This window comes from Streptomyces sp. BK022, from assembly GCF_004217355.1.
GTDB lineage: Bacteria > Actinomycetota > Actinomycetes > Streptomycetales > Streptomycetaceae > Streptomyces > Streptomyces griseoluteus.
On sequence record NZ_SHKU01000003.1, the window covers coordinates 115,343 to 343,826 of the forward strand.

Annotated in this window: 202 protein-coding genes, 6 tRNA genes and 1 pseudogene (2 of these 209 cut by a window edge); 104 read left to right on the plus strand and 105 right to left on the minus strand. The window is 72.6% G+C overall.

All coding sequences use genetic code 11. From position 1 onward, the window contains the following. The 6 genes from EV284_RS12015 to EV284_RS12040 all read left to right on the plus strand — a co-directional run. Positions 1-17: the end of an amino acid permease gene (locus EV284_RS12015; protein ID WP_130333183.1), read on the plus strand. 1,402 nt of this gene lie to the left of the window's left edge; only the last 17 of its 1,419 coding nucleotides appear in the window; its start codon lies off the left edge, out of view; it ends in the stop codon at positions 15-17. A 143-nt stretch (positions 18-160) separates the two neighbouring features. After that, positions 161-583: a M67 family metallopeptidase gene (locus EV284_RS12020; RefSeq protein WP_086694341.1), complete on the plus strand. Its 423-nt coding sequence runs from the start codon at positions 161-163 to the stop codon at positions 581-583. Positions 584-745: 162 nt separating this feature from the next. Further along, complete coding sequence (locus EV284_RS12025) at positions 746-1,024, plus strand: MoaD/ThiS family protein (protein WP_030810866.1); 279 nt, start codon at positions 746-748, stop codon at positions 1,022-1,024. 17 nt (positions 1,025-1,041) lie between these two features. Then, a complete protein-coding gene (locus tag EV284_RS12030) occupies positions 1,042-1,992 on the plus strand; it encodes a cysteine synthase (RefSeq protein ID WP_130333185.1) in 951 nt (316 codons plus the stop codon). 305 nt (positions 1,993-2,297) lie between these two features. Next, positions 2,298-4,106 carry a S53 family peptidase gene (locus EV284_RS12035; RefSeq protein ID WP_130333187.1) on the plus strand — a complete coding sequence of 603 codons (1,809 nt, stop codon included), beginning with the start codon at positions 2,298-2,300 and terminating at the stop codon, positions 4,104-4,106. A 102-nt stretch (positions 4,107-4,208) separates the two neighbouring features. Further along, on the plus strand, positions 4,209-4,691 hold the full coding sequence (locus EV284_RS12040) for a hypothetical protein (RefSeq protein ID WP_347402190.1): 483 nt from the start codon (positions 4,209-4,211) through the stop codon (positions 4,689-4,691). Positions 4,692-4,736: 45 nt separating this feature from the next. Here EV284_RS12040 and EV284_RS12045 read toward each other — a convergent pair whose 3' ends face one another. Then, the gene (locus EV284_RS12045) at positions 4,737-5,216 is read right to left on the minus strand and encodes a type II toxin-antitoxin system PemK/MazF family toxin (protein ID WP_130333191.1); all 480 of its coding nucleotides are present in this window, start codon (positions 5,214-5,216) and stop codon (positions 4,737-4,739) included. 216 nt (positions 5,217-5,432) lie between these two features. Here EV284_RS12045 and EV284_RS12050 point away from each other — a divergent pair, with 216 nt between their 5' ends. Continuing rightward, positions 5,433-6,185 (plus strand): MBL fold metallo-hydrolase, encoded by a 753-nt coding sequence (locus EV284_RS12050; protein ID WP_130333193.1) that lies wholly within the window; start codon positions 5,433-5,435, stop codon positions 6,183-6,185. A gap of 66 nt (positions 6,186-6,251) precedes the next feature. Here the strand turns inward: EV284_RS12050 and EV284_RS12055 are convergent, their stop codons facing one another. Next, the gene (locus tag EV284_RS12055) at positions 6,252-7,517 is read right to left on the minus strand and encodes a PTS transporter subunit EIIC (RefSeq protein WP_130333195.1); all 1,266 of its coding nucleotides are present in this window, start codon (positions 7,515-7,517) and stop codon (positions 6,252-6,254) included. Between the two features lie 260 nt (positions 7,518-7,777). Between EV284_RS12055 and EV284_RS12060 the strand changes: the two genes are divergently transcribed. From EV284_RS12060 to EV284_RS12070, 3 genes are all read left to right on the plus strand, one after another. Beyond that, positions 7,778-8,011 carry a PTS glucose/sucrose transporter subunit IIB gene (locus EV284_RS12060; RefSeq protein WP_030810845.1) on the plus strand — a complete coding sequence of 78 codons (234 nt, stop codon included), beginning with the start codon at positions 7,778-7,780 and terminating at the stop codon, positions 8,009-8,011. Positions 8,012-8,100: 89 nt separating this feature from the next. Beyond that, a complete protein-coding gene (gene rph, locus EV284_RS12065; RefSeq protein ID WP_130333197.1) occupies positions 8,101-8,838 on the plus strand; it encodes a ribonuclease PH in 738 nt (245 codons plus the stop codon). A 137-nt stretch (positions 8,839-8,975) separates the two neighbouring features. Then, a complete protein-coding gene (locus EV284_RS12070; RefSeq protein WP_130333199.1) occupies positions 8,976-9,377 on the plus strand; it encodes a hypothetical protein in 402 nt (133 codons plus the stop codon). A gap of 3 nt (positions 9,378-9,380) precedes the next feature. On the opposite strand, the gene EV284_RS12075 is transcribed toward EV284_RS12070, so the two are convergent. From EV284_RS12075 to EV284_RS12090, 4 genes are read right to left on the minus strand one after another with little or no spacing between them, the layout of a single operon-like run. Then, a complete protein-coding gene (locus tag EV284_RS12075) occupies positions 9,381-10,121 on the minus strand; it encodes a DUF1707 domain-containing protein (protein WP_130333201.1) in 741 nt (246 codons plus the stop codon). Positions 10,122-10,130: 9 nt separating this feature from the next. Continuing rightward, positions 10,131-11,102, minus strand: a complete 972-nt coding sequence (locus EV284_RS12080) for an ATP-binding cassette domain-containing protein (RefSeq protein WP_130333203.1) — start codon at positions 11,100-11,102, stop codon at positions 10,131-10,133. Positions 11,103-11,106: 4 nt separating this feature from the next. Beyond that, positions 11,107-11,871 (minus strand): ABC transporter permease, encoded by a 765-nt coding sequence (locus EV284_RS12085; protein WP_130334651.1) that lies wholly within the window; start codon positions 11,869-11,871, stop codon positions 11,107-11,109. A 49-nt stretch (positions 11,872-11,920) separates the two neighbouring features. Then, positions 11,921-12,721 carry an ABC-2 family transporter protein gene (locus EV284_RS12090; RefSeq protein WP_130333205.1) on the minus strand — a complete coding sequence of 267 codons (801 nt, stop codon included), beginning with the start codon at positions 12,719-12,721 and terminating at the stop codon, positions 11,921-11,923. Positions 12,722-13,645: 924 nt separating this feature from the next. Here EV284_RS12090 and EV284_RS12095 point away from each other — a divergent pair. Beyond that, positions 13,646-16,015, plus strand: a complete 2,370-nt coding sequence (locus EV284_RS12095; protein WP_347402195.1) for a transglycosylase domain-containing protein — start codon at positions 13,646-13,648, stop codon at positions 16,013-16,015. An 87-nt stretch (positions 16,016-16,102) separates the two neighbouring features. Here the strand turns inward: EV284_RS12095 and EV284_RS12100 are convergent, their stop codons facing one another. Together EV284_RS12100 and EV284_RS12105 are read right to left on the minus strand one after the other, a co-directional pair. Next, positions 16,103-16,462 (minus strand): co-chaperone GroES, encoded by a 360-nt coding sequence (locus EV284_RS12100; protein WP_030810821.1) that lies wholly within the window; start codon positions 16,460-16,462, stop codon positions 16,103-16,105. 89 nt (positions 16,463-16,551) lie between these two features. Further along, on the minus strand, positions 16,552-16,890 hold the full coding sequence (locus tag EV284_RS12105) for a DUF3618 domain-containing protein (protein WP_130333209.1): 339 nt from the start codon (positions 16,888-16,890) through the stop codon (positions 16,552-16,554). A 93-nt stretch (positions 16,891-16,983) separates the two neighbouring features. Between EV284_RS12105 and bcp the strand changes: the two genes are divergently transcribed. Together bcp and EV284_RS12115 are read left to right on the plus strand one after the other, a co-directional pair. Continuing rightward, positions 16,984-17,451, plus strand: a complete 468-nt coding sequence (gene bcp / locus EV284_RS12110; protein ID WP_130333211.1) for a thioredoxin-dependent thiol peroxidase — start codon at positions 16,984-16,986, stop codon at positions 17,449-17,451. A 39-nt stretch (positions 17,452-17,490) separates the two neighbouring features. Beyond that, a tRNA-Leu gene (locus EV284_RS12115) sits at positions 17,491-17,577 on the plus strand. 4 nt (positions 17,578-17,581) lie between these two features. Here the strand turns inward: EV284_RS12115 and rdgB are convergent. Further along, positions 17,582-18,184: an RdgB/HAM1 family non-canonical purine NTP pyrophosphatase gene (gene rdgB, locus EV284_RS12120; RefSeq protein WP_130333213.1), complete on the minus strand. Its 603-nt coding sequence runs from the start codon at positions 18,182-18,184 to the stop codon at positions 17,582-17,584. 43 nt (positions 18,185-18,227) lie between these two features. Then, positions 18,228-19,559, minus strand: coding sequence for an SGNH/GDSL hydrolase family protein (locus EV284_RS12125; RefSeq protein WP_130333215.1), 1,332 nt, complete (start codon positions 19,557-19,559; stop codon positions 18,228-18,230). A gap of 289 nt (positions 19,560-19,848) precedes the next feature. On the opposite strand from EV284_RS12125, the gene EV284_RS12130 reads away from it, so the two are divergent. Next, positions 19,849-21,111 carry a DUF445 domain-containing protein gene (locus EV284_RS12130; RefSeq protein WP_130334653.1) on the plus strand — a complete coding sequence of 421 codons (1,263 nt, stop codon included), beginning with the start codon at positions 19,849-19,851 and terminating at the stop codon, positions 21,109-21,111. A gap of 114 nt (positions 21,112-21,225) precedes the next feature. Continuing rightward, entirely contained in the window at positions 21,226-22,725 is a 1,500-nt protein-coding gene (locus tag EV284_RS12135) for an MFS transporter (RefSeq protein WP_130333217.1), read from the plus strand. A gap of 302 nt (positions 22,726-23,027) precedes the next feature. Here EV284_RS12135 and EV284_RS12140 read toward each other — a convergent pair whose 3' ends face one another. Further along, positions 23,028-23,330, minus strand: a complete 303-nt coding sequence (locus EV284_RS12140) for a hypothetical protein (protein WP_130333219.1) — start codon at positions 23,328-23,330, stop codon at positions 23,028-23,030. Positions 23,331-23,515: 185 nt separating this feature from the next. Between EV284_RS12140 and EV284_RS12145 the strand changes: the two genes are divergently transcribed. Further along, positions 23,516-23,947 (plus strand): DUF2267 domain-containing protein, encoded by a 432-nt coding sequence (locus EV284_RS12145; protein ID WP_130333221.1) that lies wholly within the window; start codon positions 23,516-23,518, stop codon positions 23,945-23,947. A gap of 30 nt (positions 23,948-23,977) precedes the next feature. On the opposite strand, the gene EV284_RS12150 is transcribed toward EV284_RS12145, so the two are convergent. Continuing rightward, positions 23,978-27,127: a DEAD/DEAH box helicase gene (locus EV284_RS12150; protein WP_165425517.1), complete on the minus strand. Its 3,150-nt coding sequence runs from the start codon at positions 27,125-27,127 to the stop codon at positions 23,978-23,980. Positions 27,128-27,208: 81 nt separating this feature from the next. Further along, positions 27,209-28,222, minus strand: a complete 1,014-nt coding sequence (locus EV284_RS12155; protein ID WP_130333223.1) for an SEC-C domain-containing protein — start codon at positions 28,220-28,222, stop codon at positions 27,209-27,211. A gap of 174 nt (positions 28,223-28,396) precedes the next feature. On the opposite strand from EV284_RS12155, the gene EV284_RS12160 reads away from it, so the two are divergent. Both EV284_RS12160 and yidC read left to right on the plus strand, forming a co-directional pair. After that, the gene (locus tag EV284_RS12160; protein ID WP_207229011.1) at positions 28,397-28,723 is read left to right on the plus strand and encodes a DUF6412 domain-containing protein; all 327 of its coding nucleotides are present in this window, start codon (positions 28,397-28,399) and stop codon (positions 28,721-28,723) included. Positions 28,724-28,830: 107 nt separating this feature from the next. Further along, positions 28,831-29,523, plus strand: a complete 693-nt coding sequence (gene yidC, locus EV284_RS12165) for a membrane protein insertase YidC (protein ID WP_130333224.1) — start codon at positions 28,831-28,833, stop codon at positions 29,521-29,523. Positions 29,524-29,552: 29 nt separating this feature from the next. On the opposite strand, the gene EV284_RS12170 is transcribed toward yidC, so the two are convergent. The 3 genes from EV284_RS12170 to EV284_RS12180 all read right to left on the minus strand — a co-directional run bounded on the left by EV284_RS12170 (position 29,553) and on the right by EV284_RS12180 (position 32,065). Continuing rightward, positions 29,553-30,434: an LLM class F420-dependent oxidoreductase gene (locus EV284_RS12170; protein ID WP_130333225.1), complete on the minus strand. Its 882-nt coding sequence runs from the start codon at positions 30,432-30,434 to the stop codon at positions 29,553-29,555. An 81-nt stretch (positions 30,435-30,515) separates the two neighbouring features. After that, the gene (locus tag EV284_RS12175; RefSeq protein WP_130333226.1) at positions 30,516-30,992 is read right to left on the minus strand and encodes a heme-degrading domain-containing protein; all 477 of its coding nucleotides are present in this window, start codon (positions 30,990-30,992) and stop codon (positions 30,516-30,518) included. Next, a complete protein-coding gene (locus EV284_RS12180) occupies positions 30,992-32,065 on the minus strand; it encodes a Gfo/Idh/MocA family oxidoreductase (protein WP_130333227.1) in 1,074 nt (357 codons plus the stop codon). The genes EV284_RS12175 and EV284_RS12180 overlap by 1 nt, the downstream gene beginning before the upstream one ends. 56 nt (positions 32,066-32,121) lie before the next feature. Here EV284_RS12180 and EV284_RS12185 point away from each other — a divergent pair, with 56 nt between their 5' ends. The 6 genes from EV284_RS12185 (at position 32,122) to EV284_RS12210 (ending at position 37,998) form a co-directional block, all read left to right on the plus strand. Further along, positions 32,122-33,246: an ROK family transcriptional regulator gene (locus EV284_RS12185; protein ID WP_130333229.1), complete on the plus strand. Its 1,125-nt coding sequence runs from the start codon at positions 32,122-32,124 to the stop codon at positions 33,244-33,246. 161 nt (positions 33,247-33,407) lie between these two features. Further along, positions 33,408-34,604, plus strand: a complete 1,197-nt coding sequence (locus EV284_RS32965; RefSeq protein WP_207229012.1) for a hypothetical protein — start codon at positions 33,408-33,410, stop codon at positions 34,602-34,604. A gap of 123 nt (positions 34,605-34,727) precedes the next feature. Next, a complete protein-coding gene (locus EV284_RS12195) occupies positions 34,728-35,507 on the plus strand; it encodes an HAD-IIA family hydrolase (RefSeq protein WP_130333231.1) in 780 nt (259 codons plus the stop codon). 117 nt (positions 35,508-35,624) lie between these two features. Beyond that, positions 35,625-36,239: a hypothetical protein gene (locus EV284_RS12200; protein WP_207229013.1), complete on the plus strand. Its 615-nt coding sequence runs from the start codon at positions 35,625-35,627 to the stop codon at positions 36,237-36,239. A 12-nt stretch (positions 36,240-36,251) separates the two neighbouring features. Continuing rightward, entirely contained in the window at positions 36,252-36,905 is a 654-nt protein-coding gene (locus tag EV284_RS12205) for a class F sortase (RefSeq protein ID WP_130333233.1), read from the plus strand. Between the two features lie 106 nt (positions 36,906-37,011). After that, positions 37,012-37,998 (plus strand): glycoside hydrolase family 6 protein, encoded by a 987-nt coding sequence (locus tag EV284_RS12210; RefSeq protein WP_207229014.1) that lies wholly within the window; start codon positions 37,012-37,014, stop codon positions 37,996-37,998. On the opposite strand, the gene EV284_RS12215 is transcribed toward EV284_RS12210, so the two are convergent. The 3 genes from EV284_RS12215 to EV284_RS12225 form a co-directional block, all read right to left on the minus strand. Next, positions 37,995-39,929 carry a kelch motif-containing protein gene (locus EV284_RS12215; RefSeq protein WP_130333237.1) on the minus strand — a complete coding sequence of 645 codons (1,935 nt, stop codon included), beginning with the start codon at positions 39,927-39,929 and terminating at the stop codon, positions 37,995-37,997. The genes EV284_RS12210 and EV284_RS12215 overlap by 4 nt on opposite strands. Beyond that, the gene (locus EV284_RS12220; protein WP_130333239.1) at positions 39,926-41,803 is read right to left on the minus strand and encodes a cellulose synthase catalytic subunit; all 1,878 of its coding nucleotides are present in this window, start codon (positions 41,801-41,803) and stop codon (positions 39,926-39,928) included. The genes EV284_RS12215 and EV284_RS12220 overlap by 4 nt, the downstream gene beginning before the upstream one ends. 366 nt (positions 41,804-42,169) lie before the next feature. After that, positions 42,170-42,243 (minus strand) — tRNA-Lys (locus tag EV284_RS12225). Positions 42,244-42,428: 185 nt separating this feature from the next. Between EV284_RS12225 and EV284_RS12230 the strand changes: the two genes are divergently transcribed. The 4 genes from EV284_RS12230 to EV284_RS12245 all read left to right on the plus strand — a co-directional run bounded on the left by EV284_RS12230 (position 42,429) and on the right by EV284_RS12245 (position 46,199). Next, positions 42,429-43,721: a peptidoglycan-binding protein gene (locus tag EV284_RS12230; protein WP_130333241.1), complete on the plus strand. Its 1,293-nt coding sequence runs from the start codon at positions 42,429-42,431 to the stop codon at positions 43,719-43,721. 85 nt (positions 43,722-43,806) lie between these two features. Beyond that, positions 43,807-44,925: an SPFH domain-containing protein gene (locus tag EV284_RS12235; protein ID WP_130333243.1), complete on the plus strand. Its 1,119-nt coding sequence runs from the start codon at positions 43,807-43,809 to the stop codon at positions 44,923-44,925. A 133-nt stretch (positions 44,926-45,058) separates the two neighbouring features. Continuing rightward, a complete protein-coding gene (locus tag EV284_RS12240) occupies positions 45,059-45,673 on the plus strand; it encodes a lytic polysaccharide monooxygenase auxiliary activity family 9 protein (RefSeq protein ID WP_130333245.1) in 615 nt (204 codons plus the stop codon). 88 nt (positions 45,674-45,761) lie between these two features. After that, the gene (locus tag EV284_RS12245; RefSeq protein ID WP_130333247.1) at positions 45,762-46,199 is read left to right on the plus strand and encodes a DUF3592 domain-containing protein; all 438 of its coding nucleotides are present in this window, start codon (positions 45,762-45,764) and stop codon (positions 46,197-46,199) included. 49 nt (positions 46,200-46,248) lie between these two features. Here the strand turns inward: EV284_RS12245 and EV284_RS12250 are convergent. From EV284_RS12250 to EV284_RS12260, 3 genes are all read right to left on the minus strand, one after another. After that, positions 46,249-46,322, minus strand: a tRNA-Lys gene (locus EV284_RS12250). 75 nt (positions 46,323-46,397) lie between these two features. Further along, complete coding sequence (locus EV284_RS12255; protein WP_130333249.1) at positions 46,398-47,156, minus strand: IclR family transcriptional regulator C-terminal domain-containing protein; 759 nt, start codon at positions 47,154-47,156, stop codon at positions 46,398-46,400. Between the two features lie 190 nt (positions 47,157-47,346). Then, positions 47,347-48,294, minus strand: coding sequence for a D-2-hydroxyacid dehydrogenase (locus EV284_RS12260; protein ID WP_130333251.1), 948 nt, complete (start codon positions 48,292-48,294; stop codon positions 47,347-47,349). Positions 48,295-48,523: 229 nt separating this feature from the next. On the opposite strand from EV284_RS12260, the gene EV284_RS12265 reads away from it, so the two are divergent. Together EV284_RS12265 and EV284_RS12270 are read left to right on the plus strand one after the other, a co-directional pair. Next, a complete protein-coding gene (locus tag EV284_RS12265; RefSeq protein ID WP_130333253.1) occupies positions 48,524-49,255 on the plus strand; it encodes a decarboxylase in 732 nt (243 codons plus the stop codon). 108 nt (positions 49,256-49,363) lie between these two features. Beyond that, complete coding sequence (locus EV284_RS12270; protein WP_130333255.1) at positions 49,364-50,452, plus strand: LLM class flavin-dependent oxidoreductase; 1,089 nt, start codon at positions 49,364-49,366, stop codon at positions 50,450-50,452. Positions 50,453-50,481: 29 nt separating this feature from the next. Here EV284_RS12270 and EV284_RS12275 read toward each other — a convergent pair whose 3' ends face one another. Next, positions 50,482-52,413, minus strand: a complete 1,932-nt coding sequence (locus EV284_RS12275; RefSeq protein ID WP_242625660.1) for a bifunctional diguanylate cyclase/phosphodiesterase — start codon at positions 52,411-52,413, stop codon at positions 50,482-50,484. A 379-nt stretch (positions 52,414-52,792) separates the two neighbouring features. Here EV284_RS12275 and EV284_RS12280 point away from each other — a divergent pair, with 379 nt between their 5' ends. Continuing rightward, positions 52,793-54,007 carry a M6 family metalloprotease domain-containing protein gene (locus EV284_RS12280; protein ID WP_165425539.1) on the plus strand — a complete coding sequence of 405 codons (1,215 nt, stop codon included), beginning with the start codon at positions 52,793-52,795 and terminating at the stop codon, positions 54,005-54,007. 49 nt (positions 54,008-54,056) lie between these two features. Here the strand turns inward: EV284_RS12280 and EV284_RS12285 are convergent. The 7 genes from EV284_RS12285 to EV284_RS12315 form a co-directional block, all read right to left on the minus strand. Continuing rightward, positions 54,057-54,130: transfer RNA gene (locus tag EV284_RS12285), tRNA-Lys, on the minus strand. Then, entirely contained in the window at positions 54,121-54,792 is a 672-nt protein-coding gene (locus EV284_RS12290; protein ID WP_130333259.1) for a bifunctional DNA primase/polymerase, read from the minus strand. Before EV284_RS12290 ends, EV284_RS12285 begins: the two co-directional genes overlap by 10 nt. A gap of 22 nt (positions 54,793-54,814) precedes the next feature. Continuing rightward, positions 54,815-55,186, minus strand: coding sequence for a hypothetical protein (locus EV284_RS12295; protein WP_130333261.1), 372 nt, complete (start codon positions 55,184-55,186; stop codon positions 54,815-54,817). Between the two features lie 125 nt (positions 55,187-55,311). Next, entirely contained in the window at positions 55,312-56,649 is a 1,338-nt protein-coding gene (locus tag EV284_RS12300; protein WP_130333263.1) for an AAA domain-containing protein, read from the minus strand. Next, positions 56,646-58,244 carry a hypothetical protein gene (locus tag EV284_RS12305; RefSeq protein WP_130333265.1) on the minus strand — a complete coding sequence of 533 codons (1,599 nt, stop codon included), beginning with the start codon at positions 58,242-58,244 and terminating at the stop codon, positions 56,646-56,648. Before EV284_RS12305 ends, EV284_RS12300 begins: the two co-directional genes overlap by 4 nt. After that, on the minus strand, positions 58,235-59,344 hold the full coding sequence (locus EV284_RS12310) for a hypothetical protein (protein ID WP_130334661.1): 1,110 nt from the start codon (positions 59,342-59,344) through the stop codon (positions 58,235-58,237). The genes EV284_RS12305 and EV284_RS12310 overlap by 10 nt, the downstream gene beginning before the upstream one ends. Next, positions 59,325-60,278 (minus strand): phosphatase PAP2 family protein, encoded by a 954-nt coding sequence (locus EV284_RS12315; protein ID WP_130333267.1) that lies wholly within the window; start codon positions 60,276-60,278, stop codon positions 59,325-59,327. The genes EV284_RS12310 and EV284_RS12315 overlap by 20 nt, the downstream gene beginning before the upstream one ends. Before the next feature lie 216 nt (positions 60,279-60,494). On the opposite strand from EV284_RS12315, the gene EV284_RS12320 reads away from it, so the two are divergent. Then, positions 60,495-61,091, plus strand: coding sequence for a histidine phosphatase family protein (locus tag EV284_RS12320; RefSeq protein ID WP_130333269.1), 597 nt, complete (start codon positions 60,495-60,497; stop codon positions 61,089-61,091). Between the two features lie 31 nt (positions 61,092-61,122). Here EV284_RS12320 and EV284_RS12325 read toward each other — a convergent pair whose 3' ends face one another. Next, entirely contained in the window at positions 61,123-62,514 is a 1,392-nt protein-coding gene (locus tag EV284_RS12325) for a hypothetical protein (protein ID WP_130333271.1), read from the minus strand. Positions 62,515-62,779: 265 nt separating this feature from the next. On the opposite strand from EV284_RS12325, the gene EV284_RS12330 reads away from it, so the two are divergent. After that, the gene (locus EV284_RS12330) at positions 62,780-63,187 is read left to right on the plus strand and encodes a hypothetical protein (RefSeq protein ID WP_130333273.1); all 408 of its coding nucleotides are present in this window, start codon (positions 62,780-62,782) and stop codon (positions 63,185-63,187) included. A 60-nt stretch (positions 63,188-63,247) separates the two neighbouring features. Then, positions 63,248-64,114 (plus strand): fused MFS/spermidine synthase, encoded by an 867-nt coding sequence (locus tag EV284_RS12335; protein ID WP_130333275.1) that lies wholly within the window; start codon positions 63,248-63,250, stop codon positions 64,112-64,114. Positions 64,115-64,120: 6 nt separating this feature from the next. On the opposite strand, the gene EV284_RS12340 is transcribed toward EV284_RS12335, so the two are convergent. Then, positions 64,121-64,642 (minus strand): hypothetical protein, encoded by a 522-nt coding sequence (locus EV284_RS12340; protein WP_165425518.1) that lies wholly within the window; start codon positions 64,640-64,642, stop codon positions 64,121-64,123. Positions 64,643-64,780: 138 nt separating this feature from the next. Between EV284_RS12340 and EV284_RS12345 the strand changes: the two genes are divergently transcribed. The 3 genes from EV284_RS12345 (at position 64,781) to EV284_RS12355 (ending at position 68,446) form a co-directional block, all read left to right on the plus strand. Further along, entirely contained in the window at positions 64,781-65,485 is a 705-nt protein-coding gene (locus tag EV284_RS12345; protein ID WP_130333279.1) for a response regulator transcription factor, read from the plus strand. After that, a complete protein-coding gene (locus EV284_RS12350) occupies positions 65,482-66,858 on the plus strand; it encodes a HAMP domain-containing sensor histidine kinase (protein ID WP_130333281.1) in 1,377 nt (458 codons plus the stop codon). The genes EV284_RS12345 and EV284_RS12350 overlap by 4 nt, the downstream gene beginning before the upstream one ends. Before the next feature lie 148 nt (positions 66,859-67,006). Further along, entirely contained in the window at positions 67,007-68,446 is a 1,440-nt protein-coding gene (locus tag EV284_RS12355; RefSeq protein ID WP_130333283.1) for a cellulose binding domain-containing protein, read from the plus strand. A gap of 70 nt (positions 68,447-68,516) precedes the next feature. Here the strand turns inward: EV284_RS12355 and EV284_RS12360 are convergent, their stop codons facing one another. From EV284_RS12360 to EV284_RS12375, 4 genes are all read right to left on the minus strand, one after another. After that, complete coding sequence (locus EV284_RS12360; protein ID WP_130333296.1) at positions 68,517-69,968, minus strand: GH1 family beta-glucosidase; 1,452 nt, start codon at positions 69,966-69,968, stop codon at positions 68,517-68,519. Positions 69,969-70,089: 121 nt separating this feature from the next. Next, on the minus strand, positions 70,090-70,974 hold the full coding sequence (locus tag EV284_RS12365) for a carbohydrate ABC transporter permease (protein WP_130333298.1): 885 nt from the start codon (positions 70,972-70,974) through the stop codon (positions 70,090-70,092). Continuing rightward, positions 70,961-71,992 (minus strand): sugar ABC transporter permease, encoded by a 1,032-nt coding sequence (locus EV284_RS12370; RefSeq protein WP_130333300.1) that lies wholly within the window; start codon positions 71,990-71,992, stop codon positions 70,961-70,963. Before EV284_RS12370 ends, EV284_RS12365 begins: the two co-directional genes overlap by 14 nt. After that, positions 71,989-73,311: an extracellular solute-binding protein gene (locus tag EV284_RS12375; protein WP_130333302.1), complete on the minus strand. Its 1,323-nt coding sequence runs from the start codon at positions 73,309-73,311 to the stop codon at positions 71,989-71,991. Before EV284_RS12375 ends, EV284_RS12370 begins: the two co-directional genes overlap by 4 nt. 303 nt (positions 73,312-73,614) lie before the next feature. Between EV284_RS12375 and EV284_RS12380 the strand changes: the two genes are divergently transcribed. Both EV284_RS12380 and EV284_RS12390 read left to right on the plus strand, forming a co-directional pair. Next, complete coding sequence (locus EV284_RS12380; RefSeq protein WP_130333304.1) at positions 73,615-74,673, plus strand: LacI family DNA-binding transcriptional regulator; 1,059 nt, start codon at positions 73,615-73,617, stop codon at positions 74,671-74,673. Positions 74,674-74,874: 201 nt separating this feature from the next. Further along, complete coding sequence (locus EV284_RS12390) at positions 74,875-75,615, plus strand: class I SAM-dependent methyltransferase (RefSeq protein WP_130333306.1); 741 nt, start codon at positions 74,875-74,877, stop codon at positions 75,613-75,615. Positions 75,616-75,693: 78 nt separating this feature from the next. Here EV284_RS12390 and EV284_RS12395 read toward each other — a convergent pair. From EV284_RS12395 to EV284_RS12410, 4 genes are all read right to left on the minus strand, one after another. Then, positions 75,694-75,766 (minus strand) — tRNA-His (locus EV284_RS12395). Between the two features lie 106 nt (positions 75,767-75,872). Beyond that, positions 75,873-76,475 carry an oligoribonuclease gene (gene orn, locus EV284_RS12400; RefSeq protein ID WP_130333308.1) on the minus strand — a complete coding sequence of 201 codons (603 nt, stop codon included), beginning with the start codon at positions 76,473-76,475 and terminating at the stop codon, positions 75,873-75,875. A 116-nt stretch (positions 76,476-76,591) separates the two neighbouring features. Beyond that, positions 76,592-77,809: a helix-turn-helix domain-containing protein gene (locus EV284_RS12405; RefSeq protein ID WP_130333310.1), complete on the minus strand. Its 1,218-nt coding sequence runs from the start codon at positions 77,807-77,809 to the stop codon at positions 76,592-76,594. Between the two features lie 387 nt (positions 77,810-78,196). Beyond that, positions 78,197-78,442: a hypothetical protein gene (locus EV284_RS12410; RefSeq protein ID WP_130333312.1), complete on the minus strand. Its 246-nt coding sequence runs from the start codon at positions 78,440-78,442 to the stop codon at positions 78,197-78,199. Between the two features lie 315 nt (positions 78,443-78,757). Here EV284_RS12410 and EV284_RS12415 point away from each other — a divergent pair, with 315 nt between their 5' ends. After that, on the plus strand, positions 78,758-79,285 hold the full coding sequence (locus tag EV284_RS12415) for a universal stress protein (RefSeq protein WP_130333314.1): 528 nt from the start codon (positions 78,758-78,760) through the stop codon (positions 79,283-79,285). Positions 79,286-79,523: 238 nt separating this feature from the next. On the opposite strand, the gene glmS is transcribed toward EV284_RS12415, so the two are convergent. Both glmS and EV284_RS12425 read right to left on the minus strand, forming a co-directional pair. After that, positions 79,524-81,341, minus strand: a complete 1,818-nt coding sequence (glmS, locus tag EV284_RS12420; RefSeq protein ID WP_130333316.1) for a glutamine--fructose-6-phosphate transaminase (isomerizing) — start codon at positions 81,339-81,341, stop codon at positions 79,524-79,526. A gap of 25 nt (positions 81,342-81,366) precedes the next feature. After that, positions 81,367-81,624 (minus strand): hypothetical protein, encoded by a 258-nt coding sequence (locus tag EV284_RS12425; protein WP_030816599.1) that lies wholly within the window; start codon positions 81,622-81,624, stop codon positions 81,367-81,369. A 165-nt stretch (positions 81,625-81,789) separates the two neighbouring features. On the opposite strand from EV284_RS12425, the gene EV284_RS12430 reads away from it, so the two are divergent. Further along, entirely contained in the window at positions 81,790-83,361 is a 1,572-nt protein-coding gene (locus EV284_RS12430) for a metallophosphoesterase family protein (protein WP_207229015.1), read from the plus strand. 65 nt (positions 83,362-83,426) lie between these two features. Here EV284_RS12430 and EV284_RS12435 read toward each other — a convergent pair whose 3' ends face one another. The 12 genes from EV284_RS12435 to EV284_RS12490 all read right to left on the minus strand — a co-directional run bounded on the left by EV284_RS12435 (position 83,427) and on the right by EV284_RS12490 (position 97,899). Continuing rightward, entirely contained in the window at positions 83,427-85,196 is a 1,770-nt protein-coding gene (locus EV284_RS12435; protein WP_130333320.1) for an IucA/IucC family siderophore biosynthesis protein, read from the minus strand. Beyond that, positions 85,193-85,723: a GNAT family N-acetyltransferase gene (locus EV284_RS12440; RefSeq protein WP_130333322.1), complete on the minus strand. Its 531-nt coding sequence runs from the start codon at positions 85,721-85,723 to the stop codon at positions 85,193-85,195. The genes EV284_RS12435 and EV284_RS12440 overlap by 4 nt, the downstream gene beginning before the upstream one ends. Beyond that, positions 85,720-86,994 (minus strand): SidA/IucD/PvdA family monooxygenase, encoded by a 1,275-nt coding sequence (locus EV284_RS12445; protein WP_242625662.1) that lies wholly within the window; start codon positions 86,992-86,994, stop codon positions 85,720-85,722. The genes EV284_RS12440 and EV284_RS12445 overlap by 4 nt, the downstream gene beginning before the upstream one ends. Further along, the gene (desA, locus tag EV284_RS12450; protein WP_130333324.1) at positions 86,978-88,420 is read right to left on the minus strand and encodes a lysine decarboxylase DesA; all 1,443 of its coding nucleotides are present in this window, start codon (positions 88,418-88,420) and stop codon (positions 86,978-86,980) included. The genes EV284_RS12445 and desA overlap by 17 nt, the downstream gene beginning before the upstream one ends. Before the next feature lie 130 nt (positions 88,421-88,550). Continuing rightward, a complete protein-coding gene (locus EV284_RS12455; protein WP_130333326.1) occupies positions 88,551-89,396 on the minus strand; it encodes a siderophore-interacting protein in 846 nt (281 codons plus the stop codon). A 43-nt stretch (positions 89,397-89,439) separates the two neighbouring features. Continuing rightward, a complete protein-coding gene (locus tag EV284_RS12460; protein WP_130333328.1) occupies positions 89,440-90,486 on the minus strand; it encodes an ABC transporter substrate-binding protein in 1,047 nt (348 codons plus the stop codon). A gap of 104 nt (positions 90,487-90,590) precedes the next feature. After that, a complete protein-coding gene (locus EV284_RS12465) occupies positions 90,591-91,025 on the minus strand; it encodes a hypothetical protein (RefSeq protein WP_202459777.1) in 435 nt (144 codons plus the stop codon). A gap of 88 nt (positions 91,026-91,113) precedes the next feature. Next, positions 91,114-91,875 (minus strand): peptidase inhibitor family I36 protein, encoded by a 762-nt coding sequence (locus EV284_RS12470; RefSeq protein ID WP_130333330.1) that lies wholly within the window; start codon positions 91,873-91,875, stop codon positions 91,114-91,116. Between the two features lie 263 nt (positions 91,876-92,138). Then, positions 92,139-93,299 (minus strand): acyl-CoA dehydrogenase family protein, encoded by a 1,161-nt coding sequence (locus tag EV284_RS12475; RefSeq protein ID WP_130333332.1) that lies wholly within the window; start codon positions 93,297-93,299, stop codon positions 92,139-92,141. 5 nt (positions 93,300-93,304) lie between these two features. After that, positions 93,305-94,255 (minus strand): hydroxymethylglutaryl-CoA lyase, encoded by a 951-nt coding sequence (locus EV284_RS12480; RefSeq protein ID WP_130333334.1) that lies wholly within the window; start codon positions 94,253-94,255, stop codon positions 93,305-93,307. Further along, positions 94,256-96,265 carry an acetyl/propionyl/methylcrotonyl-CoA carboxylase subunit alpha gene (locus tag EV284_RS12485; protein WP_130333336.1) on the minus strand — a complete coding sequence of 670 codons (2,010 nt, stop codon included), beginning with the start codon at positions 96,263-96,265 and terminating at the stop codon, positions 94,256-94,258. 17 nt (positions 96,266-96,282) lie between these two features. Beyond that, on the minus strand, positions 96,283-97,899 hold the full coding sequence (locus EV284_RS12490) for a carboxyl transferase domain-containing protein (RefSeq protein WP_130333338.1): 1,617 nt from the start codon (positions 97,897-97,899) through the stop codon (positions 96,283-96,285). 86 nt (positions 97,900-97,985) lie between these two features. Between EV284_RS12490 and EV284_RS12495 the strand changes: the two genes are divergently transcribed. The 5 genes from EV284_RS12495 (at position 97,986) to EV284_RS12515 (ending at position 102,207) form a co-directional block, all read left to right on the plus strand. Further along, positions 97,986-98,582 carry a TetR/AcrR family transcriptional regulator gene (locus EV284_RS12495; protein ID WP_130333340.1) on the plus strand — a complete coding sequence of 199 codons (597 nt, stop codon included), beginning with the start codon at positions 97,986-97,988 and terminating at the stop codon, positions 98,580-98,582. Positions 98,583-98,621: 39 nt separating this feature from the next. After that, on the plus strand, positions 98,622-99,197 hold the full coding sequence (locus EV284_RS12500; protein WP_130333342.1) for a Uma2 family endonuclease: 576 nt from the start codon (positions 98,622-98,624) through the stop codon (positions 99,195-99,197). A 123-nt stretch (positions 99,198-99,320) separates the two neighbouring features. Next, on the plus strand, positions 99,321-100,478 hold the full coding sequence (locus EV284_RS12505) for an acyl-CoA dehydrogenase family protein (RefSeq protein WP_130333344.1): 1,158 nt from the start codon (positions 99,321-99,323) through the stop codon (positions 100,476-100,478). A gap of 36 nt (positions 100,479-100,514) precedes the next feature. Further along, positions 100,515-101,381 (plus strand): acyl-CoA thioesterase II, encoded by an 867-nt coding sequence (tesB, locus tag EV284_RS12510; RefSeq protein WP_130333346.1) that lies wholly within the window; start codon positions 100,515-100,517, stop codon positions 101,379-101,381. Between the two features lie 409 nt (positions 101,382-101,790). Beyond that, a complete protein-coding gene (locus EV284_RS12515) occupies positions 101,791-102,207 on the plus strand; it encodes a hypothetical protein (protein WP_130333348.1) in 417 nt (138 codons plus the stop codon). Between the two features lie 67 nt (positions 102,208-102,274). Here the strand turns inward: EV284_RS12515 and EV284_RS12520 are convergent, their stop codons facing one another. Both EV284_RS12520 and EV284_RS12525 read right to left on the minus strand, forming a co-directional pair. Continuing rightward, positions 102,275-103,063 carry a phosphatase gene (locus EV284_RS12520; protein WP_130333350.1) on the minus strand — a complete coding sequence of 263 codons (789 nt, stop codon included), beginning with the start codon at positions 103,061-103,063 and terminating at the stop codon, positions 102,275-102,277. A gap of 70 nt (positions 103,064-103,133) precedes the next feature. After that, positions 103,134-104,666 (minus strand): PucR family transcriptional regulator, encoded by a 1,533-nt coding sequence (locus EV284_RS12525; RefSeq protein ID WP_130333352.1) that lies wholly within the window; start codon positions 104,664-104,666, stop codon positions 103,134-103,136. 195 nt (positions 104,667-104,861) lie between these two features. On the opposite strand from EV284_RS12525, the gene EV284_RS12530 reads away from it, so the two are divergent. Genes EV284_RS12530 through EV284_RS12540 form a run of 3 tightly spaced genes read left to right on the plus strand, consistent with a single transcriptional unit; the run spans position 104,862 to position 109,041 of the window. Further along, positions 104,862-106,322, plus strand: coding sequence for a sodium:solute symporter (locus EV284_RS12530; protein ID WP_130333354.1), 1,461 nt, complete (start codon positions 104,862-104,864; stop codon positions 106,320-106,322). A 56-nt stretch (positions 106,323-106,378) separates the two neighbouring features. Continuing rightward, the gene (speB, locus tag EV284_RS12535; RefSeq protein ID WP_086691293.1) at positions 106,379-107,350 is read left to right on the plus strand and encodes an agmatinase; all 972 of its coding nucleotides are present in this window, start codon (positions 106,379-106,381) and stop codon (positions 107,348-107,350) included. Positions 107,351-107,355: 5 nt separating this feature from the next. After that, the gene (locus EV284_RS12540; RefSeq protein ID WP_130333356.1) at positions 107,356-109,041 is read left to right on the plus strand and encodes a thiamine pyrophosphate-binding protein; all 1,686 of its coding nucleotides are present in this window, start codon (positions 107,356-107,358) and stop codon (positions 109,039-109,041) included. A gap of 70 nt (positions 109,042-109,111) precedes the next feature. Here EV284_RS12540 and EV284_RS12545 read toward each other — a convergent pair whose 3' ends face one another. Both EV284_RS12545 and EV284_RS12550 read right to left on the minus strand, forming a co-directional pair. After that, on the minus strand, positions 109,112-109,915 hold the full coding sequence (locus tag EV284_RS12545; RefSeq protein WP_130333358.1) for an endonuclease: 804 nt from the start codon (positions 109,913-109,915) through the stop codon (positions 109,112-109,114). Between the two features lie 164 nt (positions 109,916-110,079). After that, positions 110,080-110,766, minus strand: a complete 687-nt coding sequence (locus EV284_RS12550) for an alpha/beta hydrolase (protein ID WP_130333360.1) — start codon at positions 110,764-110,766, stop codon at positions 110,080-110,082. 15 nt (positions 110,767-110,781) lie between these two features. Here EV284_RS12550 and EV284_RS32670 point away from each other — a divergent pair, with 15 nt between their 5' ends. After that, positions 110,782-111,015: a hypothetical protein gene (locus EV284_RS32670; protein ID WP_242625663.1), complete on the plus strand. Its 234-nt coding sequence runs from the start codon at positions 110,782-110,784 to the stop codon at positions 111,013-111,015. 109 nt (positions 111,016-111,124) lie between these two features. Here the strand turns inward: EV284_RS32670 and EV284_RS12555 are convergent, their stop codons facing one another. Together EV284_RS12555 and EV284_RS12560 are read right to left on the minus strand one after the other, a co-directional pair. Beyond that, positions 111,125-111,643 (minus strand): hypothetical protein, encoded by a 519-nt coding sequence (locus EV284_RS12555; protein WP_130333362.1) that lies wholly within the window; start codon positions 111,641-111,643, stop codon positions 111,125-111,127. After that, positions 111,630-112,139, minus strand: coding sequence for an Imm50 family immunity protein (locus EV284_RS12560; protein ID WP_130333364.1), 510 nt, complete (start codon positions 112,137-112,139; stop codon positions 111,630-111,632). The genes EV284_RS12555 and EV284_RS12560 overlap by 14 nt, the downstream gene beginning before the upstream one ends. 106 nt (positions 112,140-112,245) lie before the next feature. On the opposite strand from EV284_RS12560, the gene EV284_RS12565 reads away from it, so the two are divergent. After that, complete coding sequence (locus EV284_RS12565) at positions 112,246-113,169, plus strand: serine hydrolase (protein ID WP_130333366.1); 924 nt, start codon at positions 112,246-112,248, stop codon at positions 113,167-113,169. Positions 113,170-113,223: 54 nt separating this feature from the next. Beyond that, the gene (locus tag EV284_RS12570; protein WP_130333368.1) at positions 113,224-114,225 is read left to right on the plus strand and encodes an esterase-like activity of phytase family protein; all 1,002 of its coding nucleotides are present in this window, start codon (positions 113,224-113,226) and stop codon (positions 114,223-114,225) included. On the opposite strand, the gene EV284_RS12575 is transcribed toward EV284_RS12570, so the two are convergent. Beyond that, the gene (locus EV284_RS12575; RefSeq protein WP_130333370.1) at positions 114,218-114,499 is read right to left on the minus strand and encodes a hypothetical protein; all 282 of its coding nucleotides are present in this window, start codon (positions 114,497-114,499) and stop codon (positions 114,218-114,220) included. The genes EV284_RS12570 and EV284_RS12575 overlap by 8 nt on opposite strands. Before the next feature lie 156 nt (positions 114,500-114,655). Here EV284_RS12575 and EV284_RS12580 point away from each other — a divergent pair, with 156 nt between their 5' ends. The 4 genes from EV284_RS12580 (at position 114,656) to EV284_RS12595 (ending at position 122,398) form a co-directional block, all read left to right on the plus strand. Next, entirely contained in the window at positions 114,656-118,375 is a 3,720-nt protein-coding gene (locus tag EV284_RS12580) for an ABC transporter ATP-binding protein (protein ID WP_130333372.1), read from the plus strand. A 106-nt stretch (positions 118,376-118,481) separates the two neighbouring features. Beyond that, complete coding sequence (locus EV284_RS12585; RefSeq protein WP_130333374.1) at positions 118,482-118,871, plus strand: hypothetical protein; 390 nt, start codon at positions 118,482-118,484, stop codon at positions 118,869-118,871. 87 nt (positions 118,872-118,958) lie between these two features. After that, positions 118,959-120,392 (plus strand): S28 family serine protease, encoded by a 1,434-nt coding sequence (locus tag EV284_RS12590; protein ID WP_130333376.1) that lies wholly within the window; start codon positions 118,959-118,961, stop codon positions 120,390-120,392. Positions 120,393-120,556: 164 nt separating this feature from the next. Beyond that, a complete protein-coding gene (locus EV284_RS12595; protein ID WP_130333378.1) occupies positions 120,557-122,398 on the plus strand; it encodes a glycoside hydrolase family 3 protein in 1,842 nt (613 codons plus the stop codon). Positions 122,399-122,575: 177 nt separating this feature from the next. On the opposite strand, the gene EV284_RS12600 is transcribed toward EV284_RS12595, so the two are convergent. The 4 genes from EV284_RS12600 to EV284_RS12615 are packed head-to-tail and all read right to left on the minus strand — an operon-like array spanning position 122,576 to position 128,038. Next, entirely contained in the window at positions 122,576-123,478 is a 903-nt protein-coding gene (locus EV284_RS12600; protein ID WP_130333380.1) for a ribokinase, read from the minus strand. Between the two features lie 30 nt (positions 123,479-123,508). After that, a complete protein-coding gene (locus EV284_RS12605) occupies positions 123,509-125,461 on the minus strand; it encodes a substrate-binding domain-containing protein (RefSeq protein ID WP_130333382.1) in 1,953 nt (650 codons plus the stop codon). Next, on the minus strand, positions 125,451-126,983 hold the full coding sequence (locus tag EV284_RS12610; RefSeq protein ID WP_130333384.1) for a sugar ABC transporter ATP-binding protein: 1,533 nt from the start codon (positions 126,981-126,983) through the stop codon (positions 125,451-125,453). The genes EV284_RS12605 and EV284_RS12610 overlap by 11 nt, the downstream gene beginning before the upstream one ends. Next, positions 126,980-128,038, minus strand: a complete 1,059-nt coding sequence (locus EV284_RS12615) for a LacI family DNA-binding transcriptional regulator (protein WP_130333386.1) — start codon at positions 128,036-128,038, stop codon at positions 126,980-126,982. Before EV284_RS12615 ends, EV284_RS12610 begins: the two co-directional genes overlap by 4 nt. Positions 128,039-128,218: 180 nt before the next feature. On the opposite strand from EV284_RS12615, the gene EV284_RS12620 reads away from it, so the two are divergent. Both EV284_RS12620 and EV284_RS12625 read left to right on the plus strand, forming a co-directional pair. Then, positions 128,219-130,519 (plus strand): ATP-dependent RecD-like DNA helicase, encoded by a 2,301-nt coding sequence (locus EV284_RS12620; RefSeq protein WP_130333388.1) that lies wholly within the window; start codon positions 128,219-128,221, stop codon positions 130,517-130,519. Positions 130,520-130,696: 177 nt separating this feature from the next. Next, entirely contained in the window at positions 130,697-131,998 is a 1,302-nt protein-coding gene (locus tag EV284_RS12625) for a citrate synthase (RefSeq protein WP_086695593.1), read from the plus strand. Between the two features lie 565 nt (positions 131,999-132,563). On the opposite strand, the gene EV284_RS12630 is transcribed toward EV284_RS12625, so the two are convergent. The 4 genes from EV284_RS12630 to EV284_RS12645 form a co-directional block, all read right to left on the minus strand. After that, a complete protein-coding gene (locus EV284_RS12630; protein WP_130333390.1) occupies positions 132,564-134,828 on the minus strand; it encodes a heavy metal translocating P-type ATPase in 2,265 nt (754 codons plus the stop codon). A 121-nt stretch (positions 134,829-134,949) separates the two neighbouring features. Further along, positions 134,950-135,189, minus strand: a complete 240-nt coding sequence (locus EV284_RS12635) for a heavy-metal-associated domain-containing protein (protein WP_130333392.1) — start codon at positions 135,187-135,189, stop codon at positions 134,950-134,952. Between the two features lie 212 nt (positions 135,190-135,401). Next, entirely contained in the window at positions 135,402-135,602 is a 201-nt protein-coding gene (locus EV284_RS12640) for a MerR family transcriptional regulator (protein WP_030816659.1), read from the minus strand. Positions 135,603-135,941: 339 nt separating this feature from the next. Further along, entirely contained in the window at positions 135,942-136,856 is a 915-nt protein-coding gene (locus EV284_RS12645) for a sugar phosphate isomerase/epimerase (protein ID WP_130333394.1), read from the minus strand. A 151-nt stretch (positions 136,857-137,007) separates the two neighbouring features. On the opposite strand from EV284_RS12645, the gene iolC reads away from it, so the two are divergent. The 11 genes from iolC (at position 137,008) to EV284_RS12700 (ending at position 154,458) form a co-directional block, all read left to right on the plus strand. Further along, positions 137,008-137,973, plus strand: a complete 966-nt coding sequence (gene iolC, locus EV284_RS12650) for a 5-dehydro-2-deoxygluconokinase (protein WP_130333396.1) — start codon at positions 137,008-137,010, stop codon at positions 137,971-137,973. An 85-nt stretch (positions 137,974-138,058) separates the two neighbouring features. Next, positions 138,059-138,958 (plus strand): deoxyribose-phosphate aldolase, encoded by a 900-nt coding sequence (locus EV284_RS12655; RefSeq protein WP_130333398.1) that lies wholly within the window; start codon positions 138,059-138,061, stop codon positions 138,956-138,958. A gap of 8 nt (positions 138,959-138,966) precedes the next feature. Continuing rightward, positions 138,967-139,791 carry a 5-deoxy-glucuronate isomerase gene (gene iolB / locus EV284_RS12660; RefSeq protein ID WP_130333400.1) on the plus strand — a complete coding sequence of 275 codons (825 nt, stop codon included), beginning with the start codon at positions 138,967-138,969 and terminating at the stop codon, positions 139,789-139,791. Further along, positions 139,788-141,665 carry a 3D-(3,5/4)-trihydroxycyclohexane-1,2-dione acylhydrolase (decyclizing) gene (gene iolD, locus EV284_RS12665; RefSeq protein WP_130333402.1) on the plus strand — a complete coding sequence of 626 codons (1,878 nt, stop codon included), beginning with the start codon at positions 139,788-139,790 and terminating at the stop codon, positions 141,663-141,665. Before iolB ends, iolD begins: the two co-directional genes overlap by 4 nt. A 16-nt stretch (positions 141,666-141,681) precedes the next feature. Beyond that, positions 141,682-143,184: a CoA-acylating methylmalonate-semialdehyde dehydrogenase gene (mmsA, locus tag EV284_RS12670; RefSeq protein WP_130333404.1), complete on the plus strand. Its 1,503-nt coding sequence runs from the start codon at positions 141,682-141,684 to the stop codon at positions 143,182-143,184. A gap of 126 nt (positions 143,185-143,310) precedes the next feature. Then, positions 143,311-144,288, plus strand: coding sequence for a hypothetical protein (locus EV284_RS12675; protein ID WP_130333406.1), 978 nt, complete (start codon positions 143,311-143,313; stop codon positions 144,286-144,288). A gap of 85 nt (positions 144,289-144,373) precedes the next feature. Continuing rightward, on the plus strand, positions 144,374-146,218 hold the full coding sequence (locus EV284_RS12680; protein WP_130333408.1) for an HSP90 family protein: 1,845 nt from the start codon (positions 144,374-144,376) through the stop codon (positions 146,216-146,218). 2 nt (positions 146,219-146,220) lie between these two features. Beyond that, a complete protein-coding gene (locus EV284_RS12685; protein WP_130333410.1) occupies positions 146,221-149,142 on the plus strand; it encodes a hypothetical protein in 2,922 nt (973 codons plus the stop codon). 303 nt (positions 149,143-149,445) lie between these two features. Further along, positions 149,446-150,846 (plus strand): APC family permease, encoded by a 1,401-nt coding sequence (locus EV284_RS12690; protein WP_130333412.1) that lies wholly within the window; start codon positions 149,446-149,448, stop codon positions 150,844-150,846. Positions 150,847-150,967: 121 nt separating this feature from the next. Then, positions 150,968-153,598: an alpha/beta fold hydrolase gene (locus EV284_RS12695; protein ID WP_130333414.1), complete on the plus strand. Its 2,631-nt coding sequence runs from the start codon at positions 150,968-150,970 to the stop codon at positions 153,596-153,598. Next, positions 153,595-154,458 carry an ABC transporter permease gene (locus tag EV284_RS12700; RefSeq protein ID WP_130333416.1) on the plus strand — a complete coding sequence of 288 codons (864 nt, stop codon included), beginning with the start codon at positions 153,595-153,597 and terminating at the stop codon, positions 154,456-154,458. Before EV284_RS12695 ends, EV284_RS12700 begins: the two co-directional genes overlap by 4 nt. Positions 154,459-154,526: 68 nt before the next feature. Here EV284_RS12700 and EV284_RS12705 read toward each other — a convergent pair whose 3' ends face one another. Together EV284_RS12705 and EV284_RS12710 are read right to left on the minus strand one after the other, a co-directional pair. After that, positions 154,527-154,934 carry a rodlin gene (locus EV284_RS12705; protein WP_086694836.1) on the minus strand — a complete coding sequence of 136 codons (408 nt, stop codon included), beginning with the start codon at positions 154,932-154,934 and terminating at the stop codon, positions 154,527-154,529. A 222-nt stretch (positions 154,935-155,156) separates the two neighbouring features. After that, complete coding sequence (locus EV284_RS12710) at positions 155,157-155,567, minus strand: rodlin (RefSeq protein ID WP_130333418.1); 411 nt, start codon at positions 155,565-155,567, stop codon at positions 155,157-155,159. Between the two features lie 281 nt (positions 155,568-155,848). Between EV284_RS12710 and EV284_RS12715 the strand changes: the two genes are divergently transcribed. The 4 genes from EV284_RS12715 (at position 155,849) to EV284_RS12730 (ending at position 159,526) form a co-directional block, all read left to right on the plus strand. Further along, a complete protein-coding gene (locus EV284_RS12715; protein WP_130333420.1) occupies positions 155,849-156,259 on the plus strand; it encodes a rodlin in 411 nt (136 codons plus the stop codon). A 273-nt stretch (positions 156,260-156,532) separates the two neighbouring features. Next, positions 156,533-156,760 (plus strand): chaplin ChpD, encoded by a 228-nt coding sequence (gene chpD / locus EV284_RS12720; protein ID WP_130333422.1) that lies wholly within the window; start codon positions 156,533-156,535, stop codon positions 156,758-156,760. A gap of 122 nt (positions 156,761-156,882) precedes the next feature. Continuing rightward, a complete protein-coding gene (locus tag EV284_RS12725; RefSeq protein ID WP_130333424.1) occupies positions 156,883-157,932 on the plus strand; it encodes a chaplin family protein in 1,050 nt (349 codons plus the stop codon). Positions 157,933-158,236: 304 nt separating this feature from the next. Further along, positions 158,237-159,526, plus strand: a complete 1,290-nt coding sequence (locus tag EV284_RS12730; RefSeq protein WP_130333426.1) for a glycosyl hydrolase — start codon at positions 158,237-158,239, stop codon at positions 159,524-159,526. Here the strand turns inward: EV284_RS12730 and EV284_RS12735 are convergent. From EV284_RS12735 to EV284_RS12770, 8 genes are read right to left on the minus strand one after another with little or no spacing between them, the layout of a single operon-like run. Beyond that, the gene (locus EV284_RS12735) at positions 159,523-160,656 is read right to left on the minus strand and encodes a GNAT family N-acetyltransferase (protein WP_130333428.1); all 1,134 of its coding nucleotides are present in this window, start codon (positions 160,654-160,656) and stop codon (positions 159,523-159,525) included. The genes EV284_RS12730 and EV284_RS12735 overlap by 4 nt on opposite strands. Then, positions 160,653-161,309 carry a lipopolysaccharide biosynthesis protein gene (locus EV284_RS12740; RefSeq protein WP_130333430.1) on the minus strand — a complete coding sequence of 219 codons (657 nt, stop codon included), beginning with the start codon at positions 161,307-161,309 and terminating at the stop codon, positions 160,653-160,655. Before EV284_RS12740 ends, EV284_RS12735 begins: the two co-directional genes overlap by 4 nt. Before the next feature lie 15 nt (positions 161,310-161,324). After that, a complete protein-coding gene (locus EV284_RS12745) occupies positions 161,325-162,464 on the minus strand; it encodes a glycosyltransferase (RefSeq protein ID WP_130333432.1) in 1,140 nt (379 codons plus the stop codon). Continuing rightward, entirely contained in the window at positions 162,464-163,237 is a 774-nt protein-coding gene (locus tag EV284_RS12750) for a polysaccharide deacetylase family protein (RefSeq protein WP_130333434.1), read from the minus strand. Before EV284_RS12750 ends, EV284_RS12745 begins: the two co-directional genes overlap by 1 nt. After that, entirely contained in the window at positions 163,221-164,879 is a 1,659-nt protein-coding gene (locus EV284_RS12755) for a lipid II flippase MurJ (protein WP_130333436.1), read from the minus strand. The genes EV284_RS12750 and EV284_RS12755 overlap by 17 nt, the downstream gene beginning before the upstream one ends. Beyond that, complete coding sequence (locus EV284_RS12760) at positions 164,876-166,177, minus strand: O-antigen ligase family protein (RefSeq protein WP_130333438.1); 1,302 nt, start codon at positions 166,175-166,177, stop codon at positions 164,876-164,878. Before EV284_RS12760 ends, EV284_RS12755 begins: the two co-directional genes overlap by 4 nt. A 3-nt stretch (positions 166,178-166,180) precedes the next feature. Next, positions 166,181-167,542 carry an exopolysaccharide biosynthesis polyprenyl glycosylphosphotransferase gene (locus EV284_RS12765; protein ID WP_130334667.1) on the minus strand — a complete coding sequence of 454 codons (1,362 nt, stop codon included), beginning with the start codon at positions 167,540-167,542 and terminating at the stop codon, positions 166,181-166,183. Positions 167,543-167,580: 38 nt separating this feature from the next. Next, complete coding sequence (locus tag EV284_RS12770; protein WP_130333440.1) at positions 167,581-168,741, minus strand: glycosyltransferase; 1,161 nt, start codon at positions 168,739-168,741, stop codon at positions 167,581-167,583. Between the two features lie 569 nt (positions 168,742-169,310). On the opposite strand from EV284_RS12770, the gene chpG reads away from it, so the two are divergent. From chpG to EV284_RS12800, 5 genes are all read left to right on the plus strand, one after another. Continuing rightward, positions 169,311-169,550 carry a chaplin ChpG gene (gene chpG / locus EV284_RS12780; protein ID WP_030813959.1) on the plus strand — a complete coding sequence of 80 codons (240 nt, stop codon included), beginning with the start codon at positions 169,311-169,313 and terminating at the stop codon, positions 169,548-169,550. A gap of 211 nt (positions 169,551-169,761) precedes the next feature. Then, positions 169,762-170,049 (plus strand): hypothetical protein, encoded by a 288-nt coding sequence (locus EV284_RS12785; protein WP_086696322.1) that lies wholly within the window; start codon positions 169,762-169,764, stop codon positions 170,047-170,049. 224 nt (positions 170,050-170,273) lie between these two features. Next, positions 170,274-170,762, plus strand: a complete 489-nt coding sequence (locus EV284_RS12790) for a DUF5949 family protein (protein ID WP_130333442.1) — start codon at positions 170,274-170,276, stop codon at positions 170,760-170,762. Between the two features lie 100 nt (positions 170,763-170,862). Beyond that, on the plus strand, positions 170,863-171,345 hold the full coding sequence (locus tag EV284_RS12795) for a tyrosinase cofactor (RefSeq protein WP_130333444.1): 483 nt from the start codon (positions 170,863-170,865) through the stop codon (positions 171,343-171,345). Beyond that, positions 171,329-172,195 (plus strand): tyrosinase family protein, encoded by an 867-nt coding sequence (locus EV284_RS12800; RefSeq protein WP_207229016.1) that lies wholly within the window; start codon positions 171,329-171,331, stop codon positions 172,193-172,195. The genes EV284_RS12795 and EV284_RS12800 overlap by 17 nt, the downstream gene beginning before the upstream one ends. A gap of 90 nt (positions 172,196-172,285) precedes the next feature. Here the strand turns inward: EV284_RS12800 and EV284_RS12805 are convergent, their stop codons facing one another. Both EV284_RS12805 and EV284_RS12810 read right to left on the minus strand, forming a co-directional pair. After that, the gene (locus tag EV284_RS12805; RefSeq protein WP_207229017.1) at positions 172,286-172,579 is read right to left on the minus strand and encodes a chaplin; all 294 of its coding nucleotides are present in this window, start codon (positions 172,577-172,579) and stop codon (positions 172,286-172,288) included. Positions 172,580-172,766: 187 nt separating this feature from the next. Further along, complete coding sequence (locus tag EV284_RS12810; protein WP_130333448.1) at positions 172,767-173,150, minus strand: DoxX family protein; 384 nt, start codon at positions 173,148-173,150, stop codon at positions 172,767-172,769. A gap of 568 nt (positions 173,151-173,718) precedes the next feature. On the opposite strand from EV284_RS12810, the gene EV284_RS12815 reads away from it, so the two are divergent. Both EV284_RS12815 and EV284_RS12820 read left to right on the plus strand, forming a co-directional pair. Beyond that, positions 173,719-174,339: a DUF998 domain-containing protein gene (locus tag EV284_RS12815; protein ID WP_242625696.1), complete on the plus strand. Its 621-nt coding sequence runs from the start codon at positions 173,719-173,721 to the stop codon at positions 174,337-174,339. 56 nt (positions 174,340-174,395) lie between these two features. Further along, positions 174,396-174,602 carry a DUF4287 domain-containing protein gene (locus EV284_RS12820; RefSeq protein WP_130333450.1) on the plus strand — a complete coding sequence of 69 codons (207 nt, stop codon included), beginning with the start codon at positions 174,396-174,398 and terminating at the stop codon, positions 174,600-174,602. A 38-nt stretch (positions 174,603-174,640) separates the two neighbouring features. On the opposite strand, the pseudogene EV284_RS33230 reads toward EV284_RS12820, so the two are convergent. Continuing rightward, positions 174,641-174,865 (minus strand): annotated as a pseudogene (locus EV284_RS33230) (RNA polymerase subunit sigma-70); the annotation flags it as partial. Positions 174,866-175,005: 140 nt separating this feature from the next. Here EV284_RS33230 and EV284_RS12830 point away from each other — a divergent pair. Continuing rightward, positions 175,006-176,178 (plus strand): hypothetical protein, encoded by a 1,173-nt coding sequence (locus EV284_RS12830; RefSeq protein WP_130333453.1) that lies wholly within the window; start codon positions 175,006-175,008, stop codon positions 176,176-176,178. Positions 176,179-176,378: 200 nt separating this feature from the next. Here the strand turns inward: EV284_RS12830 and EV284_RS12835 are convergent, their stop codons facing one another. Together EV284_RS12835 and EV284_RS12845 are read right to left on the minus strand one after the other, a co-directional pair. After that, entirely contained in the window at positions 176,379-176,717 is a 339-nt protein-coding gene (locus EV284_RS12835; RefSeq protein ID WP_130333455.1) for a hypothetical protein, read from the minus strand. A 441-nt stretch (positions 176,718-177,158) separates the two neighbouring features. Further along, a tRNA-Arg gene (locus EV284_RS12845) sits at positions 177,159-177,231 on the minus strand. A gap of 271 nt (positions 177,232-177,502) precedes the next feature. On the opposite strand from EV284_RS12845, the gene EV284_RS12850 reads away from it, so the two are divergent. The 10 genes from EV284_RS12850 to EV284_RS12895 all read left to right on the plus strand — a co-directional run bounded on the left by EV284_RS12850 (position 177,503) and on the right by EV284_RS12895 (position 188,331). Further along, complete coding sequence (locus EV284_RS12850; RefSeq protein WP_130333459.1) at positions 177,503-179,113, plus strand: dynamin family protein; 1,611 nt, start codon at positions 177,503-177,505, stop codon at positions 179,111-179,113. A 30-nt stretch (positions 179,114-179,143) separates the two neighbouring features. Continuing rightward, a complete protein-coding gene (locus EV284_RS12855; protein WP_130334674.1) occupies positions 179,144-180,913 on the plus strand; it encodes a YfjP family GTPase in 1,770 nt (589 codons plus the stop codon). A gap of 368 nt (positions 180,914-181,281) precedes the next feature. Beyond that, entirely contained in the window at positions 181,282-181,752 is a 471-nt protein-coding gene (locus EV284_RS12860) for a single-stranded DNA-binding protein (protein ID WP_130333461.1), read from the plus strand. 312 nt (positions 181,753-182,064) lie between these two features. Next, complete coding sequence (locus tag EV284_RS12865) at positions 182,065-183,432, plus strand: Cys-Gln thioester bond-forming surface protein (RefSeq protein ID WP_242625697.1); 1,368 nt, start codon at positions 182,065-182,067, stop codon at positions 183,430-183,432. Between the two features lie 74 nt (positions 183,433-183,506). Continuing rightward, entirely contained in the window at positions 183,507-184,025 is a 519-nt protein-coding gene (locus tag EV284_RS12870) for a hypothetical protein (protein ID WP_130333463.1), read from the plus strand. A 302-nt stretch (positions 184,026-184,327) separates the two neighbouring features. Then, positions 184,328-184,549 (plus strand): hypothetical protein, encoded by a 222-nt coding sequence (locus EV284_RS12875; RefSeq protein ID WP_130333465.1) that lies wholly within the window; start codon positions 184,328-184,330, stop codon positions 184,547-184,549. A 441-nt stretch (positions 184,550-184,990) separates the two neighbouring features. Next, the gene (locus EV284_RS12880; protein WP_130333467.1) at positions 184,991-185,320 is read left to right on the plus strand and encodes a hypothetical protein; all 330 of its coding nucleotides are present in this window, start codon (positions 184,991-184,993) and stop codon (positions 185,318-185,320) included. A 242-nt stretch (positions 185,321-185,562) separates the two neighbouring features. Further along, entirely contained in the window at positions 185,563-187,227 is a 1,665-nt protein-coding gene (gene ettA, locus EV284_RS12885; RefSeq protein WP_130333469.1) for an energy-dependent translational throttle protein EttA, read from the plus strand. 7 nt (positions 187,228-187,234) lie between these two features. Further along, on the plus strand, positions 187,235-187,651 hold the full coding sequence (locus EV284_RS12890) for a thioesterase family protein (RefSeq protein WP_130333471.1): 417 nt from the start codon (positions 187,235-187,237) through the stop codon (positions 187,649-187,651). Beyond that, on the plus strand, positions 187,648-188,331 hold the full coding sequence (locus EV284_RS12895) for a hypothetical protein (protein WP_130333473.1): 684 nt from the start codon (positions 187,648-187,650) through the stop codon (positions 188,329-188,331). The genes EV284_RS12890 and EV284_RS12895 overlap by 4 nt, the downstream gene beginning before the upstream one ends. A 106-nt stretch (positions 188,332-188,437) precedes the next feature. Here the strand turns inward: EV284_RS12895 and EV284_RS12900 are convergent, their stop codons facing one another. After that, positions 188,438-188,842, minus strand: a complete 405-nt coding sequence (locus EV284_RS12900; RefSeq protein ID WP_130333475.1) for a globin — start codon at positions 188,840-188,842, stop codon at positions 188,438-188,440. A gap of 105 nt (positions 188,843-188,947) precedes the next feature. On the opposite strand from EV284_RS12900, the gene EV284_RS12905 reads away from it, so the two are divergent. Then, positions 188,948-189,925 (plus strand): methyltransferase domain-containing protein, encoded by a 978-nt coding sequence (locus EV284_RS12905; protein ID WP_130333477.1) that lies wholly within the window; start codon positions 188,948-188,950, stop codon positions 189,923-189,925. A gap of 12 nt (positions 189,926-189,937) precedes the next feature. On the opposite strand, the gene EV284_RS12910 is transcribed toward EV284_RS12905, so the two are convergent. From EV284_RS12910 to EV284_RS12940, 7 genes are all read right to left on the minus strand, one after another. Beyond that, complete coding sequence (locus tag EV284_RS12910) at positions 189,938-191,389, minus strand: FHA domain-containing protein (RefSeq protein WP_130333479.1); 1,452 nt, start codon at positions 191,387-191,389, stop codon at positions 189,938-189,940. 57 nt (positions 191,390-191,446) lie between these two features. After that, positions 191,447-192,763: a VWA domain-containing protein gene (locus EV284_RS12915; RefSeq protein ID WP_130333481.1), complete on the minus strand. Its 1,317-nt coding sequence runs from the start codon at positions 192,761-192,763 to the stop codon at positions 191,447-191,449. A gap of 160 nt (positions 192,764-192,923) precedes the next feature. Next, positions 192,924-194,225, minus strand: coding sequence for a PP2C family serine/threonine-protein phosphatase (locus EV284_RS12920; protein WP_130333484.1), 1,302 nt, complete (start codon positions 194,223-194,225; stop codon positions 192,924-192,926). A gap of 2 nt (positions 194,226-194,227) precedes the next feature. Next, positions 194,228-196,684, minus strand: a complete 2,457-nt coding sequence (locus tag EV284_RS12925; RefSeq protein ID WP_130333486.1) for a serine/threonine-protein kinase — start codon at positions 196,682-196,684, stop codon at positions 194,228-194,230. Further along, positions 196,681-197,982: a hypothetical protein gene (locus EV284_RS12930; RefSeq protein WP_130333488.1), complete on the minus strand. Its 1,302-nt coding sequence runs from the start codon at positions 197,980-197,982 to the stop codon at positions 196,681-196,683. The genes EV284_RS12925 and EV284_RS12930 overlap by 4 nt, the downstream gene beginning before the upstream one ends. Before the next feature lie 45 nt (positions 197,983-198,027). Next, complete coding sequence (locus EV284_RS12935) at positions 198,028-199,062, minus strand: glutamate ABC transporter substrate-binding protein (protein WP_130334678.1); 1,035 nt, start codon at positions 199,060-199,062, stop codon at positions 198,028-198,030. Positions 199,063-199,076: 14 nt separating this feature from the next. Next, positions 199,077-200,402, minus strand: coding sequence for a hypothetical protein (locus tag EV284_RS12940; protein ID WP_130334680.1), 1,326 nt, complete (start codon positions 200,400-200,402; stop codon positions 199,077-199,079). A gap of 243 nt (positions 200,403-200,645) precedes the next feature. On the opposite strand from EV284_RS12940, the gene EV284_RS12945 reads away from it, so the two are divergent. Continuing rightward, positions 200,646-201,086 (plus strand): SMI1/KNR4 family protein, encoded by a 441-nt coding sequence (locus EV284_RS12945; RefSeq protein WP_242625664.1) that lies wholly within the window; start codon positions 200,646-200,648, stop codon positions 201,084-201,086. On the opposite strand, the gene EV284_RS12950 is transcribed toward EV284_RS12945, so the two are convergent. From EV284_RS12950 to EV284_RS12960, 3 genes are all read right to left on the minus strand, one after another. Next, positions 201,047-202,057, minus strand: coding sequence for a BadF/BadG/BcrA/BcrD ATPase family protein (locus EV284_RS12950; RefSeq protein ID WP_130333490.1), 1,011 nt, complete (start codon positions 202,055-202,057; stop codon positions 201,047-201,049). The two genes, EV284_RS12945 and EV284_RS12950, sit on opposite strands and share 40 nt — an antisense overlap. Further along, positions 202,048-203,313: a 6-phospho-beta-glucosidase gene (locus EV284_RS12955; RefSeq protein ID WP_130333492.1), complete on the minus strand. Its 1,266-nt coding sequence runs from the start codon at positions 203,311-203,313 to the stop codon at positions 202,048-202,050. The genes EV284_RS12950 and EV284_RS12955 overlap by 10 nt, the downstream gene beginning before the upstream one ends. A 120-nt stretch (positions 203,314-203,433) precedes the next feature. Beyond that, on the minus strand, positions 203,434-204,543 hold the full coding sequence (locus EV284_RS12960) for a mechanosensitive ion channel family protein (protein ID WP_130334684.1): 1,110 nt from the start codon (positions 204,541-204,543) through the stop codon (positions 203,434-203,436). A 289-nt stretch (positions 204,544-204,832) separates the two neighbouring features. Between EV284_RS12960 and EV284_RS12965 the strand changes: the two genes are divergently transcribed. Next, on the plus strand, positions 204,833-205,369 hold the full coding sequence (locus tag EV284_RS12965; RefSeq protein ID WP_031182313.1) for an HNH endonuclease: 537 nt from the start codon (positions 204,833-204,835) through the stop codon (positions 205,367-205,369). A 25-nt stretch (positions 205,370-205,394) separates the two neighbouring features. Here the strand turns inward: EV284_RS12965 and EV284_RS12970 are convergent, their stop codons facing one another. The 5 genes from EV284_RS12970 to EV284_RS12990 are packed head-to-tail and all read right to left on the minus strand — an operon-like array spanning position 205,395 to position 209,433. Next, positions 205,395-205,991 (minus strand): hypothetical protein, encoded by a 597-nt coding sequence (locus EV284_RS12970; RefSeq protein WP_130333494.1) that lies wholly within the window; start codon positions 205,989-205,991, stop codon positions 205,395-205,397. Continuing rightward, complete coding sequence (locus EV284_RS12975; protein WP_130333496.1) at positions 205,988-207,238, minus strand: hypothetical protein; 1,251 nt, start codon at positions 207,236-207,238, stop codon at positions 205,988-205,990. Before EV284_RS12975 ends, EV284_RS12970 begins: the two co-directional genes overlap by 4 nt. Beyond that, a complete protein-coding gene (locus EV284_RS12980) occupies positions 207,235-208,005 on the minus strand; it encodes an ABC transporter ATP-binding protein (protein ID WP_130333498.1) in 771 nt (256 codons plus the stop codon). The genes EV284_RS12975 and EV284_RS12980 overlap by 4 nt, the downstream gene beginning before the upstream one ends. A 22-nt stretch (positions 208,006-208,027) precedes the next feature. After that, positions 208,028-208,870, minus strand: a complete 843-nt coding sequence (locus tag EV284_RS12985) for a zf-HC2 domain-containing protein (protein ID WP_130333500.1) — start codon at positions 208,868-208,870, stop codon at positions 208,028-208,030. Then, positions 208,867-209,433 (minus strand): RNA polymerase sigma factor, encoded by a 567-nt coding sequence (locus EV284_RS12990; protein WP_130334686.1) that lies wholly within the window; start codon positions 209,431-209,433, stop codon positions 208,867-208,869. Before EV284_RS12990 ends, EV284_RS12985 begins: the two co-directional genes overlap by 4 nt. 144 nt (positions 209,434-209,577) lie before the next feature. Here EV284_RS12990 and EV284_RS12995 point away from each other — a divergent pair, with 144 nt between their 5' ends. The 4 genes from EV284_RS12995 to EV284_RS13010 all read left to right on the plus strand — a co-directional run bounded on the left by EV284_RS12995 (position 209,578) and on the right by EV284_RS13010 (position 213,777). Then, positions 209,578-209,832: a hypothetical protein gene (locus EV284_RS12995; protein WP_130333502.1), complete on the plus strand. Its 255-nt coding sequence runs from the start codon at positions 209,578-209,580 to the stop codon at positions 209,830-209,832. Further along, entirely contained in the window at positions 209,833-211,935 is a 2,103-nt protein-coding gene (gene malQ, locus EV284_RS13000; protein WP_130333504.1) for a 4-alpha-glucanotransferase, read from the plus strand. 71 nt (positions 211,936-212,006) lie between these two features. Then, complete coding sequence (locus tag EV284_RS13005; protein ID WP_130333506.1) at positions 212,007-212,252, plus strand: hypothetical protein; 246 nt, start codon at positions 212,007-212,009, stop codon at positions 212,250-212,252. A 106-nt stretch (positions 212,253-212,358) separates the two neighbouring features. Continuing rightward, the gene (locus EV284_RS13010; RefSeq protein ID WP_130333508.1) at positions 212,359-213,777 is read left to right on the plus strand and encodes an FAD-dependent monooxygenase; all 1,419 of its coding nucleotides are present in this window, start codon (positions 212,359-212,361) and stop codon (positions 213,775-213,777) included. Here EV284_RS13010 and EV284_RS13015 read toward each other — a convergent pair. Both EV284_RS13015 and EV284_RS13020 read right to left on the minus strand, forming a co-directional pair. Continuing rightward, positions 213,766-214,545 carry a GntR family transcriptional regulator gene (locus tag EV284_RS13015; RefSeq protein WP_130333510.1) on the minus strand — a complete coding sequence of 260 codons (780 nt, stop codon included), beginning with the start codon at positions 214,543-214,545 and terminating at the stop codon, positions 213,766-213,768. The two genes, EV284_RS13010 and EV284_RS13015, sit on opposite strands and share 12 nt — an antisense overlap. Next, positions 214,542-215,084, minus strand: coding sequence for a UTRA domain-containing protein (locus tag EV284_RS13020; protein WP_130333512.1), 543 nt, complete (start codon positions 215,082-215,084; stop codon positions 214,542-214,544). The genes EV284_RS13015 and EV284_RS13020 overlap by 4 nt, the downstream gene beginning before the upstream one ends. Before the next feature lie 143 nt (positions 215,085-215,227). On the opposite strand from EV284_RS13020, the gene EV284_RS13025 reads away from it, so the two are divergent. Next, positions 215,228-215,653 carry an ATP-binding protein gene (locus tag EV284_RS13025; protein ID WP_130333514.1) on the plus strand — a complete coding sequence of 142 codons (426 nt, stop codon included), beginning with the start codon at positions 215,228-215,230 and terminating at the stop codon, positions 215,651-215,653. Positions 215,654-215,707: 54 nt separating this feature from the next. Here EV284_RS13025 and pepN read toward each other — a convergent pair whose 3' ends face one another. Continuing rightward, positions 215,708-218,278 carry an aminopeptidase N gene (pepN, locus tag EV284_RS13030; RefSeq protein ID WP_130333516.1) on the minus strand — a complete coding sequence of 857 codons (2,571 nt, stop codon included), beginning with the start codon at positions 218,276-218,278 and terminating at the stop codon, positions 215,708-215,710. Positions 218,279-218,390: 112 nt separating this feature from the next. On the opposite strand from pepN, the gene EV284_RS13035 reads away from it, so the two are divergent. From EV284_RS13035 to EV284_RS13045, 3 genes are all read left to right on the plus strand, one after another. Beyond that, positions 218,391-218,903 (plus strand): DUF1203 domain-containing protein, encoded by a 513-nt coding sequence (locus tag EV284_RS13035; RefSeq protein ID WP_130333518.1) that lies wholly within the window; start codon positions 218,391-218,393, stop codon positions 218,901-218,903. 141 nt (positions 218,904-219,044) lie between these two features. Next, positions 219,045-219,827 carry a polyprenyl diphosphate synthase gene (uppS, locus tag EV284_RS13040; protein ID WP_130333520.1) on the plus strand — a complete coding sequence of 261 codons (783 nt, stop codon included), beginning with the start codon at positions 219,045-219,047 and terminating at the stop codon, positions 219,825-219,827. A gap of 36 nt (positions 219,828-219,863) precedes the next feature. Further along, positions 219,864-221,300 (plus strand): oxygenase MpaB family protein, encoded by a 1,437-nt coding sequence (locus EV284_RS13045; RefSeq protein WP_242625665.1) that lies wholly within the window; start codon positions 219,864-219,866, stop codon positions 221,298-221,300. 51 nt (positions 221,301-221,351) lie between these two features. Here EV284_RS13045 and EV284_RS13050 read toward each other — a convergent pair whose 3' ends face one another. Continuing rightward, a complete protein-coding gene (locus EV284_RS13050) occupies positions 221,352-222,368 on the minus strand; it encodes an aspartate-semialdehyde dehydrogenase (protein WP_130333524.1) in 1,017 nt (338 codons plus the stop codon). 332 nt (positions 222,369-222,700) lie between these two features. Next, entirely contained in the window at positions 222,701-226,003 is a 3,303-nt protein-coding gene (locus EV284_RS13055) for a S8 family serine peptidase (protein ID WP_130333526.1), read from the minus strand. Positions 226,004-226,203: 200 nt separating this feature from the next. On the opposite strand from EV284_RS13055, the gene EV284_RS13060 reads away from it, so the two are divergent. Next, the gene (locus tag EV284_RS13060; RefSeq protein ID WP_207229018.1) at positions 226,204-226,704 is read left to right on the plus strand and encodes an NUDIX domain-containing protein; all 501 of its coding nucleotides are present in this window, start codon (positions 226,204-226,206) and stop codon (positions 226,702-226,704) included. A gap of 207 nt (positions 226,705-226,911) precedes the next feature. After that, positions 226,912-228,484 carry the 5' portion of a TIGR03767 family metallophosphoesterase gene (locus EV284_RS13065; protein WP_130333528.1) on the plus strand. The gene runs 185 nt beyond the window's last position, so the window shows 1,573 of its 1,758 coding nt (coding positions 1-1,573); it begins with the start codon at positions 226,912-226,914; the stop codon falls past the right edge of the window.

The following is a 228,484-nucleotide window of genomic DNA, read 5'->3' on the forward strand; positions in this document are numbered from 1 at the left end:
TGGAGAAGGTGGGCTAGACCCGCCAAGGGACCATCCAGGACGCCTGGCCGTCGGGAGTACTCGTGGCACCCCCGGCGGCCGCCGCTCAAGGCGTCCGCCATGCGGGCCGTCCCGTACCGCACTGCGGTACGGGACGGCCCGTCCCCCTATCCTGGCCCGCATGCTGACCATCACCCAGGACCTGTACGACCGGATCGTCGCCCACGCCCGCGAGGACCACCCCGACGAGGCGTGCGGTGTGGTGGCCGGGCCGGAGGGCACCGGGCGCCCCGAGCGGTTCATCCCGATGCTGAACGCCGCGCGCTCGCCCACGTTCTACGAGTTCGACTCCCAGGACCTGCTGAAGCTCTACCGGGAGATGGACGACCGCGACGAGGAGCCGGTGGTGATCTACCACTCCCACACCGCCACCGAGGCGTACCCCTCCCGCACCGACATCGGCTACGCGAACGAGCCCGGCGCGCACTACGTCCTGGTCTCCACGGCGGACGCCGACGGCCTCGGCGACTTCCAGTTCCGCTCGTTCCGCATCCTGGACGGAGCGGTCACCGAGGAAGAGGTCAAGGTCGTCGAGGCGTACTGATCCCACTCCCCGGTCGCGAACCGTCCGCCATCCGGGACGGGATTCCGGTCGGTGGACCGGGAATCGATACGATGAGCCCATGGTTCTGACTGTGGTGCGCGCCTTCTGCTGACGTACCGAACCGCAGCCCCGACGAACACCTTCGAACAGGAGCCCGCAACCATGGCCATCGAGGTCCGCATCCCGACCATCCTCCGCCAGTACACCGACGGCCAGAAGGCGGTCGAAGGCACCGGGGAGACCCTCGCCGACCTGTTCGCCGACCTCGAGACCCGGCACGCGGGCATCCAGGGCCGTGTGGTGGACGGCGGCCAGCTGCGCCGCTTCGTCAACGTGTACCTGAACGACGAGGACGTCCGCTTCGTCGACGGCATCGACACCAAGCTGTCCGACGGCGACACCGTGACCATCCTGCCGGCCGTGGCCGGCGGCATGGTCTGACCGGCCGCCGCGCTCCGATGCGTTACGACTCCCCGCTGGCCGCGGTGGGCAACACCCCTCTGGTGCGCCTGCCGCGGCTCTCGCCGTCCCCCGACGTCCGGATCTGGGCCAAGCTGGAGGACCGCAACCCCACCGGCTCGGTCAAGGACCGGCCCGCGCTGCACATGATCGAGCAGGCGGAGAAGGACGGCCGGCTCACCCCCGGCTGCACCATCCTGGAGCCCACCTCGGGCAACACCGGTATCTCGCTCGCCATGGCCGCCAAGCTCAAGGGCTACCGCATGGTGTGCGTGATGCCGGAGAACACCTCCCGCGAGCGCCGTGACCTGCTCGGCATGTGGGGCGCGGAGATCATCCCGTCGCCGGCGGCCGGTGGCTCCAACACCGCGGTGCGGGTCGCCAAGGAACTGGCCGCCGAGCACCCGGACTGGGTGATGCTGTACCAGTACGGGAACCCCGACAACGCGGGCGCCCACTACTCCGGCACCGGCCCCGAGATCCTGGCCGACCTGCCCTCCGTCACCCACTTCGTCGCCGGACTCGGCACCACCGGCACCCTGATGGGCGTCGGCCGCTACCTGCGCGAGCAGAAGCCGGACGTGAAGATCGTCGCCGCCGAACCGCGCTACGACGACCTGGTGTACGGCCTGCGCAACCTCGACGAGGGCTTCGTGCCCGAGCTGTACGACGCCTCGGTGCTCACCACCCGGTTCTCCGTCGGCTCGGCGGACGCGGTGGCCCGTACCCGTGAGCTCCTCCAGCAGGAGGGCATCTTCGCGGGCGTCTCCACCGGCGCGGTGCTGCACGCGGCGCTCGGGGTGGGCGGCAAGGCGGTCAAGGCGGGGGAGAGCGCCGACATCGTCTTCGTCGTCGCCGACGGCGGCTGGAAGTACCTCTCGACCGGGGTCTACACCGCCGCGACCACCGAAGAGGCGGTCGAGACGCTGCACGGCCAGCTCTGGGCCTGACCCTCCCCGGCCGTTCCCCGCAAGGCGTCTTCCGGTCAAACCCGGGAAGCTCACAAGATCGCGTCAGCCCCCTCCTATGAGGGGGCCAACCGCTTTCTATGGCGGGGCAAAGATTTCCGTGCGGTACTGCCGGGCCTCGGCGCCCCGGGGCTACGTTCCTCCCGCGATCTGTCATGTCACGTTCACCGGCATGCCGGACGCCTGAGAATGTCATGCCCATGACCGCGCGCTCTGCCGCCGCTACGCGCGTCACGTGCCTGCCAGTCCAGTGCGAGAACCCCCACTTCCCATGGAGGCACTTCCCCATGCGTGAGACACGCACCGGCGGGCGGAGACGGAGTCTGCCCAGACTCCTCGCCGTCGCCCTCCCCGCCCTCGCCCTCTCCGTCGCCGGATTCACTTCGGCCCCCACGGCCTCGGCCGGACCCGCCGCCCCGGCCACATCCCCCGCCACCTCGCACGCCACCCAGAACCACAAGGCGCTGACCGACCCGGACCGGCAGACCTTCCACCCCACGGGCAAGGCCGGCCAGCAGGTCCCCACCACCCATCTGTGCGCCACCGCCCATCCCGGCCAGGCGTCCTGCTTCGCCCAGCGCCGCACCGACATCAAGCAGCGGCTGGCCTCCGCCCTCGCCGCCGCCACCCCCTCCGGACTCTCCCCGGCCAACCTGCACAGCGCCTACAACCTGCCCTCCACCGGCGGTTCCGGCATGACGGTCGCCGTGGTCGACGCCTACAACGACCCCAACGCCGAGGCCGACCTGGGCACGTACCGCTCCACCTACGGCCTGTCCTCCTGCACCAAGGCCAACGGCTGCTTCAAGCAGGTCAGCCAGACCGGCTCCACCACCTCGCTGCCCGCCAACGACACGGGCTGGGCGGGTGAGGAGGCGCTGGACATCGACATGGTCAGCGCGGTCTGCCCCAACTGCAAGATCATCCTGGTCGAGGCCAACTCCGCCAACGACACCGACCTCGGCATCGCCGAGAACGAGGCCGTCTCGCTGGGCGCCAAGTTCGTCTCCAACAGCTGGGGCGGCTCCGAGGCGTCCTCCCAGACCACCGAGGACACCCAGTACTTCAAGCACCCGGGCGTCGCCATCACCGTCTCCGCCGGTGACTCCGCCTACGGCGCCGAGTACCCGGCGACCTCGCAGTACGTGACCGCCGTCGGTGGTACCGCGCTCACCACCGCGGCCAACTCCCGCGGCTGGAGCGAGTCCGTCTGGCACACCAGCTCCACCGAGGGCACCGGCTCCGGCTGCTCCGCCTACGACCCGAAGCCGACCTGGCAGACCGACACCGGCTGCGCCAAGCGCATGGAGTCCGACGTCTCCGCCGTCGCCGACCCGGCCACCGGTGTCGCCGTCTACGACACCTTCGGCGGCTCCGGCTGGGCGGTCTACGGCGGCACCAGCGCCTCCGCCCCGATCATCGCCGGCGTCTACGCGCTGGCGGGCACCCCGGGCGCCACGGACTACCCGGCGCAGTACCCGTACAGCCACACGGCGAACCTCAACGACGTGACCAGCGGCAGCAACGGCTCCTGCACCACCTCCTACTTCTGCACCGCGCGCGCCGGCTACGACGGCCCGACCGGCTGGGGCACCCCCAACGGCACGGCCGCCTTCACCTCCGGCGGCGGCGGGGGCGGCGGCACCTGCACCCCGGCGCAGCTGCTCGGCAACCCCGGCTTCGAGTCCGGCAACACCACCTGGACCGCCAGCAGCGGGGTCATCAACACCGACAGTGGCGAGGCCGCGCACGCCGGTTCGTACAAGGCGTGGCTCGACGGCTACGGCTCGGCCCACACCGACACGCTCTCCCAGTCGGTGACGATCCCCGCCGGCTGCCGGGCCGGCCTCACCTTCTACCTGCACATCGACACCGCCGAGACGGGCAGCACCGCCTACGACAAGCTGACCGTGACCGCCGGTTCGACCACCCTGGCGACGTACTCCAACGTCAACGCCGCCTCCGGGTACGCGCAGAAGACCTTCGACCTGTCGTCCTTCGCGGGCCAGACGGTCACCCTGAAGTTCAGCGGCGCGGAGGACTCCTCCCAGCAGACCAGCTTCGTCGTGGACGACACCGCCGTCACCACGAGCTGAACCGCACCAGCACCCCCGTCCCGCGCGCGGAAGCCGTCCGCGCGCGGGACACGCGCGTCTCCCGGGAGCCGATCGCGCCGGTGATACGTCACATCACCAGCGGTGCCGAACGGCACCGGCCACGACGGAGAGGCGGACCCCATGCGCCGTACGACGTCCCGCGCCCTCGCGGCGACGGCCCTGCTCCTGCTGCTCGCGGGCTGCCGGGGCGAGTCCACGCCCTCGGCGTCGGCCAAGCCGTCCGCCGTTCCCTCGCGCTCCGGCGGCTGCGCGGACCAGGCGCTGCTGACCTCCTCCGCCACCGGGAAGACCGTGTGCCTCAAGCGCGGCGGCGAGCTCCGGCTCACCCTGGACGGCACCAAGTCCCGCCCCTGGCAGCCGGTCCGGGCGAGCGGCCACGCGCTGACCGCGATCAACGCCGGGCTCGTCCTCCAGCCGGGTGACGCCACCGCCGCCTACCGCGCGGTCGCCGCCGGCACCGTCCAGCTGACCTCCAGCCGCCCGCTGTGCGCCCGGCCCACCACACCGGACGGGGTCTCCTGCAAGGGTGTCCAGGAGTTCCGCGTCACCGTGCGGATCGGCTAGCCACCGGCAGGGGGCGCGGTCGCCGGGCGCTCCCCGTCCCGCCGGCTAGCGCGTGAGTCGGCGCACCTGGTCCCACAGCGCCGGGTCGACGGTGCCGACCCGGCGCCGGAAGTCCCGCACCCGCACCTCGCGCACCTCGTCGGTGCGCAGGAAGCTGGGGCGGTCCTGGGCGTCGCCCACCGAACCGGGCGGCAGCGGGATGACCCCCGCGCGCCGGTCGTGGTCCTTGCTGGTGATCTTCGCGACCGTGACCCGGTCGCCGCGCACGGACAGCACCAGACACGGCCGGTCCTTGGACTCCGGCCGGTCCTCGTAGGGCACGTCGGCCCACCAGATGTCGCCCGGCCGCGGACGGTCCGTCAGATTCCGTGCCCGGTCCCGCGGTCGGGGCCGGGGCGCGGGCCGGCCGGGGGGCCGCAGCCGCCGCCCGCGCGGCCGGTGACCGCGTCCCCAGCCGTCCACCAGCGTGGCGACCAGGGCCAGCAGGAGTACCGCCACCAGCGCGAGCCACCAGGTCGTGTCCATGCGGCAGACGTTACCGGCGTGCGCCGTCAGCCGCGCGCCCCCGGCTGATACCCATGCGCCCCCGGTCCAGCCGAACCGGTGACAGCACAGGTGAGTTCGCCCACAACGGCCCCTGGCGAAGGAGCGACCCGTGCTTTCGCGCCTTACGCTCGACGAACCGCACAACCATGCCCTGCTGCTTCCCGACCCGCTTCTGCCCACGGAGGTTTCCGCTCCATGAAGCTCACCGTCGTCGGCTGCTCGGGGTCGTTCCCGTCCGCGGAATCGGCCTGTTCGAGCTACCTCGTCGAGGCCGACGGCTTCCGGCTGCTCCTCGACATGGGCAACGGCGCCCTCGGCGAATTGCAGCGCCACATCGGTCTGTACGACCTCGACGCGATCTTCCTCAGCCACCTGCACGCCGATCACTGCATCGACATGTGCGCGTACTTCGTGGCGCGCTACTACCGGCACGATGGCGGCCGCTGCGAGCCGATCCCGGTCTACGGTCCCGAGGGCACCGAGCACCGGCTGACCACGGCGTACGCCGACACGCCGTCCGCGTCCTCCATGAGCGAGGTCTTCGACTTCCACACGGTGAAGCCGTCCACCTTCGAGATCGGCCCCTTCACCGTGCACACCGAGCGGGTGCGGCACCCGGTCGAGGCGTACGCGATCCGGATCGAGCACGGGGGCAAGTCCCTGACGTACTCCGGGGACACCGGGGTCAGCGAGGCGCTGGACGAGCTGGCGCGGGACGCCGACCTCCTCCTGTGCGAGGCGGCCTTCACGCACGGCAAGGAGAACATCCCCGACCTGCACCTCAACGGCCGTGAGGCCGGGGAGACCGCCACCCGCGCGGGCGCCCGCATGCTGGTCCTCACCCACATCCCGCCGTGGACCGACCCCGAGGTCAACCTGGCCGACGCCCGCGCGACCTTCGCCGGCCGGGTGGAACTGGCGATGCCCCGGATGACCTACGAGCTGTAGGCCCGAGCACGACGAAGGCCCCGGAACCTCAACAGGTTCCGGGGCCTTACGCGTACGTCGGCCGGGTTACTTGGCCTCGGCCTTCTGCAGCTCGGCCAGCTCCTCGTCGGACTCACGGCCCGGCGTGGGGAGGTTCCACTTGGTGATGGCGAAGCGGAAGACCACGTAGTAGACGACCGCGAAGCACAGACCCACCAGGACCAGGCCCCACGGGTTGGAGGCGATGCCCAGGTTCAGGAAGAAGTCCACCGCGCCGGCCGAGAAGCCGAAGCCGTCCCGCATGCCCAGCGACCAGGTCAGGGCCATGGAGACACCGGTGAGCACCGCGTGGATCGCGTACAGCACCGGGGCGATGAACATGAAGGTGAACTCGATCGGCTCGGTGACACCGGTGACGAAGGAGGTCAGCGCGAGGGAGAACATCATGCCGCCGACGACCTTGCGGCGCTCGGGGCGGGCGCAGTGCACGATGGCGAGGCAGGCGGCGGGCAGCGCGAACATCATGATCGGGAAGAAGCCGGTCATGAACTGGCCCGCGTGCGGGTCACCGGCGAGGAAGCGCGCGATGTCGCCGCTCTTGCCCTCGTAGTCACCGGCCTGGAACCACGGGAACGAGTTCAGCAGGTGGTGCATGCCGATCGGGATCAGCGCGCGGTTGGCGACACCGAAGATGCCGGCGCCGACGGCGCCCGAGCCGACCAGCCACTCACCGAAGTTGTGCAGACCCGTGCCGAGCACCGGCCAGACGTAGCCGAAGACGATGCCGATCAGCAGACCGGCGAGCGCGGAGAGGATCGGCACCAGGCGGCGGCCGCCGAAGAAGCCGGCCCAGTCGGGCAGCTTGGTGCGGTAGAAGCGCTGGTAGAGCAGGGCGACGACGATGCCCATCACCACGCCGCCGAGGACCTTGGCGTCCACCGGCGCGTTCACCATGACGACCTTGCCGTCGACGGCGGTGGCCACCTTCGGCAGGTTCTTGTCGGTGAACGTGGCCAGCACGTTCTTGAAGACCAGATAGCCGACGACCGCGGCGAGCGCCGTGGAGCCGTCCGACTTCTTGGCGAAGCCGATGGCGATGCCCACCGCGAACAGCAGCGCCATGTTGTCCAGGATCGCGTTGCCGCCCGCCGCCATGAAGGAGGCGATCTTGGTGAGGAACGCCGGGTAGGAGGGGTCACCCAGCATGTCGGCGTTGCCGAGCCGCACCAGGAGGGCGGCGGCGGGAAGCACCGCGACCGGCAGCATCAGGCTGCGGCCGATCCGCTGGAGGACACCCATCACCTTGGCGCCCCTCTTCTTCTCGGCCGGGGGCGCGGCGCTGGCCGTGGTCACAACTTCCTCCAGATGGGCAGGGCGCCGCCCTGGACCCGTGGAAGGGGACGGCAGCGTCTGTGGTCTACACCACTTGTGGTGTAGACCTGTTGTAGCACGATGGCACGGATATAAGGAACCCGTGAAATAGCGATCGCGGGGCTACGCGGAGTGCCGGACCCGCGGGGGCCGGGGGGCGGTTTGGTGGGGTTCCCCTTGGTGGTGTAGACCAGTCTTCGGACGGTTCTCGTTCGGACCGGTTCGGACCAGGGAGAAGGAACATGGCCACCAAGGCTGAGAAGATCGTCGCCGGGCTCGGCGGCATCGACAACATCGACGAGGTCGAGGGCTGCATCACCCGCCTGCGTACCGAGGTCCACGACGCGTCGCTCGTCGACGAGGCCGCCCTGAAGGCCGCCGGCGCGCACGGTGTCGTGAAGATGGGCACCGCCATCCAGGTCGTCATCGGCACCGACGCCGACCCGATCGCCGCGGAGATCGAAGACATGATGTGAGCCGTCCGCTTGGCGGCGGCTCACCGGCACGAGGGGCTTCTTCCCATGGGGGAGGAGCCCCTCGCGTCACTCCCGATAGGCTCACCCGCATGTCTCGCATCGACGGCCGCACCCCCGAACAGCTCCGCCCCGTCACCATCGAACGCGGCTGGAGCAAGCACGCCGAGGGCTCCGTCCTCGTCTCCTTCGGCGACACCAAGGTGTTCTGCACCGCCAGCGTCACCGAAGGCGTCCCCCGCTGGCGCAAGGGCAGCGGCGAGGGCTGGGTCACCGCCGAGTACTCCATGCTGCCCCGCTCCACCAACACCCGCGGCGACCGCGAGTCGGTCCGCGGCCGGATCGGCGGGCGCACGCACGAGATCTCCCGCCTCATCGGCCGCTCGCTGCGCGCCGTCATCGACTACAAGGCGCTCGGCGAGAACACCATCGTCCTGGACTGCGACGTCCTCCAGGCCGACGGCGGCACCCGCACCGCCGCCATCACCGGCGCCTACGTCGCCCTCGCCGACGCCGTCGCCTGGGCCCAGCGCAAGAAGCTGATCAAGGCGAACCGCCAGCCGCTCACCGGCACCGTCGGCGCCGTCTCGGTCGGCATCGTGGACGGCGTCCCGCTGCTCGACCTCTGCTACGAGGAGGACGTCCGCGCCGAGACCGACATGAACGTGGTCTGCACCGGCGACGGCCGCTTCGTCGAGATCCAGGGCACCGCCGAGGCCGAGCCCTTCGCCCGCGAGGAACTGAACGCCCTGCTCGACCTGGGTGTGGCCGGCTGCGCCGAACTCACCGAGTTCCAGCGGGCCGCCCTCGCGCTGACCCTTCCCGAGTAGCGCCGGCCGGGTAAAGGGCACCCCAAAAAGCCGGCTCTCCCCAGGCAACCCCGCCCCGGCGGACGGCGTCTTGGACGGTACGGGCGCGCGGCTCGATCCCGCGCGCCCGGCCAGCCGTACCTGGGGAGGGACACCGCATGGCCGCCGGCCGCCGACGCCGTACCACCGCCACCGCCATCGCCGCGCTCGCGGCAGCCGCGCTCACCATGGGCCTCACCACCGGCTGCGACGCGGTGAACAAGGCCCTGGACTGCGTGCAGACCGCCGACTCGATCGCGGACAGCGTCACCGAACTCCAGCAGGCCGTGGAGAACGCCGCGAACGACCCCGCGCGGACGGACGCCTCGCTGGACTCCATAGAGCGGAACCTCGACCGGATCGGCGACCGCACGGACGACGCCGACGTCAACCAGGCCGTGGACGACCTGAACGCGGCGGTCTCCCATGTCCGGACCGCCGTCAGGAACGGTGACAGCACCCCGGACGTCCGCCCGGTCACCGACGCGGCCGGTGAACTCACCAAGGTCTGCACGCCGTAGCGCTCAGCGCCCGTCGCGGCGGCCCCGGCGGAGTTCCTGCCGGGCCTCGCGGCGGTCCAGGCGGTCCTGGCGGCGCAGCTCCTTCAGCCGTTGCCGCTCGGCCCGCGTGAGCTTGCGCTCCACGCCGACCCCGCCCCAGAACGCGAACCCGCTGATGACCACGCGCGGCGCCCCCGGATCGCCGGGCTCGTCCGGGTCCAGGTGCTCGAAGCCGCCCATGATGCCGATGCCGCGCACGACGACCTCGACCCCCGGCGGCACGATCACTTCCAGACCGCCCATGACGGCCACGCAGTTGATCTCGACCTCGCGGTCCGCGAAGAACGCCTCGCGCAGGTCGATCTCCCCGCCGCCCATGAAGGCGAAGCAGGTGAACTTCTTCGGCATCGTCCAGCGCCCCTTGCGCTGGAACCCGGACAGCACCGCCACCGCCCCGGTCGAGCTGCCCTCGCCGCCGACGATCCGGGACGCCCAACTCCCGTCCGCGACCGGTCGCTTGGCGAAGGATACCGGGGGAGCGGCGGCCGGGGTGGCCGGGAGGTCACGGGTCAGCGGGGCCAGCTCGCCGTAGGTGCGGGCCCGGTACGCCGACTCCAGCCGCTCCTCGAACTCGGCCATGTCCAGGCGGCCTTCGGCCAGGCCGTCCCGGAGGATCTCGGCGACCCGCTCCCGGTCGGCGTCCGAGGCGCGGAGGTCCGGAACGGGACCGGGGGAACGGCGGTCCGGTGCGGCGTCGTCGGTCATGACAGCAGACTACGAGACGGCCCTCTCCGCGTACATCTTGGCGATGACGGCCTCGATGTCGGGTTCGCGGACGGAGAGGTCCACCAGGGGGTAGACGGCGGCGAGATGGGCCACCAGAGGCGCTGCCGACTGCCCCGCCGGGAACGTCAGCCACTGGCGTGGCCCCTCCACCCGCACCACCCGCGCCGAGGGCACCTCGACCGGCGGCAGCTCCCGCTCCAGGTCCACCACCAGCGTCCGCTCACCCTCCCCGGCCGCGTGCAGCCCGGTCAGCGAACCGTCGTACACCAGGCGGCCGTGGTCGATCACCATCACCCGCGAGCACAACTGCTCGATGTCCGTCAGGTCGTGGGTGGTGAGCAGGACGGTCGTGCCGCGCTCGGCGTTCAGCTCCTTCAGGAAGCCGCGCACCTTCGCCTTGGAGACGACGTCCAGACCGATCGTCGGCTCGTCCAGGTACAGCACCTCGGGGTCGTGCAGCAGGGCGGCCGCGATGTCGCCGCGCATCCGCTGGCCGAGCGAGAGCTGGCGTACAGGGACGTCCAACAGGTCGCCCAGCTCCAGGAGTTCGACGCAGCGGGCCAGGTTCTCCCGGTACCGGGCATCCGGAATCCGGTACATGCGGTGCGCCAGGCGGTAGGAGTCGGCCAGCGGCAGGTCCCACCACAGGGTCGTCCGCTGCCCGAACACCACCCCGATCCGGGACGCCAGCCGGGTCCGTTCCCGCGAGGGGTCGATCCCGGCCACCCGCAGCCGGCCCGAGCTCGGGGTGAGGATGCCGGTCAGCATCTTGATGGTGGTCGACTTGCCCGCGCCGTTCGGCCCGATGTAGCCGACCATCTCGCCGCGCGCCACGGTGAACGAGATCGAGTCCACCGCCCGCACCTCGCGCCGCTCCCGCTTCAGGAACCCCGTCTTCTTGCGCACCTCGAAGACCTTGCCGACCTTCTCCAGCGCGATGAACTCCTCGTCGTCCGCCATCAGTTCAGCTCCCCGTGCTCCGGTACGAACGCAGTCCCGCCCGCCAGGCCAGCCCGGCGAGCGCACAGCAGGCCAGCGCCACCAGCGGGGAGACGAACGCCGTCCACCCCGGCAGCCCCAGCGGATACGGGCGCTCCAGGACGTAGGCCGCGGGCACCCAGTTGACGAAGGCCAGCGGCAGTACGAAGGTCACCCCGCGCACCAGCTCCTCGGTGAAGACCGCGGGCGGGTACTGGAGCAGCGTCGTGCCCCCGTAGGTGAAGGCGTTCTGTACCTCCGAGGCGTCCTGAGCGAGGAACTGGAAGGCCGCCCCCGCCACGAACACCGCGCAGAAGATCCCGCAGCCGCCCACCACCATCACCGGCATCAGCAGCAGCTTCAGCGGCGTCCAGTCCACCTCCAGCCGGCTCAGCGACCAGCCCAGCACCAGCGCCCCCTGCGTCAGCCGCCCCAGCCTCCGGAGCGCGAACCGGTCGGCCGCGACCTGCGCCAGCACCGGCGCCGGACGCACCAGCAGGGTGTCCAGCGTGCCGTCCCGCACCCGGCGCCCCAGCCGGTCCATCGACCCGATCACCAGGTCCGCCATGCCGAAGGCCACCGCCGACAGCCCGTACAGGAACGCCACCTCCGGCAGCGACCAGCCGGCCAGCGAGTCCACGCGGGAGAACATCAGCATGATCGCGACGAAGTCGAGGAAGGTCGCCGCGAAGTTGCCGAGCGTGGTCATCACGAACGACGCCCGGTAGGCCATCGTGGAGCGCACCCACATCCCGGCGATCAGCCCGTACGCCCGCACACCCTCGCGGACCCGGCCGTACTCAGCCACCCTGGACCACCACCCGCCGGGTCGCCGCCGACTGGAGCAGGCGCCCCGCGCCCAGCAGCGCCACCGCCCACCCGGCCTGGAAGAGCCAGACGCCCAGCGGGTCCGCGCGGCCCAGCAGCACGTCCGCAGGGGCCTGGAGCAGCGCCGACCAGGGCAGCGCCCGGACCACCTCGCCGAGCGTGCCCGGGAAGACGTTCAGCGGCAGCAGCATGCCCGAGCAGAAGTGCCCGGCCAGCCAGGCGACACGGGAGATCCCCGAGCCGTCCAGCAGCCAGAACGTGCTCAGCGCCAGCAGGTACCGGATGCCGAAGCCGACCAGCATCGCCAGGGCCAGTGTCACCAGCAGCGCCAGCCAGGTGCCGGCGTCCGAGGGCACGTAGGCGGAAAAGCAGAGCATCCCGAAGAGGAAGGGCAGCACTCCCCGCCCGAGCAACTGGAAACAGGCCCGGCCCAGGTCGGCCGCGAGCCACCACAGCTGCAGGTCGGCCGGCCGGTACAGGTCCACCGCGACGTCACCCGTACGGATGCGCTCCATCAGCTCTTCCTCGACGCCCCCGCCGCCGATCGCCAGCGTGGACAGCAGGGCCTGCCCGAGCCATACGTAGGTCACGGCCTGCGCCTGGTCATATCCGCCCAAGTGCGGGCGGGCGTCCCACAGGGCACGGTAGGTGCAGACGATGATCAGACCGAAGACGGTGTTGGTGAACACCCCTGCCGCCGTGGCCGCGCGGTAGGTCGCGTACCGTCTGAATCCCCCTGCCGCGACGGCCACGTACAACCGTCCAGCGCCCACGCCGGTCCACCTCCTCGGACTGCTCGACACCGAAGCGCAGGAGCCTAGCCCCGGCCCCCGCGAACGGCCACGCGTTTTCCGTGACCGAAGCGTGCCGGAATCCGGGAACGGTTCACCAGGTGCGAGAGTCTTCAACCAGGGGGCGCAGAAGGCGTACGAGGCGTACGGGAACGTACGACGAAACAGGAGTCCGTGCACGACATGAGCGACGAGCCGCAGCCGCAGCAGCCGAACGAGGGCGGGGCGCCGGAAGAACCTCAGCCGGCTGAGGGGCCCGCAGCAGCGGAACCGCAGGCGAAACCGGCGACGAGTCCGGCCGACCGCGCGCCGGCGAAGACCGGTCCGAAGCCGGAGAGCGCCCGCGTGCGCGACTCCGCGACCCCGAACGCACCCCGGCCGACGGGCCCTTCGGCGACGGGAGCCCCGGCGACGGGATCTCCGGCGACGGGCCGGAAGGCCGGAGCGGGGAAGCCGGACGAGGGTGCCGAGGGTGCCCCGAGCGCTCCGGCGGCGAGGGAGGCCGGCGGAGCCGCCAAGGGCGCGCCCGCCGTGCCCGCGCAGTCCGGCGCCAAGGAGGCCCCGGCTCGGAAGACCCCGGCCGCCAAGACCCCGGGGGCGGACACCCCGCCCGCCGAGAGCACCCAGGTGCTCCGCCGGGTCAGCGCCGCCGGGTCCGCGAAGCCCCGTACCGGAGGCGCCAAGCCGGAGCAGGCGCCCGAGAGCACCCAGGTGCTCCGGCGCGTCAAGGCCGACCAGCCGCCGCCCGCCGAGAGCACCCAGGTGCTGCGCCGGGTCAACGCGCCCCGGTCCGGCGACACCCCCGGGCCCGGCGCCGGCGCGCCCGGAACCCCCGTCGCCCCGGCCGCCGCGGCCGGAGCCACCGGCGTCCTGCCCCGCACCCCGTCCGAGCCCACCGCGACCCCCCTGGCGAGCGGCGACGGCAGCGGCGGCGAGGGCGGCGGCACCGGTGACGGCGGCGGCAAGAAGCCCAAGCGGCCCAAGCGCACCGGCTGGCGGCGGATCTTCCCCACCTGGCGGATGGTGCTCGGCACCTTCGTGCTGGGGGTGCTCGTGATCATCGGGCTGCTGTTCCTCGGCTACTCGATGGTCCAGATCCCGGCCGCCAACGCCCTGGCCACCAAGCAGGCCACCGTCTACCTGTACGCCGACGGCTCCCAGCTCGCCCGCGACGGCGAGGTCAACCGGGAGAACGTGAGCCTCGCCCAGATCGCCAAGCCCGCCCAGCACGCCATCCTGGCCGCCGAGGACCGCGACTTCTACACCGAGTCCGCCGTCGACCCCAAGGCGATGCTCCGCGCGGGCTGGAACACGGCCCTCGGCAAGGGCAAGCAGTCCGGCTCCACCATCACCCAGCAGTACGTGAAGAACTACTACCTGGCCCAGGAGCAGACGGTCACCCGCAAGGCCAAGGAGTTCTTCATCTCGATCAAGCTGGACCGGGAGAAGTCGAAGAACGAGATCCTCGAGGGCTACCTCAACACCAGCTACTTCGGCCGCAACGCCTACGGCATCCAGGCCGCCGCCCAGGCGTACTACGGCCGCGACGCGATCGACCTCGACCCGGCCCGCGCCGCCTACCTCGCCGCGCTGGTCAACGCGCCCAGCGAGTACGACGTCGTCGCCCACCCCGAGAACAAGGGTGCCGCGCTCGGCCGCTGGAACTACGTGCTGGACGGCATGGTCGCCAAGGGCTGGCTGAGCCAGTCCGACCGCACCGGGATGAAGTTCCCGATGCCGAAGGAGCAGACCGTCTCCACCGGCATGTCCGGCCAGCGCGGCTACCTGGTCGAGGCCGTCAAGGCGTACCTGGTCGGCCACGACATCCTCACCAAGGACCAGCTGGCCACCGGTGGTTACCGGATCACGACCACCATCCAGAAGCCCAAGCAGGACGCCTTCGTCAAGGCCGTCGACGACCAGCTCATCTCCAAGCTGGACAAGAAGAACCGCAAGGCCGACACCTACGTCCGCGCGGGCGGCGCCTCGATCGACCCGAAGACCGGCAAGATCGTCGCGATGTACGGCGGCATCGACTACGTGAAGCAGTACACCAACGGCGCGACCCGCGGCGACTTCCAGGTCGGCTCCACCTTCAAGCCGTTCGTGTTCACCTCGGCCGTGCAGAACTCCTCCAGCACGCAGGACGGCCAGCGCATCACGCCCAACACCTACTACGACGGCACCAACAAGCGCCTGGTGCAGGGCTGGTCCGGCGGCCGGTACAACCCGGAGAACGAGGACCAGAAGTCGTACGGCCAGATCACCGTCCGCAAGGCCACCGACCTGTCCGTCAACGCGGTGTACGCCCAGATGGCCGCCGACGTCACCGGTGACAAGGTCAAGGAGACGGCGATCGACCTCGGCATCCCGGCCGACACCCCCGACCTCTACCCGTCGCCGTCCATCGCGCTCGGCACCGCCAACGCCAGCGTGCTGGAGATGACCGAGGCGTACGCCACCCTGGCCAACCACGGCCGGCACGGCACGTACACGATCATCGAGAAGATCAGCAAGGACAACGTCCCGGTCGACCTGCCCGGCCGTCAGACCAAGCAGGCCGTCACCCGTGAGGCCGCCGACACCACCACCTCGGTGCTGAAGAGCGTGGTCGAGGGCGGCACCGCCACGGCCGCGCAGGCCGCCGGCCGTCCGGCCGCGGGCAAGACCGGCACCGCCGAGGAGGACACCGCCGCCTGGTTCGCGGGCTACACCCCCGACCTGGCCACGGTGGTCTCCGTGATGGGCCAGGACCCGGTGAGCGCCAAGCACGTCCCGCTCTACGGCGCCCTCGGCGTGGCCCGGATGAACGGTGGCGGTCCGCCCACCGAGATCTGGGCGCAGTACACGCGGGACGCGCTGCGCGGCAAGCCCGCCGCGAGCTTCGACCTGGAGCTCCAGCCCGGCGCCGACGTGGTCGCGCCCAGCACCCGGCCCTCCACCTCCCCGGGTGCCGACGCGGGCCAGGACAACGGCGGCACCACCGGTACCCCGAGCCAGGGCACCACGCCCACCGACGGCGGCCAGGGCAACGGCGCCACCGGCACGCCGAGCCAGGGCACCACCCCGGCCGACCCGACCACCACGGGCGGCGGCGACACCACCGGCGGCGCCGGCGGCGGTCCGGCCACCACCGGTGGGCCCGCCGACGGGGGCGCCACCGGCGGCGGTCCCGGCGGCCAGCCCGGTACGGGTGGCACGGGCGGCGGCGCCGACCCGGGCACGACCGGTCTGCCGGGCGGCTTCATCGCCCCGCAGACGGCCCGTCGCCAGTAGCGGCGCACGGACGAACGAGAAGGGGCTGACGACCACGGTCGTCAGCCCCTTCCCACGTTCTCCCGACGGCTCGGGGAGGGCGTCGGCTCAGAGGTACAGCCCGGTGGAGTCCTCCGACCCCTCGAACCGGTCCGCGGCCACCGCGTGCAGGTCCCGCTCGCGCATCAGCACGTACGCCACGCCCCGGACCTCGACCTGGGCCAGGTCCTCCGGGTCGAACAGGACCCGGTCGCCGGGCTCCACGGTCCGGACGTTCTGCCCGACGGCGACGACCGCGGCCCAGGCCAGCCGGCGCCCGACCGCCGCGGTCGCGGGGATCAGGATGCCGCCGCCCGAACGGCGCTCGCCCTCACCGGTCTCCTGCCGCACGAGGACCCGGTCGTGCAGCATCCGGATGGGCAGCTTGTCGTGGTGGGGTGTGCTCTGCTCGTCTCTGTTGGCGCTCACGTCCCCGAACCTACCTGCCCGGGCGGCGCGGACACGCCTCCGGGTCGCCACGGCTCCCCGCCGTGGCGACCCGGTCGCGCGAGTCCGTACTAGCGGCGGCGGTGCCTGCGCCTGCGCGATCCGGCGACGATCAGCCCGATCGTCCCGGCGGTGATGAGCACGGCGGGCACGACGCGCTCCATGCGGGGCGCGCCGTCGTCGTCCACGAACTGGTCCCGTACCTCGGTCATCACTCGGTTGACCTGCACGTACGCTCGTCCGAAGACACGGTCGACGCCGGCGACGGCCTTCGCCTTGGCGTCCCCGACGATCGTCTTCGGGTGCACCCGCACCCCGATCTCGTCGAGCGTCTCGGCCAGCACAGCGCGACGGCGCTTGATGTCCGCCTCGATCTGCGCCGGTGTTCTGGTGTCCGACGTCTCCGCCACCGTACGGCCTCCGAAATCTCCTGATGCTGTTCCGAACAGTCTGTCAGCTCCACGCCACACCGCACGGCAGGGGCACCCGGTTAGGCTGGCCGGATGAGCGAGCGACTTGAGCCCGGGGACGTTGCCCCCGCCTTCACCCTGCCCGACGCCGACGGGAACGAGGTGTCCCTGTCGGACCACAAGGGCCGCAAGACCATCGTGTACTTCTACCCCGCGGCGCTTACCCCCGGCTGCACCAAGCAGGCGTGCGACTTCACCGACAACCTCGCCCTGCTGGCCGGTGCCGGGTACGACGTCATCGGCATCTCGCCGGACAAGCCGGAGAAGCTGGCCAAGTTCCGTGAGCAGGAGGACCTGAAGGTTACTCTGCTCGCCGACCCGGAGAAGCAGGTGCTGGAGGCGTACGGCGCCTTCGGCGAGAAGAAGCTGTACGGCAAGACCGTCACCGGTGTCATCCGCTCCACGGTCGTCGTGGACGAGGACGGCAAGGTCGAGCGCGCGCTGTACAACGTCAAGGCCACCGGTCACGTGGCGAAGATCATCAAGGATCTGGGCATCTGAGGCCGCTGCCCGGCCGCTAGCATGGCCGGGCAGCAGCAGGCGGCCGTGGTGGAATTGGCAGTCACGCTGGGTTTAGGTCCCAGTGGGGTAACTCCCGTGAGGGTTCGAGTCCCTCCGGCCGCACCAGAATTCAGCCCAGCAGCTCCCGCACCACCGGGACCAGGGCCCGGAACGCCTTCCCGCGATGGCTGATGGCGTTCTTCTCGTCCGCGCTCAGCTCCGCGCAGGTACGGCTCTCGCCCTCCGGCTGGAGGATCGGGTCGTAGCCGAAGCCGCCCGAACCCGCCGGGGCCTGCCGCAGGGTGCCGCGGAGCTGTCCCTCCACCACCCGCTCGGTGCCGTCGGGCAGCGCCAGCGCGGCCGCGCAGGCGAAGTGGGCGCCCCGGTGCTCGTCCGCGATGTCGGAGAGCTGGGCGAGCAGCAGGTGGAGGTTGGCGGTGTCGTCGCCGTGCCGGCCGGCCCAGCGGGCGGAGAAGATGCCGGGGGCGCCGTTCAGCACGTCGACGCAGAGGCCGGAGTCGTCGGCGACGGCCGGCAGCCCGGTGGCCCGGGCCAGCGCGTGCGCCTTCAGCAGGGCGTTCTCCGCGAAGGTCACGCCGGTTTCCTTGACGTCCGGGATCTCGGGGAAGGCGTCGGCACCGATCAGCTCGTGCGGCAGCCCGGCGTCGGCCAGGATGGCCCTCAGCTCGGTGATCTTTCCGGCGTTACGGGTGGCGAGGATCAAGCGGGTCATGGGGGCCAGTATCCCCGGCCCCCTCCCGCGTATCCGCCAGGGGTTACAGCTCGGCCTGTCCGGCGCCCTTGAGCAGGGCGAGGTCCAGGGTGTCGGCCATCTCGCGGAAGCCGAGGTCGCTGGGGTGCAGACCGTCGCCCGAGTCGTACCGGGGGAGCATCCGGCGCGGGTCGCGGGGGTCCTTCAGCGCGAGGTCGAAGTCGACCACCGCGTCGTACACCCGGCCGGCCCGGATCTCCGCGTTGATCTGCCGGCGCATCCGGTCCAGCGCCGGGGTCCAGGTCCGGTGCCCGGCGAAGGGCGTCAGGGTGGCGCCGACGACCTTCAGGCCGCGTGCGTGCGCCTGCCGGACCAGGGCGCGCAGCCCGTCGGTGATCTTCGTGCCGTCGGCGGCCGAGCGGGAGTGCGTGACGTCGTTGATGCCGAGGTCGATCACGACGACCCTGACGTTGGGCCGGGACAGGGCGTCGCGGCCGAAGCGGGACAGCCCGCTCGGGTTCTCGGCGGGCCGGCCCAGGCCGTCGGCCAGCACCTGGTTGCCGGTGATGCCCTCGTTGACGACGGAGTAGCGCGGCACGTCGGCCCCGCTCGCGGCGGCCGCGCGCAGCCGGGAGGCCAGCACGTCCGGCCAGCGGCGGTTCTCGCCCATGGTCGAGGTGAGACCGTCGGTTATGGAGTCGCCGAACGCCACGACCGTGCCGTTCGCCTCGTTGCTGAGCACGTCCAGCGCGGTCAGGTAACGCCAGTACGTGCTGCGTTCGGCGTACGGGATGCCCGTCGCCTCCTCGGTGCGGTCACCGGGCGCCACGAACGAGATCTGCCGCGCGTGCGGGTGGATGGTGACCGGCCCGGAGGGCGTGGGGGAGAACGTGGTGACCAGAACGTCCTGGTCGTGCGGCACGACGATCCGCACCGCGTCGCTGACGGCCTGGCCGCCGGCCGGGATGGTGACGGCGTAGGCGCCGTCGAACGTCAGGCGGCGCATCGTTTCCGCACGGGCGGCGGCGGTGCCCCGGCCCGCCGAGAGGGCCACCGAGGCGTGAGTGATGGTCAGCGGCGCCTGCCCGTACAGGTTCGACAGGGTGACGCGGGCGCTCGTACCGCCGGTGTGCGCGTGCACCACGTTGCGCACCGAGCGGCCCGCCAGGCCGGCCGTCTCGGTACGCGGCTCGGCGCCGACGGGGGAGGCGGCCCAGGAGCCGACCCAGGTACCCGCGGAGGCGGGTGCGGCGGACGAGCCGTGGGGGCGCCGGCCCGTGGCCGAGGACCCCGAGGTGCCGTCGCTCGCCGCCGACCTGATGAGGACGGTGACGGAAAGGGCGACGACGAGTGCGACGAACGCACTGAGCAGGGCATAACCGTGGCGCTTGGTCACGCTGGCGTTGTTCTCCTCGGGAGACGGGAAGCCGGACGAGCAATACACCATGATGCGGCATATGGGGGAACGGAGTTGACGGGCACCCCGGTCCGCGGGACCTGCCCCGACCCCGTTCAGTCTGACGCCGGGGACCTCCCGTCCGTTCCGCGTGACGGCGGGAAGGGACAATGTGTGTGCGGGATCACCGATCGGGCGGAGCGAGATGGAACGCGCGCAAACGGAAGAGGCGGAGCCGGGACGCGACCCCCGGCCGGCGGCTGCCGGACGGGCCGGTTCCTACCGGACCATGACGGCCTTCACGGCGGCCGACGAGGAGCGGCAGCGCGGCGTACGGCGCATGAAGCTCACGGCCGCCGGACTGCTGCTGTTCGTCGCCGTCGTCTACGCCCTGGCCACCTGGGCCGGGCACGCGGGGGCGGGCCCCTGGACCGGCTATGTGGCGGCGGCCGCCGAGGCGGGGATGGTCGGCGCGCTCGCGGACTGGTTCGCGGTCACCGCGCTGTTCCGGCACCCGCTGGGCCTGCCCATCCCGCACACCGCGATCATCCCCACCAAGAAGGACCAGCTCGGCGTCTCCCTGGGCGAGTTCGTCGGGGAGAACTTCCTCTCCGAGGACGTCGTACGGCAGCGGCTCGCCGCCGTCGGCATCGGCAGCCGGCTCGGTGACTGGCTGGCCGAGCCGGCGAACGCCGACCGGGTCACCGCCGAGCTGGCCACCGCGCTGCGCGGCGCGCTGACCGTGCTGCGGGACTCGGACGTGCAGGCGGTGGTGGGTGAGGCGATCACCCGGCGGGCCGACGCGCGGGAGATCGGTCCGGCCGTGGGCAAGCTGCTGGACCGGATCGTGGCCGACGGCGGCCACCGGCGCGTCGTCGACCTGGTGGTGGGCCGCGCCCACGAGTGGCTGGAACGGCACCGGGACGACGTGATGGTGGCCATCGAGGGCGGTGCGCCCGGCTGGACACCGCGCTTCGTGGACCGCAAGGTCGGCGACCGCGTCTACCGGGAACTGCTGCGCTTCGTCACCGAGATGCGGGAGATGCCCTCGCACCCGGCTCGGGCCGCCCTGGACCGCTTCCTCACCGACTTCGCCTCCGACCTCCAGTCCGACACCGAGACCCGGGCGCGGGTGGAGCGGCTGAAGAGCGAGGTGCTGGCGCGGGACGAGGTGCAGGACCTGATCGCGTCCGCCTGGACCGCCGTACGGTCGATGATCGTCGCGGCGGCGGAGGACGAGCACAGCGAGCTGCGTCTGCGGGTGCGGGCCGGACTGCTCTCGCTGGGGCGACGGCTGGCGACCGAGCCGAAGATGCAGGGCAAGCTCGACCGCTGGATCGAGGGCGCCGCCGTGCACGTGGTGACGACCTACCGCAAGGAGATCACCTCCCTGATCACCGAGACGGTGGCGGGCTGGGACGCGGAGCACACCACCCGCAAGATCGAGGCGCACATCGGGCGCGACCTCCAGTTCATCCGGATCAACGGCACGGTGGTGGGCTCACTGGCCGGGCTGGTGATCTACACCGTGTCGCGGGCGCTGGGGGGCTGAACGGCTCGTCCGCCGGGGTGAGCCTGCCGGACGGCCCGGTCTGATCCCGCGCGGCGCGGGCACCCGTAACTCGTCCTTCGACGAAGAAGGGGTGCCGATGAGCGAGGGGTGCCGATGAGCACGGGAGCAGGGACGCCGTCGAGAGCGGGCGGTTCGACCACCACCGACATCCCGGCCCGGCTGGACCGCCTGCCGTGGTCCCGCTGGCACTGGACGATCGTGGTCGGCCTGGGCACGGTGTGGATTCTCGACGGCCTGGAGGTCACGGTCGTCGGCAACATCGCGGGCCGGCTCTCCGAGTCCGGCAGCGGGCTGTCCATCAGCTCGGGGCAGGTCACCGGTACCGCGGCGGCGCTGTACGTCGCCGGTGCGTGCGTCGGCGCCCTGTTCTGGGGACGTCTGACGGACCATTTCGGGCGCCGCAAGCTGTTCATGATCACGCTGGCGGTGTATCTCGCGGCGACCGCGCTGACCTCGCTGTCGACCGAGGCGTGGTGGTTCTTCCTGTTCCGCTTCCTGACCGGATTCGGTATCGGCGGGGAGTACGCGGCCATCAACTCCGCGATCGACGAGCTGATCCCGGCGGCCTATCGGGGCCGGGTCGACCTGATGATCAACGGCAGCTTCTGGCTGGGCGCGGTGGGCGGCTCCCTGCTGTCCATCCTCGCGCTGGACACCGCCTTCCTGCCGGAGAACATCGGCTGGCGGCTGACCTTCGCCCTCGGCGCGGTGCTCGCCCTGGTCATCCTGCTGGTACGGCGGCACGTACCGGAGAGTCCGCGCTGGCTGCTGATCCACGGACGGGACCAGGAGGCGGAGGAGATCGTCTCCGGGATCGAGCGGAAGATCGAGGAGCAGAGGGGGGAGCCGCTCCCCGCGCCCGAGGGCCGGCTGGAGATCCACCGGCGGGGGAACGTCACCTTCCTGGAGATCGCCCGCACCGTCTTCGGCCGCTACCGCCGGCGCGCGGTGCTCGGCTTCTCCCTCTTCATCGGCCAGGCGTTCCTCTACAACGCCATCACCTTCGGCTTCGGCGCCATCCTCACCCGCTTCTTCGACGTCCCGGCCGACCGGACGGGCTACTACTTCGCGGTCATCGCGGTCGGCAACTTCTTCGGCCCGCTGTTGCTGGGCAAGCTGTTCGACACGGTGGGGCGGCGGGTGATGATCTCGTCGACCTACCTGCTGTCCGGGATCCTGCTGTTCGCCACGGCCTGGCTCTTCGACCGAGGCTCGCTCAACGCCACCACCCTCACCGCGTGCTGGTGCGTGGTCCTCTTCTTCGCCTCCGCGGGCGCGTCCAGCGCGTACCTGACGGTCTCGGAGATCTTCCCGATGGAGACCCGCGCGATGTCGATCGCCTTCTTCTACGCGCTGGGCACCGCGGCGGGCGGCATCAGCGGCCCCCTGATCTTCGCCGACCTCACGGGCACCGGCCGGGTGGGGGACACGGTCCTCGCCTTCCAGATCGGCGCGTCCCTGATGTGCGTGGCGGGCCTGGTCGCGGCGGCGCTGGCGGTACGGGCGGAGGGACGGTCGCTGGAGGACGTGGCGACCCCGCTGTCGTCTTCGGCGCCTTCGGGGGCGGGGGAGAAGGGGGTGGGGGTGGGGTAGGGGGCTGAGTTCTGTGAAGTCGGGGCCGTCCGGGGATACCGGGCGGCCCCTGCGGCTTGAGGCCGACCGGGGAGACGGTGTCCGACTCGGCGGTCGGCGAGGGCAGCGCGGGGTGGCAGCGCCGGTCCCGCGGTGTTCATCGCCGGAGGTCGGCCAGGTCGGGCCAGGGCGACAGCACCGGCCCTCGACGGGTTGGCGAGCGCCTGGCGCCCCGCGCCAAGGACCACGGCGCCGGTCGGGCGGGGTTCAGCCTCGCCGGTCGGCCCGGTCTCGGCGGCATGGCAGCGCCGGCGCCCTGGTGATCAGCTCCGGCGGTCCGCGAACGCCCAGGAGGCGAGGGCGACGGCGCCGGCCACGCCGAGGACGGAGGGCCAGGCGCCGACCTTCTTGGCGAGGGGGTGGGAGCCGGCGAAGCCGGCCACGTACGCACCGGTCAGCGCGGCGGCCGTGGGAGCCCCGGCCCGGGCGTTCCATTCACGAGCGGCAACGACCCCGGCGGCGGCCAGCACGACCCCGCCGAGCGGCCGCTTCTTGGTCCAACGAGCGACGCCGTACCCACCGACGAGCCCGGTGGCGGCGACCACCGCGCCAGGAACCTTGGCCATGACTTGTCTCCTGTCGTCCCGGTATGCCGTGTCCGGCACACCTGCGGCGAGGCTAACGCGCGGCACGGAGCACCCACCGGGCGGGTCGCCCGCGCGGGGAGTGGCCGAAAACCTCTCCCATGCCCCCGCGATCACGGGGCATCCGGGCTTCGCTGTCCCGACGTCCCGGAAGAGGAGCCCCCACGATGACCGTGACGACCATGCAGCCGAGATCCCCCATGGCGACCTCCGACTGGACCGACCTGGTGGAGGCGGTACGCGAAGAGGGCCGGTACGGCAGCGCAGCAGAGGCGGAGTCGGTCACCCACACCGTCCTACTCGCCCTGTCAGCCCACCTCCCAGCGACTGAACGCGCCGAGCTGACCCCCCTGCTCCCCACCGAAGCCCCCCTCTGCGCTCCACTCGTCCCCCGCCCCCTCACGGCACGCGAGTTCGTAGAGTCCGTGGCCCCCCACATAGAGAACGCAACCCCGGCAACGGCCCGCTGGCACGTAACCTCAGTCCTGACGGCCCTGGCCCAGGAGTTGGGCGCCTCCCAGACAGCCCGTCTCCTTGCGCAACTCCCGCCCGGCTACGCCCTGCTGTTCGGCCTGGCGGATCTGGCGGCGGTGGCATAGCCGCCAGATCTCCGGCATGGGATGGACGGGTCAGCTTGCCGTGACGGCCGCGGAGTACGTCCAGACATCCGCCGGCAGGTCGTGCTTGAGACGCCAGGTGATGGCCATCGGCTTGCTGCCGGTGTGCGTGTCATACGTGGCCGGTCCGAGCAGCATCCAGGGCTGGGACTTGCCTATGTCGGTGTTCTTGTACCGCCGCATGAAGAGAAGGACTTCACTACCCAACGCTTCATGTTGCTGGTAGCGCTTACCCGTTCGGGAGTCGGCAGCCGTGGCATTCTGCGACTCCCAGTGGAAGAGCGACGGGCTAAGCGCGTAGTCCCGGTACCGAACAGTGGGGGAGAAGTCCTTCTCGTTCTTCTCCAAGGTGATGAGCAGCGCATCCGTCTGCAGTTCATCGACCCACTGCACTCCCTGGGCGAACGAGCGCGGCATCTGGCCACCGAGGCGGGCCACGCCGAGCGCAGCGAGGATCTCGGAGCGGTTGTAGGCGCTGTGCACCTTCAGGGGTACCTGGCGCAGGCGCCCGGAGAGGGAGAGGGGGAAGTGATCCGTTCGTTCCATGACATACGTAAGTAGCTGACGCAGCTCATCACGGAACTCCGTCAGCGGGCGCAGCGACTCAAGGCCCTCTTGGTAGCTGGTGAAGCCGCCAGCGTTGTCCCATATGTTGAAGAACAGCATGCGAGCGTAAGCCTGATCGAGGGGGCTCAGCTCCTCGTAGGTGGGAGCGTCATCCTGAAGCAGCCGTTGATAGGCATCCGCCCGCTCCGGGTCGTCGACGTGCAGAAAGGCATGGACTCGCTTCAGCAACGCGGCCTCCGCAGGGGAGGCAGTCTCTTCGAGGAACCCTGCGCGGCGCAGTACCGCGGTCCAGGAGTTGTCGCTCTTGTAGAGCTCCTTGATTTCGCGCCTGCTCTCTCGCAGGTAGTCGGCCAAAAGGGGTGTGTGGTAGGACTTCACCTCCTTGACCAGCGTCTTCACTGTCGCCCCCAGCTGGTTCCGGATGTTGTCCAGAACGAAGTCCTTGGACTTCCCCTCCAGGATGATCTGGCAGCCTGACGGGAGCTGCGGGAAGTCATGCTCAATGTGATCGACCAGCCGGTTCCGGGTCAGGTTGGTCAAAGCTCGGAACTGTTCCTCAAAGCGGAACTCGGCCCGGTGCTGCCCGATGAAGTCGAGGACGGTGAGTACCGGCTTGGACTCCGTGCGCCGCAACCCTCGGCCCAGTTGCTGAAGGAAGATCGTGGCGCTGTTGGTCGGGCGGAGCAGAAGCAGCGTGTCGACGTCGGGGATGTCGAGACCCTCGTTGAACAGGTCGACGGAGAAGATCACCTGAAGCTTGCCATCACGTAGATCGGCAAGTGCCTGGGCGCGTGCCTCTGAGGAAGAGTCACTGTCGAGCGCCACCGCCCGGAAGCCGGCCTCGCGGAAGAAGCCCGCCATGAAGTGCGCGTGGGCCTTGGTGACGCAGAAGCCGAGCGCCCGCATGGAGCCCGGGTTGGAGACCTTGTCCTGAATCTGCTTCACCACGATGCGGGCGCGAGCGTGGTTGCCCGTATAGAGCTTGTCGAGGTCCTGGTCGGTGTAAGAACCCTTCTGCCAGTTCAGGTTCGTAAGATCCGTGCCATCGGGGATGCCGAAGTAGTGGAAGGGGCAGAGGAGGTCATTCTCTAGAGCCTCCCAGAGGCGCATTTCCGCCGCGATCCTGCCGTCGAAGAACTCATCCTGGACGTTGCGTCCGTCCATCCGTTCAGGCGTAGCCGTCAGTCCGAGCAGTTCCTTAGGTGAAAAGTGCTCGATGACCCGTCGGTATGTAGACGCGGTGGCATGGTGGAACTCGTCGATCACGATGATGTCGAAGTGGTCAGGAGCCAACTGCTCAAGACGCTGCACATTGAGAGACTGGACGCTGGCGAAGACGTGGTTCCACTCGCGCGGGTCCTGGCCTCCGTGTAGAAGCTCGCCGAACGATCCGTCATCGAGCACTTCGCGGTAGGTGCGGAGGGACTGTCGCAGGATCTCCTTGCGGTGGGCCACGAAGAGGAGTCGAGGCTGGCCACCCTCGAAGTTCTTACGCAAGCCACGGTAATCAAGGGCGGCCATGACGGTTTTGCCCGTGCCGGTGGCAGCAACGAGAAGGTTTCGGTGGCGTCCGCGAAGCTCTCGTTCGACCGTGAGGCGTTCCAGCATGTCCCGCTGGTGCGGAAAGGGGCGTACTTCGAGACCAGAGAGGTTGATCTTCAGCTCCGTGCCGGAGCCAGTGCCACTCGCTTGCGCCAGTGCTTCGTCCAAGCGCGCGCCGTGCTGGTCAGGGTCGTAGGTCTCGAAGGCGGTGTCGTTCCAGTACGCGTCGAAGGTCGCCTCGAACTTGTCCAGTACCGCCGGCGTAGCCACCGAGGACAGGCGCACGTTCCACTCGAGCCCGTCGAGTAGGGCGGCCCGAGAGAGGTTCGAACTGCCGACGTACGCGGTGTCGAAGCCCGTGTTGCGGCGGAAGAGCCATGCCTTCGCATGGAGGCGGGTGGACCGAATTTCGTAGTTGACCTTCACCGTGGCGCCGAAATCGCGTACGAGGCGGTCCAGGGCGTGGCGGTCCGTGGCGCCCATGTACGTGGTGGTGATGACGCGAATCGGCACACCGCGTTCCTTGGCAGCGCGCAAAGCGTCCTCAAGGACTCGTATTCCGTACCACTTCACAAACGCGCATAGCAGGTCAATGCGGTCTGCGGTGGCAAGCTCGGCTCGAAGCTCGGTACCCAGGCTCAGGTCCTCGGGGGAGTTCGTCAGCAGAGATGCCTCAGACAGCGGGGTCAGCGGCCGGACGGAGTAGGCACCCGGAGCTTCCTGTTTGGCAAGCGCGAGCAGTTGCTGCGGCCCCTCCACGAGGGCGCTGACCGGTTCCGGCTCGCTATCCGGCGTGCCCTTCGCGGCAAGCGAGGCCAGGAGTTCGTTAGCGAACGGCACGCGCTGTTCCGGAGCCAGCTGGGTCAGTCTGTGGGCAACCATCGCGCCTATGTGCCGAGCAAGCACATGGGGCGTGGACTCCGCGCTGACTGCTGTGTTGATGGCCTTCCAGCCCAGAGCCTCAAGCTGCTTGAGCTCTCGCTCGTCGTCCTGAGTGATCAGCTTCTCGTAAACCCCAGCAACCGGCCCTGCCGGCCCCTTTGCCTCTGTCATTGCAACCCCCTCAGGTGCCCCTCAACGTGGCTTAGTTGTAACAGCCACGACTGACAACAGCTGAAGGGGTGGCAGTGCGCCCTACTCCGCCCCGTGACACTCCCCGTACTCCCGCCCACTCACGCACCAACACCCAGCCCCCCGCGACGGCGGCCACGCCACCGCCAACCCCCGCGCCGCCAGCGTCGTCGCGTACTGGGGGAGCAGCGCCGGGTCCGCCGGGGACGCGCCCTCCGAGGCGGCGAACGCCTCGTACGACGGGACCGTGCCCGTCACGATGCCCAGGTTCGGGGTGCCGGAGGTGGAGAGTTCCCGGAGGGACGTCTCTATGGTCGCCAGGTGGTCGGCGTGGGACGTGTACTCCGACTCCAGGGCCGGGTACGCCGTCACCAGTTCCGCCAGCTCCGGGGACGGCCAGTGGAGGACGGCCACCGGGTACGGGCGGGAGAGGGCCTCGCGGGCCGTGGACAGCTCCGCTCGGAGGCGGGAGAGCTCGGCTTCGAGTTCGGCGGGGTTCTCCGAGCCGAGGGACCAGACGCGCTTGGGGTCGTGGAGTTCGTCCAGGGAGACCGGGGAGGTGTGCAGGGTGTCGGCGAGGGCGTCCCAGGTGTCGTGCGGGAGGCCCAGCATGCGGCGGACCCGGTGGCGGCCGAAGAGGAGCGGGTGGGTGGCGTACGGCGGCTCCGGCGCGTCCGTCAGCAGCAGGACCGCGCCCTCGTGGAACGTCTCGTGCGCCGCTTCCAGTTCGTCGTGCGACTCCAGCGCCTCCGCGACGATCACCCACGGCGCCGCGTCCCGCGGAGCGCCCGTGCGGATGCCGTCGATGATCGCGCGCGCCTCGGCCTCGTGGCCGTACTCCCACAGGTTCGCCGCCTTCAGGGCGCGGACGAGCTGCGGATGCTCCAGCGGGCCGGCGGAGGACAGCAGGCGGTCGTAGAGCGCGGTCGCCGCGGGGCGGGCGCCGGACAGTTCGAGGTGGGCCGCGGCGCGCAGCAGCAGGGCCTCCGCGTCCTCGGGGTACAGGCCGGCGGTCCGCTCCAGGCGTGCCGCTTCGGCGGTGTGGTCGACGTTCTCGGCAGGCGTGTCGGGGCGCATGCATGACACCGTACTGCCGAGGGGTGACAGCGGAGGAGGGCGCCCGACGAGGAGATTTCTCCAACGCGCGGCGAAGACCGGGAACCGGGCCGGAACACCGGGCGTTGTACGGGGTGAACGGGCCTGTACAGCCCGTAGTCATGGGGGCACGGGGACCGAAGGGGGGTGCCGTCGGTGAGGCACAGTCGTTCCGCCGTCACGGGCGCCCTGCTGCCGCTGCTCGTCCTGGTCCACCTCCTGCTGCTCCAGGCCGCCCCGCTCGGCTCCGGCGGTCTCACCACCGCCGTCGCGCTCGCCGCGACCACCGCGGCCGGCACCGCTCTCGCCCTCTGCGCGGTCCTCACCGCCCGCCGCGTCCCCGCGGTCCCGCCGACGCGCGTCCGCACCGCGATACGCGACAGGGCCCGCCGTACGGCGTTCCTGGCGCAGCGCGACCCCGACGCGAGGGGGCGCCGCAGGCCACGGGCGCCCGGCCGGGTCCTGCCGACGACCTGCGCGTAGGGCCGCGTCACTCTTTCTCCGCCCCGCCCGCGCGGGTCGTCCTGCCATCGGCCGCTTCCGGCCGCATCCACACCTGGCACGACGCCACCCCGTACGGAGGGTCACCCATGTCCGTCTTCGCCCGGCTGGTCGAGCAACTCGCCGACCTGCTCCAGCCGTTCTTCCACGCCTCCGCGACCGCCGCCGCGATCGTCCTGTTCACCGCGCTGGTCCGGCTGGCCACCCATCCCCTCGCCCGCGCCGCCGCCCGGGGACAGCGGGCCCGCACCGCGCTCCAGCCCAGGATCACCGAGCTGCGCGCGAAGCACGCCGGCGATCCCGAGCGGCTCCGGCGGGCGATGCTGGAGCTGCACACCGGGGCGAAGGTCTCCCCGTTCTCCGGCCTGCTGCCCGGTCTGCTCCAACTCCCCGCGTTCTTCCTGCTGTACCACCTGTTCTCCAACGCCACGATCGGCGACGGCCCCAACACCCTGCTCGACCACGACCTCCTCGCCGCCCCGCTCGCCGGTCACTGGAGCGATGCCCTCGGCGGCGGGATCTTCGGCGGGGCCGACCTCGTCTACCTGGCCCTCTTCGCCGTCGTCGCGGCCGTCGCCACGGTCAACTTCCGGCGCACCAGGCGTGCGGCGGCGGAGAACCCCGTACAGACAGGCGTTCCGGGCCAGGCCGCGGTCGGCAAAGTGGCCCCGTTCCTGTCCTTCCTCACCCTGGTGACCGTCGCCGTCGTCCCCCTGGCCGCCGCGCTCTACGTCGTCACCAGCACCACCTGGAGCGCGGTGGAGCGGGCGGTGCTGTCGTGAGCGGCCAGGGGTACGGCCGGGCGCCACGGTCAGAGAAGGATGCCCGCCAGCTTCCGCCAGGCCGCCCGGGGCAGCTCGTCGGGGGAGCCGTCCCCTACGACCTGGAGGGCGACGTGGTCGGCGCCCGCGGTGAGGAAGGCGTTCACCTTCTCGCGGATGGTGTCGTCGTCGCCCCAGGCGTACAGCGCGTCGACCAGCCGGTCGCTGCCGCCGTCGCGCAGGTCGTCCTCGGTGAAGCCGAGCCGCTGGAAGTTGGTGGTGTAGTTGGGGAGCTGGAGGTACATGTCCAGGTGGCCCCGGGCCAGTTCGCGGGCGCGGGCCGGGTCGGATTCCAGTACGACCGCGAACTCCGGGGCCAGCAGCGGCTCCTGGCCGAGGAGCTCGCGGGCCCGCGCGGTGTGCTCGGGGGTGACGAGATAGGGGATCGCCCCCAGCGAACGCTCACCCGCCAGCCGCACGGTCTTCGGTCCGAGCGCGGCCAGGACGCGCCGTCCGGCGGGGACACCGGCCGCGTCCAGCTCGTCCAGGTACTCCACCAGCGCCGAGTACGGCCGCCGGTACTGCTCGGCCAGCCTGGCGTGGCTCACGCCGAGGCCCAGCAGGAAGCGGCCGGGGTGCGCGGTCTCCACCTCGGCGTAACCGGCCGCGCTCTCCCGGGCGTCGTACTGCCAGATGCTCTGGATGCTGGTGCCGACGATCAGCCGGTCGGTCTTCTCCAGCAGGGGCAGGGCGTTGACGGGCGCGCTGGAGCCGCCGAGCCAGGCGGTGCCGTAGCCGAGTTCCTGGAGTTCGGCCGCCGCCTCCCCGATCTCACCGCGCCGGCCCGGGTCCTCGTCGCGCAGGCCGAGACTCCATACGCCGTACCTGCCGATCTCCGCCTTGGAGATGCTCCCGCTCGTCGAGTCGCTCATCGGATCTTTCCCTCCGGCTGGATGTCGTGCACGAACGATCGTCGTGCACGACGGGCCCGGCCGGAGGGAGCCGCGCGGGTGTCACACCTTCAAGAACCGCTCCAGCGCCTCGACGACCAGCCGGTGGTCCTCGATCTGGGGCAGACCGGAGACGGTCACCGAGCCGATGACGCCCACGCCTTCCACGGTGATCGGGAAGGAGCCGCCGTGAGCCGCGTAGCGGTCGGGGTCGAGGCGGGAGGAGTCCTCGAAGGTGGTGCCCTTGGCGCGGAAACGCGAGCCGACCAGGTAGGAGGCGGAGCCGTACCGCTCCACCACCCGGCGCTTGCGGGCGATCCAGGCGTCGTTGTCCGGGGTCGAGCCGGGCAGTGCCGCGTGGAAGAGCTGCTGGCCCGCGCGGTGGATGTCGACGGCGATCGGCGCCTGCCGCTCCCGGCCCAGCTCGACCAGGAGGGAGCCCAGCGCCCAGGCGTCGTCGTGGGTGAAGGTGCGGAAGACCAGGCGCTGTTCCTGCGCCTCCAGGTCCGCCACGCTCGGGGTGTGCTGCGCTTGCGTCATCAGAGGGTCACCGTCACCTTGTCGCGGGCGGAGCGGCGGGCCGCCTCCAGTACGTCGAGGGTCTCCGCGGCCTCCAGCGCGGTCACCGGGTTCGGGCCGGTGCCCCGCACGGCGGCGGCGACGGCCGCGTAGTAGGCGGGGTAGTCGCCGGGCACGGTCTCCACGGCGGTGCCGCCGCCGGTGACCGGGGACTCGCCGGCGCCCAGGCGGCCCCAGAGCGACTCCTCCTCGACGCCCCACGCGGCGTCGGTGCCGGGGCGGGCGCCGTCGCGCAGCGCCGCCTCCTGCGGGTCGAGGCCGTACTTCACGAAACCGGCGCGCGAGCCGAGCACCCGGAAGCGGGGGCCGAGCTGGGCGGTGGTCGCGGAGACGTAGAGGTGCGAGCGGACGCCGTTCGCGTGGGTGAGGGCGAGGAAGGTGTCGTCGTCCGTCTCGGCGCCGTCACGGCGTACGACCGCCTCGGCGTACACCTCGGTGACCGGGCCGAACAGGGTGAGGGCCTGGTCGACGACGTGGCTGCCGAGGTCGTAGAGCAGGCCGCCGATCTCGGCCGGGTCGCCGGACTCGCGCCAGCCGCCCTTGGGCTGCGGGCGCCAGCGCTCGAAGCGGGACTCGAAGCGCCAGACGTCGCCCAGCGCCCCGTCGGCCAGCAGCCGCCGCAGGGTGAGGAAGTCGTTGTCCCAGCGGCGGTTCTGGAAGACGGAGAGCAGCACCCCGTGCTCGTCGGCAAGGGCGGCCAGCTCGCGGGCCTCGGCGGCGGTGCCGGAGATCGGCTTGTCCACGACGACCGGCAGGCCCGCCTTGAGGGCGGCGGTGGCGAGCGGTACGTGCGTCTTGTTCGGGGACGCGATGACGATCAGGTCCAGCTCGCCGGCCCGCTCGAACAGCTCGTCCGGGGTGGCGGCGACGCGGACGTCCGGGAACTCGGCGCGGGCCTGCTCCTGGCGCTCGGGGTTCGAGGTGACGACCGTGTCCAGGACGAGGCCGTCCGTGGCGGCGATCAGCGGGGCGTGGAAGACGGAGCCGGCGAGGCCGTAGCCGATCAGGCCGACGCGGAGGGAGGTACCAGTCATGCCTCCTACTTTCGCAACGCTGTTGCCAAAGTGCAAGCGGCGGGGAGAATGGAGCCGTGAACAGGACGAGGAGCAACCCGGCGGGGGCGAATCTGCTCGCGGTGCGGTCGCACAACACCGCACTCGTGCTCGATCTGCTGCGCGGCGCCGGGGCGGAGGGCATCAGCAGGCTCGAACTCGCCGAGCGCACGGGGCTCACCCCGCAGGCCGTCAGCAAGATCACCGCGCGGCTGCGGGAGGACGGCTTCGCCGCCGAGGCCGGACGCCGCGCCTCCACCGGCGGCAAGCCGCGCACCGTGCTGCGCCTGGTCCCCGAGGCCGGGCACGCGGTGGGCGTCCACCTGGACCGGGACGAGCTGCGGGTGGTGCTGCTCGACCTCGACGGCACCGTGGTCGGCGAGCGGCGCGGTGAGACCGGTCTCGGCGGCGGGGCGGAGACGGTGCTCGCGCTGGTCGTGGACGAGGTGACGGCGCTGGTCACGCAGGTGCTGGGCGGCGCGGGGCTCGCGGACGCCGGGACGCTGCTCGGGGTCGGAGTCGCGCTGCCCGGCCCGCTGGACCACGTCGGCGGGGTGCTGCACCGGGTGACCGGCTTTCCGGAGTGGGAGGGGTTCGCGCTGCGGGACGCCCTCGCCGGGCGGCTCGGGGTCCCGGTGGTGGTCGACAAGGACACCAACGCGGCGGCGCTCGGGCTGGCGGCGGGGGGCGAGGGCGGGTCGTTCGCCTACCTGCACCTCGGTACCGGCCTCGGCGCGGGGCTGGTGATCGGCGGGAGCGTGCACCGGGGGGCGCGGACCGGGGCCGGGGAGTTCGGGCACCAGGTGATCCAGCTCGACGGGCCCCGGTGCGAGTGCGGGGACCGGGGATGCCTGGAGGCGCTGTGCCTGGCGGCCGTCGGGCGCGGCGAGACCGGGGAGGCGGCGCGCGTGCTCGGGGTGGGGGCCGGGAATCTCGCGGGGCTGCTGGACATCGACCGGGTGCTGCTCGGCGGGCGGACGGTCGCCGCGGCGCCGGGGGAGTACGTCGAGGGGGTCGCCGGGATACTCGCGGCGCGGGCCCGGCGCGAGGGGATGCTCGGGGACGCGGTGCCGGTACGGCTGGCGCCGGGCGGGGAGCGGGTGGTGGCCGTGGGAGCGGGGCAGTTGCTGCTGGCGCCGGTGTTCGGGCGGGCGGGGGGATAGCGGCCGTCCTGCGGGTCGGCGTGCTCCGGCCCGCGGCGCGTTCCGGGCGGGGCGCGGGCCTGCCGGTTGGCTCAGCGCGGGTCCACTGATCGGGCGGAGCCGGGGGCGGGGCCGGAGTGGCGGGGGGCTCGGGGGCGGGGGTCCGGCATGTTCATGTGTTCATGCGATTGTCCTCGGCCCTGTCGTTGTCCCTGTCCCGGTCCCGCTGTTCCGCGCCCGCCTCCGTGCCCGCCTCGCTCTGCCTGATCGCGGTCACCGCGCTCGCCCCCGTGTCGTCCGCGGCCGCCGTTGCGCCCTGTGCGGCGGGGGACGCCGGGTCCTTCCCGCTCGGCACCCGTGTCCACGGCGGTCCCGACACCTACCGGGCCGGCGGGGCGCCCGGCACCTGGTACGTCGACCTCGTCAACACCGGGACGCAGACGTGCGCGGGCGTCCATCCGGTGGTGGTCCTCGTCGACGACGAGCGGCTTCTGCGGCCGTCGCAGGCCAAACTCGATTTCTACGACGGACGCAGGCGGCGCCCCGTCCGGCTGGAGAGCACCGACCACCAGGAGCTGGTCGGCGTGGTCGGGGCGGACGGTTTCGCCGGGTACACCGTGGCTCCCGGCAAGACGGTCACCGTCAGGTTCCGCCTGATGATCACCTCCGAGGCGTACGCCGACCACGTCACCGCCAAGGCCGCGCTGGTGCAGCGACGGGGGCAGGACGGGGAGTGGGTGGGGGAGTCCGAGGACTACGTCTTCGACATCGACGGCGAGGAACCGGACCCCGCCCGCACGCCGGGCTCCGCCCCGCCGACCGGCCCGAGCCGGCCCTCCGGGCCGACGGCCACGGACGCGGCGGGCCGCCCGGTGGGCCCCGAGGACCCCGCTCGGCCGGTGGGCACGGACGCGGCCGGCCGCACGGTGGGCGCCGAGGAGCCCGGCCGCACGGGGGACACCGAGGAGCCCGGCCGCACGGGGGCCACCGAGGAGCCGGGCGGGGACACCGACCACCCCGGCCGCCCGGTGGACACCGACGACCCCGGCCGTCCGGCCGACTCCGACGACCCCGGCGAGACCCCCGGTCCGACAGACCCCGACACCACCCCGGTCAGCCCCTCCCGCGCCCCCGACACCACCGAGGCAGGCGTCACCCCGGCCCCCGAAGACCCCTACGCCCCGGACACCCCGGCCCCCGCCGACCCCTCCCCGCCCGCCCCCTACGACGCCGAGAACCCCGACGACCCCGACGACCCGGGCCTCCCCGAACTCGCCCGCACCGGCAGCCCCCTTCCCCGCGCCCTCCTCGCGGCCGTGGCCGCCCTGCTCGTCCTCCTCGGTACCACCGCGCTGCTGCTGACCCGCGAACGCCGCTGACCCCGACCCGCCCCACCTCCCCCGACACCGGGACCCCACCCCACCCCACGCCCCCGCAACCCCTCCCCGCTCACTACCCTGGACCCCTCAGCCGTCGGCAGACACTCGCTGGAGGACGTACGCATGGCAGACCGCAGGCCCATCGAGTCATGGCTCACCGACATGGACGGCGTTCTGATCCATGAGGGGGTGCCCATTCCGGGCGCCGACGCGTTCCTGAAGAAGCTGCGGGAGGCCGAGCGGCCGTTCCTGGTGCTGACGAACAACTCCATCTACACCGCCAGGGATCTGCACGCCCGGCTGAAGCGGCTGGGCCTGGACGTGCCGGTGGAGAACATCTGGACGTCCGCGATGGCCACCGCCCAGTTCGTGAACGAGCAGCGGCCCGGCGGCGGCGCGTACGTCATCGGCGAGGCCGGGCTGACCACCGCGCTGCACGACGTCGGCTACATCCTGACCGACCACGACCCGGACTTCGTGATCCTGGGCGAGACCCGGACGTACAGCTTCGAGGCCATGACCAAGGCTGTCCGGCTGATCAACGACGGCGCCCGGTTCATCGCCACCAACCCGGACAACGTCGGTCCCTCCACCGAGGGCGCCCTGCCCGCCACCGGCTCGGTCGCCGCGCTGATCACCGCCGCGACCAAGAAGAAGCCCTACTTCGTCGGCAAGCCCAACCCGCTGATGATGCGGGCCGGTCTCAACGTGCTCGGCGCCCACTCCGAGACCTCCGCGATGATCGGCGACCGCATGGACACCGACGTACTCGCGGGGCTGGAGGCCGGCATGCGGACCTTCCTGGTGCTCACCGGCGTCACCCAGGCGGCCGAGATCGACCGCTACCCGTACCGCCCGTCCAAGGTCGTCGACTCCATCGCGGACCTCGTGGACCTCGTCTGAGCTGGGACGATACCGAGAGCCTCAAACCCGGTCCCACCCGTACGGAGCAACCGGACGCCCTGTCCGGATGCGGGTGGGCGCCGGACGGGGGAACCTCCCACTATCTGGAGGTTCACGATGGGCTCACTTCGCCTCACTCTCTGTTCCGGAATCATCGTCGCCACGGCGTTCACCCCGGCGGTCGCCCGCGCGGCGGACGGCGGCGGCACGCACGACAGCGGCTCGCACGGCACCGGCGGGCTCACCGTGGCCCCGGCGGTGCCCCTGCCCGGCACCGACGTGTCGCTGCGGGTGCGCGGCTGCACGGCCTCGCAGGGCACGGCGGTCTCCAGCGCGTTCGTCTCGGACGCCCGGCTGACCGGCGGCCAGGGCGACCTGTCCGGGGAGACCCGGGTACGCACCTCCCTCAAGGCGGGTGCGTACGACGTGCGGATCACCTGCGCCGACTACTCGTTCACCGGCCGGATCAGCGTCGACGAGTCCGGGCCGGGCGCCCGCCCCGACGCGGACTCCGACTCGGAGCCGGACACCGGCCCCTCCCCCGTCGCCCCGGTCCACGCGGGCGGCGGCGGTACGGCCGCCGGGACGGACACCAGCACCCTGTTCGCCACCGTGGCCCCCACCGGCTCGGGACCCGGCGCCGCCCAGGCCCTGACCGGGCTGGCCCTCGCCGGCTGCGCGGCGGTCACGGTCGGGGCGCTCCGGTCCCGCCGGAGCCGGAACGACGGCTGAGCGGGCGCCGGGATGGCCGAGGAGCAGGGGCGCGCCACCGGCCGGACGGTCACGGCCCTGGCCTGGGCCGTGCTGCTGCTCGGACTCTGGCTGTGGGGCCGTGACGTGACCGGGCTGCCGGACAGCCCGGCCGGCACCGCGCACGGCGACATCGCCGGAATCGGCGGCATGGCGCTGCCCGCCCCGGCGACCCCGCTGCCCGACTCCGCCCCGCAGCGCGTCGACATCCCCCAACTCGCCATCCAGGCACCGGTGGTGAAGCGCGGACTGGACAGCCGGGGCGCGATCGACCCGCCGCCCTTCGATCAGCCGGGGGTGGTCGGCTGGTACGGCGCCGGGACGGCACCCGGCGCCGACGGCACCGCGCTGCTCGTCGGCCACGTCGACACCGAGACCCGGCCCGCCGTCTTCTACCGGCTCAGCACCCTCGAACCCGGCGAGACCGTCCGGGTGGTCCGCGCGGACGGCAAGGTCGCCCGGTTCACCATCGACGACGTCGAGGTGCTCCCCGCCGACCACTTCGACGCCGCCCGCGCCTACGGCACCCGTCACCCCGGCCGCGCGGAACTCCGCCTGATCACCTGCGGCGGCACCTACGACCGCACCACCCGCGCCTACACGGCCAATGTCGTCGTCTCCGCGTACCTCACCGGTACGGAAGCCTGAACACCCCTGGCAGACATGGGCGTTGGCTTCCCCGTCTGGGCATGTCCGGCACGGCCGGTATGCCAGGATTGGCCCTCCGGAGCGAATGCGCCCAGGGGGGAAACGCATGGACGGGAAATGGGGGACCCGCGCGTCCGCGGTGCTGCTGGGGGCGGCACTGCTGACGGCCGGGTGCGCACCGGGGGACGGCGCCGGGGGAACGCCGGCCGGTACCGGGGGGCCGGGAAACCCCTACTGGGTCGACCCCGACGGCAGCGCCGCCCGCCAGGCCGCCGCCTACGAGAAGGCCGGCCGCAGGGCGGAGGCCGCGCGGATACGGCGGATCGCCGAGCAGCCGGTGGGGGAGTGGCTCGGCCCGGAGAACCCGGAGGAGGAGGCGCGCGGGTACACCGAGGCGGCCACCAGGTCCGGCCGTACCGCCCTGCTGGTCCTCTACAACATCCCGCACCGCGACTGCGGCCAGTACTCGCGAGGGGGCGCGGCCGACGGAGCCGCGTACCGGGCCTGGGTCGACGGGGTCGCGCGCGGCATCGGGGACCGCGCCGCCACCGTCGTCCTCGAACCGGACGCCCTGCTCCACCTGGTGGACGGCTGCACCCCGAAGACGTTCCACGAGGAGCGCTACGACCTCCTGCGGGGCGCGGTCACCCGGCTCGCGGCCCTGAAGCGCACCAGGGTCTACCTGGACGCCGGCAACGCGGGCTGGAGCCACCCCGACCGGATCCACGCCCCGCTGAAGTCGGCGGGAGTGGAGGACGCCGACGGCTTCGCCGTCAACGTCTCCAACTTCTACTCCACGGCGGACTCCGTCGCCTACGGCAGACGCCTCTCGGCCAAGGTGGGCGGCAAGCACTTCGTCATCGACACCAGCCGCAACGGCAACGGCCCCTACACCCAGGGCGCCCCCGGGGAACGCTGGTGCAACCCACCGGGCCGGGCCCTGGGCGACCCCCCGACCACCAGGACGGCGGACCCCCTGGTCGACGCCTACCTGTGGGTCAAACGCCCGGGAGAGTCGGACGGCGCGTGCCGAGGGGGCCCGAAGGCGGGGGCCTGGTGGCCGGAGTACGCCCTGGAGCTGACCGGTCCCTAGGGGACCCGCACCCACCGGGCTCTGGACGGTGTCCCCTGGTCGTCGTCCACGAACAGCATGTACCACCCCGCCTGCACCAGATTCCGGTCGGCGGGCACCCGTACCGTCACCCGGTCCTCGGCCACGCTGAACCCCAACGCGATGGACCGCTGATCCACGTCCGTCACATGGGTGGCAGCGCTCGGCCGGATCAGCCGCGCCTTCCGGATGCTCGCGGCGTGCGGCGAGACGAACGTCCCCGACCCGCCCCGCACGATCCGCTCGGGTCCCGCGCCCAGCGACGGCCGCGAGCCCCGGTACAGATAGGGCGGCGTGTAGATCTCGATCCGCTGCTCGAAGCTCCCCGGCCGGGTGTTCGCCCGGTCGCCGTACAGCGGGTCGGAGCCGAAGAACATCACCCGCCCGTCCGGCAGCAGGACGGACCCGGAGTGGTAGTTCCGCCCCACCAGCGGGTCGGCGACCCGGGTGAAACGGCCGCTGTCCGGGTGGTAGATCCGCGCCTGGAGGATGTCGGAGTCACCCCGCCCCCGGTAGTCCCGCGAACCCCCCGACACCAGCACGGTGTCGTCGGGCAGCACCGAGGCCTGCGGATACCGGGTCCCCAACTCCAGTGCGGGCCCGTCCACGAACCGGGGCTCGGGTGCCCTGAGGTCGATCAGCCGGGTCTTCCTGCTGGCCAGCGCGGACTCCCCGACCCCGCCCCCGCCGATCACCAGATACCGCTCGTCCTGGGCCGGAGGCAGCAGCACGGTGCCCGAGGTCTCCAGCCGGTCGGGATCGCTCAGCCCCGGCAGTTCGGTGAACTCGTTCGTGCCCACGTCCCAGACGCCAGGCTTCCGGCCCACGTCGTCGGGCCCGTACCCCGCGTTGGAGCCCGAGTAGAAGACCTTGCCGTTCCGCATCAGGAACAGCGCCGGGTAGGTCGGGAACTGCCGGACCTTCGGCGTGTACGCCCAGGTCCTCGTCGCCGGGTCGAACACCTCGTTCTTGCCCGGCACCAACTGCCCGATGTCGTCCAGCCCGGAGACGCTGAGGATCTTGCCGTCGGACAGCGTGGTGAGCGTCGGGTACCAGCGGGCCTCGTTCATCGGGTCGACCCTGATGTACCGCTCGGCCACGGGGTCGAACTCGAAGGCGTCGCGGATGCCCTGGAAGTCCTTCTTGTCGAGCGCGAGCTTCTGCGCGATGCCGTACGTGTCGCGCGCCTCGGCGCCGGTGAGCCCGCGCACCCGGTAGTTGTCCTGGGTACCGGTCTCGTACCGCGTGCCGCTGCGCTGCGCCTCGACGTAGATCCGGCCGAGGCCGGGGTCGTTGCGCACGAAGCGGCCGGCGCGGTCGAAGACCTTCCTCGCGCGCGGGACGAGGACCGGGTCCCTGGAGACGAAGGTGCGGCCGTTGCCCCGCCCGGTGAACCGGGTGCCGGCGGGCAGCGTGACGGGGCGGTCCGGGTTCTCGTTGTGGACGATCATCAGGCCGCCCGCCTTGGTGACATCGCCCTTGAGCTTCTCGTACCGCTTGGTGCCGCCCGCGATCAGCAGACGGCCGTCGGCCAGCTGGGTGTGGCCGGTGCAGAAGAGGTCCTTGGGCGTGGGGATCTTCTTGACCGTGCCCCTGACCGGGTCCCAGAGCCGGGTGTCGAACTTCTTGGCGTCGAAGTTCTCCTGCTTGTTGCCCGACCCCGCCACCAGCAGCACCTTGCCGGTACGCAGCAGCGCCGCGTGGATGGTGTCCTGGCGGTACTCCTCGGGGAACTCCACGATCTCCCAGTGGCCGTTGGCGGCCTTGTACTCCGGCCTGTCGATCTCGTACCGGTGGTACCGCTCGGTGCCGAATCGGTAGAGCCACGGGCCGTTCATCGCGGCCAGCGCGAGCACCACCACGGCGCCCGTCCCCAGTCGGCGGGCGCGGCGGCGGCCGGTGAGGTCCCTCATTCGTCACGTCCCCCCAGCCCGCCGACGGCGATCCGCAGGGTCTGCTCGCTGTCACGGGCCGTGCGCTGCGCCGGGACACGCGGCGCGGGCGGCGGTCGCCGTACCGGCGCGGGGGCCGCACCCGCCACCCGCTCGGCCCGCAGCGACCACCCCCACACGAGGATCGGCGAAGCCGTGATCAGCAGGGCGAGGATCGCCCAGGTGATCATCGCCGGGTGGGCGTGGTCCAGCGCGAAGCCCGCGGCCAGCGAGCCCCCGAAGACCGCGATGAAGAACCAGTGGACGCGGAACGTCCCGAACAGCGTGTCCGGGCTCGCCGAGTCGCCCTTGGGGGTCACCACGAAGCCGCTCCTGCGGCGCAGCACCGCGTCCAGCAGCGAGCGGGCGTACACCGGCGCGGACAGCGCCGACATCATCATGCCCGCGATCCCGCCGGACCCCTCCGGCTCGTGCGGGGAGACGTTGTGCCGCCGGTTCCAGAGGTACAGGCCGATCTGGAGCGCGGAGGCGTTGCCGTACAGCATCAGCCAGACGGTGGGGTCGATGTCCACGCCCGAGGCGCCCAGGCCCAGGAAGAGGGCACAGCTCAGGGCGGCCAGAATCCAGTTGAGGGCGGACATCGGGTAGAAGACGATCATCATCGTGTAGTTGAGGAGCCTGCCCGGCGGCAGGGTGGCGAGGCCCTTCCCGTACTGCTTGAGGATCGTCTCGTACGTCCCCCGCGACCAGCGCAGTTGCTGGGTGAAGAAGTCGGTCCAGGCGTTCGGGCCCTCGCCCACCGCCAGCACGTCCGGCGTGTAGACCGACCGCCACTTGCGGCCGGTGGCCGGGTTGGCCGTCCGGTGCATCTCGAAACCGGTCGCCATGTCCTCGGTGATCGAGTCGTACAGCCCGCCGATCTGCTGGAGCGCGCGGATCCGCACCGCGTTGGAGGTGCCGACGAACATCGGGGCGCCGTAGCGGTTGCCGGCGCGCTGGATCAGGGCGTGGAAGAGGAACTGCTGCGACTCGGCGGCCTTGGTGACGAACGTGTCGTAGTTGCCGTACACCTGTGGGCCGATGACGAAGCCGACGTCCGGGTCGCGGAAGTAACCGAGCATCCGCTCCAGGTAGTTGGGGAGCGGGACGTGGTCGGTGTCGACGGAGGCGAAGAAGTCGTAGGCGTCGCCGTGCGCGTCCAGCCAGGCGTTGTAGTTGCCGTGCTTGGTCTTCGCGCGGTGCGGGCCCGAGGGCTGGTTCCACTTCGCCACGCCCCTGCGGCTGAAGTGGCGGACGCCGAGCCGGGCGCAGACCTCCTTGACGGCCGGGTCGTCGCCCTCGTCCAGCAGCCAGACGTGCAGCAGGCCCCGGTGCCGCAGCCGGACGGCCGCCCGAAGGGTCCGGGTGACCATCTCCAGCGGCTCCTTGCCGGGCACGAAGGAGGTCAGGAAGGCCACACGGGTGCCTGCCTCCGGCACCACCGGTACCGGGTCGCGGGCGACGAGGGTGGCGTGCGCGGTGGACAGCACGTTCAGACACCGGAAGAACTCGATCAGGCCGATCGAGACCAGCATCAGGGTGTCCAGCGCCGGCAGGAGGCCGTAGGCCGGGTAGTCGCGCTCGGTCCAGTGCGCCGGCCGGAGCAGCCAGCCCAGCAGGACGAGCGAGAGCAGCGGGGCGGCGCCCAGCATGAGCACGGCACGCATCCGGTGCGGCTCCTGCGAGAGCAGCGAACGGTAGCGCACGGTGTACGGCCGGTCGGCGGGCGGCTCGGTGAGCGGGCCGGCGAGCCGGCTGTAGTGCTCGTAGTCGTATCGCGGCAGGTCCTTCGCGGCCCGGCCGGGCCGGTGCGCGACGGCTCTGGGTCTGGTGGTGCGTGACGGATCGTCCGTCATGAGTCATCCCCCCACACGCGCGGGTCGGCGCGTGTTTCGTCAGTCCTTCCGCCCGCGACGGACCTCCCCAGGCCGGCGCGGGCGACTTCATGGCATGCGACCGTGACCACGCCCTGACTCACCGTGAGCAGGGCAGGGAACGGCGATGCGCCGGTCGCGGCGCGAGATGCCCCCCTGGGCGCGGCGCGCGACCGGTACTTCCCCCCAACTGCCGTGTTTCCACGGCATCGTGGACAACAGGGTTCTACGCCGACGAGCATGATCGCAAGATGCGAAACCTGTTGTTTACCGGTCAAAACCGTTCATTGCGGTGAACGGAAACGCAAGCAGGCCCCCCGTTCACACGGGGGGCCTGCTCGTTGTCTGTGCGCCGCCAGGGACTCGAACCCCGGACCCGCTGATTAAGAGTCAGCTGCTCTAACCAACTGAGCTAGCGGCGCCTGCTGACGGGAAAACTCTACAGGACCCGCCAGGGTGCTCCCGACCGGCCGGGGGCGGCCCCGGCGGGGCCGGGGCGGGGGTGTGCACCATTCGGACCGTCAACATGCGCGGCACGCGGACAGTTGTGAGACTGATCAACGTGCACACACGCGGACATATCCACCCCGAATGTGAGGCAGATCGCATGACGGCTCCGGTGTTCGAGGAGTTCGATCCGGTGGGCGACTGCGACTGCCTGGGCTGCGCCCGGTGGCGGCGGCTCGCCCCGCGCCCGGCGTCCGCCCGTACCGGAGGCCGGCCGGCCGCCCGGAGCGCGGTGGTCGTGGCCGCCGCCGCGTCCGCCGTCCTCGGCGCCGCCCCCGCGGCCGGGGCGCTCGCCCGGACGCCACCCCCGCACGCGGTCCCGCACCGCCCCGGCGCCCCGGCGGCGGACGGGGACGCCGGCACCCCGCAGGGCGGCACCGCACCCCTGCACGGCCCGGCCGGCTCGCCCGCCCGGCCGCAGGCCAAGACCCCCGCCACCACCCGGACGGCGATCATCAACCGGGCCAAGCAGTGGGTCACGGCGCAGGTGCCGTACAGCATGACCAAGTTCTGGTCGGACGGGTACCGCCAGGACTGCTCGGGCTACGTCTCCATGGCCTGGGGGCTGCTCTCCAACGAGTGGACGGGCAGCCTGGGCCAGTTCGCGGTGAAGATCACCAAGGCGGAACTCCAGCCCGGCGACATCCTGCTCTTCCACAACACGGCCGACCCTCAGGGCGGCTCGCACGTCGTGATCTTCGGCGGCTGGACCGACTACACCCACACCGCCTACACGGCGTACGAGCAGACGCCCCCGCACACCCGCCGCCAGAGCACGCCCTACCCCTACTGGAACAACACCGCCAAGTACGTCCCCTACCGCTACAAGGGCGTGACCGCGGGCACGGCGGGCGCCGAGCCGACGGCCACCCCGGTGCCCTTCCCCGGCACCGAGTACTTCGGTCCCGGCGCGAACAACAAGTACGTCACCCAGCTCGGCGAGATGCTGGTCGCCCGGGGCGGCGGCCCGTACTACTCGACGGGGCCCGGCCCGGTCTGGGGCGAGGCCGACCGGCGCGCCACCCAGGCGTTCCAGAAGGCCCAGGGCTGGACCGGCTCCGCCGCCGACGGGCTGCCCGGCCCGCGCACCTGGGAGCTGCTGGTCACCGGCGCGGGCAAGGACATCGCCGCCGGCTCGGCCGGCCCCGGCGGCGTCCCGGCCTTCCCGGGCAAGCGGTACTTCCGGGCGGGCGCGGACAACGCCCACGTCACCCGGCTGGGGCGACAACTGGTGAAGAAGGGATTCGGCCGGTTCTACGCCACCGGCCCCGGACCCCGCTGGAGCGAGTCGGACCGGCGTGCCGTCGAGGCGTTCCAGCGCGCCCTGGGCTGGCGCGGCGGAGCGGCCGACGGCTATCCGGGCCCCGAGACCTGGCGCCGCCTGTTCGGCTGAGGCGCCCGGTCACCTCCGGGCCCCGCGTGCGCGCGGCCCGGCATCCCCTGTCATGACGCACCCGGCGCGGAGGCTGGAGGCACCCATGAGCACGACCACACCCCACACGCACGAGCCCGAGGAACACCCGGACAGCCTGCCGGGCGGCGCGGGGACGGCCGTCCGGCCGCCCCGGCTGATCCGCAACGAGGCGACCACCGAGATCCCCGTCCATCTGCTCTTCCGCGACGAACCCGCCCCCGGGGGCGGGCGCCCCGCCGTGGTGGACCGCCGCCAGGGCGCCGGCGAACGCCCCCGGCCCGTCCGCCCCGCGCCGGTCCGCCGACGCCCCGAACCGTGCCCCGACCCCGAGCTCCAGGAGCGTCCGGCGCGGGTGCTGCCCGGCGCGGCCGGGGTGCTGGCCGGGCTCGGCGGGGTCACCGGCTGCCTGGCCACCACCTGGTGGGCGGGGGTGCTGCCCGGGGAGGTGTTCGGTGCGCACCCCGGCGCGGGACTCGGCGCCGCGCAGTGGGCGGCGTGCGCGGGCTCGGGGGCGCTGACGCTGCTCGGGTTCGGCGGTCTGACGCGCGGGCGCACCGGGCGGGCCTGGGTGCTGGGGCTGTTCGGCCGCTACCGGGGGACGGTGCGGCGCACCGGGCTGCTGTGGATCAACCCGCTGCTGCGGCGGCGCCGGGCCGATGTGCGGCTGCGGCACTGGCGCAGCGGCGCGGTGCCCGCGGCCGACGCGGGCGGGGTGGCGCTGCGGGTGGTGGTGCTGGTGGTGTGGCGCGTGCGGGACACCGCGCGGGCGCTGCTCGGCATCGAGGAGCACGAGACCTACCTGCGCGCATGCGTGGAGTCGGCCCTCGCGCGGGTCCCGGTGGAGCTGCCCGGCGGGGCGCGCAGCGGGGCGGACGCGGCCGGAGACGCGCTGACCCGGCTGGTCGCGGCCGACGTGGCGCCGGTCGGGGTGGAGGTCTTCTCCGTGCAGCCGGTCCGGGTGGAGTACGCGCCCGAGATCGCCGCCGCCATGCAACGGCGCCGGATCGCGGCGCTGGACGCCCAGCAGCGGGCCACCATGCTCAGCTCGGTGGTGGACTCGGTGGAGGACACGGTCACCCGGCTCACCACGCGTGGGCTGGTCGAGCTGGACGACTACGAGCGCAAGGCGCTGGTCCGGGACCTCACGGTGGCCTTCTGCTCGGCCCGCCGGGAACCGGCCTGACGCGTGCCGCCGAATGGTATGGACACGTTCAACTCCCGGCAATAATCTGGTACTTGGTCTGGACCTATCGCACCGTCATCGCACAGCCCGGCTCAGTGAACCCTCCCCCACGACGTTCCCCAGGAGCGGCAGCATGCGTACCAGGACCAGGTTGTCAGCGTTGTCCGCGGCCGTGCTCGGCATGGCCACCGCCGGCGCCTTCGTACTCTCCACCGGCGGCGCCAGCGGCCACGGCTACACCGACCTCCCCGTCAGCCGGCAGAAGCTCTGCCAGAACGGCTCCGTGGCGAACTGCGGCGACATCCAGTGGGAGCCGCAGAGCGTCGAGGGCCCCAAGGGCTTCCCCGGCGCGGGCCCCGGCGACGGCCAGCTCTGCGGCGGCGGCAACAGCCGCTTCGGCCAGCTCAACGCCCCGAACACCCCCGGCGGCGGCGCCTGGCCCACCACCCGGGTCACCGGCGGCCAGTCGTACACCTTCCGCTGGCAGTTCACCGCCATGCACGCCACCAGCGACTTCACCTACTACGTCACCAAGCAGGGCTGGAACCAGAACCACGCCCTGGCCCGGTCCGACCTCAACCTGACCCCGTTCCTGTCGGTGCCGTACAACGGTCAGCGCCCGCCGTCCACGCTCAGCCACAGCGGCACCCTGCCCCGGGGGCTGACCGGCCACCACGTGATCCTCGCGGTGTGGAACGTGGCCGACACCACGAACGCCTTCTACGCCTGCTCGGACGTCACGTTCTGAGCTTCGCCTGAGGCCGGCGGCCCCGCCGCATGGGTACGTTCACAGCACGCCGTTCCATCGGAGCGGCGTGCCGACCCAGGGGGGCCTGATGGACGCACTGCTCTACCTCGTGCCCGGAGTGATCACGGCCGGGTGTCTCTTCGGCGCGGTCCAGGTGATCCGCCGCGCCCTGCGCACCAGCCGGGTGTGGGCCCACGGCCTGACCGCCGAGGCGCGCTGTCTCAACACCTACACGAGGACCAGCGGCGGCAACGACACCGCCGTGCACAGCACGCTCCACCATGTGTACGAGTTCACCACCCGCGAGGGCGAGAGGTTCCGCCTCGACGAGGCCGGGGGCGACTCGACCGTGGTGGCGGGCGACCACCTGGTGGTGCGCTACCTGGCGGAGCGCCCGCAGTGCGCCACCGCGCTCCAGCCGGCCCGAGGGCGGCTGATCCTCGGCACCGCGGTGCTGCTCGCCATCCTGGCGGTGGTCGGCGTGGGCAGCGTGCTCTTCGCCGTCGGCGCCCGCTCGGCGGTCTGACGCAAGAAACCGAGGGCGGACCGGTTTCCCGGTCCGCCCTCGGCAGATGTGCGCCGCCAGGGACTCGAACCCCGGACCCGCTGATTAAGAGTCAGCTGCTCTAACCAACTGAGCTAGCGGCGCATGACTCCCGCCTTCCGCTTTCGCGGCCGGCGACAGAGAAAATACTACCCGGTCCCCGGGGGTGCTCCGGACCACCTACAGCGCCAGGGAGAGCAGCACCGGGGCCGCGTGCCGGTTGAGGGCGTCCGCCGCCCGGCGCAGCCGGTGCGCGCGCTCCACCGGCAGCGACACGGCCAGGCAGCCGACGGACGCCCCGGCCGTGATCGGGACGGCCGCGCAGACCGTGCCCACCGCGTACTCCTGGAGGTCCAGCACCGGGACCGTGGGCGGCTGGGACTCCAGCCGGGACAGCAGCAGCCTGTCGCTGGTGATCGTCCGCGAGGTCAGCCGGGCCATCCGGTGCCGGGACAGGTGGTCGCGCCGGGCGTCGTGGTCGAGCTGGGCCAGCAGGCTCTTGCCGACGGCGGTGGCGTGCGCGGAGGAGCGGAAGTCCACCCACTCGTTGACCGCGGGGGTCCCCGGGCCGGCCGCGTACTGGGTGACCCGCACCTCGCCGTCCTCGTACCGGCTGATGTAGACGGCCGCGCCGACCGAGTCGCGCAGCCGGTCGAGGGTGTGCTGGAGCTTCTCGCGCAGGGCGCGGTCACGGCCGTGGGCGGAGGTGAGGCGGCGCAGGGTGTCGCCGGTGATCCAGGCGCCGTCGGCGCTCTGCTCGACGTACCCCTCGCGGCGCAGCATGCGCAGCAGGGCGGTCAGCCGGCCGGGGTCCAGGCCGGCCTCGCGGGCCAGCCCGGCCGCGGGGGCCCCGGCGGGGTGCCGGGCCACGGACTCCAGCACACGCAGGGCGTCCTTGGCCGAGTGGTGCGGGGCGGTCGGCTCGTGCATCAGCGCCACGGTCTTCCCTCTGCGCTCGCTTCCTGGGCCGCGCGATCCGGTCGGCGGATCGCTTCCACGGTACCGGGCAACGGGCGGGAACGGAGCAGGAGTTGACAGCCGCTTTCACGCCCGCTCGGGTGCCGCACCGCGCCGGGGGACTCCCGCGTGCCGGCGGTCCGCTGCCACCGGCCGCCCGTGCCAGGGGAGTTCAGTGGCCCGGTACGTAACCGCGCTTCTTGTCCACCACGTTGAACAGTGCTCTTCCGGCCGCCCAGCGCTCGAACAGGTCCACGAACTGGGCGCCGAGTTCGTCCCGCCAGCCGACCGTGTCGCCGCTCATGTGCGGGGAGACGAGCAGTCCGGGCAGGTCCCACAACGGGCTGTCGGCGGGCAGGGGTTCGGTGGTGAAGGCGTCCAGGGCGGCGCCCGCGATCCAGCGTCTGCGCAGGGCCTCGGCGAGGGCGGACCCGTCCACCAGCTCACCCCGGCCGACGTTGACGAAGACGGCCGAGGGCTGCATCACGCCGAAGCGGTGCGCGTCGAACATGCCGCGCGTCCGGTCGGTGAGCGGGGCGGCCGCGATCACCCAGTCCGCGCGGGCGATCAGCCGGTCCAGGTCGGCCGGTCCGTGCACGCCGGTGCGCGGCACCCGGCCCACCAGCGCGGGCGTGACCCCGAGCGCCTTCAGGGTGTTTGCGATGGCCCGGCCGATCGGCCCGGAGCCGACCACGCAGGCGCGGGTGCCCGCCACCCGGCGCGTCTCGCGGTGCTGCCAGACCCGGTCCCGCTGGAGCTCCAGCGTGCGCGGGAGATCCTTGGCGGCCGCGAGCACGAGGGCGGCCACGTACTCGGCCATCGGCTCATCGAAGATGCCGCGCGCGTTGGTCACCACCGTGTCGGAGGAGGCCAGTTCGGGGCAGAGCAGATGGTCCACGCCCGCGCTCGCCGTGTGCACCCAGGCCGGGCGCGGCCCCTCGCCGGGCCAGGCGTCGCGCACCGCCCGCGACCGGAAGTCCCACACCAGCAGCACGTCCGCCGCCGGCAGCAGCGCGGCCAGCCCCGCGTCGTCGGTGTGCAGCACGCGGGCCCGCCCGGTGAGCCGGCCGAGCCTCGGCGGTGGATCGGCGCCCAGCACCAGCAGGGTGGGGAGGGTCATCGGCCTGCCGTCTCCCGTCTCCCGCGCGCTCGCCCCACGCTGGCACGGGGGCCCGGCGCCGTCAACGGGCCGCGCCCCGAGGGGGCGATCCGGCCCGCGCTGGGTACCCGAACCGGGAGCGGGGGTGCCCGTACCGCCGTGCGGGCCACACGGGGCGCCCTCGCGGGAAGCGGGGGAAGACGCAGGGGAGATCCCTGAACAGACCGTGGACGAAGACAGAAAGGCCGACATGACAGCGATCGGATTCCTCTGCCCGGGCCATCGCGGCGAGGACGACTACCCGCGCGTCGAGCAACTGCTCGCCGGCGCGGTCCGGCTGGACCTGGTGCACACCGGCACCGGCGAGGACGCCCACGCGGTGGACCCGCTGCACGGCGCGGACTTCGCGGGACGGCTCACGGCGGCCATGGAGGGCCTGCGGCTGACCGGCGCCGAGGCCGTGGTGTGGACGAGCCCCGCGGGCGGCTTCGCGCACGGCTGGAAGGGCGCGCACACCGAGGCGACGGAACTGGCCCGGCAGGCCGGGCTCCCCGCCTCCTCCACCTCGCTGGGCTTCGTGCACGCCGCCCAGGCGCTCGGCGTCCGCAAGGTCGCCGTCGCCCACGCCTACCCGCCGAAGACGGCCGCGCTGCTGAGGGCGTTCCTGGCCGACGGCGGCCTGGAGGTGACCGGTGCCGACGAGGCCGACGCCCTCACCGCCGAGCGCGCCGCCGAGGGCGACGAGGCGGAACTGCTGGCCCTGGCACGGGCCGCCGACACCCCGGACGCCGAGGCGGTGCTGCTGCCCGACACCTCGCTGCGCACCGCCGCCCACCTGTCCGCGCTGGAGGCCGCCCTCGGCAAGCCGGTGCTCACCGCGTCCCAGGTCTCGGTGTGGGAGGGGCTGCGGCTGGCCGACCGCCGGCTGCACACCGACACCCTCGGCACCCTCTTCACCCGCGAGCCCGTCGCCCAGCTCTGACGACCGGCTCCGACCAGGCACCCCCCGGCCCGGCCGGGGAATAAGCGGGGACTGCCTCCTGTTACGGCACGACAGGACAGAGCACGCCGTAAACAGGAGGCATCCACCGTGCCGGCAGACGAGATCCGGGGTGCCGTGCACGGCACCGCCCCCGTCCCCCTCTCCGTACTCGACCTGGTCACCGTGGGAGCCGGGAGCACCGCGAGCGACGCGCTGCGCACCAGCGTGGAGCTGGCCCGCCGCACCGAGGCGCGGGGCTTTCACCGGTACTGGGTCGCCGAGCACCACTCGATGCCGGGCGTCGCCTCCTCCTCGCCCGCCGTGATCCTGGCGAACCTCGCCGCCCACACCGACCGCATCCGGCTCGGCTCGGGCGGCGTCATGCTGCCCAACCACGCCCCGCTGGTCATCGCCGAGCAGTTCGGCACCCTGGAGGCCCTGGCGCCGGGCCGGATCGACCTGGGCCTCGGCCGGGCGCCGGGCACCGACGGGGCGACGGCGGCCGCGCTGCGCCGCTCCGACACCCTGAACGAGGGCGCCGACGACTTCCCTCAGCAGCTCGCCGAGCTGACCAGGTTCCTCGACGACGACTTCCCCGACGGCCACCCCTACGCCCGTATCCACGCCATCCCCGGCCCGGTGCAGGGCAGTTCCCCCGGTGGCGTGCAGTCGGCGCACCGGCCGGTGATCTGGCTGCTCGGCTCCTCCGGCTTCAGCGCCCAGCTCGCCGGAATGCTGGGCCTGCCCTTCGCCTTCGCGCACCACTTCTCCGCGCAGAACACCATCCCGGCGCTCGACCTGTACCGGGAGACGTTCCGCCCCTCCGAGGTGCTGGCCGAGCCCTACGCCCTCATCGGTGTCTCCGCGCTCGCCACCGACGACGAGGCCGAGGCGGCCCGCCAGGTCCGCGCGACCGCGCTGAACATGCTCCGGCTGCGCCTGGGCCGCCCCGGTCTCTTCCCCGACCCCGAGGACGCGGCCCGGCACGAATTCAGCCCGATGGAGGAGGAGTTCGCGGCCTCCTTCACCCGCAACATCGTGCACGGCACCGCCGACGAGGTCCGCGCGGGCCTGGACGACCTGCACAAGCGCACCGGCGCCGACGAGCTGATGCTCACCAGCCACGCCCACCGCGGCGAGCTGCGGCTGCGCTCCTACGAGCTGATCGCCGACGCCTACGGCCTGCCCGCCGCGTAGCTCCGCACCCCTCGGGGGTGTCTCGCCGATCAGGCCGGGCTCGCGGCACCCGGCACCGCGCCTCGCGGCGTCGTCGCCGGTTGCCGATGCTCCGCATCGACTCCCTCCTCCGCCGTGCGACGCACGGCGGAGGATGCCGCTCCCTGACCCGGCCTGATCGACAAGGCACCCCCGAGCAGCTCCGTGATGCGGTCCGGCGGCACCGGGCGGGAGTAGAGCCAGCCCTGCCCGGTGTCGCAGCCGATCCGGCGCAGCCGGGTGGCCTGCGCGGAGGTCTCCACGCACTCGGCGGTGACGGTCAGCCCGAGCCGGTGGGCGAGCTGGATCATCGCCTCCACGATCACCTCGTCCGCCGGGTTGGCGGTGGTCCCCGCCCCGGCCGGGCCGGCCTCGCCGCCCTCGTACTGGAAGCCGCGTACGAAGGACCCGTCCAGCTTCAGCACCGAGACCGGGAGCCTGCTGAGGTAGGCCAGGTTCGAGTAGCCGGTGCCGAAGTCGTCGATGGCGATGCGCACGCCCATGTCGCTGAGGGCCTGGAGCGCCTGGATCGGGCGGCCCCCGGAGCCCATCACGGCCGACTCGGTCAGCTCCAGCTGGAGCAGGTGCGGGGCGAGTCCGGTCTCGGTGAGCGTGCTGGCCACGTCCGCGACCAGGTCGGAGTCCCAGACCTGGCGCACGGCCACGTTCACGCTGACGAAGATGGGCGGCTCGTCCGGATGGGCGAGCTGCCACTGCCGGGCCTGGCGGCAGGCGGTGACCAGCGCCCAGCGGCCGAGCTGCACGATCGAGCCGTCCTCCTCGGCCAGCTGGATGAACCGATTCGGCGTCAGCGTCCCGAACTGCGGGTGGTGCCAGCGCACCAGCGCCTCCACCCCGCTCAGCCGCCCGTCCTCCATGCCGACCAACGGCTGGTACTCCAGCGCGAACTCCCCGCGCTCGATGGCCGGGCGGAGCGTGGAGGACAGGGCCTGCCGGGTGACGCGGTGCGCGTTGCGCTCGGGGTCGAAGAGGGTCCAGCGGGCCTTGCCGTCGGCCTTCGCCCAGTACAGCGTGGTGTCCGCGGCCTGCATCAGACCGGTCGCCGTCGTCCCGGCGGTGTGCCGCTCGACCACCCCGATGGACGCGGTCAGCGACAGCCGCCGCCCGGCGAGGTCGAACGGCTCCTCCAGCGCCCGCAGCGCCGAGGCGGCGAGGTCGGAGAGCTGCTCGGTGCCGGTGGAGTCCTCCACGAGCAGCGCGAACTCGTCCCCGCCGAGGCGGGCCACCAGCGGGGCACCGGCCCGCGCGCCCTCGGTCTCCTCGGCCACATGGGTCAGCCGCTGGGCCACGGCCTCCAGCAGCCGGTCGCCGACGCGGTGTCCCAGGGTGTCGTTGACCGCCTTGAACCCGTCCAGGTCCAGACAGCACAGGCCGATCCGCCCGGTTCCGGTGCCGTCCTCCGGCTCCGCCTCCAGCGCGGCCGACAGCCGCTCGAAGAACAGGGTGCGGTTGGGCAGCCTGGTCACCGGGTCGTGCATCCGCAAGTGCCGCAGCCGCGCCTGGAGTTCACGGCGGGCGCTGATGTCGGAGACGGACAGCAGGGCGCCCGGGGTGCCCTCGGTCAGCGGGGTGACGGTGATCCGCACCCATACGGGGTCCCCGTCGGGCTGTTTGAGGCGCCGGGTGCAGCGGAGCCGGTCCTGGCGGCCGGCGAGCACCTCGCGGTAGGCGTGCCGGGTACCCGGGTCGGGGGCGAGGTCCACGAGGTCGGCGGCCGGGCGGCCCGCCAGTGCCCCGGCGGTCGTGCCCAGCAGCGCTCCCAGAGCGGTGTTGGCGTGCGCGACCAGCCCGTCGGGGGTCACCACGGCCATGGGGAGCGGGGCCGTCGTGAAGACCCGGTGGTAGGTCATGTGGTCACCGTCGGTCACGGCTGACCGGTCGAGGTCTGCCGCGGGCGTCGGCCCTTCGGACGTTCCGCTCACCGCTCGCTCCCGCAGTGCACTCGATCCCAGTCCGTGCCGGAAAGTGTGCCGATCATAGAGGCTGGTCCCGGCCCCTTCCAGCCGGTCTCCAGTCTCCCCGACCGACCCGCCCTCCTGACAGATCGTTTCTGCCCGGACCTGGACGGGTTCTTGAGGCCCACGACCACTTGTGACGTTCCGTGAGTGGTTCGGGGTGTCGGCCGCCGGGTGGCCGCCGGGGTGGCCGCCGGAGGCGCGGACGGGCGCACTCACCCTTCCGGTTCAGGTAAACAGGGCATAGCGCAACATAAGCGAACAGTCTGGGTGGCGGTGTCCCGAACCGCGACCGGAGGTCCCAGACGTGCCCAAGCTGCGCAGCACCGCCGCCGTGGCCACCACGATGTCGGCGCTCGCCGCGACCTCGATCCTCACCGGCCCCTCGGTGGCCGAATCCTTCTCGCCCGAGCCCTGCGCGCTGCACCGCACCGACGCCCACCACTCCGAGGGCCTGGACACCTGGAACTCGGCCTATCCGCGCCCGCGGGGCACGCTCGACGCGGCCCTGGTCTTCCTGTCCTTCCCGGACGCCACCCCGCGCACCACCCCCGAGGAGCTGACCGCCGACCACTTCCCGGCCACCAGCCGCTACTTCGAGCAGTCCTCCTACGGCCGCTTCACCCTGCGCCCGCACCCGGTGGACCGCTGGCTCAGGATGCCGCGCCCGTCCACCGCGTACCGCATACAGCGGGACTGGGCACCCGCGGACCGCTCCGCCTATCTGCGGGACGCGTTCGCCGTGGCCGACAAGGCCCTGGACTTCTCCCGCTACGAGGTGGTCTACCTGGTGGCCGACCCGGACGCGCCCGGCGTCGACTCCGACGCCACCAAGGTCGTCAACCTCGACTCGCCCGTCCGGCTCGACGGCACCGACGTGCGCCGGGTCGTCACGGTCTTCGAGCAGCACCCGCCCGACCGGCTGGTGCTCGCCCACGAGACCGGGCACGTCTTCGACCTCCCCGACCTCTACCACCGCCCGACCGACTCCAAGGACGACTGGGACACCCACGTCGGCGACTGGGACCTGATGGGCAGCCAGTTCGGGGCGGCCCCCGACCTCTTCGGCTGGCACAAGTGGAAGCTGGGCTGGCTGGACCCGCGCCAGGTGGCCTGCGTCCGGGGTACGGGCCCGACCCGGCTCACGCTGGAGCCGCTCGCGGCCGGGCCCGGTGTGCCGGTGCGGGGTACGTCCGGCACCCCGGTCTTCGGGCTCGGCAACGGCACCAAGCTCGCCGTGGTGCGCACCGGCGCGGACACCGCCCTCGCCTTCGAGGCGCGCGGCCCGGTGGGCAACGACCGTACGGCGTGCAAGCAGGGCATCCTCGTCTACCGGGTGCACGCCGGCGTCGAGTCCGGGAACGGCCCGGTCGACGTGGTGGACGCCCACCCGCACACCGAGGCGTGCTGGGAGAACTCCGTCTATCCGCCCCTGGCCGACGCGCCGGTGTCGCCGGGGGAGAGCTTCACCGTGCCGGGGGACGGGGTGAAGGTGGAGGTGGAGGAGCGCACCCCGGCCGGGGCGTGGACGGTACGGATCACGCCGGGGGAGGGTGCTTGAGCCAGGATGCACGAAAGGCCCCCGCTCGCGCGAGGGCCTTCGTTGTCTGTGCGCCGCCAGGGACTCGAACCCCGGACCCGCTGATTAAGAGTCAGCTGCTCTAACCAACTGAGCTAGCGGCGCCTGCTGACGTCGTAGACCTTAGCATCCTGGTCGGCGGGAGGAAAAATCGATACCCGGGCCGCCGTGCGGGCCGCGCGCACCGCCGCCCAGAGCACCACCTCCGGGCCGGGGAGCCACGGGTGCCGGGTGTCCGGGGCGACCAGCCAGCGGGACCCCGCCGGGGCGGCCCCGGCGTCGCCCTCCAGCGCCGGGACGGTCACCGCGTCGCCGGTGCCGTGACAGAGCAGCGGCGGTACGGCGTGGGTGCGCGGGCCCCACTCCTCCCAGGCCAGCAGGGAGGGCAGCCGGTGGGCCGTGCCCGGCGCCGCGAACAGCAGGGTCCGGCCCCGGTGCACCGCGACCGGGCCGCAGCCCGGCCCCTCCGCCCCCCACAACCGGTCCAGCATCCGGCGCCCGAACACCGAGGGCGCGCTCACCACGTCGAAGACCGTGCCGCAGGGCAGCACGACGGGGGCGCCGGGCCGCTCCTCCCAGAAGGCGAGCGTGCTGCGCGGATACGTTCCGGCGGAGGCGAGCCAGGCGGCTCCCTCGGCAGTGGCTGCGGTGACGTCCGGTGCGCTGGTCATACACACAGGTGTACCGGCGGTGAGCGGGCGGTTTCCCTGGGTTGCGGAAAATGGGGACACCGGGGGGCGGGAGGGGGTATCTTGCCCGCCTGGCATATGCCAGGTGCGCGGGCGCCTCCTAGTGCGGGTCCGCCGCGCGGCGGCCCTCGGGGTCGGCGCCCCGCATCAGGTCCCGGCCGAACTCCACCATCTTCTTGGCGTAGTCCTCGGTCCACTCCGCCCGCTCGGCGATGTCCGCCGCCGTGAGCCGGTCGAACCGGCGCGGATCGGCGAGCTGGGCCGCCGCCACCGCCTGGAACTCCATGGCCCGGTCGGCCGCCGCGCGGAACGCCTGGGTCAGGTCGGTGGCCCGCGTCAGCAGGGCGCGCGGGTCGTCGATCGACTCCAGGTCGAAGAAATGCTCCGGATCGGCGGCCGCCTCCGCCGGCTCGAAGAGCAGGGGCGCGGGGCGTAGCCGCGGTTCGTTCCGACGCGGCGAGGGCTCCGCCATGTCCTCATCTCCTCCTCGTACGTTCGCTGCACTCGGTCCCACCCGAGGGCGGACCACCGTCCATTGTCCCGCGTCCACGCAAGACCGCCCCGGGGCCAGACCCGCACCCACGGTCAGGGCCCGCGTCAAGGCCGGTACGGCACCCGGTGTTCGGCCAGGTGTGCCAGCACGGTGTGGTTCGCCTCCCACCCGTCCGGGAACTTCACCAGGGTCCCGAGCTGGACCGGTTCCGTGGACGGGTACTCGTCCAGCAGATCGCCCACGCCCGCGCGGCAGACCACGACGCAGGCGTGGCGGTGGCGGGAGGCGAGGACGCACAGGCGGCCGGTCTCCAGGTGGAAGGCGGTGGCGTCCGGGCGGCCGGAGAGCGGGTGCAGGACCACCGTGACGTCGTACTCCCGGCCCTGGAGCCGGTTCGCGGTGTCCACGGTGACACCCGCCACGCCCAGGTCGGCCAGGGCGGCCCGGACCGCGGCCGCCTGGTCCCGGTGGGCGGTGCCCACGGCGACCCGGCCGGCGGTCAGCGGGCTCGGTGTCTCCGCGCGCTCGGAGAGGGCCGCGCCCCCTCGGTCCAGCAGCCGCCGCACCACCGCGGCCACCGCCCGCACCGCCTCCGGGTCGGTGCGCGGGGTGTGCCGGGCCGGCAGCTCCAGCAGCCCCCAGCCGGACTCCGCCGCCTCGTCGATCACCCGGTCCGGCCCCGAACCGTCCGACGGCACCGCGAAGGAGAGCCGCCGCTCCCCGTGCCCGGTCCCGCTGCGGAACGGGGTGTACGGATAGAACGCGGCCGACACCAGCGGCGCCGCCGACGCGGGCAGCCGCCAGGACACCGGGAGCCGGTGCTGCGGGAGACCGGGATTGTGCGCGAGCAAGGTGGTCACCGCCGAGGCGGACGGGTCGTAGGACAGACCCGCCCACTGGTCGCCGCCCACCGTGGAGAACGGGTCCAGCTGGCCGGGGTCGCCCACGAACAGCGCCCGCTCGAACAGCCCGGCCACGGCCAGCAGCGAGTCCGAGCGCATCTGGTACGCCTCGTCCACGATCGCGTGCCGCCACGGCTCGTCCACCGTGACGTGCGCCCACTTGGCGGCCGTCGAGAGCACCACGGGGAGCCCGCCCAGGTCGCCCGCCTTGGCGGAGGTACGGACGTTCGGCAACGCGTCCAGCGCCTTGTCGTAGGCGTCGGTGTCGCTGCTGTGCAGGCGGCCCACCGGCAGGTCGGGGTCCTTCTCGGCGAGGCGCAGCACCAGGTCGTCCACCTGGGCGTTGGTCTGCGCCACCACCATCAGCGGGCGGCCCGCCGCCGCAAGCTCCAGCGCGGCCCGGACCACCAGCGTCGACTTGCCGGCGCCGGGCGGGGAGTCGACCACCACCCCGCGCTCGGTGCCGTGCAGGGTGTCGGCGAGGATCGCGTCCGTGGCCCGCGTGGCGGCGGCTCCGGGGTCGAAGTCCACGGTCGTCACAGCACGTCCTCCTCGGTCACCGCGTCCGGGATCTCCGGCACCGGCTCACCGGGCGGCCCGCCGTGCGTCCACGGGGTCTGCTCCGGATCGGGCAGCCTGGCGCCACCGCGCTGCTCGTGCTCGAAGAGGGTGAAGCACACCGCGTCGCCCTTCTCCGGCACCGAACCGGCCTCCGGCTCCTTGCCCCGGCCCATCTTGTCCATGATCCGCAGCACCAGCACGCCGTCCTCCGGCGCCCCCTCGTACCCGGCGAACTCCGCCGTCTGCGCCTTGCCGTTCAGCGAGCGGTACACCTTGGCGCGCTCGCCCAGGTGCGGGCGGTCCTCGGTGCGCACGGTCACCAGGGGACGCGGGCTCGGCCGTCTGCCCTCGCTGTACGCCATGGCCACCTCTGTCACCTCGCCCGCGAACGCCTCGCCGGCCAGCCGCCGGGCCGCCATCACCAGCGGGTCGTCGAGCGCCTCCTGCGCCTCCAGCCGGGCCTGCTCGCGCTCGCGGCCGGCCAGCTTGTTGGCGGCGGTCACCGCGTCGTCCCGGCGCGGCTGCGGGGGTTCGCCCGCGGTGATCCGGTCCCGGTGCGCGGTGAACGACCAGCGGTCCCGGGTCCACCGCTCCTCGACATGGCCGCCCTCGGGGAGCGCCCGCAGCAGGTCGAGCCCCCGCCAGACCGCGTCCCAGGTCGGCCGGGTACGGCTCTCGACCAGGTCGCGGATCTCCCGCTCGGCGGCGGTGAGGGCGGTCAGCAGGTCCTCGGCCCCCGGGGCGTCCTCGGCGGCGGCCAGCGCGGTGCGCGCCCGGTCGTACCGCTCGATGGCCGGGGCCAGCAGCCTGTTGTCGAACGCCGGGTCGGTGGCCGGGCCCGCCGGGGGACACAGCAGCTGTCCCGCCGCGTCCCGCGCCCGCTCCGCCCGCGCTGCCGCCTCGGCGCCGGACTCGCCCTCGGGCGGGTCGATCCAGGCCAGCAGGGCGCCCAGATGCTGGTCCTCCACCACGGACTGACCTGTGGCCCAGTGCCGGGACAGCGCGTCGGTCAGCGCCAGCAGCAGCGAGGAGCCGGGCACGCGGGACCGCTCGCCGTAGTGCGTGAGCCAGCGGCCCAGCAGCGGCACGCGCGGCGGCGCCGGATACGGCGCCTCCGGCTCCTGCTCGGCCGTACGCCGGAACCGCATGGAGCGGCCCAGCAGCCGGACCAGGTCCAGACCCGCGCGGCTCGGCACCACGATCTGGGGCGCGTCCACACACAGGTCCACCTCGACCTTGACGCGCTTGCCGGTCTCCGGGTCGGTGTCGGTGCGCTCGGCCGTCTCCACCGCATCGGCGCAGGAGTCGAGATGCGGCAGCACGATGTCGGCCAGCTCGGCGAGGAACGCGAAGCGCTGGTCGCGGTCGCGGGGCTGCGGCACGACCAGCAGCCGGGGCGCGTCCCGGTCGGTGCCGACCAGCGCGCCCAGCGGGGCACCCGTCTCACCCGCGGTGGTCAGCGGCACGAAGACCAGCGGACGGTCGGACAGATGACGGTGCCGTACGGTCGCCGCGGGCTGGGCGCGGCCGGTGGCGACCGCCTCCAGACGGGCCAGGGTGGCGATCAGGGACACGGCACGGCCTCCCGCTCCGCCGCCTCGGCGAGCGCCTCGGCGCGCAGCGCGGCGGCCCGGCGCAGCGCGGCCACCACCGGGTCGGCGGGGTCGCCGCTCTCGCCGCGTGCCGCCGACAGCACCTCCCGGACCGTGCCCAGCGAGCCCAGCTCGGCGCGGAGCGGACGGCCCAGCCGGGTCACCGCGTCCGCCGCGCGGGACCGCTCCCGGCAGTGGAAGGCCAGCTCGCAGGAGGACAGGCACTCGGGCGCATACGTCGCCGGGACCGCGTCGACGGAGGCCGTCAGCTCACCGGCCGGGCGCTCCGGGTCGAAGCAGGTGCCCTCGGGCAGCTCCTCGGCGATGGTCTCCACGCGGGTGAGCCGGGCGAGCTGCCGTGCGGTGACCGCCCGCTGGGCGCGTACGTCCACCGCACGGGCGGTGGCCAGGTTGGAGAAGTCCTTGGGGCACACCAGCAGCACCTCGTGCCGTACGGCGGGCGGTGGGGTCAGCCGGGCCGCGACCGCCTCCAGCGCCAGCACGTACACCGCCGCCTGCCGGGCGGCCGCGCCCACCTTCGCCGGGTCGGCCGAGCCGTCCAGCATCGGGAAGGACTTGATCTCCACGACCGTCCAGCCGCCGTCGGGGTGCACCACCACCGCGTCCGGCTCCAGGAAGGCGGGCGAACCCGCCACGTCCAGGGCCAGCATCGGGTGGTCCAGCAGCGTCCAGCCGCCCGCGGCGACCGCCTCGCGCAGCGCCAGCGCCGTACGCGCGGTGCGGCCCTCGGGGCCCGGCGCGCTCAGGTCCGGCACCGCCGCCCCGGCGGGCGGCTCGGCGGCCGGGTCCAGCAGGGTGTGGGTGAGCCGGAGCAGTTCGGCGCCGCCGTCCGCCTTCACCCGGGCCTCGAAGGTGTTGCCCCGGATCAGCGCGAACTGGGACTGCCCGTAGTCCGACGGGGCGCCCAGCGCGCCGGCGAGCGCGGCCTTGTCCACCCCTGCGCCGTCCAGGATCGCGCGTCTGCGGCAGCCGGGGTTGGCCGCGAGCGCCGCGAGGGCGCGCGCGTCCAGCGCCTTGGCCGGTACGTCGGGACCGCGCAGCTCAGCGAGCCGGTGCCGCAGCGCCGTCCCCCGCGTCGCTGGGGGAGGCGTCGGTTCCGGCCGCGGGGTCGAGCCGCGACGCGCGCTGCCGTGGAATTCGCTCACCCGCGGAAGTCTGGCATCCGTCACTGACAATCGGAGCGGGACCGGCTTTCCGGGCCGCCGTGAGCGGGGCCGCCCAGGCGGCCAGCCGCAGCCGCGCGGCCGTCGCGGCCCGCGTCACGTACGGGGCCAGGAGCAGGCCCGCGCCCATCACGGCGGCGCCCGCCACCGCGTCCAGGAAGTAGTGGTTGGCGGTGCCCATGACCACGATCGCGGTCAGCAGGGGATAGCCGACCGCGGCGGCCCTGGTCCAGCGGGAGCGCCCGTACTTCCAGAGCACCACTCCGCAGAACAGCGCCCAGCCGACGTGCAGGCTCGGCATCGCCGCGTACTGGTTGGTCATCCCGCCCAAGCCGCGCGGGGCACTGGCCTCGCCGCCCCACCAGCCGTACGAGCTGTAGTGCGCCATGGTGTCCACGAAACCGTGGCCGGGGGCGAGCAGCCGGGGCGGGCAGGTGGGCAGCAGGGTGAAGCCGATGAGTCCTATGAACGTGGACGTCATCAGCCAGGTGCGGGCCGCCCGGTAGTGCTCGGCGCGGGCACGGAAGAGCCAGACCAGCACCGCGGGCGTGACGACGTAGTGCAGGGAGGCGTACCAGAAGTCGGCCGGCACCCCGAGCCAGGGCTCCGCCGTGAAGAGACGGTTCAGCGGGTGCTCGGCGTTCAGGTACAGCGCCTTCTCGATGCCGAGGATCGCCAGACCGTGGTCCACGGCCGAGGAGACGTCCCCGCGCGCGAGGAGCCGGCCGGCGGTGTAGCAGCCGTAGACCAGCAGGATCAGCGGCAGTTCGGTCCACCAGCGCGGCCGGGTGGCCGGCCCCGCCCCGGTGTCCGCTGCCTCGGTCTGCGGCATCCGATCGCCCTCCCCCTTCGCGCTGGCCTGGCACCCCCCGCGGGCGCCGTGACACTTTACGGTGTCGGTCCGCCCGTCCGCGCGGGTGTTCCGGCTCTCGAAGACGCACCGATCGCCCACCGGGTTGCCCGCGCGCGCGGTGCGCCATCATGGAAGGACCCCTTGAACGGGTTTCCCCGGCGTCCACTCGGCGTCCCTCTTCCGGAAAGGTTCCCCATGGCACCGCGCATCCTCCTGGCCCGGCACGGACAGACGGCCTGGTCGCTGTCCGGCAAGCACACGGGCAGGACCGACGTGCCGCTCCTCGAGGAGGGCCGGCGCGGGGCCAAGCTGCTCGGCGAGCGGCTGCGGCACACGCCGCCGGCCGAATTCGCGGACGTGGAGGTGCGCACCAGCCCGCTGGTGCGCGCGCGGGAGACCTGCGAGCTGGCCGGGTTCGGGGACCGCGCCGAGGTGTGGGACACCCTCATGGAGTGGGACTACGGCGCCTACGAGGGCATGACCCCGGCCGAGATCCACGACGTCCGGCCGGGCTGGCTGATCTGGCGCGACGGGGTCCCCGAGGGCGAGACGCTCGCGGAGGTCAGCGCCCGCGCCGACGAGGTCGTCCGGTGGGCCCGCTCGGCCGACCGCGACGTCCTGATCTTCGCCCACGGCCACATCCTGCGCTCCATCGGCGCCCGCTGGCTCGGCCTCCCCATCGACTTCGCCGCCCGCCTCCGCCTCAACCCCACCTCCCTCTCCACCCTCGGCTGGGCCTACGGCGAGCCGGCGATCGAGAGCTGGAACGACACGGGGCACCTGGTCGGCTAGGGGAGGACGGCCCCTGGGAGGCGCGCGCTCTCTAGCCCCGCCGGGGCCGCGGCAGCGACGCGTGACGGTCCAGGAAGTCCGCCACTCCGGAGGCGCGGCGGTGGGGCAGCAGCACCCGCGCGGTGCCCGCCAGCATGGTGTGGATGCGGGAGGACTGGACCTGGGCGAGCAGGTCCAGCACGCGCAGACCGGCGGTGGCCGCCTCGTCGGGGTGGCCGTCGCGGGCCAGGTCGTCGGCGAGTTCGGCCGTGTACAGGGCGATGTTGCGGGAGAAGTGCGGGTCCTGCAGGCGCGCCGCGCGGCGGGCGTGCCGGGTCGCCCGGTGCCAGTCGCCCAGCGTCGACCAGCACTGTGCCTCCAGACCGGCCAGCTCGGCCTCGCCGTAGAAGCTCATCCACTCCGGGTCGGCCTCACACGTACCGCGCCCGAACAGCGCCTGCGCCCGTACGAGCGCCTGTTCGCAGCCGGTGCGGTCGGCGAGCCCCGCCCAGCCGCCCGCCTCGCGCAGCGCCAGCAGCGACATCAGCCGGGGCGAGCCCAGCGGGCGGGCGGCCCGCTGCGCGGCCTGCGCGGCCCGGACCGCCTCGCGGGGGCGCCCGGCGTCCCGCGCGAGGAAGGCGGTGTTGCAGAAGGCGTGCGCCTCCAGGCCCGCGTCCCCGGTCATCCGGGCGGTCGCCAGCGCCTCCGCGTAGTGCGAGCGGGCGTCGTCGAAGCGGCCCGAGTCATGGGCCAGCCAGCCCACCGAGATGGCGAGTTCACCGGCGCCCGAGTGCAGCCGCTCGGCGGTGGTCTGCCGGGTCGCCCCCGCGTCCAGCAGGGCGTAGGCGGCGCGCAGCGGCTCCGCCGCGCGCCGGTACAGGCCGTCCGCGCCGTGCTTGTCGTCCAGCAGCCGGATGCGCCGGACCGCCTCCTCGACGGCGGCCGCCTCCGACGTGCCCGGCCGCCGCGCGGCGGCCGAGGCGTCCGTGGCGATGCCCAGCGGGCCCAGCGTGGCGGCGGCCGCCACGGTGGCACCCGTACCGGTCATGAATGCGCGACGCAGCACGTCGCTCTCCTCGTGGTCCAGGGGGTCGTAAGGGTGCTCGTACGCGGCGACCGGGGCGGCGCCCGGCGGTGCGGCCGGGCGCGCGCCGCGCCCCCGCACGGCCGAGCGGGGCGCGAAGCCGAGGTCGGTGAGGGTGCGGCCGGGGAACATGTGCAGGAAGACCCGCTCGTACGCGTAGTTGGGACAGCGGATCTCACCCGCCTCGACTCTCCCCACGTAGCGCGCGTCGCAGCTCACCCGCTCGCCGATCTCCCGCGCCGCGCGCCGCACCAGGGCGGCGAACTCGGCGGGGGAACGGCGGCCGCGCACCTGCCGGAAGGCGGTGTTGGGGCGGGGCGGCCGGTCGGGCTGCGCCGGGGTATCGGTTGACGACGCCATGGCCGGTCCTCTCGTGCGAACCGTCGAACCATGCCGGAACGGCAGCCTCCACGGGCGTGGTCACCCGTGTGACGCCGTGGGTCCGGCGGGGCAAGAACGTACAGGCTGTGTCCGGACCGACACGCAGTGTTTGGCTACAAAACGGATATCTCATCCACGATCTGCCATGAACTGCCATCCTTTGCGGCGCACTTGTGCCGTAGCACTTGACGCCGTCCCGCGTTGTAACTGACGGACCACAACAGGCAGCGTGCTGGAGGCCGGCATGGAGACCCGTCCGAACAACGATCCGTGTCCGGTGCCGTCGTGGTCGCGGCCGCCCGGCGACGCGGCGTGCGACCTCGTCACGGTGCCGACCCGCCAGGGCCTGGAGGCCGTCGACATCCTGCGCCGCGCGGCCGCCGAGGGCGTCGGCCCGGTACTGCACGACGACGGCCGCGACACCCTCGGCTTCCTCGTCCCGCCCGGCACGGCCGGCCACTGGGACGTCCCGGGCAGCACCTGTGTCCGCACCTCCGGGCGCGGTCTCCGGCTGAACCCGGAGCCGCCCGTGCAGGGCTCCGACTGGCTGCTGCCGCCCGGCGGGGACGACCTCGCCACCGACCCGGCCACCCTGCGCCGGGCGCTCGGCGAGGCGGCCCGGCTGATCGAGGCCGCCGACAGCTGCCGCTGACCGGCGCCGTGCGGCAGGCGCCGTGCGGCAGGCGCCCGGGCCACCTGCGAGAATGGGCCGATGGGCAGGTCCAGGGACAACCGGCGCAGGGCGGCCGCCGAAGCCGTGGTGGAGGCCGTCGAGGGCGGCCTCGCGGAACTCATACCCGACCCCGACCGGGCACGGGCCTGGTCGTTGCTGATCGACGGCGCCCCGCAGTCGCACGTCGACCTGGACGACCCGGCGCACCTGTCCTTCGAGTACCAGCGCCGCATCGGCCACGTCATCGACCTGGCCGCCCCGCCCGGCAAGCCGGTGCAGGCCGTGCATCTCGGCGGCGGCGCGCTCACCCTGGCCCGCTACACCGCCGCGACCCGGCCCCGCTCGACCCAGCAGGTGGTGGAGCGCGACGCGGCCCTGGTCCAACTGGTCCGCCGGGAGCTCCCGCTCGACCCCGGTGCCCGGATACGGGTGCGCTCGGCCGACGCCCGCGAGGGGCTCGCCAAGGTGCCGGACGGCTGGGCCGACCTGATCGTCGCCGACGTCTTCAGCGGCGCCCGCACCCCGGCCCACCTGACGTCCACCGAGTTCCTCGACGAGGTCCGCCGCGCCCTGCGCCCCGGCGGCGTCTACACCGCCAACCTCGCCGACGGACCGCCGCTCGCCCACCTGCGCGCCCAGATCGCCACGGCGGCGGCCCGCTTCGCCGAACTCGCCCTGATCGCCGACCCGGCGGTGCTGCGCGGCAAGCGCTTCGGCAACGCGATCCTGGTCGCCTCCGACAGCCCGCTCCCGCTCGCCGAACTCACCCGCAGGGCCGCCTCCGACCCCCACCCGGCCCGCCTCGAACACGGCGCGAAACTCACGGACTTCACCGGCGGCGCGACCCCGGTGACGGACATCTCGGCAGTGGCCTCACCGGCTCCGCCGCCCTCCGTGTTCCGCTGAACTCCCCTAATACGTCTGCACGTCCACATGCGGGGGCCCGTCGTGCCAGTCGCAGAAGACCGTCACGCGGTCGGTGCTGCGGCTGAACTCCACCCTGATCCAGGTCTCCGTCTTCCACACCTGCATCGACCAGCCGGTCCCCGGTGTCGCGGAGACCAGGGTCGCGCTCGCGGGACCGAGGTCGAACACCGCCCGGCCACCGCCGGTGTCGTACGCCTTGACGTCGCCCGCCGGGGTGGCCGGTGCCGGGGGAGCCGGGGTCGGGGTGACCGGAGCCGCGGTTCGGGTCGGGGTGGGGGACGGGGGCGGCGCCGAGGTGCGGCGGGGCGGGGGCGTGGGCGTCGGCGCGGGGGGCGTCGGCGTCGCGGTGGAGGCGTGGGCCGCGGCCTCGGCCGCGGTGATCGGTACGGCGCGCGGGGGGTCGTACGCCGTGCCCGCCATCACCGTGTGCACGCCCCACCAGGACAGCGTGGTCGCCGCCGCGGTGGCCAGCAGCCACGCCAGTACGTGTACGAGTCCTCTGCGCATCGTGGCCATACTGCCTCAAGCCCACGCGCCGCGCAGGCGGCCCCTGTTGTGCACAGGCTTTCCGGTGGCGCGGAGTTGTCCACAGGGAGTTGTCCACAGGCCAACACTTTGCTGGTCGCATGGCGTACGGTGCGGCGCATGGCAAGTGTGCTCGTGGTCGAGGACGATCAGTTCGTCCGCTCGGCGCTGATCCGGCATCTCACCGACGCCGCCCACGTGGTGCGCAGCGTCGGCACCGCGCTGGAGGCCCTGCGCGAGGTCGCCCATCTCCGGTTCGACGTGGTCATACTCGACCTCGGCCTGCCCGACCTGGACGGCTCCGAGGCGCTGAAGATGCTGCGCGGCATCACCGACGTGCCCGTCATCATCGCCACCGCGAGGGACGACGAGACGGAGATCGTCCGGCTGCTCAACGCCGGGGCGGACGACTACCTGACCAAGCCCTTCTCGGTCGAGCACCTCTCCGCCCGCATCGCCGCCGTACTGCGCCGCTCCCGCTCCGGCGCCGCCGAGCCACCGCCCTCGCCCGTGATCCGGGTCGGCGGCCTCACCGTCGACCCGCTGCGCCGCCAGGCCGAACTGGACGGCGTCCGGCTCGACCTGACCCGGCGCGAGTTCGACCTGCTCGCCTTCCTCGCCGGCCGCCCCGGCGTGGTGGTCCCGCGCAAGGAACTGCTCGCCGAGGTCTGGCAGCAGTCCTACGGGGACGACCAGACCATCGACGTCCATCTGTCCTGGCTCCGGCGCAAGCTGGGCGAGACGGCGGCCCGGCCCCGGTATCTGCACACCCTGCGCGGGGTCGGGGTCAAGCTGGAGCCGCCCGCCGCGGGGGAGCCCCGATGAGATGGGCCCTGGTCAAGGTCTGCCTGGCGGTGACCACCATGGTCGTCGTCGCCTTCGCCGTCCCGCTCGGCCTGGTCGTCAAGGAGATGGCCCGCGACCGCGCCTTCGCCGGCGCCGAGCGGGAGGCCGCCGCCGTGGCGCCCGCGCTCTCCATCACCACCGACCGGGACGAGCTGGAACGGGTGGTGGCCGCGGCCGGGGCCGACTCCGGGATGTCCGTGCACCTGCCCGCCGACGGCGACCGGGGCGCGCTCGACCTGGGCCGGGGGAGGGCCGCGGCGAGGGACATCGAGGCGGTGCGCCGGATGGGCCGCGCCTCCACCACCGAGGTCACCGGGGGCTCCGCCCTGCTGCAGCCGGTCGCGCTCGGCTCCGGTGCCATCGCGGTGGTCGAGGTGTGGGTGCCCGAGGCCGCGATGAGCAACGGGGTGGGCACGGCCTGGGCGGTGCTCGCCGCCGTGGGGCTCGCGCTGATCGCCGGTTCGGTCGCGGTCGCCGACCGGCTCGGGGTGCGTATGGTGCGCCCCGCCCGGCGGCTGGTGGAGGGCGCGCACGAACTGGGTGAGGGACAGCTCGGGGCGCGGGTGCCCGAGGAAGGGCCGACCGAACTGCGGCTCGCCGCCGTCGCGTTCAACTCCATGGCCGATCAGGTGGTCCAGCTCCTCGCCAACGAGCGGGAACTGGCCGCCGACCTCTCGCACCGGCTGCGCACCCCGCTCACCGTGCTCCGGCTGAACGCCGCCTCGCTGGGCGCCGGTGCCGCCGCCGACCAGACCCGCGCCGCCGTGGCCCAGCTGGAGGGCGAGGTCGACACCATCATCCGTACCGCCCGCGAGGCCAAGCCGCAGACGGCGGCCGTGGGGCCGGGCACGGGGTGTGACGTGGCCGAAGTGGTGCGCGGCCGCATGGAGTTCTGGTCCGCGCTGGCCGAGGACGAGGGCCGCAAGTGGCGGGTGGCCGGCGCCGAGCGGCCGGTACGGGTGCCGGTGGCACGGGCCGACCTGGCCGCCGCCCTGGACGCCCTGCTGGGCAATGTCTTCCGGCACACCGCCGAGGGCACCGCCTTCGCGGTCGACGTCCACCACGCCGAGGACGCGGTGATCGTGCTGGTCTCCGACGCGGGTCCCGGCATACCCGACCCACGGGCGGCGATGGCCCGCGGCCGGGGTTCCGGCACGGCGGGCTCGACCGGGCTCGGCCTGGACATCGTGCGCCGGCTGGCCGAGTCCACGGGCGGGGACGTCCGCATCGGCTCCTCCGTGCTCGGCGGCACCGAGGTGCGGATCTGGCTCCAGCTGGACGCCCGCAAGCCGGCCGGACGCGGCCACCGGGGCACCGTCCGCAGGCGGCGCAAGCTCATACCCAGCCGCTGAGTGGTCTCGACCTTTAACCGGTCCCGATCCCTTCCTTAAGCGCACCCTAAGCCTTTCAACCACCGTCCCTGATAAGCCGATTGCCGGATTCCGCATCGATAGCGTGCTGCCACCACCCCCCACCTCCGCACGAAGGACAGGCACGCCCATGAGCACGCACCGGCGCAGGATCAGTGGCAGGAACAAGGCGATAGGCGGCGTGGTCGCGGCCGCCGTGGCCGGGGGCGGCGCGGTCCTGGTGACCGGGGTCGCGCACGCGGCCGGTGTGGGCGCGGCGTACACCAAGACCAGCGAGTGGTCGACCGGGTACAGCGCCCAGTACGTCGTCACCAACGACACCGGAGCGGCCAAGAAGGACTGGAGCCTGGAGTTCGACCTCCCGGCCGGCTCCCGGCTCGGCTCGCTGTGGAACGCCGAGTCCAGCGTGAGCGGGCAGCACGTCACGGTGAAGGCCGCCAAGTGGGACACCGACGGGCTGGCCGCGGGCAAGTCGGTCACCGTCGGCTTCGTCGTCGACGGCGCCGGCGACCCCACCGGCTGCCGGATCGACGGCTCCGAGTGTGCCGCCGACCCCGCCGCCACCCCCGAGCCCAGCGGCCGCCCCACCGAGCCCGAGACCCCGGCGCCGACCCAGAGCACCCCCAGCGGGCCGGAGACGCCGGTGCCCACCCAGAGCGCGGGCAACGGCACCAAGGCGGCGGCCGGGTTCGCCCCGTACGTCGACACCTCGCTCTACCCGGCGTTCGACCTGCTGGGCACCGCCGACGCCACCGGCGTGAAGAACTTCAACCTGGCCTTCGTCACCGACGGCGGCGGCTGCACCCCCAAGTGGGGCGGCGTGAGCGACCTGACCGCCGACGGCGTGGCCGCCCAGATCGGTGCCCTGCGGGCCAAGGGCGGTGACGTCCGCGTCTCCTTCGGCGGCGCCTCCGGCTCTGAGCTGGCCACCACCTGCTCCTCCGCCGACGCCCTGGCCGCCGCGTACGCCAAGGCGGTCGACGCCTTCAAGCTGACCAAGGTCGACTTCGACGTCGAGGGCGGAGCGCTGCCCAACACCGCCGCCAACACCAGGCGTGCCCAGGCCATCGCCAAGCTCCAGGCCACCCACCCCGGCCTGAACGTCTCCTACACCCTCCCGGTGATGCCCGAGGGCCTCACCCAGGACGGGGTGAACCTGCTGGCCGACGCCAAGGCCAACGGCGTCCGCGTCGACGGCGTCAACATCATGGCGATGGACTACGGCCCGGCGTACAGCGGCGACATGGGCGACTACGCGATCCAGGCCGCGACCGCCACCCAGGCCCAGATCAAGGGTGTCCTCGCGCTCTCGGAGGACGACGCCTGGAAGACGGTCGGCGTCACCCCGATGATCGGTGTCAACGACGTGGCCACCGAGATCTTCAAGGTCGACGACGCCGGGCAGCTCGTGGACTTCGCCAGGTCCAAGGGCATCGGCTCGCTGTCCATGTGGTCCGGCACCCGTGACAAGGCGTGCGACGGCGGCACCAAGCCCACCGCCGACGCCACGTGCAGCTCGATCACCCAGGACAAGTTCGCCTTCTCCAAGGCGTTCGCCGCCTTCAACTAGGCGCGCGCGAGAACGGGGCCCGGCGGTGTCCGTACCGCCGGGCCCCACTCGTGCGTCCGGGCGGGCCCGGTCAGCCCGCCGACTCCACCGACGGCAGTGTTCCGGTGCGGGCCGCCTCGCCGTACCAGCGGGCGCTGGACTTCGGGGTCCGCTCCTGCGTCGCGTAGTCCACGTAGACCGCGCCGAACCGCTTCTCGTAGCCGTAGGACCACTCGAAGTTGTCCATCAGGGACCACAGGTAGTACCCGCGCACGTCGGCGCCGTCACGCAGGGCCTCGCGGACCGCCGAGAGGTGGGCGTGCAGGTAGGCGACGCGCTCCGGGTCGTGCACCCGGCCGTCCGCGTCCGGCTTGTCGTCGTAGGCGGCGCCGTTCTCCGTGATGTACAGCGGGAGTCCGGGGGCCTCGCGGGTGTAGCGCATCAGCAGGTCGTACAGGCCGGTCGGGTCCACGGTCCAGCCCATCTCGGTGCGCTCGCCGGGGCTCTGGTGGAAGAGCACGTCGTCGGCGCCGGGCCAGGGGGAGTGCACGCTCGCGCCGTGGCCGTCCGCGCGCGGGCCGCTGACCCTGTCGGTCACCGCCGAGACCAGCGCCGGGGTGTAGTAGTTCAGGCCCAGCGCGTCCAGCGGGGCGTTGCTGGTGGCGAGGTCGCCGTCCAGCACGAAGGACCAGTCGGTGAGCGGGGCCGTCGCGGTGAGCAGGGACTCGGGGTAGGCGCCGCGCAGCATCGGGCCGTGGAAGACGCCGTTGGCCAGGTCGTCGATGCGCCGGGCCGCCGCCAGGTCCGCCGGGTCCTGCGAGAGGGGGCGCACGACGGCCGAGTTGAGGCTCACCGCGACCTGGTTGCGGGCCGGCATCGCCGCGCGCAGCGCCGAAGCGCCGAGCCCGTGCGCCAGGTTGAGATGGTGGGCCGCCCTCAGCGACGCCACCGGGTCGGTCCGGCCGGGGGCGTGCACCCCGGAGCCGTAGCCCAGGAAGGCGCTGCACCAGGGCTCGTTGAGGGTGATCCAGTTCTCCACCCGGTCGCCCAGCGCCTCGCCGACGAGGTGCGCGTACTCGGCGAACCGGTGCGCGGTGTCCCGCTCCGGCCAGCCGCCCGCGTCCTCCAGCTCCTGCGGGAGGTCCCAGTGGTAGAGGGTGACGGCGGGCTTGATGCCGTTCTCCAGCAGCTCGTCCACCAGCCGCCGGTAGAAGTCCAGCCCGATCTGCACCGCCGGACCCCGCCCGGTCGGCTGCACCCGCGACCAGGAGACGGAGAAGCGGTACGCGCCGAGCCCCAGGTCCGCCATGAGGGCCACGTCGTCGCGGTAGCGGTGGTAGTGGTCGACGGCCACGTCACCGGTCTCACCGCCCGCCGTCCTGCCGGGCGTATGGCTGAAGGTGTCCCAGATCGAGGGCGTACGGCCGCCCTCGCGCACCGCCCCCTCGATCTGGTACGCGGAGGTCGCCGCGCCCCAGAGGAAGGCCGGCGGGAAGGTGACCTCGGAGGCCACGGGGGAGACCGTGGAGGAGGAGTCGGGCATGGAAGCGCTCCCATCGAGAGTCGGGAAGACGTCGGGAAGACTCGGGGAAAGTCCGGGAAGGAGGAGGGGCCGGGGCGACGGTGTCCCGGCCCCTTGACGGGACGGTGCCTGACGGGGCGGTTCAGCCCTTGATCGCGCCCTGCATGATGCCGCCCACGATCTGCTTGCCGAACAGCAGGAAGGCGATCAGCAGCGGCAGGGTGCCGAGCAGCGCGCCCGCCATGATGACCGCCTGGTCCGGTACATACCCGGTGCCGAGGGCGTTCAGGGCGACCTGCACGGTCGGGTTCTGCTGGTTCAGGGCGATGATCGGCCACAGGAAGTCGTTCCAGGCGAACACGAAGGTCAGCAGGCCGAGAACCGCCATCGCGGGCCGGGCCGCCGGGAACACCACGTGCCAGACGACCCGCAGGCTGCTCGCCCCGTCCACCCGGGCCGCCTCGATCAGCTCGGTCGGCAGCGCCTGCACCAGGTACTGCCGCATGAAGAACGTGCCGAACGCGGTCACCAGGCTCGGCAGGATCACCGTCTGGAGCTGGTTGGACCACCCGAGGTCGCTCATCCACAGGTACAGCGGGACGACGGCCAGCTGCGGCGGGATCATCATCGTGCCGATGGTCAGCAGCAACAGCAGCCCCGAGAACCTGAACCGCAGCTTGGCGAAGGCGAACCCGGCCAGGGTGGAGAAGACCACCGTGCTGACGGTGATCGTGCCCGCGACGATCAGCGAGTTGAGCATCGCGGTGCCGAGCCCGGCCTGGTCCCAGGCGGCCTGGAGGTTCTTGAACAGGTTGCCGCCGAACCACAGCGGCGGCGGGGCCTGGGCGAGCCGCCGGTCGGTGCGCGAGGCCGCGACCGCCGTCCACACCAGCGGCGCCAGCGAGACGAGCGCGAACACGATCAGCGCCACGTACGTCACCGGGCCGGCGTGCAGCTGCTTGCCCGCCTTCGTGGCCCGGCGCCGACCGGTGCGCGCCTTGGGAAGAACGAGGTCACCGGCGGTCATCGGACCTCCTCAGCCAGCGGGTCAGCAGCAGGTTGACCGCGGCGATGATCAGCAGGACCAGGAACATCGTCCACGCGATGGCGGACGCCTTGCCGAGGTTGCCGATGATCCAGCCCTGGTCGTACATGTAGAGACCGAGCGTCTGGTACTGGTGCTCCGAGCCGCCCTTGGTCCCGCTGACCCCGCCGAACAGCAGGGGTTCACCGAAGAGCTGGGTGGCGCCGATGGTCGAGACGACGATCGTGAACAGCACGGTCGGCCGCAGCTGCGGGATCGTCACGTGCCAGAACTGCTGGCGCCGGTTGGCGCCGTCGAGCGCGGCGGACTCGTACAGGTCCGCCGGGATGGCCTGCATGGCGGCCAGGTAGATCAGCGCGTTGTAGCCGGTCCAGCGCCAGATCACGATGGTCGACACCGCGAACTGCGATCCCCAGTCCGATTCACGCCAGTTGACCGGGTCGACACCGAAGAAGTGGAGAATCCAGTTCACCATGCCGCCGTCCCACGAGTACAGCAGCGTGAACACCAGCGTCGCCGCCGCCACCGAGGTCGCGTACGGGGTCAGCATCACCACGCGCCACACGGTGGAGCCGCGCAGCTTGTAGTTCAGCATGTGGGCCAGCCAGAGTGCCGCCATCAGCTGCGGGACGGTCGAGAGCAGACCGATGGTGAAGGTGTTCCGCAGCGCGTTCCAGAAGAAGTCCGAGGACAGCAGGTTCCGGTAGTTGGCCAGGCCCGCCCAGCTCTGGTGGTCGAGCGCGGACAGCTGCACGTCGTGCAGCGAGTACCAGACCGTGTACAGCAGCGGAACCAGTGTGAACACACCGAACAGCACGAAGAAGGGGGCCACGAACGCGTACGGCGACGCCTTGGTGTCCCAGCGGTACAGCCGGCTGCGCCAGGAGGGGGCGCCGCCCGGCGCACCGCGACCCCGAGCGCCCCGGACCGCGCCCGGCGGGATGCCGGGCGCGGTCTCGGCGCTCGACGCGGGATGCGCGAGAGCCTCTTTGGAGGTCACTGGCCGAGCACGTCCTTGATCTCCTTCGACGCGGCGTCCCAGCCCTGGGCCGGGGACTTGCCCTTCTGCTCGACCTGGAGGATGCCGATGTCACTGATCGCGGTGTCGATCGGCTTGTCCTTCGGGCCCAGCGGCTGGGCCGGGATGGTCTTCGCCGCGTCCGAGAAGATCTGGGTGAGCGGCGCGTCCGAGAAGTACGCGGTGGTGTCCGCCTGCGGCTTCAGGCCCGCGTACGCCGACGGGGTGGAGGGGAAGCTGGCCTGCTTGGCGAAGACCTTGGCCTGCTGCTCCGGCGCGGTCAGCCACTTGGCCAGCGCGACGGCCTCCTTCTGGTGCTTGCTCGCCGTCGGCACACCGAGGAACGAGCCGCCCCAGTTGGACGCGGTCGGCGCCGCCGCCACGTCCCACTTGCCCTTGCCGGAGTCGCCGGCCTTCTCACCGATGTAGCCGAGCATCCAGGCGGGGCAGGCCACCGTGGCGAACGAGCCGTTGGCGAAGCCCTTGTCCCAGGTGGGGTCGAACTGCTTGAGCTTGGCCGACATGTCGCTGGTCGCCACGCTCATCGCGTCGTCCCAGGCCTCCTTCACGCCCGGCGACCTGTCCCAGACGATCTTGCCGTTCTTGTCGTAGTACCGCTCGGACGCACCGCCCAGGGAGGCGTTGTACACCGAGGACGCCGAGTCGACGTACTTGGTGCCCTTCGGCGCCTTCTTCATGTACTGCTTGCCGAGGTCGACGTACTTGGACCAGTCGCCCTTCCACTGCTCGGCGAGCTTGGTGCGGTCGGTGGGCAGACCGGCCTTCGCGAACAGGTCCTTGCGGTAGCAGACCGCCATCGGGCCGATGTCGACGCCGAGGCCGATCGTCTTGCCGTCCGGGGTGGTGGCCTGCGCGGTCTTCCAGTCCAGCCACTGGGACTTGTCGGCGTCCTTGCCGATGTCGACGAACTTGGCGGCCTGCGTCTGCACGGCCTCCGTGACGTTGCCGACCTCGATGGCCTGGACGTCGTCGGTGCCCGAACCGGCCTGGAGGCGGGTGAGCACCTTCGGCCAGTACACGTCTGTACGAGTGGTGACGTTCTCCTTGATGTTGATGTCCGGGTGCAGCTTCGTGTACTCGTCGTACAGACCGGCCTGCTTGTAGCCGAAGACCCCGAAGGTGCCGACCGTCAGCGTGATGTTGCCCTTGCCGTCGCTGCCGCCCGCGTCCGACGAGCCGTCGTCCGAGTCGCTGGCGCAGCCCGCCAGCAGACCCGTGGCCAGCGCGGTCGCGGCCATCATGGCCACCGTGCCGCGCGACCTGCGGATGCTCGTACGCATTGCGTCCTCCTGTTGCCTGACGTGCCGACCCCCCGGCCAACTGCATGGAAATCGCGTGGATCTGGGCCCGTTCGTACTCGCTGCGGCTCGGGCGGGGAACGTGCGGGTTGTGTAGGTGTCAGGTACCGTGGGAGCGCTCCCACATGTGATGGGTTGAAGAGTCGTCCGTTCGGGACGGGGTGTCAAGGGAGTGCGCACGGCCAACACGGCGGAGTTATAGGGCTGTTAACCGGCCAGTGGGATTTTCCGGCGGACAGTGTTGAATGTGAGGCCTGAGTGGGACGGCCGAGAGAGGCGGAGGCCATGGCGAGCCACGGGGTGCGGGGCGGCCGGAGCGGTGGGCGGCCGACGCTCGAAGAGGTGGCCGCCCGGGCCGGGGTGGGCCGGGGCACGGTCTCCCGCGTGATCAACGGCTCCCCGCGGGTCAGCGACGCCACCAGAGCGGCCGTGGAGGCGGCGGTCGCGGAACTCGGGTACGTCCCCAACACCGCGGCCCGCGCGCTCGCGGCCAACCGCACCGACTCCATCGCGCTGGTCGTGCCCGAGCCGGAGACCCGCTTCTTCGCCGAGCCGTACTTCTCCGACATGCTGCGCGGGGTGGGGGCGGAACTCGCCGACACCGAGTGGCAGTTGCTGCTGATCTTCGCGGGCAGCGACCGCAAGAGGCAACGGCTGGCGGACTACCTCTCCGCCCACCGGGTCGACGGGGTCCTCCTGGTCTCCGTGCACGCCGACGACCCGCTGCCGGATCTGCTGGACCGGCTGGAGATCCCGGCCGTGATCAGCGGCCCCCGGTCGGTGCGGGAGACGCTCACCTCGGTCGACTCCGACAACTACGGCGGCGGCCGCTCCGCCGTCGAGCACCTCATCGCCCGCGGCCGCCGCCGCATCGCCCACATCACCGGCCGGCCCGACGTCTACGGCGCCCAGCGCCGTGTCGACGGCTACCGGGACGCGCTGCGCGGGGCGGGCCTGGAGGTGGACGAACTCCTCATCGAACCGGGGGACTTCACCGAGGACGGCGGCCGCCGCGCCATGTCCGCCCTCCTCTCCCGCCGCCCCGACCTCGACGCCGTCTTCGCCGCCTCCGACGTGACGGCGGCCGGCGCCCGCCACTCCCTCCGCGAAGCGGGCCTCCGCATCCCCCACGACGTGGCGCTCGTCGGCTACGACGACTCAGCCATCGCCCGCCACATGGACCCGCCCCTGACCAGCGTCCGGCAGCCGATAGAGGAAATGGGCCGAGCGATGATCGACCTCCTCCTGTCGGAGATAGCGGACCGCCGTCCGGCGGGGACGCGGGGGCTGGAGAGGCGGCACGCGGTGCTGGCCACGGAGCTGGTGGGGCGGGAGTCGTCGTAGGAGGCGTAATCCCCTGTCGCTTCGGCGCATGCCCGGTTTAAGATCATCGGCAAGGCGGGGTCGTAGCACAGAGGTAGTGCGCCGCGACATCATCTCGGAGGACGTCGGTTCGAATCCGACCGCCCCGCCCCCTTTGGGGTCTTCGGGCCGGGCGCGGTAACCGTGTTGACCGGCCGGGGCGGGCAGTGCTGGAGTCGGGGCGTGGACAGCATCCCCGCCAACCGGCGGCTCTGGAACCGGATCAGCGGCGCGTACCAGCGAAGGCACGATCCGCGGATCGGTGCCGAGCCCCGGTTGTGGGGCATGTACTCCCTTCCCGACGCGCGTCTGCGGGCCCTGGGGGACGTCACCGGCAAGCGTGTCCTCGAACTGGGCTGCGGCGCCGGGCAGTGGTCCAGGTCGCTGGCCGCCGAGGGGGCCCACGTGGTCGGGGTCGACCTGTCCGAGGCCCAACTCGACGCGGCCGTCCGTGCGAGGGGAGCGGACCGCTACTGGCTGGTGCAGGGCGCCGCCGAACGGCTTCCCTTCGCCGCCGACAGCTTCGACCTGGTGTTCTGCGACTTCGGCGGGCTCAGCTGGGCGCCCCCGCACCTGGCCGTCCCGCAGGCAGCACGCGTCCTGCGCCGAGGCGGGCGCCTGGTGTTCAACGTCGCGAGCCCATGGTTCGAAGCCTGCTACGACGAAGCCGCCGGCGGCGTGACCACGACGCTGCGGCAGGACTACTTCGGGCTCGGCGCCGTCGCCGAGGGGGACGGCGCGGCCAGCTATCAGCTCACCTACGGTGACTGGGTCAGGGTCCTGCGTGGCGCGGGACTCGTCATCGACGACCTCATCGAGCCGCGGCCCGACCCCGGCACGCCCAACGGCTACAACCGGACCGAGCCGACCGACTGGGCACACCGCTGGCCCGCGGAACTACTCTGGGTGACCCACAAACCCTAGGCTCCGCCCGCCGCGACCGGCCGCGGAAACGACTGTGGGGCCGCTCCGTCGAAACGGAACGGCCCCACAGTCGATCAGGGTGAGTGACGGGACTTGAACCCGCGACTTCCTGGACCACAACCAGGTGCTCTACCAGCTGAGCTACACCCACCACGACCGGCGGTGGAACTTGTCGTTTCCCCGACCGGCCGAGAAGAAGTCTACAGGGTCCCGGGGGGTGCTCGCGCACACGTTTTGGCGCACGCGTTCCCAGGGGGCTACGCGGGCGGCAGGACGTACTTCGCGGCGATCGACTTCGCGGTGTCGGAGTCCGGGCCGGGCTGCGGGACGAAGACGGCTTCGCGGTAGTAGCGCAGTTCGGCGATGGACTCGCGGATGTCGGCCAGCGCCCGGTGGTTGCCGTTCTTCTCCGGGCTGTTGAAGTAGGCGCGCGGGTACCAGCGCCGGGCCAGCTCCTTGACCGAGGAGACGTCGACGATCCGGTAGTGGAGGTGGCCCTCCAGGGCCGGCATGTCGCGCAGCAGGAAGCCGCGGTCGGTACCGACGGAGTTGCCGCACAGCGGCGCCTTGCCCGGTTCCTTGACGTGCTCACGGATGTACGCGAGCACCTGCGCCTCGGCGTCGGCCAGCGTCGTGCCCCCGGCCAGCTCGTCCAGCAGCCCGGACGCGGTGTGCATCTGGCGCACCACCTCCGGCATCGTCTCCAGCGCGGAGTCCGGCGGGCGGATGACGATGTCCACCCCTTCACCGAGCACGTTCAGCTCGGAGTCGGTGACGAGGGCGGCCACCTCGATGAGCGCGTCGTCGGACAGCGAGAGGCCGGTCATCTCGCAGTCGATCCACACCATGCGATCGTTCATGTGTCTCACCTTAAGGGGCCCCACAGCCCCCCGGACCCGCCCGTGCGCCGAGAGAAGGGCACGGAGAAGGGGGTGGGGAAGGCCGAGCCCTCCCCACCCCCTTCCGCCGGCGATCCTCAGCCGCCTCCGCGCGGCCCCGGCAGCAGACTCACCGCGCCCGCGGCGTGGCGGCGGCTCTGCAGCGGCACCCCGCCGTCCCGGTCCGGGTGCAGCACCGACGGCACCGCCACCGGACCGTGGCCCGGCAGGCCCGACGGCCCCTGCGCCATCCCGTGCTGCGCGAGCTGCTGCTCCTGCTCGGCCGGCCGCTCACTCTGGGGCCTGCGGGCCCGGTAGGCGGCCCGGTACGTCGCGGGCGACGAGCCGAGCTGGCGGCGGAAGTGGCCGCGCAGCGCGACCGGCGAGCGGAACCCGCACCGGCCCGCGACCTCGTCCACCGAGTAGTCGGAGGTCTCCAGCAGCCGCTGCGCCTGCAGCACCCGCTGGGTGATCAGCCACTGCAGCGGCGCACTGCCGGTGAGCGAGCGGAACCTGCGGTCGAACGTACGGCGGCTCATGTAGGCGCGTGCCGCCAGCGTCTCCACGTCGAACTGCTCGTGGAGGTGTTCCAGCGCCCAGGCGACGACCTCGGCCAGCGGGTCGGCGCCGATCTCCTCGGGTAAAGACCTGTCGAGGTAGCGCTCCTGACCGCCGCTGCGGCGGGGCGGTACCACCAGGCGGCGGGCCAGCGCGCCGGCGGCCTCGTTGCCGTGGTCCGTCCGCACGATGTGCAGACACAGGTCGATCCCGGCCGCCGTACCGGCCGACGTGAGCACGTCGCCGTCGTCGACGAACAGTTCACGCGGATCGACGTGCACCGACGGATAGCGCTTGGCCAGCGTCGGCGCGTACATCCAGTGGGTGGTGGCCGGGCGGCCGTCCAGCAGGCCGGCCGCGGCCAGGACGAACGCCCCGGTGCACAGGCCGACGATGCGGGCCCCCTCCTCGTGCGCCCGGCGCAGCGCGTCGAGCGCCTCCTCCGGTGGCGGCGAGGTGATCGAGCGCCAGGCCGGCACGACGACCGTGCCCGCGCGGGAGATCGCCTCAAGGCCATGCGGCGCGGTGAGTTCCAGGCCCCCCGTGGTCCGCAGCGGGCCGTCCTCGCCGGCACACACCAGCAGTCGGTAGCGCGGCACTCCGGCGTCCTGGCGGTCGATCCCGAACACCGAAAGCGGTATGGAACTCTCGAAGATGGGACCGCCGCTGAACAGCAGCACCGCGACGATCTCCTTGCGGCGTCGCCCGGCGAGTTTGCGGACGGTGGCGTCCGGCGCGGCGGTGGAGTCGTGGCTCATACTGCTAAGCCCCCCTCGGTGGTCGCGGCTCCCTTTACGCTTCGGGTCTGTCGCTCCTGCACGTTTCCCCTCGGTCCTGCACAAGTCCCCCGCCGTAAGACATCAAGATCGAAATCTACTGGCTCCCGCGGTCTGTCGGTGGCCAGTTCCACACGCGGTGCATTGTCGACATGACAACTTGGCGTGAAGCATTCGATCACGAAGGGTTGCACTCGTGGGGCGTGCAGGGAAGTACGCCTGGGCGGGGTGGCCAAACCGCGTAGGGTGCGGCGGGTCGGACGACCCCTGTTTGTGCAGGTGGAACGGGGGTTGAGGGGTGGTTGGGGCCCCTCCGGAGCGATATTAGGAACTTGGCTGAAAACCAGCGTTCGGGGGTGTGGAAACCGGTCAGTCGACCGGTGTACCGGCTTCCGTGTGATCTGCGACTCTCCGCGCGGCCTCCCGCAGCGAACGGCGCAGCAGCGTCCGGCAGGCGAGGGTGACGCCGGCCAGTCCCAGCCCCGCCCCCACGGCCGTGACCGGCGCCGTGCCGCACCACAGCAGGACCACCGGCACCAGCACGCAGGCGAACACCGCCCAGCCGATCACCTCGCGCGCGGTGTCGGGGCCGGGCGCGGAGCGGGGTGCGGGCATCTGCGGGCTCCCTGGGGGCGTCGGTTCCAGGGGGTTCAACGCGCGGACGGCAGGACGGTCACCCCCCATGAGGGGCGGGTCCCGGCAAACCGCCTGTACGGGGCAGCGACCATTGCGTAAGGGGCGCCGCTCGTGCATGCTCCCTGGAACCCCTCGGGACGTCCCGGAGGGCCGCTCACGGAGCGTGTGCACGAACTGCGACGGGGAGGCGTGCCGCCGTACCCTTGGGGGTATGGGCAGGGGAAGACGTTTCCCGGACACAGCTCCGCCGCACGATGTCCCCCTTCATACAAGGATCACGACGCCGAGACAGCCATGGCCGGTCACGAATTCTTCGAACCCGCGGACCGCAAGCGGCCGGTAGCCGAACCCACGGCGACCGACCCCCTGACGGCTCAAGAGGGACGCCCTTCCTGCGATCCCGCCTTCCGGCACGGAGTGGTCGTCGGCTTCGACGGCTCCACCTCCAGCGAGCGCGCCCTCGCCTACGCGGTCGGCATGGCCCACCGCTCCGGCTCGGGTCTGATCATCGTCCATGTGGCCAACCGGCTGCCCACCACGGTGTGGGCGGGCTGCGAGCCGCCCGTCTTCGTCGACGTCCCCGACCACCGCACCGAGGTGCTCGGCCTGGAGCTGGCCTGCGCCGACCATCTGAGCGAGGTGCCGTGGATCCTGGTGGAGCGCGGCGGCGACATCTGCCATGAACTGGAGGAGGTCGGGCGGGAGTACGAGGCGGACGCGATCGTCGTCGGCTCCACGCACGGCATCGCGGGGCGGATCTTCGGCTCCGTGGCCGGTCGCCTCACCAAACGGGCCCGGCGGCCCGTCATCGTGATCCCCTGAGACCGATCCCCCAAGACCTCGACTTCCCCTGGTGGCACAGCGGTTCGCGCGCGGTGAAGCTACTCGCGCGTAGGAGTGTTCCCGCCCCCGTGCCGGGCATACAACAGCCGACGCCGCAGGCGAAGTCGTGCTGCCGGCCCGGTGGGTGACGGCCACCGGCCGGGGCACAGCGGCACAGAAACGGACCCCCACGACGGCTCGCGCGAGGGTCCGTTTTCTTTGAGCCGCGGGTGCGGACCTACTCCACCGTCACCGACTTGGCCAGGTTGCGCGGCTTGTCGATGTCACGGCCCAGGACCTTCGCCGCGTGGTAGGCGAGGAGCTGGAGCGGGATGCCCATGAGGATCGGGTCCAGCTCGTCCTCGTTCTTCGGGACCACGATGGTCCGGTCCGCCTTCTCCTGCTCCTGGTGCGCGACCGCGAGGATCTTGCCGCTGCGGGCCTTGATCTCCTCCAGCGCGGCGCGGTTCTTCTCCAGCAGGTCGTCGTCCGGGACGATGGCGACCGTCGGCAGGGCGGGCTCGATCAGGGCCAGCGGGCCGTGCTTCAGCTCGGAGGCGGGGTACGCCTCGGCGTGGATGTAGGTGATCTCCTTGAGCTTCAGGGACGCCTCGCGGGCGACCGGGTAGCCCCGGACGCGGCCGATGAAGAGCATCGAGCGGCTCTCCGCGTACTCCTCGGCCAGCTCGCGGACCAGCTCCTCCTGCTTGAGGATCTCGGCGATCTGCGAGGGCAGCCTGCGCAGGCCCTCGATGATCCGCTTGCCGTCGCGCACCGAGAGGTCGCGGGTGCGGCCCAGGTGCAGCGCCAGCAGCGCGAAGGCGACCGTGGTGTTGGTGAAGCACTTGGTGGAGACCACGCACACCTCGGGCCCGGCGTGCACGTAGATGCCGCCGTCGGCCTCGCGGGCGATGGCCGAGCCGACCACGTTGACCACACCGAGGACGCGGGCGCCCTTGCGCTTCAGCTCCTGCACCGCGGCCAGCACGTCGTACGTCTCACCGGACTGGGAGACCGCGATGTACAGGGTGTCGGGGTCGACCACCGGGTTGCGGTAGCGGAACTCGGACGCCGGCTCGGCGTCGGCGGGGATGCGGGCCAGCTCCTCGATCATCTGGGCGCCGATCATGCCCGCGTGGTACGAGGTGCCGCAGCCGAGGATCTTGACCCGGCGGATGCGGCGGGCCTCCCGGGCGTCCAGGTTGAGGCCGCCCAGGTGCACGGTGGAGAAGCGGTCGTCGATGCGGCCGCGCAGCACGCGGTCCACGGCGTCGGCCTGCTCGTGGATCTCCTTGTGCATGTACGTGTCGTGGCCGCCCATGTCGTAGGAGGCGGCCTCCCACTCCACGGTGGTGGGCTCGGCGCTGGTGCGGGTGCCCTCGGTGGTGTAGGTGCGGAAGTCGTCGGCCTTCAGGGTGGCCATCTCGCCGTCGTCCAGGGTGACGATCTGGCGGGTGTGGGTGACCAGCGCGGCGATGTCCGAGGCGACGAACATCTCCTTCTCGCCGATGCCGAGGACGACCGGGGAGCCGTTGCGGGCCACCACGATGCGGTCGGGGAAGTCGGCGTGCATCACGGCGATGCCGTAGGTGCCCTCGACCACGCGGAGCGCCTCGCGGACCTTGTCCTCCAGCTTCTCGGCGCCCGCGCGGGCCACCAGGTGGGTGAGGACCTCGGTGTCCGTGTCGGAGAGGAACTCGACCCCGTCCGCCTCCAGCTTGCGGCGCAGGTCGGAGGCGTTGTCGATGATGCCGTTGTGGACGACGGCGACCTTGTCGTCGGCCGACATGTGCGGGTGGGCGTTCACGTCGGAGGGGGCGCCGTGGGTGGCCCAGCGGGTGTGGGCGATGCCGGTGGTGCCCTTGAAGCGCGCGGGGACCTTGGCCTCCAGGTCACGCACCCGGCCCTTGGCCTTGACCATCTTCAGCGCAGGCGCCTTGGGGGAGCTGACGACGACACCCGCCGAGTCGTAACCCCGGTACTCCAGGCGCTGGAGACCCTCCAGCAGCAGGGGAGCGACGTCCCGCTTACCGATGTATCCGACAATTCCGCACATGTAGTAGCTCCCTCACCCTGGCTTCTCAGCCGTAGACCATGCGGCGCAACTGCCGGAGCGTGAGCTCGGGCGGCGCCACCGCGCGGTATTTCAGGTCCGCATCGATCCGTTCGAAGATCGCCGCGTTCTGCAGGCCCTGGGCCTGCAGTTCTCGGTGTCGACGACGGACGTAGTCCTGGGTCGTCTCGTCGAAGAAGGCGAGCACGTCCTGTATCACTCGCAGCGCCTCGCCCCGGCTGAGCGGGGTGGAGCGCGTCAAATGATCGACAAGTTCCTCGTGCACCCGGTAGATCTTCGGGTACGGGCGCCGGTTTCGCAAGAATCGTGCCCGATTCCGGGCAGGCACGTGTTGGTGCGCTCATGGCGCGCTGTTCGCCCGGTGTCCACTTCCCGTCCTGGACGGTGTTGCCGTCGGCCACGAGTTTTGCTGGTCATGGACATTCCTCGTATGGGCGTACCCGAGAAGCTGGCCGAGCGGATGAGCATGGCCGAGCGGCACGAGTACCTGCGGAACAGATTCTCCCGGCGCACCCTGATCAGGGGCGGCGCCGTCACTCTCGGCACCGTCGCGGGCGGCGCCTTCGTGCCCGGCGCCGCGGCCCCGGCCGCCGCCGCGGCTCCCGCGGCCCCGGCACCGCGCGGTACCGAGCACGTGGACGGCGCGCTGGCCGCTCCCTTCGGCCGCCACCTGGCCTGGGGCAACGACCCGCGTACCGAGGTCACCGTCTCCTGGCAGGTGCCGGTCGCCGTCAAGCGCCCCTTCATCCGCGTCGGCGCCCACCCCTGGGACCTCTCGCGCAAGATCGAGGCGGAGGTCCGCACCCTGCACACCCCGGCCGGTGTCGGCGCGAGCGGCGACCACACCCAGTACTACGTACACGCGAGGCTGAGCCGGCTGCGTCCCGGCCAGACCTACTACTACGGCGTCGGCCACCAGGGCTTCGACCCCGCCGAACCCCACCTGCTGGGCACCCTCGGCACCTTCACCACCGCCCCCGCCCACAAGGCGCCCTTCACCTTCACCGCCTTCGGCGACGAGGGCGTCGGCTACCACGGCCTGGCCAACAACGCCCTGATCCTGGGCCAGAACCCCGCCTTCCACCTGCACGCGGGCGACATCGCCTACGGCGACCCCGCCGGCGCCGGCAAGACCACCGACACCGGCTTCGACTCTCGCACCTGGGACCAGTTCCTGCACCAGACCGAGTCCGTCGCCAAGCAGATCCCCTGGATGCCCGCCTACGGCAACCACGACATGGAGGCCTGGTACTCGCCCAACGGTTACGGCGGCGAGGAGGCCCGCTGGTCCCTCCCGGACAACGGCCCCGACGCGGCCGAGCTGCCCGGCGTCTACTCCTTCGTCTACGGCAACACCGCCGTCATCTCGCTGGACGCCAACGACATCTCCTACGAGATCCCGGCCAACCTCGGCATCTCCGGCGGCACCCAGACCACATGGCTGGAGGCCCAGCTCAAGAAGTTCCGGGCCGCGCGGGACATCGACTTCGTGGTGGTCTTCTTCCACCACTGCGCCTACTGCACCTCCACCGCCCACGCCTCCGAGGGCGGGGTGCGCCAGGAGTGGGTGCCGCTGTTCGAGAAGTACACCGTGGACCTGGTCATCAACGGCCACAACCACCAGTACGAGCGCACCGACGTGATCAAGGGCGACACGGTCGTCAAGAAGCTCCCCATCGGCGGCACCGCCTACCCCGAGACCGAGGGCGTCGTCTACGTCACCGCGGGCGCGGCCGGCCGCAGTCTGTACGCCTTCACCGCCCCCGACACCTACGAGGGGCACGAGCACGAGGTCGAGTCCGTCTCCTCCTTCGTCAACCTCAAGGACGGCAAGAAGCCGGAGACCGTCGCCTGGTCCCGCGTGCGCTACCTCGACTACTCGTTCCTCCGCGTGGACGTGACGCCCGCGCCGAGGGGGCGGCAGACCACGCTGACCGTGTCCGGCATCGCCGAGACCGGTGAGCGTATCGACCACTTCACCGTGTCCCGGCGGGCCAAGTAGCCGGCCAAGGGTACGGGCACCCCGAAGGACCGTCTCCGGGGTGCCCGTGGTCTCGGTGCGGCCCCTCAGCGTCCGGCGAGCGGGTTCTCCAGGGTGCCGACGAGCTGGAGCGCGCCGGAGGGGTCGGCGAGGTCCACCATCTGCCGGTTGTCGCGGAGCTGGAGCCGGTTGAGGCAGGACAGGGCGAACTCCGGCGCGAACATGTCGTACCGCTCGAACTTCTCCGCGAGCTGCGGATTGGCCTCCTGGTACTCGCGGGTGATCTCCGCGACCGTGTCCCAGAACGCGTCCTCGGTGAGCACGCCCTCGGCGGCCAGGTTCGCGGCGAGGAAGCGGAAGAAGCAGTCGAAGACGTCAGTGAAGATCGACAGCAGCTTCTTGTCCTCCGGCACCTCCACCCGGATGCGCCGGACCTCGGGCGGCAGGGCCGCGTCGGGGTCCATGACGGCGATCTCCTCGGCGATGTCCTTGTACACCGCGCGCCGGACCGCGCCGTCGGCCAGCACCAGGATCACGTTCTCGCCGTGCGGCATGAACACCAGGTCGTAGGCGTAGAAGCTGTGCAGCAGCGGCACGTAGTAGGCCCGCAGGTAGTCGCGCAGCCAGTCGGTGGGCGGCTGCCCCGAGCGCTCGATCAGCGCGCCCGCGAAGGAGGCGCCCTCGTGGTCGGTGTGCAGCAGCGAGGCCATGGTCGCCGGTGACTCGCCCTCGGCGAGGCGGGGCACCGGGGACTCCCGCCACAGCGCGGCCAGCATCTTGCGGTAGGGGGAGTAGCGGTCGGTGGCCCGCTCGTACTCCAGGTGCCGGTAACCGACGGCGGCCTGCTCGCGGATGATCGTGAGGCCGGTCGCGGTGAGCACCGGGTCGTTCTCGATCAGCCGGGCCAGCCAGTCGTTGATCGCCGGGGTCGCCTCCATGTACGCGGCCGACAGACCGCGCATGAAGCCCATGTTGAGCACGGACAGCGCCGTCTTCACGTAGTTCTTCTCGGGATGCGTCCGGTTGAAGAACGTCCGGATGGACTGCTGGGCCAGGTACTCGTCGTCGCCCTCGCCCAGGCACACCAGGTTGCGGCGGGCCACCTCGGCGGCGAAGGTCACGCTGAGCTTGTTCCACCACTGCCAGGGGTGGACCGGGATCAGCAGATAGTCGTCCCAGTCCAGGCCCTGGCTGGTGAGCACGCCCCGGAACCGCTCCAGGGTGGCCTCGCCCAGCTCGCGCCGGAAGAACTCCTCGTACTCGACCCCGGCGCCGGCCGTGAAGGCGGCGCGCGAGCGGTGCGCGGCCAGCCAGACCAGTCTCACCGGGCTCGCCGTCTCCGGCGCGTACGCCAGGTACTCCTGGACGCCGAAGCCGAGCCGCCCGTTGTTGGCCACGAAGCAGGGGTGGCCCTCGGTCATCCCGGTCTCGATGTCCTGGAACGAGGCGCCCGCCAGTTCCTTCGCGCTCACCCGGGGCTTGGTCAGCTTGTAGCAGGTGCCGGCCAGGGTGGAGGAGATCTCCTCCAGGTACACCGGCAGGATCTCCTCGCTCAGCCCCAGGGTCTCGCGCAGGTCGATGACGAAGTCCAGTGCCGCGAGCGGCAGTTCGACGCCCTCGTGGGTGCGGCTGATCGAGTCGGCGTCCACCTGCCAGTGGTCCAGGCCCCGCCGTACGGCCAGGAAACGGTACGAGGTGAGCCCGTCGTCGCTGCGGACGACGTACGCCTCGCCCTCCGGCTCGGGTGCCAGCAGGCGCTCGTGCGCGAACTCGGCGAGGGCCTTGCGGATCAGCAGCCGGTTGGCCTTCTCCCAGCGCTCGGGGGAGAGGTGGGCCACGGAATCGGCGAGGGTCACACCGCCACCCCCGTCGCGGCCGCGAACCGGTCCCGCGTGCAGAAACTCAGCAAGGCGCGCTTCTCCGGCTTCTCCACCTCGCCCGCCGGCACGAACCCGACGGCCTCGTTCAGCGCGTGCACGGCGGTGTTGCGCACATCGGGCTCCACGACGACCCGCAGGGTGCGCGGGTCGTCGAACAGGTGCGCCATCACGGCGGTGATGACCCGCCGGGTGAACCCGTGCACGGGGGCGTCGGTGGGCGCCACCAGGAAGTGCATGCCCACGTCGCCCGGCCGGGCCTCGTACAGCCCGGCCAGCTCGCGGTGCGCGGGGTCGTAGCTCTCCATCAGGAAGACCGGCACCCCGTCGTCCAGACCGAGGAAGGCGTGGTGGTGCTCGTCGGCCGCGATCTCCATGTAGGCGCGCTCGACGTCCACCGGCCTGGCGTCCTGCATCATCCAGAACGCGGCCTTCGGATCGGTCACCCAGCCGTGCACCAGGCTCGCGTCGGTCAGGGGGTCGAGGGGGCGGATCGTGAAGGTCATGCGGCGAACTCCTGGAAGGCGATGGTCTTCTCGACCGGGTAGTACTCCGAGCCGAGCAGCTCGCGGATGATGTAGGCGTTGCGGTAGGCGCCCATGCCCAGGTCGGGGCTGGTGATGCTGTGGGTGTGGACGCCGGCGTTCTGGAGGAAGACACCCCGGCCGGTGACGTCGACGGCGTAGTTGCGGGCCAGGTCGAAGTTGCCGTGGCCGTCGTAGCGCAGGCGGTCGCGGACCGGCTTCAGGAACTCCGGCTCGCGGTACCGGTAGCCGGTGGCCAGCACCAGGCCCTCGCTGTCCAGCTCGTAGTCCTTGCCCTGCTCCTCCTGACGGAGGGAGAGGGTGTAGGTGCCGTCCCGGTAAGCGGCTCCGGTCAGCGCGGAGTTGGTGAGGAGCCGGGTCTGGACGGGGCCGCCGAGGCTCTTCTGGTACAGCAGGTCGAAGATCTCGTTGATCAGGTCGCCGTCGATGCCCTTGAACAGGCCCTTCTGCTGGGCGGTGACCCGGTAGCGGGTGTCCTCGGGGAGCGCGTGGAAGTAGTCGACGTACTCCGGGGAGGTCATCTCCAGCGTGAGCTTGGTGTACTCCAGCGGGAAGAACCGCGGCGAGCGGGTGACCCAGTTGAGGCGGTAGCCGTGGACGTCGATCTCGCTGAGGAGGTCGTGGTAGATCTCGGCCGCCGACTGTCCGCTGCCGACCAGGGTGATGGAGCGCTTCTTCTGCAGCTCGGCCTTGTGGGCCAGATAGCGGGAGTTGTGGATGAAGTCGCCGCCCAGGCCCTCGCACGCCTCGGGGAGGTGGGGCGGGGTGCCGGTGCCGAGGACCAGGTGCCTGGCGCGGTAGGTGTCACCGGCGTCGGTGTGCACCGCGTACAGCCCGTCCTCATAGGTGACCTCGGTGACCGTGGTGCCGAAGCGGACGCTGGTCAGCTTGCCGGCGGCCCAGCGGCAGTAGTCGTCGTACTCGACCCGCAGCGGGTAGAAGTTCTCCCGGATGTAGAACGAGTACAGCCGGCCTTTCTCCTTCAGGTAGTTGAGGAAGGAGTACGGCGAGGTCGGGTCGGCCAGGGTGACCAGGTCCGACATGAACGGCGTCTGGAGGTGGGCGCCGTCCAGGAACATGCCGGCGTGCCACTCGAAGTCGGGCTTGGAGTCGAGGAAGACGCCGGTCAGCTCCTCGATGGGCTCGGTGAGGCAGGCCAGACCGAGGTTGAAGGGGCCGAGGCCGATCCCCACGAGGTCGAGGACGGGGCTGGCTTCAGGAAGCGCGGTCAAGGGACTCTCCCAGGTACTGCTCGGCGTGGCCGGCGATCAGATCGAGGACGGCCGCGATGTCGGCCGCGGTGGTCTCGGGGTTGAGCAGGGTGAACTTCAGGTACTGGTGGCCCGCCACCTTGGTGCCCGCGACCACGGCGTCGCCGGAGGCGAACAGGGCCTTGCGGGCGTACAGGTTGGCGCGGTCGATCTCGGCGGGGTCGGTGACGGTCGCCGGGAGGTAGCGGAAGACCAGGGTGGACAGCGAGGGCGCCACGACCACGTCGTAGCGGGGGTCCGCGGCGAGCATCCGCCAGCCCTCCCGGGCCAGTTCGCAGACCTCGTCGAAGAGTTCGCCGATGCCGTCGGCGCCCATCACGCGCAGTGTCATCCACAGCTTGAGCGCGTCGAAGCGGCGGGTGGTCTGGAGGGACTTGTCCACCTGGTTGGGGATGCGCTCCAGGACCATGCGGCGCGGGTTGAGGTACTCCGCGTGGTAGGTGGCGTGCCGCAGGGTGGCCGCGTCCCGGACCAGCACGGCGGAGGAACTCACCGGCTGGAAGAAGGACTTGTGGTAGTCGACGGTGACCGAGTCGGCCCGCTCGATGCCGTCGATGCGGTCGCGGTGCTTGAGCGAGGTGAGCAGCCCGCAGCCGTAGGCGGCGTCCACGTGCATCCACACCCCGAACTGCGCGCAGAGTTCCGCGATCTCGGGGAGCGGGTCGATGGAGCCGAAGTCGGTGGTGCCCGCGGTGGCGACGACGGCCATCGGGGTGAGCCCGTCCCGGACGCAGCGCTCCAGCTCGTGGGCGAGCGCGAGGGTGTGCATCCGCTTGTCGTGGTCGACCGGGACGACGACGACCGCGTCCGGGCCGAGGCCGAGGAGTTTGGCGGACTTCTGCACGCTGAAGTGGCTGACCTCGGAGGTGAAGACGCGCAGGCGGCTGTAGGACTCGGCCTTCGCCTCCTCGCGGGCCACCAGCAGCGCCTGGAGGTTGGACTGGGTGCCGCCGGAGGTGAACACGCCGTCGGCGGCGGGTCCCAGCCCGATGCGGGCGTTGGTCCAGTCGATCAGCTTCCGCTCGATGAGCGTGCCGCCGGCCGACTGGTCCCAGGTGTCCAGGGAGGAGTTGACCGCGGAGAGCACGGCCTCGCCGACCACCGCCGGGATGACGACCGGGCAGTTGAGGTGGGCGAGGTAGCGGGGGTGGTGGAAGTAGACGGCGTCCCGGAGGTAGACCTCCTCCAGCTCGTCCAGCGCGGCGGCGGTGTCGCCGAGCGGCCGGTCGAGGTCCACGGAGTCGACGCGGGGGGCGAGGCCGTCGGCGGTGATGCCGGTGAACGGGCTTGTGGTGGTGGCGAGTTTGGCCGCCACCCGCTCTACTCCTTCGGTCACGGAGCGGCGGTAGGTCTCCGCGGTGAGGCCATTGAGCAGGTGCGAGCGCATGAGGGGGTCCTCCGGGGGAAACACGACGGGGAGTGAAGTTCCGCGGCTTCAACTTAGGTTAGCCTAACCTAAATAGACGTCCGGTGAACACACCGCACCCGTGGCGACGGCCCCTTGGGGGGTTCGGTCTCTACGCGGCGCTCGCGCGGAGCTGTTCCTCCGTCATTCCGCGCCGCCAGTAGCCGGCGAAGGTCACCCGCCGCCGGTCGGTGCCGCGCTCCCGGACGAAGTGCCGCCGCAGCTCCCGCACCTGCCCGGCCTCGCCCGCGAGCCAGACGTACGGGCGGGTGTGCGCGGGCAGCCGGGCCGCGCGCAGGGCCTGGACGGCCGAGGGGGCGCCCTCGCGCCGTACCAGCCAGGTGATGCGGGCGTCCGCCTCGGTGCGCACGTCCTGGATGTCCGCGGCGTGCGGCACCTCCAGGAAGGCGTGTACGCGGGTGGATGCCCGAAGCGACTCCAGGACGGCCGTCGCGGCCGGTACGGCGGTCTCGTCGCCCCACATGACGACCAGGTCGGTGTCCGCGGGTGCCCGGAACCGGATGGCCCGGTTGTCGGCGATCGCCGGACCGAGCAGCAGTACCTTGTCGCCCCGGGCGGCGCCGGCGGCCCAGCGGGAGGCGGGGCCCGCCGGGACCCGGGCGCCGGGCCCGGTGCCGTGCAGGGCGAAGTCGATGTCGATCTCGTCCGGGTCCCGGCGCTGCGCCCGCAAGGTGTACGAGCGCATCACCGCCCGTACGTCGTCCGGGAGTTCGCGCCAGCCGTGCCACCAGTCGTCGCCCAGCTCCAGCGGGACCGCCGGCTCGCTCTGACCGGGATGCGGCAGGAACAGCGAGAGGGACTGGTCGCGGCCCAGCGAGTGGAATCCGGCCAGCTCGGGCCCGGTGAAGGTGACCCGGAGCAGAGACGGACCGAGCCGCCTCGTCCGGGCCACCGAGAGGGCGAAGAAACGGAACGGGGCGGCCACGGCCGTCGTCATGCGGGGCTCCTGAACGTCAGGAAGGGGGTCGTGCGGGCAGGGTTCAGCTGACCTTCTTGGCCGTCTCGATGGCCTTGGCCAGGTTCTCCAGCAGCGGGGCGCACTTGTCGTAGGACAGGATCGGCTCGGCGGAGCGGGGGATGACCTGGCCGGCCTTGACGGCGGGCAGCTTCTTCCAGGTGGCCTTGGTGATGTCGGCGGGCTGGAGGGCCGAGGAGCGGTCGTCCATGATGATGACGTCGGCCGGGTGCTTGTCGACGTTCTCCCAGCTCAGCGTCTCGAACCAGCCGCCGGTGGGCTTCTTGGCCGCTTCCGAGGGCTCGACGAAGTTCACGCCGAGGGACTTGAAGTACTCGAGGTCCGCCGAGAGGTTGGTCCCGGAGACGTAGAACGCGTCCTGCGCGGCGGAGCCGGCCATCACCTTGATCTCCGGGCGGGACCTGGCCGCCTTGCGCAGCCGGGCCGCGGCCGCCTCGAAGCGCTTCTTGGCGTCGGTGATCTTCGCGGACCCGGTGTCGGCGCCGAGGGACTCGGCCAGCTCCCACATGCGCTGCAGCGGGCCGGTGAGCGGGCGGTCGTAGACCGAGATCGCGACGCTGGGCGCCAGCCTGGCTATCTTCGCGGCGGACTCCAGGGGGACGTACCAGAGGACGCCCTTGGGGTCGAAGGTGGTGGTGATGAGGACCTGCGGCCCGAAGGCCGCGTACTCCTCGACGTTGAACTGGTTGAAGACATTGCCGAAGACGGTCAGCTTGCTGACGTCCATGTCGCCGGCCTGCACATCGGCCTTGCCGTCCTTGGTCTTCGTCGGGCCGAAGACGCCCTTCACCTCGATGCCGTAGTCGTACAGCGCGGCGGCGACCCCGGTGAAGGCGACGATCTTCGTGGGGACCGCGTCCAGCTTCACGCTCTGGCCGCGGTCGTCCTTGAAGCTCCACGCGCCGGGCCTGCCGGGCTTGGCCTGCCCTTCGGAACCACCGCTCTTCCCCTGGTCGTCACCACAGGCGGCGAGCACGGCGCCGAGACCGAGGGCACCGCCCGCGGCGAGGATGCCGCGACGAGTGAGGTGAGTGGCACGGGTGTGGGGCATGGGTGTGCTGCTTTCGACCAGGGCTGATCGCCCGCCGGACTGGTTCAAGCAAGGTTAGCCTAACCTTGCTCGTTGTCCAGGGTGGCGGGCGGTCGCGCCCGGTCTCAGAACTTGTAGTTCGTCAGCATGGCGTTGCCGTAGACGTCGTAGACGGACGCGTAGCCCTGGTCGGAGTCCTTCCAGGACGCGAATGCCTTGGCGATCGCGGTGGCAGCGCCCTGCGGGTCGGCCGCGGGCTTCTTCCCGCCGTTGATGTCGGTCGCGATGTAGGCGTTGCCCGTCTTGTCGTTCCACTCGCCGAGGATGCGGTCCACGCGGCCGGCCGCCGACTTCTGCTGGGCCGTACCGTGCTCCTCGACCCAGGACCTGAACTCCTGAGCGTTCTTCTTCGACTGGGCCTTGTCCGTGTCGTCGGGGAGCTTCTCCACGACACCGATCGCGTCCGGCTCGGCCGTCTTCTCGGTCGAGCAGGCGGTGGTCCCGGCAGCGATGACGGCACCGAGAGCGAGGACGGCTGTGATGCGGGGGGTGCGGGTCACGGGGGTCTCCATCGGATGCGTGTGTCTGACGGCGGACATCACGGTACCGGCGCCCTGTTGCGGGGGTGCCGGTACCGCAGGGATCGGGTCAGAACTTGATGGCGTCGGCCCGGTCGTTCCAGCTGCCGCCGTAGGTGTACTCGATGTTCTTGAAGTTCGGGTACAGGCTGTACCCCGCGCCGAGGAAGAGGTGCGGGTCAGGCAGGCCCGTGCGGAAGTCGTACACCTCGACGCCGCGCTGTGGGCGGTTCACGTAGGCCGAGCTGGCCTTGTCCTGGAAGGACGGCGAGTACTGGTCGAGGTGGCGCGTCTTGGACTCCGAGTACGTCGGCCACTGCAGGCGTCGGCCCGCGTAGTTGGAGTCCTGCCACAGGCACACGTAGGAGTTGGGGCAGGAGGAGTAACCCTTGACGGCTGCGGTCTTCGTGGTCGCGGGCTGGCCGGACACCGCTTGCGCGGTCGTCGTCGGCCTCACCTGCTGGGCGCCCGCCAGTGCCTGCCTGGCCCCGGCACGGGCCTGGGCGGTGGGCGCGTGGGTTGCGAGGAACTTGTTGGACTCGGTGTCGTTGTCGAAGCACTGCATCGTGCCGTCCTCCGCCACCTCGACGCAGACGTTCGCACCCTGCCAGTCCGAGGCGGGGTCGATCTTCCGCCCCTCGTAGTACATGTCCACCTTCTCGGTGGAACCCGGCGCGGTCTGGACCGCCGACTCCTCCTGCGGAGTCAGCACCCCGGTCACGATCTCGGCAGGATTGCCGGGTTCACCGTCGGCCGACGACGGCGAGGCGGCCAGGCCGGTCAGTGTCAGTGAGCCGATGGCGGCCGCGGTCAGCATGGTGCGGATACGCATACATCCCCCTTGGTGTCAGTTGGCACACAGCGGGAGGGGGGCGCGCCGAAAAGCGTCGCGTACGTCTGCCGTCGCGACGAATCCTCCCCCGTGTTCCCGCTCCGCGCCTGCGGCCTCCCGTGGTCAGCGGGACGGCCTTGAACGGACGTTTGGAACTGGCGGGAAACCTAACGGGAGGATCAAGTACCGTGCAGCGGAATTGAGTTGATGTGACATCAGGCATGGCGCGGGGCGCCGCGTTGCGCCCCGCGTCATCCGGTGACTCAGCCGGTGAGGCCCAGCTCCCGGGCGATCAGCATGCGCTGGACCTCGCTGGTGCCCTCGCCGATTTCGAGGATCTTGGAGTCCCGCCACATGCGGGCGACCGGGTACTCGTTCATGAAGCCGTAGCCGCCGTGGATCTGGGTGGCGTCACGGGCGTTGTCCACGGCGATGGTGGAGGAGTACAGCTTGGCGATGGCCGCCTCCTTCTTGAACGGCTCGCCGGCCACCAGGCGGGCCGCCGCGTCGCGCCAGGCGAGGCGGGCGGTGTGGGCCTTCATCTCCATGTCGGCCAGCTTGAACTGGATGGCCTGGTTGCTGCCGATGGGCCGGCCGAAGGCGTGCCGCTCCTTGGCGTAGCGCAGCGACTCGTCCACGCAGCCCTGCGCGAGCCCGGTGCCCAGCGCGGCGATCGCGATGCGGCCCTCGTCCAGGATGCGCAGGAACTGGGCGTAGCCGCGGCCCTCTTCGCCGAGCAGGTTGGCGGCCGGGACCCGGACGTCCTGGAAGGACAGCTCACGGGTGTCCGAGGCGTTCCAGCCGACCTTGGAGTAGGGAGCGGCGACCGTGAAGCCCGGCGTGCCCGAGGGCACGATGATGGCGGAGATCAGCGGCTTGCCGTCCGGCTTGCGGCCGGTGACCGCGGTGACCGTCACCAGGCCGGTGATGTCCGTGCCGGAGTTGGTGATGAAGCACTTGCTGCCGTTGATGACCCATTCACCGGTGTCCGGGTCCAGCCGTGCCGTCGTACGGGTCGCGCCCGCGTCCGAGCCGCCGTCCGGCTCGGTCAGCCCGAACGCGCCCAGGATCTCGCCCGAGCAGAGCCGGGGCAGCCACTCGGCCTTCTGCTCCTCGGTGCCGAAGAGGTGGATCGGCATGGCGCCCAGCGAGACGCCCGCCTCCAGGGTGATGGCCACCGAGGAGTCCACCCGGGCCAGCTCCTCCAGCGCGATGCCCAGCGCCAGATAGTCGCCGCCCATCCCGCCGTACTCCTCGGGGAAGGGCAGCCCGAACAGGCCCATCCGGCCCATCTCGCGGACGATCTCGTACGGGAACTCGTGCCGCTCGTAGAAGTCGCCGATCTTCGGCGCCACGACGTCGTGCGCGAACTCCTCCACCGTGCGGCGGAGTTCCTCCAGCTCGGGGCTGAGGCGGTGGTCCATGCTGATCACTGGTCCTTGTCGGGCTGGGTCGTGGTGCCGAGGGCGCGGACGGTGCGGGAGGGGCTCGGGCGGCCCAGGTGGCCCGCCATCCAGACGCTGGTGGCGGTCAGCGCCTCCAGGTCGACGCCGGTCTCGATGCCGAGGCCGCGCAGCATCCAGACCAGGTCCTCGGTGGCGAGGTTGCCGGTGGCGGACTTGGCGTACGGGCAGCCGCCGAGGCCGCCCGCGGAGGCGTCGACGGTGGTGACGCCGTGCTGGAGCGCCGCGTAGGTGTTGGCGAGGGCCTGGCCGTAGGTGTCGTGGAAGTGGACGCCGAGTTCCGCCGTGGGCAGCCCCGCTTCGTTCAGCAGGGTGAGCAGGGCGCGGACCTGGCCCGGTGTGGCGACGCCGATGGTGTCGCCGAGGCTCAGCTCGTCGCAGCCCATGTCCTTCAGGGCCGCGCACACCCGGACCACCTGGGGGAGCGGTACCTCGCCCTCCCACGGGTCGCCGAAGCACATCGACACATAGCCGCGGACATGGGCGCCCGCGTCCCTGGCCTGCCGTACCACCGGCTCGAACACGGCCAGCGACTCGTCCACCGTGCGGTTGAGGTTGGCCTTGGCGAAGGACTCCGTCGCGCTGGCGAACACCGCGATCCGGCGCGCCCCGAGCGCGAGAGCCCGGTCCAGGCCGCGCTGGTTGGGTACCAGTACCGGGAGTTCGGCGTCCACGTCGGACACCTGCGGGAACAGCTCCTCGGCGTCCGCCAGTTGGGGCACCCACTTGGGGTGCACGAAGCTGGTCGCCTCGATCGTGGTCAGGCCCGCCGCGCGCAGCCGGCGGATGAACTCCGCCTTCACCGCGGTCGGTACGGCCGTCTTCTCGTTCTGGAGGCCGTCGCGCGCGCCCACCTCGTGGATACGGACCCGCGCGGGCAGGCCGGGATCGGGGACGACCATGGGCAGGGCGTTCATCTAGGCCTCCTCCCTCGGCGCGATGACGGCCAGCACCTGGTCCATGGCGACCGTGCTGCCGGGCGTCACGTCGAGTTCGGCGACCGTGCCCGCGTGCGGGGCGGAGACGACGTGCTCCATCTTCATCGCCTCCACCACCAGCAGGCTCTGCCCGGCCTCGACCTCGTCGCCCACGGCCACCTTCACCACCGTCACCGTGCCCGGCATGGGCGCGGTCAGCGAGTCGGCGCCCGCGTGCGCGGAGCGGCCCAGCGAGGCGGCGACCGGGTCGTGATCCCGCACCTGCCAGGCGTCACCGTCCCGCCCGAGCCAGGTGCCGTCCGGCGGTACGGCGAAGGTGTGCGCCACGCCGTCCAGGACGAAGGCGAAGCGGCGTCCGTCCGCCGAGAGGGCACCCGAAGTGGCCCGGAGCGGGGTTTCGGCGCCGTCCGGCAGCACCTCCGTGCCGCCGTCGGCGGTGCCGCGGACCCGTACCGTCACCGGCTCGTGCCCCGGCAGGCGCAGATGGTGGGGCGTCCACGCCCGCTCGCCGCCGAGCCGCCAGCCGTCGGCGGCGGCGAAGGGGTTCACCCAGCCGGAACCGCTCGCCGCCGGGGCCAGGGCCGCCTGGCGCAGCAGTGCGGCCGCCGCGTAGACCTCCGGCGGAACCTCCGCCGGGATCAGGTCGTCCACCGCGCGTTCCACCAGCCCGGTGTCCAGTTCGCCCGCCACCACCGCGGGGTGCGCGAGCAGCCGGCGCAGGAAGCCCGCGTTGGTCGGGACGCCCAGCGTGACCGTCTCCGCGAGGGCGGCGCGGAGCTTGCGCAGGGCGGTCGCGCGGTCGGGGCCGTAGGCGATCACCTTGGACAGCATCGGGTCGTACAGGCTGCCGACCTCGGTGCCCTCGCTGAGCCCGGAGTCGGTGCGGACTCCACCGCCCTGCGGCTCGGCCAGCAGCAGGACCGTTCCGCCCGAGGGGAGGAAGCCGCGGGCCGGGTCCTCGGCGCAGATGCGGGCCTCCACGGCGTGCCCGGTCAGCGTCACGTCCTCCTGGACGAAGCCCAGCGGCTCGCCGGACGCCACCCTCAGCTGCCACTCGACCAGGTCGAGACCGGTGATCAGCTCGGTGACGGGGTGCTCGACCTGGAGGCGGGTGTTCATCTCCATGAAGTAGTACGAGGACGGGTCGTTCCCCGGCACGATGAACTCCACCGTGCCCGCGCCCCGGTACCCGCACGAGCGGGCCGCCTGCACGGCCGCCTCGCCCATCGCGGCGCGGGTCGCCTCGTCGAGCAGGACGCTGGGCGCCTCCTCGATGATCTTCTGGTGGCGCCGCTGGAGGGAGCACTCGCGCTCGCCGAGGTGGACCACGTTGCCGTGGCCGTCGGCGAGCACCTGGATCTCGATGTGCCGGGGGCGGTCGATCCACCGCTCCACCAGCAGGGTGTCGTCGCCGAAGGAGGCGCGGGCCTCGCGGCGGGCGGCCGCGATCTCCTCGGCGAGCGCGGGCTCGTCCCGCACCAGGCGCATGCCCTTGCCGCCGCCGCCCGCCGAGGGCTTCAGCAGCACCGGCATGCCGATCTCCCGGGCGGCACCGGCCAGTTCGGCGTCGGTCAGCCCGCTGCCGCTGGAGCCCGGCACGACCGGCACCCCGGCCGCGCGCACCGTCTCCTTGGCCCGGATCTTGTCGCCCATCAGGGCGATCGCGTCGGCGGACGGCCCGATGAAGACGAGCCCCGCCTCCTCGCAGGCGCGCGCGAAGCCGGCGTTCTCCGCGAGGAAGCCGTAGCCGGGGTGGACGGCCTGGGCGCCGGTGCGGGCGGCGGCCTCGAGCAGCCGCTCCACCGACAGATAGCTCTCCGAAGCCGGGGCCGGGCCGATCCGGACGGCCGTGTCGGCCTCGCGTACGTGCCGCGCGTCGGCGTCGGCGTCGGAGAAGACCGCCACCGAGCGCACGCCGAGCGCACGGAGCGTACGGATGACCCGTACGGCGATCTCGCCCCGGTTGGCCACCAGCACTGTGTCGAACACGGAAGTTCCCCTCCCTCTCACATCCGGAAGACGCCGAACCGGGGCTCTCCCAGCGGCGCGTTGGCACAGGCGGTCAGGGCGAGTCCGAGCACCTGACGGGTCTGGAGCGGGTCGATGACGCCGTCGTCCCAGAGGCGGGCGGTGGCGTAGTAGGCGCTGCCCTGGCTCTCGTACTGCGCGCGGATCGGGGCCTTGAAGGCGTCCTCGTCCTCGGCGGGCCACTCCTCGCCGCGCGCCTCCATCTGGTCCCGCTTGACGGTGGCGAGCACCGAGGCGGCCTGTTCGCCGCCCATGACGGAGATCTTGGCGCCGGGCCACATCCACAGGAAGCGGGGGGAGTAGGCGCGGCCGCACATCGAGTAGTTGCCCGCGCCGTAGGAGCCGCCGACGACGACCGTCAGCTTCGGCACCCGCGTGCAGGCGACGGCGGTCACCATCTTGGCGCCGTGCTTGGCGATGCCCCCCGCCTCGTAGTCCTTGCCGACCATGAAGCCGGAGATGTTCTGGAGGAAGACCAGCGGGATGCCGCGCTGGTCGCACAGCTCGATGAAGTGCGCGCCCTTCTGGGCGGACTCGGAGAACAGGATGCCGTTGTTGGCGACGATGCCGACCGGGTGGCCGTGGATGCGGGCGAAGCCGGTGACCAGGGTCTGGCCGAACTCGGACTTGAACTCGCTGAAGCGCGAGCCGTCCACCACGCGGGCGATGATCTCCCGGACGTCGTAGGGGGTGCGCGAGTCGACCGGGACCGCGCCGTACAGCCCGAAGGGGTCGACCTTGGGCTCGACGGCCTGGGTCACCTCCCAGGGGGCGTCCTTGCGGGCGGGGAGGGTGGCGACGATGTTCCGCACGATCCTCAGTGCGTGCGCGTCGTCCTCCGCGAGGTGGTCGGTGACACCGGAGACGCGGGAGTGGACCTCGCCGCCGCCCAGCTCCTCCGCCGTGACGACCTCGCCGGTGGCGGCCTTCACCAGCGGGGGGCCGCCCAGGAAGATCGTGCCCTGGTCGCGGACGATCACCGCCTCGTCGCTCATCGCCGGGACGTACGCGCCGCCGGCCGTGCAGGAGCCGAGGACGGCGGCGATCTGCGGGATGCCGGCCGCGGACATGCGGGCCTGGTTGTAGAAGATGCGGCCGAAGTGGTCGCGGTCGGGGAAGACCTCGTCCTGCATGGGCAGGAAGGCGCCGCCGGAGTCCACCAGGTAGACGCAGGGCAGGCGGTTGTCGAGGGCCACCTCCTGGGCGCGCAGGTGCTTCTTCACCGTCATCGGGTAGTACGTGCCGCCCTTGACCGTCGCGTCGTTGGCGACGATCACGCACTCGCGGCCGCTGACCCGGCCGATCCCGGCGATCACCCCCGCCGCCGGGGCCTGTCCGTCGTACATCCCGTCGGCCGCGAGGGGGGCCAGCTCCAGGAAGGGGGAGCCGGGATCGAGCAGGGCGTCCACCCGGTCCCTCGGCAGCAGCTTGCCGCGCGCGGTGTGCCGGGCGCGCGCCTTCTCGCCGCCGCCGAGGGCCGCGGCCGCCAGCTTGGCGCGCAGCTCCTCGCCCAGGGCGAGATGGGCCTGTTCATTGGCCCGCCAGGCCTCCGACGCGGGGTCTGCCGCGCTCGTCAGCTCCGGTGCCTCGTGCATCCTGCGAACCCCTCACCTTGTTAATGAGCGTTAACGCATTTCCCTCAGGTTAACGACCGCTAACCTCGCTGTCTACAATGACCCGCATGGCCAGCAGAACCGACGCCCCGACCCGGCGCCAGCAGATCCTCAAGGAGGCCGCGCGCCTCTTCGCCGAGCGCGGGTTCCACGGCGTGGGCGTGGACGAGATAGGGGCGGCGGTCGGCATCAGCGGCCCCGGCCTCTACCGGCACTTCCCCGGCAAGGACGCGATGCTCGCGGAGCTGCTGGTGGGCATCAGCGGCCAGCTCCTCACCGGCGCGCGCCGCCGCCTGGCGGAGACGGACGGGCACGCGGACGCCTCCGCGGTGCTGGACTCCCTCATCGAGGGCCACATCGACTTCGCCCTGGACGACCGCCCCCTGATCACCCTCCACGACCGCGAGCTGGACCGGCTGCGCGACAGCGACCGCAAGCTCGTCCGCCAGCTCCAGCGCCAGTACGTCGAACTCTGGGTCGGCGTCGTCCGTGAGGTCCACCCGAACCTCACCGAGCCCGCCGCCCGCTCGGCGGTCCACTCCGTCTTCGGCCTCCTCAACTCCACCCCCCACCTCGGCCGGGCCGGCACCCTCCCGGGCCGGGCGGTGACGGCGACGCTGCTGCACCGGATGGCGCGGGGCGCGTTCGCGGCGGCGGGGTCTTGAACGGGTCCTCAGCAGGAGGCGTCTCAGTACGCTGACCTCATGGACTACGCGAAGATGCGCGCGATCGCCGAGGAGCTCGGCGCCTACGCCGAGGGGCTCGAAGGAGCCTGGCGCGTCGAGATCGGTCCGTCCGGCCCGACACTGGCGATGATGTGCCCGTCGAAGCGCCACGAGGGCACGGTCCGCCGCATCTGCAAGCAGTTGGACGACCAGCTTCTCCGCACGCATCCCGGCTACATCTGCGCGAGCGGCCCCGAGATCGAACACCCCGCGATCGGCCGCATGCGCCTCCCCGACGCGGTCGTCATTCCCGAGGCCACCCTCGACGAGGAAGGTATCGCCGTCGATGCGACCCAGGTGCTGGCCGTCGTCGAGATCGTCTCTCCGTCGAACCCGACCAACGACTACGTCGAGAAGCTGGCCGACTACCCCGCCATGGGTATTGCCCACTACCTGATCGTCGACCCCCGCACCGGCACGATCGAGGTCCACTCCGACCCCTGCAAGGGCCGCTACGCCCGCAAGGACGCGTACATCTTCGGCGACACGGTCCCCTTCGGCCCCTGGCTGATCGACACCGCCGACTTCCGCCGCTACGGCAAGGCCGGTAGCTGACCCTCGCCGTCGTCCGGGGTGGGCAAGCTCACCCTGGACGGGTCCTCGTACTCGCCGGTATCTTCGGTTGAGCAAGCGCTTAGACATGCCCTGTGTCATGCCGAGGTACGTGGAGGTGGCGGCGTGCGCCGTACGGTGTTCAACGAGGATCACGAGGCGTTCCGGGAGACTCTCCGGGACTTCATCGAGTCCGAGGTCGTGCCGGTCTACGACGAGTGGTTCGCCGCCGGTCAGGCTCCGCGCGACTTCTACTACAAGCTCGGCGAGCTGGGCATCTTCGGCATCAACGTGCCGGAGGAGTTCGGTGGCGCGGGGATGGACAGCCACAAGTTCGAGGCGGTCCTCTACGAGGAGACCTCCCGCGCGGGCGTCCAGTTCGGCGGCTCCGGCGTGCACGTGCTGCTCGCCCTGCCCTACATCAAGATGCTGGCCACGGACGAGCAGAAGAAGCGTTTCCTGCCGAAGTTCGTCACCGGCGAGGAGATGTGGGCCATCGCGATGACCGAGCCGGGCACCGGCTCGGACCTCGCGGGCATGAAGACCACCGCCAAGCTCTCCGAGGACGGCACGCACTACGTCCTCAACGGCGCCAAGACCTTCATCACCGGCGGTGTGCACGCCGACAAGGTCATCGTCTGCGCCCGTACCTCCGCCCCGAAGGAGGACGACCGCCGGTTCGGCATCTCCCTCTTCGCCGTGGACACCAAGTCCGAGGGCTACTCCGTCGGCCGCAAGCTGGACAAGCTCGGCCTGAAGACCTCCGACACCGCCGAACTCGCCTTCGTGGACGTCAAGGTCCCCGTCGAGGACCTGCTCGGTGAGGAGAACAAGGGCTTCTCCTACCTCGGCCACAACCTGGCCTCCGAGCGCTGGGGCATCGCCTTCGGCGCCTACGCCCAGGCCAAGGCCGCCGTCCGCTTCGCCAAGCAGTACGTGCAGGACCGCACGGTCTTCGGCAAGCCGGTGTCGCACTTCCAGAACACCAAGTTCGAGCTGGCCGCCTGCCAGGCCGAGGTGGACGCCGCCGAGGCCGTCGCCGACCGCGCCACCGAGGCGCTGGACGCCGGCGAGCTGACCCCCGCCGAGGCCGCCTCCGCCAAGCTGTTCTGCACCGAGGTCGCCCACCGCGTGATCGACCGCTGCCTCCAGCTCCACGGCGGCTACGGCTACATGAACGAGTACCCGATCGCCCGCCTGTACGCGGACAACCGCGTCAACCGCATCTACGGCGGCACCAGCGAGATCATGAAGTCGATCATCGCCAAGGACATGGGCCTGTAAGGCCCCCGCAATGACTGGCCGGTACAACTACACGCCATGAGCCAGGCACTTCAGGACCTCCTCGATCTGCTCGACCTCGAGCGGATCGAGGAGGACATCTACCGCGGGCGGTCCCGCTCCGCCGTCGTCCCCCGCGTCTTCGGCGGCCAGGTGGCCGCACAGGCGCTGGTGGCGGCGGGGCGGACGGTCCCCGCCGACCGCGCCGCCCACTCGCTGCACGCGTACTTCCTGCGCACCGGCGACCCCGGCGCGCCGATCGTGTACAGCGTCGACCGCATCCGCGACGGCCGCTCCTTCACCACCCGCCGCGTGGTCGCCGTCCAGCACGGCAAGCCGATCTTCCACCTCTCCGCCTCCTTCCAGGCGTACGAGGACGGCCTCGACCACCAGGCCGCCATGCCCGAGGCGCCCGACCCGGCCACCCTGCCGACGTCCCAGGAGCGCCTGCGCGGCTACGCGCACCTCGACCCCGAGGTCGTCGAGCGTTTCCTGGAGGCGCGCGAGGCGATCGACCTGCGGTACGCGGACGAGCCGCCCTACGGGGAGTTCGGCGCCCCGCGCGAGCCGCACAGCCAGGTCTGGTTCCGCGCCAACGGCAAGCTGGACGACGACCCCCTGCTGCACGTCGTCCTCGCCACCTACGTCTCCGACATGACCCTGCTCGACTCGGTGCTGCTCGCCCACGGGCGCGGCGGCTGGGCCGTCGGGGACGTGGTCGGGGCCTCCCTGGACCACGCGATGTGGTTCCACCGCCCCTTCCGCGCCGACGAGTGGCTCCTCTACGACCAGGAGTCCCCCTCCGCGCACGGCGGCCGGGGTCTGGGCCAGGCCCGGATCTACACGCGGGACGGAGACCTCGCCATCTCCGTCGTCCAGGAGGGCGTGGTCCGCGTACCGCGCTGAGGCGTCACCTCCACGGTCCGGCGCCGGGGTTGGCCCCGCCGGCCTGCCCCGGCGCCCTCGGTCGCGGGAGTGCGCGCGCCGTGCGACCGGCTTCCGGGACGACCCGTCACTCAGTAGACCGCTCAACAGGACGCGCGACGCATCCGGGACTAGGCTTCATGAGTGAAAGCCGCAGCACACGGCTTGCCCGCTGGCGAGGTTTCCGGCTTCGGGACCTCAGCCGCAGCACCTGAGGGCGTCAAGGCGTACGGGTGGTCTGCAAGGCGTCGGCGGAGTGGGACCGTGCCGCTCAGCACACTGCGGTGACACCTGAAGACCGTGCCGCAATCTTCCTCTTCGCGGTGACGGCCATCCACCTCGCACCCAGATCGGGATCGCGAGAGACGATGGAGATGGAAGGTAATTTCTCATGCGATCAACGCGCGCGAGGCGTCTTGTCGCCCTGTCCGCCACCGGCCTTCTGCTGGCCGGCGGAGCAGCGGTGGGCGCCGCGGGCACCGCTTCGGCGACCCAGAACGGCAACCACAGCTCGTACGACAGGGACTATCGGGGCGGTCACCACAACGGCTACAACAACGACCGCGGCTGGTGGAACGATGACGACTGGGGTTGGGGTCGTCACCACAACAACTGGAACAACTGGGGTGACAACGACAACTACTGGGGTGGCCACGGCCACGGCGGTTACGGTCACGGCGGCTACGGCCACGGTGGCTACGGCCATGGCGGCGGCTACGGCGGCGGTCACGGTGGCGGCTACGGCGGCGGTCACGGTGGCGGCGGCCACGGCGGTGGCGGTCACGGTGGTGGCGGTCACGGTCGCTGACAACACCGCGATCTGAGCGAGACGTGCGGCCCCCGAGGGGGTCGCACTCCCGCGTCCGGGGCCGGGATCAGACGAGTCCGGCCTGGTCGAGCAGATACGCCGTCATCGGGTCGTAGTGGCGGGGGCTGACCACGTGGTCGTCCAGCGGGACCGCCACCTGGAGGGTGCCCTCGGCCTCGGCGAGGAACAGCGCCGGGTCGTTGCAGTCGGCGTATCCGGCCGCGTCGACGCCGTGCTGCGCCGCGTACCCGGCCCAGCCGTGGTCGGCCACGACGAGGTCCGGCAGCTCGCGGCCCTCGCGCTCAAGTCCGGTGAGAATGGCGCGCATCGGATCCCCGGAGTGGGTGTGCCACAGGGTCGCGCCATGCTCCAGGACGGCCACGTCGGCGAACTGCATGACGTACCCCTCGTCGGTCTGCAGCCGCTCCGGGATGACGACGATCTCGCAGCCGGCGGCGCGCAGCGCCGCGGCGGTGGCCCGGTGCACGTCCAGCAGCCCGCCCGGATGCCCGGTGGCGAACAGCACCCGCTGGCTGTCCTCGGCCGCCTTGCGCAGCCGCAGCGCGAGCCGCTCCAGCGCGGCGACGGTCAGCTCCGGGTCGATGGTGTCCTGCCCGTACCGGTGCTCGGCGTCGTCGTTCACGCCGACCCGCTCGGCCATCACCGCGAGCACGTCCTGCTCGTCGGTCCAGCGGTCGCCCAGCTCCAGGCCGAGCCAGAAATGCCGGTCGCCGTTGGCCAGCCTGCGGTAGTGGGAGAGGTTGTTCTCGCGGGGCGTCGCCACGTCCCCCGCGATCCGCGTTCTCACCAGATGGTCGACGAGCTGAGCACGGCTGGGCGTCCCGGATATCGGCATGCCCCCCATTGTGGGGCAGCGAACGATCCGCCGTCTCCGGGACGCCCCTCTTCCGGGGGACCCCGGCGGATCAGTGGTGGCGCAGGGCGAACCACAGCTCCATGCGGACGTCCGGATCGTCCAGGTCCGTGTCGAGGAGGGCGGCGCAGCGGGTGATGCGCTGGCGGACGGTGTTGCGGTGCACGTCCAGCGCGACCGCCGTACGGTCCCAACTCCCGTGCAGGGAGAGCCAGGTGCGCAGGGTCTCGGTGAGCGCCGGGCCCGCCGAGAGCGGGGCGAGGAGGGCCCGCGCGTGCTCCTCGGCGTCCGCGCGCGGCACCAGCTCGCTCAGCCCGGGCCGGGCGCCGTGCCGGACCAGCGGGGCGCGGGTGGCGCGGGCGCGGGCCAGCGCGCGGGCGGCCTGCGCGTCGGCCGACGGCCAGCCGCCGGGCTCGGCGGGCGCGCCGACGCCCAGCGTCCAGCCGGGCTGGGCGGCCGGCTCCCGCCCGCCGGGCACGAGGACGCGTACGACGTCCCTGCCCAGGTCGATCAGGGGTGAACCGAGCGCCGCGCCGAGGGCGGCCGCGCCGACGGGGTCGGGGGTGCCGTTCTCCGGGCGGGCGTGCACCACCAGCCACCGCTCGCCACTTCCCAGCAGGCCGGCCACCTCCGCCGGGGCCGCGCCCAGCAGCAGCCGCACCAGCGCCGAGGAACGGGCCGCGCCCGCCCCGCTCTGGTGCTCGCCGGTCAGCAGCGAGAGCAGTACGGCGGCGACGGAGGCGATGGTGTGGTCGGCCGGCTCGCGCCGCCGGGTGGCCACGCCGAGCACGAACCCGCCGCTGCCGCCCAGGGCGTACGCGGCGAGCTGGGTGTCGCCGAGTGAGTCGGCGGCGGAGGCGGGGGCCTCCCTGGGGGTGTCCTTCGAGCCGGTGTCCGGGCGTACCACCGCCGCCAGTTTCCGCAGCGCCTCCCGCGTCCCCGGTGCCGGCGCGCGGCCCGCGCTCGCGATCGCCGTGCCGTCGGGGGCGTACAGGAGGGCGTGGGCGGAGAGGCGCTGGGCGAGCTGGCGCAGGACCGAGGGGACCGGGTCGGGGCGGGAGGCGGCGGCCGCGAGGCTCTGCTGTGCCTCCGTGACCCGGCGCAGCTCGGCGAGGCGGGCCTGCGCCATGAGCTGCCACACCGCGCGGGCCACCCCGGAGAACGTGGTCCGGGGCGGCACCTCCAGCAGCGGCAGCCCGTACGCCTCGCACGCGGCGACCAGCGCGCGCGGCACCGTGTCGTGCACCGGGGCCAGTCCGAAGCCGAGTGCGGCACCCCCCGCCGCGACGATCCGGGACACGTAGTCCTCGAAATACTCCCCCGAGCTCTCGGCTTCGCTCGAGCAGGGGGCACCCCCATCGGCCCCCGCCGCCTCCGGCACGTGCACCCCGGCCGTCAGCAGCAGCTCGCCGCCCAGCAGATACGGGTACGGGTCGGCCATCTCCGAGGTGTGCGCCCAGTGGATCACGGTGTCCGGGGCCGGGGGACCGGCGATCTGGCGCAGGCCCAGGTCCTCGCGGGCCAGCAGCGCGGAGAGCGGCACGGGCGGGGTCGGCGGGACGGACGGGGCGGTCGGCTCCGACATGGTGTGCACATCCTCCTGTCCACCCCGTTCATATGGATGAAACGTACACTTCGCAGTCGCTTTCCGGCCACCTATCGTCTAGCGGAACGGCAGCCGCGGGTACGGGCGGATGTCCCCGCGGACCGCTGCCGTCGACACCCCCACGCCACCGCACGACACGCCACCGGACAAGCGCGCGAAGGAGGGCCCCAGCCCATGGCCGTCGACTACACAGTGATCGTCGTCTATCTCGCCGGGATGCTGGCCATGGGCTGGTGGGGCATGCGCCGCGCCAAGTCCAAGAGCGAGTTCCTGGTGGCCGGCCGCAGACTGGGCCCGGTCATGTACTCCGGCACCATGGCCGCCATCGTGCTCGGCGGCGCGTCCACCATCGGCGGGGTCGGCCTCGGCTACAAGTACGGCCTCTCCGGTGCCTGGATGGTCTTCACCATCGGCCTCGGCCTGCTCGCCCTGTCGGTGTTCTTCTCGGCCCGCATCGCCCGGCTGAAGGTCTACACCGTCTCCGAGATGCTGGACCTGCGCTACGGCGGCCGGGCCGGGGTCATCTCCGGCGTGGTCATGTGGGCGTACACCCTGATGCTGGCGGTCACCTCGACCATCGCCTACGCCACCATCTTCGACGTGCTGTTCGACATGAACCGCACCCTGGCGATCGTCCTCGGCGGCTCGATCGTCGTGGCGTACTCCACCCTCGGCGGCATGTGGTCGATCACGCTCACCGACATGGTGCAGTTCGTGGTGAAGACCATCGGCGTGCTGCTCCTGCTGCTGCCCATCGCCGTGGTCAAGGCGGGCGGCTTCTCGGGGATGAGGGCCAAGCTGCCGACCTCGTACTTCGACCCGCTGGGCATCGGCGGCGAGACGATCTTCACCTATGTGCTGATCTACACCTTCGGCATGCTGATCGGCCAGGACATCTGGCAGCGCGTGTTCACCGCCCGCGACGACCGCACCGCCAAGTGGGGCGGCACCGCGTCCGGCACGTACTGCCTGGTCTACGCCGTCGCCGGTTCGGTGATCGGCACCGCGGCCAAGGTGCTCTACCCCAAGCTCGCGAGCCCGGACGACGCCTTCGCCACCATCGTCAAGGACGAACTCCCCATCGGCGTCCGCGGCCTGGTGCTGGCCGCCGCCCTCGCCGCCGTGATGTCCACCTCATCCGGCGCCCTGATCGCCTGCGCCACCGTCGCCAACAACGACATCTGGTCCCGGCTCCGGGGCATCGTCCGCCCCGGCGGCGAGGAGCACGACGAGGTGAGGGGCAACCGCGTCTTCATCCTGATCATGGGCCTCGCGGTGATCGGCACCGCCATCGCGCTGAACAACGTGGTCGAGGCGCTGACCGTCGCGTACAACCTGCTCGTCGGCGGGCTGCTGGTGCCGATCCTCGGCGGGCTGCTGTGGAAGCGCGGCACCGTGCAGGGCGCGCTCGCCGCCGTGATCGTCGGCGGCGCCGCGGTGATCGGCCTGATGGCGGGCTACGGCATCCTGGCCAACGAGCCCGTCTACTACGGCCTGCTCGCCTCCCTCGCCGCCTACCTGGTGGTCTCCCTGGCCACCCGGCCCACCGACGAACGCGTCCTCGCCGTCTGGCGCGACCGCCTCGCCGGCAAGTCCCCCGAACTCCCGTCCGAACCGGTACCGGCTCACCAGTAGAGTCGTACGGAAAGCAGTACATGCGCGACGAAGCGCAAGGAAGAAGGCATTTCACGATGAGCAGCTCCGAGACGCCCCGCGGGCCCGTCGACTCCTCCCGCGTCCCGCGCTACGCGGGCCCCGCGACCTTCGCCCGGCTGCCCCGGCTGGACGAGGTCGGCCGCGCGGACGTCGCCGTGGTCGGCGTGCCGTTCGACTCCGGTGTCTCGTACCGGCCGGGCGCCCGCTTCGGCGGCAACGCCATCCGCGAGGCGTCCCGGCTGCTGCGCCCGTACAACCCCGCGCAGGACGCCTCCCCCTTCGCCCTCGCGCAGGTCGCCGACGGCGGCGACATCGCGGTGAACCCGTTCAACATCAACGAGGCCGTCGACACCATCGAGGCCGCCGCCGACGACCTGCTCGGCACCGGCGCCCGCCTGATGACCCTGGGCGGCGACCACACCATCGCGCTGCCGCTGCTGCGAAGCGTCGCCAAGAAGCACGGCCCGGTCGCGCTGCTGCACTTCGACGCGCACCTCGACACCTGGGACACGTACTTCGGCGCCGAGTACACCCACGGCACGCCGTTCCGCCGGGCGGTGGAGGAGGGCATCCTCGACACCGAGGCGCTGTCCCACGTCGGCACGCGCGGCCCGCTGTACGGCAAGCAGGACCTCACCGACGACGAGAAGATGGGCTTCGGCATCGTCACCTCCGCCGACGTCTACCGCCGGGGCGCGGACGAGGTCGCCGACCAGCTCCGCCAGCGCATCGGGGACCGCCCGCTGTACATCTCCATCGACATCGACTGCCTGGACCCGGCCCACGCCCCCGGCACCGGCACCCCCGAGGCGGGCGGCATGACCTCCCGCGAGCTGCTGGAGATCCTGCGCGGGCTCGCCTCGTGCAACCTGGTCTCGGCGGACGTGGTCGAGGTCGCCCCGGCGTACGACCACGCCGAGATCACCTCGGTCGCGGCCTCGCACACGGCCTACGAACTCACCACCATCATGAGCCGTCAGATCGCGGCGGCCCGGAAGGACGCGTAAGCGACGTGACGCACGACCACGACCTGGAACTCCGCCCGACCGAGGCGCAGACGGAGGCGGCCCTGAATCCCCCGCCGGGGCGCAACGGCGGCGACCTGGTCGTGGAGACGCTGGCCGGGCTCGGCGCGACGACCGTCTTCGGGCTGCCCGGCCAGCACGCGCTCGGCATGTTCGACGCGCTGCGCCGCTCCTCGCTGCGCTACGTCGGTCTGCGGGTGGAGAACAACGCGGGCTTCGCGGCGGACGCGTACGGCCGGATCACCGGGGAGGCGGCGCCGCTGCTGCTCTCCACCGGGCCGGGCGCGCTGACCTCGCTGGCCGCGCTCCAGGAGGCGGCGTCGGCGTCGGCGCCGGTCCTGGCGATCAGCAGCCAGATCCCCACGGCCGGGCTCGGCGGTGGCCGACACGGTTATCTGCATGAACTCCCGGATCAGGCGGCGTCGTTCCGAGGGATTGTGAAGTCGGTTCACACGGTCCGCTCGCTCTCGCAGATCCCGTCGGCCGTCGCGGAGGCCTGGCGGTCCGCGCTGACCGCCCCGCACGGGCCGGTGTGGGTGGAGATCCCGCAGGACGTGCTGCTGGCGGAGACCTCGCTGCCCGTGGTGACGGCCCCGGACGCGACCCCGGAGGAACTCGTCCCGCGCGTCGAGCTCACGGCGGTGGCGGCCGACCTGCTGTCCCGCGCCCAGCGCCCGGCGATCATCGCGGGCGGGGGAGTCGTACGGTCCGACGCCTCGGGCAAGCTGCGGCAGCTGGCGGAGAAGCTGGACGCCCCCGTGGTGACCACCTTCGGCGGCAAGGGCGCCTTCCCCTGGGAGCACCCGCTCTCCCTCCAGTCCTGGCTGGAGGACCGGCACATGACCGACCTGCTGGAGGACGCGGACGTCCTGCTGGTGGTCGGGTCGGGGCTCGGTGAACTCTCCTCGAACTACCACACGTTCAAGCCGCGGGGCCGGGTCGTCCAGATCGAGGCCGACCTCGGCAAGCTGGAGTCCAACCACCCGGCGCTGGGCATCCACGCGGACGCCCGCCTCGCGCTCCAGGCGCTGCTGGAGACGGTGACCGAGCGGACGGACGCCGCGGCGCCGGAGCGGGTCCGGGACGTGCTCGGCCGCATCGCCGACCGCATCGCGGGGCAGGAACTCACGCTGGAGCAGGACGTGTTGGCGTCCGTGCGCCGGGCGCTCCCGGCCGGCTCGCCGTCCTTCTGGGACATGACGATCCTCGCCTACTGGGCCTGGTCCGCCTTCGACCCGCGCGGCGCCAACACCATGCACTCCGCCCAGGGCGCGGGCGGCCTCGGCTACGGCTTCCCGGCGGCGCTCGGCGCGGCGGCGGCGGACCCGAGCCGCCCGGTCCTCGCGGTCACCGGCGACGGCGGCGCCCTGTACTCGATCGCCGAGCTGGCCACGGCCCGTCAGTACGACCTGCCGGTCACCTGGCTGATCGTGGACGACGGCGGCTACGGCATCCTCCGCGAGTACATGACCGACGCCTTCGGCCAGGCCACGGCGACGGAACTGACCCGCCCGGACTACGTGGCGCTGGCCGAGTCCTTCGGGGTGCCGGGCGTGCGCACGAGCCCCGAGACCCTGGAGGCGGACCTGGCGAAGGCGCTGGCGACGCCCGGTCCCTCGGTGGTCGTGCTCCCCGCGGTCCTGCGGATGTTCGCGCCGACCCACCTGGACTGACCGGCCGCGCCGGACGCCGGGCAGCGGTGAACCTCCCCCGCGCGGGGGCGGGTTCACCGCTGTCGTGCGTCTACCAGATCGCGTCCACCCACTCCGGGTGGTCGATGAACGGGTTGCGGTTGTGCTGGTAGGTGTCGTAGATGACCTGGTTGCGCTTCTCCTCGAAGGCGCTCGGCGGGTCCTGGTCGTTCCACTGCTTGAGGACGGACAGTTTGCCCATGTACGGGGCGCTGCCGTTGTTGACCTTCTCGTCGGGCTCCAGGTCGGCGAAGCCGTCGCCGCCGTCGTAACGGACCGCCATGTAGAGGATCATGCGGGCCACGTCGCCCTTGTCCGCGTCGCGCGGCTCGAAGGAGTCGGAGTCGGTGAGGCTGCCGCCCCCGCCGCTGACCGCGCTGCCGCCGTTGTCGAAGTCCTTGTTGCCGCGGACGCTGTTGACCGACACGTCCGCCGGACGCAGGTGGTGCAGGTCGGTGCCGGGACCGGTCACCTCGCCGAAGTCGCCGTGCGACTTGGCCCAGGTGTGCTCGCGGTTCCAGTCGCCGACGTCGCCGCCGTTGAGGGACTTGCTGCGCGAGACACCGCTGTACAGCAGGATCACGTTGTTGCTGTTGTTCGGGTCCTGGTCGGTGACCTTCAGCGCGTCCCAGACCGCCGCGTACGAGATCTTGCTCTGGCTGCTGATGATGGTGTGCAGCGAGGACTTGAGACTCGCGCCCGTCTTGCCGACGGCGTTCTTGTAGTACGTCGTGTCGTACGAGGTCGTCGTCGCGCTCGCCGGGGAGGCGGTCGCCGTGGGCAGGGTGAGGCCGACGAGCAGGGCCGAGACGGCCAGTGCCGGGGCCTTCCAACGGGGTATGTGCGTCACGGACATGTGGGGGCCGATCTACGCGGGTTGATTGAGCCGACAACCAGAGCGTGACATGAACATGTATGAATGACGGTGAAGGGGAAGTGACCGTTGTGTGTCGAGAACCGGCATGTCGCCTGTCGTGAGCGTCCGTTGGCATGGCGGCGGCCGACCCCGTCCCCCCGGAGTCACTCCCCGGCCGTGTCGAGCAGCACCCGGGCCAGTTCGCGCGGCCGGGAGAACATCGGCCAGTGGCCGGTGTCCATGCGGACCAGCCGCCAGTGGCCGTCGGCCACCAACCGGGCCACCTCGTCGTCGGGTTCTTCCCCGCCGGGGGCGCACAGGACGTAGGTCGCCTTCAGGGTGCTGAGCGGTCCGGTCAGTGCGGCGGGCTCGGTCAGGGTGCGGCCCGGGTGGGGCGTGCAGCCGGCCACGATCCGGGCGATCTGCTGCTCGGTGAGGTCGTGGCCCGCGAAGTGGGAGGCGGGGGCGGGCGGCCAGAAGCCGTCGTTGCTGGCGAGGGAGGCTTCGAGCTCAGGCCAATGGCCGGCGAAGGACTCGCCGTCGGCCGGGACGCTGGAGTCGAGGAAAACGGTGTGCGCCAGGCGGTCCCCGATCCGCTCCGCGGCCTGGCCGACCGGGACCCCGGCGTAGCTGTGTCCCACGAGGACGACCTCGCGCAGATCCCGCCCCACGACTTCGTCGACGATGTCCTGGACGTGCGTCTGCTGCCCGGCCGGCAGCCCCTGCTTCTCGGCGAGACCGGAGAGCGTCAGCGGGTGGACGCCGTGACCGGCTTCCCGCAGGTGCGGCACGACGTCGTTCCAGGCCCACGCGCCCAGGCGGGCGCCCGGTACGAGTACGAAGTTGACCATGGGGCCACGGTAGCGGTGCTCCCGGGCGCCGGGGTCCCCTCCGGGGTCAACCGGTCCGGGCTCAGGGCCCACCCGACCGCGGGCCCACTGGACCTGACCTTCGAGACCCTGACCCTCCCGTCCCCTGCGGGTCAGCGCGTGATCACGTACACGGCGGAGCCGGGCTCGGCCTCGGAACGGGCGCTCCGCCTCCTGGTGCGGACCGGTCCTGGCGCACACCCGCTCACTCCCTGGTCTGCGCAGCGGTGACGAGGACGCCCCGTTCGAGCCCGCGGACCGCCGCTCCCGACAGGTGCACCTTCGCGCTGTGCCGCGGGTCCACGAAGCCGGCTTCCTTCTCCCCGCATCCTCCGGGCCGTCAGGGGACATCGGGACTCGGGGCCGGCCATCCCCGAAGCTCCGGGCGGATCGGGTCGTCCGGGTGGAATGCGTCCACGATCCCCCCGCCGAGCGTGATCACCAGCTTCGCCCAGCCAAGCCGCGCGCCGAGGGCCAGGCTGTCGTCGTACAGCCGGCCGAGGGCCAGCTCACCCAACGCTTCCCCTGTCCGCCGGGAGTCGGCAGGCCGCGCTTCCTCGGCGAAGGCCAAGTAGGTCCGGGTGCGGGCCACTTCGACGGCGGTGGCGCGGAACCGGACTCCCGAGCGCTGCGGGCCCAGCGAAACGGCGTAACCCCCCTCTCGGTCGGGCGCGATGAGGATCTCCTGGGCGTCCGGCGGTGTCCAGCCGCTGACGTGGAGGTCCACCACCCCGGTGAAGAGGAGGTAGAATTCGAAACGCTCCGTCCCGGAGGTCGGTCCGGCGTCGAACCCGAGGGTGACCGAGTCACCTCGCTCGTCGATGTGGACGTAGTGGAGTCGGCAGTCAGAGCTGCTCAAAGTAACTCCTCTCCCAGGGCTCGGGCAGCGTGCTGTGACGGCGCGTGTCGACCCGGTTCACAAAGGAACGCGGACCTGGGTCCGACCCGTCGCCGACCCTGGTGAAGGCGCTCACGTGCCCGACGAGCACCGAGTCGCTGCAGCCGAACGTCATGTCAACCCCCGCACCGCGGAGCCGGACGCGCAGCCGCCGGAACGCGTCCGGTGCGCTCACCGCGAGATCCCCGACGGCAGGCGGCGTCCACAGGCGGACGGCCAGCTGCTCCACCGCCAGGTACTGGAGATGACACTGGACGGTGTCGAACCCGGCATCCCGCCACTCCTGGGGCGGTTCGGCGGGGAACTCGGGCAGGTCGACCCGCAGAGTCAGCGTCGGCCCGCGCCAGTCCATGGTGAAGGAGCGGACCCGCAGGCGTTCGGAGAGCTCCGGCAGCCGCCCGTAAAGACCCGTGAGCTGCTGCGGGTTCACGATGTGCCGCAGGCGTCCGTGGCGCATGCCGGGTGCCCTCCTGTCCGCCGCGGGCCGGCCGATCTGAAGACCCTACGGGGACCTTCACGAACACCAGTGCAACCCTCCCCCCTCCCCAGGAGTCAATCCGTGCATGACGCATCGGATATCACCCCGCGCCCGCAAGGGCGCGCTCGCTGCTGTGCTGGGCGCAGCGCTGCTCGTGCCCGTTGTCGGCGCGGCCCCCGCATCCGCCGCCACCGCGGTCACCTGCACCTCCGCCAAGGACGGGCTCGCCGCGAAGCTCACCAAGGACATCGGGGCCGCGCTCGCCACGCGGAAGGGAAGTGTGGCGCTCGGGGTGTACGAGGCGGGCACGAAGACGACGTGCACCTCGCGGGCGACCAGCTCCTACGACTCGGCGAGCACCGTCAAGGTCACCGTGCTGGCCACCCTGTTGTGGGACGCGAAGAAGCACAACCGGTACCTGACCGGCACCGAGACCTCGCTGGCCACGGCGATGATCACGAAGTCGGACAACACCGCGACCAGCAAGCTGTGGAAGCAGCTCGGCGTGGCGAAGATCAAGAGCTTCCTCACGGCCGCCGGGATGACGAAGACGACGCCGGGTGCGAACGGCTACTGGGGCCTGACCCAGATCAACGTCACGGACGAGCAGAAGCTGCTGAAGCTCGTCACCGCCAAGAACACCGTGCTGAGCGACAATTCCCGTGCCTACATCCTGAAGTTGATGGGCAATGTCGTCTCCTCCCAGCGCTGGGGCACCCCCGCCGGCGCCCCCTCCACCGTCGCCGTGCACGTCAAGAACGGCTGGCTGCAGCGCTCCACCCACGGCTGGCGCGTCCACAGCCTCGGTACCTTCAACGGCGGCGGCCACGACTACACGATCACCGTGCTGACCCAGGACAACAGCACGATGGACTACGGCGTCACCACCATCCAGAACATCGCCAAGGCCGTGCACAGGGACCTCGTTCCGACGGCGTCCAAGTCCGCCGTCTACGTCCCCACCAGCACCCCCCGCGAGGCGTTCGTCGCGACCCCGCCGCAGGGCTGATCCTTCACCGGGCGCTCTCCCGCCGGTCACCGTGCACGCCCTACGGTGACCGGCATGCGCACCCGGAACCTGCTCGCGGCCCTCGCCGCCGCCACCCTCGCCGCCACCGGCACCGCGAACGCCGGCGCCAACACCTCGCGACCACACGCCTGTTCGGCCTCCGTCGCCATCGACGGCTTCTCCGACGCCCTCGACAAGACCACCTACGACGGCCGCTACGTGGGCAACCTCTCCGCCCTCGCCGTCGACCGCGACGGTTCACTCGCCGCGCTCTCGGACCGCTCCACCCTGTTCCGTCTGGACGCCCGGGGACCGGCGGGAGCCGTGACGCTCCCCGGCGACCTCGACTCCGAGGGACTCGCCGTCGACCGGGACGGCACCCGACTGGTCACCTCGGAGACCGAGCCCTCCGTACGCCGCTACTCCCGCGAGGGCGAGCTCCTGGAACGGCTCCCCGTCCCGCCGGACCTCGCCGTCGCCCCCGTCGGCCGCGCCACCGCCAACCAGACCTTCGAGGGCCTCACCCTCCTCCCCGGCGGCCGTACCCTCCTCGCCTCCATGGAGTACGCCCTCGCCGGCGACGCCCCCGGCACCGTCCGCTTCCAGACCTGGACGCGGGACCACGGCCGCTTCCGCCTCGGCGCGCAGTACGCGTACCGCACCGACGACCCCCGTCTGGGCGTGCCCGAGGTGCAGGCCACCCCCGACGGACGCCTCCTCGTGCTGGAGCGCGGGTTCGAGGCGGGCGTCGGCAACACCGTCCGGCTCAGCCTCGCCGACCCCCGCCACGCGACCGACACGTCCCGTGTCCAGCACCTGACCGGCCAGCCCGGCGTACGCCCGATGGGCAAGACCCGGCTGGCCGACCTCGCCGACTGTCCCGCCCTCGGGGCGACCGCCCGCCAGCCCCAGCCCAACCCGCTGCTGGACAACATCGAGGGGATGACCGTCACGGGCGGCGGCCACAAGGCCCTCGAGGTGCTCCTCGTCAGCGACGACAACCAGAACCCGGCCCAGACGACCCGGCTCTACCGCCTCCGCGTCCGCCTCAGCTGAGACTCCCGTCCGCGTTCCAGTCCGCGGGGATCTGTGCGGACAGCCCCAGCGCCCGCGCCCTCTCCTCCACATGCCGCCGGATCGCGTCGTGCGGATCGCGCCGCCCCCGCCCCACCGCGTGGATGGCCCGCCGCAGATCCTCCGCGCCGTGCAGGTCGGCCGGCCGTACCGGGTAGCCGCCGTCCGGGAGCGACCACCCCTGGGACGCGCAGTACCGCCGGGCCGCCGCGTCCAGGTCGGCCGCGTCCGGCACGTCGATGTTGCCCTTGTCCATGACCGCCTCCAGCGCAGAGTCCGTACGACGCGTCGCATTCCAGCACAGACCGGGACGGCTCGCCCGCCGGGCGGCGCACCTCCGCCCGGAATACCCCCCTGCGCCCCCGCGTTTGTGCCTCACGGAAGATCAGGCAGAGCGACGGAGGACACCCGCGTGGGACCGCAACAAGGATGGGCGCGACGGCTGGCGGGATACGCCTGGCGCCATCCGAAGGACGTCGTCCTGGCGCTGGGCGCCTCGCTGGGCGGGATGGCCGTCATGGCCGTGGTCCCGCTGGTCACCAAGGTGATCATCGACGACGTGATCGGCGACCACACCCGCGACATGGCCCCCTGGGCGGGCGCCCTGATCGCCGCCGCCCTGCTGATCTACGCCCTCACCTACGTCCGCCGCTACTACGGCGGACGGCTCGCCCTGGACGTCCAGCACGACCTCCGTACCGGGATGTACGACACGATCACCCGGCTCGACGGCCGCCGTCAGGACGAGCTGTCCACCGGGCAGGTCGTCGGCCGGGCCACCAGCGACCTCCAGCTCATCCAGGGGCTGCTGTTCATGCTCCCGATGACCATCGGGAACGTCCTGCTCTTCCTGATCTCGCTCGGCATCATGGCCTGGCTGTCGCTCCCGCTGACCCTGGTCGCGCTCGCGGTCGCCCCCGCCCTCGGCTGGATCGCCCGCCGCAGCCGGACCCGGCTGCACCCCGCCACCTGGTACGCCCAGGCCCAGGCCGCCGCCGTCGCGGGCGTGGTCGACGGCGCGGTGAGCGGCGTACGCGTGGTGAAGGGGTTCGGGCAGGAGGACCAGGAGACCGGGAAGCTGCGCGAGGTCGGCCGCAGGCTGTTCGCGGGACGGCTGCGCACCATCCGGCTGAACAGCAAGTACACCCCGGCCCTCCAGGCCGTCCCGGCGCTCGGCCAGGTCGCGATGCTGGCCCTCGGCGGCTGGCTGGCGGTACGCGGGCACATCACGCTCGGCACCTTCGTCGCCTTCTCCACCTACCTCGCCCAGCTCGTGGGCCCGGTCCGGATGCTCGCCGTGGTGCTCACCATCGGCCAGCAGGCCCGGGCGGGCACCGAGCGCGTCCTGGAACTGATCGACACCGAGCCGTCCCTGAAGGACGGCACCAAGACCCTCCCCGCCGACGCCCCCGCCTCCGTCGAGTTCGACGACGTCTCCTTCGGCTACGACGCCGAGCGGCCGGTCCTCGACGGGCTCACCCTGGAGATCCGCCCCGGCGAGACGCTGGCCGTCGTCGGCTCCTCCGGCTCCGGAAAGTCCACCCTCTCCCTGCTGCTGCCGCGTTTCTACGACGTCACCCACGGCGCCGTCCTGGTCGGCGGCCACGACGTGCGCGAGCTGACGCTGGACTCGCTGCGCGCCGCGATCGGCCTGGTCCCGGAGGACTCCTTCCTGTTCTCCGCCACCGTCCGCGAGAACATCGCCTACGGCCGCCCCGACGCCACCCAGGACGAGATCGAGGCCGCCGCCCGCGCCGCCCAGGCCGACCGGTTCGTCCGAGAGCTGCCCCAGGGGTACGACACCAAGGTCGGCGAACACGGCCTGACCCTCTCCGGCGGCCAGCGCCAGCGCCTCGCGCTCGCCCGCGCCCTGCTCACCGACCCCCGCCTGCTGGTGCTGGACGACGCCACCTCGGCGGTGGACGTGAGGGTCGAGCACGAGATCCACGAGGCGCTGGCCCACGTCATGGCGGGCCGCACCACCCTGCTCATCGCCCACCGCCGCTCCACCCTCAGCCTCGCCGACCGCATCGCCGTACTGGACGGCGGCCGCCTGGTCGGCCTCGGCACCGACGAGGAGCTCCAGGAGAGCTGTCCGCTCTACCGCAGGCTGCTCACCGACCCCGACGAGCTGGGCGCCCCCTCGCCGGGCCACGCCCGCCCGGCCGAGCAGGCCGAGGACACCTCCGTACGCGACGAACTGGACGCGGAGTTCGACGCCGAGCGCGGGGTCACCCCCCGGCTGTGGACCGGCGACCGCACACCGCGGGAGCAGACCCTCTCCGGCGCCCCGGCCACCCCCGAGCTGCTCGCCCAGGTGGAGGCGCTGCCCCCGGCCACCGACACCCCGGACGTGGACGAGGCCCGCGCGGTCCGCGCCGAGGACTCCTACGGGCTGCGCCGGCTGCTGCACGGCTTCGGGCGTCCCCTGCTGGTCAGCCTGGCGCTGGTCGCCGTCGACGCGGGCTCGGGCCTGCTGCTGCCGGTGCTGATCCGGCACGGCATCGACGAGGGCGTGACCCGTACCGCCCTCGGCGCGGTCTGGGCGGCCTCCCTGCTCGGCCTGCTCACCGTGCTGGTGCAGTGGACCGCGCAGTACGGCGAGACCCGGATGACCGGCCGCACCGGCGAGCGCGTGCTGTACGCGCTGCGTCTGAAGATCTTCACCCAGCTCCAGCGGCTCGGCCTCGACTACTACGAGCGCGAGCTGACCGGCCGGATCATGACCCGGATGACCACGGACGTGGACGCGCTGTCCACGTTCCTGCAGACCGGCCTGGTCACCGCCTTCGTCTCGGTCGTCACCTTCTTCGGCATCATGGGCGCCCTGCTCGTGCTGGACGTCCAGCTCGCGCTGGTCGTGTTCGCCACGCTGCCCCCGCTGGTCCTCGCCACCTTCTTCTTCCGCCGGGCCAGCGTGAAGGCGTACGAGCTGGCGCGGGAGCGGGTGTCGGTGGTGAACGCCGATCTCCAGGAGTCGGTGGCGGGCCTGAGGATCGTGCAGGCGTTCCGCCGCGAGCGGGACGGCGGGCGCCGGTTCGCCGAGCGCAGCGAGTCCTACCGGCAGGCCCGTATCCGGGGGCAGTGGCTGATCTCCCTCTACTTCCCCTTCGTGCAGCTCCTGTCCTCGGTCGCGGCCGCCGCCGTGCTGGTCTCGGGCGCCGGGCGGGTGGAGGCGGCCACGCTGACCACGGGCGCGCTGGTCGCCTACCTGCTCTACATCGACCTGTTCTTCGCCCCGGTGCAGCAGCTGTCCCAGGTCTTCGACGGCTACCAGCAGGCCACGGTGTCGCTGGGCCGCATCCAGGAGCTGCTGCGCGAACCGGCCTCCACCGGGGCCGCCGACGCCCCGCTGGAGGTGCTCTCGCTGCGCGGCGACATCGCCTTCGAGGACGTGTCCTTCGCCTACGGCGACGAGGAGGAGGCGCTCACCGGGATCGACCTCGCCATCCCGGCCGGGCAGACCGTGGCGTTCGTCGGGGAGACCGGCGCGGGCAAGTCGACCCTGGTCAAGCTGGTCGCGCGGTTCTACGACCCGACCTCGGGCCGGGTCACCGCCGACGGCACCGATCTGCGCGCGCTCGACCTCACCTCCTACCGGCACCGGCTCGGGGTGGTGCCGCAGGAGGCGTACCTGTTCCCCGGCACGGTCCGGGACGCCATCGCGTACGGGCGGCCGGACGCCACCGACGCGGAGGTGGAGGCGGCGGCGCGGGCGGTCGGCGCGCACGAGATGATCGCCACCCTCGACGGCGGCTACCTGCACGAGGTCGCCGAGCGCGGACGCAACCTCTCGGCCGGGCAGCGCCAGCTCATCGCCCTGGCCCGCGCCGAGCTGGTCGACCCCGACGTCCTGCTGCTGGACGAGGCGACCGCCGCGCTGGACCTGGCCACCGAGGCGCAGGTCAACCAGGCCACCGACCGGCTCGCGGGCCGCCGTACCACCCTGGTGGTGGCGCACCGGCTGACCACGGCCGCGCGCGCCGACCGGGTCGTCGTGATGGAGCACGGCCGGATCGTGGAGGACGGCCACCACACCGAACTCCTCGCCCGCGACGGCCGCTACGCCGACATGTGGCGGACCTTCATCGGCCAGTCGGAGCCGGAGGAGCCGGTCGGCGTCACCTCCTGAGGGGCACGATCGCCGGGGGCCGCGCAACCATCCGGCACATCCGAAGCGTCCGTACATCAGTACGTAGATCGCAAAAGTGTGCCCACGGGGCGGGGAAGGACGAGCGGTGGACGGTGGGGCGATACGGCGGTGGGCGGCACTCGGCGCGGCCGCGCTGTCCCTGTCCGGGGGGCTCGCCCTCGCGGCTCCCGGTACCGCCGAGGCGGCGACGAGCGGGCGGTGCGCGGGCCGCGAGGTGCGCGCGCTGCCGTTCCGCACCGGCACCGTCCACCTCTACCGGAGCAACGGCTACGTGTGCGCCACCACGGTCGCCAAGAAGTCCGGCTCCGGCCTCCTGCTGGTCAGCGTGCAGGCGCGCGGCAACCGGCCGGTGACCGACCAGGGCCGCTACCGGCACCACGCCGGGCCGGTGACCGTCCACGCCGGGCACCGGTGCGTCAAGGTGCGCGGCGCGGCGGGCCGGGGCGCCGTCGCCTCCGGCTGGATTCTGTGCTGATCGCACGAACCGGCCAATCCCCTCTGGTGTGAAGGCAGTTGCTCGGATAGCTTCCGGCGGACATCTGTCTCACAGGGGAGAGTGCGCATGCGCAAGGCGCTGAGATGGCTGCTGGCGCTCACGGTGCTCATCGGCACACTGGGCACGGCGGGCACAGCGGGGGCGGCCACCACCGCACCGCAGGCACCCACGGACATCAAGGACCGGCTGCTGGCGATACCCGGCATCAGCCTGGTGGAGGAGAAGCCGTACACCGGCTACCGCTATTTCGTCCTGAACTTCACCCAGCCGGTCGACCACCGGCACCCGGACCGGGGCACCTTCCAGCAGCGGATCACCGTGCTGCACAAGGACGTGAGCCGCCCGACCGTCTTCTACACCGGCGGCTACAACGTCTCCACCACGCCGTCCCGCCGCGAGCCCACCCAGATCGTGGACGGCAACCAGGTCTCGCTGGAGTACCGCTTCTTCACCCCGTCCCGCCCGGCGCCGGCCGACTGGTCGAAGCTGGACATCTGGCAGGCGGCGAGCGACCAGCACCGCGTCTTCGAGGCGCTGAAGCCGCTGTACTCCGCCAACTGGCTGGCCACCGGCGGCTCCAAGGGCGGCATGACGGCCACCTACTACGAGCGCTTCTACCCCCGCGACATGGACGGCGTGGTCGCCTACGTCGCCCCCAACGACGTGGTCAACGACGAGGACTCGGCCTACGACCGCTTCTTCGAGCGCGTCGGCACCGAGGAGTGCCGCGACAAGCTCAACGCCGTCCAGCGCGAGGCGCTCGTCCGCCGCAAGCCGCTGGAGCAGCGCTACGCCCAGTACGCCGCCGACAACGGCTACACCTTCACCACCATCGGCTCCCTGGACAAGGCGTACGAGGCCGTCGTCCTGGACTACGTGTGGGGCTTCTGGCAGTACAGCGGCCTCGCCGACTGCGACTCCATCCCGTCCGGCGCCGCCACCGCCACCGACGACGCGATCTGGGACTCGGTCGACACCATCTCCGGCTTCTCCGCCTACACCGACCAGGGCCTCGAGCAGTACACGCCGTACTACTACCAGGCGGGCACCCAGCTCGGCGCGCCCACCATCCACTTCCCGCACATCGAGCGGAAGCTGATCCGCTACGGCTACCAGCCGCCGCGCAACTTCGTGCCCCGCTCCATCCCGATGCGCTTCCAGCACGGCGCCATGCGGGACGTGGACAACTGGGTCCGGCACGACGCCCGGCACATGCTCTTCGTGTACGGGCAGAACGACCCGTGGGGCTCGGAGCGCTTCCGCCCCGGCGCGGGCGCCCGTGACTCCTACGTGTTCACCGCGCCCGGCATGAACCACGGCGCGAACGTCGCCGGACTCGTCGCCGACGAGCGGGCCTTCGCCACCGCCCGCATCCTCAAGTGGGCCGGGGTGGCGTCCCCGGCGGTCCAGGCCGACCCGTCGGCGGCGAAGCCGCTGGCTCGGTTCGACGGCCGGCTGGACGTACGGGACGTGGAGCGCGAGCCCGCGCTGCGCCCGTAGGACAGCAGGGGGAGGGGGCGCCGGATCTCGTCCGGCGCCCCCTTCGCCGTCTGCGGGCGCGGTGGGTGATGCCCCGTGAGTTCCCTTGACGGAAAGAAACTTCCCGGATATTGGTGACTTCCGAAAGTTTCCTTCAGCGGTTCTCTCCTCCGGAAGGGGCGCACGTGCACCACACCAGCACGGGAAGCACGGGAAACACCGCGGGACCCTCCAGACGGTCCCTGTTCGCGAGCGCGGCCGGCCTCGGCGCCGCGCTCGCCGTCCCCGCCGCCTCCGGGAAGGCCCACGCCGCCGCCCCGGACGACACGGCGCTGCGCGCGGTCATCGCCCGGATGACGCTGGAGGAGAAGGTCGGCCAGCTCTTCGTCTCCCGGATCTACGGCCACTCCGCCACCGCCCCCGACCAGGCGGACATCGACGCCAACCTCAAGGAGCTCGGCGTCCGCACGGCCGACGAGCTGATCGAGCGGTACCGGGTCGGCGGCATCATCTACTTCACCTGGGCGCACAACACCCGCGACCCGCACCAGATCGCCGAACTCTCGGACGGCATCCAGCGCTCCTCGCTGACCCGGCCGCGCGGGCTGCCCATGCTCATCGCCACCGACCAGGAGCACGGCGCCGTCTGCCGGATCGGCAAGCCCGCCACCCTGCTCCCCGGCGCCATGGCGCTCGCCGCCGGCCGCTCCCGCACCGATGTCCGCAACGCCGGCCGCATCTCCGGCACCGAGCTGCGCGCGATGGGCGTCAACCAGGACTACGCGCCCGACGCCGACGTCAACGTCAACCCGGCCAACCCGGTCATCGGCGTAAGGTCCTTCGGCGCCGACCCCGCCCTCGTCGGCGCCCTGGTGGCGGCCGAGGTGCAGGGCTACCAGGCGGCCGGGGTCGCGGCCACCGCCAAGCACTTCCCGGGCCACGGCGACACGGCCGTCGACAGCCACACCGGCTTCCCCGTCATCACGCACAGCCGGGAGCAGTGGGACACGCTGGACGCGGTGCCGTTCAGGGCCGCCGTCGCCGCGGGCATCGACTCCGTGATGACCGCTCACATCCAGTTCCCCGCCCTCGACCCCTCCGGCGACCCCGCCACCCTCTCCCACCCCATCGTCACCGGCATCCTGCGCGGCGAACTCGGCTACGACGGCGTGGTCATCACCGACTCCCTCGGCATGGAGGGCGTCCGCACCAAGTACGGCGACGACCGGGTGCCGGTGCTCGCGCTCAAGGCCGGGGTGGACCAGCTGCTCAACCCGCCGTCCATGGACGTGGCCTGGAACGCGGTGCTGGCGGCCGTCCGCAGCGGCGAGCTGACCGAGGCCCGCGTGGAGGAATCGGTTCTCCGCATCCTGCGCATGAAGGCGAGGCTCGGCCTCTTCCAGAACACCGGCGTCACCCGGGCGGGCGTCGACCGGACCGTGGGCAACAAGATGCACCTCGTCGCCGCCGCCCGCATCGCCGACCGCACCACCACCCTGCTGGTCAACGAGGGCCGGCTGCTCCCGCTGGACCGGCGCAGGCAGCCGAGGGTCCTGGTCGTCGGCGCCGACCCGGCCTCCCCCTCCGGCACCACCGGCCCGCCCACCGGCGTACTGGCCGCCGCGCTGACCGGACTGGGCTTCACCGCCACGGCCCTGTCCACCGGCACCGCGCCCACGGCGGACGCCGTCACCAGGGCGGTCACCGCCGCCCAGGACGCCGACGCGGTGATCGTGGCCACGTACAACGTGACCGCGTCCAGCTCCCAGCGCACCCTGGTCCGGCGCCTGCTGGCCACCGGGCGGCCGGTGATCGCGCTGGCGATCCGCAACCCGTACGACGTCGCCCAGCTCCCCGAGGTCAAGGCGCACCTGGCCGCCTACTGCTGGACCGATGTCGAACTCCGGGCCGCGGCACGGGTGATCGCGGGCCGGGTGAGGCCGCGCGGCAAGCTCCCGGTGCCCGTCGCCCGGGCCGACGACCCGGCGAAGGAGCTGTATCCCCTCGGGCACGGACTGAGCTACTAGGAGCCCGCGAAAAAAACTCCCCCCGGCGTGCAACCCTTCGCCGCCATCCGGTGTCGTACTACGCGTCAGGGCTTCGGGGGGGATTCCGTGGGGGGATTGCGAAGCTCCGGCACTTAGGGGGAAAGCCGAGGGGGCGTCCCCGGTCCACAGGACCGGGGACGCCCCCTCGAAACTTTCTCAGGCGTCCAGCGCCGCCACCTCCGCCGCCGTCGGGTACGACTCCTGCGCCCCGCGCCGGGTCACGGCCGCCGCGCCGACGCGGGCCGCGTAGGCGGCCGCCACCGGCAACTCCTCGCCCGCGCCCAGCCGCCAGGCCAGCGCGGCCGTGAAGGCGTCCCCGGCCCCGGTGGTGTCCACGGCGGCGACCGCCACCGACGGCACCGCCCGTACGCCGGAGGCGTCGCACACCAGCGCGCCCTTCGCGCCCAGCGTCACCACCACCGAGCGCGGGCCGAGGGCCAGCAGGCGCCGGGCCCGGTCGGCCGGGTCGTCGCCGGTCGCGCCGTCGCCGAGCAGCACCCGCGCCTCGTGCTCGTTGACCACCAGCGGATCGCAGGCGGCCAGCACCTCGTCCGGCAGCGGGCGCGGCGGGGACGGGTTCAGCACGAACCGGGTGCCCTCGGGCAGCGCCCGCACCACGGCCGTCACCGTCTCCAGCGGGATCTCCAGCTGCGCCGACACCACCCGCGCCGCGGCCAGCACGTCCGCCCGCACATCGCTCTCGGTGAGGCGGGCGTTGGCGCCGGGGGAGACCACGATGCTGTTGTCCCCGGAGGGGTCGACGGTGATCAGCGCGACCCCGGTCGGCGCCCCGCCGGTCAGCACGGCCGCGGTGTCCACCCCGGCCGAGCGGAGCGAGTCCCGCAGCAGCCGGCCGTGGCCGTCGTCGCCGACCCGCGCCAGCAGCGCCGTACGGGCGCCGAGGCGGGCGGCGGCGACCGCCTGGTTGGCGCCCTTGCCGCCCGGATGGACGGCCAGGTCACCGCCGAGCACCGTCTCCCCGGCACCCGGCCGCCGCTCCACCCCGACCACCAGATCGGCGTTGGCGGACCCCACGACCAGCAGGTCGTAGTCGTACATCAAGAAGCTCCCTTACGGATCGAGGCGCGGTCAGCCGGTGAAGCCGGCCACGTTCTCGCGGGTGACGACCTTCACCGGCACCTTCACCATCGGTGCGACCTTGCCGCCGTCCAGCGCCTTGAGGGCGTTGGTGACGGCGATCCGGCCGAGCTGGGTCGGCTGCTGCGCCACCGACGCGTACAGACTGCCGTCCTTGACCGCCTTCAGCCCGTCCGGGGTGCCGTCGAAGCCGACGACCTGCACGGACCTGCCCGCCTTCGCGCCGAGCGCCTTGATCGCGCCGAGGGCCATCTCGTCGTTGGCCGCGATGACGCCCTGCACGTCGGGGTGGGCCTGGAGCAGGTTGGACATCACGTCCAGGCCCTTGGCCCGGTCGAAGTCGGCGGGCTGCTGGGCCAGCACCTTGATGCCGGGGTACTTCTTCAGCCCCCTGGCGAAGCCCTCGGCCCGCTCGCGCGCGGCGGAGGTGCCCGCCTGGCCCTGGAGGACGACGATCTTGCCCTTGCCGCCGAGCTTCTCCGCGACCGTCTTCGCGGCCAGCTCGCCGCCCGCCACGTTGTCGGAGGCGACCAGCGCGGCCACCTTCGCCTTGTTGACCCCCCGGTCCACCGCGATCACCGGGAGGCCGGCCTTGCCCGCCGCCTTCACCGAGTTGCCGGCCGCGTCGGAGTCCACCGGGTTGACGATGACCGCGCCGTAGCCGGAGCTGGTGAAGTTCTGCAGCTGGTCGGCTTGCTGGGAGGCGTCGTCACGGGCGTCGGTGACGGTGAGGTCCACGCCCCGCTTCTTCGCCTCCGCCTGGGCTCCGTCCCGGATCTGCACGAAGAAGGGGTTGTTCAGCGTCGACAGCGACAGGCCCAGCTTGGGACCGGCGGAGGCCGAGCCGCTGTGCAGGAAGGAGGTCGCGCCGACGATCGCCACCGTCACCACGGCCGCGAGCCCGTAGGTCGCCGCCTGCTTCCCCCGGTTCCCGCCGCCGGTACCGGCCGCCACCGGGGTCGCGCCCGCCTTGCGGCGCACGGTGTCCAGCAGCACGGCCAGCGCGATGACGACACCGATGACGACCTGCTGCCAGAACGCCGAGACGGAGAGCAGGTTGAGGCCGTTGCGCAGCACCGCGAGGATCAGCGCGCCGATCAGCGTGCCCGACGCCTTGCCGGTGCCGCCCGCGAGGGAGGCACCGCCGATGACGACGGCCGCGATGGCGTCCAGCTCGTAGCCGTCGGCGGCCTGCGGCTGCGCCGAGGACAGCCGGGAGGCGAGCACCACACCGGCGACGGCCGCGAACACGCCGGACAGCGCGTACACGGCGAGCTTCTGCCGCTTGACCCGGAGGCCGGAGAGGCGCGCGGCCTCCTCGTTGCCGCCGATCGCGTACATCGACCGGCCGATGTAGGTCCGCCCCAGCACGAACGCCGCGAGCAGCCCCATCACCACCATGACCAGCACCGGTACCGGCAGCCAGTTGCCGAGGGTGTCCCCGAGGTGGGAGACGGAGTCCGGGAACGGGATCGGCACGCCCCCGGAGATCACCAGCGACAGACCCCGCGCCACCGACAGCATGGCCAGTGTGGCGATGAACGGCGGCAGCTTCCCGTACGCCGTCAGGAAGCCGTTGACCAGGCCCGCCGCGATGCCCGTGGCGAGCGCGAGGACCACCGCGAGGGCGACCGGTACGCCGTGCGAGGTGGCGCTCCAGGCCAGCACGGTCGCCGACAGCGCGGCCACCGAGCCCACCGACAGGTCGATGCCCGCCGAGACGATCACGAAGGTCACACCGAAGGCGAGGATCGCCGTCACGGCCGCCTGCACACCGATGTTGAGCAGGTTGTCGGTGGTCAGGAAGTCGCCCGACAGCACCGACAGGGCTATGACGAGGACGATCAGCGCGGTCAGCGCGCCGTTGTCGAGCAGCAGCCGGCCGAAACCGCCCGCCGCGGAACTGCCGGAGTCCGCCCGGCTCTTGAGGGTGTCAGTGGCCACCGGGGGCCTCCGTTTCGGTACTGGGGTCGGTCGTGGGGGTGCCCACGGCGAGGGACATCACGGCATCCTGGGTGGCCTCGGCGGCGTCGAGTTCGCCCGCGATCCGGCCCTGGGCCATCACCAGCACCCGGTCGCTCATGCCGAGCACCTCGGGCAGGTCGCTGGAGATCATCAGGACGGCCGCACCGGCCGCGGTGAGTTCGTTGACGAGCTGGTAGATCTCGACCTTGGCGCCGACGTCGATACCGCGCGTCGGCTCGTCGAGGATCAGCACCTCGGCGTCGGCCAGCAGCCACTTGCCGATGACGACCTTCTGCTGGTTGCCGCCGGACAGGGTGCGCGCGTGCTGGCCGAGCCCCGCCATCCGCACGTTCAGCCGCTCGGCGATCCGCCCGGCCGCCGCGTACTGGCCCTTGCGGTCCACCAGCCCGCCCCGGCTCGCCGAACGCAGGGTCACCAGGCCCAGGTTCTCCGCCACGGAGGCGTCCAGCACCAGCCCCTGGCCCTTGCGGTCCTCGGGCACCAGACCGATCCCGGCGGTCAGCGCCGCGTCCACGTCGTGCCGGCGCAGCGCGGTGCCGCGCACCTTCACCGAGCCCGCGTCGTACGGGTCGGCGCCGAACACCGCCCGTGCCACCTCGGTGCGGCCCGCGCCGACCAGCCCGGCGATGCCGACGACCTCACCGGCGTGCACCTCGAAGCTCACGTCGTGGAAGACGCCGTCCCGGGTCAGCCCCTCCACCGCGAGCAACGGCTCGCCCCGCTCGGGGCGCTCCCGCGGGTACTGCTGCTCGATCGAGCGGCCCACCATCAGCCGGACGAGCTCGTCCTCGGGCGTGGACGCCGGGACCTGACCGACGCTGCGGCCGTCCCGGATCACCGTGACCCGGTCGCCGAGCGCGGCGATCTCTTCCAGGTGGTGGGTGATGAACACGATGCCGACGCCGTCCGCGCGCAGCGAGCGCACCAGCGCGAACAGCCGGCCGACCTCCTCGGAGGTGAGCACCGCGGTCGGCTCGTCCATGATCAGCACACGGGCGTCCAGGCTGAGCGCCTTGGCGATCTCCACCATCTGGAGCCGGGCGATGCCCAGTTCACGTACCCGCGTGCGCGGGTGGACGTCCAGGCCGACCCGCTTCAGCAGGGCCTCGGCGTCCGCCTCCATCCGGCCCCGGTCCACCATGCCGAACCGGCGCGGCTGGCGGCCCAGGAAGATGTTCTCGGCCACCGTCAGATCGGGGACCAGGTTGAACTCCTGGTAGATCGTGGCGATCCCGAGGGCCTCCGCGTCCCGCGCACCGCGCACCCGGACCTCGGTGCCGTCGACCAGGATGCGCCCGGAGTCCGGCGGGCACGCGCCGGAGAGGGTCTTGATCAGCGTGGACTTGCCCGCGCCGTTCTCGCCGAGCAGGACATGGACCTCGCCCCGGCGCAGCCCGAAGTCGACGCCGTCCAGCGCGACCACACCGGGGAACGCCTTGCGGATGCCCTCGACGCGCAGCAGTTCGTCGGGATCGCTCACGGTGTGCTCCTCTGCACCGGGGTGCTCCTTCGCATGGGGGACGTGGGAGGAATCAGTTCGGGGGCCGGGGCACCGCACGAACGGCGCACCACCAGCCGGGCGTCGAGGGTCACGGACTCGGCGGCCCGCCCCTCGATCCGGTCGACCAGGGCGCGCACCGCGGCCCGGCCCAGCTCGCCGGTGGGCTGGGCGATGGCGGTGATCGGCGGGTCGGTGTGCACGAACCACGCGATGTCGTCGAACACCGCCAGCGCGATGTCGTCCGGCACCCGCAGCCCGCGGGCCCGGGTCGCGTCCAGCGCGCCCAGCGCCATCAGGTTGTCCGCGGCGAACACCGCGTCGGGAGGCTCGGGCAGGTCGAGGAAGCCTTCGGTGACCCGCCGTCCGCTGGCCGCCTGGAAGTCGCCGTGGCCGATCAGCTCGTCGGTGAGCGGCAGCCCGTACGCGGCCAGCGCGTCCCGGAAGGCGGCCACCCGCTCGCTGCCGGTCGTGGTCCCGGCCGGGCCCGCGATGATGGCGAGCCGCCGGTGCCCGAGCAGATGCAGATGCGCCACCAGGTCCCGCACCGCCCGCCGGCCGTCGGCCCGGACCACCGGGACCTCGGCGCCCGGGATCCAGCGGTCCACGAAGACCACCGGGGTGCCCGCGCGGGCCGCGTCCAGCAGCAGCGGGGAGTCGCCGGGGGCCGGGGAGACCAGCAGGCCGTCGATCCGCCGGTCCAGCAGGGTGCGGACGTGGTGGTCCTGGAGGTCGGGACGCTCGTCGGCGTTGCCGATGATCACGCTGTACCCGAGGGCGCGGGCCGCCTCCTCCACCGAGCGGGCCAGCTCGGTGAAGTACGGGTTGAGCACGTCGCCGATCACCAGGCCGAGGGCGTGGGTCTGGTCGGTGCGCAGGGAACGGGCCACGGCGTTGGGCCGGTAGCCCAGCGCGGCCACGGCGGCCAGCACGCGGGAGCGCGCCTCGGCGCTCACCGAGGGATGGGCGTTCAGCACGCGCGAGACCGTGGCGACGGAGACACCCGCCGCGGCGGCGACGTCCTTGATGCTCGCCATCGACGGCTCCACCTCCTTGTGGAATCGTTTACAACGACGTGTTCGGGAGGATTGGAATCGATTACACGGGCTCCCGGCAAGCCCCTTCCCGGTGGCTGAAATCAGATCGTGATGAACCCCGCTCAGATGAGCGCTCCGGGTCCGGAGTTCACTGTCCGCCCCCGCCGGTACCGTCGGTCCATGGCTCAAGGGGCGGCTCGACAGGCGGGGAACACCACGGGCGAACGGCAGTTGGCCGAGCTGGAGGGTGTGCTGGAGCGCATCACCTACGCCGACGAGGAGACCGGCTACACCGTGGCCCGCGTCGACACCGGCCGGGGCGGCGGCGACCTGCTCACCGTGGTCGGCGCGCTGCTCGGCGCCCAGGTGGGGGAGTCGCTGCGGATGCGGGGGCGCTGGGGCTCACACCCCCAGTACGGCAGGCAGTTCACCTGCGAGAACTACACGACCGTCCTCCCCGCCACCGTCCAGGGCATCCGCCGCTACCTCGGCTCCGGCCTGGTCAAGGGCATCGGCCCGGTCTTCGCCGACCGCATCACCCGGCACTTCGGCCTGGACACCCTGCGGATCATCGAGGAGGAGCCGAAGCGCCTGATCGAGGTCCCCGGCCTCGGTCCCAAGCGCACCGGGCGGATCGCCGACGCCTGGGAGGAGCAGAAGGCGATCAAGGAGGTGATGCTCTTCCTCCAGAGCGTCGAGGTCTCCACCTCCATCGCCGTGCGCATCTACAAGAAGTACGGCGACGCCTCCATCTCCGTGGTGAAGAACCAGCCGTACCGGCTCGCCGCCGATGTCTGGGGCATCGGCTTCCTCACCGCCGACCGGATCGCCCGGTCCGTCGGCATCCCGCACGACAGCCCCGAACGCGTTAAGGCCGGCCTGCAGTACGCCCTCTCCCAGTCCACCGACCAGGGCCACTGCTATCTGCCCGAGGAACGCCTCATCGCGGACGCGGTCAAGCTCCTCCAGGTCGACACCGGCCTGGTCATCGAGTGCCTGGCCGCGCTGGCCGCCCCCGGCGAGGAGGGCGAGGAGCCGGGAGTCGTCCGGGAGAGGGTGCCCGGACCGGACGGCGGGGAGCCCGTCACCGCCGTGTACCTCGTCCCCTTCCACCGGGCCGAACTCTCCCTCGCCGCCCAGGTGTCGAGGCTGCTGCGCACCGGCGAGGACCGCATGCCGGCCTTCCGGGACGTGAACTGGGACAAGGCGCTCGGCTGGCTCAAGGGCCGTACCGGCACCGACCTCGCGCCGGAGCAGGAGGCGGCCGTCCGGCTCGCGCTCACCGAGAAGGTCGCCGTCCTCACCGGCGGCCCCGGCTGCGGCAAGTCCTTCACCGTCCGCTCGGTGGTCGAACTCGCCCGCGCCCGGCGGGCCAAGGTGGTGCTCGCCGCGCCCACCGGACGCGCCGCCAAGCGGCTGGCCGAGCTGACCGGCGCCGAGGCGTCCACCGTGCACCGGCTGCTGGAGCTGAAGCCCGGCGGAGACGCCGCCTACGACCGCGACCGCCCGCTGGACGCCGACCTCGTGGTCGTGGACGAGGCGTCCATGCTGGACCTGCTGCTCGCCAACAAGCTGGTCAAGGCGGTACCGCCCGGCGCCCATCTGCTGTTCGTGGGTGACGTGGACCAGTTGCCCAGCGTCGGCGCCGGGGAGGTGCTGCGGGACCTGCTGGCCGAGGGGAGCCCGGTGCCCGCCGTCCGGCTCACCCGCGTCTTCCGCCAGGCCCAGCGGTCCGGCGTGGTCACCAACGCGCACCGGATCAACGCCGGCCGGCACCCGCTCACCGAGGGGATGGACGACTTCTTCCTCTTCGTCGAGGACGACACCGAGGAGGCCGGCCGGCTCACCGTGGACGTGGCCGCCCGCCGCATCCCGGCCCGCTTCGGCCTCGACCCGCGCCGGGACGTGCAGGTCCTCGCCCCGATGCACCGGGGCCCGGCGGGCGCCGGCGCCCTCAACGCCCTGCTCCAGCAGGCCGTCACCCCCGGCCGCCCCGACGTGCCGGAGAAGCGGTTCGGCGGCCGGGTCTTCCGGGTCGGCGACAAGGTCACCCAGGTCCGCAACAACTACGACAAGGGCGTCAGCGGCGTCTTCAACGGCACCGTGGGCGTGGTGACCTCGCTCGACCCGGTCGAGCAGCGCCTGACGGTGCTGACCGACGAGGACGAGGAGGTGGGGTACGAATTCGACGAACTGGACGAACTGGCCCATGCCTACGCCGTGACCATTCACCGCTCCCAGGGCAGTGAATACCCGGCCGTGGTGATCCCGGTCACCACCGGCGCCTGGATGATGCTCCAGCGCAACCTGCTCTACACGGCGGTCACCCGCGCCAAGAAGCTGGTGGTGCTGGTGGGTTCGCGCAAGGCGATCGCGCAGGCCGTACGGACCGTGTCGGCAGGCCGGCGGTGCACCGCGCTCGGCTTCAGACTCGCCGGTTCCGGACGTGTCGGCGAAAATGATCGATCAAATGAGTCATGAAGGTCACAGAGCCTTTCCGGATGCCCCGCCCAGGGGGCAGGATGAGCAGGTTGACGGCACTGAGTGCCGCCAGTGGGCCAAGTGGCGACCCCGAGTGCACTCTCCTGAGCCAAATGGGGGATGGTAGAGACAGTCAGGGCACCTCGAAGATGAGGCACTAAGTCGGTGAGGGAAGACGTGAGCGAGCACACCAAGAACGACGCGGTAGTACTGCGGGTCGGCGACGGCGAGTACACCTATCCGGTGGTCGACAGCACCGTCGGCGACAAGGGCTTCGACATCGGGAAGCTCCGCGCCCAGACCGGTCTGGTGACCCTGGACAGCGGCTACGGCAACACGGCCGCGTACAAATCCGCCGTCACCTACCTCGACGGCGAGGCGGGCATCCTCCGCTACCGCGGCTACCCGATCGAGCAGCTCGCCGAGCGCTCCACCTTCCTCGAGGTGGCGTACCTCCTGATCAACGGTGAGCTTCCGACCGTCGACGAGCTGGCCAAGTTCAAGAACGACATCACGCGGCACACCCTGCTGCACGAGGACGTCAAGAACTTCTACCGGGGCTTCCCGCGCGACGCCCACCCGATGGCCATGCTGTCCTCGGTGGTCTCGGCGCTGTCCACCTTCTACCAGGACAGCCACAACCCGTTCGACGAGGAGCAGCGCGACCTCTCCACGATCCGGCTGCTCGCCAAGCTCCCGACGATCGCGGCGTACGCCTACAAGAAGTCGATCGGCCACCCGTTCGTCTACCCGCGCAACGACCTCGGCTACGTCGAGAACTTCCTGCGCATGACGTTCTCGGTGCCGGCCCAGGAGTACGACCTCGACCCGGTCGTCGTCTCCGCGCTGGACAAGCTGCTGATCCTGCACGCGGACCACGAGCAGAACTGCTCGACCTCCACGGTCCGCCTGGTCGGCTCCTCGCAGGCCAACATGTTCGCCTCGATCTCCGCCGGCATCAACGCGCTGTGGGGCCCGCTGCACGGCGGCGCCAACCAGTCGGTGCTGGAGATGCTGGAGAACATCCAGGCCAACGGCGGCGACGTCGACAGCTTCATCCGCAAGGTGAAGAACAAGGAGGACGGCGTCCGCCTGATGGGCTTCGGCCACCGGGTGTACAAGTCCTTCGACCCGCGCGCCAAGATCATCAAGGCCGCCGCGCACGACGTCCTCTCCGCGCTCGGCAAGTCCGACGAGCTGCTGGACATCGCGCTCAAGCTGGAGGAGCACGCGCTCTCCGACGACTACTTCGTCTCGCGCAACCTCTACCCCAACGTGGACTTCTACACCGGTCTGATCTACCGGGCCATGGGCTTCCCGACCGAGATGTTCACGGTCCTGTTCGCCCTCGGCCGGCTGCCGGGCTGGATCGCCCAGTGGACCGAGATGATCAAGGAGCCGGGTTCCCGCATCGGCCGCCCGCGCCAGATCTACACGGGTGTCGTCGAGCGCGACTTCGTGCCGGTCGAGCAGCGCTAAGTACCACAAAAAGCGGAAGGCGCCCTGGCGTCGGTCCCCCCACGGGCCGACGTCCAGGGCGCCTTCCCATGCCCCGGTGCGGATTCCCCCCACGGGATCCGGGCCGGGCGCTCGGAGAGACAGCGCCTGAATTCGCTGTCCGAGCAGGGCGGGTGTACCCGCCGTGCTCCAGTGATGTGAAACGTGTTTGCGGTCTGCCGGGACAGCGCACGCTGGGAGGGCCGCTCAAAGCTTCCCGGTGTACGTGCCCCGGCAACGCATCTCTGGAGAAGTCCCCCAAGACATCTCCAGATGCCAGCCGGCGCCCCCCAAGACGCTGGACTGACACCGCCAACTTAGACCTTCGAACCCCTTCGATGGTTACGTTCGCGTCACTGTGATCTGCGTCTCTTGCATACGTCCCATAGGTGCGCAAGAGCCCCGATCCGGCGATCGGGACCCAAGCGTAAGGAAGATGCGCGAGCCTTGTGAAGAGCTTATGTGAGGTCCGCGCCGGACTCCAGAGGGACTCTTACTTCTCCTCGGGGGACTTCTTCCGGCCACTCACGGCACTTCCTGGCCCATCTCAGCGGAACCGGCGCAGCCGCAGGCTGTTGGTCACCACGAACACCGAGGAGAAGGCCATCGCCGCCCCCGCGATCATCGGGTTCAGCAGCCCCGCCGCGGCCAGCGGCAGCGCGGCGACGTTGTAGCCGAAGGCCCACGCCAGGTTGCCCTTGATGGTGGCGAGGGTGCGCCGGGAGAGCCGGATGGCGTCGGCGGCCACCCGCAGGTCGCCCCGGACCAGGGTGAGGTCCCCGGCCTCGATCGCCGCGTCGGTGCCGGTGCCCATGGCGAGACCCAGGTCGGCGGTGGCGAGCGCCGCCGCGTCGTTCACCCCGTCCCCGACCATGGCGACGGTCCGGCCCTCGCGCCGCAGCCGGTGGATCACGTCGACCTTGTCCTCGGGCAGCACCTCGGCGACCACCTCGTCGATGCCGACCTCCCGCGCGACCGCCTCGGCCACCGTGCGGTTGTCCCCGGTGAGCAGCACCGGCGTCAGGCCGAGGGCGCGCAGTTCGCGTACCGCCTCGGCGCTGGTCTCCTTCACCGCGTCCGCGACGGCGAGCACCGCGCGCGGCTTGCCGTCCCAGCCCGCCACGACGGCCGTACGGCCCTCCTGCTCGGCCCGGGAGCGGGCGGCGGCCAGCTCCCCGGGCAGGTCGTCCCAGAGCCGCCCGGCGGCCACCTCGTGGCCCTCCACGCTGCCGCGCACACCGCGGCCGGGGACGTTCTCGAAGTGCTCGGCCGGGGGCAGTGTGCCGACGCGCTCCTCCGCGCCCTCCGCGACGGCGCGGGCGACGGGGTGCTCGGAGGCGTGCTCCAGGGCGCCGACGAGCCGCAACACCTGCTTCTCGTCCTCGCCGGGGGTGGTGTACACCTCCTGGAGCGTCATCCGCCCGGTCGTGACGGTGCCGGTCTTGTCCAGGACGACGGTGTCCACGCGCCGGGTGGACTCCAGCACCTCGGGACCCTTGATGAGGATGCCGAGCTGCGCGCCCCGCCCGGTGCCGACCATCAGCGCGGTCGGGGTGGCGAGGCCCAGTGCGCAGGGGCAGGCGATGATCAGTACGGCGACGGCGGCGGTGAACGCGGCGACCGTGTCCCCGGTGACGCCGAGCCAGACGCCGAAGGTGCCGAGCGCGATGAGGATGACGACCGGCACGAACACGGCGGAGATCCGGTCGGCGAGGCGCTGCACCTCGGCCTTGCCGTTCTGCGCGTCCTCCACCATCCGGGCCATCCGGGCCAACTGGGTGTCCCCGCCGACCCGGTCCGCCTCGACCACCAGCCGCCCGCCCGCGTTGACGGTGGCGCCGGTGACCCGGTCGCCGGGGGAGACGTCGACGGGCACGGACTCGCCGGTCAGCATGGAGACGTCGACGGCGGAGGTGCCTTCGAGCACCGTGCCGTCGGTGGCGATCTTCTCCCCGGGCCGCACCACGAACCGGTCGCCCACGGCGAGCGAGCCCACCGGTATCCGGGTCTCGCGCCGGTCCCGCAGTACGGTCACGTCCTTGGCGCCCAGCTCCATCAGCGCCCGCAGCGCGGCCCCGGCCCGGCGCTTGGAGCGGGCCTCCAGGTAGCGGCCGAGCAGGATCAGCGCGACGACCCCGGCGGCGACCTCCAGGTAGATGACGGAGGTGCCCTCGGAGCGGGAGACGGTGAACGAGAAGGCGTGCCGCATGCCGGGCATGCCGGCGTGGCCGAAGAAGAGGGCCCACAGCGACCAGCCGAACGCGGCCAGCGTGCCGACCGAGACGAGGGTGTCCATGGTGGCCGCGCCGTGCCGCAGGTTGGTCCAGGCGGCCCGGTGGAAGGGCCACCCGCCCCAGACGACCACGGGCGCGGCGAGGGTCAGCGAGAGCCACTGCCAGTTGTCGAACTGGAGGGGCGGGACCATGGCCATCAGGATCACGGGCACGGCGAGCAGGGCGGAGATCAGCAGCCGCTGCCGCAGCGCGGACAGCTCGGGGTCGCGCTCGGCCGGCCCCGCGGACCCGCCCGCGTCGGGGGCCGGTTCCGGCTCCGGGGGCGGGGGCTCCTCGGCGGTGTACCCGGTCTTCTCGACGACCGCGATCAGGTCCGCGACATGGACGCCGTCGCCGAAGCTGACCTTCGCCTTCTCCGTCGCGTAGTTCACGGTGGCGCTCACGCCGTCCATGCGGTTGAGCTTCTTCTCCACCCGCGCGGCACAGGACGCGCAGGTCATGCCGCCGATGAGCAGCTCGACCCGGTTCTCGTCCGCCTCGGGCGCCCTGCGCCCTGTCTCTGCGGTGGTGCTGGTCATGACCGGACTCCAGACATCGGACCGGACCTCACGGAATCCAGTATGAGCTGGTCGGTGCGGCCCGGTCGGGGAAAGGTCGCGCGGTCCGCGCGCGGCGCGCGCGGACCTGCGGGGGTGGTGCTCAGGCCCGGCCGGTCAGCTCGAAGCCGGCCTCGTCGACGGCGGCCCGCACGGCCTCCTCGTCGAGCGGGGCCGACGAGACGACGGTGACCTCGCCGGTGGAGGCGACGGCCTTCACCGAGCTCACGCCGGGAATCCGGGAGACCTCGCCGGAGACGGAGCCCTCGCAGTGGCCGCAGCTCATGCCGCTCACCTGGTAGACGGCGGTGACGGAGCCAGGGGTGTCGGTCTGGGCGCTCATGTCGTTCTCCTCGTCGTACTGGGGTGTCCTCGGGGGACCCTCACGCTGGCCACACTATACCCCTAGGGGGTATTCCCCAAGGGGGTGCCGAGTGCGGGGGGAATTCACCGGCACCCTATGTATACGCCCGCTTTGTCGCAGTGCGACGAACGCCCGCACGGCCTCCCCGCCGGGAGGTGTGCGGGCGTTCGCCGTGCCGGGTGGCGCGAGGGTCAGCCGTCTCTGCGGCCCCGGTTGCCGGGCCGGGAGGCGACCCAGGCGCGGACGGTGTCGGCGTACCAGTAGGGCTTGCCGCTCTCCACGAGGTCGGGCGGTGGCAGCAGGCCGTGTTTGCGGTAGGACCGAACGGTGTCCGGCTGCACCCGGATGTGTGCCGCGATCTCCTTGTAGGACCAGAGCCTGCGGTCGGTCATGCGTCGCACCTCCTGCGCGCGCCGCGGCGGCGGCCGGGGAACGGCCGTCGGGGGAGCCCGGCGCTGTGCTGGTGATCACCAAGCCTGTGCCCGGTCAACGACGCAGAGTGACCGCGAGCAAGCGGCTGTGGGCCGGGTGTGACCGAGAACCCGCGTACGCGCGACATATGTGACAGGAGGGGCGCGTTCGTGACACAACCACAGCAGAAGAAGCGGGCGTGCGCCGGGCGTGGCGGGTTGACCCCCACGGCCGGGACCGTCGCGCACGCCCGCGCGCGGGGCGTTCTGCGGTGTGTTTGTCAGCGGGCGGTCAACAGCGGGGCGTCGCCGGCGGTGCGTTCATACGCCGCACGACCGCAGGAACGCACGGGTGCGGCGGGCGATCGGCAGCGGCCGGTCCGGCTCGCAGGGGTACATGTCCTGCTCGACGATGGCGAACAGGTCGGTGTCCAGCCGGGCCGCCGCCGCGAGGACGGGGCCGAGCGCGGGTACCCCGGCGGGGGGTTCGCACATCACGCCCCGCGCGACCGCCGGGCCGAAGGGCGTGCCCTCCGCCCGCACCCGGGCCAGGATCTCCGGGTCGACCTGCTTGAGGTGGAGGTAGCCGATCCGCTCGCCGTAGGTCTCGATCAGCTCGACGCTGTCCCCGCCGCAGTAGGCGTAGTGGCCGGTGTCCAGGCAGAGGGAGACCAGGTCCGGGTCGGTGGCGTCGAGGAAGCGGGTGACGTGGGCCTCGCTGTCGATGTGCGTGTCGGCGTGGGGGTGGACGACGATCGTCAGTCCGTACCGCTCGCGCACCTCGCGGCCCAGCCGCTCGGTCTGCCCGGTCAGGTCGCGCCACTGGGCCGGGGTCAGTTCGGCCGGCTCCAGCACCGCGCCGGTGCGGTCGTCCCGCCAGAAGGAGGGGATCACGACGAGGTGGCGGGCGCCGGTGGCGCGGGTCAGTTCGGCCACGGCGGAGACGTGCTCCCAGGTCTTTTCCCACACCGCCGGGCCGTGGTGCAGCCCGGTGAACACGGTCCCGGCCGACACCTTCAGGCCACGCCGGGCGGTCTCCTCGGCGAGCACCCCGGGGTCGGTGGGCAGATACCCGTAGGGGCCGAGTTCGATCCACTCGTAGCCGGACGCGGCCACCTCGTCCAGAAAGCGCCGCCAGGGGACCTGGGCGGGGTCGTCCGGGAACCAGACGCCCCAGGAGTCGGGCGCCGATCCGACGCGGACACGGGACAGCGGAGAGGACGGCATCGACGTCATGGCCGCCAGCGTGCGGGCCGTCCGGAAAAGGTGTCAATAGCTGGTCCGAATGTCTGGACAAAACATTGACAGGGCTCACCGGACCGGACTAGAAAGCCGGGGGAGAGTCCTGCCGGGGGTAGTCCTGACGAATCCTTGAGAAGGGGAGCCGATGGCGTACGACCTGATCACCATGGGACGGATCGGGGTGGACCTCTACCCCCTCCAGACCGGCGTCCCGCTCGACCGGGTGACCTCCTTCGGCAAGTTCCTCGGCGGCTCCGCCACCAATGTCGCCGTCGCCGCCGCCCGCCTCGGGCTCACAACCGCCGTCATCACCCGCACCGGTGACGACCCGTTCGGCACGTACCTCCACGAGGCGCTGCGCGGCTTCGGCGTGGACGACCGCTGGGTCACCCCGGTACCCGGACTGCCCACCCCGGTGACCTTCTGCGAGGTCTTCCCGCCGGACGACTTCCCGCTCTACTTCTACCGGCTGCCCAAGGCCCCCGACCTGGAGATCCACCCCGGCGAACTCGATCTCGACGCGATCCGCGCCGCCCGCGTCCTCTGGGTCACCGGGACCGGCCTGAGCGAGGAGCCGAGCCGCGGCGCCACCCTCGGCGCCCTCGCCCACCGGGCCCGGTCGGGCATCACCGTCTTCGACCTGGACTGGCGGCCCGCTCTCTGGGACGACGCGGCCCGGGAGGACCCCGGCATCGCCCGCCCGTACTACGCCGAGGCCCTGCGGCACGCCACCGTCGCCGTCGGCAACGTGGACGAGGTGGAGATCGCCACCGGCACCCGCGAACCGCACGCCGCCGCCCGCGCGCTGCTGGAGGCGGGGGTGGAGCTGGCGGTGGTGAAGCAGGGTCCCAAGGGCGTCCTCGCCGTCCACCGCGACGGCCGGAGCGCGGAGGTGCCTCCGCTGCCCGTCACCGTCCGCAACGGCCTCGGCGCGGGCGACGCGTTCGGGGGCGCGCTGTGCCACGGGCTGCTGGCGGGGTGGGACCTGGAGAAGGTGATGCGGCACGCCAACGCCGCCGGGGCGATCGTGGCCTCGCGGCTGGAGTGCTCCTCGGCGATGCCGACCCCGGACGAGGTGGCTGCCGCGCTGGCGGCGGGAGCGGTGCGATGAGCCCTGGCCGGGCGCGGGCGGGGACCGGCGTGGAGGCTCCCGCCGGGGCCGCCGCCGGAACCCCGGATCAGACCGGAGCCGGGCGATGAGTACCGCCCGCGTCGACGTCGCCGCCCTGGTCCACCTCCGTACCCGGCACCCCGAGGCCGTCGCGGAGGCTGCCGCGCGGCGGGTGCGGCGGCCGTTGGTCGGCGCGAGGGAGCGGCTGCTGATCGTGGCCGCCGACCATCCGGCACGGGGTGCGCTCGGCGCGGGCGGGCGGCCCTTCGCCATGGCCGACCGGGCCGACCTGCTGCGCCGGCTGTGCGTGGCGCTGTCCCGGCCCGGCGTGGACGGGGTGCTGGCCACGGCCGACGTACTGGACGACCTGCTGCTGCTCGGCGCCCTGGAGGGCAAGGTCGTCCTCGGCTCCATGAACCGGGGCGGCCTGCAGGGCGCCCGCTTCGAACTGGACGACCGCTTCACCGGACCCCGCCCCGAGGACATCGCGCGCCGCCGCTTCGACGCGGGCAAGCTGCTGCTGCGCATCGACCCCTCCGACCCCGGCTCGCTGACCACCCTGGAGTCCGCCGCCCGCGCCGTCGACGCCATGGCGGAGCGCCGGCTCCCGCTGTTCATCGAGCCGTTCCTCAGCCGACGCGGCCCGGACGGGCGCCTGCGCAACGATCTGTCCGCCGAGGCCGTGACCACCTCCCTCGCCATCGCCTCCGGACTCGGCGGCTCCTCCGCCTACACCTGGTTGAAGGTGCCCGTCACCGAGAACCCGGACGACATGGCCGACGTCATGGCGACCACCACGCTGCCCGCCGTCCTGCTGGGCGGCGAGACCGGCGGCTCCCCGCAGGAGCAGGCGGCCGCGTACGAGAAGTGGCGCGGCGCGCTGCGACTGCCCACCGTGCGCGGCCTGGTGGTCGGCCGCACACTGCTGTACCCGGCGGACGGCGACGTGGCCGCCGCCGTGGACACCGCCGCAGGACTGCTGTGAGGGCCCGCATGACCAGCACCCGACTCCATCTGCCGCACGGCGAGGCCGCGAGCGGCCCGTACGCGCTCGACATCGGGCCGGATCAGGAGGGCAGGCCCCGGAGTTGGGCCCACACGCGCCTGCGCGTCGCGGAGCTGGAAGCGGGCGGCACCCATACCTTCGACACCGGCGACGCCGAATGGATCGTGCTCCCCCTCCAGGGTGCATGTACCGTACAAATTGACGAGAACGAGTTTCAGATCCGGGGCCGGGAGAACGTGTTCGCGGCAGTCTCCGACTTCGCGTACGCCCCCCGCGACAGCCGGGTCCAGATCGCCTCCGGCGCGGGAGGCCGCTTCGCCCTGGCAGGAGCGAAGTGCGAGCGACGACTCCCCGCCCGCTACGGCCCCGCGCCGGAGGTCCCCGTCGAACAGCGCGGCACCGGCACCTGCGCCCGCCAGGTGCGCAACTTCGCCGCCGCCGACACCTTCGACTGCGACCGGCTCATCGCCGTGGAGGTCATCACCCCCGGCGGCAACTGGTCGTCCTACCCGCCGCACAAGCACGACGAGCACCGGCCGGGGGAGGAGTCCGAGCTGGAGGAGATCTACTACTTCGAGATCGAGGACGGCGGCCTCGGCTACCAGCGCGTCCTCCCCTCCCGTACCGGTGGTGCCGACCTGCTCGCCGAGGTCCGCACGGGTGACGCGGTGCTCGTACCCGACGGCTGGCACGGCCCGTCGATCGCCCAGCCCGGCCATGCCATGTACTACCTGAACGTGATGGCCGGCCCCGGCGCGGACCGGGAGTGGCGGATCAGCTTCCACCCCGACCACACAGGGGGTTACCGGTGACCACCAGGCTCACGGTCGCGCAGGCGCTCGTCCGCTTCCTCGCCGCCCAGTACACCGAGCGCGACGGCGTACGGCAGCGGCTCGTCGGCGCCACCTGGGGGATCTTCGGCCACGGCAACGTCGCCGGACTCGGCCAGGCCCTGCTGGAGCACCGCGAGTCGATGCCGTACCACCAGGGCCGCAACGAGCAGGCGATGGTGCACGCGGCCGTCGGGTACGCCCGGCAGTCGAACCGGCTCTCCACCCACGCGGTGACCACCTCCATCGGCCCCGGCGCCACCAACCTCGTCACCGGCGCCGCCCTCGCCACCGTCAACCACCTGCCCGTCCTGCTGCTCCCCGGCGACGTCTTCGCCACCCGCCCCGCCGACCCCGTCCTGCAGCAGCTCGAACTCCCCTACGCGGGCGATGTGTCGGTGAACGACACCCTGCGCCCGGTGTCCCGGTACTTCGACCGGATCACCCGCCCCGAGGCCCTGATCCCGAGCGCGCTCGCGGCCGTACGGGTGCTCACCGACCCGGTCGGCACCGGCGCCGTCACCCTCGCCCTCCCGCAGGACGTGCAGGCGGAGGCGTACGACTGGCCCGAGGAGTTCTTCGCCGACCGGGTGTGGACCGTGCGCAGGCCCGGCGCCGACCCGGCCGAACTCGCCGAAGCGGTACGGGTGATCAGGGAGGCCCGGCGTCCCCTCGTCGTCGCGGGCGGCGGGGTCCACCACAGCCGTGCCGAGGACGCGCTCGTGGAGTTCGCCGCCGCCACGGGCATCCCGGTCGCCTCCACCCAGGCCGGCAAGGGCTCCCTGCCGTACGACCATCCCCAGGACGTCGGCGGCATCGGCCACACCGGCACCCGCACGGCCGGCGAACTCGCCCGCGCCGCCGACCTGGTGATCGGGGTCGGCACCCGGTACACCGACTTCACCACCGCCTCCGGCACCCTCTTCGAGGACCCGGGTGTGCGCTTCCTCAACCTCAACATCGCGCCCTTCGACGGCCACAAGCTGGCCGGGCTGCCGCTGGTCGCCGACGCCCGCAGCGGGCTGGGCGAGCTGACCGAGGCGCTGGGGATGCACGGGTACCGGGTGCCGGAGGCGTGGGTGGCCGGTTACACCGAGGGCAAGGCCCGCTGGGAGGCGGGTGTCGACGCCTGCTTCGCCGCCGAGGACCCCGACGCGGTGCCGACCCAGGTCCAGGTGATCGGCGCGCTGGACGCCCTGGTGGACGCGAGCGACATCATCGTGGGCGCGGCCGGCTCCCTCCCCGGCGACCTGCACAAACTCTGGCGGACCCGCGCCCGCGACCAGTACCACCTGGAGTACGGATACTCCTGCATGGGCTACGAGATCCCGGCCGCCCTCGGCGTGAAGCTCGCGGCGCCCGACCGGAACGTGTGGGCGCTGGTCGGCGACGGCACGTATCTGATGATGCCGACCGAGATCGTCACCGCCGTGCAGGAGGGCGTCGCGGTCAAGATGGTGCTGATCCAGAACCACGGGTACGCGTCCATCGGCGGTCTGTCCGAGTCGGTCGGCGCCGAGCGCTTCGGCACCGCGTACCGGTGTCCCGCCGGGGACGGCACCCTCACCGGCCCGCCGCTCCCCGTCGACCTCGCCGCCAACGCGGCCAGCCTCGGCATGCGGGTGCTGCGCGCCCGGACGGTCGCCGAGCTGCGGGCGGCCCTCGCCGAGGCGCGCGCCGCCGACACTCCCACTTGTGTCTACGTGGAGACCGAAACGTCCGACAGTGTGTCGGGCGCGCCTCCCGCCGCGGCCTGGTGGGATGTTCCTGTGGCCGAGACCGCGACCAGACCGTCCGCGGTCAAGGCACGCGAGCTGTACGAACGGCATCTGCCGGCCCGCCGCCGCCATCTGTGACAAGGAGCCCGAGGACATGACGAAGATCGTCAACCACTGGATCGGCGGCAAGACCGCCGAGGGCGCGTCGGGCACGTACGGGCCGGTCACCGACCCGGCGACCGGCGAGGTCACCACCAAGGTCGCCTTCGCGTCCGTCGAGGAGGTGGACGCGGCGGTCGCCGCCGCGAAGGACGCCTTCGCGACCTGGGGGCAGTCCTCGCTGGCCCAGCGCACGTCCATCCTGTTCAAATTCCGCGCCCTGCTGGACGGCCACCGCGACGAGATCGCCGCGCTGATCACCGCCGAGCACGGCAAGGTGCACTCCGACGCGCTCGGCGAGGTCGCGCGCGGCCTGGAGATCGTGGACCTGGCCTGCGGGATCACCGTCCAGCTCAAGGGCGAGCTGTCCACCCAGGTCGCCACCGGCGTCGACGTGGCCGCGATCCGGCAGCCGCTCGGCGTGGTCGCGGGCATCACCCCGTTCAACTTCCCGGCGATGGTGCCGATGTGGATGTTCCCCCTCGCCATCGCGTGCGGCAACACCTTCGTGCTCAAGCCCTCGGAGAAGGACCCGTCGGCCGCTCTGAAGCTGGCGGAACTGCTGGCCGAGGCCGGACTGCCGGACGGCGTCCTCAACGTCGTGCACGGTGACAAGGTGGCCGTGGACCGCCTGCTGGAGCACCCGGACGTGAAGGCGGTGTCCTTCGTCGGCTCCACCCCGATCGCCCGCTACATCCACACCACCGCCTCCGCCCACGGCAAGCGCGTCCAGGCCCTCGGCGGCGCCAAGAACCACATGCTGGTGCTCCCCGACGCCGACCTCGACGCGGCGGCGGATGCGGCGGTGAGTGCCGCCTACGGCTCGGCGGGCGAGCGCTGCATGGCCGTCTCCGCGGTCGTGGCCGTCGGCTCCATCGGCGACGAGCTGGTGCAGAAGATCCGCGAGCGCGCCGAGAAGATCAAGATCGGCCCCGGCACCGACCCCACCTCGGAGATGGGCCCGCTGATCACCAAGGTCCACCGGGACAAGGTGGCCTCCTACGTCACCGGCGCCGCCGAGGAGGGCGCCGAGGTCGTGCTCGACGGCACCGGATACACCGTCGAGGGCCACGAGGGGGGCCACTGGATCGGCATCTCCCTGCTCGACAAGGTGCCGACCAGCGCGAAGGCGTACCAGGACGAGATCTTCGGCCCGGTGCTGTCCGTGCTGCGCGTGGACACCTACGAGGACGGCGTCGCCCTCATCAACGCCTCCCCCTACGGCAACGGCACCGCCATCTTCACCCGCGACGGCGGCGCCGCCCGCCGCTTCCAGCTGGAGATCGAGGCCGGCATGGTCGGCGTCAACGTCCCCATCCCGGTCCCCGTCGGCTACCACTCCTTCGGCGGCTGGAAGGACTCCCTCTTCGGCGACCACCACATCTACGGCAACGACGGCACGCACTTCTACACCCGGGGCAAGGTCGTCACCACCCGCTGGCCCGACCCCTCCGACGCCCCGGCGGGCGTCGACCTGGGCTTCCCGCGCAACCACTGAGCCGGCGCCGCTTCGGCGGCCGGGCCCGCCCGCGCCGGGCCCGGCCGCCGAAAACCCTGGGGCGGCGATGTCGGTGGTGCCGCTTATGCTGCCCGGACGATCACCGGGGCCAGGGGAGGGCGCGGCATGTTCGGCAGGCTGACCAGGGGTGGGAAGAGGCCGGAGGCGGACCCGTACGTCCTGCCGGCGCCCCGCAGATTCGGCGTCTACCAGCTGGAGGCGCTCGGGGACACCCGGGTGCGGACCCTGCTGCGGGCGGCCGCAGCGGGGGACTGGGGCGCGGTCAAGGAGGCGCTGACCCCCTTCGACCTCGGCCGGGACCACCAGCTCCTGGACGAACTGGCCGAGGTGGCCGGGGTGCAGGACTGGATCGGCCGGGCCGTCGAGGAGGGCGGGGAACACCGCGCGACGGCCCTGCTGATATCCGGGGCGCGCCACGTCGTCTGGGGCTGGGAGGCGCGCACCAGGTATACGGCCCAACACGTCTCACCGGCACAGTGGCGGGTCTTCCACGAGCGGCTGCGCATCGCCGAGGAACACCTCCTGGAGGCCGCCGAGCTGCGCCCCGAGTGGATCACCCCGTGGCGCCCTCTGCTGAAGTCCGGCCGTGGCATGTCCCTGGGCGACGACATCAACCGGGCCCGGCGCGACGCCGCCCTGCGCCGCGACCCGCTGGACCTGGAGACGCACTACGAGTGGGTGACGTTCCGGCAGCCGCGATGGAGCGGGAAGCCGGGCCAGGCCCTGGCGTTCGCGCGCGAGGCGTTCCACAACGCGCCGGAGGGGCATCGTCTCGGCTGCGTGCTCGCCATGGCGCACATCGAGGACTGGGTGGAGCTGGGCGTCAGCGGCTCCCTCCGCGACTGGCACATCCAGACCGAACTGCGGGACGCGGCCAAGCACAGCATCCTCCACCCGGCCTACGAGCGGCGCCGGGGCTGGCAGGAGGACTTCAACGTCTTCGCCATGGCTCTCGCGCTGTCCGGCGAGAGCATCGTGGCCCCGCGCGTCTACTACGAGCTGCGCCGTGCGTACACCCGGTGGCCGTGGCGGTACGTGAACCACCCCGAGAAGCTGTACGCCAGCCTCCGGAGCCGGACCTGAGAGGGCCGGCCCCTCCTCGTCGCCGCCGTTCCGCGCGCACCCACCCCCGCCGTCGTCCCCCGACGACCACACCCCGGACTCCGTGATGACCCTGCCCGACACCTCCATGCCCCCGGCCGGCACCGACCGCACCTTCCAGGTGGACCTGCGCGGCCTCGTCGACCTCCTCTCGCACCACCTCTACTCCAGCCCCCGCGTCTACCTGCGGGAACTCCTGCAGAACGCCGTGGACGCCCTGACCGCCCGGTACACCCATGAACCCCGCGCCGCCCAAGGCGACTTCGGCATCCGGCTGTACGCCGACGGCTCCTGCGTACGCGTCGAGGACGACGGCGTCGGTCTCACCGAGGCCGATGTGCACAGCTTCCTCGCCACGATCGGCCGCAGCAGCAAGCGCGCGGACCGCATCGCCGAGCAACGCGGCGACTTCATCGGCCAGTTCGGTATCGGGCTGCTCTCCTGCTTCCTGGTCGCGGACGAGATCCACGTACTGAGCCGGTCCGCCCGCACCCCCGGCGAGCCGGCCGTGGAGTGGCGGGGGCGGGGCGACGGCAGCTACACCGTCCGCACCCTGCCCGCCTCCGCCCGCGCCCACCCCGGCACCACCGTCACGCTGACCCCGCGCACCGACGCGGCCGAGTGGACCACCCCGGCTCAGGTGCGCGAGCTGGCACGGCACTTCGGCTCCCTGCTGCGCCACCCGGTGACCTTCGACGACGGCCGGTCCGGTCCGGCGCCCGTCAACCCCGAGCCCGCGCCCTGGGCCCGTACCCACCCCACGCCGGGGGCCCGGTCCCGCGCGCTGGCCGCGTACGGCGAGGACGTCCTCGGGTTCACCCCCCTGGACACCATCGAGCTGGACCTGCCCGCGGTCGGGCTGAAGGGCATCGCGTGCGTCCTGCCGGACACTGTGCCCGCCGGGCGCCGTCACGGCCACCGCGTGCACGTCAAGGGCATGCTGCTGTCCGAGCGGGCCGAGGAGATCCTGCCCGAGTGGGCGTTCTTCGTCCGCTGCGTGGTCGACGCCGAGAGCCTGCGCCCGACGGCGTCCCGCGAGGCCCTGTACGAGGACGACACGCTCGCCGCCATCCGTGACGCCCTCGCCGAGCGGCTGCGCGCGTGGCTCGCCAAGACCGCCGCCAGCGATCCCGACCTGCTCGGCCGCTTCCTCCGGGTGCACCACCTGGCCGTGAAGTCGCTCGCGGTGCACGACGACGAGATCCTGCGGATGCTGCTGCCCTGGCTGCCGTTCGAAACCACCGACGGGCACGCCACCCTCGACGAGTTCGCCCGCGCCCACCGCACCGTGCTCGTCACCTCCAGCGTGGAGGAGTTCCGGCAGGTCGCCGCGATCGCCTCGGCCGCCGGACTCGGCGTCGTCAACGGCGGCTACACCTACGACCGCGAACTGGTGCACCGGCTGCCCGAGATCAGGCCCGAGGTCACGGTGGCCGACCTCGACCCGGCCACCCTCACCGCCCACCTGGACACCGTGGACCGGGAGACGGAGCTGGCCGCCGCGGCCTACCTCGCCCAGGCCCGCGACGCCCTCGCCGTCTTCGACTGCGACGTGGCGCTGCGCACCTTCCAGCCCGCCTCCGCCCCCGCCCTGCTGGTCGACAGCCGCGAGGCACGGCACGAGCGCACCCGCTCCCAGCTGGCCCGCGAGCAGGAAGGCGGCCTGTGGGGCGACATCCTCGGCCACCTGCGCCAGGAGGCCCCGCGCGCCCAGCTCATCCTCAACCAGCTCAACCCGCTGGTCCGCACCGCCGTCACCATCGGCGAACCCGAACTCGCCCGCACCAGCGCCGAAGCCCTCTACGGCCAGGCCGCGATGCTGTCCCGGCGTCCGCTCAGGCCGGCCGAGTCGAGCCTGATCAACCGCTCCTTCCTCGACCTTCTCGCCCACGCCCTGCGCAAGGACCGCTGACGATGCCGACCGCACCCCGGACCACCGACGAGCTGTACCAGGCGCTCCGCGAGAACGACGGGCGCCCCTACGGACGTACCCGCACCGTAGCCGCCGAGGAACTCGCCGAGTCCGCCGAGCAGTTCGGCGACCCCAGGCTGCTCGCCGTGACCCTGATGGGCCTCCAGGAGGCGTACGCCTACGGGGCCGAGCCCCGGAAGTCGCCCGTCGTCTTCGCCCGCCTCCTCGCCCTCTACGACGAACAGCCCGACGTCTTCGACGCCTCACTGCGCCACTCGCTGTTCTGGCGCTTCAAGTGGGTGGGCAACGCCCTGCGCGCGATCCCCGAGATCCCGCTGACCGCCCTGCGCCAGTGGCTCGCGGAGATGCGCGAGCGGTACGAGAAGGCCGAGCTCGGCCTCCAGCCGTACTACGGGCAGTCGTTCCAGCTCGCCGCCCACACCGGGGAGGGCACCGACCTCGCCTACGAACTCTGGGCGAGCCGCACCCGTACCCCGCTCAGCGACTGCGAGGCGTGCGAGATCTGCGAGCGGGCCCGCCACCACCTCGCGGCGGGCGACGACGAGCGGGCGCTGGCCGTCTGGGAGCCCGTTCTGGCCGGCAAGGAGTCCTGCCAGGAGGAACCCGCCCGCTCCGTCTCGTACGCGCTGCTGCCCCTGCTGCGCACCGGCCGCGCCGACCGGGCCCGTGAACTCCACCTCACCGGGTACCGCGCCTGCCGCCGCAACCCCTCGATGTCCGGCGAGACCGGCCGGCACCTGGAGTTCTGCGCGCTCACCGGCAACGAGGCGCGCGGCCTGGAGCTCCTCGCCGAGAACCGGAACCTGTTCGAGGAGGTGGACTCGCCGCTGGACCAGTACGACTTCCTCACCGGCGTCGAAGTCCTCCTCCAGCGCGTCGAGGCCCTCGGCCACGGCGGGCTGCCCGCCGCCGGACCCTCCGGCCGCACCTGGACGGCGACCGCCCTGCGCGCAGAGGTGCGCGCCCGCGCCGACGACCTCGCCGCCCGCTTCGACGCCCGCAACGGCACCACCGCCCACACCGACCGCCGCCGCGCCCGCCTGGACCGCGCCCCGCTCCTGGAGACACTCGAACTCACCCTGCGCACCCGCGCCCTCGACGACGTGGCCCCGGCCGCGCCCGTCGCGGTACCCACGGCGAACCTCCCGGAGTCGCTGCCCGCGCTCATCCGGCGGGCGCGGGAGCTGGAACGGCAGGGGCACCCGGACGACGCGGCCCACTGGACCCGGCTGCGCGCCCTCGTGGCCGCCCCCGGCTACACGCACCCCGACGACCCCGACGTGGGCCCGCTCGCCCGGCTCCGCGCCGACCTGCTGTCCGACGAGGCGAACCAGGCGGCCGAGGACCGGTACGAGGCCGCCGCGGCCCTCATGGACGAGGCCGCCGCGCTCTACGACGCGGCGGGGGAAGCGGGCGCCGCGGCCGTTTCCCGGGCCGGTGCCCTGGTCGCCCGTGCCGAGACCGCTCCGGAGGAGGCCACCGACGCGACCGGGACGAAGGTCACCGCGCTGACCGCCGCCCACGCGGCGATCGTCCGCCTGCAGGAGGAGACGCCCGGCCTCGCGCCCTACCAGGAGGCCCGGCTGCTGCGGTTGCGGGCGACCGCGCTCGCCCTGCGGTTCCAGGCGTCGCGGGAGGAGGAGCACAGCGCTCCGGTCCTCGCCGAGGCGGACCTGCTGCACGCGTTCGCCACCCGGCACGACCTCGCCGGCCAGATCTCCGGCGCCCTGATGATGCGGGCCAGCACCCACGCCCTCGCCGGGGACCTGCCCGGCGCGATCAGCGAACTCGACGCCCTCCTGGAGCGGCTCAGGGCGCACGGACCCTCCTGGCACCTGCCCCGCGCCCTCGGCCTGCGCGGCCGGGTCCAGCTCGGGCTCCGGGACGCCCGCGCCGCCCGCGAGAGCCTGACCGAGGCTCTGCGGCTGGCCGCCGAACAGCCCGCCGCCCGCTCGGGCACCGCCCGGCTCCACGCCGACCTGGCCCAGGCGTGCCTCCGCCTCGGCGAGCCCGACGAGGCACTGCGTCTCCTGACCCGCTCGGCCGAGCTGGACCTCCGCGACGGCAAGCGCGTGGAGGCGTTCTGCACCTACACCGACGTGGCCCACCTCAGCCTGGACCTCGGTCGCGAGGAGGACTGCATAGCCCTGCTCGACTCCCTCCTCGCCGAACCCGACGTCGCCGGCGGGAAGGTGGACGACCGGCTGGTGGCCCAGCTCCGCCTGGCCCGCGCCCGCGCGTTCCGCGCGGCGGACGACCTCGGGGCCGCCACGGCGGAGTTCGCCGCGCTCGCCGCCGAATCGGCGGGGTGGGACGACGACCCGGGCAGCCACGCCATGATCGCCGCCGAGACGGCCGTACTCCTCGCCGGGTCGGGCGAGTTCCCCCGGGCCCGCGAGGCCGTGGACCAGGCGCTCGCCGCCCACGCCCGCGCCCCGCGCCACGACCGGATCAGCGGTGCCCTGCGCGAACTCGCCCGCCTCCAGGCCGAGCGGCAGGGTCCCGACGGCCTGGCCGACGCCCTCGACCTGCTCGCCGACGCGGGCCGGATCGCCGACGAGGCCCGTGCCGCCGGCCACCAGGCCCAGGCCCACTCCCTGGACGCCGCCCTGGCCTACGAGTACGGCCGGGTCAACACCTACGCCGGCGAGTACGAGGCCGCGGTGACCGCCCTGGAGAAGGCGCTCGACCTGCTCGGCGAGCCGGGGCCGGATGCGGAGACCGCCGCCCAGTGGGCCGAGTGCGTCCGGTTCGCGGCCGCCGTGGAGGGGCTCCACCAGGAGCGCCGCCACGACGCCCGCGCCCGCCTCACCGCGGCGATCACCCTCCTGACCGCCGCCGGGCACACCGAGGAGACCGGGGACCTGGTGCGGCTGGAGGACCGGCTGAGCAGGCACACGTAAGCGGGAACGCCCTCTCGACCGGGCCCGAAGGCGGCTTCCGTCGCCTTCGGGCCCGTCTTTTTTCGGCCACGGCCTGCGGTTCCCGTACGGGCGAGGAGGGCGCGGGCGCTTGCGAGATGGTGCTGTTTCGGTCGCCAACGGCCCGTCAGAGCTGCGGATTTCGTAGGCCGGCACCCATTGACGTGGTGGTTTTCGTCGGTGTTCCATGCAGCGCCGGGAGCGAGACGTACGACACACCGCGAGCCGCCGGAGGCGATACCGCTCCCGCCCGAGTCCTCACCGCACGAGTCGATCGGACGCCGCATGACCGACACGCTCCGCCACGCCGAGCCAGCCCACGCCGCAGAGACCGGTGACGGGCGGCGGAAACTCAAGCGTTCCATCGGCGTCGTCGGCGGCACCCTGCTGACGCTCTCCTGCGTGACGCCCGCCTCCACCCTGTTCGTGGTCGTCCCGGACCTCTTCGGCACCCTCGGCACCGCGACCGCGCTCACCATCGCCATCGGCTCCGTGCTCTGTATCGCGGTGGCGTTCTGCTACGCCGAGCTGGGCACTCTCATCCCGAGCGCGGGCGGCGAGTACGCCATGGTCTCCACCCTCGCCGGGCGCCTCGCGGGCTGGCTGGTGTTCGTGCTGTCGCTGCTGGTCGTGGTGATCGTGCCGCCCGTCATCGCCATGGGCACCGCCGACTACATAGCCCCGCTCGTGCACGTGGACCCCGCCCTCACCGGCGCCGGGGTCATGCTGCTCGCCACCCTCGCCGGGCTGCTCGACCTGCGCGCCAACGCCTGGATCACCGGTGTCTTCCTGGTCCTGGAGGTGATCGCGGCGGCCGTCGTCGCGGTGCTCGGCTTCTCCCACGCCCACCGGGGTGCCGGGAGCCTGATCTCCATGGAGGTGGCCGGAGCCCACGGCGGCACCGACCCCGTCACCGCCGCACTCGTCGTCTCCGGACTCGCCATCGCCCTCTTCGTCACCCAGGGCTTCTCGACCGCCGTCTACCTCTCCGAGGAACTGGAGCACCCGCGCCGGGATGTGGCCCGCACCGTGCTCGCCACCCTCGCCATCTCCACCGTGATCATCCTGGTGCCGGTCGCCGCCATCACCATGGGCGCCACCGACCTGAAGGACCTGACCGGCGGCGACCTCAGCGCGATGGTGACGGCCTGGTCCAGCACGGCCGTCGGTACGTTCGTCAGCCTGTGCGTCGCCCTCGCCATCGTCAACGCGGGCATCGTGATGGTCATCCAGAACTCCCGCGTCCTGTTCGCCTCCGCCCGCGACAAGGCGTGGCCCGGCCCGGTCAACAACCTGCTCTCCCGGCTCGGCCGGTTCGGCTCGCCCTGGGTCGCCACCCTCACCGTCGGCATCCCCGGCGCGCTGCTCTGCTTCGTCGACCTGGACACCCTGTACGGCGTCACCGGGGTCTCCGTCACCGCCATGTACCTGCTCGTCGCCGTCGCCGCCCTGCTGGGCCGCCGCGACAGCCACCGGCACACCCCGGCCTGGCGGATGCCGCTGTGGCCGGCCGTACCCGTGCTGCTCATCGCCGTCCTCGGCTACGTCCTCGTCCAGCAGGACCCCGTCTACCTGCTCCTGACCGGCGGGATCACCGCCGCGGCCACCCTGTACTGGGCGCTGTACCTGCGGCCCCGCCGCGACACCCACTGGCTGGTCTCGCTCCCCGAGGACACCCGGAGCTGACCCGGCACCCCTCCCTACCGCGCCCGCAGTACGCCCGCCCGGACCCGTACTCCCGAAGGAGGGGCGGGGGTTCAGCCCGGCGGGGCCGTCCGGCGGGGAGGGCGGCCCGTACCGTTGGGTCATGGATCTCCGAGTGCCCCGGCTGCTGAAGAAGCCCCGGCGGGCCGCCGCCGCGCTGGGGGCCGCCGTACTGCTGGCCGCCACCGGCACGTGGACCGCGACCGCGTCCGACACGCCCCGCCCGCACCGCACCGACCAGGTCCTGACCATGGCGGACGGCACCCGCGTGGACACCTCCTACTTCACCTCGGGGGGCGGCGGCCGGCGCCCCGCCGCCCTCCTGGCCCACGGCTTCGGCGGCAGCAAGGACGACCTGCGCGCCCAGGCCGAGGACCTCGCCGGTCACGGGTACGCCGTACTCACCTGGTCCGCCCGGGGGTTCGGCCGCTCGACGGGCAGGATCGGGCTCAACGACCCGGCGCACGAGGTCGCCGACGTCTCCCGCCTCCTCGACTGGCTGGCCAAGAGGCCCGAGGTCCGCCTCGACAAGCCCGGCGACCCGCGCGTCGGCATCGCGGGCGGTTCGTACGGCGGGGCGATCTCCCTGCTGGCGGCCGGAAACGACCCGCGCGTCGACGCCATCGCGCCCGCCGTCACCTACTGGGACCTCGCCGACGCCCTGTTCCCGAACGGCGTGTTCAAGCGGCTGTGGACCGGCGTCTTCTTCAACTCCGCCGGCGGCTGCGGGCGGTTCGAGCCCGAGCTGTGCGCGATGTACCAGCGCGTCGCCCAGTCCGGGGTCCCCGACGCCGACGCCCGGGCCCTGCTCCAGCGCCGCTCACCCGCCGCCGTGGCCGACCGGATCAAGGTCCCCACCCTGCTCTTCCAGGGCCAGACGGACTCCCTGTTCACCCTCGCCCAGTCCGATGCCGCCGAGCGCGCGATCCGGGCCAACGGCGCCCCCGTCAAGGTCGACTGGGTCGCGGGCGGCCACGACGGAGGAGACCTGGAGACCGGCCGGGTCCAGGGGCGGGTACGGGACTGGTTCGACCACTACCTCAAGGGCGAGCCGGTCGGCACGGGGCCCGCCTTCCGGGTCACCCGCACCGGCGGAGTCGACTCCACCGACGGCAGCACCCGCAGCCGGGGCGCCACCGCCGACGCCTACCCGGGCCTGCGCGGCGACCCCCGCACCGTCCCCCTCACCGGCCGCGCGCAGCGCGTCGCCAACCCGGCCGGCGCCAGTCCGCCCGCCGTATCCGCCCTGCCGGGCCTCGGCGGAGGCGGCCTCGCCCAGCTCTCCGCCCTCGGCACCGGGGTCTCCCTGGACTTCCCCGGCCAGTACGCCAAGTTCGACGCGCCGCCGCAGCGCACCGCCCTCCGTATCACCGGCACCCCGACGGCCCGCGTCCACGTGCGGTCCACCAGCGCCGACGTGGTCCTCTTCGCCAAGCTCTACGACGTCGGCCCGGGCGGCGGCCAGGTACTCCCCGGCCAGCTCGTCACCCCGATCCGGATCACCGGCGCCAAGGCGGGCAAGGACGTCACCGTCACCCTCCCGCCCGTCGACCACGAGGTGCAGCAGGGCCACCGCCTCCGCCTGGTCCTCGCCACCACCGACCTCGGCTACGCCTCACCCACCGCCCCCGCGACCTACACGGTCTCCCTCACGGGGCCGCTGAGCGTGCCCACGGCCCCCGCCGTCACCACGGCGGCCACCGCGCTGCCCTCCTGGGTCTGGTGGCTCCCCCTCGCGGGCGCCGCGGCGGCCCTCGCCCTCCTCCTCACCGCCCGCCGCCGCACCACGGCCCCCGCACCCGACCCGGAACTGGCCGAAGTCCCGCTCGTCATCACCGGCTTGAGCAAGCGCTACGCCAAGTCGTCGGACAGATACGCCGTACGCGACCTCGCCTTCCGCGTGGAGAAGGGCCAGGTACTCGGACTGCTCGGCCCCAACGGCGCGGGCAAGACCACCACCCTGCGCATGCTGATGGGCCTCATCCGGCCCGACGGCGGCGAGATCCGCGTCTTCGGCCACGCCGTCCGCCCCGGCGCCCCCGTCCTCTCCCGCGTCGGCGCCTTCGTCGAGGGCGCCGGATTCCTGCCCCACCTCACCGGCCGGGAGAACCTGGAGCTGTACTGGCGGGCCACCGGCCGTCCGGCTGAGGACGCCCGTCTCGCGGAGGCCCTGGAGATCGCCGGCCTCGGCGACGCCCTGGCCCGCGCGGTACGCACCTACTCCCAGGGCATGCGCCAGCGCCTGGCCATCGCCCAGGCCATGCTGGGCCTGCCCGACCTGCTGATCCTGGACGAGCCCACCAACGGCCTGGACCCGCCGCAGATCCGCGAGATGCGCGAGGTGCTGATCCGGTACGCGGCCGCCGGACGCACCGTCATCGTCTCCAGCCACCTCCTGGCCGAGGTCGAGCAGTCCTGCACCCACCTGGTCGTCATGGACCGGGGCCGGCTGGTCCAGGCGGGCCCGGTCCGGGAGATCGTCGGCTCCGGCGACACCCTGCTGGTCGGCACCGGCATCCCCCTCGCCGACCCGGTCGTGGACAAGGTGGCCGCCCTGGACGGCGTCGCCTCCGCCGTACGGACCGAGGACGCACTGCTGATCCGCCTCGAACCCGGCAACACCGCCGCCGCACTCGTCGTGGACCTGGTCCGGCTGGAGGTGCCCGTGCTCTCCGTCGGCCCGCACCGGCGTCTGGAGGACGCCTTCCTCACCCTGATCGGAGGCTCCGCGTGAGCACGCTCACCGAGACCGCGGAGACGGCACCCGGCTACCGCGCCTCGCGCACCCTGCCCGTACGCGTGGAGCTCGTCCGCCAGCTCGGGCGGCGCCGCACGCTGGTCATGGGCGCCGTCCTGGCCGCGTTGCCGCTGATCCTGCTGGCCGCGTTCGCGATCGGCGGTGACCCGGCCGGGCGGGGGCGCAGGATCTCCCTGATGGACACGGCCACCGCGTCCGGCGCCAACTTCGCCGCCGTCAGCCTCTTCGTCTCGGCCGGCTTCCTGCTGGTCGTCCCGGTCGCCCTGTTCTGCGGGGACACGGTCGCCTCGGAGGCCGGCTGGTCCTCGCTGCGCTATCTGCTGGCGGCGCCGGTGCCGAGGGCCCGGCTGCTCCTGTCCAAGCTCGCGGTGGCGCTCGGCATGAGCCTGGCCGCGATGATCCTGCTGCCCACGGTGGCCCTCGCGGTGGGCACGGCCGCGTACGGCTGGGGCCCGCTGCTCGTGCCGACCGGCGGGGCGGTGGAGGCGGGAACGGCGGTCGGGCGGCTGGCCGTGGTGGTGCTGTACCTCTTCGTCTCGCAACTGGTCACCGCCGGGCTGGCGTTCTGGCTCTCCACCCGGACCGACGCCCCGCTCGGCGCGGTGGGCGGCGCGGTCGGGCTGACCATCGTCGGGAACGTGCTGGACGCGGTGACGGCGCTCGGCGACTGGCGGGATTTCCTGCCCGCGCACTGGCAGTTCGCCTGGGCCGACCTCCTCCAGCCGCACGCGGAGTGGGCCGGCATGGCCCAGGGCGCCTCGGTCTCGGTCACCTACGCCCTGGTCCTCTTCGCCCTGGCCTTCCGGGGCTTCGCCCGCAAGGACATCGTGTCCTGACGGGAGCCCGTACACACGGCGGCGGCCCACCGGTCGGAACCGGTGGGCCGCCGCTGCGGGGGGCTCGATCAGCCGTTGCCGGCACCGTTGCCGGACAGCGCGGAGATGTCGTCCAGGATGTGCGACAGCGGCTCGTCGCCCTTGGCCTGGGTCGAGTTCTCGACGCACTGCTGGTTCTGCGGCGAGGACAGGACGGGGATGTCCTGGATGCCGACGTTGATCAGGGCCACCAGGGACTGGGCGTTGAGCTTCGCCGGCAGGCCGATGCAGGGCTTGTTCAGCGAACCCTGGACCAGAGCCAGCTGCGGGCTCATGTTGCCGTAGGTGGCCGAGTTGCCGAACGACTGCGAGGCGCCGTTGCCGCTGAACGACGTGGTGCCGTGGTCGTCACCGATGGCCAGGGCCTGCGGGGCGGCAGCGCCCGCGAGGCCGGCGACGGAGGCGGCGACGGCCGCGGTTGCCCACAGCTTCTTCATGTTGGTTCCCTTCGAAAGGCGGACTCCGGGGAGGAGCTGCGTGATCGTCAACGGGGAAGCGGGCGCCGGGGTTGCGGTCTTTGACCCTATCGGGGCAGCGCAGTCCGATGAGTGCACAAACGCCCCCCGGCTCGGCCGCCCCCTGAAACACCGACGGGCCGCCGAAGATGTCGGCGGCCCGCGGGGTCGGGCCCCGCGCGGGGCCCGTGAGCGTACGGCGGCTCAGTTGTTGCCGGCGCCGTTGCCGGAGAGCGCGGAGATGTCGTCCAGGATGTGCGACAGCGGCTCGTCGCCCTTGGCCTGGGTCGAGTTCTCGACGCACTGCTGGTTCTGCGGCGAGGACAGGATCGGGATGTCCTGCACGCCGACGTTGAGCAGGGCCACCAGGGACTGGGCGTTGACCTTCGCGGGCAGGCCGATGCAGGGCTTGTTGAGCGAGCCCTGGATGAGCGCCATCTGCGGGCTCATGTTGCCGTACGTCGCGGAGTTGCCGAACGCCTGGGAGGCGCCGTTGCCGCTGAACGACGTCGTACCGGTGTCGTTGCCGATGGCCAGGGCCGGCGACGCGGCGGCGGCGGAGACGCCGGCAACGGACGCGGCGACCGCGGCGGCGGCCAGAACCTTCTTGATCACTTGCGATTCCCTTCTGGAGAAACCCCGTCCATCGGAGTGCCCGGCACAACTGCCGGGCCGGGGACGGAGTTGCTCCCGTTCACTCCAACGGCCGACAGGGCGCGCGGGAAAACGGCCGCGCGCCTCGGCGAGGACGTCGTCTCCTCCGCGCACCGGAAGCGATCCGATCGGGTGACTTACCGCAACCAATCGGCGTCCCCCGGGTTGATGTCTCCGCAGGAACGACCGTCTGGCGAGCAGCCAGGAAAGCATCTGGCGAGCAGCCAGGAAAGGAAAGCGAAATGCTGAAGAAGGCAATGGCCGCGGCGGCGGTCGCCGCGTCCTTCGTGGGCGTGTCGGCGGCGGCGGCCCCTCAGGCGCTTGCCATCGGCAACGACACGGGCACCACGTCGTTCAGCGGCAACGGCGCCACCGAGGCGTTCGGCAACAACGTGACCAACGGCGACCTCAGCCCGCAGGCCACACTGGTGCAGAGCTCCGTGAACAAGCTCTGCGTCGGCCTGCCGGTCAAGGCGAACGTCCAGTCGGTGCTGGCCCTGATCAACGTCGGTGTCCAGGACATCCCCGTCCTGTCCTCGCCCCAGAACCAGCAGTGCGCCGAGAACTCCACCCAGGCGAAGAACGACGAGCCGCTGTCGCACCTCGTCGACGACGTCTCCGTCCTCGCGGGCAACGGCGTCGCCAACAACTGACGCAGGCGCGAGCGCTTCAGGAAAACCGCCCGGCAGCACGTATTTCCCGTGCCGCCGGGCGGTTTTCTCTGTCCGTTTCCAGGCCCTCCGGGTTGCTCCATGCTGTCAATTCCCTGGGGGCGTTCGAGTGAATTGGCAGGCGACGCGCGTTCCATAGTTTCTTCCGCCGTCTATTCCTCGTTCTACAGCCTGCCGGTCATGGTGCGAGCCGTTCAAGTTGTGCTCGCTCGGTTTCGGCCGTCACAAGGCATGACCGCAGAGAAGGGAAAGACCATGAAGAAGAGCGCTGCTGTCGTCGCCGGCGCCATCCTGGCTCTGGGTGGGGCGGCTCCCGCCTTCGCCGACGCCGGTGCCGAGGGTGCCGCGGTCGGTTCGCCGGGCGTGCTGTCCGGCAACGTGATCCAGGTCCCGATCCACATCCCCGTCAACGTCTGTGGCAACTCCATCGACGTGATCGGCCTGCTGAACCCGGCGTTCGGCAACGCCTGCGTCAACGACTGACGCGCATAACGCAAGGCACCAGCCCCACGGCTGCGTTCAGGCCGGCCCCGGACCGTTGATCCAATGTGAATCTGCGTTCCGGGGCCGGCCTTCCCACTTCTTCGAGCAGGAAGACCACGAGATTGCGACAGACCCTGAGCAAGGGCATGGTCGTGGCCGCCGCCGCGACGGGTGTGCTGTCCTTGTACGTCAGTCAGGCGCTCGCCGATTCGGGAGCGCACGGAGCCGCACAGGGCTCTCACGGCGCGCTGTCCGGCAACACCCTCAAGGTGCCGGTGCACGTCCCGGTCGACATCTGCGGGCACTCCGTCGATGTGGCGGCCGCGCTGAACCCGGCCGTCGGCCGCGCCTGCGTCAAGGACGCCCTCCCCAAGGCGCCCCGCACCACCGCGCCGTCGTCCTACGGTGACGACGACGAACCGAGCACCCCGGTCAAGACCCCGCCCGCGTACGGCGCCGAGGAGACCAAGCCGGCCTCGTACGGGGACGACGAGACCACCCCGCCCCCGTCCTACGGCCACGACGAGCCGAGCGCCCCGGTCACCACCGCGCCCGCCTCGTACGGCGACGACGACGAGACGACACCGCCCCCCGCGTACGGCCACGACGAGGAGACGACGTCTCCGCCGTCGTACGGCCACGACGAGGAGACGACCCGTCCGCCCTCGTACGGCGATGACGAGACGACGCCCCCGCCCTACGGCGGCGAGCAGACCACTCCGCCTCCCTACGGTGGTGAAGAAACGTCTCCTCCCCCCTACGGCGGCGAGCAGACCACCCCTCCGCCCTATGGGGGCAACGAGACCACTCCGCCTCCCTACGGTGGTGAAGAAACGTCTCCTCCGCCCTATGGCGGCCACGAGACCACTCCGCCTCCGTACGGCGGTGAGGAGAGCACGCCTCCTCCCGGCGGACACACCACGCCCCCGCCCGGAGGTCACACGACACCGCCTCCCGGCGGGCACACCACGCCCCCTCCGGGAGGGCACACCACTCCGCCTCCCGGTGGGCACACGACACCGCCTCCCGGTGGGCACACCACTCCGCCCACCCTTCCGCACACCGGTAACAACTCGCGCATGTTGTGGGCGACTTCGGGCGCCGGTGCCGTGCTGATCGCCGCCGGAGTCCTGCTGTTCCGGCGCGGCCGGACGATGTCCCGGCACCGCTGACCACCGGGTGCCGGACCCGAGCGCCCGGCACCCAGAGGTGACGGCGCCGTACCGCCACGGCGCCGTACGCATCCTTTCCGGCCGTGCCCCCTCCGGCTGCTCGCCACGCCGACGGGCCGGGAGCGGCCAGCCGGGCGGCCCCGCGCGGATAACTCCGGCGGGGCCTTCGCCGTTCACCCACGTGGGGGCCGAGGCCACCCGCAAGCCGTAACCGCGCTGGCGAGCTCCCGGTGCGTGTGACTGGGTGTCAGTACAGGCGCTGTTCACGGCGCGAGGGCAGGGCCGGGCGGAGGGAGGGGCCGGGATGGCTCCACAGTGGCGCAGGACCCGGCGGGGGCGGCTGTCCCTCCTCGCCGCGGCGATCGGCGTGTCGGTGGCCCTGGCCGCCCCCGGCGTCGCCGCCGGACCGCACCGGACGGCGCCCGGACCGGCCCCGGCCCCCACCGCGACCCCGGCGCCCCCGCCCGTCAACCGGGGACCCGACTTCGGGGCGTTCCTCGACTCCGGCCCCCTGGGGATCGCCCGGATTCCCGCCCTCGCCAACTGGCTCGGCGGCGCCGAGCTGAAGGTCGCGCACACCTATCTGCCGGGCGGACAGTGGCGGGACATCGAGGGCTCGCCGGGCTTCCTGGACCCGTGGGCGCACTGGCGGCGCGACAAGGCCGACCGCACCCTCGTCCTCAACGTGCCGATGCAGGAGCGCAACGAGGAACACCTCTCCGACGCCCAGGTACGGCTGCTGCTGAGGCAGGCCGCCGCCGGACAGTTCGACGGGCACTTCCGCGCGCTCGCCGAGAAGCTGGTCAAGCTCGGCGTGCCGGACACGGTGCTGGTGCTCGGCTGGGAGATGAACGGCATCACCTACACCCACCGCTGCGGGCCCGACCCCGAGGCGTGGAAGGCGTACTGGAACCGGATCGTCGCCACCATGCGCGCCGTGCCGGGACAGAGGTTCCGCTTCGACTTCACCCCCAGCAGGGGCCGGGACGCCGTGCCCTGGACCGAGTGCTACCCCGGTGACGGCACCGTCGACATCATCGGCATGGACTCCTACGACCAGCCGGCCGGGATGCCCTTCGACGAGCAGATCACCGAGCCCTACGGCCTCCAGGCCCACGTCGACTTCGCCAAGGCGCACGGCAAGCCGGTCTCGTACCCGGAGTGGGGGCTGTTCCGCAACGGCGACAACCCCGAGTACATGCGGCGGATGCTCGCCTGGATGGACGAGCACCGCCCGCTGTACAACACCCTCACCGACTACTGCCCGCACGGCGTCTGGCAGTGCCCGGCCAACCCGAGCGCGGCGAAGGTGTACCGGCAGACGCTGTACGGGCGCACGGGACTGACCACGCCTACCCCGACGCCGACGCCGACGCCGACGCCGACCCCGACCCCGACGCCGACCCCTACGGTCACGTCTACGCCGACCCCTACACCGACCCCGGTGACCCTGACCCCCGAGCCCACCCCCACCCCCACCTCCGGGACGAAGACCCCCGCCGACTGCTCGGAACTGGCGATGGGGAACTGGGTGGAGTTCTGGCTCGGTGGCCGGGTCTGCCTCCGCTTCGACCGGCTGCCGGGCGCCCGCTAACCGGGCCGGCGCTCGCCGAGGCGGGCCAGGGCCGCCTTGCCCCGGCGGCGGGCCGCCGCGTCGGACAGCGCGGCCGACAGCAGCGGCGCGGTGCGGCGCCGGGCCAGCAGCAGCCGCCCGCTGGGCGCCGGGTCGGGGCGCCAGTGGTGCTTGTACGGCTCGTCGCCGCGCATCAGGCTCAGCGCGCCGTGGGAGCCCTCGGCGGTGTGCGCGGCACAGGCGTCCAGCAGCATGACGGCGACGTCCGCCTTGCGTTCGCGCAGCGAGGGATGGGCGCCGTAGAGGTAGCCGCCCGCGAGGCTCGGGGAGAGCAGCGTGAGGTCGACGGCGACGACCTCCTCGCCGATGCGGAACTCGGTGACGACCGCGTCCCCGGAGCGGACCATCGGCTCCACCGCGCGCACCAGGTGCTCCCTGAAGCGGGGCCGCAGATGCTCGGGCGTCACCTTCCGGCCCTGCCACTGGAGCCGGTGCAGCTCCAGCAGCCGGGCCACCGCGGCCTCCGCCTCACCGGGACCGGCCGTGCGCCGGGCCACCCCGAGCGCGGACAGCTTGCGCAGCTTGGCCCGTACCCGCTGGGCCTTGTGGGACGGCAGCCGGGTGAGCAGCTCGTCCATCGGCACCGGGGGCAGCTCCAGGCACAGGGAGTCCGGCACGCGTCGGCGCGGTCCCGGCCAGCGGTCGTAGACCCGCTCCGCGGCGCCGCCGGGGCGTACCTCGCGCAGGTCGATCAGGGCGGTGCGGGCGGCCGTCCACAGGGCGTCGGTCAGGGCGGCGAGGGCGCGGCCGTCGTCGGCGTCGTCGAGCAGGACGTCACCGTAGTCGGAGACCGTGCCGCCCAGCGGGACCAGCGCGGGGAAGGCACGCCGGGTGAAGGTGAGGGGAGCGGCGGCGACCAGGTCCCGGCCCGAGCGCACCAGCAGGACGCGGAGCCTGCCGGGCCTGCCGTACGACTGCCACCAGGAGTGCAGCCAGGCATGGCTCTGGAACGGGGTCGCGGTGGCGCAGCGCCGGTGCAGGCGGCCCCAGGCGGGGGCGAGGGCCGCGAACGCCGTCTCGTCGGTGAGGAGCTGGGTGGTGAGCGCGGGACGCGCGCAGGTTGCCGGGCGCGCCGCGTACGTCGCCGTCACAGCCGGCCGCGGGCGTCGGCGGCGAAGGCCGGGCCGGGCAGCGGGGCCGCGAGCGCGGCCTCGGTCTCCTCCCGGCGTCCCGGCCGGACCAGCAGGGCGAGCCCGCCGAGCAGCCCGCCCGCACCCGCGCCGACCAGGGTGGTCACCCCGGCCGACGCCGAGGACGGCTCGGTCGGCCGGACCGCGCGGGAGAACTGGAGCAGCTCGACGTGCGTGGCCTTCCTGCTCGCGTCGGCCTGCCGGGTGAGCGCGGCGGCGACCGCGTTGGCCATGGCGGCGGCCCGCGCGGGCTGCCCGGAGGTGGCGGAGACGGCGACCATCGGGGCGTCCGGCGAGGTGGCCGTACGCACACTCTCGGCCAGGGTGCTCACCGGCACCCCGGCCCGCGCCTGCGCCTCGGCGAGCACGGCGGGCTGGGTGGCGACCCTGCCGTACGCCTGCGCGAAGCCGAGCGCGGAGGAGGTGTCCGAGCGCTCGGCGGGGACGGCGATGACATAGCTGGTCGCCGTGTAGGCGGGAGCCTTGAGCAGGCCGTACCCGCCGCCGATCAGCCCGCCCGCGACGACCCCGGCGGCCACCAGCGACCAGGGCGGCAGGGAGCGGGAGCCCGGCAGGCGGCCGGCGCGACGGCGCCGGGTGGGATTCTCGGTCATGAGGGGCTGCCTCCGTTAAGGGTGTCGGGGCGAGGGGACCGTACGGGTGAGCGCCGAGGTGTAGACGTCCATCAGCCGGGCGGCGCTGCGGGTGATGCAGTAGTGACGGGCCGCCTCCGGGACCGTGCGCGGACCCGGCCCGGCGGCGCGGACCCCGGCGAGCGCGGCGGCGTACGCGTCGGCTCCGCCGCGTACCCGCACGGCGCCTGGCGCGGCCTCGGGCGGGAGGTCCTCCACGGCCGGGCAGGAGGCGTAGCGCACGGGGAGGCCGGCCGCGAGCGCCTCGACGACGGCCAGCCCGAACGCCTCCTCCGGGGAGGGGGCGGCGAGCACGTCCATCGCCGAGGTCAGCGTGGGCAGGTCGGGTCCGGCCGTACCGTCGGGGAGGCCGGGGACCTCGCCGGTGAAGAGCACCCGGTCCGAGACCCCGGCCGCGGCGGCGGCGCGGCGGAGGGCGCCTTCTTCGGGACCGCCTCCGGCCAGCAGGAGCCGGCAGTCGGGTGTCAGCCGGGCGAGAGCCCCGATCAGGACGTCGAACCGCTTGGCCGGAGCCAGCCGTCCGACGCCACCGATCACGAACGCCTCGTCGGGGATGCCCAGTCGGGCGCGGACGCGCGCCCGCCGCTCCGGGTCGAAGCGGAAGGGCTCCAGGTCGATGCCGTTGGGGACGACCGCGATACGCGGCTCCGGTACACCCCAGCGGGCCAGCCGGGCGGCGACCGTGGGCGAGACGGCGACCGTGGAGCGGCCCAGGCGTTCCCCGGCCAGATACAGCGCGCGTACACCCGAGTTGAGCGGGCGCCCCTCCATCTGGGAGTCACCCAGGGAGTGCTCGGTGGCGACCACCGCGCGCACGCCCGCGAGCCGGGCCGCCAGCCGGCCGTAGAGACAGGCCCGGTAGAGGTGGGTGTGGACCAGGTCGTAGCGGCCGCGCCGGATCAGCCGGGCCAGCCGGGGCAGTGCGGCCAGGTCGCGGTTGCCGCCCATGGCGAGGTCGGCCACCCGCACCCCGTCGGCCCGCAGACCGGCCGCCACCGGGCCCGGGTTGGTCAGCGTGACCACGTCGCACTCGACGGGCAGATGGCGCAGCAGGAGCCGCAGTTGCTGCTCGGCGCCCCCCACTCCGAGGCCGGTGATGACGTGCAGCGCCCGCATCACAGCCCCGCCACGGGTCGGCGGCGCAGCCGGTGCAGCCGGTACTTCAGGAACAGCCGCACGGCGTTGTCGTTCTGCCCCACATGCACGCGGGGCAGCGCGTGCGGGCCGCTCAGTTCGCCGGGGTCGATGGCGCAGGCGTAGCCGTAACCGGCCTGCCGTACGGCCTCGGCCACCCGCCCGTCGACCGTGCCGTACGGGTAGCAGAAGCCCTGGACCGGGGCGCCGGTCAGCTCGGTCAACAGGGCCCGGCTGTCACTGACCTCGGCGTGCAGGACGGTGTCGTCGGCGCGGGTGAGGTCGACGTGGGTCAGGCCGTGGGAGCCGATCTCCACCCCGGCCCGGTGGGCCTCGCGCACGGTGTCGGCGGTCAGCAGGGGCTTGCGCGGGCCGAGCGGGTCCCAGGTGTTCTCGCCGCCGAGCCGGCCGGGCAGCACGAACAGGGTGGCCGTGCACTCCCAGCGGGCCAGCAGCGCCAGCGCGTCGGTGACGAAGTCGGCGTACCCGTCGTCGAAGGTGAGCCCGACCAGGCCGCGCCCGGCGCCCCGCGCGCGGGCGGCCAGCAACTCGCCCACCGACACGCCCCGCAGCCCCCGCCCGCGCAGCCAGCGCAGCTGGCGCTCCAGCCGGGCCGGGGTGACGGTGACGCGGTACGGGTCGTCGGAGCAGTCGCCGACCGAGTGGTACATGGCGATCCACGGGACGGGACCGCCTCCGCCCGGCCGGGGGGAGCCGGTGCGGAGGACGGGCGCGGACTCAACGGAAGACGGCATGAGCGAGCCTTCGGGTGTGGGTGCGTACGGAACGGAGGGCGGGTGCGAAGCCCTGGGCGCCCAGGGCCCAGCCGAGCAGGACGAAGACGGTGACGACGGTGAGGCCCCCGGCGGCGAGCCCCGCGAGCGCCCCCACGGGCAGGCTCGCGGCCCAGGACCCGGCGAGGGCGGCGCCGAGCGCGGCCCCGGCCGGGCGGCTCAGCTCCCGCAGGACGTGCCGGGTGCGGATCGGCACCCCGCGCCGCCTGCCGTGCCGGGGGCCGCGCATGCCGGAGAGCAGCAGCGCGGCGGTGAGGGTGATGCCGGCGGCGTTGGCGGCGGCGATGCCCGTCACGCCCCGGGTGCCGACGGTGGCCGCGCCGATGACGCAGGTGGCGAGCACTCCGGCGGACATGGCGCCGAGCGGGTACCAGGTGGGGCGGCCCGCCGAGAAGTAGGAGCGGACCAGGACGCCGGTGAGCGTCTGGCCGAGCAGGCCGACGGCGTACACCCGCATCACGCCCGCCGTGGCCGCCGTGTCCTGGGCGGTGAACGCGCCGCGCTGGAAGAGGAGGTGGACGATCTGCGGGGCGCAGGCCACGACCGCCGCCGTGCCGAGCAGCACCAGCCCGGAGGCGACCGCGAGGTCCCGTTCCACCCGGACCCGGGCGCGCTCGGTGTCGCCCTCGGCGAGCGCCCGCGCGACCACCGGGAAGGTGATCGTGCAGAGCATCATCGACATGGTCATGGGGATCTGGGCGATCTTCTGGGCGTAGTTCAGGTGCGAGATGGCGCCGGAGGGCAGGCTGGAGGCGAGGAAGCGTTCGATCAGCACCTGGGACTGCCGGCACAGCGCGAACAGCAGCACGGTCGCCATCAGCGGCAGGTTCACCGAGTGCGGCTTGGCGGAGGGCAGCACCGGCGTCGGTCCCGCCGGCCGGCGATTGCGTAACCTGCCGACCAGGAAGGGAAGCTGGGTGAGGACCATCAGCACCCCGCCGGCCGCGACCCCGAAGGCCGCCGACCGCACCCCCCACACCCCGCCGAGCGCGAACATCGCGGTGACGATGCCCGTGTTGTACGCGACGTAGATCGCGGCCGGGGCCAGGAAGCGGCGGTGGGCGCGCAGGGCCGCGCTGAAGTACCCGGCGAGCCCGAAGGTGAGCACGCAGGTCGCGGTGAGCCGGGTGCAGTCCACGGCGAGGGCCGGGTCGGGCAGGCCGGGCGCGAGCACCTGGACGAGCTGCGGAGCGCCGAGCGCGAGCACCGCCCCCACCACGGTGAAGGCCAGCGTCAGCCGGGGCAGCGTCCCCCTGACCAGGGCCCGTACGGGATCTCCCGGAGCGCCCTGGGCACGGCGGGCCAGCGCCATGCTGAACGCCGGGATCAGTGCGAAGGCCAGCCCGTCCTCGATCAGCAGGGTGGCCGCGAACTCGGGCACCGTCCAGGCGACCAGGAAGGCGTCCGTGTCCCGCCCGGCCCCGAACAGCCGGGCCAGCGACTGGTCCCGGACCAGTCCCAGCAGGGCACCGGCGGCGGACAGGGAGGCGGTCAGCAGGGCGGCGCGGGCGAGGAACCGCCGGGTCACCGGGGCGTGTTCTGGCTCGGTCGGCGGAGGCTTCCAGTCCGTCGTCTCCGGTCCCGGAGCGGGCGTCAGCGTCATCGCGCACCCTCCGGGTCCGCGCCCACCAGCGCCCACCACGCCACCAGCCCCAGACACACCGCCGTCAGCACGGTGGAGGGGCCGCCGATGTCGGCGTACACGAAGTCCACGAGCTGCCAGAGCAGCAGGCCGCAGCCGATCAGCGCGCAGTCCAGGCCCCGGCCCGTACGGTGGGCGGCCCGCAGGCCGCGCAGGCCGAGCACCAGCATCGCCAGCCAGCCGCCCGCCAGGCACAGCAGCCCGATCAGGCCCTGTTCGGCGAGGACCAGCAGATACATGTTGTGCGGGGAGAGCAGCGGCTGCCTGCGGAAGCCGACGCCCGCGCCCTCGGTGTCGCTGCCCGAGGACAGCGCCAGCGAGGCGTGCCCGTCCCGGTACTCCGGGAAGCCCTTCAACCCCACGCCGGTCAGCGGGTGTTCGCGCCACATCCCGGTGGCCGCCGCCCACATGGTGTACCGGTCGGTGACCGACTGGTCGGGGGCGTCGGCGACCTTGGTGATGCTGTCGATCCGCTCCTGGAGCATCGCCGTGCCCACCCCGAGCCCGCCCACCAGCACCACCCCGGCCGCAACCACCGCGGCGCCCACCTTGAGCGCCCGGCGGACCCCGGCCAGCAGCAGTTGCGCGGTGAGGGTGACGGCGGTGGCGATCCACGCGCCCCGGCTGAAGGAGAGCGCCAGCGGCACCAGCAGCACCAGCGCGCACCCGGCCGCGATCGCCCGCTCCCGCCCCGGCGCCTTCCCCAGGGCGAGGCCCGTCGCGCACAGCAGCCCGAACGCCACCACGGTGGCCATCCCCATCACGTCGTACGGCCCGAAGGTGCCGACCGCGCGGATCATCCGGCCCTGGTACGAGGCACCGGTGCCGGTGACGTACTGCTGCACGCCGACCGCGCCCTGCCAGAGCGCGAGGCCCACCAGCGCCCAGGCCAGCAGCCGGAAGTCCCGGCGGTCGCGGATCAGGAGGAGCACGGCGGCCGGGACCAGGACGAAGACCTGGAGGTAGCGGCCGAGTCCGGCGACGCCGGCGCCCGGGGAGGCGGCGCCCATCGCGGCGAGCGCCGCACCGGCCACCGGCAGCCCCAGCACCAGCGCGGCCCTGGCGGACAGCGGGCGGGCCCGCTCCCGCAGCAGCCGCACCAGGCAGGCGCCGACGACGAGCGCGGACGCCGCGTCGGCCGGGCCCGCGCCGCCCCCCTCGCTGGAGGAGAGGGGCAGCGCGAGCAGGAAGAGCACGGCGAGCACCGGCAGCACCGGGGACCAGTGCCGGGGGCGGCCGAGCGGCAGCGCGAGGCTCATCCGTCAGCTCCCGGTGGACCGCACGACGGCGGCCGCGGTGCGCAGCAGGATGCAGACGTCCTGCCACAGCGACCAGTTGTCGATGTACGCGTTGTCGTAGCGCGCCCGGTCCTCGATCGAGGTGTCCCCGCGCAACCCGCTGACCTGCGCGAGCCCGGTGATGCCCACCCGCATCCGGTGCCGGGACGCGTAGCCGGGGTAGCACTGGCTGAACTGCGTGACGAAGTAAGGGCGTTCGGGGCGCGGGCCGACCAGGCTCATGTCGCCGCGGAAGACGTTCCAGAGCTGGAGCAGCTCGTCCAGCGAGGTCCGGCGCAGGAACCGGCAGAACGGGTTCATCCGCCGCTCGTCCGCCACGCTCCACCGGGTCGCCGACTCCCGCTCGTCCACCGGACGGTGGGTGCGGAACTTCAGCAGGGTGAAGGGGCGCCCGTCCTTGCCGATGCGCTCCTGCCGGAACACCACGCCCGGACCCTCGCTGAGCCGCAGCACCAGCGCGCAGGCCAGCAGCAGCGGCGCGGCCAGCACCAGCAGGGCCCCCGACACGACCAGGTCCAGCAGCCGCTTGCCGACGCTGCCGCGCCGCCGGGCGCCGAGATCGAGCCGCCGTACGGAGAACCCGGCGAGCTGCTCCCGCATCTCGTACGCCGGGCAGTCCGCGTCCACCTCCCACACCGCGCAGCCCGACTCGGCGAGCGCCCGCAGCAGCGGGCCCTTCTCGGTGCGTACGGCGGGGTCGACGGTGAGGACGGTGCCGACGCCGTTCTGGATGAGCGCCCGCTCGACCTGCTCGCCGCAGGTCAGCACCGGGAGCCCGGCGCTGCCGTCCGGGTGGTCGGTGACCACGCCGACGGGACGTACCCCGCACTCCGGCTGCCGCAGCAGCGCGGCGGCGACCCGCTGGGCGGTCGCGGCGGGGCCGATCACCAGCGCGGTGCTCGGCAGCCGCAGCCGCAGCGCCCGGCGCCGCCGGTGCACGGCCGTCCGGCCGGCGCAGGCGACCACCACGTGCGCCACCCAGCCCACGGCCAGCGCGGACAGGGGCAGGGCGCGCCCGGGTTCCGTGGCGGCGGTCAGCGTGCCGAGCGCCAGCCAGACCACGGCGATCCGCCCGCAGACGGAGGGGAGTTCGTCGAGCACACCGGCCACCGCGCGCGCCGGGCGCGGCCGCAGCAGCAGGGCGCCGGTGACCAGCGCGGCCACGACGAGCGGCCCGCGCACGGCCGCGTCCAGTACGAGCGCGCCCGCCACGGCGGCGGCGAGGTCGGCGGTGAGCAGCGGCAGCGGGGAGACGGTGGGGGAGTGCGGGCGCCGGGCCGGGAACCGGAAGCCCTGCGCGGGCCGTACGGCGTACCCGGAGTCCATGCCGGAGGCGCTGGGCGAGGGGACGATGCTTTCCGCGGTCACGGGTGGGTCGACTCCCTGCGCTCGGTGGACACGGACGGCAGGGTGCCGAGGAGGTCGCGGTAGAGGTCCGCGATCCGCTCGGCGGTCACCCGTACGTCGTGCGTGGTCAGGACGTGCCGGCGGCCCTGGGCGCCGAGGTCCGCGCGCAGCGGCGCGTCGCACAGCAGCCCGGTCACGGCGGCGGCCAGCGCGTCCGGGTCCTCCGGCGGCACCAGGCAGCGTCCGGCGAGCGCGGGCGGCAGGCTCTCGCGGGCGCCGTCCACGTCACTGAGCACCACGGGCCGGGCACAGGCCAGCGCCTCCAGCGGGGCCAGCGCCATGCCCTCCCAGCGCGAGGGCAGCACCACCAGGTCGGCGGCCCGGTACCAGGGCAGTACGTCGGCGACCTCACCCGCGAACCGCACGCGCGCTCCCGCCAGTGCGCCCAGCGCCTCCCGGCCGGGTCCGTCGCCGACCAGCACCAGCCGGGCCTCCGGCAGCACGGTCAGCACCCGCTCCCACGCGGCCAGCAGCACGTCCTGGCCCTTCTGCGGGCACAGCCGCCCGACACACACCACCAGCGGTCCGGCCCCGAGCCCGGGCAGCCCGGCGCGGGCCGCCTGGGCGGGCGCGGGGGAGAACCGTTCGAGGTCGATGCCGTTGCGCACCACGGCGTACGCGGCGCGCACCCCGGCGCGTACACCGGTCTCACGCTCCGCCTCACTGACGCACACCACCCGCTCGGCCCAGCGCGCGGCGAACCGCTCCCAGCGCAGGGCGAGCGCGGCGGTGACCCCGCCGACGGCCTCGAAGGACCAGGCGTGCGGCTGGAAGACGGTCGGGACGCGCCCGCGCAGGGCGAGGCGCGCGGCCAGACCGGCCTTGGCGCTGTGCGCGTGCACCAGTGCGGGCCGTACCTCCCCGACGAGGCGGGCGAACCGCCGTACCTCGCCGGGCAGCGCGGGACCCGGTGACCGGGTGGCCCGCCAGAGCCGCACCTCGGCGCCTATCTCCTGTGCCTCCGTGGCCAGTCGGCCGCCTGGGCAGGCGATCACGACGCGCACGCCCGCCGCGAGCTGGGCCCGCGCCAGGTCGAGCACGACCCGCGCGACTCCGCCGTCGACGGGCTGCGAAACATGCAGCACCCGTTCTCGGGCGTCGGAAACTGGCTGGTGCATGGGCGGGGTACCTCGCTCACAGGGCGCTCGGATCTGGTCGGGACCGCGCCTCGCTGCCGGGCGTCCTCCGCGGTGAAGAGCACACCGGCCCTCGCCGCGTCCCGGTGGGGAACGAGCAGGTGGCCCGGCGGGTCACCGCCGCGCCCGCGCGACGCGCCCGAGATCGGCCACCCTCGGTCCCGCGTCCGGACGGCCTGGCGTAGCCGGCCTGGCGCCGGACCCGTACGCGCCCTGCCGCGCCGGTCGTGCGCTCCGGTACGTCGTCCGGTGGACCCGCGCCCGGCCACTTCCGTGCGCCCGGCGTACGACGGCGCGGCACGCTGCCTCCCTGAAGCGTGAGCCGGTTGCCCGCCACGCACGGGGTCCGGACCTGGTACGGAGGAGAGGGCCGCGACTCTAGTGAGCGCGAAGGCCCGAGCGGCGCAACGACGCGAGCGGGCCGCCCACGCGGCCGCGGTTCTCGCGGAGATCACCCCTTTGGCGGCACAACCCCTCGCGGCGGCTCGCGTTGACACTGCGTCGGGCAGCCCGCCCGGTTGTGTGTCTCGAATTCCAAGGAGTACCTCTCCATGTCGCGTATCGCGAAGGGTCTGGTCCTGACCTCCGCCGCCGTGGCGGCCGTCGCCGGCGGTGCCGGTATCGCCGCTGCCGACTCCGGCGCGCAGGCCGTCGCCGCGAACTCGCCGGGCGTCCTCTCGGGCAACGTCGTCCAGATCCCGGTCCACGTGCCGGTCAACGTCTGCGGCAACACCATCGACGTCATCGGCCTGCTGAACCCGGCCTTCGGCAACACCTGCGTCAACGACTGAGGTCGTCCGACGCACACACCGGCCCGGCCGTCCGCCCGCGCGTACAGCGTGAGCGGACGGCCGGGCCGCTGTCGTGTGTCCTCGCCCCCGCTAGCGAGGCTGGGGAATCTCATATGTCTTGTGCACACAGGGTTTCCGCCCCGGCCGTGACTCGTTGGGCATGGCGTCGGACATCCCTGGGGCGACGCGAGTTGCCGAGGAGAGGAACATGATGAAGTCCCTGAAGGCCGCGGCCGTCCTGGCCGGTTCCATCGCCCTCACCGGCGTCGCCGCGCCCGCGTTCGCCTACTCCGGCGACCTGACGCCCAGCAGCCTGAACGGCGCGGTGGACCAGGTCGCCAAGGGCGGACTGAAGGTGCGTGACGTGATGCCGCTGCAGCACCAGTCGGACGCGCTGAACACCGAGAACAAGGACTCCGTCCTCAGCACCGTCAAGGGCGCCACCACCGCCCTGAACACGCACAACCCGCTGCTCGGCGGACTGCCGCTGCAGAGCTGAGCCACCGTGGAGGGAGGGCCGGACCGCGCCGCGCGGACCGGCCCTCCCTCTCGTGTCCGCGGCGGCGCCCCGCTTGTGTCCGAGGAAGCGTCCCCTGCGTGTTCGAGGTGGCGTCCCCCGGTTTCGAGGCCCCTTCCCCCGATCGTGTGGAGCACCCCCCTGCCGTCCCCCGGACGAGTGAGCGGCTCCCCGGCAGGCCCCGCGCCCGTGGATAGGGTCGCGCGGTGACCTCAACCACAAGCGAAGCCTTCCGCGCCGCCGACCTCGGCACCCTCGTCGTCCTGGCCTGGAGCGGCGAGGCCCCCGACGGTGGCGACATGCCGTATCTGCTGGCGTACTCCCTCGGGGACGCCGAGGGCGGACCGCGCGCCACCTCGGCCGCCGTCACCCAGCTCCTGGAGATGAACGGCCTGACCATCGGCACCGTCATCGACGGCGCCACCCGGCCCAGCCTGCCGGTCTCGCTGCTCGTCGAGGCCGGCCAGGCCGTCGTCCGGATGCCCCAGCTCGTCGCCCAGGCCGGCGCGCCGCCGGAGTGGCTGGACGCCGTCGCCCGGCGCGGACACGCCTACCTGGTCTTCACCACCCGCGCCTGGCCGGAGGGCCGCCCCGGGGTGACCGTCGACCCCGCCGCGCTGGCCGCCTTCGCCGGTGCCGACGAGACGCTGATGACCGCCGCCCACGTCATGCTCCCGGCGCGCAGCCTGCGCTGACGCCCGGTCGCCTACCCGGATGGCCGCTGTGCGGTGACTCCGGGCGCCCCAACGCGGTTACCGCTGTGGACAAGCCGAACTGCGGACGAGGGAGTGAGCGATGGTCGTCGGTGCCGGTGGTGTGGCCGTGGGGGCGGAACCGCAGGTCAGAGAGGGCAAACCGTCGCGGCGGGAGGTGACCCGCGGCCTGCTGGCCACGGTGGCCGCCCTGGGGCTGGCCCCGGTGGTCGCTGCGTCCCGTCCGCTGCCCCCGGCCGGGGGCGCGGAGGACAGGGCGTTCGACGAGACCTACCGGGGCCACCGCATCCAGGGCTTCCTGGTCCCGGCCGCCGCGCGCCGGGCGGACGAGGGCGAGTGGCAGATCACCGTCGACGGCCGCCCGCTGCACCTGATGCGCCGCGCCGACGGCACCTGGATGAGCATGGTCGACCACTACACCTCGTACGCCACCCCCCTGGAGGCCGCCCGTGCGGCCGTGGACGAGATCGGCCCCGGCCAGCGGCTGCGCGACACGGCTCCAGGTCCGGTCGGCGGCGAGCACGCGGGACACGGGATGGGGGGCATGCATGGCGTACGTGCGTAAGAACGCCGCCACGCTCACCGCGAGCGAGAAGCGGCGCTTCGTCAACGCTCTGCTGGAGGTCAAACGGCGGGGCGAGTACGACGCGTTCGTGCGGACGCACATCGACTACTACACGGCGGACGGCGAGAAGGGCCTGCGCGCGGCCCACATGGCCCCCTCCTTCCTGCCCTGGCACCGCCGCTTCCTGCTGGAGCTGGAGCGGGCGCTGCGCCGGGTGGACTCCTCCGTGACCGTGCCGTACTGGGACTGGACCCGAGACCGCGGCACGACCTCGGCTCCCTGGACCAAGGACCTCCTCGGCGGCAACGGCCGCAAGAGCGACCGGCAGGTGACCACCGGGCCGTTCGCGTACGCGGCCGGGCACTGGACCATCAAGGAGGGCATCACCGACGGCAAGTACCTCACCCGCGACCTCGGCCGCGCCGCCGCCCCGATCCAGCTCCCGACCAGGAGCGAGCTGCAGTGGGCGCTGGACGACCCGGCGTACGACGTCTCGCCGTGGGACTCGACCGTCACGCGGGGCTTCCGCAACAAGCTGGAGGGGTGGGGGACAGGGGGCGGCAGCGCCTCCTGGCACAACCACAACCGGGTGCACCGGTGGGTCGGGGGCGTGATGCTCGGCGGGGCGTCGGTCAACGACCCCGTGTTCTGGCTGCACCACGCCTTCCTGGACTACCAGTGGTACCGCTGGCAGCAGGCGCACAAGAACCACCGCTACCTGCCGGCGGCCCAGCCGGGCCCCGGTGACAAGCAGCGCGGCCGGGTCGTCGCGCGGCTCGACAAGATGCCGCCGTGGAACGTGACACCGGACTCGCTGGAGGATGTGAGCGGGATCTACCGGTACGCGTGAGGACGTGTCGCTCGGACACGTCTTCGGGGCAGGGCACGCGAAGAGCCCCGGCGCTCAGGGTGCCGGGGCTCTTCGCGGAGGGTGCGGGGCTCAGTTGCCGTAGCCGTAGTCGCCCTCGGGGACCTCCTGCACGGGCTCCGGCTCGCCGACGTTGGCGCAGGTGTTGCCGAAGGCGGGGTTCAGCAGGCCGACCACGTTGATGGTGTTGCCGCACAGGTTGACCGGGATGTTGACCGGCACCTGGACCACGTTGCCGGAGCCCACGCCGGGCGAGCCGACGGCCGCGGCCCCGGCGTCCGCGTCGGCCAGCGCCAGACCGGCGCCACCGACCATCACGGCACCGGTGCCGAGAGCCACGACGGCTGCCTTCGCAATGCGAGACATCACGTTCTCCTTATGTCGCTTCATGTCGCTCGGGGGAGTGGAGCGGCCGAATTCGCCGCCGCACTTCCCGTACAACGGCGCGCGGAGGAGGGGGTCACGGGGGAATGGTGGGGGATCACCCTTTTACTGGGGGTGAATCTCGGGTGGGGGGATTCGGGGGGATGTGTCCGGTGTGGGAGGCGTCCGGTCAGCCGGTGAAAGACTCCGGCCCGAACCGCCCCCAGGCGATGAAGGCCGCGAGCGCGAGGTAGGCCAGATTCAGCGCCACGAACCCGAACTCGCGGCGCCGGCCGTGGGTGGCCATCGCCCCGATCATCAACAGCACCCAGCAGGCGGCGGTCACGGGAACGAGGACGGGCACACGATCGAGGAGTGCGGGCAGTACGAGTCCGACGGCGGCGAGCAGTTCGAGCACCCCGAGCGCCTTGACACTCCGCGCGCCGACCCCCTCGGTCCACCCTCCCCCGTGCACGGCGGCCAGCTTCTCCTTCGGCACGAAGGTCTTGCTGACACCCCCGACGAGAGCCACGACGGCCAGCGCCCAGGCGCTGATCCAGAGAGCGAGGTCCATGTGTGCCACTTCCTTACCGGTCGGTGTTCCTTCCGGAAGGGAGACGGGGCGGCGCGCCGCTTTGTGACATGCACCGGCTCAGCGTGGCCGACCTGGCGCCGCCCGCCGGCCGAGCCCACCGCCTCGGCGCCTTCGGCAGGCGATCTCGCCGGGTCGGTGGTCAGACCGTGGCGCACCCTTCACGGTCGGTGCGGGTGAGTATCGAACCCAGCGGAACCATGTCGTTGGCCTGCCTGACGGTACAGGGGAGTGGAACTTCCTTGAGCCTGCCCTCGTGCAGCAGTAACGCCAGTAGTTCGGCCTGGTCCTCGGTGATCTTCTCCGACTGAGCACTGAAGTTGGCCCCGTGAGCGTGGTAGCTGGCCGTCTGAGCGGTCCGGGTGGCCCACAAGGTGGCGAGCGAGACGTGTTCCGTGAGAGCGGCAGGGGCTCGTGATCCACCGCACATTGTTCGGAGCGATGACTTTGCCGGTTCCCGCCGGTCGAATGAGCGACAACATCACGCGAGGAAGGCTTACTCGTGACTCATACGTTCAGCGCGTCCAAGCACGTCGCCCCCGCATCGTCCGTGGACGGCGCGGCGGTACGCCGGAGGCTGGCGGGTGGCATGGCGGCAGGTCCCGTGTTCCTCGCGGTCGGTGCCGTGCAGGGGCTCGCCCGTGACGGCTTCGACTTCAGCCGAAACGCGCTCAGCCAGCTCGCGCTCGGGCAGGCGGGCTGGCTCCAGACGGTGAACTTTCTGCTCACCGGCGCCATGTTGGTCATGGGTGCGGTCGGCCTGCGCCAGGTGCTGGGCGGGGGTACAGGCGGCACCTGGGCGCCGCTTCTGGTCAGTGTCTTCGGCGTCTCCTTCTGGGCCGCGGCGGCCTTCCCGGCCGACGCCGGCGCGGGGTTCCCTGTCGGAGCCACCGACGGGACCGTTGTCAGCGAGCACGGTGTCGTCCACATGGTCGCCGGAATGGTCGGCTACCTCGCTCTGTGCGCCGCCTTCGTCGTCCTGGCCGGCTCGCTCGCCGCCCGAGGCCACCGCAGGTGGGCCGTGACCTCGCGCCTCGTTCCGGTCGCGGTCCTGGCCGGATTCGTGGCCTCCGCCGCCTCCGTCCTGGCCTTCACCGCCGGCGCGGGCCTGGGCCTGCTGTGGCTGACCGCGGTGACGGCCCGTCTGGCCACCGCTCCGGTCGACGCCTGACCGCAAGACGTTTACCGACACCATCAAGCTCCTCCCCACAGAAACGAGGACACTCCATGGCCACGAAGGGCCCTGCCAGCTACTTCCCCTCCATCGAGAAGAAGTACGGCCTCCCGATCACCGAGTGGAAGGCGCTCATCCGCACCTCTCCGCTCACCAAGCACATGGAGCTCGTCAACTGGCTCAAGTCCGAGCACGGCTTGGGCCACGGCCACGCCAACGCCCTCGTCGCCCACACCCTCACCGAGGACGCCGGCAAGTAGTCAGCCACGAGGCCGCATCGGGCTTCCTCGCCCAGGAGGCCCGGCAGGCCGAAGAGTGGAAAGAGGCGCTCGGTGTCCCGGAAGGCCGTAACGGCACTGATCCGGTCGCCGGAGAACTCCACGACCTGGAGGGCCCACGGCACGTAGCCGGTGCCATCCGGGTGGGGGCGGTACTGGCCGAAGGCGGGGGAGCCGTTCGCTGCGGTAGGCACCAGACGCGAGCCGCGGCAGCCGATCGCGGGGCCGGTGAGCCACGCCTGGATGCTCTGGAGTTCCTCAACCGACGCCCACGGACGATGCTTGCGGTTGTCCGACACGCCCCTTCCGGGTGACAGTCGGACCGCTCGGACGGGCCGGAGAGGGAAACATGATCAGGTGGGTCTGGTTCGGCCGGGTGTTCGCGGTGACGGGCGCCGTGCTGGGCGGGGTGCTGGTCTCGGGCGTGCCCGTGACGTCCGGCCCGCCTTCGGCGGACGTGCGGGCGCTGTCCGCGGGCAGCGGCCACGTGCTCCGGGAGGAGGGCAGAGGACACGACGAGTGGCTGACGATCGACCGTTTGGAACGGGACGGCGGGGACCTCCCGCGCGAAGGGACGACGTTCGAGGTGCGTGCCGGGTTCGAGCACAAGGGCGAACGGGTGATGCGGAAGAGGGCGTTCTCCATCTCGGTGTCCGAGCGGCTCTCGTTCGCGACGGAGTACAGCAACTGCGAGTACGGCGAGGACGTGCCGACTTCCCCGGTGAACCGGTCGTTCCGTAAGGCGGTGTGCTGGATCGACGCGCGGATCGAGCCGGGCGAGTCCGTCGACCTCGCGCCCATCCCCCTGAAGGTGGACCGTTGGGCGAACGACGAAACGGTGTCCGTGGCGGATGCGGGAGTGAGAGAGCAGTGGGCGGCGTCGGGTGTCGTGTGGCGGAACCGGCACTGGGGCCGGGGCGGGAAGCTGACCCTCGCGAAGCGGGCCGGAGACGTGCCTCCTGCCGCCCGGGTGAAAGCCGCTGTCGATATGTCGTCCGGGGGGTTGGACGTGAACGTCGACAGCTCGTGGGACATCGAGGTGACGGGCGCCGCGCTCAACGGGAGGAGGGGCGAGGCGGACACGGCGGACCTGGCCATGGACTTCCACGGTGCCGACGTCCAGGCCCAGCGCGACCCAGAGAACAGCGTTCCGTTCGCCCGGGTCCGCGTGCAGTTCCCCCGGGGCGTGACCGTGCTGAGGAGTCCGAAGCAGTGCGGGAACAGGGTGACGAAGAGGCCGTACTACCAATGTGAGTACAACCTGTACACCAACAGCTATGACGCGCCGATGCTCCGGGACGGGTACCACGAGGCCTTCCCCTTCAGGCTGCGGATCGACGACCCGTCCGAGCTCACCGGTGGCTCGATCAGTCTCGACGCCCCGCCGGAGGTGCTGCAGGACGACGCCGACCACGCGAACAGCACCGCACGCATCACCGTAGAGGCCGTCGGCGGACCGGACCGAACGGCCTGGATCGTCGCCGCGGGCGCCGGAACACTGGCGCTGACCGGAATCCTCGCCGCCGTCCTCCTCCGCGCCCGTCGACGCGCGGACTGACGGGAGCCCGGACGGACCCCTGAGCGGAGGCGGCCTGGTACGGCCCCTTACGGCAGGGCTCGAACCTCCGGCCAAGCGCTTGGAAGGCGTCGGCGGCTCGGCCGCTGTACCCCATCTGAGCTGCACCTATCTGCGCACTCCGCCCCGTGAAGCGTGGCCTTCGACACACATTCGACAGCGCTCGGGCACGGGCGTGCTGCTCAGTCGCCGGCGAACCAGAGATAGCTGCCCGGCGTGTCCGCACACTCCCGCAGCATTGCTGCGAGACCGTCCAGCGCCGAGCGCTGCCGCTCGTCCGCGCACCGATCCTTAAGGCCGGGCACCTCGGTGAGGGCGACCACGGCCTCCTGCTGCTTCATTACCGTGTCCCCGTAGATGTCGACGGCGGTAAGCCGTCCGGGCACGCCGAGATAGTGAAGCGAGCCCAGCGCATCGGCCAATGTTTCCGAGGGGTCGTAGCACCCCCGCAGGAACGTCGTGCGGGCCTTCTTCCAGTTGCGAGCCGGCCGGGCGGAGTGCACTTCCACATCGATTCCCACACCAGTCATCATGCAGGCCGCAACGCGGGTCGCACCTGGGGATATCCGCTCAGCGATTGATCGGGATCTCGTAGACGATCTCGCAGTGCGCGGGCGGCACGACGATGTCCGCCGTTTCCACGGGCTGCCCTTGGTCGCTGTAGTACGTCCGCCGGATGTGCGTGACGAGCGCGGCCTTCTGGATGCCCAGGAGTGATGCTTCCTCGGCGGTCGCCTGCCTCGGCTCCGGCTTTGATCTGCCCGAGCGCCCGGATGTCGGCTGACGGAGCCCCCGAAAACTTCGACACGTATTCGACACGGCCACCCGCCACAACCCGGTGACAGCCGGACGGCCCCGGAGTCTTCCCATGATCGTGAGGGAGGAGGACGGGGCTTCGTCATGCCCGCTGAAACCGCGCCTGACCAGCAAAAAGCCCTTCCCGGAGGAAGGGCTGGAAGACGCGCCCCCGGCAGGACTCGAACCTGCGGCCAAGCGCTTAGAAGGCGCCTGCTCTATCCACTGAGCTACGGGGGCCTGGTGCGGGTCAAGGATAAAGCTCCCCGTTCCTTGACCCCGTCGCCGCGCCTCCGTGGCTCGATGTGGAGGTTCGGTGAAGCGGTCAAGATAATCGCAGGCGGGTACGAATCATGCATCGCTTTCGCGCCCAGACGCGCCGGGTGTTGTGCACTCGTTATGCCGGGAGGGGGCCCGCGTCCCAGTCGTCCCTTCCGTCCGGTCTGTCCCTTCGGCGCGCAGGCATGTCCATATGCTTCAGAATTCCCCTAAAATTGGGCATTCTTCGCATGTGGTGACCTTGGACGTACGCCCTCAGCTACTCGACGCACTCGCTGCTCTGCGCGACCGTGTCGCCGCCGCACGCTATCCGCTCCCCCTGGCGGGAGCCCCGCGCGTGCGCGCCAACCGGGACGAACTGCTCGCCCAACTGGACGACTACCTCGTACCCCGGCTGCGCTCGCCCGAGGCGCCCCTGCTGGCCGTCGTCGGCGGATCGACCGGTACCGGGAAGTCGACCCTGGTGAACTCGCTGGTGGGACGGCGGGTCACGGAGGCGGGCGTGCTCCGGCCGACCACCCGTACCCCCGTGCTCGTCTGCCATCCGGAGGACCAGCACTGGTTCAGCGGCATGCGCGTACTCCCCGACCTCACCCGCCGCTGGGTGCCCCACCAGGAGAAGCCGGCCAAGGACAGCGACACGCCCGTCGACGACCACGCGCGCGTGCTCCGCGTCGAGACCGCCGAAACCCTCCCGCGCGGACTCGCCCTGCTCGACGCGCCGGACGTCGACTCGCTGATCGCGGACAACCGCGTGCTGGCCGCACAGCTCATCTGCGCCGCCGACATCTGGATCATGGTCACGACGGCCGCGCGGTACGCCGACGCCGTCCCCTGGCACCTGCTGCGCACCGCCAAGGAGTACCGCGCCACCCTGATCACCGTCCTGGACCGCGTCCCGCACCAGGTCGTCGCCGAGGTCTCCCGCCAGTACGGCGCCCTGCTCACCAAGGCCGGGCTCGGCGAGGTGCCCCGGTTCACCGTGCCCGAGCTGCCCGAGTCGGCCTGGGGCGGCGGCCTGCTGCCCGCCTCCGCCGTCGCCTCGCTGCGCACCTGGCTGCACCACCACGCCCAGGACCCCGGCGCCCGCCGCAGCGCCCTCACCCGTACCGCGTACGGTCTGCTCGACTCGCTGGCCTCCCGCATGCCGGAGCTGGCGAGCGCCGCAGCCGCCCAGTACGCGGCCGCCCTCCGCCTCACCTCCGCCGTGGACGGCGCCTACGACAGCGAGCACGCGCGCGTGCGGGCCAGGCTCCAGTCCGGCACCGTCCTCGCCGGTGACGCCCTCAAACGCTGGCGCGCCTTCCCGCTGGACTGCACCGCCGGAGAACTCCTGGACGCCCTCACCGAGAGCCTCGGCGCGCTGCTGCTGTGCGCCGTCACCGCCGCCGACGAGCGCGTGGACGAGTCCTGGCGCCGCGAACCCGCCGCCGGCGCTCCCGAACTCGCCGAGCGCGACTCCGCCCCGGAGGGCGCCGAGCACCGCATCGGCCTCGCCGTCCGGCGCTGGCGGCGCGAGCTGGAGGAGTACGCCGAGGACGAGGTCCGCGAGCTGGAGCGCGGCAACGCCCCCGACGCCGAGACGGTCGCCGCGCTCGCCGCCGCCGTCGTCCTCGGCGGGCGCCGGGCGCGTACGGCGGGCGAGGGGCTGGCCGAGCGCCTCGGGGCGCACGGCGCGCTGCGGCTGCGCGACCGCGCCGGGCGCCTGCTCACCGAGCACGTCGACCGGGTCCTGCACGGGGAGCGCGAGCGCCGCCTCGCCCCCATCGACGCCCTGGACGTCCACGCCGAGTCGCAGGCCGAACTCATCGCCGCGCTGTCCGTACTGCAGAAGGAGAGGTGACCGGTGACCGCCGCCGCCCAGAAGGACCAGATGGATCACGTCGACGCCACGGCCCCCGCCGACGAGGAGCCGCACGCGCGCGTGGAGGGCGATCAGCCTCCCGATGACGAGGTCTCCTGGGACGACGGCCTCATCGCCCGCCGCGTCACCGAGGGCACCGCACCCCAGGAGCCCCCGGCGCGCGGGGCGACGAGCGGCCCCCCGGCGCCGCTGGCCTACGACGGCCCCCTGCGCTCCCGCCTCGACGCGCTGCGCGAACTCGTCGGCCTGTCCCGCGCCCGACTCGACAACCAGACCCTCGCCGAGGCCGCGCGCGTGCTGGACGAGGCCACCACGCGGCGCAAGCTGTCCGGGCAGCACACCGTCGTCGCCATCGCGGGCGCGACCGGCAGCGGCAAGTCGCAGCTGTTCAACACGCTCGCCGGGGTGCCCATCTCCGAGACCGGCGTGCGCCGTCCGACGACCGCCGCGCCCATCGCGTGCAGCTGGAGCGACGGGGCCGCGACCCTCATCGACCGCCTCGGCATCCCCGGCCGGCTGCGCCGCCGCCCCCTGCAGAGCGCCGAGGCCGAGGCGCAGTTGCGCGGGCTGGTCCTGATCGACCTGCCCGATCACGACTCCGCCGCCGTACAGCACCGCGAGCACGTCGACCGGGTCCTCAAACTGGTGGACGCGGTCATCTGGGTGGTCGACCCGGAGAAGTACGCCGACGCCGCACTGCACGAGCGCTATCTGCGGCCGATGGCGGGCCACGCCGAGGTGATGATCGTCGTCCTCAACCAGACCGACCGGCTGCCCGCCGAGGCGACCGAGCAGATCCTCGACGACCTGCGCAGGCTGCTGGACGAGGACGGCATCGCGCTCGGCGAGTACGACGAGCCCGGCGCCTCGGTCCTCGCCCTCTCCGCCCTCACGGGGGACGGCGTGGCCGACCTGCGCGAGACGCTCGGCAAGATCGTGGCCCAGCGGGACGCGGCGGCCCGCCGGGTCTCGGCCGACGTGGACGCGGCAGCCGCCGGTCTGCGGCCGGTGTACGCCGCCGGGCAGGGCGTCGGGCTCAGCGAGGAGGCGCGGGCGGAGTTCTCCGGGCGGCTCGCGGACGCGGTCGGTGCCACCGCCGCCGGCGAGGCCGCCGAACGCGCCTGGCTGCGCAGCGCCAACCGCGCGTGCGGCACGCCCTGGCTGCGCCTGTGGCGCTGGTACCAGGACCGCGGCGGCCCCCAGACCGGCAGCCTCCCGGTGCGCCAGCACGCGGACGCCGAGGCGACCGCGCGCCAGCGGGTGGAGCAGGCGGTCCGCACGGTGTCCGACCAGGCCGCGGCCGAGCTGCCCACACCCTGGGCGCAGGCGGTGCGCGAGGCGGCGGTACGCGGGTCGCAGGGGCTGTCGGAGTCGCTGGACGAGCTGGCGGGCCAGGCCGGGCTGCCGCCGGGACGGCCGCCCCGGCCCGGCTGGTGGCCGGTGGCGGTGCTGGTGCAGGCCGCGATGACACTGCTGCAGATCGTGGGCGGGGCTTGGCTGGTCGGGCAGATCGCGGGGGTGCTCCCGCCGAATCTGGGCGTGCCGGTGCTGCTGATGCTGTGCGGGATCGTGGGCGGGCCGCTGGTGGAGTGGGGGTGCCGGCTGGCGGCGCGCGGGCCCGCGCGGCGGTACGGGCAGGAGGCGGAGCGCCGGCTGCGGGAGGCGGCGGCGAGCTGTGGACGGGCTCGGGTGCTGGACCCGGTGGCGGCGGAGTTGCTGCGGTACCGGGAGGTACGGGAGCAGTACGGGCGGATCGCGGGGGTGGGGGTCGGGCGGTAGGGGGTGCTCCGGCGGACCGAGGTGGCCGTCTGGGCCGTCTGGGCCGCCTGGGCGGCGTTGGCCGTGGCGGTCCCTGTGGAGAGCGTGGCCACCTGACCGGGTGACGGAGTTGTCCACAAGCGGGGGGGCTGTCCACAGCGCTCGGCGGGGTGGGGCCGGGTGGGCGCAGTCTGGTGCCACGGCGATCGCACCGCCTGCCCGACCCCGGATCGCGGGGTGGGGGGACGGGCGGGCTTCGCGATCGGCGGTCGTGCGGCGCGCCACGAGTGAGACCGGTGCGCGCCGCACGGCATCAGCAGCCGTACGGGACAGGCCCGTCGCGGCACCGGCTGTCCGGCGGTGAGCGCCGGGCGAGGGAGGGGACCAGGATGAACGAGACCGTGGTGTGCGTGGTGGGCAACGTGGCGACGCGGCCGGTGTACCGGGAGCTGCCGAACGGCCCGTCGGCCCGGTTCCGGCTCGCCGCGACCGCGCGGTACTGGGACCGGGAGAAGAACGTCTGGACCGACGGCCACACCAACTTCTTCACGGTGTGGGCCAACCGCCAGCTCGCGGTCAACGTGGCCGCGTCGGTGGAGGTGGGGCAGCCGCTCGTGGTGCAGGGCCGGCTGAAGGTGCGCACCGAGACGCGGGAGGGGCAGCAGCAGGCGTGGGCGTCGGCCGACATCGACGCGGTGACGATCGGCCACGATCTGACGCGGGGGACGGCGGCGTTCCGGCGCTCGGCCAAACCGGAGACGCCGGGCCGGCCGGAGACACGTCCGGAGCCGCAGTGGGAGACACCGCCTCCCGCAGAACCGGAAGCCCAACCGGACGCGAGTCGGGTGTTGGTGACATGACGTCATCCACTGCCTGACCGAGAGGACATGGCTTATCGGCGAATCTGCCGCGAACACCCCGTCCAACGCGGTGGATTTGTCGATAAGCCCAGCTCGTGACGCCCCCTCCGATAACGATTACAGCTCGGATCAGTCGTACGACCATCCGACCGCCGGGTGCGGGCTTCGTTGATCCATAGGATGCCCAGGCGAACACCCTTCAGGGGTTGGTGATTTCTGCTGGCGGGACCGCCCCCCAAGTTCAACGGGTCCTGCTCGAAGGGGAATTCTGTGCTTTCTGCGTTCTCTGGGTTCACCCGGTCCACCGCGCCCGTGAAGGCCGGTGCCCTGACTCTGGCCTGCGGGCTGGCGGCGGCGGGTGTGCTGTCCGGCGCCGGTACGGCCCTGGCCGACGGCAGACCGCAGACGCAGAACGGGGCGACGGCCACGATCAACGGCCTCAAGACGTACGGCGAGGCCGTGATCCACGAGGACGGCGGCACCGACCTGCGGGTACCGGCCGGCCTGTTCGACATGTCCGTGGACGGCGGCGGCACCCTCCAGACGTACTGCGTCGACCTGCACAACCCCACGCAGCGCGACGCCAAGTACCAGGAGACCCCCTGGATCGGCACCTCGCTGGGCGCCAACGCGAACGCCGGGCGCATCCGCTGGATACTCCAGAACTCCTACCCCCAGGTGAACGACCTGGACGCGCTCGCCCGGAAGGCCGGCGCCACCGGGCTGACCGAGCAGGACGCGGCGGCCGGGACCCAGGTGGCCATCTGGCGCTACTCGGACGCGGCGAAGGTCGACGCGGTGGACCCGCAGGCGGAGAAGCTCGCGGACTACCTGGAGGAGAGCGCCCGCCCCGCGGCCGAGCCCCGGGCCTCGCTCACGCTGGACCCGCCCTCGGTCTCCGGCCGCCCCGGTGATCTGCTCGGGCCGGTGACCGTGCACACCGACGCCGCTGGCGTGATCGTCTCGCCTCCGGCGGACGCGGCGGCCCAGGGGATGCGGATCATCGACCGCACCGGCAAGGTGATCACCTCGGCGCACGACGGCAGCCAGCTGTACTTCGACATACCCGAGGGCGCGCCGGACGCCGCGGTGCAGGTGGCCGTACAGGCCTCCACCACCGTCCCGGTGGGCCGCGCCTTCGCCTCCGAGTCGCGCAGCCAGACGCAGATCCTCGCCGGCTCCAGCGAGTCCACCGTCTCGGCCACGGTGGACGCCTCCTGGGCGGCCGAGGGCGCCGTACCGGCGGTCTCGGCCCGCAAGAACTGCGCCAAGGGCGGGGTGGACGTCACGGTCGCCGACAAGGGCGACGAGCCGTTCACCTTCGACCTCATGGGCACCTCCCACACGGTCGCCCCCGGCAAGGTCGAAACGATCACGGTCCCCCTGAAGGAGGACCAGTCCTACGACTTCACCGTCACCGGCCCGGGCGGCTTCGCCCAGCGCTTCACCGGCATCCTCGACTGCGCCACCCAGGGCCCGGCCACGGCCGCCTCGGCCCAGACCCTGAGCGAACCGACCCCGGTCACCCTGCCCGGCGAGGCCCCCGGGGGCACGGACCTGGCGGCGACGGGCGGCTCCGCCCTGACCCCGGTGATCACGGGCGCGGCGATCGGGCTGGTCGTCATCGGCGGGGCTGTGCTGGTGATCCTCCGGGGGCGGGAGAACAAGGCGGGGGAGTAGGTCCCCCTTCGCTGGTCCGCTTCTTCTGCGCGGAGCAAGTGGTACCGGGTCCGGACAGTTGAGGGAGTTGACGGGTGTCCGCTCTGGACTTCTACGCTCACGTCGCCGTGTGCGGTGAGGTGCTCGGAGTGGGCCTCGGGGCCGGTCCGGATGCCTGGGAAGCCGCCCTGGGGGCGACCTGCCTCGATGTTCCCGGTGGTGGCCTGCTGCGGCGGGACTACGGGCTGGTGGAAATCAACTTCTCGCCGGACCAGCCGGGGCGGCAAGGGCAGATGTCGTGCTTCGGCTTCGGCGTGAAGATCGAACGACTGCTGTACGACCGGTCCCCCGGCACGGTGCCGCCCCCGCTCTCGCGGGAGTACGGGGAATTCTCGCCCGGAGTCCCCTTCGAGGAACTGCGGACCGCCGTCCTGGCCCTGGGCCACACGATCGAACCCGACAGCCACAGCACGTCGAGTGACCTGGCCTGCTACCGCGTGTCCGCGTCGGCCGCCCGCATCCACGTCGTCGGCGACCCCCACCCGTACGGGTCGGGCGACCCGGACCCGGACGGCCACCGGAGGGGCGACGTCTGGTCCCTCGACGTCTGGTGACCGACCGGCGGTGAACCCCCGGCTCACGGTCCCAAGCGGGAACGCGTCTCCGCCCAGGGGTAGCCGTACGGTCAAGATGGGGTGTTACTTGCTGCGAGAGGGCATGAAAAAGCCCCTCACCAGCAGGTTTCCCGCCGATGAGGGGCCGTCTCAGGCGGGGCGAGTTCGGCAGAGCCTGGTCGAGGCAGCGACCCGGCAGGTCACGCCCGAGACCGCCCAACCTCTCCCAAAACGGTTGTTGCCGTCCGGATCCTGTGCCGACGGTCACAGCGAACGGGATACCCGTAGGCGCATACTGGGCTATGACCAAGCCTGCTACACCGAAGCGCCATCTGCCTACCAGCCCCTTCAAGGCCCCGGTCGCGTCGGCTCCCGAGCACTTCGCCGTGGGCGACCAGGTCACACACGACGTGTACGGCCTCGGCCGGGTGATCGGCATCGAGGACGGAATCGCGGCGCTCGTGGATTTCGGCTCGGCGCAAATGCGGATCCTGAGCCCGTACGCCAAGATGACCAAGCTGTAGGACCGCTGTGCCCGGTCACGGCACACCAGGACCCTTCAGGGACCTGTCACGAAAGAGAGACCTCTCATCGATCTGACATCGCTGTTCTCCGCCCCAGAGGGGCAACCCCGCCGTTCCACCGCGGCATCGCCGCCTCCGACGGCAAACCCCTTCCAGGCCCCGGACTTCGGGGAAGACGAGACCTTCCTGCTCGAGGATGCCCAGGAGCCCGCCTCCGGCATCCGTGCGGCGTGACTCAAGGCGGCCTAGCTCCACGAGTGACGGTGGCTTCGCAGCCGGCCGCGGGCCGGTCTCCGGTGCTGCGGTGAAGAGTGTGGTGAAGGCAACCGGGCGCAATCAGGCCGCACTTCGGCCGATTGCCCAGGTCAGCGCCTGAACCAACCTGAAATGACCGCAGCTTCCTGAGCTGAGGGCCGATCGTTGCCCGATAGCCCGCTCCCCGTGCCGTTCGCTCAGGCGCCAACGGGCGCCCTTCAGCTGAAGTGGGAACTCCAGGGCCATGGTTGGGCGAGGTGCCACCTGGCCAATGACTCCCATCAGGCAGCCGCAGGAGGGCTGTACGGGCAGCAGCGCACGACCCGATTCTTCTTCGCCGCCGAGCCGCGGGAACTCCGCTGGGTGCTCCGTGCCACGGATGTACTGATCGACGTGACCATCTACGAGTTCCCCGATGTCTCGGTCAGCCCCGACCTACCGGACACCGCCGGCACGGTGATCTGGCAGTCGGCAGCCCTCCCCGAAGCGTCGCCCTCGATGGCGGACGCACCATAGCGCCATCCACTGACAACGAGGGCGACTCATTCCTCCTGGCCCCGCTGGGCCGTCTCCGGGCCGTGCGAGGGCGCCCGAGGACGACCGAGGACGACCGGCAGTGGCAGCCGAGCCGGAGCCGCTATCCGCGGAACCCCAGGTCAGAGCGTCCTGGGGTCACGCGTTTCCCCCCAGGGGTGGCGGTCAGGCAAGATGGGGTGTATCTGCCCACTGCCAGATTTCAAGCTGCCGGACGGTTTCTCTTGGCTGAGTTCATTTACACCATGCGCAAGGCGCGCAAAGCGCACGGCGACAAGGTGATCCTCGACGACGTCACCCTGAACTTCCTGCCGGGGGCGAAGATCGGCGTCGTCGGTCCGAACGGTGCCGGTAAGTCGACCGTGCTGCAGATCATGGCGGGGCTGCAGCAGCCCTCCAACGGTGACGCCTTCATCTCCCCGGGCTACAGCGTCGGCATCCTGATGCAGGAGCCCAAGCTGAACGACGAGAAGACGGTCCTGGAGAACGTCCAGGAGGGCGTCGCCGAGATCAAGGGCAAGCTCGACCGGTTCAACGAGATCGCCGAGCTGATGGCGACCGACTACTCCGACGCGCTGCTCGACGAGATGGGCAAGCTCCAGGAGGAACTGGACCACGCCAACGCCTGGGACCTCGACGCCCAGCTCGAGCAGGCCATGGACGCGCTCGGCTGCCCGCCCGGCGACTGGCCCGTCACCACCCTCTCCGGTGGCGAGAAGCGCCGCGTCGCGCTCTGCAAGCTGCTCCTGGAGCAGCCCGACCTGCTGCTCCTCGACGAGCCCACCAACCACCTCGACGCCGAGTCGGTGAACTGGCTGGAGCAGCACCTGGCCAAGTACCCGGGCACCGTCGTGGCCATCACCCACGACCGGTACTTCCTGGACAACGTCGCCGAGTGGATCCTCGAGCTCGACCGCGGCCGCGCGTACCCCTACGAGGGCAACTACTCCACCTACCTGGAGACCAAGCAGACGCGTCTGAAGGTCGAGGGCCAGAAGGACGCCAAGCGCGCCAAGCGGCTCAAGGAAGAGCTGGAGTGGGTGCGGTCCAACGCCAAGGGCCGCCAGGCCAAGTCCAAGGCCCGCCTCGCGCGTTACGAGGAGATGGCGGCCGAGGCCGACAAGATGCGGAAGCTGGACTTCGAGGAGATCCAGATCCCGCCGGGCCCGCGTCTGGGCAGCATCGTGGTCGAGGTCAACAACCTCTCCAAGGCCTTCGGTGACAAGGTCCTCATCGACGACCTGTCCTTCACGCTGCCGCGCAACGGCATCGTGGGTGTCATCGGCCCCAACGGCGCCGGCAAGACCACCCTGTTCAAGATGATCCAGGGCCTGGAGACGCCGGACTCCGGCTCCATCAAGGTCGGCGAGACCGTCAAGATCTCGTACGTCGACCAGAGCCGTGCGAACATCGACCCCAAGAAGACGCTGTGGGCCGTCGTCTCCGACGAGCTGGACTACATCAACGTGGGCCAGGTCGAGATGCCGTCCCGCGCCTACGTCTCCGCGTTCGGCTTCAAGGGCCCGGACCAGCAGAAGCCGGCCGGTGTCCTCTCCGGTGGTGAGCGCAACCGCCTCAACCTGGCGCTGACCCTCAAGCAGGGCGGCAACCTGCTGCTCCTCGACGAGCCCACCAACGACCTCGACGTCGAGACGCTGTCCTCCCTGGAGAACGCGCTGCTCGAGTTCCCGGGTGCGGCCGTGGTCGTCTCCCACGACCGCTGGTTCCTGGACCGGGTCGCCACCCACATCCTCGCCTACGAGGGTGACTCCAAGTGGTTCTGGTTCGAGGGCAACTTCGAGTCCTACGAGAAGAACAAGATCGAGCGGCTCGGCGCCGACGCCGCGCGTCCGCACCGCGCCACCTACAAGAAGCTGACCAGGGGCTGATCGCACCTTGCGCCACATCTACCGCTGCCCCCTGCGCTGGGCGGACATGGACGCGTACGGCCACGTCAACAACGTGGTGTTCCTCCGGTACCTGGAGGAAGCCCGTATCGACTTCCTGTTCCGCCCGGACAAGGACTTCGAGCAGGGGTCGGTCGTGGCGCGCCACGAGATCGACTACAAGCGGCAGCTCGTCCACCGGCACCACCCGGTGGACGTCGAGCTGTGGATCACCGAGATCCGGGCCGCGTCCTTCACCATCACCTACGAGGTGAAGGACGCGGACACCGTGTACGTACGGGCGTCCACCGTCGTCGTGCCCTTCGACTTCGAGGCGCAGCGACCGCGCCGGATCACCGCGGAGGAACGCGAGTTCCTCCAGGAGTACCGGGACGAGTCCGCCGAGGAGAAGGCCGTCGCCGCATGACGGTGCTGCACCTCGCCGACGAGACGGAGGCGGCCGACCTCGCCGCCTTCCTCACCCGGCTGCTCCGCTACGACCGCGCGGCCGCGGTACGCCTCCAGGCGGCCGGGACCGCGCTCGCCGTGTTCGGACGCCCGCCCTCCTTCGAGGTGCTGGCCGTCCGCGCGGTACGCCTCGGCAAGCCGTACGAGGACGGGCTCGACGCCGTCCTCGACATGACCGTCTCCGCGGGCGAGCTGCTGGAGTCGGTGGACGAGCGCGCGGCCACCGCCGCCGTGCCCGCCGCCGTCACCGGGCCCCCGTGGGCCGGGGTGCTGCCGCCGCGTGGCGGCTGGCGGCCCGAGCCGGGGCTGCCGGGACCTGCGGCGCTGCAGCGGACCGTGGCCCAGTCGGTGGCCGAATTCCGGTCCCGTACCGAGGAGTTGCCGCCCGGGCAGCGCACCCGTGCCGAGCTGGACCGGATCGGGCGGGAGATCTGGTCCCGCGAGGTCGGCTCCACCCGGCTCCCGGTGCGGGCCGTGCACGCCGCGCACTCGCTCGGCTTCCTCCGGCCCCCCGAGCCGGACAGCGCCGAGGAGACGGGCCTGTTCTCCTCCGGTGCGTGGCTCCGGCTGCGCACCCCCTACGGGTCGATCGCCGTACGGCACGCGGGGCTGGGCGCACTCGGCGTCACGGTGCGCTGAAAACCCCGTTCACAGGCCCCGTTGGCTAGGCCCCCTTCACAAAGCCCCGCTCACACGGCCCCGTTCACAAGAACTGGTTCACGTGCACCGGTTCACGTGTACCGCTTCACTCGGCCGTGTTCACCATCGACGCCGCCGCGTACGTCAGGTAGTTCCACAGCGTCCGCTCGTGCTCCTCGGACAGCTCCAGCTCGTCCACCGCGTCCCGCATGTGCTTCAGCCAGGCGTCGTGCGCGGCCCGGTCCACGGCGAACGGGGCGTGCCGCATCCGCAGCCGGGGGTGGCCGCGCTCCTGGCTGTAGGTGGTGGGTCCGCCCCAGTACTGGATCAGGAACAGGGTGAGCCGCTCCTCGGCCGGGCCGAGGTCCTCCTCCGGGTACATGGGCTTCAGCAGCGGGTCCTCGGCGACGCCCTCGTAGAAACGGTGGACCAGCCGGCGGAAGGTCTCCTCCCCGCCGACCTGCTCGTAGAAGGTCTGCTCCTGAAGCGTGCCTCGTCGGATCTCGTTCACCTGTCCATGGTCTCAGACCGGGGGGCCCAGGACTCAAGGCCTAGGACCGGCCACCGTCCGCCGCTCCGACCCCTGCCGCCCCCGGATCGTGCCTACTGTGGACGTATGGGCGCCTACGATTCCGAGCTGACCCGGGTGGCCGCCGAGGCGCGGGCCGAGCTGGTCCGGCAGATCGACCGCGACGGCGCCTGGCGGGCGGACCCGGTGTGGCGGGAGACCTTCGCCGAGGTGCCCCGGCACCTGTTCGTGCCGTACTACTACGTCGGCGTCCTCGGCGGGTACGAGCGGTTCGCGGCCGACGACCCCGATCCGGCCGGGCGGGAGCGCTGGGCGCGCGGCGCCTACGCGGACGCCCCGCTGGCCACCCGGCTGTGCGACGGCGAGCTGGTCTCCTCCAGCAGCCAGCCCTCGCTGATGGCGCGGATGCTGGTCGCGCTGGGCGTCCGGGACGGCGAGAGGGTACTGGAGGTCGGCACCGGGACCGGCTACAACGCCGCGCTGCTCGCCCACCGGCTCGGCGACGACTCCCTGGTCACCACGGTCGACATGGAAGCGGAGATCACCGAGCCCGCCCGGCAGCACCTCGCCCGGGCCGGGTACCACCCGGTGGTGGTCACCGGGGACGGGGCACGCGGGGTGCCCGTGCACGCCCCCTACGACCGGATCATGGCCACCTGCATGCTGCCCACGGTGCCGCGCGCCTGGATCGCCCAGTGCGCGCCCGGCGCCCGGATCGTCGCCCCGCTGAACAACGGGCTGCTCGCGCTGGACGTCGACGGCTCCGGCCGCGCCGAGGGGCGCTTCCTGGGCACCGGCGCCTACTTCGTACCGCTGCGCGGGGAGTGCCGGGCGCCCGCCGAGCCGATGCCCCTCCACGGGCTGCCGGGGCGGGCGCGGGACCAGGAGTCGTTCCGCTTCCTGCTGGGGCTGGTCCGGGGCGCGCTGGAGCCTACGCGGGCGTACGCGCTGTGGGAGAACGCGGGCATGCCGGACCGCGAACGGTACGGCGTCACGGTCAGCGGCCCCCGTGCCTGGGCCTGGCTGGACGACCCGGGGGGCCGCCACGCCTGGCCGCTGCCGTGAACGCCCCCGGGATCAGCCGCGGTGGACGGTGATCGTCGTCCAGGCGCCCACGTGCACCCGGTCGCCGTCCTGGAGCGGTACCGGCACGAACGGCTGGATCGGCTCGTCGGAGCCGTTGACCGTGGTGCCGTTCGTCGAGTTCTGGTCGACGACCGCCCAGCCGCCGTCCGGCTGCTGCACCAGCACCGCGTGCTGGTGCGAGACGCCGGGGTCCTCCGGCGGCACCGACAGGTCGATGTCCGGGGTGTCGCCGGTGGAGTGCCGGCGGCGGCCGATGGTGACCTGGTTGCCGGTGAGCGTGCGCTGCTGCTCGGGCGAGTAGGCGGGCAGGTTGAGCCCTGCGGCCTCGGGGCCGGAGCGCTGCATCATCGCCATGAAGTAGTCGCGGTCCGGCCCGATGGTCGCGGTCCAGGTCGCCGGAGCCTGCGGGGTCCGCGGAGCCTGGGGGTAGCCCTGCGACTGGCCGGGGCCGGACTGCTGCGGGTAGCCGTAGCCGCCACCGGGGCCACCCGCGGGGCCGTTGTTCGACGGCGGCGGGGGGATCACCCAGTCGTCGTCCGCGAAGGACGGGCCGCCGGCCGGGGTGCGGCCGGTCTCCTGCGGGAAACCCGAGGGCGCGGACGGCGGAGGAGCCTGCCGGGACGGAGCGGCGCCGAAGGCGGAGGGCTCACGCCCGAACGGCGGGGGACCGGAGGGACCGCCCTGACCCGAAGGATCACCGGGACCACCGGGGCCGCCCTGCGTACCGGGCCCACCGGGACGGCCGGGGCCACCGAGGCGGCCGGAACCCCCCGGACCGCCGTAACCCTGCCCGCCGCCGGGGCCGCCGGGCCCGCCCGGACCCTGCTGACCGGGACGACCCTGCGGACCGGGCCCCTGGCCGGGACCGCCCTGCTGCCCGGGACCACCCTGCGGACCAGGACCCTGGCCCGGCCCACCACCGAAGCCCGGCGGCGGCCCCGGCCGGCGCTCCCCGAACGGAGACTGCCCGCCCGAGGTGGGCGGCGGCGGGGACGCCGGACGGCGCTCGTTGCCGAAGGGCGTCGGCCCCGAGGGCTCGGAGTCGAAGGAGGGTATCGGCTCGGCCGGCCGGTTCACCTGCGAGGGCCGGGAGCCCTGGTACTCGAACCCGTCACCGCCGCCGAAGGGCTGGCTCGGCGGCTGGTAGCGGGGCTGCTGCTGCCGGGGCGGGGCCGCCGGGGTGTACGAGGTGGCGGTGTTGGTCAGGAAGTTCCACCGGCACTCCTCGCAGAAGGGCGCGCCGCCCTCGCGGGGCGTACGGCACTGCGGGCACAGCTCGGCCTGCCCGCCGGGGGAGGGGTGTCCCTCGTTGCGCGGCGGCGGGAACCCGTAGCCGCCGCCGGACGGGGGCGGGGGCGGAGGCACGGCACCGGCCATGCGGTGACCGCAGACCTCGCACCAGTCGTCGGAACCCGACTGGTGTCCGTTCGGGCAGGTCGGCATGTCGGTGGTACCCCTTCTGCTGAGGTATCGGTGTCTACAGGGTCCCTGTCGCCAGGGTCACTTCTTGACGCGAACAGTCTTCGTGGACCGGGTCTCGAGTGTCATCTCGTCGGCCTCCGCGACCTTCGCCTTCAACCGCACAGTACCGGTCGGGGCGTCGACCACGTCCACCACCTTCGCAAGCAGTTTCGCAGTATCCGCGTTCCCCGACACCCCCGCCAGCTGAACGGCACGTCCCAGTTTGGCCGTTGCTCCGTCCATATCGCCCGCTTTGCGGAGATCCAGCCCTTCCCTGATGGCCTGCGCCAGTTCGGCCTGGCCGGTGTAGTGGGCGACTTGGGCGTTCAGCGAGGTGGAGGCCGCCATGTCGTCGGTCCACACGGCCCGTACGAGTCCCTGGGCGCCGAGGTTCTGTACCGATCCGTCCGGTCCGGCCGCCACCAGGGAGACGCGCGCGGCGAGCATCTCCTGGCCCAGCCCGGCCGCCGGGACCTCCACGCAGAGGTGGTAGTCGCGGGACTCCCCGCCCCAGGAACCGGTGGGGTAGTCCCCGGCGCGCGGGCCCGCCTCGGTGCGTCTGTCGGTCAAATCCTCGACCGTAGGCGCCACTTGCTTGACGAACCTGATGCGGGTGCCGACCGGTGTCCACACCCGCAGGGCGACGTCGGCGACCTGCTTGCCCATCGTCGACTCCATGATCCGGGTGAAGTCCTCGGTGAGCCGGGCCGGATCGGCGACGATGTCGGCGGTGCCGAGCAACGCCGAGGCGATGCCTGTGACTTCTTTCACTTCCCAGTCGGTTCCCACGCCCCGCGCGTCACAGGTGAACCGCCCGGCGCACGCTTCCAGGGTGTCCTTCAGCTCCGCCGCCGACTCGTGCTCGTTGCGGCCGTCGGTCAGCAGGATGCCGTGCCGGATCGACACGTCCGCCCCGGCCAGCAGCCGGTCGGCCAGCCGCAGCCAGGTGCCGATCGCGGTGCCGCCGCCCGCGCCGAGCCGGCGCAGCGCCTGCTTGGCCTGGGCGCGGGTGGTCGGGTCGGCCACCGCGAGCCGGCCGCCGCCCGGATAGACCTCGCGGGCCACATGCGTACCGTCGACGATCCCGAAGAGCACCCCGTCGCGCAGGGTGTCCACGGCGGCGGCGGTGGCGTCGCGGGCGTTGCGCATCTTGGTGGGCGGGTAGTCCATCGAGCCCGAGCAGTCCACCATCAGCACCACGGCGGCCGACGCGCCCGGCCCGGCGGACGCGGTGCCGCCCCGGGCCGTCACGGTCACGATGGCGTTGACCTCGCGACCGCCCTCCGGCAGATACTCGTTCTGGTAGACGTCCACCGAGAACTGCGGCCCGCCGCCCGGCTTGGCGAAATTGGCCATGCTGGTTCACATCCCCCTCGGACACGCCCCGCTCCCCGCGAGGCGGTGCGTTCGGGCGGACCGGTCCCCTCCGCGTCCGCCCGTCCTTCCCCGTGCCTGCCTGTGCTTCCCCGTACCCGAGGCCCCCGCACCGCGCGCGGTCACCCGCGCCGCGACGGCCTCAGGCCGATCCTGCCCCCTGCGGCGGCGCGGGGAACGGCACGACGGCCACTGTTACGTTGTCGTGGCCCCCGGCGTCCAGCGCGTGCCCCACCAGCACCCGCGCCGCGTGCAGCGGGCGGGCGGCCGCGTCCGGGGGCAGCACCTCGGCCATCTCCTCCGGCGCCTCGGCGTAGTTCCACAGGCCGTCGGTGCAGACCAGCACCACACCGGACCGGTCGGGCTTGAACGACGCGGTGTGCGGCTCCAGTTCGTAGGCGTCGGCGCCGAGCCAGCCGGTGATGGCGTGGGCCCGCTCGTCGGCGTACGCCTCCGCCTCGTTCATCAGGCCGGCCGCCACCATCTGGGCCGCCCAGGAGTCGTCCTCGGTCAGCCGGGCCGGGGGCGCGGAGCGGTCGTCCGGCACCCAGTAGGCGCGGCTGTCGCCGATCCAGCCGACCACCAGCAGACCGGAGGCGACCACCGAGGCCACGATCGTGCAGGCCGGGGCGTTCTGGTGCGGGGCGTGCTCGCGGGCCCCGTCGGGCGCCTCGGCGAGCGCGTCCACGGCCTTCGCCGCGGCCACGATCGCCTCGTGCATCGCCGCCTGCGGATGCGTCCCGCGCGGCAGGGCCGCCAGCAGCACGTCCCCGGCGGCCCGCGAGGCGGCGGTGGACGCCTCGTCGGGGCGGGTCGCGGAGGAGACGCCGTCGCAGACCACGGCGAGCGCGGCGGGGGAGCCGTCGGGCAGCGCGGTGTGCGCCACGGTGAAGTCGTCCTCGTTGCGGTGGTGGCGCAGGCCCCGGTCGCTGATCGCGGCCACCGGGCCCGACTCCCGCTCCATGTGGTCGCGTTCGCGGGGCTGGGCGTGCCCGCAGTTCTCGCAGTAGCCGTCGCCGTCCACCCGGCCCGTGCGGCAGGCCACACACACCTGCGCGGCGGGCTCGGCACGCGGGTCGGGGGCCTGGAGCGGGTACTCCTCGGGCTCGGTCGGTTCCGCGGCCTCGGCGGGCCGGTCGAAGCGCACCCCGGACGCGGCCGGTTCGGGTGCGTGCAGCGGGGTGCCGCCGGAGTCGGTGCCGGGCACGTCGGCGGCCCGGTGGGCGCGCGGCTCGGTGCCGCCGGTGGTGGCCGGCTCCGGCTCGGGCCAGTCGACGTCGCCGTCCGGCGCGCCGGTCATGGTCAGCGTCGGCTGGTCCGCGGGCGGCGCGGGCACGGCGGACAGGTCGTATCCGCACGCGCCGCAGAAGAGGTCGCCCGGTTCGAGCGGCTCCGCGCAGCTCGGGCACCTGGGCAGTGCGGCCTGCTGGGGCATCTGTGACATGACTACACCCACGTCCGGGGGCGGTAACGGTTGGCCCGTTCCACCAGGTTGATCCTCTCCTCGCCGCCGGGCGCCAGCCGGGCCAGCGTGCGGTAGGCGCGCTCCAGGCCGAAGCGGAGGCCCCGCTCGTCCAGACCGCTGCCGAGCAGCACCCGCCCGCCGGTGACCGGCCGAGCGGTGTCCTGACCACTGGAGAGTATCCAGTCCAGGGCGCAGCCGAGGACTTCGGCCGACAACCGCTCGCGTCGCGCCGGGTCCAGCCCGTACGCGTCCAGCGCCTCGACCTGGTCCGCCGCGGCGGTCAGGTCGTCCAGGAACGGTACGTCACCGGCGGCCGCCGTGCGCCGCCGCAGCCGCGCCCGCACCGCCGCGACCCGCGCGGCCGTGTAGTGGATGGACGACTCCGGCACCGATTCCAGCGTCCGTACGGCGCCCGCCCGGTCCCCGCCCGCCAGCCGCACCCGCGCCAGGCCGAACGCGGCGCTGACGAAGCTCGGGTCGGTCGCCCACACCAGCCGGTAGTACTCGGCGGCGTTGTCCAGCTGGCCCAGCACCTCCGCGCACAGGCCGAGCGCCAGCTTGGGCGCGGCCTCGCCGGGAAAGGCGTCGTAGATCGCGTCGAAGGCGAGCGCGGCACTCTCGAAGTCGCCGGTGACCAGGGCGGCCACGCCCCGGTACCAGACCACCCGCCAGTCGTCGGGCCGCTCCTCGTCCAGCCGGGCCAGCGTCGCCAGCGCGGCCTCCCGGTCGCCGTGCTCCAGCCACGCCCGCACCCTTCTGAGCCGGGTCTCCACGCTCTGGCCGGGGGCCGCCTCCAGCGCGCCGATCAGCTCGCCGGGCGCGGAGGCCACGAGGCCGGCCAGGAAACCGGCGTCCGGGTCGTTCGGGTCGACCAGCGGCACCGGCAGCGCCAGCGCGGCGGCCGGGGTGTCGACCGGCCGGACCAGCGCGGGCGGCAAGGCGGCCGGGCGGCCGGGGCCGGGCAGCGCGCGGGCGCCGAGGCGGGACACCTCGCCGTCCAGCGCCGGGAACAACTCGGTGTCCGTCACCCGCACTTCGGGCCCGAACAGGGTCGACAGCGCGGGCCGGGCCTGCCCGGTGCTCAGCGAGACGACCTCGCGCAGCACACCGGTGAGCTGGTCGGCCATCTCCTGCGCGGAGGCGAACCGGCGGGCCGGGTCGGGGTCGGTGGCGCGGACCAGGAAGCGGTAGAAGGACTCGTAGCGGTGGAACACCTCGATGGTGTCCGGGTCGGGCAGCGAGTCGGCGTAGACGGTGGTGTAGCCCTGGAAGTCGAAGGTGAGGACGGCCAGGGTGCGGCCCACCGTGTACAGGTCACTGGCCGCCGAGGGGCCGACGTCGGCGACCTCGGGGGCCTGGTAGCCGACCGTGCCGTAGATCGCGGACTCCTCGTCGTCCATGCGGCGCACGGCGCCCATGTCGATGAGCTTGAGCTGGTCCTCGGTCTGGATGGCGTTGTCGACCTTGAAGTCGCAGTACAGCAGGTTGCGGCTGTGCAGATGGCCGAGCGCCTCGAGCGCCTCGATGCCGTAGGCGCACGCCTGCTCCACCGGCAGCGGGTCCCGCCTGCCGTCCGGGGTGCGGCGGGCGTTGGCGATCTCCTTGAGCGACTTGCCGCCGACGTACTCCATGACGATGTACCCGTCCAGCGAGCCGGTGCGCTGGTCGAGGTGCTCGACGAAGTTGTAGATCCGGACGATGCCCGCGTGCTCGATCTCCGCCAGGAACCGGCGCTCCGAGATCGCCGCCGCCATCGCGTCCTGGTCCCCGGTGTCCAGCAGGCCCTTCAGCACCACCCACCGGTCGGACACCGCCCGGTCCACCGCGAGGTAGATCCAGCCGAGCCCGCCGTGCGCCAGGCACCCCGCCACCTCGTACTGCCCGTGCACGATGTCCCCGGCGCGCAGCTTGGGCACGAAGGAGTACGGGTGCCCGCACTTGGTGCAGAACCCCTCGGTGCGCCCCGGCCGTTCCCCCCGCGCCCGGCCCACCGGCGCCCCGCAGTCCGCGCGGGAGCAGTACCGCTTGCGCTCGGGCACCTCCGGGTTGTCCAGCACCATCGCGCGCGGGTCGGGCCTCGGCACCTGCGGCACCACCACCAGCCCGGCGCCCAGCCGGCCGCGCCCCGACGGCCCCGAGGACGAGCCCGAGCCGCGCACCGACACCGAGCGGCCGCCCGGCGAGCCCGGCAGCGAGCGGGAGAGCCGCCCCGACACCGAGCGCCGGGAGCGGGCGGACTGCGAGGAGCTGCGCGGGGCGACGCCGTTGATCCCGGTCGGCGCCGAACCGACCGAACCCACCGGCTCGGCGGCCGGTCTCGCGCCGGGGGAGACCACGGGGGCCAGCCCGCAGGTGTCGCAGTACAGCTCGCCGCCGCCCATGTCCTCGTAGGTGCCCGCGCAGTCCGGGCGCTGGCAGCCGCGCCGTTCCCCGCTCACCGCTGGTCCCCCTTGCCGTCCTCCGGCGCGTTCTGCTCCAAGGCCCTCGGCGGGGCCAGCAGCTCGGCCGCCGCCTGCTGGTAGCGCAGCACCGCCTGTTCGGCGACGCGCAGGTCGCAGGGCGCGCTCCACAGCATCCGGCGGGCCGCGTCGTACCGCTCGATCAGCAGCCGGTCCTCGGCCAGGCCGTGCCGGGTGACCTTCGCCCGGTAGGCGTCCAGCCGGCCGCGCAGCTCGGCGCGGACCGCGAGGGGCGCGGTGACGGCCGTCAACGACTCGCGGGCGCGCAGCAGTTCGTCCTCCGCCCGCTGCTCCAAGGACTCCAGCAGCGGGGAGAGGCGGTGCCAGCGGGCCTGGCGGCGGTACTCGGCCGCCGTCGCCAACTGCTCCTGGAGCACGGTCGGCGGGCCGCTCACCACCGGCACCTCGGTCGCGGCGATCTTCGCCAGCACCTCACCGCGCGCGGTACGCGCCTCGGCCAGGGTGCGGTCGGCGCGGGAGAGCACGTCCCGCAGCCGGATCAGCCGCTCCTCGGCGTCCTGCCGGACGGTGAGCACCGCCTCGATCTCCCGGCGCACGTCCTCCAGCGCCCGCGCCTCCCGGTCGTACACCGTGGTGTCCGGGCGCCCGCCGCCGGGCGCCGAACCGCCCCCGGCCGGCACCCAGTGCGCCAGCGGGTCGCGGACGACGTCCTCGCGCAGCTCGGTCAGGGTGCGGGTGATGCCCTCCAGGTCGTCCCCGGAGGGGTGTTCGCCGGGGCGGACGCCGACGGAGTGCGCCAGCCTGCGGGTGCGCTGGAGCTCGGCGGCGAGCAGGTCGATGCGGGCGGGCAGCGCCGACCACACGGCGTCGGCGGCCACCACCATGTCCAGCGAGGTCGCGTACAGCTCGTTCATCCGGTCCACGAGCGCGGCCAGCGTGAAGCTCTCGCTGAGGACGGCCGGCCCCGAGGCGCCGCCCGCCACCGTGACGGACTCCCCGCGCAGCAGGCCGGTCAGCTCCACCAGGTCCTCCCGGCTGGACCAGCGGCGCCGGGAGCGGATCTCGCGGGCCTGGCGCAGCGCGTCGGTGTACGCGTCGAAACAGGTCCACAGCAGGGTTATCCGCGCCTCCGTGGCGGCCCACCGCTCCTTGGTCACACCGGTCAGCTCGGCGCCCTCCAGCAGGCGGCGGCCGGCGTGGTCCTGGAGCGCGAACAGCGAGGTCTCGATCGCCTCGTGCTCCTGGCCGAGCCGCGCCAGCGCACGGTCCACCTCGTCCCGGTCCATCACCGGCCCGGCGGGGTCCGTGACGCCCATCGATCACCTCTCGCTGCTGTGTGGTCCATCCGGCCCGTGCGTGCTTCAGCTCTCGCGCAGGTACTTCGGGGCGGGCGGTCTGGAGGACCGCGCGTCCTCGCCCAGTGTGGCCGACAGCCACTTGTCGTACGACGCCTGCCAGCCGTCGGCCCGGTAGTCCACCAGCACGCGGTTGACGCGGCGCACGAGGTCATTGGCGTCCTTCTTCATCGCCACGCCGTAGTACTCGGTGGTGAACGGCTTGCCCAGCACCTTCACCGTGGGGTCCTGCGCGGCCTGGCTGGCGGCCAGCGCGCCGTCCGTGACCACCGCGTCCGCCTCGCCGAGCTGCAGCCTGACCAGGCAGTCCAGCTGGTTGGGCACGGTCGCGGAGAAGTCCGTGGTGGCGGGCAGCGCCCTGCGCTCCCGGTCCGCCTTCAGCCTGCCGTGGGCGGTCGAACCGGCCGCCGTGCAGACCCTCTTGCCGGCGAGCGTCCCGTCGTAGCCCTTGATGTCCGAGGTGTCGGGGACCAGGAGCTGCTGGCCGGTCTTGAAGTAGGGCGCGGAGAACGCCACGTCGCGCAGCCGGTCGCAGGTGATGGTCATCGTGCGGACCACCATGTCGACCGTGCCGTCCTGGATGGCGGGGATGCGCTGGCTGGTCGGGATCGCCTTGAACTGGACGTCGTCCGGGCTGCCGAGGATGTCCTTGGCGATGCGGCGCACCAGGTCGATGTCGAAGCCCTCCAGCTCCGCGCCCTCGGTGCCGGGATTGCGGTAGCCCCAGCGGTAGCTGTTCTGGTCGATGCCCACGATCAGCTTGCGCCTGTCGCCCTTGCGGGCCTTGATGGCGTCGATGGTCGGGCCGTCCGCGCCGGACGGGGGAGGGGTGCGGTTCTGCGCCGACGGCTCCTCGCAGCCGTCCGCCCGGACCTGGCTGCCGGTCACCAGGCTCCGGCCCGCCGGAGCCGCGCCGGGCGCCGGCCGTGCCTGGGTGCGGGGGAGCAGCATCACGAACGCCAGTGCCAGCGCGCACAGCACCGCCATCGCGCCGACCCCGCCCCAGCCGCGCAGCCGGGTGCGCATCCGCGCCGCCTCCATCGCCTGGCCCCCTGTCACCGGTACTCCGAAAGCCTGCGGCCGATGCCGAACACCGCGCCCGCCGCGCCCAGGACGCCGAGCACGGCCGCGCCCCCGGGCAGCCCGCCCATGGCGTCCCGGCCGTCGGCGGCGGCCCGGTCGAACTCCGTCTGCTCGTGGCCCAGGGCGCGGGTCAGGCTCCCGTCCACGCCGTCGAAGGCCGCGCCGGTGGTGTCGTCGGCGCCGATCACCTGGTCCAGCGCGCGCTGGTAGTTGCCCCGCTCGTCCTCGGTCCGGGCGGCCCCGTGCCGCTTCTTCCACTCGGCCGTGTCCGCCAGGGCCGAGTCGACCGGGGCGCCGCCCCCGGCGTCGTCGGCCAGCCGCCGGGCGTCGGTGAGGCGGGCCTCCAGCGCGGCGAGGTCGCGGTCGAAGGCGTAGTAGTACGCGTCCCGCTTGGTGCCGTTCACCTCGACGGTCTCCGCTCCGCGCGCCACCAGGCTCAGGTTCTCGTTGCCGCGCGCCTTCAGGGCGGCGATCTGGGCGTTGTGCAGCACGTTCAGCGAGCGGATGCCGTGGTCGTAGGAGCCGAACAGCCCGGAGCGGGCCACGGTGTGGCCGGCGACCAGCCACAGCAGCACCACCACCGTCGCGGCCGAGGCGGCGACCAGACCGTGGTTCAGGACACGGTTGGTGCGGCGGAAGTCCCGGTACTGGGCGAGCCCCAGCGCGGCCAGCGCGAACAGGCCCAGCGCGATCGCCGCCCACGGGTAGGGGGTGGCGTCCGCGTAATCGGCGTCGAGCCGCTGGTTCTCCTTGGTGTACAGGTCCTGCGCGGCCGGGAGCATCTCCGTCTGCATCTTCTCGTTGGCGTACCGCAGATAGGCACCGCCCACCGGGTAGCCCTGGCGGTTGTAGACGCGGGCCCGCTCGACGAGGCCCTTGTACTCGGGCAGCAGCCGGTTCAGCTTGCGGACGGTGGCCTCGGAGGCGGAGCCCGGCTCGGTGTCGGCGGCCGCGCGGACCAGGCCGGAGGCGGCGGTACGGATGTCCGCCTCGTACCGCTCCCGGTTCGCCGCGCTCTCCCTGGGACCCACCAGAAAACCGGTGGAGGCCGCGGTGTTGGCGTCCGCCAGCGAGCGGTAGATCGCGGCGGCGCCCGAACTGAGCGGCTGGCTGCGGGTCAGCACGTCGTCGGCGGCACTCGCCCGCTCCCCACTCTGCCACGCGGTGACGGCACCGAACGCGACGACCAGCAGGGCGAGTACGGCCCCGATGACCCGCAGCCGCCCCGGCTCGGTGGTCGCGGCGTCCCGCAGCCGCTCGGCCCCCTCGGCGAAGGCCGTGCGCCGCACGGGAGGCAGGCCGGACGGACCGCGCTGGGCGGGGATGGCCGGGGTGACCGGTGGTGCGAACGCGGTTCTGCCCTGCGGCGGTTGTGTCACCTGACCTCCCCCATGGTCATCCGTTGGACGCCAGTATCGCCGCCTGCGCCCCCTTGTGCACCAGCCTTCACCGCATCTTGATCGGATCGGGGCGCGAAGCGGGGCTCTACCCCCTCTGTCCGGAAACACGCCGTAGCATTCCCCAACGGTTCCCCATCGGTCATGACTTGGAGAAACCACCCCGCCATGTGGCCCGAACTGATCGCGACACTCCCCGACGCCGCGCCGCCCGCCTCGGAGTCGGCGCTCGCCGCCTGCGCCGCCGCGCTCGGGCACCCGCTGCCCGCCGACCTCACCGGACTGCTCGCGGCGGCCGACGGCATCACCGGCGAGTACGGCACCGGGCTCGTCTGGTCCGCCGAGCGGATCGCGGCGGAGAACCTGGCCCTGCGCGGCGGCGCCGGTTTCGCCGAGCTGTACATGCCGTTCGACCCGCTGGTCTTCTTCGGCGAGACCGGCGGCGGTGACCTCTTCGCCCTCCTCGCCCGCGTCGACCGGCCCGATGTGTTCGTCTGGGACCACGAGACCGACAGCCGCACGTGGGTCGCGCGGAGTCTCGCCGACTACCTGGAGCGGTCGGTGAGCGGGGCGCTCGACCTGTAGCCGGCCTCCCAGTGCTCACGGGCCCGCTCCAGGGCCCCGGGGGTCGCGCCCAGGTGGTCGAGGCCGAGCAGGGCCGCGCCGAGGACCGGGGGAGCGGTGACCAACCGGGGCTCGGCGAGCGGCGCCCGGGCGGCCAGGCGGCTGCGGATGCCGTCGTCCAGGCGGGGATGGCCCGCCGCGAGGACGCTGCCGCCGAGCAGGACCGGGGCGGGCTCGGTGAGGAGGTCCAGGCGGGTCAGCGCGATCGTGGCCAGCAGGGTCACCTCCTCGGCCAGGCGGTCGACGAGGGAACGGGCCACCGTGTCGCCGTCGGCCGCCGTGGCGAAGAGGACCGGGGTCAGCTCGTGGCGGCGGGCGGGGGCGAGCCGGCCCAGGTGGAAGGACTCGATCAGCGCCTCCATGCTGGGCAGGCCGAAGTGGGCCGGGAGGGTGCGGGACAGGTCGGTCGGACCGCCCCGGCCGTCCTCCGCGCGGGCCGCGTGCCAGAGGGCCTCCTCCGCCAGCCCCCAGCCGCCGCCCCAGTCACCGGAGAGCCGGCCGAGGGCCGGGAAGCGCGCCGTACGGCCGTCGGGGCGCATGCCGGCGCAGTTGATGCCGGCCCCGCACACCACGGCCACGCCCCGCGGCTCGGCCACTCCGGCGCGCAGGACGGCGAAGGTGTCGTTGCGCACCGCCACCGACGCGCCCCAGGCCCGCGCGGTCACCGCGGCCGCCAACCGCTCCTCCTCCACCGGGAGATCGGCGTTGGCCAGGCAGGCCGAGACGTGCGAGACGTACGGCACCCCCGCCTCGGCCAGCGCCCGCTCCACCGGCTCGGCCAGCGCCTCCAGCGCCCGCTCCACGCCCACCACCGGGGGCCGGAAGCCGCCGCCGCGCGCGGTGGCCAGCACCTCGCCCGTCGCGCCGACCACGGCCACGTCGGTCTTGCTGTTGCCCGCGTCGACGGCGAGGACGGTCCCGGTCAGGCCCACGCCAGATGCTCCCGGTTGTGCGCGAGCAGGAGGTCGGTGAGCGTCTCGGCGTAGGCGTACTGGCCGACCAGCGGATGCGCCAGCAGCGCCCGGAACACCCGGTCCCGGCCGCCGCGCAGGGCCGCGTCCAGCGCGAGTTCCTCGTACGCCGTCACGTTCGCCATCAGCCCCGCGAACAGCGGGTCGACGCCCGGCACCGGGAGCGGCTTCGCCCCGGCCGGGCCGACCGCGGCGGGCACCTCGATCACCGCGTCGTCGGGGAGGAACGGCAGCGTGCCCCCGTTGACCGTGTTCACCACCTGGTACGGGCTGCCCCCGCCGCCCAGCAGAGCGGCCGCCACGTCCACGGCCGCCTCCGAGTAGAAGGCCCCGCCGCGCCGGGCCAGCAGCGCGGGCTTCTCGTCCAGCGCCGGGTCGGCGTACATCGCCAGCAGCTCCCGCTCCAGCGCCGCGACCTCGGCGGCCCGCGAGGGCTTCACCCGCTGCTCGCCCACCACCTCGTCGTGCAGGTAGTAGTACCGCAGGTAGTACGACGGGATCGCGCCCAGCCGCTCCAGCAGCGGGCGCGGCAGCCGCAGGTCGGCGGCGACGGCGTCCCCGTGCTCGGTCAGCAGCCGGGGGAGCACGTCCTCGCCGTCGGGGCCGCCGAGGCGCACGGCGGTCTCCCAGGTGAGGTGGTTGAGGCCGACGTGGTCGAGGTGGACCTCGCCCGGCCCGGTGCCGAGCAGGGCGGCGAACTTCCGCTGGAGCCCGATCGCCACGTTGCACAGGCCGACCGCGCGGTGGCCCTCCCGCAGCAGGGCGCGGGTGACGATGCCGACCGGGTTGGTGAAGTCGATGATCCACGCGTCCGGGTTGGCCCGCCGCACCCGCTCCGCGATGTCCAGGACCACCGGGACCGTGCGCAGTGCCTTGGCGAGGCCGCCCGCGCCGGTCGTCTCCTGGCCCAGGCACCCGCACTGAAGCGGCCAGGTCTCGTCCCGCTCGCGCGCCGCCTGCCCGCCCACCCGGAGCTGGAGCAGCACGGCGTCCGCGTCCCTCACCCCGGCGTCCAGGTCGGAGGTGGTGACCACCCGGCCGGGGTGCCCCTGCCGGGCCAGGATGCGGCGGGCGAGGCCCCCCACCAGCTCCAGCCGGTCCGCCGCCGGGTCCACCAGCACCAGCTCGGTCACCGGCAGCGTGTCCCGCAATCGCGCGAAGCCGTCGACGAGTTCCGGGGTGTAGGTCGAACCTCCGCCGACCACGGTCAGTCTCACGGGCGACTCCCTCGCATGCGACGGGCTCCTCGGCCAGCAGGAACCTAGGCGCAGGCGGGAGAGTCCGTCAACGAAGCGAGCCCCCGCGGTTCGTACCGCGGGGGCTCGCTCGGGGGGTCGCTACTTCACCGGGGGCTTCGGCGTGGTGAGCGGGTTGGTGGCCAGCGACTGCGGGGAGGTGGCGTTGTTGAACGCCGAGGGCGCCGCGACGCTCGCCGAGGGGTCGGGGGTCTCGTCCTCCAGGGGAGCGGCCGTGGCACCGCCGATGATCGGGATGCTCGCCCGGTCGAAGGCCCGCTTGATCCGCCAGCGCAGCTCGCGCTCGACCGACACCGACTTGCCCGGCATGGTCTTGGCGGAGACCCGGATGACCATGGAGTCGATCAGCACGCTGTCCAGGCCCAGCACCTCGATGGGGCTCCAGAGCAGCTCGTTCCACGGCTCCTCCTTGCCCATCTTCTCCGCGACCTCGTCCAGCACGGACTTGACCTTGTCCAGGTCCTCGCCGGCGCGGACGGTGACGTCCACGCCCGCCGTGGCCCAGCCCTGGGAGAGGTTGCCGATGCGCTTGACCTCGCCGTTGCGGACGTACCAGATCTCGCCGTTGTCGCCGCGCAGCTTGGTCACGCGGAGGCCGACCTCGACCACTTCGCCGGTCGCCACTCCGGCGTCGATGGTGTCGCCGACGCCGTACTGGTCCTCGATGATCATGAAGACGCCGGACAGGAAGTCGGTGACCAGGTTCCGGGCGCCGAAACCGATCGCGACACCGGCGACACCGGCGGAGGCGAGCAGGGGGGCCAGGTTGATCCGGAAGGTGGAGAGCACCATCAGGGCGGCCGTGCCGAGGATGACGAAGGACGCCACCGAGCGCAGGACCGAACCGATGGCGGCCGAGCGCTGGCGGCGCCGTTCGTTGTTGACCAGCAGGCCGCCCAGCGCGGAGTGGTCCACCGCCTGCACGGTGCGGTTCATCCGCTCGATCAGCTTGGTGATGGCCCGGCGCACGACCGCGCGCAGCGCGACGGCGATGACCACGATCAGCAGGATCTGCAGGCCCATCGCCAGCCAGGTCGACCAGTTCTGCTCGACCCAGCTCGCCGCGTTCGCCGCGTTCTCCTGGGCGTCCTGGAGCGAGGGCACGGCCGGGTCCGAGCCCGATGGCGAGGGAGACGGTGAGACTCCGGCGGCCAGCAGGGCGACGGGCAGGGACACGGCGGGTACCTCCATGGTGCTGCGGTCCGCGCCGGCGGGGGCGGGCAAGGTCACGGGAAGGTCACCGGGCGGACGGAACCACCACACTAACGGGGCATCGCGGGCCCACTCGCCGCTTCTCCGGAGGCTCCCTGCCCCGCCCGCGCCTGAACAGGCCATGCGGACCGGACGGCGCCGCTCATGTGGTCGAAAACACTTCGAGCCCGTTACCGGCACATGGTGGCGCTCGGAGCAGGCATGAGGGGAGACTGAACCAGATCGTCCCGGCGCGAGCCACGCGCCGCCGACGCCCAAGGAGGCCCCTGTGCCGCATGTCCTGGTCCTCAACGCGTCGTACGAGCCCCTCGGCGTCGTACCGCTCCGCCGCGCGCTCGTCCTCGTCCTGGAGAACAAGGCCGTCTCCCTCGAGGAATCCGGCGCCTATCTGCACAGCGCGTCCGTCACAGTCCCCGCACCCAGCGTGGTCCGGCTCAAGCGTTTCGTGCGGGTTCCCTACCGGGGGCCCGTTCCACTCACCCGGCGCGCGCTGTTCGCGCGGGACGGGGGCCGGTGCGCGTACTGCGGTGGTGTCGCGACCAGCGTCGACCACGTCATCCCGCGCTCCCGCGGGGGCAAGCACGTCTGGGACAACGTGGTGGCCTCCTGCCGCCGCTGCAACCACGTCAAGGCCGACCGCCACCTGGTCGAACTCGGCTGGCGCCTGCGCCACCAGCCGGCCCCGCCCACCGGTCTGGCCTGGCGCATCATCGGCACCGGCCACCGCGACCCCCGCTGGCTCCCCTACCTCCAGCCCTACGGCGCGGAGGCGGCCCTGGCCCGGATCGACGGCATCTCGGCCTAGGGCCCGGGCTCCCCGGCCACGGGAGTCAGCCGCCGGGGCGCGCCCCCCGGGCGGCGTACAGCGCGGTGCCCAGCGTGAAGGCGGCCAGCGCGGCGGCCCAGGCACCCGGCTGGGCGCCCGGTTGCACCGGCCAGGCCCAGAGGGTGGCCGCCCGGCCGTGCGCGCCGGAGGAGGCCAGGTAGGCGGCGGACACGTAACCGAAGGCGGGCAGCCAGCTCAGGCGGGCCCCGAGGACCACGGCGGCGAGCGCCACGATCCCCACGCAGCCCAGGACGTTCCGGACCATCACCGGGGGCCCGAACGTCTCCGCGTGCCCGGCGACGACCGGTGTCAGCAGGGCCGAGGCGAGCGCGGTCAGGGCGAGGAGGTGCGCCAGCCGCCGGAGCCACCAGGGGCGCACGGCCGTACGGTCCAGCTCGTCGGAGTCGGAGCGCAGGCTCGCGCCGATCGCGGTGGCGGCCAGCAGCGGGGCCAGCGCCACCACGGGCACCCGGCGGTAGGGGTCCAGGTACGCGTCCAGGGCCCCGGCCGCCCAGACGGCGAAGCCGGTGGTCACGGCGAGGGCGGCCAGGGTCGGGGGGAGAGCGCGGGAGCGGGCGTAGAGCGGGAGGCCGGGGTTCACAGGGACGGCACCGCCCCGTCGTCGCAGGAGTTCCGGGCCGAGAAGTAGGCGGAGAGCCAGGCACGGCGCCGCTCCTCGTCCATGCCGGCCAGCTTCGCCCGCGCGGCTCGGTAGGCACGCCGACGGCCTGTCGGCGCGAGGGCGTCGAAGTGGCGTTGCCGAGGGTTCGGCGCCAGATACGCCTCCACGGCGTCGTCCGCGAGTATCCGTTCGGGCCCGTCGCCGCACTCGCCGCGCAGGGACATCACCGCCTCCCACGCGTACTGTTCCGGATCGGTCAGCCGTCCCCGGACGACCGACCAGCCGAAGGGCGCCAGCGTCGGCAGCGGTGCCGCGTCGGCACTCTCGGCGTCCTGGTCCGACCAGCGCGCGGGCAGGCCGTGCACACCGCGCAGCTTTCCGGTGACCCCGGACAGGGCAGCGCGGACCTCGGGGAGCAGCCCGGAGTAGCGGGCGTTGACGCAGATGACCGGAACGGTGGAGGTGTCGCACACCTGGCGGTGGGTGAGCGGGTCCGGCCGCCACGGGCCGTTCCCGGCGGACAGCGGCAGCGCGGCGGCCAGGGCGACGGCCAGCGGCAGCAGGGCGGTCGCCCGGCGCCGAGCCGCCTGGGCCAGGGTGAGGGCCAGGGCGAGGCCGAGCGTCCAGAGGGCCATCGCCAGGGGCTGCCACCACAGCGGCAGCACGTTCGCGGCCAGGTACGACGCCGGATCGAGCGCCCACTCCTGGCCGGCGGCCAGACCCAGGCCCACGTACCCGGCCACGCCCAGCAGGGGGGCCGCGAGCGGGGTGGACACGGCCCGGCCGGCCAGATGTCCGGCCAGCGCGGCGGCGGCCAGGGCCGCGGCGTCCCCCGGCACCAGAGTGAGACGGGGGCTGTCGCCCACGGAGTACGGCCAAGTGGCGAGGGAGGCGGCGGTCACCGCCACGAGGTAGCCGACGGCCACCCAGAGCGCGACCGGCAGGGCGGAGGCCAGCAGCCGGGTGAGCGGCGGGCGGACGGCCGTACCCCACAGCTCCTCGGTACGGCGGCGCCGCTCCCGTCCGCCCTGCCGGCATCCGGCCGCGGCGGCCAGGGGCAGGCCGATCAGCAGGGAGTGGTGGAGCTGCGCGGCGGTCTCCGCCCAGCCGCCCTGCCATGTGTCGGCGGACGCGGTGAGCAGGACCGAGAGGACCAGCAGGACGGCGGCCCCGGCCCACGGTGCGAAGCCCCGGAGGACCTCGGGGCGCAAAGGATGAGCGGTCATCGCCCGGTCTCCCGTCCGGGGGCGGCCCGGTGGGCCCGCAGTGCCGCCGTGTAGCCGCGCTCGATCGGGTGGTCGCCGGGGCCGTCGGAGGATTCCCCGAGCCCGGTCAGGGAGGCGGGGGTGCCCCGGTAGGCGATCCGGCCCTCGTCCAGCAGGGTGACCTCCGTGCAGGCGGCGGCGACGTCCTCCACCAGGTGGGTGGAGACCACCACCGTGGCCGAGGCGCCCAGTTCACGGAGCAGCTCGCGGAACTCCACCCGCTGCTCGGGGTCGAGCCCGGCGGTGGGTTCGTCCAGCAGCAGCAGGCTCGGGTCGTTGACGACGGCCTGGGCGATGCCGACCCGGCGGACCATGCCGCCGGACAGTGTCCGCATCTTCGCGTCGGCCCGGTCCGCGAGGCCGACCCGCCGTACCGCCCGCTCCACGGCGGCCGGCACCCGGTCGGCCGGGACCTCCTTCAGCCAGGCCACGTAGGCCACGAACTCCCGCACCGTGAAGGCGGGGTAGAAACCGAACTCCTGCGGGAGATAACCGAGCCGGCCCCGTATCCCGGAGCGCTCGCGCGGGCTGCCGCTGTCCCGGCCGAGCAGCTCCACGCGGCCGGCCGAGGGGCGGCCCACGGTGGCGAGCACCCGGATCAGCGAGGTCTTCCCGGCGCCGTTCGGCCCGAGCAGGCCGTGGACGCCGGTGCCCAGCTCCAGATCGACGGAGTCGAGGGCGACGGTTCTGCGGTGCCGGACACACAGCCCGGTGACGCGGACGGACAAGGGGGCTCCTTGAGAAGGGGGTTCAGTGGGTGCGGTCGTACGCGGTGCGGCGGGCCGCCAGCAGCAGGGCGCTCAGGGCGACCGCGGCGGCCCAGGCCGACTGGGCCGGGGCGCCGTCGAGGCACCGGGCCAGCCGGGCGCCGATCTCGTCCGGCGACGGCGCGAGCACCGCGCACAGCCAGCCGCCCGCCGTCACGGCGGACGCGGTGAGGAATCCGGTGAGCGGGGCCAGCGCCAGGGTGGCCAGCGTCAGCGCCAGTCCCGGCAGCAGCCACGCGGCGGCGGCCGGGGCGCCGGACGCGGGCAGCAGCAGCCCGGTGAGGGTCAGCACCGGCAGGCTCACCGCGAGCACGGCCGCCGTCCGGGTCAGGGCCAGCCGGAGCCCGCCGCCGGGTGTGGAGGCGGCCAGCTCGTACAGCGGGTCGGCGTGCGGGCCGTAGGACAGGGCGACCCCGGCCACCGGCACCACCGGGGCGAAGGCCAGCAGCAGGTTGCGCGCCTCCGGGGCGCCGCCGAGATGGCCCAGCAGCAGCGCGGCCCCGGCCACCACCAGCAGCGCCGCCGACCAGGCGCCGCGCACGGCGGGACCCGCCGCCCACCACAGCCTGCTGAACCGGGTGGCGCCGGTTGCCGACCCCTGTACGGCGACCGGCGCACCCTCCGGCACAGCGGCGGCCAGCACCGCGCCCCGCACGTCCGTCAGCACCGGCCCCGCCGCCGTGGCCCGTACCGCCGCCGAGACGCGGGACGCGCACCCCGCGCAGGTCTCCAGGTGCTTCTCCAGGGACCAGGCGTCCGGCTCCGGCAGGGTGCCGCCGGCGTACCGGGCGGCCTGGGCCTCGCTCGTGTGCCACTGCCTGCTCATGCCGGGCCTCCCAGCGGGGACGGGTTCAACTGGGCGAGTGCTTCCCGCAGTTCGGTACGGGCGCGGCGGGCGCGGGACTTGACGGTGCCCTCGGGTATGCCGAGCAGCCGGGCCGTCTCGCGGGTGGTCAGGCCGTCGACCACGGTCGCGCGCAGCACCTCGCGCAGCTCGGGGGAGATCCGGTCCAGGGCGGTGCCGACATCGCCGTACTCCAGCCCGGCCAGCACCCGGTCCTCGGCGGACGGCACGGCGGCCGTCTCCGGCTCCGGCGCGGCCCGCGCGGTGCGCTCCTGGGCGCGGCGGGCGTCGACCAGGCGCCGGGCCGCGATCGTCCACAGCCAGCCGCCCGCCTCCGCGCCCCGGTGGCCGGCAGCCGAACGCCACACCGTGACGAAGGTGTCCTGGAGCACCTCCCGGACCACCTCCGGGTCGGCGCAGCGCCGGGCCAGCCGGGCGTGCAGCCATCCCGCGTGCCGGTCGTACAGGTCGGCGAGCGCCGCCTGGTCGCCGGCCGCGACGGCCCGCAGCAGGGCACCGTCGTCCTTCTCCCGGTGGCCCCCCATGGGGCGGAACAGTCTCACACCCCCTCTATCGCCCCGCCCGCGAGCGATGGATCACTCTCACGCGCGGGCGTGGCATCCGCGTCGTTGGGTAGGGCTGGGTAATCCGGCAAAACGCACCCGCCCCCCGTGACCAAGGAGGCTCCCGTGGCCGCAGCGGCTCACCTGTTCCTGCCCGCCCAGTGGAAACCCGAGGCGGAGACGCCCGCCGACCGCGCCTTCAGCGCGGAGAGCGCCTGCGTGGAGGCGCCGCTCACCAGCGAGCCCCCGCTGCCCGGCGCCGAGCCGCTGACCAGCGAGCCCCCGCTCGCCGACACCGTCCCCCTCACCGGTGACGCCGACCCGGCCCCCCTCACCGGTGACGCCGACCCCGTCCCGGTCCGCTTCGGCCCGGCCGAGTAGATGGCCGCGGCGCTGGACGACGACGAGCTGCGCGCGCTCGCGGAGCTGCACGGCGTAGCCACCTCCTACAGCCCCTCCCCGGAGATCATCGTCGCGGTGCCCGCCCCGGCCGTGATCGCCGCCCTGGCCGCCCTGGACGTCGACGCGAGCACCCCGGACGCCGTCCGTACCGCGCTCGCCGAGCGGGAGCGCGAGCTGCGGGAGCGGCTGCTGCCGCCCACCGTGGTCCGCTGGACCGGCCAGCCCGCCGCAGGGACCGGTACCCCCGCCCTGCCGGACCCCTTCGACGTCCTGCCGCCCGGCACCCGGGTGGAGATCGACACCGAGCAGGGCGAGCGGCACACCTCCGTCGGCGACCTCCCCACCGGCGTCCACCACGTCACCGTCACCGCCCCCGACGGACGCACCGGCCACGCCCACCTCATCGTCGCGCCCGAGCGCCTCCCCGCCCCGGTGGGCCGCTCCTACGGCCTGCTCGCCCAGCTCTACTCCGTGCTCTCCCACCGCTCCTGGGGCATGGGCGACCTCGGGGACCTCGCCGAGCTGGCGGCCTGGGCCGGCCGGACCCACGGCGCCGGATTCGTGCAGGTCAACCCGTTGCACGCGGCCGTACCCGGCGCCCCCACCGACCCCTCTCCCTACCGGCCGTCCTCCCGCCGCTTCCCCGACCCGGTGCACCTGCGCGTCGAGGACGTCCCGGAGTACTCCTACGCCGAGCTGAACCCCCGGCTGCGCGAGCGGGCCGAGCGGCTGCGTGCCGACGTGCTCGACAAGGGCGCCCTCATCGACCGCGACGCGGTGTGGGAGCTGAAGCGGCAGGCGCTGGAACAGGTCGTACGGGTCCCGCTCGGCCCCGGCCGGCAGGCCGCGTACGACGCCTTCCGCGCGGAGGAGGGCCAGGCGCTCGAGGACCACGCCACCTGGTACGCGCTCGCCGAGGAGCACGGCCCGGACTGGCGGACCTGGCCCGAGCCGCTGCGCGACCCCCGCTCGGCGGAGACCGCGCGCGCCCGCGCCCGCCTCGCCGATCGCGTCGAGTTCCACACCCGGCTCGCCTGGCTCACCGACGGGCAGCTCCGCGCCGCCCAGCGGGCCGCCGAGGAGGCCGGGATGCCGATCGGGATCGTGCACGACCTCGCGGTCGGCGTGCATCCGGTCGGCGCCGACGCCTGGTCCCAGCAGGACCACTTCGCCGCCGGGATGTCGGTCGGCGCCCCGCCCGACGCGTTCAACGCGCGCGGCCAGGACTGGGGCCTGCCGCCCTGGCGCCCGGACCGGCTCGCGGAGTCCGGCCATCTGCCGTACCGGCTGCTGCTGCGCGCCCTGTTCCGGTACGCGGGCGCGCTGCGCATCGACCACGTGATGGGCCTGTTCCGGCTCTGGTGGGTCCCCGAGGGCAGCCCGCCCACCGACGGCACCTACGTCCGCTACGACGCCGAGGCGATGCTCGCCCTGCTCGCGCTGGAGGCGTCCCGCGCGGGCGCGCTGGTGATCGGGGAGGACCTGGGCACCGTCGAGCCCGGCGTACGGGAGACGCTCCAGCGGCGCGGGGTGCTGGGCACCTCCGTGCTGTGGTTCGAGCGGGACTGGACCGGCGACGGCCGGCCGCTGCCGCCGGAGAGCTGGCGCGAGGACTGCCTGGCCACCGCGACCACGCACGATCTGCCGCCCACGGCCGCCCGGCTCACCGGTGAGCACGTCGACCTGCGGGAGAAGCTCGGCCTGCTGGTCAAGTCCGGCGCCGACGAACGGGCGGACGCGGTCGCGGACACCGCCGAGTGGCTGGCGCTGCTCGGCAGCCTCGGGCTGCTGGACGCCCCGGCCGCCGGACCGCCCGGGAGCGACGAGGAGGCCGAGATCCAGGGCTTCCACCGGTTCCTGCTGCGCACCCCGGCCCGGCTGGTCGGCATCTGGCTCCCGGACGGCATCGGGGACCGGCGCCCGCAGAACGTGCCCGGCACCTGGGACCAGTACCCGAACTGGCGCCTGCCGGTGTCCGACCCCCAGGGGCGTCCGGTGCCGCTGGAGGAGCTGACGGCGTCGCCGAGGCTGGGGGCGCTGCTGGCCACGGTGCGGGCGGGGCTGGGGCACAGCGGGCCCTGAGGGGCCGTCGGGGCCGCGCGTACGGCACCCCGGACGCGCGGCCGGTGCGGCGGTTCGCTAACTTGGGGAGCGTGGACAAGAAGAACGCCTTGCGCGCCGGAGCCCTGGCGGCCGGCACGACGCTGATGATGCTGCTCATGTCGTCCCCCGCGCTCGCGCTCACCCGCGACGACGGTGACGACCCCGGCCACGGTCTCTCCGCCTGGGAGACCATCGGCCTGTACGTGCTGATCCCGGTGGGCCTGTTCGTCGTCATCGCCGGTCTGGTGATGGTGCTGGACAAGTCGCGCTCGGGCTCGTCCGCCCCGAAGAGCTGACGGACCTCCGGGTCCCGGCCGGGGGCGCCTGTCCGCCCGCGCACGCACGCGCGGCCGGACGGCGCCCCCGGCGCGTTTCCTCCCCCGTGCCCCCGAGGAGCCGCGGATGGCAGGCACCACCGGCGTCGCCGTAGTGGGCTGCGGCCCGACCGGACTGCTCCTCGCCGGTGACCTGGCGGAGGCCGGCGTCCCGGTCACCGTGCTGGAGAAGCGTCCGCCCGGCATCAGCAACCTCACCCGCGCCTTCGCGCTGCACGCCCGCACGCTGGAGCAGCTCGACATGCGGGGCCTCGCCGGCGAACTCGAGGCCCTCGGCCATCCGATGACCCGGCTCGGCCTCTTCGACGGCCTCACTCTCGACCTCTCCGACCTCCCCACCCGCTTCCCGCACGTCCTGGTGATCCCGCAGTACGAGGTGGAACGGGTGTTGGAGCGCCGGGCGCGGGAGGCGGGCGCCGAGTTCCGGTACGAGACCGAGGTGACGGCGCTGACGCAGGACGCGTCCGGGGTGACGGTCCTCGGGCGGGGCATGGAGCCGCTGCGGGCCTCGTACGTGGTGGGGGCGGACGGGATGCGCAGCGCGGTACGGGAGGCGGTGGGGCTGCCGTTCCCGGGCCGCTCGGTGATCCGCTCGGTGGTCCTCGCGGACGTACGGCTCTCCGAGGACCCGCCGGAGCTGCTCACCGCGGGCACGACGGGGGACGCCTTCGCCCTCCTGATCCCCTTCGGCGACGGCTACCACCGGGTCGTCGGCTGGCATCGCTCCCACGACGTCCCCGACGACGCGCCGCTCGACCTCGCCGAGATCCGGGACATCGTCCGCGCCGCCCTCGGCCGGGACCACGGCATGCACGACCCCCGCTGGCTGTCCCGCTTCCACAGCGACGAACGCCAGGCCCCGACCTACCGCGCGGGCCGCGTCTTCCTCGCCGGTGACGCCGCCCACGTCCACTCCCCGGCGGGCGGCCAGGGCATGAACACGGGCCTCCAGGACGCGGCGAACCTGAGCTGGAAACTGGCCGCGGTCCTGAACGGCCGCGCGGACACGTCCCTCCTGGACACGTACGACACCGAACGCCACCCGGTGGGCCGCACCGTCCTGCGCAGCAGCGGCACCCTGATCCGCCTGGCCATGGCGAACCGCCCCTGGACGCGGGGGCTGAGGTCGGCCCTGACGACCCTGGTGACCCACTTCCCCGCCCTGCGCCGGAAGGCGATGCACCAGGTGACGGGCCTCGGCTACTCCTACGGCCCAGGCCCCCTGACCGGCAAACGAGCGCCCGACATCCCCCTACCGGGCAACACCCGCCTCTACGAGGCCCTGCGCCCGGGCGACTTCGTCCTCCTGACCCAGGGCCCGTACGAGAACTCCACCCGGACCCACCTCACCACCTCCCCGTGGTCCGGCCCCAGAACCCTCCTGATCCGCCCGGACGGCCACATCGCCTGGACGGCGAAGTCCCCGTCCCCGACGGAGCTGGAGCAGGCCCTCCTTGCCCATGTGGGCCCCGGCTCACTCCGCTGAGAACTCGTACTGAAGCTCGTACAGATGGCCGGCCTTGACCATGACGGTCGCTTCGATGGGCCGCTCCTCGTCGCTGAAGACCACCCGCAGGGTGCGGAGCACGGGCAGGTCGCTGGGCAGCCTCAGCGCGCGGTACTGCTCCTGCGTGGGCACCCTCGCGGACACCCGGTCGACACTGGTGCGCGGCGGGAAGCCGAGTTCGGCCAGGAGTGCCGGGGTACCGCCCCTGATCTTCCGCTTCTCCGTGATGGCGGTACCTCGCGCGACGGCCATCGGGTAGTACGACTTGACCAGTTCCACGGGCTCGTCGTCGAGGGTGAGGACCTGCTCCCGCAGGATTACCGTCTCGTCGCCGGCGATGCGCAGTGCGGCCGCCACGTCGGCGGGTGCCGAGGTCTCGCGCACGTCCAGCAGCGAACTGTCGGGCCGGGCCCCCAGCTTCGCTGCCTCGGTCAGCCAGCGGTAGGGGTGTCCGGAGGGTGCCGGGGTCATGTACGAGGCGGGACGCATGGTGCGCTGACGGTGTTCGCGGACAGTGACGGCGGCTCCGGGCCGTCCGACCACGAGGCGTTCGTCCTTCAGCAGCTGCAACGCCTTCTGGATGGTGGCGTTCGAAGCGTCGAAGCGCTCCTTGAGCTGGGCGGTCGAGGGCAGGCTGGCTCCCGCGGCCAGGTCACCGCTCATGATCTCGTCGCGTAGGTCGGCGGCGATCCGCTCATGGAGTGACCGCCGGTCAGGGGTGCCTGTGTCGTTGGTGAGCACGGTCATCCGATCCGAATCTCGTAGCGAAGCTGCTGACGATGGGCGGGCATCACCATCTGGTCCGCCTGGATGGGCCGGTCGGCGTCGTCAAAGGTGACCCTGCTCAACCGCAGAACGGGCTCACCGGTGTCCAGACGCAGAGCCTCGCGCTCCTCCGGGTCGGGCATCCGGGCCGTCACGTCCTCGCGCACCCGGACGCCGCGATACCCGAGCTCGGCCAGCAGCGTGACCGCCCCGCCGGGGATCTTGCCCCGCTCGGCGAGACGGGTGCCGCGTGCGATGGCGATCGGGTAGTAGGTGTCGGTCAACTCGACTGGCATTCCGTCCAGTTCGATGACCCGACGACGCACTACGACCGTTTCTCCGGCAGCCGTCCCCAGCAGGGTGGCCACCTCGTCGGATGAGGGAACCTCGCCGGCGTGAACGATGCGCTGGCCGCCCCGCCCGCCACGAGCCGCCGCCTCCGTGCCCCAGGCATCGGACTGCCCCCGGTCCCGCGGCGTCAGGTACGGCATCGAGGCGCTGACCCACTTGCTGTCACTCACGGCGTCCTCCTCAATCGAGCTCCCCGGCCTACACGTTAGGCGACCCGTCCGAGCTACAGGCAGCCAGAGTAGCTGACTGCTTTTCGCGAATAGTGGTACGGTCCCGTCGATCTCGCATCCCAGCGGCAAGTAGGTGATGGGTCATGCCTCTGTTACGTCAACGACGATTCCCCCGCGCACGCAGATCCGTTGGAGCTGCCCGTGAGTTCGCCCTACAGACCCTGCTGGAGTGGGGATGCCGTGACCGGCACGAGGACATCCGGCTCTGCGTGTCGGAGTTGGCCACGAACGCCGTCCTCCACGGCGTGCCACCGGGGCGCGAGTTCCTGCTCGCCCTCACCGGGGACGGCGCTTCGATCCGCGTGGAGGTGCGGGACAGCGGCGGGGGAGTGCCGGTGGTCAGAGCGGGCGGACTCGACGAGTGCGGCGGCCGAGGGCTCCTCCTCGTACAAGCTCTGGCCGACGACTTCGATGTGACGCCCCACAACCCTGGTAAATCGGTCTGGGCGGTGTTCAGGACCGCCGCGTCAGGTGCCCGCCCGGCTGGGGTGGAGTTGCGGCAGACGTAATGGCGAAGGGGGCGCCCGGCACAATGCCGGGCGCCCCCGTCAACTGCCAACCGGCTACGCCGAAGCCGCGTCCGCCCGCTGGGCCTTCAGGGCCCGCTCCACGCCCGCGCGGGACTCGGAGATCAGGCGGCGGAGGGCCGGGGTGGGGTCGGTGGACGTCAGCCAGGCGTCCGTCTTGTGGAGGGTCTCCTCCAGGACCTGGACCGACGGGTACAGGCCGACCGCGATCTGCTGGGCCATCTCGTGGGAGCGGGAGTCCCAGGCGGACTTGACGGAGTCGAAGTAGCGGTCGGTGTAGGGGGCGAGGAGTTCGCGCTGGTCGGTCTGGACGAAACCGCTGATCACGGCTTCCTGGACGGCGTTGGGGAGCTTGTCCGACTCCACGACCGAGGCCCACGCCTCCGCCTTCGCCTCGGCGGTCGGGCGGGCCGCGCGGGCGGTGGCCGCGTGGCGCTCGCCGGCGGCGGTGCGGTCGCGCTCGTACTCGGCGGCGATCTCCGCCTCGTCGAAGCGGCCGACCGCGGCGAGCCGCTCCACGAACGCCCAGCGCAGCTCGGTGTCGACGGCGAGGCCCTCGACGGTCTGGGAGCCGTCCAGCAGCGCCTCCAGCAGGTCGAGCTGCTCCGGCGTACGGGCGGTCGCCGCGAAGGCACGGGCCCAGGCGAGCTGGTGGTCGCTGCCCGGCTCGGCGGTGCGCAGATGCGCCAGCGTGGCCTCGGTCCAGCGGGTCAGCAGGGTCTCGCGGGCGGCCGGGTCGGCGTACAGGTCGATCGCCAGCTTGGCCTGCCGGTGCAGGGACTGCACGACACCGATGTCGGACTCCTTGCCGATGCCGGACAGCACCAGCGAGAGGTAGTCACGGGTGGCCAGCTCGCCGTCCCGCGTCATGTCCCAGGCGGAGGCCCAGCTCAGCGCGCGCGGCAGCGACTCCGCGAAGTCACCGAGGTGCTCGGTGACGGCCGCGAGGGACTCCTCGTCCAGGCGGACCTTGGCGTACGACAGATCGTCGTCGTTGAGCAGGACCACGACCGGACGGCGGACACCGGTCAGCTCGGGTACGGCCGTCAGCTCGCCGTCCACGTCCAGCTCGACCCGCTTCACCCGGACCAGCTTGCCCGCGTCGTCGAGGTCGTACAGGCCGATCGCGATGCGGTGCGGACGCAGCGTCGGCTCGCCCTTGGCGCCGACGGGCAGCGCCGGGGCCTCCTGGCGGACCGCGAAGGAGGTGATCACGCCGTCCGCGTCGGTCTGCAGCTCCGGGCGCAGGATGTTGATCCCCGCCGTCTCCAGCCACGCCTTCGACCAGGTCTTCAGATCGCGCCCGGAGGTCTCCTCCAGCGCGCCCAGCAGGTCCGAGAGGCGGGTGTTGCCGAACGCGTGCCGCTTGAAGTACGCCTGCACGCCCCGGAAGAACTCGTCCTCACCGACGTACGCCACGAGCTGCTTCAGCACCGAGGCGCCCTTGGCGTACGTGATGCCGTCGAAGTTGACCAGGACGTCGTCGAGGTCCCGGATCTCGGCCATGATCGGGTGCGTGGAGGGGAGCTGGTCCTGGCGGTACGCCCACGTCTTCATCGAGTTGGCGAACGTCGTCCACGCGTGCGGCCAGCGGGAGCCCGGCGCCGACGCCTGGCAGGCGATCGAGGTGAAGGTGGCGAACGACTCGTTCAGCCACAGGTCGTTCCACCATTCCATGGTGACCAGGTCGCCGAACCACATGTGCGCCAGCTCGTGCAGGATCGTCTCCGCCCGCACCTCGTACGCCGCGTCGGTCACCTTGGACCGGAAGACGTACTGGTCGCGGATGGTCACCGCGCCCGCGTTCTCCATCGCGCCCGCGTTGAACTCCGGCACGAAGAGCTGGTCGTACTTGGCGAAGGGGTACGCGTAGTCGAACTTCTCCTGGAACCAGTCGAAGCCCTGCCGGGTGACGTCGAAGATCGCGTCGGAGTCGAGGAACTCCGCGAGCGAGGGCCGGCAGTAGATGCCGAGCGGCACGGACTGGCCGTCCTTCTCGTACACACTGTGCACCGAGTGGTACGGGCCCACGATCAGCGCGGTGATGTACGTCGAGATGCGCGGGGTCGGCGCGAACGCCCAGACGTTGTCCTTGGGCTCGGGCGTCGGGGAGTTGGAGATCACCGTCCAGCCCTCGGGCGCGGTCACCGTGAAGCGGAACGTCGCCTTGAGGTCCGGCTGCTCGAAGGCGGCGAACACGCGCCGTGCGTCCGGCACCTCGAACTGCGTGTACAGGTAAGCCTGTTCGTCGACCGGGTCCACGAACCGGTGCAGACCCTCACCGGTGTTGGTGTACGCGCAGTCGGCCACCACCCGCAGGACGTTGCGGCCCTGAAGCAGACCGGGCAGCGCGATCCGGGACTCCTTGAAGACCTCCGCCGGGTCCAGCGCGTCCCCGTTCAGCGTGACCTCGCGCACGGCCGGTGCCACCAGGTCGATGAAGGACTCGGCGCCGGACTCGGCCACGTCGAAGCGCACCGTGGTGACGGACCGGAAGGTGCCGCCCTCCTGCGCGCCGGAGAGGTCGAGATCGATCTCGTACGAGTCGACGCTCAGCAGGTCGGCCCGCTGCTGCGCCTCTTCCCGAGTCAGGTTTGTGCCAGGCACGCGGTCATCTCCTCGTTATGTGTGGGTTGCGCCATCCTTCCACGGGAGATCCGCGAACGCGATGTCCTTCTTCCGCCGGTCACCGGGCCTTCCCGGGACCAGCCTTGGACACATGACGACACACGCCACGCCCCGTCATGCCGCGCGGGCCGTCACGGAACCGGTCCTCGTCGCACTGCGCGCCTCGGACGACGCCGGACGCCCGGCGACCGCCGTCACCGACGCGGAGGGCGGCGCCCCGCTGCGCTGCTGTCTGCGCCGGAGCGAGCCGGGCGAGCGCATCGCCCTGGTCTCGTACGCGCCCCTGCGCCGCTGGGCGGCGGACGCCGGCGCCGAACCCGCGGCGTACGACGAGCAGGGCCCGGTCTTCGTCCACGCCGAGCCCTGCGGCGGACCCGCGCCCGGGGACGGGCTCCCCTTCACCGGCGCCCACCGCGTCCTGCGCCGCTACAACCGCGACGGCCACATCCTCGGCGGCCGTCTGGTCACCCCGTCCGAGGACGTCGAGGCGGCCCTGAGCGAGGCGTTCACCGGTCCGGAAGTGGCGCTGGTGCACGTCAGGGCGGTGGAGTACGGCTGCTTCCTGTACGAGGTGCGCAGGCCCGGGGAGCCGAACGGCAGCTGATTCGCACTGGAGCGCCAAGAGTGAAAGGACCGTCCTCGGCCACCTCCCGGCTCCGGGCGCTGTCACGCTGTTGCTGTTGCCCAGGGGCGGCGCGCCGGTCCGGGCGGGCCGCCTCGCGGAGACGAGCAGTGAAGGGGCGTCATGGCCACTCAGCGGGCGATCGGCGATTCTCCCTCTCCCGGCTCAGCCCGCCGTCGTCCGGAGGACTCCGGCCGACGCGAGGTGCCGCGTCATGTCGCCTGCGTGATGGACGGGAACGGCCGGTGGGCCACTCAGCGCTCGCTTCCGCGCACCTCGGGACACCGGGCCGCGGAGGCGACGGTCATCGACGTCATCGAGGCGGCGCGGACGGCCGGGGTCGAGTGGCTGACGCTGTACGCGTTTTCCACCGAGAACTGGCGGCGCCCGGACGATGAGGTCGACTTCCTGCTGCGGCTGGTCCGGCAGGTGGTGCGCAAGCACGCCGCCCTGCTGCACGCGCGCGGTATCCGCTGCCGGTTCCTGGGGATGACGGATTCGCGGATCCCGGCGGCGCTGGCCCGGGACTTCGCCGACCTGATGACGCTGACCGGCGCGAACCGGGGCATGACGCTGACGATCGCCTTCGATCACGGCGGGCGCGGGGACATCGTCGAAGCCGCCCGGTCACTGATCCGCAGCGGGTTGCCGGCCGAAGGCGTGGACGAGGAAGTCTTCGCCGCTCACCTGCCCTTCCCGGACACGCCCGACGTGGACCTGGTCATCCGTACCTCCGGTGAGCAGCGCATCTCCAACTTCATGCTCTGGCAGGTCGCCTACGCCGAGTGGATCTTCCCGCCGGTGCTCTGGCCCGACTTCCGCGCGCCGCACTTCGTGCAGTGCGTACACGCCTACAGGCAACGGGACCGCCGCTTCGGCGGTGTGCGGTCGAACGTGAACGGATGACTCATGGATTCCTCGAGCAGGGATGGTGACCCGCCCATGGACCGGTTGGACGAGCACGGCGAGATCTTCAACGATCCGCGCTGGGCGCTGGCGCTCATCCGGGCGACCGTGCTGGAGGCCGCTCACCCGCAGATCGGGGCGGCTCTCCTGGACCACTCGTCGTTCGTGACCCACCCCTGGCGGCGGCTGCGCAACACCTTCACGAGCACGCAGCGCATGTTCGGCCCGGACGACGAGGTGCGACGCCGCGAGTCGGCGCGGCTCAACCGCCTGCACGGGCGGATGAACGGCACCGACGCGCGGAACCGGTCGTACAGCGCGATGGACCCCGACGCGCGTGCCTGGGTGGTGGCGACCATGTTCGAGAGTGCCGTCACCATGCACCGGCTGAGCGGACAGGTCCTCGAACAGGCCGCCATGGAACGGCTCTACGCCGGGTTCCAGGCGTTCCACACGGCCCTGGGCGACGACGCGCGCTTCCTGCCGCCGACCCTCCACGAGTTCTGGCCGTACTACGACCGCGTGGTCGAGGAGGAGCTGGAGAACACGGAGGCCATGCGCATCGTCCTCTACAAGCTCTTCGACCATCTGCCCGCGCCGCCACTGCTGGCCGGCCTGCCCACCCTGTGGGGGACCGGCCGGGCCGTCGCCGGGCCCGTCATCGGGGCGATCACCGTCGCCTCGCTGCCGGAGTCCTTCCGCCGCCGGGCCGGACTGCCCGAGACACCCGGTGCGCAGACCCTGATGCACGGCACGTACCTCGCCGCCGGGCTGGCCCGTTTCCTCCCCGGCGGCTGGGTCCACGCCCAGGGGGTGGCCGATCTGCTGGCCCTGTCCCCTGACAGCGACGATCCCCGTGTGCGGACGGTCACCGCTCTGCGGGACCAGGTGAAACGCGCCGGCGCCCTGCTGCGGCTGATCACGCCCGTCCCCGCGGAGCCCGGGCCCGCACGGACCGTCCCGGCACAGCGCGCCACGAGCGGGGGGACCGGGCCGCGGCGCAGCGCCGAGGAGTTCTTCAGGGAGGTCCTGGACCAGACCGGGGACGGCTTTCTGGACTGGCCGGACCTCGCCGCCATGGCCCGGGAGATGTCCACCCGCCTCGATCTGGACGAGCCGGAGGAGACCAGGCTCTACAACGCCTACGCCGACTGGTGGCGGGAACTCCAGACGGCGCTCGACGCCGACGGCGACGGCCGGGTCAGCGCGCAGGAGTACGCGGCCGCGGCTCCCGCCCTGGCCGGGCCCGCGCTGATCAGGGTCGCCGAGGTCCTGTTCGACGTCACCGACAAGGACGGGAACCAGCACATCGACGCGGTCGAGTACCGGGCCCTGTTCCGCACCGCGTTCCGCCGCGACACCGCCGACGCCGCAGGCGCGTACACGCGCTGCGCGTTCGTGAAGGACTTCCTCACCTTCATGTGCGGACGGCGGCGCTCCACCCCCTACGACCCGCTGCTCACCGAGGCATGACGGCGGCGCCCCAGGCACCCGGGGGTGCCTGGGGCGCGCGGCCGTGCCCGGTCAGCTCTTCAGCTCGGCCGCCACCAGTTCCGCGATCTGCACCGCGTTCAGCGCGGCGCCCTTGCGGAGGTTGTCGTTGGAGATGAACAGGGCGAGGCCGTTGTCCACCGTCTCGTCGCTGCGGATGCGGCCCACGTACGACGGGTCCTGGCCGGCCGCCTGGAGCGGGGTCGGGATCTCGGAGAGGGCGACACCCGGCGCCTGCGCCAGCAGCTCGGTCGCGCGCTCGACGGAGATCGGGCGGGCGAAGCGGGCGTTGACCTGGAGGGAGTGCCCGGAGAAGACCGGGACGCGCACACAGGTGCCGGAGACCTTCAGCTCCGGGATCTCCAGGATCTTGCGGGACTCGTTGCGGAGCTTCTGCTCCTCGTCGGTCTCGCCCAGGCCGTCGTCCACGATGGACCCGGCCAGCGGGAGCACGTTGAAGGCGATCGGACGCTTGTAGACACCCGGCTCGGGGAAGTCCACCGCGTCGCCGTCGTGGGTCAGCTTGTCGGCGTCGGCGATGACCTTCTGCGCCTGCCCGTGCAGCTCGGCCACGCCCGCGAGGCCCGAGCCGGAGACGGCCTGGTAGGTGGCGACGACCAGCGCCTCGAGCCCGGCCTCGTCGTGCAGCGGGCGCAGCACCGGCATCGCGGCCATCGTGGTGCAGTTCGGGTTGGCGATGATGCCCTTGGGGCGGTCCGCGATGGCATGCGGGTTCACCTCGGAGACCACCAGGGGCACCTCGGGGTCCCGGCGCCAGGCCGAGGAGTTGTCGATCACGACCGGGCCCTGCGCGGCGACCTTCTCCGCGAGCGCCTTGGACGTGGCGCCGCCCGCCGAGAAGAGCACGATGTCCAGGCCGGAGTAGTCGGCGGCCGAGGCGTCCTCCACCGTCACGCCGTCCAGCACGGTTCCGGCCGAGCGGGCGGAGGCGAACAGGCGCAGCTCGGTGACCGGGAAGTCCCGCTCCTTGAGGATCTTGCGCATGACCGTGCCGACCTGACCGGTGGCTCCGACGATTCCGACCCTCACGACGACTCCCTCTGTCTGTCCCAGTACCGGGTCACTTGCTTGACCGGCACTTTTCCATCATGCGGCCGACACAGGGCCGCGTGTCCAATCCTTTGTACGGGTGTGCCCGATGTGAGGGACACCCGTACCCTCCCAGACGGTTGCGGACCTGCGGTCCCGCGCCGGGAGCGGCCGCAGAAGTTCCCTCCCCCGGACCCGTCGGCCGCAAGCCGTGCTGTCCGGTCCCTGCCCGTCCGGCCCACCGCCATACGGAGGTGTGACGTACACCGCACACGCCGAGGGGGCGGGCGCCCGCCAGGACGCCCGCCCCCCAGGTCAAGGGGATCAGCCGGTTACGGCGTGACCTTCCCGATCTGCACACTCGCGGTGCCCGCGACCGTGCCGCGCGCGTTCACGAGCTGGACGCGGCCGAAGAACTCCCGGCCCGCCGGGGCCTCGGCGGCGGCCGTGACCTGGCCGGTCACCGTGGCGGAGGCGCCTGTGGCGAGCTTCACCGGGGCCGAGCCGTCGACCGTGACCGCGCCGAGGGCGTCGGAGAAGAACACGTCCCGGTAGTCGTAGTCGGTGGAGCCGGCCGGGACGGAGTAGCCCACGACCTTGACCGTGTAGGTGCCCGCGGCGGGGGACGGCACGGAGACCGCCTCCTCCGAGTCACCGTCGGCGGACTCGCCGACCTCCTTGCCGGAGGCGTCGTAGACCATGAGGTCGAGGTCGGCGGCCGGGTCCGAGACCTTGCCGATGGCCACGTCCAGCGACTTGGCGCCGGCCGGGACGTCGACCGTGGTGGTCGCGGTCTCGCCCTCCTTGATCGCGGGGCGGGCGGCCTTCGCGGAGCCGAGCGGGCCGCCGACCAGCTTGCCGTCGAGCGCCGCGTACTTGTTGGTGACCTTCCAGGACGCGGTGGCCGGGACGCCCACCTTGGCCTCGGGCACGGTCACGGTCTCCGGGTCGAAGACCGCGCCGAGCACGGAGACGTCCAGCTTGTAGGGGTTGTCCAGCAGCGGCGAGGTGCGGCGCGCCTCGACCTCGACCTCCCAGACGCCGGCCTGCGGGTCGGCGTAGGAGCGGACGTCGGGCTTGCAGCCGTTGCCGTCGAGGTAGTTGTTGTAGCAGTACGGGGTGCTGGTGTTGTCGACCGGCGTGCCGTAGGGGTGGATGGCGATGAACCGGGTCTGGCTGCCGGACTTCAGGCCGCCGATGGCCACCTCCAGCGACTTCGCGCCCTCGGGCACGGTCAGGAAGTACGACGTGGTGCTGTTGCGCTGCACCGAGGCGGAGAAGGAGCGGCTGTAGTCCACCGGGCTCGCCACCACGACCGTGGCGAGGATCTGCTTGTCGACGCCCACGGTCAGCGGGTCGTCCACGCGCAGGATCGCGCTCTTGAGCCCGGCCGACTTCGGCGCGGCCTCCACCTTGACGGTGACCGGCTGGTTCAGCGGCAGCTTCACCAGCGGGCTGCCGACGACGCGGTAGGTGTGCTCCGGGTCGTTGGCGAAGCTCAGCAGGTGCCAGACGGCGCGGTCCGCGCCGGTGGTGCGGGTGACCGTGACGTCGTACGTCTTGCGCTGGCCGGACTTCAGGCCGCCCTCGCGGTCGTAGAGGCCGGTGCCGAAGCCGGGGGTCTTCAGGGCGTAGTCGATCGCGGTGTCGACCGGGGCCTTGACGGTGTACTCGTGCGCCGAGGCGCCGAGCCGGATCGCGGTCCAGGCGTCCACGACGTCGATCAGGCCGGAGCCCTCCTCGTACGCCTGCGCGCCCTTGATGTGGTGCGCGGTCGAGGTCAGCGCGGTGCGCAGCACGGCCGGGGTGAGGTCGATGTTCTTCTGCTTGGCGGCGCTGAGCAGCAGCGCGCTCGCGCCGGCCGCCTGCGGGGAGGCCATCGAGGTGCCCTGGAGCATCGAGTAACCGGCGGGCAGGGTGTAACCCGCCTCGGCCACCGGGGAGCCCGGAAGCCAGGTCTGGGTGGTGTTGATCGCGGCGCCGGGCGCGGTGATGGTCGGCGTGAAGCCGCCGTCCTCACGCGGGCCGCGCGAGGAGAACGGCATCAGCGCGTACGGGGTCTGAACCGCCGAGCCGTAGTTCGACGCCCAGGTCTCCTTGGAGATGGCGGCGCCGACCGAGATCACCTTGTCGGCGAGGCCGGGGTCGCCGATGGTGTTGGCGCCGGGGCCGGAGTTGCCGGCCGAGATGACGAGCTGGACGCCGTAGGTGTCGATGAGCCGGGTGTACAGCTCGGCGCGGGCGTTGTTGCCGTCGTTCAGCGCCGGGAGGCCGCCGATGGACATGTTGACGATGTCCACGCCCCGGTTGGTCACCAGGTCGATCATGCCCTCGGTGAGGGCGACGTTGGTGCAGCCGCCGGACCAGGTGCAGGCGCGCGAGGAGACGATCCTGGCGCCCGGAGCGGCACCGTTCATCTTCCCGCCGAACAGCCCGTTGGCCGCGGTGATGCCGGCGACATGGGTGCCGTGCTCGGACTCGATGACACCGATGTTGACGTAATCGGCCTTGGCGCCCGAGGAGCTGTAGACGACGTCCTTGCGGATCTCGACCACGAACGGGATGCGCTCGACGACGTCCGTCTGCGGGTCGTCGGTGCCGAAGTAGCCGATCTGGTAGCCGTCCTTGTACGGCTTCATCGGCGGGTTGTTCGTGAAGTCCAGGTCGTCGTCGGTGTCCACGCGGACGGTGCCGGTGGCCGGGTCGTACAGCACACCCCAGGCGTCGGTGGTGTCACCGTCGCGGTTGAGGTCGCCCTTCATGTCGCCGCCGGTGGTGGCGTCCTCGTACAGGTAGTTGAACTTGTACGCGCCGGCCGGGGCCGTGAAGGTCTCCGCCTTCGCGCCGGAGCCGACCGAGAAGGAGGGGCCGGAGACCGCCGTGGTCATCCGGCGCCAGGTGCCGTCGCCGTCGCTCACCGGGTCGGTGGAGGTGACCCAGTCCACGATCTTGCGCTCACCGGTGGTGGTCTTCTGCAGCGCCGGGTGACCGAGGTCCACCCCCGAGTCCAGGATGCCGATGGTGACCCCGCGCCCGTCCGCCTTCGGGTGGTCCTCGACGAAGTCGACGGCACCGGTCTCGAAGGACGGGTTGTACGGGTTCTTCGCCGGGGTCTTGCTGCCCGGTGCCGGGTAGGTCGCCGCCGCAGGGGCGTTCTTGGCGTCCTTCGCGGTGTCCGCGCCCGGTGCCGGGTCGTCCAGCGGGATCTCCTGGCGCAGGTCGATCGCGTGCACCGAGGACAGCTTGGCCGCGGCGGCGATGACCGAGTCGGCCTTGGCGGTCGGGACGGTGGCGCGGACGTAGCCGACCTTGTCGAAGGTGCGGCCCACGGTGCCGGCGGCGTCGAGCTGGGAGGCGACCTGCTCGGTGGCGCCCGGCGCGGTGGCGATCATCATCGTGACGCTCTTGGCACCGTCCGCCTTGGCCTCCGCGAGCCGGTCGGCGTCGTCGGCGCCGAGCTTGCGGGGCGCGGGCTTGACGCCGGGGTCGGTGGCCTGGGCGGGCGGCGCGTCGGCGGCCAGCGCCATGGGCACGGGGCCGGCCGCGCAGAGGGCGGCGACCACACCGGCGGCCAGCGTCAGGCGCGCCAGGCGTCTCGGGCCGGGTATCGGGTCACGGTCGGGGGAGTGGGTCATCGCATCCCTTAGTCGGTGAGGGTTGTCCGCGAGGTCCAGTGCCGGACCAGCGCAGCTTTTCCCAAGCGACCGGTTTTTGGGGTTCGTTGACCGAATCGATATCCATGTATGGGGAAAACCCCCGATGCGATGTGTGCGGTTGGGGACCGAATGAGCCCGAATTCACTCGGTTCTGCCCCCGACCGCGCTAACGTCCCGTCATGAGACGCAAGTTGAGGGTGGCGGCCTACGCCGTATGTGTCCGCGACGGACAGCTCCTGCTCGCCCGCTCGCCCGCGCGGGCCGGCGGCCACGAGTGGGTGCTGCCGGGCGGCGGAGCCGAGTTCGGCGAGGACCCGTACGACACCGTGCGCCGCGAGGTGGCCGAGGAGACCGGCTACCGGGTGGAGGTCACCGACCTGCTCGGCGTGCACACCAACCGGGCGGTGCTCCCCGGCCGCTTCCCCGGCCGCGCCGTCGACCACCACGGCGTCCGGCTGCTGTACGCGGCACACGTCATAGGCGGCGAACTCCGGTACGAGGTGGGCGGTTCCACCGACCTCGCCGCCTGGCACGACCTCGGCGCGGTGCCCGGCCTGACCCGCGTCTCCCTGATCGACACCGCCCTCGGCCTGTGGCGCGACCGCCCGCCCACCGGCCGCCTGGACGCCGCTCCGGGCGGGACTGCGGCGGTCCTTCCCCGGCCGGTGAACGAGGAGTGACCGGCGCCGGGCCGCCGTCCGGCCGTTCGGCGGCGGTCCGCCCCGCCCCCTGGCGCACGCTGATCGACGTGCGGTGTTCGGCGTCGTGCGTTGCTCCGGCGTTCACGCGCGTTTCATCCCCGCTGCCGACGATCCAGAGCGAGCGGGGCGCCGGTCCGAGCGGCGGCCCGCGACCGCCGTCGGGACCGCACCCAGGGGAGACCCCGCATGTCGCGCCCACGCTCTGCCGACGCCCCCGCCCAGGGGCTCCACCGCCGATCCGTCCTCACCGCCGCGGGAGCCGTCACGCTCGCGGCGGGCGTCGGCCTCAGCCTGCGCCCCGCCGAGAGCAGCGCCGCCCCGCGGGCCGCCGCCCCGCCCGCCCCGGCGCCGGCCGCCCGCACGACCGCCCCGGCCCCGCTCGCCCCGTACACCCGCGGCACCACCCTGGCCACCGTGGCCACACCGCGCGGTTCCGCCGCCTACCGCACCCTCGGCGAGGGCCCCGGCTGGCCGCGCGTCGTCCGGGACGAACTGGCCGCGCCCCGTGCCGGACGGTCCGCGCGCAGAGCCACGCTCGCCGCGTTCGTACAGGTCACCGATCTGCACCTGACCGATGTGCAGCACCCGCGGCGGATGGAGTTCCTGCGTGCCGCCACGCCGCGCGGCTGGCGCCCGCAGGAGGCGCTCACCGTCCCCGGCGCCGTCTCGCTGGTCGAGCGGATCAACTCCCTGCGCGGCGGACCGGTCACCGGCAACCCGCTCCAGTTCGTCATGACCACCGGGGACAACACCGACAACAACTCCCGGCTGGAACTGGACTGGTTCCTGAAGGTGATGAGCGGCGGCCGCATCACCCCGGACTCCGGCGACCCCGGACACTACGAGGGCGTCCAGAACAGCGGCCTGTCGCTCTACTGGCAGCCCGGCTCCGCCGCCCGCGACCAGGACAAGGCGCTCGGCTTCCCCCGGCTGCCCGCCTTCCTCTCCGCCGCCGTCCGCGAGGTCCGCAGCCCCGGGCTGGACATGCCCTGGTACTCCACCGTCGGCAACCACGACGCCCTCCCGGGCGGAGGTTTCGGCGCCCGGCCCGACCCCTACCTCGCGGAGGTGTCGGTCGGCGGGCGCAAGCTGATGGACGCCACCCCGGCCGAGGCCCGGGCGCTGAAGCGGGCCTTCGAGTCCGGCCAGGACCTGGCGGGCACCGGATACCGCGACTTCCTGAAGGCCCACGCCCGCTCGGCGCGCCGGGTCACCCCGGACGAGCGGCGCGCCCCCTTCACCCCCGCTGAGTACCTGCGCGCCCACCTCGACCCGGCCCACCAGGGCCACGGCCCGCTGGGCCACGGCTACACGGCGGACAACCTCGCGGCGGGCACCCGCTACTACACCTTCCGGATCTCCGACGACGTGATCGGCGTCAGCCTCGACACCATCGACCCCGCCGGCCACTACCAGGGCTCCGTCGGCACCGCCCAGCTCCGGTGGCTGGAACGCACCCTGAAGCAGCACGCCGACTCGCACGCGATCGTGTTCAGCCACCACACCGGCGCGTCGATGACCAACACCCGCCCCGACCCCGACCGCCCCGCCGAGGCGCGGCACGACGGGGCCGGGCTGATCTCGGTGCTGGGCGCCCACCGCAACGTACTGGCCTGGGTGAACGGCCATGTCCACCAGAACATCGTCACCCCGCACCGGTCGCCCTCCGGCGGCGGCTTCTGGGAGATCTCCACCGCCTCCCACCTCGACCACCCCCAACTCGCCCGTGTCATCGAGCTGGTGGACAACGCCGACGGGA

Excerpts from the sequence above, each read along its gene's own strand:
- EV284_RS12855 (WP_130334674.1), top strand. The coding sequence starts at position 179,144 with ATGGATCACGTCGACGCCACGGCCCCCGCCGACGAGGAGCCGCACGCG.
- EV284_RS12630 (WP_130333390.1), bottom strand. The coding sequence starts at position 134,828 with ATGACCAGCACCACCGCAGAGACAGGGCGCAGGGCGCCCGAGGCGGAC.
- bcp (WP_130333211.1), top strand. The coding sequence starts at position 16,984 with ATGAGCGAGCGACTTGAGCCCGGGGACGTTGCCCCCGCCTTCACCCTG.
- uppS (WP_130333520.1), top strand. The coding sequence starts at position 219,045 with ATGGCCACTCAGCGGGCGATCGGCGATTCTCCCTCTCCCGGCTCAGCC.
- glmS (WP_130333316.1), bottom strand. The coding sequence starts at position 81,341 with ATGTGCGGAATTGTCGGATACATCGGTAAGCGGGACGTCGCTCCCCTG.
- EV284_RS12945 (WP_242625664.1), top strand. The coding sequence starts at position 200,646 with ATGACTTGGAGAAACCACCCCGCCATGTGGCCCGAACTGATCGCGACA.
- EV284_RS12150 (WP_165425517.1), bottom strand. The coding sequence starts at position 27,127 with ATGACAGAGGCAAAGGGGCCGGCAGGGCCGGTTGCTGGGGTTTACGAG.
- EV284_RS13025 (WP_130333514.1), top strand. The coding sequence starts at position 215,228 with ATGCCTCTGTTACGTCAACGACGATTCCCCCGCGCACGCAGATCCGTT.
- EV284_RS12910 (WP_130333479.1), bottom strand. The coding sequence starts at position 191,389 with ATGCCGACCTGCCCGAACGGACACCAGTCGGGTTCCGACGACTGGTGC.
- EV284_RS12280 (WP_165425539.1), top strand. The coding sequence starts at position 52,793 with ATGTCGGCGCTCGCCGCGACCTCGATCCTCACCGGCCCCTCGGTGGCC.
- EV284_RS12140 (WP_130333219.1), bottom strand. The coding sequence starts at position 23,330 with ATGGCCAAGGTTCCTGGCGCGGTGGTCGCCGCCACCGGGCTCGTCGGT.
- EV284_RS12655 (WP_130333398.1), top strand. The coding sequence starts at position 138,059 with ATGAGTACCGCCCGCGTCGACGTCGCCGCCCTGGTCCACCTCCGTACC.
- EV284_RS12080 (WP_130333203.1), bottom strand. The coding sequence starts at position 11,102 with ATGGCGGACGACGAGGAGTTCATCGCGCTGGAGAAGGTCGGCAAGGTC.
- EV284_RS12915 (WP_130333481.1), bottom strand. The coding sequence starts at position 192,763 with ATGGCCAATTTCGCCAAGCCGGGCGGCGGGCCGCAGTTCTCGGTGGAC.
- EV284_RS12405 (WP_130333310.1), bottom strand. The coding sequence starts at position 77,809 with ATGAGCCACGACTCCACCGCCGCGCCGGACGCCACCGTCCGCAAACTC.
- yidC (WP_130333224.1), top strand. The coding sequence starts at position 28,831 with ATGTCCGTCTTCGCCCGGCTGGTCGAGCAACTCGCCGACCTGCTCCAG.
- EV284_RS12800 (WP_207229016.1), top strand. The coding sequence starts at position 171,329 with ATGGCGTACGTGCGTAAGAACGCCGCCACGCTCACCGCGAGCGAGAAG.
- EV284_RS12345 (WP_130333279.1), top strand. The coding sequence starts at position 64,781 with ATGGCAAGTGTGCTCGTGGTCGAGGACGATCAGTTCGTCCGCTCGGCG.
- EV284_RS12470 (WP_130333330.1), bottom strand. The coding sequence starts at position 91,875 with ATGCGTATCCGCACCATGCTGACCGCGGCCGCCATCGGCTCACTGACA.
- EV284_RS12765 (WP_130334667.1), bottom strand. The coding sequence starts at position 167,542 with ATGGACTCCGGGTACGCCGTACGGCCCGCGCAGGGCTTCCGGTTCCCG.
- EV284_RS12760 (WP_130333438.1), bottom strand. The coding sequence starts at position 166,177 with ATGAGCCTCGCGCTGCCGCTCGGCCGCCCCCGGCACTGGTCCCCGGTG.
- EV284_RS32965 (WP_207229012.1), top strand. The coding sequence starts at position 33,408 with ATGCGATTGTCCTCGGCCCTGTCGTTGTCCCTGTCCCGGTCCCGCTGT.
- EV284_RS12235 (WP_130333243.1), top strand. The coding sequence starts at position 43,807 with ATGAGCACGACCACACCCCACACGCACGAGCCCGAGGAACACCCGGAC.
- chpG (WP_030813959.1), top strand. The coding sequence starts at position 169,311 with ATGTCGCGTATCGCGAAGGGTCTGGTCCTGACCTCCGCCGCCGTGGCG.
- EV284_RS12365 (WP_130333298.1), bottom strand. The coding sequence starts at position 70,974 with ATGACCGCCGGTGACCTCGTTCTTCCCAAGGCGCGCACCGGTCGGCGC.
- EV284_RS12795 (WP_130333444.1), top strand. The coding sequence starts at position 170,863 with ATGGTCGTCGGTGCCGGTGGTGTGGCCGTGGGGGCGGAACCGCAGGTC.
- EV284_RS12810 (WP_130333448.1), bottom strand. The coding sequence starts at position 173,150 with ATGGACCTCGCTCTCTGGATCAGCGCCTGGGCGCTGGCCGTCGTGGCT.
- EV284_RS12315 (WP_130333267.1), bottom strand. The coding sequence starts at position 60,278 with ATGCCGCAGACCGAGGCAGCGGACACCGGGGCGGGGCCGGCCACCCGG.
- EV284_RS12050 (WP_130333193.1), top strand. The coding sequence starts at position 5,433 with ATGAAGCTCACCGTCGTCGGCTGCTCGGGGTCGTTCCCGTCCGCGGAA.
- EV284_RS12935 (WP_130334678.1), bottom strand. The coding sequence starts at position 199,062 with ATGGAGGCGGCGCGGATGCGCACCCGGCTGCGCGGCTGGGGCGGGGTC.
- EV284_RS12045 (WP_130333191.1), bottom strand. The coding sequence starts at position 5,216 with ATGGACACGACCTGGTGGCTCGCGCTGGTGGCGGTACTCCTGCTGGCC.
- EV284_RS12860 (WP_130333461.1), top strand. The coding sequence starts at position 181,282 with ATGAACGAGACCGTGGTGTGCGTGGTGGGCAACGTGGCGACGCGGCCG.
- EV284_RS12215 (WP_130333237.1), bottom strand. The coding sequence starts at position 39,929 with ATGAGGGACCTCACCGGCCGCCGCCGCGCCCGCCGACTGGGGACGGGC.
- EV284_RS12030 (WP_130333185.1), top strand. The coding sequence starts at position 1,042 with ATGCGTTACGACTCCCCGCTGGCCGCGGTGGGCAACACCCCTCTGGTG.
- EV284_RS12410 (WP_130333312.1), bottom strand. The coding sequence starts at position 78,442 with ATGCCCGCACCCCGCTCCGCGCCCGGCCCCGACACCGCGCGCGAGGTG.
- EV284_RS12220 (WP_130333239.1), bottom strand. The coding sequence starts at position 41,803 with ATGACGGACGATCCGTCACGCACCACCAGACCCAGAGCCGTCGCGCAC.
- EV284_RS12070 (WP_130333199.1), top strand. The coding sequence starts at position 8,976 with ATGGCCGCCGGCCGCCGACGCCGTACCACCGCCACCGCCATCGCCGCG.
- EV284_RS12210 (WP_207229014.1), top strand. The coding sequence starts at position 37,012 with ATGGACGGGAAATGGGGGACCCGCGCGTCCGCGGTGCTGCTGGGGGCG.
- EV284_RS12680 (WP_130333408.1), top strand. The coding sequence starts at position 144,374 with ATGACCCTGCCCGACACCTCCATGCCCCCGGCCGGCACCGACCGCACC.
- EV284_RS12575 (WP_130333370.1), bottom strand. The coding sequence starts at position 114,499 with ATGGACAAGGGCAACATCGACGTGCCGGACGCGGCCGACCTGGACGCG.
- EV284_RS12260 (WP_130333251.1), bottom strand. The coding sequence starts at position 48,294 with ATGACCCTCCCCACCCTGCTGGTGCTGGGCGCCGATCCACCGCCGAGG.
- EV284_RS12565 (WP_130333366.1), top strand. The coding sequence starts at position 112,246 with ATGACGCATCGGATATCACCCCGCGCCCGCAAGGGCGCGCTCGCTGCT.
- EV284_RS12195 (WP_130333231.1), top strand. The coding sequence starts at position 34,728 with ATGGCAGACCGCAGGCCCATCGAGTCATGGCTCACCGACATGGACGGC.
- EV284_RS12265 (WP_130333253.1), top strand. The coding sequence starts at position 48,524 with ATGACAGCGATCGGATTCCTCTGCCCGGGCCATCGCGGCGAGGACGAC.
- EV284_RS12645 (WP_130333394.1), bottom strand. The coding sequence starts at position 136,856 with ATGACGTCGATGCCGTCCTCTCCGCTGTCCCGTGTCCGCGTCGGATCG.
- orn (WP_130333308.1), bottom strand. The coding sequence starts at position 76,475 with ATGAACGATCGCATGGTGTGGATCGACTGCGAGATGACCGGCCTCTCG.
- EV284_RS12145 (WP_130333221.1), top strand. The coding sequence starts at position 23,516 with ATGACCGTGACGACCATGCAGCCGAGATCCCCCATGGCGACCTCCGAC.
- speB (WP_086691293.1), top strand. The coding sequence starts at position 106,379 with ATGAGCAGCTCCGAGACGCCCCGCGGGCCCGTCGACTCCTCCCGCGTC.
- EV284_RS12060 (WP_030810845.1), top strand. The coding sequence starts at position 7,778 with ATGGCCACCAAGGCTGAGAAGATCGTCGCCGGGCTCGGCGGCATCGAC.
- EV284_RS12340 (WP_165425518.1), bottom strand. The coding sequence starts at position 64,642 with ATGCGCAGAGGACTCGTACACGTACTGGCGTGGCTGCTGGCCACCGCG.
- EV284_RS12230 (WP_130333241.1), top strand. The coding sequence starts at position 42,429 with ATGACGGCTCCGGTGTTCGAGGAGTTCGATCCGGTGGGCGACTGCGAC.
- EV284_RS12130 (WP_130334653.1), top strand. The coding sequence starts at position 19,849 with ATGACGGCCTTCACGGCGGCCGACGAGGAGCGGCAGCGCGGCGTACGG.
- EV284_RS12180 (WP_130333227.1), bottom strand. The coding sequence starts at position 32,065 with ATGACTGGTACCTCCCTCCGCGTCGGCCTGATCGGCTACGGCCTCGCC.
- EV284_RS12785 (WP_086696322.1), top strand. The coding sequence starts at position 169,762 with ATGAAGTCCCTGAAGGCCGCGGCCGTCCTGGCCGGTTCCATCGCCCTC.
- EV284_RS12175 (WP_130333226.1), bottom strand. The coding sequence starts at position 30,992 with ATGACGCAAGCGCAGCACACCCCGAGCGTGGCGGACCTGGAGGCGCAG.
- EV284_RS12750 (WP_130333434.1), bottom strand. The coding sequence starts at position 163,237 with ATGCCGTCTTCCGTTGAGTCCGCGCCCGTCCTCCGCACCGGCTCCCCC.
- EV284_RS12490 (WP_130333338.1), bottom strand. The coding sequence starts at position 97,899 with ATGCACGAGGCACCGGAGCTGACGAGCGCGGCAGACCCCGCGTCGGAG.
- EV284_RS12500 (WP_130333342.1), top strand. The coding sequence starts at position 98,622 with ATGGACTACGCGAAGATGCGCGCGATCGCCGAGGAGCTCGGCGCCTAC.
- EV284_RS12460 (WP_130333328.1), bottom strand. The coding sequence starts at position 90,486 with ATGCCCCACACCCGTGCCACTCACCTCACTCGTCGCGGCATCCTCGCC.
- EV284_RS12290 (WP_130333259.1), bottom strand. The coding sequence starts at position 54,792 with ATGCCAGGCGGGCAAGATACCCCCTCCCGCCCCCCGGTGTCCCCATTT.
- EV284_RS12550 (WP_130333360.1), bottom strand. The coding sequence starts at position 110,766 with ATGGTCAACTTCGTACTCGTACCGGGCGCCCGCCTGGGCGCGTGGGCC.
- EV284_RS12985 (WP_130333500.1), bottom strand. The coding sequence starts at position 208,870 with ATGAGCAGGCAGTGGCACACGAGCGAGGCCCAGGCCGCCCGGTACGCC.
- mmsA (WP_130333404.1), top strand. The coding sequence starts at position 141,682 with ATGACGAAGATCGTCAACCACTGGATCGGCGGCAAGACCGCCGAGGGC.
- chpD (WP_130333422.1), top strand. The coding sequence starts at position 156,533 with ATGAAGAAGAGCGCTGCTGTCGTCGCCGGCGCCATCCTGGCTCTGGGT.
- EV284_RS12545 (WP_130333358.1), bottom strand. The coding sequence starts at position 109,915 with ATGTCCGTGACGCACATACCCCGTTGGAAGGCCCCGGCACTGGCCGTC.
- EV284_RS12525 (WP_130333352.1), bottom strand. The coding sequence starts at position 104,666 with ATGTCGGAGCCGACCGCCCCGTCCGTCCCGCCGACCCCGCCCGTGCCG.
- EV284_RS12355 (WP_130333283.1), top strand. The coding sequence starts at position 67,007 with ATGAGCACGCACCGGCGCAGGATCAGTGGCAGGAACAAGGCGATAGGC.
- EV284_RS12705 (WP_086694836.1), bottom strand. The coding sequence starts at position 154,934 with ATGAAGAAGCTGTGGGCAACCGCGGCCGTCGCCGCCTCCGTCGCCGGC.
- EV284_RS12520 (WP_130333350.1), bottom strand. The coding sequence starts at position 103,063 with ATGCCGATATCCGGGACGCCCAGCCGTGCTCAGCTCGTCGACCATCTG.
- malQ (WP_130333504.1), top strand. The coding sequence starts at position 209,833 with ATGGCCGCGGCGCTGGACGACGACGAGCTGCGCGCGCTCGCGGAGCTG.
- EV284_RS12455 (WP_130333326.1), bottom strand. The coding sequence starts at position 89,396 with ATGACGACGGCCGTGGCCGCCCCGTTCCGTTTCTTCGCCCTCTCGGTG.
- EV284_RS12820 (WP_130333450.1), top strand. The coding sequence starts at position 174,396 with ATGGCCACGAAGGGCCCTGCCAGCTACTTCCCCTCCATCGAGAAGAAG.
- EV284_RS12930 (WP_130333488.1), bottom strand. The coding sequence starts at position 197,982 with ATGGGCGTCACGGACCCCGCCGGGCCGGTGATGGACCGGGACGAGGTG.
- EV284_RS12515 (WP_130333348.1), top strand. The coding sequence starts at position 101,791 with ATGCGATCAACGCGCGCGAGGCGTCTTGTCGCCCTGTCCGCCACCGGC.
- EV284_RS12075 (WP_130333201.1), bottom strand. The coding sequence starts at position 10,121 with ATGACCGACGACGCCGCACCGGACCGCCGTTCCCCCGGTCCCGTTCCG.
- EV284_RS12740 (WP_130333430.1), bottom strand. The coding sequence starts at position 161,309 with ATGACCGAGAATCCCACCCGGCGCCGTCGCGCCGGCCGCCTGCCGGGC.
- EV284_RS12975 (WP_130333496.1), bottom strand. The coding sequence starts at position 207,238 with ATGACCGCTCATCCTTTGCGCCCCGAGGTCCTCCGGGGCTTCGCACCG.
- EV284_RS12715 (WP_130333420.1), top strand. The coding sequence starts at position 155,849 with ATGCTGAAGAAGGCAATGGCCGCGGCGGCGGTCGCCGCGTCCTTCGTG.
- EV284_RS12155 (WP_130333223.1), bottom strand. The coding sequence starts at position 28,222 with ATGCGCCCCGACACGCCTGCCGAGAACGTCGACCACACCGCCGAAGCG.
- EV284_RS12245 (WP_130333247.1), top strand. The coding sequence starts at position 45,762 with ATGGACGCACTGCTCTACCTCGTGCCCGGAGTGATCACGGCCGGGTGT.
- tesB (WP_130333346.1), top strand. The coding sequence starts at position 100,515 with ATGAGCCAGGCACTTCAGGACCTCCTCGATCTGCTCGACCTCGAGCGG.
- EV284_RS12475 (WP_130333332.1), bottom strand. The coding sequence starts at position 93,299 with ATGGACCACCGCCTCAGCCCCGAGCTGGAGGAACTCCGCCGCACGGTG.
- EV284_RS12380 (WP_130333304.1), top strand. The coding sequence starts at position 73,615 with ATGGCGAGCCACGGGGTGCGGGGCGGCCGGAGCGGTGGGCGGCCGACG.
- EV284_RS13045 (WP_242625665.1), top strand. The coding sequence starts at position 219,864 with ATGGACCGGTTGGACGAGCACGGCGAGATCTTCAACGATCCGCGCTGG.
- EV284_RS12960 (WP_130334684.1), bottom strand. The coding sequence starts at position 204,543 with ATGGAGGTACCCGCCGTGTCCCTGCCCGTCGCCCTGCTGGCCGCCGGA.
- EV284_RS12035 (WP_130333187.1), top strand. The coding sequence starts at position 2,298 with ATGCGTGAGACACGCACCGGCGGGCGGAGACGGAGTCTGCCCAGACTC.
- EV284_RS12730 (WP_130333426.1), top strand. The coding sequence starts at position 158,237 with ATGGCTCCACAGTGGCGCAGGACCCGGCGGGGGCGGCTGTCCCTCCTC.
- EV284_RS12415 (WP_130333314.1), top strand. The coding sequence starts at position 78,758 with ATGGCCGGTCACGAATTCTTCGAACCCGCGGACCGCAAGCGGCCGGTA.
- EV284_RS12430 (WP_207229015.1), top strand. The coding sequence starts at position 81,790 with ATGGGCGTACCCGAGAAGCTGGCCGAGCGGATGAGCATGGCCGAGCGG.
- EV284_RS12635 (WP_130333392.1), bottom strand. The coding sequence starts at position 135,189 with ATGAGCGCCCAGACCGACACCCCTGGCTCCGTCACCGCCGTCTACCAG.
- EV284_RS13060 (WP_207229018.1), top strand. The coding sequence starts at position 226,204 with ATGAGACGCAAGTTGAGGGTGGCGGCCTACGCCGTATGTGTCCGCGAC.
- EV284_RS12085 (WP_130334651.1), bottom strand. The coding sequence starts at position 11,871 with ATGTGGGTGCGCTCCACGATGGCCTACCGGGCGTCGTTCGTGATGACC.
- EV284_RS12745 (WP_130333432.1), bottom strand. The coding sequence starts at position 162,464 with ATGCGGGCGCTGCACGTCATCACCGGCCTCGGAGTGGGGGGCGCCGAG.
- EV284_RS12020 (WP_086694341.1), top strand. The coding sequence starts at position 161 with ATGCTGACCATCACCCAGGACCTGTACGACCGGATCGTCGCCCACGCC.
- EV284_RS12690 (WP_130333412.1), top strand. The coding sequence starts at position 149,446 with ATGACCGACACGCTCCGCCACGCCGAGCCAGCCCACGCCGCAGAGACC.
- EV284_RS12330 (WP_130333273.1), top strand. The coding sequence starts at position 62,780 with ATGGAGACCCGTCCGAACAACGATCCGTGTCCGGTGCCGTCGTGGTCG.
- EV284_RS13015 (WP_130333510.1), bottom strand. The coding sequence starts at position 214,545 with ATGACCGTGCTCACCAACGACACAGGCACCCCTGACCGGCGGTCACTC.
- EV284_RS12440 (WP_130333322.1), bottom strand. The coding sequence starts at position 85,723 with ATGACCTTCACGATCCGCCCCCTCGACCCCCTGACCGACGCGAGCCTG.
- EV284_RS12755 (WP_130333436.1), bottom strand. The coding sequence starts at position 164,879 with ATGACGCTGACGCCCGCTCCGGGACCGGAGACGACGGACTGGAAGCCT.
- EV284_RS12325 (WP_130333271.1), bottom strand. The coding sequence starts at position 62,514 with ATGGCGTCGTCAACCGATACCCCGGCGCAGCCCGACCGGCCGCCCCGC.
- EV284_RS12675 (WP_130333406.1), top strand. The coding sequence starts at position 143,311 with ATGTTCGGCAGGCTGACCAGGGGTGGGAAGAGGCCGGAGGCGGACCCG.
- EV284_RS12590 (WP_130333376.1), top strand. The coding sequence starts at position 118,959 with ATGCGCAAGGCGCTGAGATGGCTGCTGGCGCTCACGGTGCTCATCGGC.
- EV284_RS12295 (WP_130333261.1), bottom strand. The coding sequence starts at position 55,186 with ATGGCGGAGCCCTCGCCGCGTCGGAACGAACCGCGGCTACGCCCCGCG.
- EV284_RS12200 (WP_207229013.1), top strand. The coding sequence starts at position 35,625 with ATGGGCTCACTTCGCCTCACTCTCTGTTCCGGAATCATCGTCGCCACG.
- EV284_RS12620 (WP_130333388.1), top strand. The coding sequence starts at position 128,219 with ATGGCTCAAGGGGCGGCTCGACAGGCGGGGAACACCACGGGCGAACGG.
- EV284_RS12640 (WP_030816659.1), bottom strand. The coding sequence starts at position 135,602 with ATGACCGACCGCAGGCTCTGGTCCTACAAGGAGATCGCGGCACACATC.
- EV284_RS12530 (WP_130333354.1), top strand. The coding sequence starts at position 104,862 with ATGGCCGTCGACTACACAGTGATCGTCGTCTATCTCGCCGGGATGCTG.
- EV284_RS12170 (WP_130333225.1), bottom strand. The coding sequence starts at position 30,434 with ATGAGCGACTCGACGAGCGGGAGCATCTCCAAGGCGGAGATCGGCAGG.
- EV284_RS12875 (WP_130333465.1), top strand. The coding sequence starts at position 184,328 with ATGACCAAGCCTGCTACACCGAAGCGCCATCTGCCTACCAGCCCCTTC.
- EV284_RS12685 (WP_130333410.1), top strand. The coding sequence starts at position 146,221 with ATGCCGACCGCACCCCGGACCACCGACGAGCTGTACCAGGCGCTCCGC.
- EV284_RS12335 (WP_130333275.1), top strand. The coding sequence starts at position 63,248 with ATGGGCAGGTCCAGGGACAACCGGCGCAGGGCGGCCGCCGAAGCCGTG.
- iolC (WP_130333396.1), top strand. The coding sequence starts at position 137,008 with ATGGCGTACGACCTGATCACCATGGGACGGATCGGGGTGGACCTCTAC.
- EV284_RS12895 (WP_130333473.1), top strand. The coding sequence starts at position 187,648 with ATGACGGTGCTGCACCTCGCCGACGAGACGGAGGCGGCCGACCTCGCC.
- rdgB (WP_130333213.1), bottom strand. The coding sequence starts at position 18,184 with ATGACCCGCTTGATCCTCGCCACCCGTAACGCCGGAAAGATCACCGAG.
- iolB (WP_130333400.1), top strand. The coding sequence starts at position 138,967 with ATGACCAGCACCCGACTCCATCTGCCGCACGGCGAGGCCGCGAGCGGC.
- EV284_RS12320 (WP_130333269.1), top strand. The coding sequence starts at position 60,495 with ATGGCACCGCGCATCCTCCTGGCCCGGCACGGACAGACGGCCTGGTCG.
- EV284_RS12920 (WP_130333484.1), bottom strand. The coding sequence starts at position 194,225 with ATGTCACAGATGCCCCAGCAGGCCGCACTGCCCAGGTGCCCGAGCTGC.
- EV284_RS12360 (WP_130333296.1), bottom strand. The coding sequence starts at position 69,968 with ATGCCCGACTCCTCCTCCACGGTCTCCCCCGTGGCCTCCGAGGTCACC.
- EV284_RS12805 (WP_207229017.1), bottom strand. The coding sequence starts at position 172,579 with ATGTCTCGCATTGCGAAGGCAGCCGTCGTGGCTCTCGGCACCGGTGCC.
- EV284_RS13055 (WP_130333526.1), bottom strand. The coding sequence starts at position 226,003 with ATGACCCACTCCCCCGACCGTGACCCGATACCCGGCCCGAGACGCCTG.
- EV284_RS12495 (WP_130333340.1), top strand. The coding sequence starts at position 97,986 with ATGGCCAGCAGAACCGACGCCCCGACCCGGCGCCAGCAGATCCTCAAG.
- rph (WP_130333197.1), top strand. The coding sequence starts at position 8,101 with ATGTCTCGCATCGACGGCCGCACCCCCGAACAGCTCCGCCCCGTCACC.
- EV284_RS13010 (WP_130333508.1), top strand. The coding sequence starts at position 212,359 with ATGGCAGGCACCACCGGCGTCGCCGTAGTGGGCTGCGGCCCGACCGGA.
- EV284_RS12695 (WP_130333414.1), top strand. The coding sequence starts at position 150,968 with ATGGATCTCCGAGTGCCCCGGCTGCTGAAGAAGCCCCGGCGGGCCGCC.
- EV284_RS12135 (WP_130333217.1), top strand. The coding sequence starts at position 21,226 with ATGAGCACGGGAGCAGGGACGCCGTCGAGAGCGGGCGGTTCGACCACC.
- EV284_RS13035 (WP_130333518.1), top strand. The coding sequence starts at position 218,391 with ATGACGACACACGCCACGCCCCGTCATGCCGCGCGGGCCGTCACGGAA.
- EV284_RS12560 (WP_130333364.1), bottom strand. The coding sequence starts at position 112,139 with ATGCGCCACGGACGCCTGCGGCACATCGTGAACCCGCAGCAGCTCACG.
- EV284_RS12480 (WP_130333334.1), bottom strand. The coding sequence starts at position 94,255 with ATGAACGCCCTGCCCATGGTCGTCCCCGATCCCGGCCTGCCCGCGCGG.
- EV284_RS12990 (WP_130334686.1), bottom strand. The coding sequence starts at position 209,433 with ATGGGGGGCCACCGGGAGAAGGACGACGGTGCCCTGCTGCGGGCCGTC.
- EV284_RS12905 (WP_130333477.1), top strand. The coding sequence starts at position 188,948 with ATGGGCGCCTACGATTCCGAGCTGACCCGGGTGGCCGCCGAGGCGCGG.
- EV284_RS12240 (WP_130333245.1), top strand. The coding sequence starts at position 45,059 with ATGCGTACCAGGACCAGGTTGTCAGCGTTGTCCGCGGCCGTGCTCGGC.
- EV284_RS12615 (WP_130333386.1), bottom strand. The coding sequence starts at position 128,038 with ATGGCGAGCATCAAGGACGTCGCCGCCGCGGCGGGTGTCTCCGTCGCC.
- EV284_RS12570 (WP_130333368.1), top strand. The coding sequence starts at position 113,224 with ATGCGCACCCGGAACCTGCTCGCGGCCCTCGCCGCCGCCACCCTCGCC.
- EV284_RS12600 (WP_130333380.1), bottom strand. The coding sequence starts at position 123,478 with ATGTACGACTACGACCTGCTGGTCGTGGGGTCCGCCAACGCCGATCTG.
- EV284_RS12375 (WP_130333302.1), bottom strand. The coding sequence starts at position 73,311 with ATGCGTACGAGCATCCGCAGGTCGCGCGGCACGGTGGCCATGATGGCC.
- EV284_RS12770 (WP_130333440.1), bottom strand. The coding sequence starts at position 168,741 with ATGCACCAGCCAGTTTCCGACGCCCGAGAACGGGTGCTGCATGTTTCG.
- EV284_RS12350 (WP_130333281.1), top strand. The coding sequence starts at position 65,482 with ATGAGATGGGCCCTGGTCAAGGTCTGCCTGGCGGTGACCACCATGGTC.
- EV284_RS12025 (WP_030810866.1), top strand. The coding sequence starts at position 746 with ATGGCCATCGAGGTCCGCATCCCGACCATCCTCCGCCAGTACACCGAC.
- desA (WP_130333324.1), bottom strand. The coding sequence starts at position 88,420 with ATGCGCTCGCACCTGCTCAATGGCCTCACCGCGGAGACCTACCGCCGC.
- EV284_RS12205 (WP_130333233.1), top strand. The coding sequence starts at position 36,252 with ATGGCCGAGGAGCAGGGGCGCGCCACCGGCCGGACGGTCACGGCCCTG.